The following is a 230686-nucleotide window of genomic DNA, read 5'->3' as shown; positions in this document are numbered from 1 at the left end:
GGGCGGCAGGCTGTCCCGTTCGGGAGTGCCTGCCGCCCCGGTGTCGTCAAGCAGCTCGGCGAACCGCGCGTTGCCGTGCGACGTACGCGGCTGGCGCGTCGGCGGGGACACGCCGGAGGCGGCCGACGGGGATGGATTCCAGTTCGCCGGTGCGGATGAGGGCAAAGCATGTGGTCCGGCCGATGCGGAGTCGACGGGCGGCCTCCTCGACGGTGAGGAGCACGAGGGTGGGATCGAATGTGTCGGCGGGACGGGCCGTATCCATGCAGGAATCTCCTTGAGACAGAAGGAGCGGGCTCGGGGGGCCTCTCAGAAGTCCGCTACATCCGCTACACCGCTACATCGCAGGTCAGCGGGTGGTTTTTTGTAGCGGAGGGGTGGCGTGTAGCGGCTACGCCCGCGCTACCGGCTTGCGGGCGTAGCCGCTACACGCTTCGGTGCCGCTACAGATTCATGGCCTCTGAGCTGGGATGTAGCGGCGTAGCGGATGTAGCGGAGTTCTGGGGGGCGGGGCAGTAGCGGGCCCACGCGTCTTCCAGATCGGTGGCGTGGAAGCCCTTGAGGACTCCGCCGGCGGTGCGGATGTTGCGGGAGCGGATCGGCTCGTTGCCGGTCGTCATGTACTCCCCGACCATCCGGGACAGGCGCCGGTTGTCGAGCGGCTTGCCGTCCAGGTCTGCCCACGGTGCGTCGTCGAGGGCGTTGAGCCGGTCGAGGATGGCGATGGTGGGCAGGCGGTCGATGCCGATGAGGACGTGGTCGCGCAGGTCGGTCAGGAGCCGGATGCCGAGGCTGTGTTTGTCGGTGTACTGCGCGGCCCTGACGAGGGTCACGCAGGCCTCGCGGGCCCGGTCGGGCCAGTCCCCGCCGATGGCGTCGGCGATGGCGAGCAGGGGTTCCCATACGTCGGCGGGCCGGTCGGTGATGCCCTCGGGCATCTCGGGCCAGGCTCCGAGGACGAATCCACGGGTCTGCTCTGCCCACTCGGTGAGCCGGTCGCGCAGCTTGTTGCCCTGAGCCTCGTGAATGCGGGCTCGGAAGGCTTCCACGCGTTCATTGCGGGCCCTGCGCCGCATCCGGATGACGATGGAACGGGTCAGGATCGTGTCGGGCAGCGAGCCGAGTCCGGCGACCGCGACCGCGCAGTACGAGGGAAACGCCTGCACGCTCTGGTTACCGCCGTCGCCGATGCACCGGTACGTCACGCCGGTGCGACGGTGCCCGGCGTTGAGGAAGCCGCGCAGTTCCTCGTTGTCCCCTGCCTTGGGGCCGAAGATGGTGTCGATCTCGTCGAACAGGATCGTCGGCCGACCGTCGGCCCCGGACACGGCCCGGAACAGGGCGGCGGCGGACGCGTTGACGGCCACCATCGGGTGCGGCACGAGGGTTTCCACGATCTCCAACGCCCGGGACTTCCCCGACCCCGGCTCCGGGGACAGGAACGCGAGCCGCGGGGTGGAGTCGAAGCAGTCGAGCAGATGGGCGTGCGCGTCCCACAGCGTGACCGCGACGTATGCGGCTTCTGTGGGGAAGACGTTGAAGCGTCGGTGGAAGGCTTCCACCTCGTCGAGCAGCGCGGCGCCGTCGATGGTGTCGGTCATGCGGCGGCCCTCCCTTCCTGGGTGGTGCGGAGCGGGCAGGTTTCGCGGTGTGCTTCGTGGTCGGCGATCAGGGCCAGTACGCGCGGCCGGCCGACCGCGCTGCGGTCCCTGCCACACAGGCACTTCGAGGTGGCGGTCGGGATGGCGTCGCGCGGCGCGCAGATGGTGAGCCACGCGACCGCGTATCGGCCGTCGCCCGGGTGCGGGTCAGGGCGAACGGCAATGGGGACGCCTTCGGCGACGCCTTTCGGTTCGCCCACGGCCGTCGTGTCCACAGGCTGTGCAGCGGCGTGCGGGCCGTCCGGGGTGGTGGTGATGCTCTTCAGAGGGGAATGTGGGCGGGTGCTCATGCGGTCGCCCGGCGGGTCTGGTTGTGGGCGATGGACCAGTCGAGCGCGCTGCGCAGTGTGGAGCGGCACTCGGACGCGGACAGTCCGGCCGCCTCGCCCCCTGCCTGAAGAGCCTGCTCGACCACGTGTCGGGGGAGGTCGCCCCACGCGACGAACCGCCCCAACGCGCGGGCGGCACGGAACAACTTCGCCTCCCGCTCGCCGACTTGAGCGGAAGCCACGTTCCGCGTCTCGATGTCGAGCGCTACATCTGCATATCGGCGCGATTGCCCCGCTACGGCCACCGAGGGGGCCCGGGAGGGCTCGGGAGCCGGTTGCAGGATGCTTTGCAGCCACGAGGGCAGAGGGGCCGCCACGGGCCCGCACAGCGCCTCGTAGGCTCCCGCCGGGGTGGTGCTTCCCGCGGCGACGACGTATCCGCCCCATCCGCGGGTGTCGACCGAATCGGCAACCGTGCCTTGGGTGTTGGTCATCCGCACGCCGGATGGGGCGGTGAAGTACAGGTGGGTTCCGCCGCTCGCGGTCCGCACCCGGTAGGTGTCGGGGACGGCATGGCCGGCGCGCTCGCAGAGCGCTCGGAAGGTTGCCGCGCCGTCAGGCGCGTCCGAACTGCCCTTGTGCTCGGGCGTGTCCAGGTCGACGACCAGCAGCCCGGAAGGACCGGTGGCGATACCGACGTTGAACGGCGCCCACGACCAGGCGGCACGGATGCGGTCGGGGTCGGTCGTGGCGCGCTGCTCCCACTTCCGGTGCCCGTTCTCGCACGTGCCCGCCCCCGTGCACGTCCGCTCCCCATGCAGCGCGGGCAACTTGACGCCCGGACGGAGGGGGAAGACGTGCCAACCGCGTCCAGCGGCGGCCAGGGCCGCGTCCATCAGGTGCTCGCTCATGCCGCCACCTCCAGCGTGCGGGAGGTGAGGAACGCGCGGCCGATGAACTCGGTGTAGGCGGGCGGAATGGCCTCGGTCAGTTCCTCGCGGACGTCCGTCCAGTCGATGCCCATGGCCGCTTGCAGCTCCGGCACGGACGGCTTGCCGCCGCCGTTGCCGTAAGCGGCGACGTACGGGCCGTCGTGGAACTGCCCGTGCCGGTAGCCGCGGACTCGGCCCCGGTGCGAGACGTGCGCCGGCTGCTCGATGCTCCAGCCGCCCAACTCGAAGTTGCGGTGCCGGATGACGCCGAGCCCGAATATCTCGCCGCACAGCGTCAGGTCTTTACGGATGTCCGCGCGCCCGTTGGGCTGCTCGATCACGTACGGCAGCCCGGTCCGGTCGAGCAGGGCCCTGGTCGGCGCGACCATGTCCACGTGGGTACCACCCCATCCCTGGGACCGGTTGGTGCCCACGGTCAACGCGCACTTGTCCTGGCACGGCGGGGAGGCGTGCACAAACGCATACCGATGGATCTCACCTGAATCGATCAGGTGGGCGAGGCGCTGGAGCGCATCGCCCCGGTGGTAGGGGAAGGGGTAGTTCGGACGGTCGGCGATGTCCACGCCATCCACGGAGAACCCTGCGCTGGCGTACCCCATACCGGCGCCGCCAGCGCAGCAGAACAGGTCCAGTAGGCGGGTCAGGGGGTGCCTTCGCTCGATTTTTGAGGGCTGAGGCATGCCGAGTTTCTCCAGTTCGATGAGGAGTGTGTGAGACCCGAGAGACGGGGAGCGATCATTGGGATGAGATGGCGTACTTCAGGGGCTTCCCGGCTGATGCGTACGGCAGTTCCAGAGATGCCGTACCGGTAGGCCCTTCTCTTTTTCAAGATCCCGTGCCATGCTCTTCCGGGAGGGGACAGGTGTGTCCCTCAAAGCCCGCCAGCTGGCGGGCTTTTGTCGTTCCCGGACCAGATAGGCCCTTGAGCTGATGACGCTCAGGGGCCTTTGGCGTTTGCGTGAGGAGAGTGGAACCGAAGATGGAAACAGGGATCGTGGTCGCGTTCGCGGCAGTCGCGCTCGTGGCCCTTGTCCTCGGCACCGTGGCCCTATTGGGACTTCGCGCACTGAAGAAGTGCGACTCTCAAGACGTCCCGAAGGTGGTCAGGGAGATCACGGGTCTCGCTGCGACGTTTCAACGGTGGGTGCCCTGGAGCACACGTTCCACAGGAGGCGTGAACGAGAGGCCGGCATCCGTAGAAGAATCCTCAGGTCAGGAGGAACTCTGATGGCTCGACGGCGGTACCCCGGATTTCAGCCATGGTGCTATCAGCGGGTCGATGAAGAGAACGCCGCTTCTTCCCTGCAGGCAAGCCTCGTGGAGTGGCTGCCGATTCTCCTGCTGGAGGAGGAGCTATACATCCTCGGCCGCAGCCTTGCGGGTGACGACCTTCATGACCTAGCACAGCAGTCAGGTCAGTCATATGAGCGTGTAATCCCTACGCTCATCTCTGCCCGGCGAAAGGTCGCGCGACTTGTCCATCTCTGGAATGTAGGTGCGAATCCCAACCGGTGCGAATTCATGGAGAAGATGTTCGGGGAACAACTGGGTGCCGACAATCTGGATCGCCGCGTCTTGGTGCGACTCGAAGAACACATCGAACACTGCTTGACATGTAGGGCCGCCGCCGTAATCGGTGAATCCCTACCGGGAGCCAGGAAGGTGATTGCTGCGATCGCGGCTGTTCTTCCCGAAGACATGGACGATTCCCCGGGGGTGCGCTAGCTGTGAAAACGGTTGCGCTTGATGACGGCTTTGCGGATGTTGACCGTGGTCCCGCCGCGGTGGCCGCTCGCGCCGAAGATCTGTATGGCGATCCATCCGCCGAAGATGACGGCGGCGAGGGTGATCAGTTGGGTGATGAGCGCGGTGAGTGCGGCGATGAACGTCGTCAGCAGGATCAGCCCGCCGCACACGGCAGCGAACCCGACGCCGCCGAGGGCGATGTTCACGGCCGTCCGGGAGACGGGCGGCTTGGCCGTGACCGGTTCGGGCTGGACGGGGTTGATGGCGTAGCCGGTGACGACCCGCCCGTCGGGCAGGACGATGCTCGCGACCGCCGGGACGCTGCCCGGCTGCATGGGCACGTGGGGCGCCGGCGCCATGACAGCCGGGGCGAGCGGAACGGGTTGGTGGACTTCCACGGCGGTCACAGGGCGGCCGTGGGTGGGGTGTTCGGGGTACATGCGGAATCCCTTCCGGTGCGCGGTCAGGGAGGCGGAGTCACTCCCTTGCGGGGTGGCTGTGGAGGGGGTTTTCGGGGTCTGACCTGGGATGCCTCCCTGACTCCCTGATGGATCATTCGTGCAGCTCAAGGCCAGGGAGGCGGGGCAGGGAGGCGGTCAGGGAGTTCTCCCTGCCTCCCTGACCCGGGCGGGGCGGCTCCCTGTCATCCGTCGGCGGAAGCGGAACCGTCCGTGTCGCGGTTGGCGAGGGCGCGGGTGACGCGGTCGCGGCTGACGACCATGACGCCGTCGGACTTGTAGGGCTCCGCGCCGGCGTCGTCCAACACCCGCTTGAGGTCCAGGAACGACCAGCCGCCGTAGGCGTCCTCGTTCAGCGTGGCGAGCCGGGTGAGCACGTCCTTCGTTCGTACTCGCGGGGCGTCGCCGACGACGTTGGCGATGTCGGCGAGCGGGTCGCGGTCTTCGCCCCGGTCGATGACGGTGAGGGTGGTGACGCCGTCGCGCAGGGCCTTGGCGCGGTCGATGATGGCTTCGGCCGCGTCGTCGTCGACGTAGTGGGTGCGCACGGTGATGGACGACTGGCCCTTGGGGATGTCGATGCCGGACGACGCGACCACGAGCGTTCCCTGATCCAGCCCGGGGCGGAGCAGGTTCGGCGCCGCGCCGCCGTCGACCGCCTTGTCCCCGAGCGCCATCCGGGCCTGCGACTCGGTACCGAGGGCGAGGGCGGCGCGGGTGTGGGCGCCCTCGCGGACCAGCTTGGGCAGGTTCTGATCGGTGGGGTCCTGGGTGCCCTGCCACATCAGCACGTTCACCGCACGACCCTGGTTGTGAATCTTGCGGACCGCCATGAAGTACCGGGAGGTGGCCTTGGAACCGCCGTAGAACCGGCCCTCTTCGTCCTTGAGCGGGCACATGAACGCGACCTGCGCCTCATCGACCAGCACGATCAGCGCCGGGAACACGGTGCCGGGCGGCGCCATCAGGCGACGGTTCATCTCGCTCACGGCGCCTTCGACCATCTCGGTCACCTGGATCACGTGCTCATCGGTCGGCCCCTGGATCAGCGTGGTGGCGATGCCGTCGAACATGGCCCAGTCGCCGACGCCCTTGAGGTCGCCCATGAGGAACTGGACCGACTTGTCCAGCGCGAGCCACAGGGCCAGGGAGCGCAGGGCGACGGTCTTGCCCTGGTTCGACAACCCCGTGATCAGCAAGTGCCGCTGATACAGGCTGAGGGCCGCCGCGTCGCCGCGCAGGTCCTGGCCCCAGGGGGCGCGGCCCTTGGCGTAGTCGGCGGTCATCGTCTCGTCGGTGACCAGCGGGGACGGCCCGATCGGCTCGTCCAGCGCACCCGAGTCCGCCACCCACAGCCGGACCGTGCGGGCGGCCTGAGGGATGGTGATGAACACCTCGTGCTCGTGCCGGGTCAGGTTCTCGGCGAGCTTCCGGCGCCGGTTCTGCACCTCGATGGTGGACACCCCGGACGGAAGCGTGACGTCGACCTCGACGCCGCATCCGGCGATCCGGATCGGCCCGAGCATCGACGCGCCCGCGTCCCCCATGTCCTTGATGGCGTTGCGCAGGGCGGGCACGCCGAGGTCGCGCAGGGCCTTGACCACGATCGAGGGGGTGATCGGCTCTCCCTCGCTGTTGCGGACGTTCGCGGGGAGCGCCCACGCGGGTGCGGCTTGCTGGTGCTTGCCCACGCCCCATAAGGCGAGCAGGGCCAGGAACGGGCCGATCGCGAGGGCGGGACCCCAGACCACCTGAACGATGGTGATGATCAGGTTGATGAACTCGATCGTGGCCATCAGCGGGGTGACGACCTGCGTGACGTCCTTCGTCGCGATGGCCATCACGACCCCGAGGGCGACCAGTGACCCGACCCCCATGCCAGCACTCACGGCGACGCCCTTGGCCGCGTCGAGCGGGGAGTGGAGCAGGTCCATGCGGCGACGGTGGCGAGCCTCGCGGAAGTGCTGCCCCCGCTCCTCCCACTCCGCCGCCACCTCGTGATTCCCCGCAGCTTCAGCGGCCCGGAACATCCGCTCGTAGCGGGAGGCGGTCCGCCCGTCCCACGTCCGCCGCGCCGCGATCCGCGCCCCGCCGACGACGTACAGCGTGTGCCGGGCAACAGCGCGGGCGGTCGTCCTGGTCGTCTCGTGCGTGACCGCCGTACGGATGGCGCGTCCGGAACGGACCCACAGCGGAACGGGCGCGATCGGTGCCGGTTCGGGGACCACGGTCAACGTGGTCACGGTATCCGGCTCGGCCGTCGGTTCGGTGCTCTTGTGCAGGTGAACGACGTTCTCGCTCATGGTGAAACGGACTCCTGACTGCCCCGGATCGGGGTGAAAGTGATGAGGGGGAAGGCGGTGCGGGCTGGTGGCGCGGGCGTGCGTCACCACCAGCCGGAGGACTTCTTGGCGGCCTTGGCGCGGGCGGCTTCGGTGACGATGCGCTGACGCTCGATCTGCAACGCGGTCATCTCCGCGATCAGCCGCGTCTCCGCCGAGGTCGAGACCGACTCGATGCGGCTGTCGGCGCGGCCGGTGCTCTTGCCGCGCATGACCCGGTAGGAACCGCCCGCGACGGCGGCGAGCATCGCGCGGCGCTCGGAGCCGGTGAGCGGCCACAGTTCGCCGCGTCGGACCGCTTCGAGCTTGCGGTTCGTCTCGCGGATCGCCCGGTCAAAGCGGCGGGTGTCGGGCTTGCCCATGACTAGTCGGTCCTTCCGGCGTTGGGGGCGAGGATGAGGTGAATGTCGTCGAGCCGGCCGGTCGCGCCCTGGGACCCGAGCCACGCCGCGACTTCGCGGGTGACTCGGTCCCAGCAGAAGGAGACGGGGACGGTGACGGTGCCGTAGGCGAACGCGCGGCCCTCGCCGGGCACCGTCACCCAGGCATGCCACGCGTAGTCGAGCGTGCTGGTCACAGCAGAACTCCTCGGAGAAGTCGTGGTGTTCAGGCGGCGCGCTGGTCTTCGGGGTAGGCGCAGGGCACGCACATGCCGAGCGAGGCGGCGATGACGTAGCCCGCGTCGCGGTGGCAGGACGGGCAGGTGCGGCGGGCGGCGTTGGCCTTGGCCAGCGCCGCCCACTTCGCGGTGGTCATCGGTCGCACCGGTCGGGCCAGGTCGATCCGGTAGAGGTGAGCGACCAGCGGTCCACGACGGTGGCGCGGCCGTTCGAGCTGCGCCGCCACGGCCTGGCCGCCGGGTCGTAGTCCGCGCGCCCTCAGTTGGCGGCGGGTGGCGTAGCCGTCCGGGGCAAGGCGCCACCGGAACACCGGCAGCGCGCCCATCACGCCACGCGCTTCCATGCGGCCCGGAGGCGGACCTCGGACGCGGAGTGGCCGGCCGTACGGAAGCGGGTCGCCATCTCCCGGTAGGACAGGGCGGGAACGCGGCTGGTACGGATCTCGTCCACGAGCGCGTCAAGTTCGGCGTCGGTGAGAGCCGGGCCTGATTCCAGTGCAGTGAGTAGCTCGGTGGGCCCCCAGACGGGGAGTTCCCATCGGGGTGTGACGTCGGGTGTGACGCGGTTCGTCACGCTGGTCAGTGCCCTGCCCGTGTCCTCGCCGGATCGGGCCGCTTCCAGCGTCGACCAGGCGGCGGAGAGCCGTTTGGCGGTGTCGGCCTGGACGCGGGCGACGCGCGCGCCGGCCTGCGTCACGGCCGTCAGCCGGGTCTCCTCCGTCGTGGCTTCCGCCCGCAGTCGGGCACGCGCCACGGCCGCTTCGTCTCGGGCTTCCTGCTGGATACCGGTGATGGCGGTCAGCGCGGCCGGGGTGAGTGCAGTCCGCTCCCACAACCCGTGCACCAGCCACAGTGCCTTCGCCGCGAGCGGCAGCCACGCCACCGCCAGCCACGCGCCCGTGTCCGCCTCGGCGGTCAGCGCGTGGGCGACCAGGACGCCGGTGGCGAGCAGACCGAACGACCAGCCGACCGCCGTCACGGCGGCGGAGTGGTCGCCCTGCGCGGCGAGGCGCCGTTCGTAGGCGAGGGTGGCGAGCCATCCCCCGTCGATGCCCAGGCCGACCACGAGCGCGACCAGCCACGGCATCGCCGTACCCAGCCACATCACGACCACGGCCAAGGTGAGGACCATGGACACCGCCGTCATCGCGACGGCGGGCAGAGCGGTCGGGCGTGCCATCACGCCACCCCCGCGGGCATCCGAGCGCCGTCGGGCACCTGCGTATAGCCGGTCAACTCGATGTCCGCGCCGCCGTACTCGGTCCGTGCGTTCAACACGCCGGTGCAGTGGTCGCACTGCACGTGGAAGTCGACCACGTCCGGGGCGATACCGAGCGCCGTCCGCCATGCCTCGAACGCGGTGAACCCGCCCTGCGACGCATGCACCGACAGCCTCAGCCGGTCCGGGTAGATCGCGCTCACGTCGACCACCGGGGCCGGCAGGTCGGGGAAGTCGACCGCCAGCAGCCGCAGCGCCCGCAGCGGTGCCGCCAGGGCGTCCAGTGTGAGGATGGCGCTCATGCCGCACCCCCCGCCGGGATCGTGCCGGCCGTGCGGTTGGTCAGCTTGGCCCGTTCGGCGAGGACGCGGGCCAGGGCCCGGCGCACCCGGCGGGTGTCGACGTCGTTGGGGGCGTGGTCCATGGCGATGATCTGCGCGTCGATCAGGTCGACGTCCGCCAGGATCAGCGGCATCTCCAACTCGATCGCGTCCAGCTCCGCGTTCGTCGGCTCCATGAAGTCGGCGAACGCGGTAACAGCTTCCTGAACAGTGACGATGGGGTTCATTGGGTCGTGTTCCTCTCAGGCAGGAACGGCCCGAACAGCGGCCCCGGTGTTCCAGCACCGGGGCCGCGCGCCGTTGAAGTCGGTAGATCCGGCTCCCCTCGACGCTGCTCGTACGAGACGAGCAGCGGAGGCAACCGGCCGCAGCGGATGAGCTGCGAAAAGGTCGATGCGCGCTGTGCTCGTGCGCGGGACCAGAACCCGCGCACGCCGCCCTCTTGCTTGCAGAGGTGGGGCGGTCTCCCTCAGCACGCTGTTGAGTTTTCAAGGCACTGTCGCTGCCGGCGAGCGCGGTAACCCCTGGTCAGAGGTGCTCCCGTCTTCACGGGACCCGCCGGGCGCTGCCAGTGCAGGCAGCGAACACTCAATGGTATTGCACCACCTGCTCAGCTTGTTGGTACAAGCTGACATAGCGATGCTGCACCCACGGACAGTGAGGCGTCAAGAGGGTTGGGCTACATGTACCAACAAGTTGCGCGAGTGCGTCATGATGGGGGCTATGACCAAGCAGCCGAAGTACCGGCAAGTCGCGGACATCCTGCGTCGCGAGATCGACAACGGCACCTATGCGCCGGGCGCGCGGCTGCCTTCCGAGAACGACTTGCAGCAGCGGTTCGACGCGTCGAGGAACACCGTCCGCAACGGACTAAGCCTGCTGGTCAGTGAAGGGCTGATCGCGTCCAGCCAGGGGCTCGGATATGAGGTCAAGTCGCACGAGGTCTTCGAACTGAACGCGTCGCGGTTCGAGGATCTGACCTTCCCGCAGAACGGGGACGCCTACAGCACCGACGTGACGAACGCTGGTCGTCGGCCGCATCAGACGTTCCGCGTAGAGATGCTCCCGGCTTCGGCTGATGTCGCTGCGCGGCTCAAGGTGCCGGCAGGAACGAAAGCTGTATTGCGGTTCTGTCATCGCTATGTGGACGACGTGCCCTGGTCCACGCAGGCGACCTACTATCCGTCCTGGCTGGTCGAAGCGTCACCGCGACTGGCAGAGCCGGGCGACATAGAGGAAGGCACGACTCGATACCTCGCCGCGCGCGGTATCGAGCAGGTCGGGTACTTCGACGAGATCGCCGCTCGGATGCCGACACCGGAGGAAGCGCGACTTCTGGAGATCGGAGCTGGAGTACCAGTGATGATCTGGACGCGTACCGGCTACTCGGCAGACCGTCCGATCCGGTGCACGATCACGACGTTCCGAGGGGACCTGAACCGCATGAACTACGAGATCGGCGAGCTGTCCGCCCGAAACGAGAACGCGTGATCATCACTCTTGCAGAGCCACACGACGTGGCCAAGCTGCTTGCCTTTCGCGAGGAAGCGGCAGCTTGGTTGCGGGGTCTCGGGTCCGATCAGTGGAGCCGTCCGTACCCCGCAACCAAGCTGTTGGCCACGATCGAGGCGAACACCGTGTTCATGCTCCGGGACGGGCATACGACCGCTGGCACGATCACGCTCACCCCAGACGCCGAAGAGGGGCTATGGACAGACGGCGAGCTGACCGAACCGTCGATGTTCGTCAACAAGCTCACCATCGCCCGTGAGTACTCCGGGCAGGACCTTGGGGGACGGCTGCTCGACTGGGCCGGCGACCGTGCGGAGCGGGCGGGCGCGCGATGGCTCCGCTTGGACGCTTGGACGACGAACGAGGGGCTCCAGCAGTACTACCTCGCGCACGGCTTCACGTACGTTCGTACCGCCCGCGAGGGCACGGCAGTGAACGGCGGACCCCGCGTCTCCGGGTGGCTCGCGCAGCGAGCGGCACGGTCGGCTGATCATGGGTTCACAGACCGTACGCCTGCACCTGAGAGGCTTCGGTTTGCGGCTTGAACGTTGCCCTTGTTTCCTCATACGTGAGGAGCAGGTCCTACAGATGACTCGCCTAATCTCGCGCTTCACCAAAGCGGGTAGATCAACTCCGATGCCGACTGCTCACCCGCGCATATACGCGCGCTCGACATGGAACCCGTAAAGCGACCACGGCGTCCCTAGTGATATGTCAGGTCACGGCACACCCTCTGCGGCCAACAACCCACCATCCACTACCGACATCTCCCCTCACAGTAGCAACTGGAACGGCCCGACCGTATTCACTCTCTTTTTCTCCCTCGCCGCCTTGATCATTTCAGTTCTCGCCTATCGGTTGCAGAGTCAAACTGAAGTACGAGGCGCCGAGCGGGCCAAGATTGGGTTCGCCTCGCGCGTGCAATTCGAGGATGAAATTCCAGTCACGGCCAAAAATCTGGGGAATTACATCAAGTCGGCAGAGAAGAAGAGCGTAAACGGGGGTGCCAGAATCGGACAGGTGACTAATTACAATATGGCACCCTTGGATCTAGTAGTTATTGGAACGGTAGCTACTTCCGAAGGAGATGTGCCCGTACGCGGTCTAGTTAAAATCCCCCCCTGCGTACGTGCTTCAATTATCGATGATACGAATCTAGATTTGGCGACGTCGACAGAAGGGGATTTCACAAAAAGTCGCTTCACTTACGGTCCCTTGATTTTCCGTGACCACCTGTCACGGGTGTGGTCTAGTAATTACACGGATCTTCCGTCAGAGGTGGGCTGGAGTGTGAGCGATCCCACCGGACGGACTACTCCGAAGCGCTACACTGCAACGCGACCGAGCAATGCAGAGTCGGGTCCCTGGGGTTGGTCAAGAATAGAGGGGTCCTTCGCTGACGCCATATCCGGCACTCGACCCACAGAAATAGCTTCGATCAAAATCTATGTCACACAAACCGAGCAATTAAGCAATTGCGTCACTTCGGATTATTAGCCTCAATTATTCATTGCCTCTAGTCGTGCTCCGGCTATGAAGTGCACCCGCATACGGATCAGGTGTGCCAGTCATGGCCCTGACCTGTCGACCGAACTGCCATGCACAGGCCAGCAGTACCCACGACAGCCTGTCAGATGCTCGATTCACGCTGCTTCCTTTTCCGATCCACGGCAAATCCAACGAACGTGAGCAATAGCAATTTCAGACCAAAGGAGGGGACGATGATTCCAGCCCAGATCCAGAACGTTCCCCACCAGCCGCGATCCCCGTCAGAGTCCATGATGGGGAGCCAGAAGAAGTTAACAGCGATCATCCACAGCCACTTACCGGTTTCGATAGGAATTCTTCCGGCTCTGAATTCGAAAAATACAGTTAGGGCCATGAAGAGCATGAACGCGTAGAGGTTAGAAACCCACAGCACAGGGCTCATGCCCGAGGAGCCTTCAACGAAGCGGATTTGATATGGCCAGGCCCATATCATGACCGCTACCAGCATCAGCACTGGCAGAGACCTAAATAGATTCCTGCGAACGTTCTCAATCTGCTCCTCGTATTGAAGAGCAAAATCTGCAAGGCCCTCATACATGGGGTTGGGTGCAGTTAAAGGATCTAACCCTTGCCTAGCTCTGACAGCTTCGGTTAACGCTTCTCCTTCAGTCGCTGCACGGATCCGCATTCTCGCGTCGCCAGCGTAAGTGGCAACTTCCGCGTAAAATTCCTCTACCGTCTCAGAATTGAGCGGGGATGTATTTGCGATCTGGACCCATCCGGGACTGTCGCTTACTGCCCTCAACTGTTCGGTGAGATTCACCCAGAATAATTCCCTCTTCTTCATGTCGTAGACGACACCGAGAATCGGAATGCGACTCTGCCGCCAGTCGTCAAAGTGATCCTCGACAGGAATCGCATACCCGTTCACTCGCTTGTACTTCTTGCCACTCTTCACCTGAATGGCGATCCAGTACGGCGTTCTCTTGCCGGCGCGCGTGAAGTTGACGATCATGTCCTCGCCATGATCGTTACCCCCGTCGATCTCTTGAACGATGTGCTCGTGGTCCTCAAGGAGCGCACGCAGAGCGTTGACGCCCGCCCTCTCAATCTTGCGACTCGCACGAACAGTTGACACTGCCCCCCCTGAAGTCAGTCATTGTCAGGTTAGCGGCAGGCACTGACAGCCTGGGCTGGTTGTGGCCGTCCAGGCATGCACTGACCTGGCCTGTTAGGGGTCACTCGTTGTCCTGGTCGTTGTCCAGTACGCCGACGGCCGCCCGCGTTCACTGGCGTCCATACGCGACCTCTGACCTGCCGTTTGGACCCTCGTGAACGTCCCTGAACGGCCACACGCACAGTTGGAAAGCGTGTTGGGGGCAACCCCTCACGAGTTCGAATCTCGTATCCTCCGCCAGTGCCTCACCGGGCACTAACGTCGAAGGGCCCCGCTGCTTGCAGCGGGGCCCTTCGACGTTGTCCGGTCCCAACGGGCCCGCGCGGGCCCCGGTCACCCTCGTGACCGGGGCCCGCGCCCGTCGGACTCAGTCGATCGTCACCTTCTTCGAGACGGTGACCTCGTCGATGTCGCTGGTGCGGACGGTGATCTTCATCGTCCAGGTGCCGGGGAGGGGGAGGGTGAGACCGTCGGAGGTCCAGTAGCCGCCCTTGTCGGTGATCTCCGCGTCGATCGGGCCGACCTTCTGTGATTCCTGGGTGAAGGTCAGGCGCACCTCGGGGACGGTCACGAGGCCGCCGTCGGGGCCGAAGACCACGACCTGCACGGAGTTCTCGCCGACCTGGCCGGGCGTCAGCTCGATCTGGACCTTGCCGCGTCCGCCCGGGGTACCGACGTCGAAGGGCACCAGGGTCGTCCTGGAGGTCACCCGGCGCACGGCCGCGACCGCGTCGGCGCTCTCCGTGGCGGCGCGGCCCGGCTGGGTACCGGTCAGCATCGTCGTGATCACCAGCACCAGGATGCCGACGGTGACCTCGGCGAGCACCGAGCGGCGCAGGCCCCGGTGGTACTCGGTGTCCCCCGGCCCGCCCTTCGCCCCGTCTCCCGCCGTCCCGTCTCCCGCCGGCCCATCTGAGGCGGGCTCTTCGGGGGCAGGCTCCTCCGAGGCAGGCCCTTCCGACGCCGGTCCGTCCGACGCCGACGCCGGCACCGTGACCGGGACCGCGACGCGGCCGGCCGCGACGCCGGCGGGGGTCCGCGCCGTCGCCGCCCGGGTCGTCCAGCGTCGCGAGAACGCGGCTCCCGTCAGGAGCAGCGCCACCAGGACGACCTTCACGACCAGGAGCCTGCCGTACGAGGTCGAGGTCAGGGCGTCCCAGGAGCCGAGGCCGCGCCAGGACTGGTAGACGCCGGTGACCGCGAGGACCGCGACCGAGGTGAGGGCGAGCCGGGAGAACCGGGTGACGACGGCCGGGGGGACCGGCTCGGCGGGACGGTGGAGCGCGGCCAGCAGGGCGGCCAGGCCCCCGAGCCACACCGCCATGGCGAGCAGATGCAGCACGGAGGAGACCATCGCCGCGGGGACCTGGATCCCGGCGGAGGCGTGCTCGGCGGCGGCCCAGGTGACCGCCAGGGCCAGGGAGAACAGCGCACCGAGCACGAGGACGCCACGGCCGGCCCCCCGGCCCCGTACCGGCACCCTCGGGGGCACGAAGGCCACGGCGGCGAGCAGCGCCAGCCGCGCCACCAGAACGATGCCGGGCCGGCCCGCCAGGGTGTCGCTGAGGCTCTCCGGGTCGAAGACCCCGGACAGGCCGGTGCCGCGTTCGTAGGGGCCGCGCAGCAGGAGGAGCGCGAACGTGGAGCCGAGCAGGATCCACCAGCCGGTCACCAGGAGACGCCGTACGGACCCCGGGAAGCCGCAGACGAGCACGAACGTGACCGCGCCGATCAACAGGGCGAGTCCGCTGTACGCGGCGTAGCGGGCGATGTCGTAGAGGGCGGAGGAGGCGGGATCACCGGCGGTGGGCGGCAGGGGCGCGCGGGTCGCGGAGGGCTTGCCGACGGAGAACGTGAAGGCGCCGGAGACGGGGTGGCTGTCCGCCGAGACGACCCGCCAGGCCACGGTGTACGTGCCGGCGCCGAGGCCGCGCGGCAGGGTGACGCCGGCGGTGTCGGCACGGCCGTCCGCGTGCTCCGGTTCCCCGGTGCGCACGCGCCGGTTCTCCGGGTCGAGCACGCGGAAGGAGTCGTCGAACAGGCCGATCGACTCACTGAACGTCAGCGTCACCTGGCGGGGCGCCGACTTCAGCACACTGCCCTCCTGCGGATCGGTGCCCGTCAGCGCCGCGTGGGCGGACGCGCCGTTCACACCGCCGAAGAGCACCAGGACCAGGACACCGCCCAGCAGGGCCAGGGCCCTGGCGCCGATCCGCCGTTCTCGCTGCCGGCTCTCGTTCACACGCCGTCTCCGTATCCGCATGTCCAGAGTCTCGGTCATGTACGGATACGAGCCGCGTCCGGCTCACCTCGGTGCCGTCGGGCCCTTCTCGAAGGCCTCGCGCGTCAGGAAGGCGAGCCGGGCGTGCTTCTCGGGCAGATGGACCTCGGGCAGGTCGATCTCGGGGAGCACGATGTCCCCGGCGGGCACGAAACCCTGCCGGGTCAGCCGCTCGATGGCCTTGGCGTTGCGGGCGTCGGGTTCGACCACGGCCCGCTCCCGGCCGAGGCCGGTCAGCGCGTACGCCAGGAACGTCGACAGCAGCGTGGACGACCAGCCCGGCCGCTCCCCGGAGCCGGGTACGGGGGGCCCGATGAGCAGGTGGACCCCGATGTCGCCGGGCCGGACCTCGTAGCACTCGGAGACCCGGTCGGCCTCGGGCTCGTAGGTCTGGAACAGCGCGGCCGGTACGCCGTCCTTGAGGGTGAGGAAGGCGTGATGGGTGTCGAGCGAGTCGAGGTGCAGATAGGTCTCCAGCACCTGCCGCTTCGAGAACCCGGTCATCCCCCAGTACGCGGCCCGCTCCTCGGTGACCCAGCCGTGCAGCACGTCGAGGTCGGCGCGCGGGTCCACGGGCAGCACGCGGACCGTGCCGAAACCCCCGACGCGCTGCTCGTGAACGGCCTCGCGGGTGCCTGCGTACGTCTCAGTCGTCATCGCTCTCCTTGGTCAGCTTGTTCCAGTCGGTGGTCACCGGGGCGAGATCTCCCCTGAGCCACAAGGGGAGTTGGTCGCGGTGGTGGGCCGCACCGGGGACGCCGTCGGCTCCGAACGGGACCACCCAGAGGCTGTCGTCCCGGTCGGCGAGGTCCCAGACGTAGCGAGCGGCGGGTCCACGGGCGCTCAGGTCGGTCAGTCCGGGGAGCGACGAGGTGGACAGGACGCAGTCGTTGTCGCCGGACAGGGCCGGTTCGTCGTACGCGGTACCGGGGAGCGCCCGCCAGGGGGCGAGGCGATGGGTGTCGCCCCAGGTCCGGGGCGCGGGCCCGGCGGCCACTTCCTCGACGGCGGCTTCCTCGACGGCCGCCCGGATCACGGCGTCGCGGTCGATGCCGTACGACTCCCCTGCCGTCAGCAGGTTTTCGAGGGCGAAGGCGACGCGCGGGGTGAGCGCGAGCCAGGGCAGGAAGACGGCCGGGCGGGCGGGCGGTTCGGCCAGGACGGCGAGGGCCGGGTGCGCCACGAGCCGTCGTACGACCGCGTCGCGCACCCGCGCGTACGTCGCGGCCGCGCCGCTGTCGGCGTCCATGTGCCGGTTCCAGCACAGGAGTCGGTCCCTGATGCCGGCCGCCGCGCCGGAGAGTTCCAGCGTGGCCAGCGGGTCCAGCAGGGCGGCCGCGGAAGCGAGGTGCGTGTCCATGTGGACGGCCGGCATGTCCGCCGCCGACAACGCCTCGCCCGTGTCGAGCAGTCGGCGGATACGGTCGGCGCGGTGCGGCGGCGCGAACTCGACACCGAGCGGGGCCGCGGGGCCGCGCTGGTTCGCCATCACGGCGAGTCCGTCCTCGACCGGGCCGTACGGCATCTCGTGCCAGCCGGTCCACTCGTGGCCGGCCTCCCACGCGGGCACCACCCGGGTGCGGTTGGCCGTGGCGCGCACCGGGACCCGGCCCGCGACACGGTGCAGCACCCCGCCCTCGGTGTCGGCGGCCTGCACGACGTTCACCGGCTCCGCCCAGGCGTCGAAGGCCCGGTCCACGTCGGCGACCCGGCGGGCCCGCAGCAGCGGCAGGAGCGCGCCGAATCCGAGGTCCGCCGTCACGCGGGGCGGGTAGCGCAGACTGATGGACTCCTCGGCGCCGACGCCCCCGATCACCACGGGCCCGCGCGCCGTCTCGATCACCTCGACGTCGACGGGTTCGCCGCCGGCCACCTCCACCCGCTCCGTGTGCCGTGCCGCGGCCCGCCAGGCACCGTCGGGATCGAGCGCCTCGACGGCCCCGTCGTCGACGCGCCGCAGCCGCTCCCGGTAGAGGTCCTGGTAGTCGGCCATCGCGTTGGTGATCGCCCAGGCGACGGTTCCCGTGTGGGCGAAGTGGGCGATGCCCGGGACACCGGGGACGGCGATGCCGACGACGTCGAACTCCGGGCAGGAGAGGCGGATCTGCTGGTAGACGCCGGGATCCTCGATGAAGCGGTGCGGGTCACCGGCGATCACCGCCTGCCCGGTGGCGGTGCGCTCGCCGCTCACCAGCCATCCGTTGCTCCCCGCCGTGCCGGGCCCGTCCATGGCGAACAGGCCGACCGCGTCCGCGCCCAGCCGCCGTACGACCTCCTCGCGCCACAGCTTGGCGGGGAAACCGGCGAAGAGGATGTGGATACCGAGCCAGACGCCCAGCGGGCTCCAGGGCTCCCAGCGTCCCGGAACAAGCCCGCTCGCCGCGAACTCGGGTGCTCTCGCGGCCCCTTCGGCCAGCCCCGCGTTGACTCCGTCGACGTACGCGACGACCCACGCGGCGGTCTCGGGGTCGTGTTCCTCCAGGGACGCGAAGCAGCGTCGCGCGGTGTCGTCGAGCCGGGCCTGCCGGGCGAAGCGGTCCCAGCCTGCGGACTCCTCGCCGAGGAACGCGGCCGAGGTGCCCTGGGAGCGGTGCCGGTCGACCTCGAGCTGCCAGGCGCGGTCCCGGGCGGTGACCCGGCCCTGGGCGTGGGCGAGTTCCAGGGCGCTGCCGGCGCGCAGATGCGGGATGCCCCAGGTGTCACGGTAGATCTCGGCGTTCACGGTCCATCCCCAGTCATGTCAGGTTAGGCTAACCTAATTTAACCTTCGGGATCGTACGTCCGGAACGAGGACCCGGTGAAGCCGGGTGGCCACGACGACCGCGACGGAGCGACCGTCACCGCACGCGGGATCATCGGTCCATGGACGTCACGCTTCACCTCGCCCAGCAGCCCGAGGCCGACGAACTGCTCGGCCGCAGCCCGCTCGCGGCCCTGGTCGGCATGCTGCTGGACCAGCAGGTGCCGATGGAGTGGGCCTTCGCGGGGCCGTACACGATCGCCCGGCGCATGGGGGCGGACGATCTCGACGCACACGAGATCGCCGCGTACGACCCGGAGAAGTTCGCCGGGCTGCTCTCGGCCAAGCCCGCCGTGCACCGCTACCCCGGCTCGATGGGCAAGCGCATCCATCAGCTGTGCCAGTACCTCGTCGAGCACTACGACGGAGACGCCGCCGCCGTCTGGAAGGACGCCGGCAGCGGCGCGGAACTGCTGCGCCGCCTCAAGGAACTCCCCGGTTTCGGTGCGCAGAAGGCCCAGATCTTCCTGGCCCTCCTCGGCAAGCAGTTCGGGGTCGCCCCCAAGGGCTGGCGGGAGGCGGCGGGCCCCTACGGCGAGGCCGGCTCCTTCCGCTCGGTCGCCGACATCACCGGCCCGGAGTCCCTCGCCAAGGTCCGCGCCCACAAGCAGGAGATGAAGGCGGCGAAGGCCTCCGGCAAGTAACCCGGGCCTGGGGAACCGGCGCCCCCACCGTCCCCGGCACGGGTGCCCGCCCTCAACCGTCTTTCGCCCCCGCCGCCCCTGCCCTTCCCACCCCTGGGGCTCCGCCCCGGACCCCGCTCCTCAAACGCCGGAGGGGCTGGAATTTTCCCCGGACAAAGGGCGGCCGTCCCATCCCGGGCGGCCGCCCTCCGGCCGAACCTCTCCTGGGCCCCTCTAACGCCGCTTCCGAGCCGTTCCGAAGATCGACCGGGTGATCTCCCGCCCGATCTGCGTACCCACCGACCGCGCCAGAGACTTGAACAGCCCGCTTCCGACGACCTGCTCGACCACGGAGGGCTCCTCCCCGGGCCGGCTCCGGCCGCCGGAGTGCCCGGCTTCGTGCCCCGCTCCGGGCCCGGCTCCGGTCCCTCCTCGCGGCCGCGAGGAGGGCGGGGGAGACGCGGGCGCCTCGGAGTCCGGCGACCCCGTCAGCCTCTCGTACGCCGACTCCCGGTCCACCGCCTGCGCGTACCGCCCGTACAGCGGCGACTCCCGCACCGCCCGGTCCAGCGCGCCCGCCTCCACCGGACCCATCAGCGACCGCGGCGCGCGCAGCCGGGTCGCCGCGACGGGCGTCGGAGCTCCCTTCTCGCTCAGCACGGTGACCACGGCCTCACCGGTGCCCAGGCCCATGAGGACCTCTTCGAGGTCGTACGGGGAGTCGGGGAACGTCTTCACGGTGGCCTTCAGCGCCTTCTGGTCGTCCGGCGTGAAGGCGCGCAGCGCGTGCTGGACGCGGTTGCCGAGCTGGGCGAGGACATCCGCGGGGACGTCCTTCGGTGTCTGCGTCACGAAGAAGACGCCGACCCCTTTCGAGCGAATGAGCCGGACCGTCTGCGTGATCGAGTCCAGGAACGCCTTCGACGCGTCGCTGAAGAGCAGATGGGCCTCGTCGAAGAAGAAGACGAGCTTCGGCCTGTCGGCGTCGCCGACCTCCGGGAGGTCGTGGAAGAGATCGGCGAGCAGCCACATCAGGAACGTCGAGAAGAGCTGTGGCTTCTCCTGCACGGCGGGCAGTTCGAGGACCGACACCACGCCCCGGCCGTCCGGCGCCAGACGCGTCAGCTCGCTCGTGTCGAACTCCGGCTCCCCGAAGAAGGGGCTCATGCCCTGCGCCTCGAAGGCCGTGAGCGAGCGCAGGATGACACCCGCCGTGGCCGTGGAGAGACCGCCGATCCCCTTCAGTTCCCGCTTGCCCTCGTCCGAGGTCAGAAAGGCGACGACCGCGCGCAGGTCCTTGAGGTCGACCAGCTCCAGGCCCTTCTGGTCGGCGTAGTGGAAGATCAGGCCGAGCGACTGCTCCTGGGTCCGGTTGAGCTGGAGCACCTTGGACAGCAGCACCGGCCCGAAGGCGGTGACCGTGGCGCGTACGGGAATGCCGTGGCCGAGACCGCCGAGCGCGTAGAACTCCGCCGGGCAGCCGCCCGGTGTCCATGCCTGGCCGACCTCCCGGGCCCGCTCCTGGACCTTCGTCCCCGGTTCCCCCGGCGCCGAGATCCCGGAGACGTCACCCTTGATGTCGGCGAGGAAGACGGGGACCCCCTGCGCCGCGAGCTGCTCGGCGATGAGCTGGAGCGTCTTGGTCTTGCCGGTGCCGGTGGCGCCCGCCACCAGGCCGTGCCGGTTGAGCATCGGCAACGGGACGCGGATCTGCGCGTCGGGCAGGCACGACCCGTCCCAGAGCAGCGCGCCGAGTTCGAGGGCGGGACCCGCGAAGGCGTAGCCGGCCGCGATCTCCAGCGCCTCCCGCGGGAGCGCGGGGGCACCGGCGACCCGCTCGGGAGCGGTCCCGGTGGCAGCCGACGACACGGTATCGCCGTCACTCATATCAGACCCCTGTTCCCGTTTTGCAAGGATTTACGACATCTTTTCCAGCGTCGCACTCCGCCTCCATGGCTGCGCCCGGAAGGTCTTGACCGGTAGGCTTTCCGTGTGATCTTCAAGCGCATCGGAAACGGCCGGCCGTACCCCGACCACGGCCGGGAAAGCACCCGGCAGTGGGCGGACGTCGCGCCGCGCCCGGTCCGCCTCGATCAGCTCGTGACGACGAAGGGCCAGCTGGACCTGGAGACCCTCCTCGCCGAGGACTCCACCTTCTACGGCGACCTCTTCGCCCACGTCGTCAAGTGGCAGGGCGATCTGTACCTGGAGGACGGCCTGCACCGCGCCGTCCGTGCCGCGCTCCAGCAGCGCCAGGTGCTGCACGCGCGCGTTCTTGAACTGGACTAATGGCCACGGCTTGACCCCAATGGGTTGAACTGAACACCGGGCAATGATCATCTAGTAGGCATTGGCGCCCCGGCGCACTACGCTGCGCCCATGAGCATGCTTACTCCCCCTGGCATGGGTGGCCAGTATCGGATCACGGGGGACAAGTACCCGCGGATGCGCCGCCCCCGCGGGCGTCGCAAGTTCGTGTTCGTGAGCATCACCTCCGTCACCGTTCTCGGGTTGATCGGGTGGGGGTCGCTGCAGCTCATCGACATCTACACGGGCGGCGGCAAAGCCACGGCGGCGGACACCAAGGCGGACTGCGCGTCCAAGATCACGCCGGAGGCGAAGGCGGCCGCGGCCGCCTTGGCCTCGCTGCCGAAACCCGGCCAGATCACCGTGAACGTCCTCAACGCGACGCCCCGCAGCGGTCTCGCCAAGCAGACGGCGGACGAACTGAAGAAGCGCGGCTTCAAGATCGGCGACGTGGGCAACGCGACGGCCGCGTACGACAAGAAGGTCACGGGCGCCGGACTGCTGCTCGGGGCCAAGGCCGCCGACCGGGCCGCGCTGCCCGTCCTCAACACCCAGCTCTCCGGCGCCCAGCTGAAGACCGACGGCCGTACCCGGGCCACGACGGTCGACCTGATCATCGGCACCGACTTCAAGGCGCTGACGAAGAAGGAGGACGCCGACAAGGCGCTGACCGTCCTGACTCAGCCCAAGCCGGCGCCCGCCACCTCGAAGAAGCACTGCTGACTCCGAGACCCGTCCCGGTGACTGTTCTCCGGCCCAGGGCCTGAGAACAGTCACCGACTCCGGAGCCTCGCTCGTACGAGAGACGCCCGCTCCGGAGTCACGGTCCGGGAAGAGCCGCCGGTCACGGGTGGGGCGCTGCCCCGTCGCCGCGGAGTTACTCGGCGGCCCCGTACATCCGGTCACCCGCGTCGCCGAGGCCCGGAACGATGTAGCCGTGCTCGTTCAGGCGCTCGTCGACCGAGGCCGTGACCACGGTGACCGGGGTGCCCGCCAGTTCGCGCTCCATGAGCTCGACACCCTCGGGGGCGGCGAGAAGGACCACGGCGGTGACGTCGTCGGCGCCGCGCTTGATCAGCTCCTGGATCGCGGCGACGAGCGTGCCGCCGGTGGCCAGCATCGGGTCCAGGACGTACACCTGGCGGGCGGAGAGGTCGTCCGGCATCCGGGTGGCGTACGTGGAGGCCTGGAGCGTCTCCTCGTCGCGCACCATGCCCAGGAAGCCCACCTCGGCGGTCGGCAGCAGCCGGACCATGCCGTCGAGCATGCCGAGGCCCGCGCGCAGGATCGGCACGACGAGCGGGCGCGGGTAGGAGAGCTTGACGCCCGTGGTCGGGGAGACCGGCGTCACGATGTCGACCTGCTCCGTGCGCACGTCGCGGGTGGCCTCGTAGGCGAGCAGGGTGACCAGCTCGTCGGCCAGCCGCCGGAAGGTCGCGGAGTCGGTGCGCTGGTCGCGCAGGGTGGTGAGCTTATGGGCGACCAGGGGGTGGTCGACGACGTGAAGACGCATGTCCACAACAGTAGCGGGGCCCACGGCGCCCGCCACTGACCCGCCCGGCAAGGCCCGCCGCCCGGCATCACCCTTCCGCTGGCATCAAACCATCCATCGGAGGGAAGGTGGGAGGGACGGACCTGGGGTGGTGTGCCAATGCGGAACCAGCAAGAGGAGTCGTCCGAACGGCTGGAGACCGACGCCGAGCGCAGGAGGCGGCGGGCCCAGTTCCTGCGCGATCTGGCCGAGGCGCGCGAGCTGCGCGACCGGGTCCAGCCCCGCCGCGCCAAGACCGCCCGCCTGCGCCACGCGATGCGTATGCGCACATTCCGCTGGTAACGGACGCCCGCCGACCCACATGCCCGGCTCCGGACGGCCCCGACCCGCGCCACGCCGCAGGACGGTCCCGGCCCCTGCGTCAACCCGCCGGACCCCCGTCCCGTCGCACGCCACACCCGCCCGGACGCCCCCGACCCCTGCGCCACACCGCCGGACGGCCGCCTCCAGGTCCGCCGGACCGCCCCGCCACAGCTCTCACCGTGCCGAACCGGCGCCGCGTCCACAGGGCCGGCCGACCCGCCCGTGGAGAGGTCCGAACCGGGCCCACCGCGGCCCCGGCCGACACGCCCACGAAGGAATACAGCGGCGCGCCACCACGCGGCCGCCGCCGCCACGCCCTCGGGAAAGCCGCAACGCCGCCGGTGGCACGCCCGCCGTGACAAGGGAACGTGCCCGCACGACGGTGGGCGCGCGCCGGGACGGAACCGCCCGCCCGGCCGCCCTGGAGCCGGGCCGCACCCGCGTGACGGGGGGCCGTGTGGCCGACGCGTCGGGCCGGGACGTGCTTACACGGTGCGGGCAGCCGCGTACGATCCGCTGTTAGCGATCAAAAGAGGCGGACACAGCAGGCCGAAGATGTCCCCTGAACGCTGTCTTTCTGCCACGATTCCGAGTGGGCGGGGCTCGGAGCAGCAGCACTCCTCGCCCACAGCCTCCGCCGGGGGGAACCCCAACCGGCACACCTATGACCAGTGGGAGAGTCACGGTGTACTTCGCCGCACTGCTCGCGCGCACCGAAGACGGGTGGGAAGCGAGCGATACAGAGCTCGACGATGTGGAAACCCTGTCGGATCTGACCGATCTGGCCCGTGAAGTCTCGGACGAGGACACGGTGCTCGTGCTCATCGAGCAGGAGGACGCGTGGTTCGGCGTCGTCCGCGTGGACGGCGAGGAGGATCCGCGTATCTACGTCTCGGACGCCGCCGCGGCCGCCCGCAGTTCGTACGGCGAGATCCTGCTCACGGACGAACTACTAGGACGGGATCCGGGCGGCGACGACGCCGACCTGGACTCCCTCGATCTGGACGGCACGGAGGACGGTGAACCAGGAGACTCCGAGGACGACGAGGAGGACCAGGGGAGCGTGTCCGGCGATGCCGTCTCGCACAGCCCCGTCGGGGACCGCTACATCCTCGCGGACCTCGGAGTGAGCGAGAAGGAACTGCTGGCCCTGGACGAAGACGACGCGCTCGGCACGATCGCCGAGGCCCTGGGAGCGGCAGAGGTCCTGGAGACCGTCCGCTAGGACGTGTCCCAGGACCTCCGGAAACGGTGGGCCCGGCCCCCCGCGCCCGCGACCCCGTCCCCCGTACCGGTGAGCCGGCCCGATCCACCGGGCCGGTTCTTCGCCTGCCGTCCGCCCCTCACCGTCTCCGCGACGGCGGGACCGCGGGGGCGGCGCCCCAGCCCCTTCCGCCGGACCCGGCGGGATTCCGCTAGGTTCCCCGGGTGAGCACCCCGCGTCAGGTACCCCCGCCGCCCGATCCCGTACGTGACCGGTGGCGGGCCCCGATGCGGCTCGCGCTGGACGAGGCACGGCTGGCCGTTCAGGGCGGGGACGTTCCCGTGGGTGCCGTCGTGCTGTCCCCGGACGGGACGACCGTGCTGGCGGCCGGGTACAACGAACGCGAGGCCACCGGCGACCCGACGGCGCACGCCGAGGTCCTCGCGCTGCGCCGGGCCGCGGCGAGGCTCGGCGAGTGGCGGCTGTCCGGGTGCACGCTCGTCGTCACCCTGGAGCCCTGCACGATGTGCGCGGGCGCGCTCGTCCAGTCCCGTGTCGAACGGGTGGTGTACGGCGCCCGCGACGAGAAGGCCGGCGCGACCGGCTCCGTCTGGGACGTCGTCCGCGACCGGCGGCTCAACCACCGGCCCGAGGTCGTCGAGGGCGTCCTCGCCGAGGAATGCGCCACGCTGCTCACCGACTTCTTCCGCGACCGCTGACCGGCCGCCGAAACGGATTTCAGACCACGGCCCACCTTGGGGTAGGGTCTCCCTCGGTAGCGTGTCCGAGCGGCCGAAGGAGCTCGCCTCGAAAGCGAGTGTGGCGCAAGTCACCGAGGGTTCAAATCCCTCCGCTACCGCTTCTGAAGGGCCTCGTCGAAAGACGGGGTCCTTCGTGCGTTCCGGGGCCGGGGGCCGTACGGACCGCGACGCCAAGGAGCCCCGGCGCCGCTCGGCCGCCGGGGCTTCCCTGTACCCAGAAGGGTTCTCCGCTCCCACAGAGGAGGGGGAAGGGGCGCAATCGGGGGCGCCCCCTTCCCCCACGGAAGGACCCGCAAGTCCACGTCGCCGTCTTGGGGGAAAGTCGGGCGGCGAGAACCCCGCAGTGGGGTCCCTCCGGGCCCCGTGGACTCCTGACGGTTCCTGCCGGGGCTCCCTTCCATCCTGGACCGCGGGAGCGCCGCTCAGGCCCGGCAAAGGACCTCTACCAGCGGGCCGTTGGTCCTTAAGTGCGGCGTGAAGGTTACACTCACCGCCGGCAGCAGGGGGCCGACGGGCGCAGGAGTCACAGGGGAGGCCGCCATGGCGGTGAATTCGAAGAAGATCGCCATCTATGTGCTCGTGGTCTTCGCGCTCTACGTGATCATCACGGATCCGGCCAAGGCCGCCGACTACGTACAGATAGCGTTCGAGGGCATATCGAACGCCGCTGGGGCGATAGGCGACTTCATGACCTGGATCGCCGACGGAGCGAAGAACTGACGTCAGGCGGCGACGCCGGCGCGGCGAAGGTTCCGCGCGCCCGGCACCGAGCAGGCATGACGGAGCGACGCGCGTCCCGGCAGGGACTCGGCCGAGCGAAGAACCACCTCATCACCAGGGAGTGCCCGTGATCCGCCATCTGGTCCTCTTCAAGCTCAACGACGGTGTCCGGCGCGACGAACCCCGCGTCGTCGAGGGCGTCGCCGCCTTCCGCGCGCTCGGCGAGCTCGTCCCCGAGCTGCGGTTCTGGGAGTGCGAGTGGAACATCAGCGACCGGCCCATCGCGTACGACTTCGCGATCAACTCCGCCGTCGAGGACGCCGACGCCCTCAAGCATTACCTGGAGCACCCGGCCCACGTGGCCGGTGTCGCACTCTGGCGGGAGTTCGCCACTTGGGTGATCGCCGACTACCCGTTCTGACCCTTTTTGATCGCACACTCTTGCCGAGCCCTTGACCGCAACCGGTCAGGGGTTTTCGACGTCTTGAAACCCAACTCACCTGCAAATCACCTCCAACACGGCGTTATGCGGTGCTTGCACACAGTGCACATGTCTTGTGATGCTATGACCGCTTTTGACGGACGAGTTGACGAATACGTCGACGGATCGTTGACGAACGAAGAGGTGGCGTTGACCGTGTCGGCCAGTACTGCGCCGCCCCAGGAGGAAGCCCCGGCCACGGCCCGGGCGACGGCCCTCGCCTCCGCCCCGCCGTCACCCCCGGGACCGGCCACGGCGCAGACCACGGCACCCGACGCCGCAGCGAGCCTCACACCCGGCCCCCCGCCCGTCCAGGAGGTCACCCAGGAGCGGCGCCGCGGCGCCGACACCCGGGCCCTCACGCAGGTGCTCTTCGGCGAACTCAAGGTGCTGGAGCCGGGCACCCCCGAGCACAACCGGGTCCGCGGCGCCCTGATCGAGGCGAACCTGCCGCTCGTCCGGTACGCGGCGGCCCGCTTCCGCTCCCGCAACGAGCCGATGGAGGACGTGGTCCAGGTCGGCACCATCGGCCTGATCAACGCCATCGACCGCTTCGACCCGGACCGGGGCGTGCAGTTCCCGACCTTCGCGATGCCGACGGTCGTCGGCGAGATCAAGCGGTACTTCCGTGACAACGTTCGCACGGTCCACGTACCGCGCCGGCTGCACGAGCTGTGGGTGCAGGTGAACAGCGCGACCGAGGACCTGACGACCGCCTTCGGGCGCTCGCCCACCACCGCGGAGATCGCCGAACGGCTGCGCATCACCGAGGAGGAGGTGCTCTCCTGCATCGAGGCCGGACGGTCGTACCACGCGACCTCACTCGAAGCGGCCCAGGAGGGCGACGGACTGCCGGGGCTGCTCGACCGGCTCGGATACGAGGACCCCGCGCTCGACGGAGTCGAACACCGCGACCTCGTGAGGCACCTGCTCGTACAACTGCCCGAACGCGAGCAGCGGATCCTGCTCCTCCGCTACTACAGCAACCTCACCCAGTCACAGATCAGCGCCGAGCTGGGTGTTTCCCAGATGCACGTGTCAAGGCTCCTCGCCCGCAGCTTCGCGCGACTTCGATCCGCAAACAGGATCGAGGCGTAACCGAAAAGAGCTAATCGCTCAAGACCGGTTTTTACGTCAGTTCAGCGCTGAATCACCGTCAGACCCCCTTTTTCCAGGGCCGATCCACCCTCTACATGTCGACAAGTCTCTACAGCGTGTTGCCGACATGTGACATTCTTCCGGGAGCGCGTTTGCCGCGGCCTCGCCTCCGGTATTCAGGTGGAGGCTGCGTTCCTCCGACGGGAGCGACTGCCGCGACCGTCCGCGACCCAAAGGGGGTGGCATGTCCGCAGATCAGGGCAGCTCGAAGGTGCTCACGCTCACGAAGAGCGACGCAGTGCCCGAGGCGCACGCCGCGCTTCACGATGTCCCTGCCGCCGAGGCCCCGGAAGCCGCTCTGGTCCCCGAATCCTCGGGCGCCATCGACACCCGGACCCTGTCCCGCTCCCTCTTCCTGCGGCTCGCCGCACTCGCCGAGAACAGCCCGGAGCGTGGTTACGTCCGGGACACCCTCATCGAGCTCAACCTGCCGCTCGTCCGGTACGCGGCGGCCCGCTTCCGCTCCCGCAACGAGCCGATGGAGGACATCGTCCAGGTCGGCACCATCGGCCTGATCAAGGCGATCGACCGCTTCGACTGCGAGCGCGGTGTCGAGTTCCCGACCTTCGCGATGCCGACCGTCGTGGGCGAGATCAAGCGGTTCTTCCGCGACACCTCCTGGTCGGTCCGCGTCCCGCGCCGCCTCCAGGAACTGCGGCTCGCCCTCACCAAGACCAGCGACGAGCTCTCGCAGAAGCTCGACCGCTCTCCGACGGTCGCCGAACTCGCCACCGCCCTCGGGGTGTCCGAGGAGGACGTGGTCGACGGCCTCGCCGTCGGCAACGCGTACACGGCGTCGTCGCTCGACTCGCCCGCTCCCGAGGACGACGGCGGCGAGGGCTCCCTCGCGGACCGCCTCGGCTACGAGGACACCGCGCTGGAGGGCGTGGAGTACCGCGAGTCGCTCAAGCCGCTGCTCGCCAAGCTGCCGCCCCGCGAGCGCCGCATCATCATGCTGCGCTTCTTCGCCAACATGACCCAGTCGCAGATCGGCGAGGAGGTCGGCATCTCGCAGATGCACGTCTCCCGTCTGCTCACCCGCACGCTGGCCCAGCTGCGCGAAGGCCTCATCTCCGACTGACCGCCCCACGCGGGGTTCATAATTGACGGATCGTCAGCCACACTGGCGCGATGCGTCACGAGCCGATGCGTCACGGGTCGACAAGCGGTCGCCGAGGTGTCCTGGTGAGTACCTCGGCGGCCGTGCTGTGTCTGGGCGGGCTACTGGCCGCGTGCGGGAGCGGCGGGAGTGACGGCGGGTACGCCGCCGTCGGGGCCGCGGACGGCTCCCCACGGGCGTCGGGGGCGGTGGTGGCGCCTTCGGGCGAGGTGTCCCTGGCACCCCTGGACGGCTCTAACCCCACTGATGACAGAGGGGGTTCCGGATCCGGCAAGGAACCGTCGGCCACCGGTCCGGGCGGCGGGGCCTCGACGGACGGCACGGGTGACGCGGACGCTTCGACGGCCGGTTCCGCCGGCTCGGGTGCCGACGAGGGCGGCTCCGGGACCGGGACGGACGGTTCGGGAGGCCCGGGAACGGGCGCCGGGTCCTCTTCGTCCTCAGGCTCGTCGACCGGTTCGTCCTCCGGTGCCGACTCAGGCCGTACGGGCGGAAGTTCGGGAGGTTCAGGAGGTTCGGGAAGTTCTTCGGCACCGCCCGCGCCCGGCCCGACGGCGAGTGCCCGGCCCGCCGTGCTCGCCGTGAGCGAGCCCTCGCGCGCGGCCACCGACCGGCGGTGGTGCGAGAAGGTGACCCTCTCCTTCAGCAACACCGGTGGTACGGCGGTCCGTTCGGGCACGGTGACCTTCGGGACGCACATCATCGGGGCGCTCGGGATCGACTGGGCGACGATCCGGTCGACCGAGTCCCTTCCGGCGCCGATCGCGGCCGGCGCGAGGAAGAGCGGGACCTGGACGGTCTGCGTCGAGTCCTGGCGGGTGCCGCTGGGCATGCACGTCGAGACACAGGACGTGTCCGTCGAGTGGAAGTAGGGGCGTGGCCCTGCCGGGTCACGCCGCCCCGTTCACGCGCCGGCCGCGCAGACACGCACGGTCGCGCACGGCCGGACCATCCCGCACGGGAACCCACCGGTCGCGCACGGCCGTACGACCTCTGCCCGCTCCCGGCACCTACCGGTCACGCACGTTCGTACGACCCTTACCCGCTCCCGTACCTACCGGTCCCGCAAGCCCGCGCGTTCCCGCGCGGTCACACGGTCCCGCGGGATCACATGAAGGCGAGCCAGGCCACCGCGGCGACGACCGCGACGGCGAGGACGACGCCGACGATCAGACCCACGCGGGGACCCGCGGGAGCGGCCGCCTGCTGCTGCCGGCCCTGGGGGGCCTCGTCGACGAACGCACGGAACATCTGAGTGCTGCCCGCGGGGTCGTAGTTGCCCTCGGGGCCCTGGGTGTTTGCCATAGGCCGGACCCTAGCGAATGCGCGCGGGCTGCCCAAGTGCCGGGTTCCTCTTCACGCCGATCGTGACCCGACCGCACACCACCCGCCACCAGCACGCACACCGCCTCCGCGCCGCCTCCCCACCTCGACGGCCGTCGAGGCCTCGGCCCCCTCCCCATCCACCCCTCCCACCTGCCCGTTTCCGTTCGCCAACACTTGCCTTTGCCAACTTTTTAGCCCTGAAGCCCCGAACTCGTTTGCCTGCGGCAACCAACTTCTTTATGGTTGCCCTGAGCAACGAATAGGGAGGTGCGATGGCCGGGCAGGCACAGTACGAGGAACTGGCCCGTCAGCTCAGCGCCATCGGCGCCGTGAAACGGGGGATGGGACGGATCCTGCCGCCCGACTGCCCGGCGGGCTCCGCCGCCGTGCTCACGCTGCTCGGCCGGTACGGCGAGATGCGGATGAGCCGGCTCGCGGAGCTGCTGTCCGTGGACATGTCGGTGACCAGCCGCCATGTCGCGCACGTCGCCGACCGGGGCTGGATCGAACGGTCCCCCGACCCGGCGGACAAGCGCTCACGCATCCTGCGCCTCACCGCGGCCGGGCACGCCCAGCTCGACGAGCTGTCCCTGCGCACGTCGCGGCTGCTCTCCGACCGGCTGAGCCACTGGTCCGACGACGAGGTCGGACTGCTCATCGAGCTGATGGGCCGGCTGCGCGAGAGCTTCGGCGACTGCCGCTCCCCGCAGTGGTCCCACGCGCACCCTCCCCCGTACGCGACAGACGTATCAGAACCGACCACCCGTACACCCGCGTAAATACGTAAGAAAAGGAAGCCCATGGCAACGACCACACCATCCGGTGTGCGGGGCTCTCACGCCAAGCACGGAAGCGCCGACGGCGCTCCGATGACGCACCGGCAGATCATGGAGGCGCTCTCCGGGCTGCTGCTCGGCATGTTCGTCGCGATCCTGTCGTCGACGATCGTCACCAACGCGCTCCCCGAGATCATCGGCGACCTGGGCGGCGGCCAGTCCGCCTACACCTGGGTCGTCACGGCCTCGCTGCTGGCCATGACCGCGACCACGCCCCTGTGGGGCAAGCTCTCCGATCTGTACAGCAAGAAGGCGCTCGTACAGATAGCTCTCATCATCTACGTGCTGGGATCGGCCGCCGCCGGGCTGTCCCAGAACCCCGGCATGCTCATCGCCTGCCGCGTGGTCCAGGGCATCGGCGTCGGCGGTCTGTCCGCCCTGGCGCAGATCGTGATGGCCGCGATGATCTCCCCGCGCGAGCGCGGCCGCTACTCCGGCTACCTGGGCGCGACGTTCGCCGTCGCAACCGTCGGCGGTCCGCTGCTCGGCGGTGTCATCACCGACACGAGCTGGCTCGGCTGGCGCTGGTGCTTCTACGTCGGTGTGCCGTTCGCGGTCATCGCGCTGATCGTGCTCCAGAAGACCCTGCACCTGCCCGTCGTGAAGCGGGACGTGAAGGTCGACTGGGCCGGCGCGTTCTTCATCTCCGCCGCGGTCTCTCTGCTGCTGCTCTGGGTCACCTTCGCGGGTGACAAGTACGACTGGGTCTCGTGGCAGACGTACACGATGGTCGCCGGCGCGATCGTCCTCGGTGCGCTGTTCGTGCTGGTCGAGTCCAGGGCGAGCGAGCCGATCATCCCGCTGCGGCTGTTCCGCAACCGCACCATCACCCTCTCCTCCCTCGCGTCGCTGTTCGTCGGTGTCGCGATGTTCACCGGAACCGTGTTCTTCAGCCAGTACTTCCAGCTGGCGCGGGACAAGTCCCCGACGATGTCGGGCGTCATGACGATCCCGATGATCGGTGGCCTGTTCATCTCCTCCACGGTCTCCGGCCAGGTCATCACCAAGACCGGACGGTGGAAGTACTGGCTCGTCAGCGGCGGCTTCCTGGTCACGGCGGGCCTCGGCCTGCTCGGCACGATCCGCTACGACACGGCCTACTGGCACATCGCGATCTTCATGGCGCTGCTGGGCCTCGGCATCGGCATGATGATGCAGAACCTGGTGCTCTCCACGCAGAACCAGGTGGCCCCGGCCGACCTCGGCTCGGCCAGTTCCACGGTGACGTTCTTCCGTTCCCTCGGCGGTGCGATCGGCGTCTCCGCGCTCGGCGCGGTCATGGCCAACCGGATCACCGACTACGTGAAGGACGGACTGACCGACCTCGGCCCCAAGTACGCGGCCCTGGGATCCGGTTCGGACTCCAGCTCCAGCATCCCGGACATGGACAAGCTGCCCGCGCCGCTGCGCACCGTGATGGAGAGCGCGTACGGCCACGGCATCGCGGACGTCTTCCTGATCGCGGCCGGCATGGCGCTGATCGCCTTCCTCATCGTGCTGTTCATCAAGGAGGTCCCGCTGCGGACGTCCGGCGCGCTGGCGCAGGCCGCCGCGGAGAAGTCCGGGGGACCGGTCACCGAGGCTCCCGTCGCCGAGGCCGTCGAGGCCGCGGCCACCGCGGCCCTCGCCCCGGCCGTCGACACCACCGAAGCCGCCTTCGGGACCGCACCCGAAGGCACACAGCGGCTCGCCGCCGTCGCCACCGCGACGAGGGAGAGCGCCCCGCAGCCCGCGTCCGGCGGCATCAGCGTGCACGGCCAGGTCCGCGGCGCCGAGAGCGCGCCCGTGCCGCGGGCCGCGGTCACGCTGATCTCACCGGCGGGACGCCAGCTCGGCCGCTCGGTCGCGCAGGCGGACGGCTCGTACTCCCTCGACGCGCCCGGTGTGGGCTCGTACGTCCTGATCGCCTCCGCCGACGGCTTCCAGCCGCAGGCCTCGACGATCGTCGTGAACGACGAGCCGCTCGCGTACGACATCCTGCTGAGCGGCACCAGCGGGCTGAGCGGTGTCGTCCGGGCCCGCGAGGGCGCGTCCCCGGTCAGGGACGCGATGGTCGTCGTGACCGACGTCCGCGGAGATGTGCTGGCCACCGGAACCACCGGTGAGCAGGGCGAGTTCGCCTTCGCCGAGCTGGTGCCCGGCGTCGTGACGGTCGCGGTGAACGCCGCCGGCCACCGGCCGCGGGCGCTGCCCGTCGAGGTCGGCGGTACCGGGGTCACCCGGATCGAGGTCGACCTCGACGCGGGATCCCAGCTCCAGGGTGTCGTACGGGCGCCGCACGGCCCGCTGTCGGACGCCCGCGTGACGCTGGTGGACGCGGCCGGAAACGTGGTCGGCACGGCCAGGACCGGCGGCGACGGCGCGTACGCCTTCACCGATCTGGACGGCGGCGAGTACACCGTCATCGCGGCGGGCTACCCACCGGTGGCGACCGCGCTGACCGTCGGCGGCCGTGGAGTGGACGACCACGACATCGAACTCGCCCACCCCGGCGAGTAGTCCGAGCCCCGGCCCGTGGGGATGCGCGCACTCTGAGCGGAGGTGCGCCCCCCACGGGCCGGTTTTCATTGGTTCATCGCAAGGAGTTACTGCCATGGGACTGACCGCGAAGATCCGTACCCGGGACGGGTGGGCCGTCTCGCACGCGGTCGTCACGGTGACCGACTCGACCGGCACCCAGGTGCTGCGGGCCGAGGCGGGCACCGACGGAACCGTGCACGACACCACGAGCCTCGCGCCGGGCGCCTACACGGTGATCGTGACCGCGCTCGGGTACGCGCCCGCCGCCTCGGGCGCCATCGTCACGGCGGCCGGCCGTGCCGAGGTCGGCCAGGTGACACTGGCCCGCCGGGGCGGCACCGAACTGCCCCCGCCGGGAGCGTGGACCATCGACCCGGCGCACTCCTCCGTCGGCGTGGTCGCCCAGCACCTGGGCATCTCCAGCGTGCACGGCCGCTTCACGGACTTCGCGGGCCGCATCGAGATCGCCCCCGACGACGTGACCGCCTCCCGCGTCGAGGCGACGATCACGGCCGCCTCCATCGACACCGGCAACGGCACCCGCGACGGACATCTGAGGTCGCCGGACTTCCTGGACACCGGGAAGCACCCGCTGATCACGTACCGCTCGACGGGCCTGACACCGGCCGGCTCCGACCGCTGGACCGTGCACGGCGAGCTCACCCTGCACGGTGTCGTCCGTCCCGTCGACCTCGACCTCGCCTACCTCGGCACCGGCGCCGACCCCTGGGGCGGCACCCGTGCCGCGTTCCGCGCGAGGGCCGAACTCCACCGCGAGGACTTCGCGCTCCACTACAACCAGATCGTCCAGGCGGGCATCTCCGCCATCGGCACGACCCTGAGGGTGGAACTCGACGTCCAGGCCGTGCAGGGCGAGTCGCTGCCGGCCGCCTGAGCCCCGCTCACTCGCCCTCGCCGGCGTCGACGATCCGCCGGGCCAGGTCACGGAGCTTGACGTTCTCCCGCTGGGAGGTGCGCACGAGGCTGGCGAACGCCTCGGACGCGTCGATGTCGAGCCGCTCCATGAGGATGCCCGTGGCCTGGCCGATCAGATCCCGGGTGCGCATCGCCTCGGTGAGCTGCTCGCGCAGGGTGGCCGAGTCCAGCGCGATGCCGACGTGCGCGGTGAACAACCGGCCTATGCGGGTGGCCGACTCGTCGAAGGCGCGGGGCGCCCGCGCGTACGCCGTCAGAACGGTCAGCCGGCGTCGGTCGGCACGCAGCCGCAGCGACAGCACCGACCGCAGCCCGAGGCCCGACAGCGCGAGATCCCCGTCCTCCGCGGCGCTGTCCTCGATCCGGGCCACCGGCGCCGTCCACAGCCGGTTCAGGTACGGGTGATGCTCACGGCCCGCGCTCAGGGCGTCGGCGGAACGGACGACCTCGTCCGTCCAGGCCAGCGTCTGCCGGTGGGCCTTGGGTTCGATGACGGAGATCCCGGCGTACTCGACACCTGGCAGGATGCGCACGGCCAGCCGGACGGCGGTGCGCAGGGTGGCATGAGGACTCGAGGTCTCGTGCAACTGCTGAGCGGCGGCCGTGAGGCCTTCGGCCAGCTCGAAACCCGTATCAGAACGAGACAATTCGGAAAACTCAGACGCAGCCACCACGAACCTCTTCGGCATGCACGGCCACACGGCCATGCGCAGGAGAGCTCCGCAGCACATTCCCGACTGCGAGCACAGGACGAAGAGCACTTTAGCCGCTTCGATGAGGTCCGGTGCCGCCCGCCGGCCGAGCCCGCAGGCGATCGCGGGGCACGCGGCCTACGCTGATCGCATGGCAGCCAACATCGCGACGAACACCTCTGTCTCCCTCGACGAGTTGCTGGACTTCGTACGCCCCCGCCACCGGGCCGTCCTGCTCACCCGCCGCGCCGACGGCGGCCCCCAGGGCTCCCCGCTGACCTGTGGTGTCGACGACTCGGGCCGCATCGTCGTCTCGACGTACCCCGAGCGCGCCAAGACCCGCAACGCCAAGCGGGACGAACGGGTCAGCCTGCTCGTCCTCAGCGACGAGTGGAACGGGCCCTGGGTACAGGTCGACGGCACCGCCGAGGTGATCGACTCCCCGGACTCCGTCGAGCCCCTTGTCGAGTACTACCGGAACATCGCCGGTGAGCACCCCGACTGGGACGAGTACCGCGAGGCCATGCGCAGGCAGGCCAAGTCGATCATCCGCATCACCCCCACCCGCTGGGGCCCGGTGGCCACCGGCGGCTTCCCGTCCCACCTGGCCCCGCAGGACTAGGAACAGGCGTTCTTTCGCCCCCTCCGCCCCTACCCTCCCCCAAGGTCTCGGCTTCGCTCGACCAGGGGGGACCCCCATCACCCCCGGGGCTCCGCCCCGGACCCCGCCCCTCGAACACCGGAGGGGCTGAAACTCACGCCCGCACCCCAGCGGGCGCGTACCCACAGCCGGGATCCGGCGGAAGGGGCCGCGCCGGTACATCGATGCCCGTCGCCACCGACGGCCACGCCTCACCCAACGGCGACGGGCTGATGCACCGGCACGGCCCCGACCCCCCACCGGACAGGAAGCGCGCCCGCAAACGCCGGCGCAGCGCCACCGTTCAGCCCCGGGACACCATCGTCTCGATCCCCGCGATCAACAGCTCCAGCGCGAACTCGAAGTCCCGCTCGCGCATCTCCGACACCGTGTCCCCGCCGCGCGCCTCCATGAGACCCTCCGCACTGGCGAAGTGCGCGGCGTACTGCGGCTCTTCGCTGATCGTGCTCATGGCCTGCCGGAAGTACTCGTCCTGCGACATCCCCGCCGAGACGCACCGCTGCACGAAGTGGCCCTCGATCGTCCCGAACCCGTACACGAACTGGAACACCGCCGACATCGCCCCCATCTGCCCGTGCGCCGGCATCCCGGTGTTCCGGATCACCTGCTGCACACGCGCCGAGAACGCCATCGAGCACGGCCCGATGTTCAGGAAGTTGCCGATCAGCGTCGACACCCACGGGTGGCGCACGAGCAGCGCCCGGTATCCCACCGCCAGCGACCGCAGCTGATCACGCCAGTCTTCCTCCGACTCGACGTCCGGCAGCTCCAGTTCACCGAACACCGCGTCGAGCGCGAGCTCCAGCAGATCGTCCTTGGTGTCGACGTACCAGTACACGGACATCGCGGTGACGTTCAGCTCGGCCGCGAGCCGTCGCATGGAGAACCTGGCCAGACCTTCCGCGTCCAGCAAGCGCACCGTGGCCGCGGTGATCCGCTCCCGGTCGAGCCCGGACGGCTGGCCACCGCCCCGGGCGGCCCCGCCGCGGGGGGCCCTGCCCTCCAGCCAGACGCTGGTCCGCGCCGGCCGCTTCGCCCTGTCGGCTGCCCTCACCATGGCGCTCCTTCCCCGGAACTCGAACCACGGAGCGGGCCGGAACTCCCCGGTCCACCCTCCTCGACGATGCTAAGCGGGCACTTCGGGGACGGGCCCCGCACTCCGTCCGAAACCCGGCCGGACCTCACACGGTGACCGCCACCGCGGAGTCCGCCCTCTCCGCCCTCCTCAGCAACGCAGCCGCCAGGAGTCCGCCGAGCAGCACCGCGACGGCGCCCACGAGTTGGCTGGTCTCCAGCCCCGACGAGAACGCGTCGACGATCCGCTCCCGCTCACCGGCCGACCCGGCGGAGGCGAGCGCGGCGGGCAGCGAGCCCGCGGCCACCGGGATCAGCGCCGCGAACCGCGAGTTGAGGACGGCGCCGAGCACCGCGACCCCCAGGCCGTTCCCGAACTCGGCGAGCGTGCCGTTGATCCCGGCGCCCACACCCGCCTTCTCCCGCGGAATCGCGCTCATGATCGCGTACGCCATGGCGGGGTTGGCCACGGCACAGCCGGCGCCGACGAGCAGCAGCCCGGCCAGCGTCCCGGCGTACCCGTACGTGGCCAGGGTCGCGATGGACACCAGCCCCGCCGACATCACCGTCATCCCGAGGGCTATGGACATGGGCGCACCGAGCCGCGCGGTCCATCGGGCGGACAGTCCGGAGAAGTTCAGGGCGACGACCGCCAGCGCGAGCGGCGCCGTACGCAGGCCCGCCTCCAACGGCCCGTAGCCGAGCACGAATTGAAGGTGCTGGGTGAGCAGGAACAGCGCGCCGCCCATCCCGAAGGTGATGAGGACGGCCCCCGCCACGGCCCCGGTGAACCGTCGGTCGCGGAAGAAGTGCAGGTCGAGCATCGGGTACGGGATCCGGCTCTCCCAGTATCCGAAGACGCCGAGGACGACGACGGCCACCGCGGCCGTGCCGAGGACGCGCGGGGACGCCCAGCCGTGCCCGGGCCCCGAGATGATCGCGAAGACCAGCGCGGTCATACCGACCGTCGACAGCAGCGCGCCCATCACGTCCGGCCGGTCCGCCCGGGGCGCGTCCGAGGGTGTCCCGGGAACGGCGGCGCGCGGTGCCGCCTTCGACTCGGGCACGAAGGCCACCACCGCGACCAGACCGAGCGCCGCGACGGGCAGATTGACCAGGAAGATCGCGCCCCACCAGAAGTGGTTCAGCACGAAGCCGCCGAGGAGGGGCCCCACGGCGAACCCGAGGGCGTTGACCGCGCTCCAGATGCCGATCGCCTTCGGGTGCTCGTCCGGGGTGAAGATCTGCATCACGACGGCGAGCGTGGTGGTGAGCAGCAGCGCTCCGCCCACACCCATGCCGGCCCGTGCCGCGATCAACTGCCCTGTGGAGTGGGCGAGTCCGGCCGCCAGCGATCCCGCTCCGAACAGGACGAGCCCCGCGAGCAGCATCTTCTTGCGGCCGTAGCGGTCGGCGGCGCTGCCCGCGGTGAGCAGCAGTCCGGACTGCGCCAGCGAGTAGGCGTTGATCATCCACTGGATGTCGGAGGTCGCCGCGCCCAGCTCGCGGGTCAGGGAAGGGATCGCGACATTCAGGACGGTGTTGTCGAGCAGCACGGTGAGTTGTGCCAGACATATGACGCCGAGGATCAGCCAGCGTCTGGGGTGCCCTTGGGGGGCGGTCGAAACGGCCATGCCGTACACCGTAGAACAGTCCTTATACACCGTACAATGCCGATTCCCCGCCACGGCACGGCACGAAACGACGGCACACGAGACGACGGCGCACGAGACGAAAGAGCGGTGACCCGGAGCGCACTCGCTCCGGACCACCGCTCCCCACACACCGGCCCTGTACCGACCGGCCGGATCCGCCGGTCAGCTGCCGCCGGCCGGCTGGGTCAGGTCGTAGAAGGTGGCCGAACCCACCGTCACCTTCTTGAAGTTGGCCGTGACCCAGGAGCTGATCTGGGAGGAGGTGGAGGTGGTGCCGGAGTTTCCGCCGCCCATGCCCCCGCCCATGCCGCCGCCCGAGATGAAGTAGTGGATCTTGCCGTCCGTCACGTACTTCTTGAACTGGGCCAGCGTCGGGGACGGGTCGGTGCCGTTGAAGCCGCCGATCGCCATCACCGGCTTTCCGGTGCCCAGTTGGTAGCTCGCGGAGTTCTGGGAACCGATCGCGGCGGCCGCCCAGGTGTAGTCCCCCGCGTTCTTCGACAGCAGCGCCTTGGCCGCGGAGCTGACGGACGCGCCGTTCAGCAGGCCCCCGGCACCGCCGCCACCGCCGGGCATACCGCCCTCACCCGTACCGCCGCCGGGCATGCCGCCCTGCTGGTTCTGGCCCTGGCCGTTGCCGTTGCCCTGCTGGTTCTGGCCCGGGAATCCGCCGGTGCCGCCCGTCGGGGGCTGACCCGTACCGCCGCCGGGCATGCCCTGCTGCCCGTTCGGCATGCCGCCGTTGCCGTTCTGCTGGTTCTGGCCGCCGCCGGGGAACCCGCCCCGCATGCCACCGCCGCCACCGGGACCGCCGCCCATGCCCGCCCCGGCCGGACCGGCCGTCACGATGGAACCGGTGTGCCCGGTGTTCACCGTGGAGAGCGTGTACGCCGTCGGGCCCGCGACCGCCGCCACGAAGCCCAGCCCGGCGGCCGCGAGGGCGAGCTGCCTGCCCAGCCGGGCCGCGAAGACCAGCCCGAGCGCGCCGGTCAGACCGCCGACGAGGACCAGCCACTTGAGCCACGGCAGATAGTCGGAGGTGCGGTTGAGAAGGACGTAGCCCCAGGCCGCGGCCGCGACGGCCGAACCGGCGAGGGTGAGCGCCGCCCACACCTTGCCCCGCTCCTCCCACAGCGCCGTCGCGCCCATGCCGACCACGGCGGCGATGTAGGGGGCCAGCGCCACTGTGTAGTACTGGTGGAAGATGCCGGCCATGTAGCTGAAGACCAGCGCGGTCATCAGCAGCGCGCCGCCCCAGGCGAGGAAGGAGGCACGGGCCAGGTCGGTCCGCTTCGCCTTCCGGGTGAGGACGAGGCCGGCCACCAGCAGGATCAGGGCCGCCGGGAGCAGCCAGGAGATCTGGCCGCCGATCTCGGAGTTGAACATCCGGTCCCAGCCGGTCTCGCCCCACATCCCGGTGCCACCACCGCCACCGCCGACACTGCCGGTCTCGTCGCCGTTGATACGGCCGAGGCCGTTGTAGCCGAAGGTCAGCTCCAGGAAGGAGTTGTTCTGCGAGCCGCCGATGTACGGGCGGGAGGACGCGGGCCACAGCTCGACGATCGCGACCCACCAGCCGCCGGCGACCACCATCGCGGCCGTCGAGAAGCCCAGCTGCGCGAACCGCTTGCGGACCGTCACCGGCGCGCAGACCGCGTACAGCACGGCCAGCGGCGGCAGGATCAGGAAGGCCTGGAGCGTCTTGGCGAGGAAGGCGAGGCCGACCGCGACGCCGGCCCGGACCAGCCACTTCGTCCGGCCGTCCTCCAGGCCGCGGATCACGCAGTAGACCGTGACGGTCATGAGCAGCGCGAGCATCGCGTCCGGGTTGTTGAACCGGAACATCAGCGCGGCGACCGGGGTGAGCGCGAACACCGCACCGGCGATCAGACCCGCCGCGGCGCTGAACCGGCGCCGTACGGCCGCGTACAGGACGCCGACCGTGGCCACGCCCATCAGGACCTCGGGAACGAGGATCGCCCAGGAGCTGAGACCGAAGATCCGCACCGACAGGGCCATCGGCCACAGAGAGGCCGGGGGCTTGTCGACGGTGATGGCGTTGGCCGAGTCGAGCGAGCCGAAGAACAAGGCCTTCCAGCTCTGGCTGCCGGCCTGCACGGCCGCGGAGTAGAAGGAGTTGGCGTACCCGGAGGCGCTCAGGTCGTACAGGTAGAGCACCGCGGTGGCGAGCAGCAGACCGAGGAAGGCGGGGCGCACCCAGTGCGGGTCCTCGGGACGGCCTCTCCAGGCGCGACGGAAGAAGGGCTGTTGGGGCTCACCGGCTCCGGGAGCGCCCGCGGGCGGGACATGCTCCGGGGGCGGTGCCGAGGCGGGCGGCCCCCAGGCGTGACCGGAGGTGCCGACACCGCCGCCGGTGTCCGTCTCGATGCTCGTACCGGCACTGGTACCGGTACCGGCGCTCATGTCGGGCTGTGTCGTCATCGGGCTTTCCTCGGGTCGTGATCGTGCGGATGCACGGCCTGCAACTGCATGGTCGAATCCCGCCAGGAGCGGTCCGCGGCCTCGTCGGCGCGGTACGGGGCGGTGTCGTACGGGGACGGGGGAGCCGTCGGACGCTGGGGCAGCGGCGGATACGCGTTCCCGCCCTGCCGTACGGCCGTCGGGTGGAACGGCGGGGCCGGCTGGTGCGAGGCCACCACCGGGGACGGTGACGGTGTCCCGCCCCGCCGGTCGGGGAAGACCCAGGCGCGGAAGAGCAGGAAGCGCAGCACGGTCGCCGCGAGGTTGGCGGCGATGAGCACCGCCAGTTCGGTGGAGTGCGCGGGGTCGCTCGTCGCGGCCGCGAGGGCGGCGAGGGAGCCGCTGGTCAGGGCGAGCCCGATACCGAAGACGACCAGGCCCTGTGCCTGGTGCCGGACGGCGCCGCCCCGGCCCCGTACGCCGAAGGTGAGCCGCCGGTTGGCCGCCGTGTTGGCGACCGCCGACACGAGCAGCGCGAGCGCGTTGGCGACCTGCGCGCCGGAGACGGAGCGGAAGCCGCTGTAGAGCAGCAGGTAGAACAGGGTGGACAGGCCGCCCACGACGCAGAAGCCGACGAGCTGGCGGGCCAGGCCCTTGGGGACGTCGGTCAGTTCGCGGTCGCGCGGGTCGTCCCCGAAGGGCCGGACGAGCCGGTCGAGCGACAGCGAGCCGGTGGCGAGAGCGCGTCCCACCCGCCATACGCCCTTCAGGTCGTCCGTCGCGGTCTTCACGATGTGGACGGTCGAGTCCGGGTCGTCGACCCAGTCGACGGGGACCTCGTGGATGCGCAGCCCGGCCCGCTCGGCCAGCACCAGCATCTCGGTGTCGAAGAACCAGCCGGTGTCCTCGATGAGCGGCAGCAGCACCTGGGCGACATCACGGCGGATCGCCTTGAAGCCGCACTGCGCGTCCGAGAAGCGGGCCTGGAGCGAACCGCGCAGGATCAGGTTGTAGGCGCGGCTGATGAACTCCCGCTTGGCGCCCCGCACCACACGTGAGGAGCGGGACAGCCGCGAGCCGATCGCGAGGTCCGAGTGACCGGAGATGAGCGGGGCCACCAGCGGCAGGAGCGCGTTCAGATCGGTGGACAGGTCCACGTCCATGTACGCGAGGACCGGCGCGTCGGACGCCGACCAGACGGTCCGCAGCGCCCGGCCGCGGCCCTTCTGCTCCAGCCGGCAGGAGGTGACCTCCGGGAGCTGTGCCGCCAGCCGGGCCGCCACCAGCGGGGTGCTGTCCGTGGACGCGTTGTCCGCCACCGTGATGCGGAACGCGTACGGGAACGTGCGCTTGAGGTGGTCGTGCAGTCTGATCACGCATGGCTGGAGGTCCTTCTCCTCGTTGTAGACGGGGATCACGACGTCCAGGACAGGCGTACCCGCGTCTGTGGCCGGGAGGTGCTCCCGCGCCGGCAGGTTGCCGGGAGAAGGTTTGGTTCGCATGGGAACGACCTTCGTCAAGCCCGCTGTTGCACCCATGTGCTGGCGCTGTGCTGTACCTGTGAGTGCTGTTGCCAGGACGTTTCGAGGGCGAGCGCGGGCAGGTGCAGGGTGAACACGGTCCTGCCGGGCACGCTGTCCACGGTCACGGCGCCCCCGTGCGCGGCCGCGACGGCCTGCACGATGGCGAGCCCCAGACCGGTCGATCCGGAGGCGCGCGAGCGCGACGAGTCTCCTCGCGCGAACCGCTCGAAGACGCGCGGCAGCAGATCGGACGGAATGCCGGGGCCGTCGTCCTGGACGTCCACGCACAGCCACGGCCCGTGCCGGTGCACCCGCGCGGTGACGGTCGTCCCCGGTGGGGTGTGCGTGCGGGCGTTGGCGAAGAGATTGACCATGACCTGCTGGAGGCGCGCGGCGTCCGCCGACACCAGCGCGGGCTCCTCGGGCAGTTCGAGCCGCCAGTTGTGGCTGCGCCCGGCGGCCCGCGCGTCGCTCACGGCGTCGATCACCAGGGGTACGAGGTCGGTCTGCTCGTGCTGCAGCGGCCGCCCGGCGTCGAGCCGCGCGAGCAGCAGCAGATCCTCCACGAGCAGCGTCATCCGGCCGGCCTCGGACTCGATCCGCCCGAGCGCGTGCCGGGTGTCGGGCCCGGTCTCCTCCCGGCCGCGTCTGGTCAGCTCGGCGTACCCGCGGATGGAGGCCAGCGGGGTGCGCAGCTCATGACTGGCGTCCGCGACGAACTGCCGTACGCGCATCTCGCTCTGCTGGCGCGCGTGCAGCGCGCCGTGGATGTGGTCGAGCATGCGGTTGAGCGCCGCCCCGACCTGCCCGACCTCGGTGTGCGGATCGGACTCGGACTCCGGCACCCGCTCGTAGAGCGTGACCTCGCCGGTGTGCAGCGGGAGTTCGGAGACACGGGTGGCGGTCGCGGCGACCTTGCGCAGGGGGCGCAGGGCGAGGGTCACGATGGCGGCGCCCGCGAGGGAGGCCGCCGCGAGACCCGCGCCGGTGACGCTGATCTCGACGTAGATCAGCGTGGTGAGGGTGTTGGTGACGTCGTCGGTCGGGAGCGCCACGTAGAAGGCGCCGTTCCTGCCTTCCTGGTACCGCACGCGGTACTCGCCCCGGCCGGGGATGTCCACTGTGTGCGGGCTCTTGTCCTTCGCGACCGAGGCGAGGGCGGCGAGCTGGCTCTCGCCGAGCTGGAGCGCGGTGGGCTGGTTGACCCCGTTGGAGTCCTTCTTGTCCACGCTGACGATGCCCTTGGTGACCTGCCCGTTCTTCACGGTCGCGCCGATGGCGCCCATCTCCTGGCCCCGGAGGACGAACTCCAGGGGATCCTTGCCGAGGACGTCGTCGCTCGGGGGGTGCGCGGCCCCGCCGCCGGACGGACCGCCCGCCGGGTCGCCCATCGGTCCCGCCGCGCGCATCGCCGCGTCGGCCACGCTGCTGTCCAGCTGGTCGTACAGGTGCGAGCGCAACGCGATCGTCGTCACGGTGCCGATCACCGCGCACACGACGGCGATCAGCGTGACGGACCCGACGACGAGCCGCGTCCGCAGGGTGCGCGGCTGTCGTGCTCGCCTCTTCTGCGCTCGCGTCCGTCGTCGTCCGCTCATGACGTGGCGGGCTTGATCAGATATCCGGCCCCACGCCGGGTGTGGATCATCGGCTCGCGCCCGGCGTCGATCTTCCGCCGCAGATACGAGATGTAGAGCTCGACCACATTGGCCTGGCCACCGAAGTCGTACGACCACACACGGTCGAGGATCTGCGCCTTGCTCAGCACCCGGCGCGGGTTGCGCATCAGGAAGCGCAGCAGCTCGAACTCGGTCGCGGTGAGGTGGATGTTGTCCCCGCCGCGCGACACCTCGTGGCTGTCCTCGTCCAGGGCGAGGTCCCCGACGACGAGCACGGATTCGGACCGCCGGTCGGCGGCGCCCGAACGCCGGATGAGACCGCGCAGCCGGGCCACGACCTCCTCCAGGCTGAACGGCTTGGTCACATAGTCGTCGCCACCGGCGGTGAGCCCCGCGATGCGGTCCTCGACCGCGTCCTTCGCGGTCAGGAACAGCACCGGGACATCGGGCTGCTCCCGGCGGAGCCGGCCGAGCACCGTCAGGCCGTCCATGTCGGGCAGCATCATGTCGAGCACCACGGCGTCGGGCCGGAACTCGCGCGCGGTCTGCACCGCGCCCGTCCCGTCACCCGCGCTGCGGATCTGCCATCCTTCGTAGCGAAGGGCCATGGACAGCAGCTCGGTGATCGACAGCTCGTCGTCCACCACAAGCACTCGGACGGGGCTCCCGTCCGGCCTCAGCAGTTCGGTGCGCCCCTGGGGCGAGGTCGTGGTCATAGCGGACACCTTGGTGGGCCCCGCTGAGAGCATCCTTTCCGCAACCTGTGATTTTCCTGAGAAACACACAGGCGCCTCTCAGGAAACTCCTGGGTGGGCCCTGCCGGCGTCAACCGGTGGGCCCTGCCGGGGTCGGCCGGTAGACCCCGTCGGCTTCAGCGGAGGCCGAAGAGACGGGCGCCGTTCCCGTGGCAGACCGCTCGCAGCCAGTCGTCCCCCAGGCCGAGCCGTTCCAACGCGTGCAGCTGATGGACGTACGGATACGGGATGTTCGGGAAGTCCGTGCCGAGGAGCACCCGGTCCCCGAGGTCCGCGAGCCGGGGCAGGAGACCCGGCGGGAACGGCGCGAGGCGTTCGCTGAAGTCGGTGAACGCCATGGTCGTGTCGAGCCGCACCTCGTCGTGGCGCTCGGCGAGGCCGAGGAAGTCCTCGTACTCGGGCATCCCCATGTGCGCGAAGACGAACCGCAGCCGGGGGTGCCGGCGAAGGACGGCGGCGGCCGGCGCCGGGCCGGTGTGCTTGCCGGGGGAGGGCCCCGACCCGCAGTGGATCACCACGGGGATTCCCGCTTCGGCGAGCAACCCCCAGGCCGGGTCGAGGAGTTCGTCCGCCGGGTCGTACGCCCCCACCTGCACGTGTGCCTTGAAGACGCGCGCGCCCGCCTCCACCGCCTCGCGCACGTACCGCTCGACGCCGGGTTCGGGGAAGAGCGTCGAGGTGTGCAGACAGTCCGGGGTCCGGCGGGCGAAGCCGACGGCCCAGGAGTTGAGCCACTCGGCCATGCCGGCCTTGTGCGGGTAGAGCATCGCCGTGAAGGCGCGTACCCCGAACTCCCGGATCAGCGCCAGCCGTTCGTCCTCGTCCGCGCGATAGGCGATCGGCCACTCGATGCCGCCGGTGAGCTCGCCGAGTCCGTCGAAGTAGTCCCACACCTTGCGCAGCACCCGCTCGGGCATGAAGTGCGTGTGGACGTCGACGAGTCCGGGCAGCCCGAGCCTCTCCCAGAAGCCCCGCACTTCGCGTGCCTCGTCCCGGACGTCCCCGGTCTCCTCGCCCGGCGTCCCCTCCCGGTCAGCCATCGGCACGCTCGAACCCGTGGCTCCGCTCGACCTTGGCGATGTGCAGGGTGTAGCGCTCGTACCAGTCGGCCCGGCCGCGCCGCTGCGCCACCCGGTGCTCGGCGTGCGCGCCCCACTCCTTGATGGCGTCCTCGTCCCGGAAGTACCCGACGGTGATGGCCAGTCCGCCCGGTGAGCGCGCGAAATCCATCCCCAGATAGCCCGGGATCTGCTGGACCAGCTCCTCCATGCGCTCGGCGGCCTCCCCGTACCCGGCGTCCTCCTCCTTCCGCACGGAGGTGAACACGGCGACGTAGTAGGGGGGCTCATGGGCTGCGACAGGAACGGGAGGGTGATCGCTCATGTCCGACACTCTCCTTGCGGGCGTCCCCCGCCGTCCAGCGCCTTTCCGAACGGGAGCCGAAAGGGATCGAAGTCTTGACCATCCCGCCCGCCGGCCCGCCCCGTCTCCGTCCGTCGGCCCGCCCCGCCCCGCCATCACCGAAGCGCCGCGCCCCCTTCTCCCCCTCACCCCTCCCCCTGTTCCCTCAGAAGAGGCCGTCCTGAACAGTGGTGTCCGCCGCGGGCAGCTCCCGTACGGGAAAGGTGATTCCAGAGTCCTGGTCCACGTCCGTGCCGCCGACGCCGGTCAGGTCCCACCCCGTCATCAGCCGGGTGTCGAGGACGACGACTCCGCGCCCGGTGAGGAGATGGAGATCGGGACCCGCCGCGGCGCACAGCTCTCCGCCGGCCGAGCCCCCCGCGGCCAGTTCGCGCACGACCCCCCGCGCGGCCGGAAGCCCGGTGAGTGCGAACAGGTCCGTGTGGTCCACGGGCTCGAAGGGGGCGCGCCGGAGCGACTCCGGCCAGCCGTCGAGATCCCCGGCACGCCCGTGCAGCTCCCGGATCTCGGCGACGCGCTCCCCGGCCCCCGGCAGAGCCGCCCGCACCGCCCGCTTGTCGGCGTACGGAATCCGGTCCGGCACCCCGAGCGCGGCCCGCAGCAGTTCCTCGGCCCGGCGGGCGGCCATCAGCGGCCCTTGCCCCAGCCAGCTGAAGGTGACGGCGCCCTGCTCCAGAAGGCGGGTGGAACCCCGCTCGACCCGCGTGATCCCCACCTTGACCAGGCCGGGCCCGAACCACGCGAGATACACGCGGTACGGCCGGGGGTCATCGGCCAGCGTGTCGGCGGCCACCGAGTGCGCCCGGTCCAGCCGCGCGCACTCCTCGCACCGCGCCCCCGTACCGCGCGGCGACACGGCGGCCCGCACGGGACACGCGTTCCCCCGCGCCCCCACGCAGGTCCGCACACCCCCGTCCACGACGCCGAACGCGATCCGCCGCCCCGGGACCAGCGGGCTCGTGCGCCCCCCGCCCCACACCAGCACGGGCCCGTCCCCCGACCACCGCAACCCCGAACACGTCCACACCCGCCGCACACAACGACAGTAGAGCCCCCCACTGACAAACACCCTGACCAGTGGGGGATCACTCACGGGCCGCACGGTCCTGCGGCAGCCGTCCGCTACTTGGCCGGGCTGATGCTGACGATGCGGTGGTTGGGGGTCATGACGACCGAGAGCTTGACGGTGCCTCCCATGCCCCAGCTCAGGGTGACGACGGCCTCGGTGGAGTCGCCCTTGCTCTTCTCGGTCACCGTCCACCGGGCGGGGATGCTCTGGGCGCGCAGGACGCCGTCCGCGTGGTTCGTGCGCTCCCAGGCCGCCAGCTTCTTGCTGAGCGCGGAGTCCAGGTAGTGGGCGCGCAGGTCGTTCATCAGCTTGGGATTGGGGTCGGAGCCGTTCTGGGCGTCGATGTAGGCGCCGTAGAAGTCGGCGATGCCGGTGAGCGCGTCGTCGGCCTTGCCGCTCACGGTCCGCTGCTTGGCGGCGGCCGCCAGCGGAGCGCGGTGCGGCGCGTCGGTCTGGGAGGCGTGCGCCGAGACGCCGAGCCCGAGGCCCAGGGCGAGGCCGGCGGTGACGGCCGCGATACGGCGGAGGCTGCGGCGTCCGGAAGTGTTCCCGTGCATGGTGTGTCCCTCGGTTCCGAGTCGGTGTACGTCGTCGCACGGGACCGCCGGACGCCCCGTCGAGGGTGCGTCCGGCCATGGGTGTCCCCGTGGACGAGTGGGTGGTCTGGATGCCGCTCCCCTGAACAGGCCGGCCGGTGGGGCCGTACCGCTGGGGGGCGACACCAAGAGCATCGGCGGCCCTGGGGGACCGCGGCAATCACTGCCGTCCGGTCCGCAACAGTGGAACCATCCCAGGGCAGTTGACGTGCAGAGATATGGACCCCTTGGGATGCCGTTCCGGGACGGGACGGACCGATACGAGCGGAGGTGGGCACGGGCCATGGCCGCGGCCGACGACGACGTGACGAGGTTCGCGGACCGGCTGGCACGCCTCAAGGCCCGCACGGATCGCAGCTACGCGGCTCTCGCCCGGCGCCTGGGCATGAACGCCTCCACGCTGCACCGCTATTGCGCGGGCGAGGCGGTGCCGCTGGACTTCGCCGTGGTGGAGCGGTTCGCCGCGTTGTGCGGAGCCTCGTCCCAGGAGCGCGTGGAGTTGCACCGGCTGTGGATCCTGGCGGTCGCGCAGCGACGCCGGCCCCGCCCGCGTGAGGCGCCCGCGACCGAACCGAGCGCCCTGGAAGGCGGCGCGGAGGGTGGATCGGACGGCGGCGCGCAAGACGGCTCCGACGGCGCCGCGGACGGGAACGACAGAACTCCGGAGCGGGGGAACACACCCGTACCCCCCGTACCCCTCGCGTCCCCCGCCGGGCCCGATCCCCTCACGGCACCCACGCCGGATGCGCCGAACGCACCTGACGCACCGCCCGCGGCGGACGCCGTGCCCACACCGGAACCGGTCGCCGTGACCGCGGCCGAGCGGCCCTCCCGCGCCTGGTACCGCCGGCGTCCGGCCGTCGTGTTCCTCCTGACCGCCGCGGGGCTCTTGGCATTTGCGGCGTTGCCGGGCCTTCCGGGGTACCCGGAGTTCCCGGCCCAGGGTTCCCCCGGCAAAGCCTCACCGCGCAGCGGTCCGGCGGCATCACCCACCGGCACTTCGGCGCGACCGTCCACCCCGGCCGTCCCCTTCACCTGGACCGTGAACTCCCATGTCTGGGACGGGGACTGCGGCCACGACTACGTCATCGGCAAACCCCCGGGCCAGGTCCCCCCGCCGCCGTCCGCCGAGGACGCCGAGGTGTGGGCGAACGCCCAGGACGCGGTGCACGGCGGGGAGACGATCGTGCGGGTGTCGGTGCAGGGGCGCAGCTCGGCGGCCGTCGTCCTGGAGACCCTGCACGTCCGGGTCGTACGCCGCGCCGCGCCCCCGGGCGACGGAGCCTTCGTCTACGACACGGCCCTGGGCTGCGGCGGGGGCATCACGCCCCGGTCCTTCGCGGTGAACCTCGACGCGCACACCCCCGTCCCCCGGGCCGTGTCCGGGGAAAGAGGGGACGAGACCCTGCCGGCGAGGCGCCTCCCGTACCGGGTCTCCGTGGAGGACCCGGAGGTACTGCTGGTCAAGGCACGGACCGGGCACTGCGCGTGCGACTGGTACCTAGACCTCGACTGGTCCTCGCAGGGCCGCACCGGCACCATCCGGATCGACGACCACGGCCACCCCTTCCGCACCGCGGGAATCGCCGGACTCCCGCACTACTCGTACGCCGAATCACCCCCGCACTGGGTCCAGACGCCCACACACGACTGAGCCCGAGCCCGTTCCTTCTCCGACCCGCCCCCGAACACCACGGCAGCAATCCAGCCGGAGAGGGCACCGCCTGACGGCCCGCCAGCCCCCCGAACCGTCGGACGAATGGAGACCGTGTACGGGGACTCCGAGTCGCGCGCGCGAGGGGGCTATCGGACGCTGAGGCCATGAGCGAACCCACCCCCGGGGAGCCGCCCCGGCCCGATCCGTCTCAGCAATCGTGGGGACAAGGCGCACAACAGCATCAGCCACAGGGATGGGGACCGTCGCCCCAGGGCGGCGGACCACCCTATGGAGCAGCACCGCCGAAGAAGAAGAGACGGAAGTGGCCATGGGTGCTGCTGGTGCTGGTCCTGTTGGTAGCGGGCGGGTGCGCGGCCGTCATCGCCGGCATCTCGCACGAGGCGTCGAAGACGGTCGAGGTGGAGTACGCGGTCACGGGCAACGCACGAGACGTGACCATCGCGTACTCCGTCTGGAACGACGACGGCATCTCTTCAAGATCCGAAACCGCCAAGACCTTGCCATGGCGGAAGGTCGTGAAGACGAAAGGCTTCATCAAGGGTGGATCGCTGCTCATCAGCCTCAGTGGGTCGGGAGGAACCGCCGTCTGTTCCGTGACCGTGGACCACGGCACCCCGAAGACGTCCACCGCCTCAGGACCGTCAGCCGCTGCTACCTGCTCCGGCTTCTGAGGACGCCACGACGACGTCGATGTCCCCGCTGATGTCGAAGGCCCCGCCGGTTCAACCGGCGGGGCCTTTGATCTGTGTGCGCTCGGCAGGATTCGAACCTGCAACCTTCTGATCCGTAGCTCTGGCCAGATTTCCACCTTCGGCTCCGTGCTGTGGTGGCGCCGCACCAAGCGGCGCCCGCCCATCAGCCCCGACGAACAGACCGGTATCGCCGCCATCCCGCCCGCGTGAGCCAGGCGTGCCCGGCTTCGACGGCCCCTAGAACTCAAGTAGCTCGGTCAGGGGCCGTTGCGCTGCATGCCGCCCGTGAGTACCCGCGGTTCACCGTCGTTCCCCGCTCGATCGGGCACGTTTGGGGCACGACGCCTTCTGATCCGTAGTTCCAACGAGACTTGACCCGGGTTCGGCGCCGCTCTGCCCGCTGGGTCCTGACAGTCGGATGGTCAGTTACTGAGCGCCAGTCTGATGCCGAAGATGCCGATGACCGTGCCGGTGATCCGGTCGAGTACGCGGCGGGCCTGGGGCTTGCGGAGCCAACCGTGCAGGATGCGGGCGAAGCCGATGAGGACGGCAGACCAGAGCAGGCCGATGAGGACGTGCACCGTGGTGAGCAGAAGGCCCATGGTGAAGTGGTCCGTGCCTGGAGGGATGAACTGGGGCAGGACGGCGACGTAGAAGGCGCCCATCTTCGGGTTGAGGAGGTTGGTGAGTGTTCCCTGTCGCCAGCCGCCGGTGACCGAGTCCGCGCCGGCCTTCAGGACTGCATCGGTCGTGTCGGCCGCGGGCAGACCCCGGAAGGTGTCCCGGAGCATGCGGGCCCCCATCCAGACGAGGTAGGCGGCGCCGATCCAGCGCAACGCGGTGTAGGCGAGGTGGGAGGCCGTGAGAAGTGCGGTCACTCCCAGGGAGGTGAACGCACCCCACAGCAGGGTGCCGGTCTGGATTCCGAGGACGACGCCCCAGGCTCTCCTGCGCCGACCGAGGGCGGAGGTGCGCAAGATCAGCGCGGTGTCGAGTCCGGGAGTCAGAGTGAGAAGCCCTACAACCAGGGCGAAGGACCACAGGGCGGTGCTCATTGCCATGGAATGCCAGGCTACCCGCCCGATCTGCTGCTTAGATACCGAAGGTGGCGCAGCGCATCCTGCGGCACTCGCAGATCGCCATGACGATGGAGGTCCACGCGGAGGCGAGCGAGGAAGAAGTACGCGCGGCGATCGACGAGCTGTCAGACGCCATGGGGCGCGTACGACCCCGCGGCTAAATCCCGAGCGCTCGTCGGACTGCCGCGAGCCGGGCCCTGGAATCGGCGATCCAGTCGGGCTTGAGGTCAAGAGGCACGCGGACACAGATCTGTGTGCCGGGCGCGTCGTGAACCTCGACCACGTACGGGTCATCGGCCACGAACGTGAGGTACGCGGCGCCTCCCTCTCTCGGCCAGTTCCCGGCGAACACATCGTCCTCATCCTGCTCGATGTCCGCGTCGTCATCCTCGACCGCATCCAGGAGGTCGCCCCACTCGTCAACGTCGTCGGCGTCGAAGTCGGTTCGCACCTTGGCGTTCACGAAGTCGCTGCGGACGACGATCTCGGCGTCGTAGTAGCCGGGCTGCGTCGACAACACACGCACCACCACGCTCTGCGTCCCGTCGGCCAAGTGGATCAACTCAAGCGGCTCGGCGCTCTCGGTCACGGCTCCCCCTACGGCTGATCCGGTTGCTGTACTTCGCTGCTGTACGGCTCAACGCAAGAGGCCCCCGGATCATCTCCGGGGGCCTCTTACCTGTGTGCACTCGGCAGGATTCGAACCTGCAACCTTCTGATCCGTAGTCAGATGCTCTATCCGTTAAGCTACGAGTGCTTGTTCTGTTTTTGTTTTTTGTTCTTGTCTTCGCTCCCCGGGCTTTTGCCCCGCTCGCGGCGACAGGAAGAACATTACATGACTGCCGCCGCCATGTGAAATCCGTTTGCCTCACCCCTTGTGAGCTGGGCAAACGTGCTTCTGGGCGCTTGTGGGCGTCCCGGACGCCGGCACGTTCGGCGGCCCTCGTGGACCCCTGGAACGCCGAAACCCCGGTCCACTGGACCGGGGTTTCGGATCTTCGCGCGGAGGCGGAGGGATTTGAACCCTCGATGGGATGTAAGTCCCAAACCGCATTAGCAGTGCGGCGCCATAGACCGGACTAGGCGACGCCTCCCGCACAACCCCTCACGCGAGCGCGAGTGGTGCGTGCAGATGATGACACAGTCGAGGACCGCGTCACCAATCGCCCCCCACGGTACTAGGGAGATACGCCGCACTGCAAAGCCCCCACGAGCACGCAACCGGGTGGGCCTCCCCGCGTTAGGCAGGTCATGTTGCGCCGACTGCTCCTCACCGCCGCCGTGTCAGCCGCCACCACCCTCTCCTGGGCGCCCGGCGCCACCGCCGGCACCCCCTCCGACGCTCCTGGGGCGTCCCCCGTACACGTGGCGTCCCCCGCCGGGCCCGCCACCGTTCTCACCGGCGGACCGTCGTCACTGTTCCCCGGCGGGGTCCCGACGCCGGGGCGGGCCGTCGCCGCGTACGGCCTCGCCCTGTCGGCCCTCATGCCCCCGCCGGCCCGCCCGGACGACTCCGCCGACCGGCTGACGGTGACCGTCGACGGCGTGGGCGGCGGCGCCGACGGGACGTTCGAGCTGGAGTGCCACCCCGCAGGCGGCACCCATCCGCGCGCGGCGGAGGCCTGCGACCGGCTGGACCGGATGACCACCTGGGGCAAGGACACCTTCGCCCCGGTGCCGCCGGACGCCCTGTGCACGATGGTCTACGGAGGTCCGGCCACCGCTCATGTCACGGGAACCTGGGCGGGGCGCCCCGTCGACGCGCGCTACGACCGCTCGAACGGGTGCGAGATCTCGCGCTGGAACGCCCTCGTGCCCGTCCTGCCCGGCGCCCGCACATAGTGCGGAAGGAACGAGGACACGGCGAAGTCACAGTGATCTCACGGTGCCCTCACGGTTCCGTACGGTGAAATGCGTGGTCACAGGTTCTACGCCGCTTCTGCGTCTCATATGTGTGCGACCTCCCTCTCATCCGGCATCGCGAGCGCAACCTCTGCCCGTAGACTCCCTCGCGTGACACGCTGCGGGCCGGTTGGCAAGATGGCATCCGCGGTCGGCAAGGTGCGGTAACAGGGAGGAAGCGTCTCGTGAGCAGCAGGCCATCCCGAGGCGCTGCTCGCCTCGCAGCCATACTGGACGCGCTGCCCGATGCGCTGGTCCTGGTCAACGCCAACGGGACCGTCGTCAACGCCAATACGATCGCCCTGGAGGCCTTCGAGACCCCGGGCACCGCTCTGGTGGGCCGCGGGCTGCTCGATCTGCTTCCCGAGTTCGACTCCCGGCTGATCCCCGGCTCCATGCGGCGCCCCGACACGACCGACGAGCGCGGGCGCACCAAGCCGACCCGGATGACCGCGCGGCGGACCGACGGCTCGGAGTTCCCGGTCGAGGTCACCAGCGCGAACCTGGAGAGCGGCCAGCAGGCCTACGACAACTACGGCCCCACCCCCGACGAGCTGCTGATGCTCGTCGTACGCGATCTTTCGGGCACCGTCGACACCGAGGCCGAGCTCGCGCGTTCGCAGCGCCAGACCGAGATGATCCTGCGCGCGGCGGCCGAGGGTGTCGTCGGGACGGACACCGAGGGGCGGGTCGTCCTCGTCAACCCCGCCGCCGCCCAGATCCTCGGATACCGGGCCAGCGACCTCGGTGGCAAGGATCTGCACGAACTGATCCTGCACTCGCGGGCGGACGGCGAGGCCTTCCCCTTCGAGGAGTCACCGCTCGCCGACACGCTGCGCTCCGGGCGCAAGCACCGGGTGCGCGGGCAGGTGCTGTGGTCGAAGTCCGGGGACAAGGTCCCGGTCGACCTGACGACCTCTCCGGTGCGCGACGGGGACCAGCTCGTCGGTGCCGTCATGACCTTCACCGACCGGCGCCCGTACGACACCCTGGTCGAGGAGAAGGAAACAGCCGCCACCCGGCACGCCGAGGAGCTGGAACAGATCGGCGAGGAGCACACCGCCGAGCTGGCGAAGCTGCGGGAGCGGCACACCGCCGAACTCACCGAGCTGACCGAGGGGCACGAGGAGGAACTCGCCGCCGGCGAAGAGCGGTACGCGTCGCTCGGCGAGCGGGAGAAGGACCGCTACGAGGCGCTGGCCGCCCGGCACGAGCAGCTGCTCGCCGTCCTCGGCCACTCCCTGCGCGGACCCCTCGACCAGCTGCGCGGCGAACTCGCCAAGCTCGCCGCCGACGACGCGGGGCAGCTGTGGCCGGAGGCCAACCAGGTGCTCCACCACCTCGCGGCCGGCTACTCGCGGATCACGACGCTCGTCGACAACGTCCTGGGCTACCAGCGGCTGGACGCGGGCATCGAGACGATCTTCCGTACGAACGTGATGCTGGACGCCGTGGTCGCGGCCGGTGTCGAGGGTGCCGTCGACCTGATCGGGCCCGGACGCGTGCAGTTCGCCGTGCACGCGCCGCCCATCGAGGCCGAGGTCGACCCGCAGCGTCTCGCGCGCGCCCTCGCCCACCTCGTCGCGGACGTCGCGGGCGTCGACGCGACCGGCAACGCGCCGGTGTCGGCGGGCGGTTACATGGACAACACGGTCGTCGTGGCGGCGGCGCAGCGCGGCGAGGTCGTCCGTATCGAGGTACGCGGGCCGTACGCCGGGGGAGACCCGGTGCACGAGCCGATCGTGCGCGGGATCGTGCGCGCGCACGGCGGCGTGCTCCAGACGCACGAGGTGCCCGGCATGAGCGGCAGCGCCTACGTCCTGGAGGTGCCCATCGGCGGCGGGGCGGGCGCGGTTCCGCCCGGCACCGCTGTGGCGGTCGGCGCCGAGATCGCCCTTCCCGACCTTCCCGAGCAGACCCCGCAGCAGAGCGGTGGCCGGCGGCGAGCCCGGCGGGCCTCCACGGACGCCTTCCTGGAGGGCGAGGAGTCGGGGGAGACCGGACCGCAGGCCGTCGAGGCGGCCGGCGCGACCGCTCCCACCGGGCGCCGTCGCCGCCGTGCGGCGGAGGAGCAGGCGGCGGGCGAGCTGCCGGTTCCCGGGCAGGAGCAGCCGGGCGACGGCACCGAGGACGGCACCGGACGGCGCCGCGGCCGGCCCAGCCCCGTCGGGGGCACGGGCGACGCCCCGGCCGAGGGCGCGGTCGTGATGGCGGGCGAGCACGGCTCGGGCACCGCGGCCGTGGGCTCCGGGCTGGGCGGGACGGTGCCTCCGCAGGGGGTGCCGGTACCGGTGCCCTCCGGACGGCGCGCACGCCGGGACGGTGAGCAGAACGCGCTGCCGGCGGCGCCCGTCGCGACGGCTCCGGACGGTGATCCCGACGACGACGGCACCGTCGACGAGGCGGGCCGGCCGACCGGGCGGCGCCGTCGTGCGCTGGCCGCGGCGGCCGAGCGTGCCGCCGCGCAGGAGACGGGCGCCCGTGCGGTGTTCGCGCTGCCGCCGGCGGAGGCGGACCGTTCGCCGGAGTACGTCCGGGCCGAGGCCCAGGCGCAGGCCGCGCAGGTTCAGGCCGCGGAGGCCCAGGCCGCCCAGGTCCAGGCGGCGCGGGCACAGGTGGCCCAGGCCGCACAGGATCAGGTGCAGGCCCAGGTCGCGCTGGCCCAGCAGCCCGACGGCCGCCACGACGCGATGCGGCACGACCCCGACGACGATCACACCCCGCCGCAGCCGCACCCGACCTCCGCCCCGACGGGCCGCCGCCGTGCCCGTCAGGTCGCGGAACCGGCTCCCGAAGCGGCGCCCGGGGCACCCGCGCAGGCGGTCCCGGCGCAGGGGCTTCCCGGACAGCCGGTGCCCGCTCTCGGGCAGACGGTCCCGGCGCAGGGACTTCCCGCTCAGGGCGTCCCGGTCCCCGCCACCGCCGGACGGCCGGTTCCCCCCGGCCTGCCCGCCGTCGCCGCCCAGCCGGGTTCCGCCCCGGCGGCCGCGATGCCGGGTGCCGCGCCCACTCCGGTGGCCCAGCCCTGGCCCGACGCGAACAACACCACCGGTGCCGGTGCTCAGCCCGCGCTCCCGGCGGCGGCCCCGGCCGCCCAGGCAGCCCCCGCCCCGCTCCCCCCGGAGCGCCCGGCCGCGCGGGTCGCCCAGCCGCTGCCCGCCGAGGCGACGCCCGCGTCCGCCCCGGCCGACCCCAACTCGACGCAGGGCCGTGCCATAAGCGTGCGCACGCTCGGCCAGGGCGTTCCGTTCGCCCGTCAGGTCGCGGCGGCCCAGCCGGGCGGCGGCGGTGTCCAGGCCCCGACTCCCCCGCACGGGACGAACGGCGGGGGCCGCCGCCGCAAGCTCGGTACGCCGCCCGAGCCCGCCGCCGAACGACCGGAGACGGCCGCGCGCGCTCTTCCGCAGGGCGCCCAGCCGGGTGCCGGACCCCGGCGGCCCGGCACCACCGAGGGCGCCGGACGGTCCTACGCCATAGGAGCGCCGGACGAGAACGCCGCCGAGGGCCCCGAGCCGCTCGACGGTCCCGGCGGTGCCGTCGAGGTCGCCGACCAGCCGCAGCCGCGCCCCGTGGACGACGAACTGCCCCCGGAGCCGCTGGACAACCCGCGGCGGCTGCTCGTGTGGCCGGCGCCCGACGCCGGCACCCAGCAGGCGCTGACCGACCGCGGCTACCGGCCGGTCATCGTGAACTCGCGCGAGGAGGTCGACGCGCAGATCGCCGCGTTCCCCGCCGCGCTGTTCGTCGACCCGCTGACCGGCCCGATCACCCGCACGGCGCTCCAGTCGCTGCGCCAGGCCGCCGTCGCGGCCGAGGTGCCCGTCCTGGTGACGGCCGGACTCGGACAGGCGACGCGCGAGGCGGCGTACGGCGCCGACCCCGCCGTACTCCTGAAGGCGCTGGCACCGCGCGATTCCGAGCAGCACCCGCCGCGGGTCCTGCTCATCGAGGAGCACGCGGAGATCGCCCTCGCGCTGACGGCGACGCTGGAGCGGCGCGGGATGCAGGTCGCGCGCGCCTCTACGGACGAGGACGCCGTCACCCTGGCCGCGCAGATGCGGCCGAACCTCGTGGTGATGGACCTGATGCAGGTACGGCGCCGACGGGCCGGAATCGTCGACTGGCTGCGTGCGAACGGGCAGTTGAACCGCACGCCGCTCGTCGTCTACACCGCCGCCGTCGACGCGTCCGAACTGCCGCGGCTGGCCGCGGGGGAGTCGGTGCTGTTCCTCGCCGAGCGCTCGACGAGCGACGAGGTCCAGGACCGGATCGTCGACCTCCTGGCCCGCATCGGTACCAACTAGGCCCGTGTGTACGTCACGGCGCGCCCCGCGCCCGTGCGTACACACGGCGCGCCACGCGTCCGTACGCCCGTCACGGCGGGTCCGCGCGCCCGTCGAGCACACGTGAGCCGGACGGGGAGCCCTCGAGCTCCCCGTCCGGCTCACGTGTGATGTCCGCGCGTCAGAGCTTGGTCACGTCCAGGCTGCCCTCGGCGTACCTCTTGCGGATCACCTTCTTGTCGAACTTGCCGACGCTCGTCTTCGGCACGGCCTCGACGATCGACCAGCGCTCGGGGAGCTGCCACCTGGCGATCTTGCCCTCGTCGGCGAGGAAGGCGCGCAGCGTCTCGAAGTCGGCGGCGGAGCCCTCCCTCAGGACGACGGTGGCCAGCGGCCGCTCGCCCCACTTCTCGTCGGGGACGGCCACGACCGCGGCCTCGGTCACGTCCGGGTGGGACATGAGGGCGTTCTCCAGGTCGACCGAGGAGATCCACTCGCCGCCCGACTTGATGACGTCCTTGGCTCGGTCGGTGAGGGTCAGGAAGCCGTCGGCGCTGATCGTGCCGACGTCACCGGTCTTGAGCCAGCCGTCCTCGCTGAACTTGTCGGCGGGGCGCAGCGGTTCCGCGCCGTCGCCGCCGTAGTAGGCACCGGCGATCCACGGGCCGCGGACCTCCAGCTCGCCGGCGGACTCGCCGTCCCACGGGAGACGTTCGCCGCCGGGGCCGGTGAGGCGGGCCTCGACGCCCGCCGGGAAACGGCCCTGGGTGAGGCGGTACGCGAACTCCTCGTCCGTGCCCTCGGCGTGGGCCGGCGGGCGGGCGATGGTGCCGAGGGGCGAGGTCTCGGTCATGCCCCAGGCGTGGCAGACACGCATGCCCAGATCGTCGAAGGCGGTCATGAGCGAGGGCGGGCAGGCCGAGCCGCCGATCGTCACCTGGGTGAGGGAGGAGACGTCCCGGGGCTTGGCGGTCAGTTCGGCGAGCAGGCCCTGCCAGATGGTCGGGACGGCGGCGGCGTGCGTCGGCCGCTCGCTCTCGATCATCTCGGCGAGCGGCGCGGGCTGGAGGAAGCGGTCCGGCATCAGCATGTTGATGCCGGACATGAAGGTCGCGTGCGGCAGACCCCAGGCGTTGACGTGGAACTGGGGGACCACGACGAGGGTGGTGTCGTGGTCGGTGAGCCCCATCGACTGGGCCATGTTCACCTGCATGGAGTGCAGGTAGATCGAACGGTGGGAGTACACGACTCCCTTGGGGTCCCCGGTGGTTCCGGAGGTGTAGCACATGGCCGCGGCCTGCCGCTCGTCGATCTCCGGCCAGTCGTAGGCCGTCGGCTTCCCGGCGAGCAGCTCCTCGTACTCGTGCACCCGCACGCTCGCCCCGTCGAGCAGGGAACGGTCACCGGGACCCGAGACCACCACGTGCTGGACCGTCGGCAGATGGGGGAGGAGCGGCGCGAGCAGCGGGAGCAGCGAACCGTTGGCGATGACCACGCGGTCGGCGGCGTGGTTGACGATGAAGACGAGCTGCTCGGCCGGGAGGCGGAGGTTCAGGGTGTGCAGCACGGCGCCCATGGAGGGGATCGCGTAGTACGCCTCGACGTGCTCGGCGTTGTTCCACATCAGGGTCGCGACGCGCTCGTCGCCCGTCACCCCGAGGTCGTCGCGCAGGGCGTGGGCGAGCTGGTTCGCGCGCCGGCCGGCCTCACGGAAGCTGCGGCGGTGCGGTTCGCCCTCGCCCGTCCAGGTCGTGATCTGCGACTCTCCGTGCACCAGAGCCCCGTGCTCCAGAATGCGGGTCACAGTCAGCGGTACGTCCTGCATCGTGCTCAGCACGGCGTCCTCCCGGGGGCGACATTGCCTACGCGGTAGTAATGGGTTGCGCTGATTCTGCGCACATACCGCGTGGTATGTCACTAGGCCCAGGAATGATCGATCAGCGCAGGACCCGCTCGGACACCGGACGGGGGCCTTCCTGGCGAACGGGGATCAGCTCGGGGTCCTCGCGCAGTTTGCCCAGCGCACGGGAGACCGCCGACTTGACCGTGCCGACGGAGACCCCGAGGACCTCCGCGGTCTGGGCCTCGCTCAGGTCCTCGTAGTAGCGCAGCACCACCATCGCCCGCTGCCGCGCCGGCAGCTTGGTGATCGCCCGCCACATCGCGTCGTGCAGCGCCTGCTGCTCGGCGGGGTCGGGGGCGGGGAGCCCCTCCGGCTCCGGCAGCTCCTCGCAGACGAACTCGTCGACCTTGCGCTTGCGCCACTGCGACGTCCGCGTGTTCAGCAGGGCGCGCCGCACATAGCCGTCCAGGGCCCGGTGGTCCTCGATCCGGTCCCAGGCGACGTACGTCTTCGTCAGGGCCGTCTGCAGCAGGTCCTCGGCGTCGCTCGGGTTCGCGGTGAGCGACCGGGCGGTACGCAGCAGCACCGGCTGCCGCGCCTTCACGTACGACGAGAAGGACGGGTACGAAAGGGTCCGTGCCGCCCTGGTGGCGGCGTTCGAGGCGCTCGTACAGACGAGTGGGGTCATGACTCCACGCTAGGTTCGCCCCCTCGTCCGGCGGATCGGCCGCAGGTCCCGAAGCCATGTCCGCCTCAGGTTGTAGAACCGGGGTCGGCCTCACCTCCTGAAGGTGGACAAGGGGGCCATCCCCTCTGAGGGTTCACCCCTGAGAGAGGGCCGCCGGGCGCGGTTCCCGTCCGGTGGTGGGTCGGGGCCGTGCCGGTGCATCAGCCCGTCGCCGTCGGGTGAGGCGTGAGCGTCGGTGGCGACGGGCATCGATGTACCGGCACGGCCCCTCCCGCGCGTCGCCGGGTGCGGGTGATTCGTGGTGGCGGCGGTCTCAGGCGTCGGCGCCGAGGATCAGGCCCGAGGTCGGAACCCCGGTCCCCGCGGTCACCAGAACGCGCCCGGCGCCCGGTATCTGGTTCACGGACGTGCCCCTCAGCTGCCGTACGCCCTCCGCTATCCCGTTCATCCCGTGCAGATACGCCTCCCCGAGCTGGCCCCCGTGCGTGTTCAGGGGCAGCCTCTCCTCGGCGACGAAGTCCGCGGCCTCGCCCGGCTCGCAGAAGCCGAACTCCTCCAGCTGCATCAGCACGAACGGGGTGAAGTGGTCGTACAGGATCCCCACGTCGATCTCCGCGGGCCCGAGTCCCGCGGTCCGCCACAGCTGCCGGGCCACCACGCCCATCTCCGGCAGCCCGGTCAGATCGTCCCGGTAGAAACTCGTCATCTGCTCCTGTGCCCGGCCGGCCCCCTGCGCGGCGGCCGCGACGACCACCGGCGGACGGGGCAGATCGCGGGCCCGCTCCACGGAGGTGACCACCAGCGCCTGGCCTCCGTCGGTCTCCTGGCAGCAGTCCAGCAGCCGCAGCGGCTCCACGATCCAGCGCGAGGCCGCGTGCTCGGCGAGTGTGATCGGTCTGCCGTGGAAGTACGCGGCCGGGTTCGTCGCCGCGTACTTCCGGTCCACCACCGCGACATGGCCGAACGCCTCGGGGGTCAGGCCGTAGGTGTGCAGATACCGCTGGGCCGCCATCGCCACCCAGGAGGCCGGGGTGAGCAGCCCGAACGGCAGGGCCCAGCCCAGCGCCGCACCCTCCGCCGACGGCTCCCGCCGCTGCACGCCCGAACCGAACCTGCGGCCCGACCGCTCGTTGAACGCCCGGTAGCAGACCACGACCTCGGCCACGCCGGTGGCGACCGCGAGCGCCGCCTGCTGGACGGTCGCGCAGGCCGCCCCGCCGCCGTAGTGGACGCGCGAGAAGAAGGACAGCTCCCCGATCCCGGCCGCCTGCGCGACGGTGATCTCCGGGCTGGTGTCCATCGTGAACGTCACCAGTCCGTCCACGTCCCCCGGCGTCAGCCCCGCGTCGTCGAGCGCGGCGCGCACCGCGTCCACCGCCAGCCGCAGCTCACTGCGCCCCGAGTCCTTGGAGAACTCGGTGGCCCCGATGCCGACGATCGCCGCCCGCCCGCCGAGGCCGTCCCGCTTGCGCACACTCATACGGCACCACCCGCGGACGGCGCCTCGGCGGGGTCGGGAACGGCGGACGCCGGGGCGGCCAGGGGCTCCTCATCGGGAGCGGGAGCGGAAGCCGGGACGGTCACCGTCACCGTGCCCATGACGTGCCGGCCGATGCCGTTGGCGCCGAGGATCCTCACCGTCGCCGTGTCACCGTCGACCTCCTCGACGGAGCCGGTCAGCACCATGGTGTCTCCCGGATGGTTGGGGGCGCCCAGCCGTATCGCCACCCTGCGCAGCACGGCGGCCGGGCCGAAGTGGTCGGTCACATACCGTCCGACCAGGCCGTTGGTCGTCAGGATGTTCATGAAGATGTCCGGCGATCCCTTCGCCCGTGCCAGGTCCGCGTCGTGATGCACGTCCTGGTAGTCCCGTGAGGCGATGGCCCCGGCCACGATCAGCGTGCGGGTGATCTCGATCTCCAGCGGCGCCAGTACGTCGCCCACCCTCATGTCTCCGCCTCCCCGTTCGCGATCAACTCACCGAGCTCCTGCAGCAGTTCGCCCCCGCAGCCCAGATACGCGTCCAGCTGCCGGCCCCACAGGAAGTGCCGGTGCACGGGGTGCGCGAGGTCGGCGCCCGCCCCGCCGTGCAGATGCTGGCCCGTGTGCACCACCCGCCGGCCCGCCTCGGAGGCCCACCAGGCGGCCGTGAGGGCGTGCGTCGCGTACGGCAGCCCCTCGTCGCGCCGCCATGCCGCCTCGTACGCCGTCACCCGGATCGCCTCGGTGTCCATGTGCGCGTCGGCGGCGCGCAGTTGGACTCCCTGCCGGGCGGCGAGCGGCTGCCCGAACTGCTCGCGCGTGTTCGTGTGCTCCACCGCCCGCGCCAGCGAACCCGCGCACACCCCGGCCTGGAGCCCGGCGAAGGCGGTACGGGCCGTGGCCAGCAGGTCGTCGTACGCGCCCGCGGAGCCCAGCGCCTCCCCCGGCGCCCCGTCCAGCGTCAGCCGCCCCGCCGACCAGGGCGCCGTCAGTTCGACCGGCCCGCTCACCGCCGCCTCCGCGGTGCGGACCAGCCAGAGCCGGCGCCGGTCGTCGGCGACGAGGACATGGGTGGCGTCGCGCAGCCACGGCACGGCGGGAAGGACACCGGTCAGCTTCCCGGACGTGGAGGGGGACGAGGAGGCCGGCGGGGAGGCGGACAGCGTGCCCGCGCCCGATATCGCCCCGGCCACCACCACCGTCCCGTCGGCGATGCCCGGCAGCAGCCGCTCGCGCTGCTCCGGCGAACCGTGTGCCGTCACCGCGAGCAGTCCGTACACACAGCTCGCGGCGAACGGCACCTGCGCCGTGGTGCGCCCCTGCTCCTCCAGCAGCAGTACGAGCCCGAGGAGCCCGGTGTCCGCGACCGCCCCCACCAGTCCGGCGGCGCACAGCTCCTTCCACAGTCCGGCGTCGCTGCCCGTCCCGGCCGCGGTGAGCCGTTCGTGGGTGGAGTGGTCGCCGAAGATCCGCGCGGCCAGGTCCGCGGCGGCGGCCTGCTCCTCGGTGGGGGTGAAGTCCATGTCAGCTCCCCTCGCCCGAGCGGCCGGCGGAGGCGGCGGCCCGGAAGACCGGCAGCTCCAAGTCCTCGTCGTAGCGACGGAATGCGAGCCGCACCGGCATCCCGATCCGCACCTCGTCGTACGGGACGCCCACCACGTTGCTCACGATCCGCACGCCCTCGGCGAGCTCGACCAGAGCGACGGCGTAGGGAGGGTCGAAGGCCGGGAACGGCGGATGGTGCATGACGACGTACGAGTACACGGTCCCCTCGCCGCCCGACTCGACCGTGTCCCAGTCCGGGCAGCCGCACGCCCCGCACCCCGGCAGCCACGGGAATCTCAGCGTCCCGCAGGCCGTGCAGCGCTGGATCAGCAGCCGACGCCGCCCGACGCCCTCCCAGAACCCGGCGTTGTCCCGGTTGATCACCGGCCGCGGACGCCTGCTCTTCGGCTCGGCGCTCCTCGGCCCGGCGCTCTTTGTCTCGGAGCTCTTTGTCTCGGAGTTCTTTGTCTCGGCGCGCCTCGGCCCGGAGCTCTTCGTCCGCGCGCTGCCCGATGAGCCCTGAGCCGTCTCCGTACTCTTCGGACTCCGGTGCGCCGGAGCGTACTTGAGGATGCGGAACCTGTGCGTCCCGGCGAGCTCGCCGCCCGCCCGGATGTCCATCCGCGTGGTGACGAAGTACCCCGTACCCAGTTTGGTCGTCTTGCGCCCGGACACCGACTCGATCATCGAGTCGAAGGTGATCTCGTCCCCGGGGCGCAACGGACGCAGATACTCCTGTTCGCAGTCGGTGGCGACCACCGAGGTGTACCCGGCGCCGTCGAGCAGGCCGAACAGCTCGTCGTAGGTCCCGGAACGGCCGGGGCGGTCGGCGTGCCCGGAGAGGCCGCTCATCGTCCACGCCTGGAGCATGGTGGGCGGGGCCACCGCGTCCGGCCCCTGGTAGGCCGGGTTGGTGTCGCCCATGGCCTCGCACCAGTGCCGGATCATCGGCGCGTTGACCAGGTCCCGGCCGACACCCCCGACGGTGGCCGCGCACCCCTGGTACTTCTTCAGACGCTCCGACAGCTCGTCCCCGTCACCCGCGGAACCATCGGACCCGCCCCCCTCCCGCACCGCGCCACCCGGCGCGAGGCCGTCGTCACGCGCCGCGGAGCGCTCCTCTCCCGCCTCCCGCCCGCTCACCGCCGCCCCCGCCTCATGCCGAGCCGCATCGTCGCGACGATCTCCCGCTGCACCTCGCTCACCCCGCCCCCGAACGTGTTGATCTGCGCCGCCCTGTTCATCCGCTCCAGTTCGCCGCCCCCGAACGCCCCCGGCGACCCGGAGCGGACCAGCGCCCCGGGTCCCACGATGTGCTGGCACATCCGGTACACCGCGACCGCGGACTCGGTTCCCATGACCTTCACGCCGCTCGCGTCCCCGGGCGCCGGACCGCCGGCTCCCACGTCCCCCACCAGACGCCAGTTGAGCAGGCGTGACGCCGCGAGCCGCGCGTGCACCTCGGCGAGCTGGGAACGCACCCACGGCTCGTCGGCCGCGCGCCGCCCGCTCACCGGATCAGGGGTACGGGCCGCTTCCAGCGCGGCCGCGTAGAAGTCCTCGGCCTGCATGCCGATCGCGGCGAGGGCGACCCGCTCGTGGTTGAGCTGGCTGGTGACGAGTCCCCAGCCGGCGTTCTCCTCGCCGACCAGGTTCCCCGCCGGGACGCGGATCCCGTCGTAGTAGGTCGCCGTGGTGATCTGGCCGCCCACGGTCTCGATCGGCGTCCACGAGAAGCCGGGGGCGCCGGTCGGGACGAGCAGGATCGAGATGCCCCGGTGCCGGGGCGCGTCCGGGTCGGTCCGGCAGGCGAGCCAGATCCAGTCGGCGTTCTGGGCGTTGGACGTGAAGATCTTCTGACCGTCGATCCGCCAGGCCCCACCCTCGGCGCCGGTCTCCCCGGCCACCCGGACGGCGCGGGTGCGCAGCGAGGCGAGGTCCGTGCCGGCCGACGGTTCCGAGTACCCGATGGCGAAGACGAGGTCGCCCTTCAGGATGCGCGGCAGGAAGTACTCCTTCTGCTCCTCGCTGCCGTACTTCATGAGGGTCGGCCCGACGGTGTTCAGCGTGACCATCGAGACGGGAGCGCCGGCCCGGTAGGCCTCGTCGAAGAAGACGAACTGCTCGTCCGCGCCGCGCCCCTGGCCCCCGTACGCGACCGGCCAGCCGAGCCCGAGCAGACCGTCGGCTCCGATGCGGCGCAGCAGCGCCCGCTGCCGGGCGGGGTCGTCGGCCGGCGGCGGTCCGTCCGGCATCAGATCCCGGAAGTACGTGCGGAGTTCGGCGCGCAGCCGCTGCTGGCGCTCGGTGGGGGCGAGGTGCACGGCGGCGGCCCTCCCGGACCTCGTACGAACAAGGTTTTCTGACTGTCCGTCAGATACCGTTGCCTGTCAAGGTCACGGGCACCGCCCCGGAAGAGCCGCGCGCCGCCGGCGGGGGCACCGCGACACCCCCGGAACGCGTCTGCGCGACGGCGCCGAAGCACCGCCGCGCAGGCGTCGTGAACCCCCACCCCCCAGCGCCCCGCCCCCAGAGCCCTACCCCCCGGAGAAGCCCCCCGGCCGACGGAAACCCGTCGCCCCTCGCCCGTCAGAGCCTGACGAAGTTGACCAGGACGTTCGAGTTGCCCTGGTTGAGGGCTGTGAACGCGGAACCGTTCACTTGGGCGGTATCGCTCTGATTCGAGGCTCCGGAGCCGACCGCCTGTTGTTGGGTGGCCGACGAGTTGCCGCTGTTGTCACGTCCGGCCCCGCTGCCGCCGGCGGTCGCCACTCCGGCGTTCGACCCGGTGTCCGCGATGGAGCCGTTGTCGGCCGCCGCGACCCCGGAGAAGAGGACGGCGGTCAGCGGCAGGGCCGCGACGGCGGCGAGAACGCGAGCGGTACGGATGCTTGCCATGCGAGTTCCTCCAGAAGCGGTTGTACGCACCGGCGGCGGGCCGGGGAGTACGGGAAATACGGCTTGTTCCAGGGCGGTCGGCCGACCGCCTCGGTGTTGTCCACGACGTCGCGGGTCCAGAGTTGCCCAGCGCATCCCCGGCGAACCACACCGGAAGCCGTGATTCCCACTCAAGCGTGATGACATGTCGATAAACCCCCTTCACTCCCACAAAGGCCCAGCTCAGACCCCTGCCGTCCGTTGAGCCCAAGCCCCGCAGCAGCGGAAGCGTTCCGGCAGCTTTTCGGCCGATCTCGCCCTTCACCCGCCCGGCTCCCCCGCGAGCCCGGAGAGCCCTTCCCTTTCTCGAACACTCGTACGATTATGGATGCATGGCCACCATCGACCGGCGGGCCACCACTCTGGCCCTGGCCCACGCCCTGTCCGCAGCCGAGCGCGGGCTCGCGGTGATCCCGCTGTCCCGTACGAAGCTCCCTGCCCTGCGCTCCCCCCATCGCGACGACCCCGACCCCCACCCGTGCCACGGCGAATGCGGCCGCTTCGGGCACGGCGTGTACGACGCCTCGACCGAGCCCCGGCGCATCCGCGAGCTCTTCGCCGCCGCCCCCTGGGCCACCGGCTACGGAATCGCCTGCGGGCTGCACCCGCACCACCTCATCGGCGTCGACCTCGACACCAAGTCCGACACCGACTCCTCGACCGCCCTGCGCGAACTGGCCCTGCGCCATCTCTTCACGATCCCGGACACGGTCGTCGTCCTGACCCCCAGCGGCGGCCGCCATCTGTGGCTGAGCGGACCGCCGGACGTCGTCGTCCCCAACTCGGCGAGCCGGCTCGCGCCCGGCATCGACATCCGCGGCGCCGGCGGCTACCTCGTCGGCCCCGGCTCACGCACCGAACACGGCGTGTACGGGACGGCTCCCGGCACCTCCCGGCTCGCGCCCGCACCCTGCCCGCCCGAACTCCTGCGCCTGCTCCTGCCTCCGCCCCCGGCCCGCGCCCACCACCCCACGCCCTCCGCGACCGACCGGCAGGGCCAGGGGCTCGTCCAGTTCGTCCTCACCGCACACGAGGGCCAGCGCAACACCCGCCTCTTCTGGGCCGCCTGCCGCGCCTACGAGAACGGCATCGGCCCCCGACTGATCGCCCCGCTCGTCCAGGCCGCCGTCCGCACGGGCCTCACCGAACGAGAGGCCCGCTCGACGATCGCCTCCGCGGCACGGATGACGGCTCCTTCGTCCCGGCGGCACTGAAGCGACGCCGTCACCCACGTCGCCGGGTGACAGGCGACGCGGGTGACGGCCCCGTCACCCCGGCGGAGGGGGCAAGGGCGTCGCCGGCCGGACCGGCATGCTCGGAGCAGTGCCGGCCCCGACCGGCGAGCCCCTCACCCACGGACGCTCCGGCTGCGGCCCCTCGGTCGTCCCGCGGGAATCGCCCCCGTCGGCGCGGCGGGACGATGCACACGTACGGGGTGCCGCAAACCAAGTTTCACCACACGTACGGGTGAGCGTCGGAACCTGACGACCGGGTATGGGGTCACTGGCTTGGAGCTGTGAAGGGGCCTGGTCCGGTGACGGCCCGAGGGGCGAAAACGCCCGGTGACAACGGCATTTCCGGAAGGAAGCGATGACACGGAACACGTTTCCGGTCGTCATGAGTCAACAGCGTGTGCGTGTCTACACCGAAGCAAACGTCTCGATTGTTCAGAATGTCGGCAACTGCCCCATTTGAAACTTTGAAGTTTCGCTGCCGAGGAGCGTGGCATGCAGGTTCGCAGGTGGCTCCCAGGCCAACCCACCCATATCGGTCGGCACGACTGGCCGGACGAGGGCGACGACACAACACACCTGCGGTTGCGGGCCGGCTCCATCGTGGTACTCGACCGGCAGGCCTGGCGGATCCTGGAGATCAACGACTACGCGGGCGACTGGTGGCCGGAGTCCTATGAGAAGGCATGGGGCGAACACGTGGAGTTGTGGTGGCACGCCAACGAACTGCGGCGGGCCAACAACCAAGCGGTCAAACCGGCCCCGGAGCGCGCCGAGTTCTACAAGCGCCCAGTGGTCCTGGTCCTGCGCAGCGAGAACTTGCCCCGATCCGCGCCGAAGCACTGGTGCGCTCCCGCCAGCCACGACTGGCAGGTCCTCCCGGAGCACTACGCCGTCTGCCGCGCCTGCGGCGAGCTGCCGCCCTGCCACCACGGGGAGTACCGCTGGGAGGGCGGGCCCCGCCGGTCGGAGCAGAGCGGCGGCATCCCGCTCATGGTGCCGGAGGGCTGCTGCATGGGGTGCGCCGAGCAGATCAAGCCCCGGGGACGAACCGTGCACTTCCCGGGTCCGAACCTCTGGTACCCGGACCTGGGAGAGAACACCGCGGTCTTCCACACCCGCACCGCCTGCGCCGATCAGGTCGACTGCTACCGCATGCAGTGGCAGGCCCAGTACAGCCCCCGCGCCTCCACGCACTCCGCCACCTTGGCGTTCCCGGGTTTCGAACACTTCCTGCTGCCCCGGACGCGTCGCGCGCCGGACCTGATCCCGCACGTCCAGCAGATCTCCCACGGCCCGTACGCCGCACAGTCCTCACCGGTCCTGCCGTCCCGGCCGGAAGCGGAGGCACACGCCTCCCCGGTCAGCGGCTCCGGCACCTTCCACCCCCCGTTCGACAGGTACCGGAGGGAGCCGGAGACCGGCGCAATGCCGGCCGGCCCGTCGGCACCCGCCGTTCCTGAGCCGACGGGCCGGCCAACCCCCGCGGCTTCCGGCGTGCCCACGGCGAACCCGACCGTGCCGGTCCGGTCCGCCGCACCGGGGTCCCCTCCCCCGGCCGAGGCGTCCGCGCCCGCCGCCGCTCCGCCTCCCGCTCCTGCCGAGAGCGCCGGGGCAGCCCTCCAGGCGGCGCAGGAACTGGGCCTGTCTCTGGCAGCGCGTCCGGACTTCCACAACGCGGAGCAGGCGGCCAGGGTGATCGAGGAACTCACCGCCGCGGTCAGGAACATCGCGCTCTGCCTGAACAACCCGGCTGCCCGCGAGCGCTCCTGACCCGCATACGACGGCCGGGCGCGGGCTGCCTGTCACGGCCGTCACGATCCGGGCCGTTCCCTTCGGTTCCGTCAGCCCCGGCCCGCCCACGGGAGCGGATGACGGCTCCCCGGCGCCCCAGCCGTGCCGGCCTCCCATCGCGGCGCCCGGCACAAGGAACGGTGTGCTCCTTGAAGGTCCTGGGACAGGGGCCTTGGACAGAACTCGTGCCAGGCTTCGGGGCACACCACCGATCGACACCATGACGGAGCCTGATCGACGCGGGACAAGCCCCATACGGACGGGGTGCCCCTCAGTGAGGGGCACCCCGTCCGGCCAAGTACACCCATGAACTGCGGTGGGTGTGGGATTTGAACCCACGGTGACTCGCGCCACGACGGTTTTCAAGACCGTTCCCTTAGGCCGCTCGGGCAACCCACCCCGCCCCGCCCACCTGGGGCGGGAGCGGATACAGCCTACCCGGCTCCAAGCGTCTCGCGGAGGCGCGGTCCACACCGGATCCACCAGCGCCGAGCGGGCTCACCGACGTCACCGTTCCGGTGCCGACGGCTGAAGCCCGGTGCCCTAATCGTGTGATCGGAGAGAAGGGCCTCCACGGGTGCTGTCCTGGCCGCCCCCCATGGAGTACGAACCCACCCGTCAACGTGCGGGAACCCATCGGCTTCGGGTTCACGAAAAGCCGCTTTCGTGAATACTTCGGCGCCTTGCGCTCACTCGAATGCCACACATCTGAAGGAGGGGGAGCGGCGTTAGCGAAATATGGCGAAAGTAAGTTCTCTCGCTCCACCCGTCTTCGGATCGACGGCACAGGGGCCGGCCGCGGCACGTGCCGTGCCAGCCGGGCGATACACCTATACGCCTGCCGCCGCGTGCACATCGCCTGACGCCTGCGGCACCCTGCACGGAGACGGCGCACGCATCGAACTGTGGGCCACCGAATCGCTCCTCGGCGATTTCCTGACGGTGCTGGACACGGTCCAAGAGGAAATCAACCAGCGGTGGAACGGCCAGGGACGCTCCGGCCACCACAGCCCTCACGCGACTGGGGCGAATTTCCGTGAATGACGACTATCCGAATCTCTCCTTCGCCCGGTACGGCCAGCAACCCGCATATCACACCGGGCCGGAGACCGGTCAGTACGGCGATCCCGTCGACGCCCTGCAGGAACAGGGCTGGGATCCGGTCGAGGAGCTCACCTACCTCCTCCAGGATGCCGTGGCCGCGGAGCAGGAGGCCATCGTGCCTCCACCGCGCAGCGAGCCGACGTACCCCGACGAATTCACCAGTGACCCGATGGACAACCTGGTCCAGCTCACTGCCGAGTTGCCGCCCATCCGACGGTCCTCGACCGGTCACCGGAAAGTACGGGTCCGCAATCCCCGCTTCAACTGGCTGCAGACCGTCAGCTTTGTGATCGCCGCACTCACCGCCGTCACCGTGTCGATGGTGAGCGTGTTCAGCGGCATGGTGGCCTACACCCCTCTGCAGCACATCGCGTCCAACGCGCAGAACGGCACGGGGCCTTGGTGGCCCCTTCTGGTCTACGGCCCCTGGATGGTGGCCTCGCTCTCCATTCTGAGAGCCGCCCTGCACCAGCGCCGGGCCGTGCACTCGTGGTACGTCGTCCTGCTGTTCTCGTCCGTCGCGATGATGTTCTGCGTGGCCGACGCCCACCAGTCGATCACCGGTGTGGCCACCGCCGTGGTACCCGCCCTGGCGTCGTTGACCTGCTTCCAGCAGCTGATCCGTCAGATCACGCTGACCCGCCCGCCGCGCCAGACCGTGTCCCGCCATCGGCAGCGCCCCTGCCCGGCTGCGTCTTCGGAGCGCGTCGAAGGCAAGAAGGGTTCGGCGGCGGCAAAGACACCGCGCGCTTGATCCACCGCGGGGGTCTTCCCGGCCGTGGCGGGACAGCCGGCACGCGGAAGGGGTGTCTCTCGTGAGAGACACCCCTTCCGGCCTGTACGTCTATCGACCTGCCGAGCCGCTGACCGACCGACCCGTGGATCGACCCGATCCGGGACAGGAACCGCGGGTCAGCTGTCGCCCTCCCGGGAACCGAGGGTGACGTCGACCGTGTGGGTCTTGCCGTCGCGCGTGTACGTGAGCTTGACGGTGTCGCCGGGCTTGTGGGTCCAGATCGCGCCGATGAGGGTCGGACCGCTGTCGACCACCATGCCGTCGAGCTTGGTGATGACGTCGCCGGGCTTGAGGCCCGCCTTGGCGGCGGGACCGCCGGCCTCGACCGCCGCGGAGCCGCTCGCGCCCTGCTCGGTGATCTTCGCGCCGCCCGTGCCCTCCTCCAGGGAGACCGACGCGCCGATCTTCGCGTACACCGGCTTGCCCGACTGGATCAGCTGCTGGGCCACGTACTTGGCCTGGTTGACCGGGATCGCGAAGCCCAGGCCGATGGAACCGGACTGGCCGGAACCGCCGAGACCGCCGCTGCTCGACGACTGGATCGCCGAGTTGATGCCGATCACCGCGCCCGAGGCGTCGAGCAGGGGGCCGCCGGAGTTGCCCGGGTTGATCGAGGCGTCCGTCTGGAGGGCGCTCATGTAGGAGGACTTGCTGCTGGCGCTGCCGTCGCTGGAGGCGACCGGACGGTTCTTGGCGCTGATGATGCCCGTGGTCACCGTGTTGGAGAGACCGAAGGGCGCGCCGATCGCGATCGTGGAGTCGCCGACGGCCACCTTGTCGGAGTCTCCGAGGACGAGCGGCTTCAGGTCCGAGGGCGCGTTCTTCAGCTTGATGACCGCGACGTCGTACCCCTGAGCGTGGCCGACCACCTCGGCGTCGTACTTCTTGCCGCTCGGGAAGGTGGCGGTGAGCTTGCCGCCGTCGACCGCGTCCGCCACGACGTGGTTGTTGGTGAGGATGTGGCCCTGCTTGTCGAAGACGAAGCCCGTACCGGTGCCGCCCTCGCCGTTGGTGCTCTGGGCCTCGATGGTGACGGTGCTCGGCAGTGCGCCGGCGGCCACGTTGGCGACGGTGCCCGAGGCGCGCTTGACCTCACCGCTGCTGCTCGGCGCGGAGACCGTCGTCGAGTCGGTGGAGTTGTCGTCGTTCTTGGCCAGCGAGTAGCCGATGCCGCCGCCGACACCGCCGGCGACCAGCGCGGCCACCAGTACCGCGGCGACCAGGCCGCCACGGCCGTTCTTCGGCTTCGGAGCGGGCTGCTGGTAGGCGGAGCCCCAGCCGCCGGTTCCCGAGCCGCCGCCGTCGGCGTACGACGGGGTGGCGGGCGGCGGGGGCGGCCAGCCCGCTTCGGGGGCGGAGCCCTGGGTCGGGGCCTGCCCGTACGGGTCGACCCCCTGCCCGGCTCCGTCCGACGCGTACGCCGGCATGCCCATGGGCGCCGACGCGTGCTCCGGTGCGCCGGGGGTGCCGGGCACCGCGGGGATCGGAGCGGTCGGCGCGCCCCCCGCGTGCGAGGCGCCCTGCGCGGAAGCAGCGGGAGTTTCCACCGGCACGGGAGGTGCGGACGGGGCCGGGGGTACTGCGTTGCCCTCGTTCTCGGTGCTCACAGCTCTTCTCCTCGATCCACGGCTGTTGTTCTCGGTCGCACTCGGTCACGCCCACTCACACTTGTCGATGGCCCGGCGCGATTCAGCTGTGCATGTGTTTTTGTACGCCGTCAGCTTTTCCCACAGGGCGTCAGGGCACCATAAGCGGTGCCTGTGCGTCCGAGGCCATCCTTTATAACGGACTTTTATTACTAAAAGGAATGCCTTGGGATATATCTCACCTCACACTCGCCCGGCGACGGTGGCACCATGACGCCGTGACCCTCGCACGACAGCACCCGATCCAGGTCGTCGCCCACCGCGGAGCCTCCGAAGAGGCCCCCGAGCACACGTTGGCCGCTTACAAGAAGGCGATCGAGGACGGTGCGGACGCCCTCGAGTGCGATGTACGGCTGACCGCCGACGGCCATCTCGTCTGTGTCCACGACCGTCGCGTGAACCGGACGTCCAACGGCCGCGGAGCCGTCTCCGCCCTGGAGCTCGCCGAACTCACCGCACTGGACTTCGGCTCCTGGAAGAACCGCGACGAGTCGCCCGACTGGGAACACACGCCCGGGAGCCTGACGGACACCTCCGTCCTCACCCTGGAGAGACTGCTCGAACTCGTCGCCGACGCCGGCCGCCGCGTGGAGCTGGCCATCGAGACCAAGCACCCGACCCGCTGGGCGGGCCAGGTCGAGGAGCGGCTGCTCCAGCTGCTGAAGCGCTTCGGCCTGGACGCCCCCGCCTCCCCGGCGGAGTCCGCGGTGCGCGTCATGAGCTTCTCGGCACGCTCGCTGCACCGCGTCCGGGCCGCGTCCCCGGCCTTGCCGACGGTCTATCTGCTCCAGTTCGTCTCACCCCGGCTGCGGGACGGACGACTGCCCGCCGGTGTCCGGATCGCAGGTCCCTCGATGCGGATCGTACGCAGTCACCCGGGGTACATCGAGCGGCTGAAACGCGCCGGTCACCAGGTGCACGTCTGGACCGTGAACGAACCCGAGGACGTCGATCTCTGCGTTGAGCTGGGCGTCGACGCCATCATCACCAACCGCCCCCGCGCGGTGCTCAACCAACTGGGCCGCTGACCTGGCCCTGCCCGAGGCGGGCGGCCCCCCGGAAAACGCCATGGCCACCCCCCGGAAACCATCGAGAATCGGCCACCCGGTCACAGGGAGTGCACCGGCGCGTTCGTTCCGCATTCGATCGTTACGAGTACGTCAGCAGACGTCGATTGGCCGGTTTCCAGTCCAGTCCAAAGGGGCATCCACACCGTGGCGTGGGGTGAAGGAGGTCTCGGGGGTGGCGTTGGTGGTGGCACAGGAGGTGCCCACGTCGTCGAGCATGGCCGTGCCCCACGGCCCTGCGGGCGTGGGGCAAGCAAGACACCGGATGCGCGATCAACTGCGTTCGGGGGGCCTGGCGGAAACGGTCATCGACGATGCCGTACTGATCCTTTCCGAGTTGCTCAGCAACGCGTGCCGACATGGCAGGCCCCTGGGCGACGCCCTCGCCGGTGACGGCAATGTGCGCGCGGCCTGGCGTGTCGACCCTGCCGGACGGCTGACGGTCGAGGTGACGGACGGCGGCGGCCCGACCCGCCCGGTGCCCGCGACCCCGTCGGTCACCGCCCGGGGCGGCCGCGGGCTGAACATCATCACGGCGCTGGCCAAGGACTGGGGTGTCCGGGACGACATCCACGGCGAGGTCACCGTGTGGGTGGTCGTCCAGGAGGACGTGGAAACGGCGCACCGGCACGACGACTTCGCTACGCGCGTCGCGTCACCGAGGGTGTCCGGGCTCTCCGCCCTGGACTTCGTGGACGCCTTCGACGACCTCGACTGAGCCGGACCGGGGCGCGCGGACCGGCCGCCGGGCTCCGTGACGACGCGGTGCGTTGTCCACAGGATCCCGTCGGTCTCCGTGCGAACGGCTAGGCTCGCGCCAGTACGAGACGAGCCGTGATCGGGAGACACCCACGATGGCCAAGAAGCGACCCCAGACGAAGGCCAAGCAGCCGCAGTTGAAGGACGGCGGCGAGATCCCGGTCGTCGGAGCGCGCGAGCCCTGCCCCTGCGGCAGCGGCCGCCGGTACAAGGCCTGCCACGGCCGGGCCGCCGCGCACGCCGCGACCGAGCTGGTACACCGCCCGTTCGAGGGCCTGCGGGGCGAGGGCGACTGGGTCGCGCTGCGCGAACTGGTGCCCGCCGCGACGGTCGGACTGACGCTCAAGGAGAGCCTGCCCGAGGACGTTCCCTCGGTCACCCTCGCCACGGTCCTGCCGATGGCGTGGCCCGCGCTGCGCCGCGAGGACGGCTCGGTGCTGCTCGGCCTTCAGAACGACACGCCGTCCGGCGACATCAGCCGCGACCTGGCCGACACCCTCCAGCGCGCGCTCGTCGCGCCGCCCGGCACCCCGGTCGAGGGACGGCGCGCCCCGGCGGACGGTCCCCGGCTCCAGGACCTGCTCGACCCCGAAGGCCCCTTCGAGCCAGTTGTGCACAGCGGCTTCGAGTTCTGGGTCCCGGACGTGGAGAACTCGACGCCCGAGGTGACCGCCTCGCTGGAGCGCGCCAACGCCGCCGCCATCCCGACGGTGAAGCTCTCCGGGGTCGACGCCGCCTACTGGTGCGAGACGCCCGACAAGAACCACCTGCGCTGGGTCATGCCGTACGCCGAGGAGCAGCTTCTGGACGCTCTCGCGCGGCTGCACGCCGAGGGCCGCTCGAGCCTCGGGGAGGGCACACGGCTGGTCGGTTCCTTCCGTGCGCACGGGCTCACGGTCCCGGTCTGGGACCTGCCGAGCGGTGTCACGGCGGACGACGTCGAGAAGCCGGCGGCGGAGTTCGCCGAACGCCTCGCCACCGCTCTGGCCATGGACGCGCCGCTGACGGCGGACGAGCGCCGCGCACGCGGGGGGCTCACCAACCGCCAGGTGACACTCAGCTGACCCACAGCGGATCCACAGGACGGGAAACTGACCGACCGGTCAGCTGGTCAGGGCCTCGGAAGCGGGTGACTCCTGTCACAACTCCCCGTTGTGACAGGTAAATCCGTGTCCGAATAGCCGAGATCGAATTTGCGAACCGCCGATCTCTTGTTACCGTTCGAGTAGCCCGGTTGCTGGTGCATCCCCCGTCGCCAGCAACCGGGTCTTTCCATGTTCGGAATCCCGAACAATATCAATCGCCTTACCGGCGGCCCGAGTTGCTTCCCGAGCGCAGCAGCAGCGGCCCCTCGGTGCTCCGCGCGAATTCCGCGACCGCCGAGTACGCCCCCGGATCGCCCGCCGTGTGTTCCCTGGGCGTCTCGCACTCCCCCGGGTCGTCCTCCGCGTCCATCGCGCAGTTCATCTGCACCGTGCGGCCCCCAGGACCCATCAGAGTCAGGGCCGAGCTCAGCGCCTCGCCGGTCGCGTTGCGGTAGTAGGTGCGCGCCCAGGTCTCCTCGCCCTGCGTCAGGACACAGGTCTGCGCCTCGACACCGTCGGGCGAGGAGAGTTCGGGACCGCACCGGGCGGCGGTGGCGAGACCGAGGCCGAGCAGCAGGGGAGAGCGCCGGGGTCCGGGCGACGGCGGCCGGTCGTCCTCGGCAGCCGCCCCGCGCGCGGACGGGGATCCGTCGTCGCCCACCGGGCCGGCCGAGGCCACGGCCAGCGGCAGGGCGAGAACGAACACCACGACTCCCGCCAACGCCACCAGACGGACTCTTCGGGGGTCCGGCCCGCCACCCGGCGGCGCCTCGGCCCGGTACCCCCCGGAACGACGCTGCATAGGCGGACGATAACGAGCGGGGGAGGGCGCGCGGCTCGCCGCGCGCCGGACGCCCCTACAACTCGGGCGCGCTCACACCCGTACGAGTGAGTGCCTCGACGACGGCATCCACCACGGCCTCCACGCCGGGCACCCAGGGGGCGGCCGAACCCGGCAGGGGAGCGCGCTCCCAGCGGATCTGACCCTGGCCCGTCTCCGACGGCGGCAGCGCGATGTAGCCGCCCTCGCCGTGGAAGCGCAGGGAGCCGGGAACGTAGTCCTTGGCGTAGAGCAGTTCGCCGAGCTGCTCCATGGAGTACGGGGCCACGAGGATCGCCCAGCGGGAGGGCGAGGCGACGACCGGACCGAGGCGCATGCCCGTGCGGTCGAGGGCGTCCAGCGCACGGGCCGCCGCGAGGGCGGGCAGGCTCACCGCGCACGGGGCGCCGCCCCCGGTGGCCAGCACGATGGGGGCCGAGGGCCGGTTGGTCCACCACCAGCGCACCATGCGCTCGTCCGTGGTGGCCGCGAGGAGGCCGGGGTCGAAGGGATGGGCGCCCGGCACCGTGCACTCCGGGTCGGGGCAGCCGCAGCGGGCACGCCCCTGCGGGTCGGCCGCCACACCCGGGAGTACGGGCCACCGCCATGCCGCCGCGAACGTCAGGGCCGCGCTGAGCATCTCAGGCCTCCCGTTGTTTCGCCTGGACAGGAGCCTGCGTCGCCTTCCGAGGATCTCGCGCATGAGCGCTCGTTCCTTTCCGTTGCACGCCTGGCAACACCGAGGATCACATCACACCATGTGTCGATCACTTCACTGTGCGTACCTGCTGGCGCATCACACCCCTGCTGGAGACAAGGGGAACCCCTCTGGGCCGAGCATGTGGCTGTGTCCGCGCCCATACCGCGTACATCCAAAGCATGGGCATGGCGTGGGGTGGCGGCGCCTGGCGTTTTACGTCCCGCGTATTGCTAGCCGCCTCCGCCACGGGAGGATGGGGCACGGTCGTCGGTGGTTAAGACGCCCGGGTCCGTCGCCAGGTTCCGGGCGGATCTCAACCACCCCTGGCCTTCACCGAGTACGTACCCATCACGACCGCTGTGACGCTCCGTCGAACGAGGCCAGTCGACCTCAATAAGCCGTTGCCCGAGTCAGTTTTAGGCCAATTTTAATTTCCCGCAAGGGTTACCGCCGGTCTCACGGACACCAGGAATCCCGGCAGGACAATGCTGGACATCCCCTCACGAGTACGTGTACATGTGGAGACACCGCTAGCGGCGCAGAACGACATGGGGGTTTGCGATGCTATTGAGCAAAACGCACCGGTCGGAAAGCCGGACGTCATGAACGCCCCTCACCTTCCGAAAGTGGCCGGAATCGATTCAACGGTTCCTTCGCCAGCACACACTGTCGCGCCGGCGCCCGCTCCCACGGGCGCCTCCGCCGCCGCTCTCCAGGACCGCCTCGCGGGCTGGGTCTCGGACCTCACCACGCTCCACGAGCTCACCGAGCGTGTCGCCCGCACCGCGACCCTGGACGACGCACTCCAGGAACTGCTGCGCGCCGGAGCCGCCCTCGTGGGCGCCCGGCGCGGTCTCGTCGTCATGGAACCCGGCGACGGACTGGGCCCCGACACCACGATCGGCCTCGGCCTCGCCCGAGCCGACCTCGGTCACATCGAGACGGTGCCGCGCAGCTCCATGTCGTACGGGAAGATCCTGGACGGACTGCCGGGCGGCGAGGGCGAGATCACCCAGCCGGACCTCCTCTCGGAGGACGGGCTCGACCCGCGCCACCGCGAGGTCGCCGCCCGTCTCGGCTACGCCGCCAGTTACGCGCTGCCGCTGTCCACCGAGACGGCAGGCCGTCTCGGTGCCGCCGTGTGGCTCTACGACGAACCCGCCGAGCCGGTGGAACGCCAGCGTCACCTCATCGGCCTCTACACCCGCCATGCCACCGAGCACCTGGCACGGCTGCTGGAGCTCGAACGCGCGCGGACGTGCGTGACGACGATGTCCGAGGAGCTGCTTCCCCCACGGCTGCCCCGGGTCTCCGGCGTCCAGCTCGCCGCCCGGCACCGCACCGGCCCGCGCGGCGGCGGCGACTGGTACGACGCGCTGCCGCTGCCCGACGCCGCCCTCGGCCTCGCGGTCGGCTCCGTCACCGGCTCGGGACCCAGCGCGGTCGCCGCCATGGGCCGGCTGCGGGCCTCCCTGCGGGCCTACGCCGTCATGGAGGGCGAGGACCCGGTCGCCGTGCTCTCCGACCTCGAACTGCTGCTGCGGCTGACCGAACCCGCACGCTCCGCCACCGCCCTGTTCGCGTACTGCGAGCCCGCCCTGCGCAAGCTCACGCTCGCCGGTGCCGGACACAGCCCTCCCCTGGTGATCGGACCGCGGCGCACCGAGTTCGTGGAGACCTCCCTGTCCGCGCCCCTGGGCATGCTCGCCTGCTGGGAGGCGCCGAGCGTCGAACTGACCGCCGACCCCGGCGAGACCGTCCTGATCTACACCGACGGCCTGCTGCACCGCACCGGCGATCCGATGGACCGCGCCTTCGCCCGGCTGCACGCGGCGGCGGCGAGCGTCCCGAGGACGCTGCGCGACGACCCCGGCGCGATCGCCGACCACGTGCTGCGCGGTGTGCTGCCGGACGGTCTCGACGAAGCCGACAGCGACGAGGACGTCGTCCTCCTGGCGGCCCGCTTCGAGTGAGAGGGCTCACACCCGGTGTAACAGGTCCTCCGGCCCTGGGCCCCCTTCAGTACGTCCGTACGATGGGGAGGTCCAAAGTCGTATGAAGGAGGCAGACCGTGTCGGAGGCGCTCACCCCGGAGACCCCGGAAGCCGTACTCGACGAAGCCGCTGACGAAGCGGGCGAGGAAGAGCCCATCAAGCAGCGCAAGAACGGCCTGTACCCGGGCGTGTCCGACGAGCTGGCCGACAGCATGAAGTCCGGCTGGGCCGACACCGAGCTGCGGGACCTCGAACCCATCGCCCAGGCCGGGTACACCGCGGCCCGCCGCGCCGCACTGTCGGCGCGCTTCCCGGGCGAGCGCCTGGTGATCCCCGCGGGCAACCTGAAGACCCGCTCGAACGACACGGAGTACCCCTTCCGTGCCTCGGTCGAGTACGCGTACCTCACCGGCAACCTCACCGAGGACGGCGTCCTCGTGCTGGAGCCCGCCGCCGGGGGCCACAAGGCGACGATCTACCTGCTGCCGCGCTCCAACCGTGAGAACGGCGAGTTCTGGCTGTCCGGGCAGGGCGAGCTGTGGGTCGGCCGCCGCCACTCCCTGGCCGAGGCCGAGCAGCTGTACGGCATCCCCGCCTCGGACGTCCGCGAGCTGCCCGCCGCGCTGAAGGAAGCCACCGGTCCCGTCCGGGTCGTGCGCGGCTACGACGCCGCGATCGAGGCCGCCCTGACCGACAAGGTCACCCGCGAGCACGACGACGAACTGCGCGTCTTCCTGTCCGAGGCACGGCTCGTCAAGGACGAGTTCGAGGCCGGCGAGCTGCAGAAGGCCGTCGACTCCACCGTGCGCGGCTTCGAGGACGTCGTGAAGGTCCTCGACAAGGCCGAGGCCACCAGCGAGCGCTTCATCGAGGGCACCTTCTTCCTGCGCGCACGGGTCGAGGGCAACGACATCGGCTACGGCTCGATCTGCGCCTCCGGGCCGCACGCCTGCACGCTGCACTGGGTGCGCAACGACGGTCCGGTCCGCTCCGGCGATCTGCTGCTGCTGGATGCGGGCGTGGAGACCCACACCCTCTACACCGCCGACGTCACGCGCACGCTCCCGGTCAACGGCACCTTCACGGAGATCCAGAAGAAGATCTACGACGCCGTGTACGACGCCCAGGAGGCCGGTATCGCAGCCGTCCTGCCGGGTGCCAAGTACCGCGACTTCCACGACGCCGCCCAGCACGTGCTGGCCGAGCGTCTCGTCGAGTGGGGGCTCCTCGAAGGCCCCGTCGAGCGCGTCCTGGAGCTCGGCCTCCAGCGACGCTGGACCCTGCACGGCACCGGCCACATGCTCGGCATGGACGTCCACGACTGCGCCGCCGCGCGCACCGAGACGTATGTCGAGGGCACTCTGGAGCCGGGCATGTGCCTGACCGTCGAGCCGGGCCTGTACTTCCAGGCGGACGACCTGACCGTGCCGGAGGAGTACCGCGGCATCGGCGTCCGGATCGAGGACGACCTCCTCGTCACCGAGGACGGCAGCCGGAACCTGTCGGCCGGCCTGCCGCGCCGCTCGGACGAGGTCGAGGCCTGGATGGCGTCCCTCAAGGGCTGACGCCGTGCCCGCGAGGGCCGGTGCGAGACCGATGGCCGGGCGCCTTCCGAGGCGCCCGGCCATCGGTGCGTCCAGGGGCGGCCGCTTGGACCGCGGTGCGTCCGGGGTCGGGAGCAGAGGCAGCCTGCGGGCTCCGGTGTGACCAGGGCGTGTGCGGCCCCCCGTACGGACTCCGGCTTCCGGTCCGGTGCAGGAGTGGACCCGGACGGGCCGTCAGACGCGCGTGACCGGCAGCGCGTCCACGAACAGCGCGCCCGCGAGCAGGCCGCCGCTGCCCCGGGGACTCCACCCGCGCGCGTGGAGATCGTCGTCGAGGACGGCCAGGCCCGAACGCCCGGCCTCCGTGGACGTACCCCCCGCTTCGAGCACCCCCCGGGCGCCGGCCTGGACATGGCGGAGGCCATGGGGGCCTGCCGTGTACAGCAGCTCGGTGTCCTGGAGCGTGGCCATGACCGCGAGGAGGGCGTCGAGACGGGCGCACGGTTCGGGTGCGCCGGCCGCGCGGGCGGTGGCGAGCGCGTCCAACGCCCGTCGCACATGCGGGAATCCGGCACGCGCCTCACCTCGCGCACCGGCCGCGCCGTACGTCGCGGAGACGGACGAGCCGCGGGAGGGCCGCCGCGGTGCCCGCCGGTCGGTGTGCGCCGTGATCCGCTTGGCCGTCGCGGTGACATCGGCTCCGGTGGCTCCGGGGTCCAGCGCCGCCGCGGCGACCAGCAGCCCGAGAACCCACAGGGCACCGCGGTGGCCGCCGCCCGTCAGGGCCACCGAGTGCTCGGTGCACCGGCCGATCGAGCCCAGCTCCGCGCGGAGTTCGGGCGTGGCGCGGCCGGTGCGGCGGGCGGCGGCGGCCATGGCCGCGAGGCCGGGGGTGAGCGCCTTGGCGGACCAGCGCAGGGAGCACAGATCCCGCCGGGTGACCCGGGCGCGGAGGTCACGTGGGTCGGGCAGTCCGGGTTTGGGGGTCAGTTCCAGCTGCCGGGTCAGCGCGGCCACCGCGGCCCGCGCCAGCACCTCGTCGTCCTCGCGGCTGCTCATCGACGTAACCCCTTCTCATGAGGACGCCGGCGGTGAAGGCACCAGATCCGAGGCCGGCCACGTACGAAGGGAACGTAGACACGCCGGCTCTCAAGAACCTGGGCGCACGCTGTCAGTGGACTGTGAACTCCGGAAGGGCGAGCGAGAAGCCGAGAACCGGGGCGTGGGGCGCGGAGGCCCTGGCGGATTGCCTCCGGCACGGACGTCGGCGCCGTCAGGCGTCGTCAGGCACGGACGTCGGCGCCGTCAGGCGTCGTCAGGCACGGACGTCGGCGCCGTCAGGCGGGCAGCAGCGAGGGGGCCGTCTTCCACTTGAGGATCTTGTCGAAGCTCACCACCGCACCGCCGCGCCCCGGCCTGTTGCCGATGTGGACGTGGTCGGCGAGCTCGCGGATCAGGCACAGCCCCCGGCCGTGCTCCGCGTCCTCGCCGGCCTGGCGGAGCAGGGCGCGGGCGTTCCCGGCCGGAAAACCCGGGCCGAAATCGGCGACTTCGATGCGGAACTGGTCACCGTCGAGGTAGGCCGTCACGCGGTACGCCTCGCAGGAAGAACCCCGCACGTGGTCCCCGCCGTGTTCGACGGCGTTGGCGCAGGCCTCGGTGAGAGCGACGGAGAGGTCGTACGAGATGTCCGGGTCGACCCCCGCGCTCTCCATCGTGCCGAGCAACAGGCGTCTGGCGAGCGGAACACTCGCAGCCTCGCGCCGCAGATGGAGTGACCACCAGATGCTCATGCTCCAGCCTCCCGGCCGCGGCTCGACATACCGTTACGTATTGCCGCAACCATCCGTGCGCAATCGCATACGCGACGTGATATCGCCCATACAGCCGACGCGCTCACATGAGGCAGCGGTGTATGCGCGAGCGATCCGGCGCCGGACGACGGCCCTTCGGCCGTCCGCCGTCCGGCGGACGGACCGGTCACAAGCCATCAATCGGACCTGCCGTACGGGGCGTCGGGGCCCAGTGCGATGATGAGCCCGCCATGACTGCCCCCCACCAGCGTTCGGCGCGTTCCGGAGCAGGCCTCCGGACCCTGAGGGCCGCGGTGTTCGCCGCGGTCTGCGTCGTGCTGGCCGCGGCCGGTCACGGGATCGCCTCCTGCGCCACGGTCCCCTTGTGGACGCTGGGTGCCGGCTTCCTCGCGGTCTTCGCGGTCGCCGCGGCGCTGGCGGGCCGCGAACGCGCGCTGCCGGGCATCGTGGCACTTCTCGCGCTCGGCCAGACGGTGCTGCACACCCTCTTCGGACTCGGCCTGCGGACCGGTACGACAGGCGCCGGGTCGTCCATGGGCGCGATGGCGCCCGGGATGCCGATGTCCGACGCCACGCTCGTGGCGCGCGCCGCCCGCCTGGTGTGCGGGACGGCCGCGGCGGCGATCAGCCCCGCGCAGGCCATGAGGATCCTCGCCGACGCGCGGATCGACACGGGTATGACCGGCATGACCGGCATGACGTCGTCCATGCACCACGCCTCGGACGCCGTGCCCACCGCCGCGGGGACCCCGATGCCGGTGCTGCCCTCCCTGCCGATGCTGCTCGGCCACGTGCTCGCGGCCGTCGCCGCCGGATGGGTGCTGCGCCATGGCGACCTGGCCCTCCTGCGGCTCATGCGCCTGTCGGCGCAGGGCGTCACGGAAGCGGCGCTCGTACGCTCCTTGCGGGCTGCCCTGACCCTCGTACGGGCCCTGCGTACGGGACTTCCGGGGGCGCCCGAGATCGCGCGCACGCCTCACACCGCGCTGCTCGCGCCCCTCGCTCCACGGACGACCGCTCTTCAGCACACCGTCGTCCGGCGCGGGCCCCCCGCCTCCACCGCGTTCACCCTCGTCGCCTGACACGACGCGCCGCTTCACGGAAATCCACGGAATTCCCCCGGTCCCCGGAGTCCTCGACTCCACCGGCCGCACGGGGTTCACGGACCTTCTCGAAGGGGACGCGGTCGTGCCGCACGCGCGCGTGCCCCCGGGTCTCCCGGGGTGCCGCTCTCGCCCCTTCCACGGGACACCGAGGCGCACGCGCGTCCCCTTTGTCACCGGACTGAATGTGGAGTGTCTCCTTCCATGAAGGCTTCTCGTCTCGCCGTCGTCGGCACCACCGCCGCCACCGCCGTCCTCGCCCTCTCCGCCCCCGCGTTCGCGCACGTCACCGTGCAGCCCGAGGGCGCGGCCGCCAAGGGCGGCTACACCGTCGTGAACTTCAAGGTGCCCAACGAGCGCGACAACGCCTCGACCACCCAGGTCGAGGTGAACCTCCCGGCCGACCACCCGCTGGCCTCCGTCATGCCGCAGCGGCTCGACGGCTGGACCGTGAAGGTCACCAGGTCCAAGCTCGACAAGCCGGTCACCGCGCACGGCGAGAAGATCGACGAGGCCGTCACCAAGGTCACCTGGACCGCCGACGGCAAGGGCATCGAGCCGGGCTTCTTCCAGAAGTTCCCGCTCTCCGTCGGCGCGCTGCCCGAGGACACCGACACCCTCGTCTTCAAGGCGATCCAGACGTACTCCGACAAGGAGGTCGTGCGCTGGATCGAGCCGCAGAAGGAGGGTGCGGAGGAGCCCGAGCACCCGGCTCCGACGCTCGCGCTCACGGCCGCCGCCGAGGGGGGCCATCACGGCTCCGCCGCCGCGGAGGACGCCTCCCACACGGAGGAGACCGCCGAGCACACCGACGAGGCGGCCTCCGCCACGGACAGCAGCGACACCACCGCGCGCGTACTCGGCGGCGTGGGCATCCTCGTCGGCCTGGCGGGCGTGGCGTACGGCGTTCTGGCCGGCCGGCGGCGTACGAACGCCTGAGGTGCCGGCACACACCTGAGGCACTGAGACACACGCTCCTGGTGGGCATCGGAGGGTCGCGGACGCGGCTCCGCGGACCGGCTTCCGGCCGCGCCCGTCCCGGCCCCGCCGCCTCGTCCGACCCCCGGTGCCCACCGGAGCGCTCACATCTGGGACATTTTTCTATGCGCAAGAAGACGTACGCGATGGCCGCCCTGTTCGCCGCCGCCGCTCTGACCCTGTCCGCCTGCGGCAGTGGCGACGACAGCGACGCCGGCAACGGCCCGGTCGCCGCCGTGTCCGCCGAGGCCGGCTCCACCAAGGCCGCGACGGTCCTGGACAACCCGTTCGAGAAGCCGGACCTCGTGCTCACCGACACGGCCGGCAAGAAGTACGACCTGCGCGCGGAGACCAAGGGCCGTCCCACGCTCGTCTACTTCGGCTACACCCACTGCCCCGACGTCTGCCCCCTGACGATGAACAACCTCGCCGTCGCCAAGAAGCAGCTCCCTAAGGCCGAACAGGACAAGCTGCGCGTCGTGTTCGTCACCACCGACCCGGCTCGCGACACACCTGCCGCGCTCGGCACCTGGCTCAAGGGCATCGACCCCGATTTCATCGGCCTGACCGGCGACTTCGCCACGATCCAGGCCGGCGCCCGCCGCCTCGGCATCACCATCGAGCCGACGACCGAGGACAAGAACGGCAAGAGCGTCTCCGTGCACGGCACCCAGGTCATCGCCTTCTCGCCGAAGACCGACGCGGGCTATGTGCTGTACGGCGAGAGCGCCACCGTAGACGACTACATCAAGGACCTGCCCAAGATCGCCGAGGGGAAGACCCCGTGAGCCGCCGTACGGGCCGCCGCGCGGGACTCCTCACCGCCTGCTCCCTCGTCCTGACCGCCACCGGGACCCTGGCGGGCTGCGGCTCGGGCGACTCCTCGTCGTCCCCGGCCGGCCCCGAACTCAAGGTCACCGGCGCCTACATGCCCGCCCCGAGCATGGACACCATGGCGGCGGGCTTCTTCACCGTCACCAACGCCGGCGGCGCCGACACACTCACCTCGGTCACCAGCGATCTCTCGGACGACGTGACGATGCACGCGACCGTGGACGGTGCGATGGAGGAGAAGAAGTCCTTCGCCGTACCCGCCGAGGGCACCCTGGACTTCGCCAGCGGCGGCAACCACCTCATGTTCGCAAAGCTCACCCACAAGCCCGGACAGGGCGAGAAGGTGTCCGTGGAACTGCACTTCGCCAAGTCCGGCACGGTCAGGATCTCCATGCCGGTGAAGCCCGCGACATACACCCCGAAGACCGGACGCTGAGGGAGGCATCACCGTGACATCGACCATCGCCCCCCGCTTCAGGACCCTCCTGCTGCTGTTCCTCGCCGTCACCGGAGCGCTCCTGGAGGGCGCCGCGCCCGCCTCCGCGCACGCCGCGCTGACCGGGAGCAACCCGACGCAGGGATCGGTGGTCGACAAGGCGCCCGCCCAGGTCTCGCTCACCTTCTCCGAACAGGTCTCGCTGAACGACGAATCGCTCCAGGTGCTCGATCCCAAGGGCGGGCGGGTCGACGCCGGAGGCGCGAGCGACCTGGGCGGCGACACCTACGGCCTGAAGCTGCGCCCGGGGCTGCCCGATGGCACGTACACCGTCACCTACCAAGTGGTGTCCGCGGACAGCCACCCCGTCTCGGGCGCCTTCACCTTCTCCGTCGGCGCTCCCTCGCAGACCTCCGTCGCGCTGTCCGGCCAGGCGGTGGGGGGCGGCCTGGTGGGCTTCCTCTACGGAGCCGCGCGCTACTTGTCGTACGCCGGATACATCCTGCTCGTCGGCGGAGCCGCCTTCGTGCTGGCCTGCTGGCAGCGCGGCTCGGGCATCCGGCCGGTACAGCGGCTCGTGGTCTGCGGCTGGCTCACGCTCACCGCCTCCACACTCGCCCTGCTGCTCCTGCGCGGTTCGTACGTGGGGTCCGGCAAGGCCGGCGACATCTTCGACCTGACCCTGCTCGGCGAGGTGCTGCAGACCAAATCGGGTGCGGCACTGGTGTCGAGACTGCTGCTGCTCGCCGCGGCGGCGCTGTTCATCGCCGTGCTCTTCGGCGCGTACGCCAGACGCGACGAGGACGAACGCACGGCCGGAGCGAACACCGGGAGCGGAGAGCCGACCGAGGAGACGGACACCGGCGCCATGGACGCCGGCGCCACGGACACCCCTGCCACGGACACAGAGGACCCGGACGCCGAGGCCGGTCACCTGGCCGCGGAGAAGAACGACCTCACCTTCGGGCTCGCCGTCGGCGGCTCGGTCGTCGCGGCCGGCCTCGCCGCGACCTGGGCCATGGCCGAGCACGCCTCCACCGGCGTCCAGCCGGGTATCGCGATGCCCGTCGACGTCCTGCACCTGCTGGCCGTCGCCGTCTGGCTCGGCGGTCTGTCGACGCTGGTGGTCGCCCTGTTCCGGGCTCCGGCACAGACACCCGTCGAGGCGACGACCGTCCGCCGCTTCTCCCGCCTCGCGTTCGGCGCCGTCCTCGTGGTGGTCGCGACCGGGATCTACCAGTCGTGGCGCCAGCTCGGCTCCTGGTCGGCGCTCACCGACACGTCGTACGGACAGCTGCTGCTCGTCAAGGTCGGTCTGGTGGCCGTCCTCGTGGGCATCGCGTGGATCTCGCGACGCTGGACCGCCCAGCTGTCCGAGGTGACGGACCCCGAGGCCGCCGCCGTCCTCGTGGAGCAGCGCTCCGAGCTGAGGACGCCCGCCACCGTCCCCGCCGACTCCCGACGCGCCGCCCAGCTCGCCCGGCAGCAGGCCGCCGTTGACTCCACGCGCGACAAGCGGGTCCGTGACGCCGACCCGCACCGCTCGGGCCTGCGGCGCTCGGTGCTCGCCGAGGCGGGGGTCGCGGTCGTCCTGCTCGCGGTCACGACCGCGCTGACGGCCACCGAACCGGGACGTACGGCGGAGGCGGCCCGGCAGGCCACCGCGTCCGCCGCACAGCGCTCCGGACCGCTGTCCCTGAAGATGCCGTTCGACACGGGCGGCGAGGACGGCAAGGGCACGGTGGAGGTCACCCTCGACCCGGCCCGTGTCGGCGGCAACCAGATGCACGTCTTCGTGCTCCGGCCGAACGGCAAGGCCTTCGACGTCCCCGAGGTGAAGGTCGCCTTCACTCTCACCGCGAAGAACGTCGGCCCGCTGCCCGTGACCCCCGACCGGGTCGCCACCGGACACTGGGCGGCGAGCGGGGTGCAGATCCCCATGGCGGGCGACTGGAAGATCGCGGTGACCGTGCGCACCTCCGACATCGACCAGGCCACCGTGAACAAGAACGCGCAGATCGGCTGAACCTGACCATGGCTGACCAGTCCACCCCGGGGACCTCCGCCCCCTCCGCCCGAAAGGCCCCGTCCCCCGAGGCGTCCACCGGCACCGCGTCGCCGGGCGACGCCCCGCGGGGAGTCATGTCACGGCGCCGGCTGCTCGGTACCGCCGGCGCCACCGGGCTCACCCTCGGAGCGGCGGGGGCAGCCGTGGGGTACGCGGCGGCACCCTCCCCCGCCAAGACCGTCCCGCTGACCTCCGTCGGCGCGGACATGGCAATGTTTCACGGGAAACATCAGCCGGGCATCACCACCGCCCTCCAGGCCCGCGGCCACCTCGTCGCCTTCGACCTGACGGCGGGCGCGGGCCGCAGGGAGGCCGCCGCCCTGCTGCGCCGCTGGTCGGTGACGGCCCAGCGGCTGATGGCGGGCGAGGCCGCGGCCCACGAGGACACGGACGTCGCGCGCGACGCCGGCCCGTCGTCCCTCACCGTCACCTTCGGCTTCGGACACAGCTTCTTCGCGCGTACGGGCCTGGAGAAGCAGCGGCCGGTCGCCCTGGACCCGCTGCCCGACTTCTCCTCCGACCACCTCGACAAGGCGCGCAGCGACGGCGACCTGTGGGTGCAGATCGGGGCGAACGACGCCCTCGTCGCCTTCCACGCCCTGCGCGCGATCCAGAAGGACGCGGGCGCCGCGGCGCGGGTGCGCTGGCAGATGAACGGCTTCAACCGCTCGCCGGGCGCCACCGCCGCGCCGATGACCGCCCGCAACCTGATGGGCCAGATCGACGGCACCCGCAATCCGAAGCCCTCCGAGCCCGACTTCGACGGACGGATCTTCGTCCCCGCCTCCGGCGCCCCGGAGTGGATGGCGAACGGCTCCTACGCCGTCGTACGCCGGATCCGCATGCTCCTCGACGACTGGGAGAAGCTCTCGGGCAAGGCCCAGGAGGACGTCATCGGGCGGAAGAAGTCCACGGGGGCGGCGTTGAGCGGCGGCACCGAGTCCACCGCGATGGACCTGGACAAGACCGACGCCGACGGCAACCTGGTCGTGCCGATCAACGCGCACGCGCGCATCACCCGGCCCGACCAGAACGGAGGCGCCGCGATGCTGCGCCGTCCGTTCTCCTTCCATGACGGCATCGATGCCGAGGGGACGCCCGACGCCGGTCTGCTCTTCGTGTGCTGGCAGGCCGATCCGGTGCGTGGTTTCGTTCCCGTCCAGCGCAAACTCGACCGCGGCGACGCGCTCTCGGAGTTCATCCGCCACGAGTCGAGCGGCCTCTTCGCGGTGCCGGGCGGCGCGGCGGAGGGGGAGTACGTGGGGCAGCGGTTGCTGGAGGGGTGACGAGGCCGTCCTGTGGCGGACTCCACGAGGGCCCGTCGGCCGACGGACCCTATGGCGCTCCGTACCTGACGGGCTCGGGGCCGATGCGGGGCCGGGCTCCAGACAACTCGGGGCGGGGCTCCGTACCGGGCTCCGGGCGGGGGCTCCGGGCCGACGCGGGAGCGGGCTCCGCGCGGACGCGGCCCAGGGCTCCGTACCGTGTTCCGTACCGCGGTACCGGGCTCCGTATCGGGCCGGTGGCGGGGGTCCGCGGGCGGCGGACGGGTCGGGCGCGGCCCATTAGGGTGACGGTATGTCGGCGACGCGCTACACCTATCTCGGCCCCGAGGGTACGTTCACCGAGGCCGCCCTTCGCACGCTTCCCGAGGCCGCGACGCGGGAGCTGGTTCCCATGGTGTCCGTCCCGGCCGCGCTCGACGCGGTACGCGGTGGCCAGGCCGCGGGCGCCCTCGTCCCGATCGAGAACTCCGTCGAGGGCGGTGTCACCGCCACCCTCGACGAGCTGGCCAAGGGCGACCAGCTGATGATCTACCGCGAGGTCGTGCTGCCGATCGCCTTCGCCCTGCTGGTCAGGCCCGGCACGGCGCTGAAGGACGTCAAGACGGTCACCGGACACCCGGTGGCTCAGCCGCAGGTACGCAACTGGCTCGCCGCGCATCTGCCGGACGCCGTCTGGGAGTCGGCGGCCTCGAACGCGGACGGCGCCCGGCTGGTCCAGGAGGGCCGCTTCGACGCGGCCTTCGCGGGCGAGTTCGCCGCGGCCACGTACGGCCTCGAACCGCTGGTGACCGAGATCCACGACGCGGCGAACGCCGAGACCCGCTTCGTGCTGGTCGGCCGCCCGGCCCGGCCCGCCGCACCGACCGGCGCCGACAAGACCTCCGTGGTCATCTGGCTCGGCGACGACCACCCCGGAGCGCTGCTCGAACTGCTCCAGGAATTCGCCGTGCGCGGAGTCAACCTGATGCGGATCGAGTCCCGCCCGACCGGCCAGGGAATCGGCAATTACTGCTTCTCGGTCGACGCCGAGGGGCACATCACCGACCGCCGGGTGGGCGAGGCGTTGATGGGTCTCAAGCGGATCTGTCCCCAGGTGCGCTTTCTCGGTTCCTATCCCCGGGCCGGCGTCGCCCTGGAGGACGTACGGCCGCTGCGGCCCGGAACGTCGGACCACGAGTTCTCCGCGGCCTCGGACTGGCTCGCGCGCTGCGCCGACGGCCGGTTCTGAACGGCGGGTCCACACCCGTCCGAGCGTTTCCCGCAGGTCCCACCTGCCGATTTTCGCCATCCACAGGGTTATCCACAGGCACGCTTACCGACCTGGGGACAAGTCGACAACGAAGCGCTACATCATCGACAAATCGGCTACTCGACCCAAGTCCGTCCACACCCTCGCACGTCCCTCTTCGTCTACCCTTTTCCATTGATCAACCCGATGGAGCGAATCATTTACACCCGAAAGTGGCTGTACGGAGGGTTTGAACCGGGAATTCCACGGCCACCGAAGAGGTATCGGAATGATCTATTCCGACATCCACAGATCTTCCACACACCCTGTGGATAACCGGCGGAGAGGGCCACACCCTGTGGACAACCCGCTCCGCAAGTGCCGCCCCCCGCAAGGAAATCCGGTCAACCGGTGAAGCGCCGCCTGCCCCGTTCCGGGGAGTAGGCCCCTTTTCCTTGACGTCGCTCGATGATCAAGAGATGCGATCCGGCATTTCACTCATACCGTGACAGCGGTCCCGCTCTGGAATATCGGGTCGTTGGCCGGAAGTCCGCACCGGTAGCCTTGAGGGGTGATTGACCTTCGCCTGCTCCGTGAGGACCCCGACCGTGTTCGCGCCTCCCAGCGCGCCCGTGGAGAGGATGTCGCGCTCGTCGACTCCCTCCTCTCCGCCGACGAGCGGCGCAGGTCGTCCGGCGTCCGCTTCGACGAGCTGCGTTCCGAGCAGAAGTCGCTCGGCAAACTGATCCCCAAGGCCACCCCGGACGAGCGCGCCGAGCTGCTGAAGAAGGCCGAGCAGCTCAAGACCGACGTCAAGGCCGCCGAGGCCGAGCAGAACGACGCGGACGAAGAGACCAAGCGGCTCCTCCTCCAGCTCGGCAACCTGGTGCACCCCGACGTCCCGGTCGGCGGCGAGGAGGACTTCGTCGTCCTGGAGACGCACGGGACCATCCGCGACTTCGCCGCCGAGGGCTTCGAGCCCAAGGACCACCTGGAACTCGGCGAGGCTCTCGGCGCCATCGACGTCGAGCGCGGCGCCAAGGTGTCCGGCTCGCGCTTCTACTACCTGACCGGTGTCGGCGCGCTCCTGGAGCTCGCCCTCGTCAACGCGGCGATCGCCCAGGCCACCGAGGCCGGCTTCACGCCGATGCTGACCCCGGCCCTGGTGCGCCCGCGCGCCATGGAGGGCACCGGTTTCCTCGGCCAGGCCGCGGAGAACGTGTACCACCTGGAGAAGGACGACTACTACCTGGTCGGCACCTCCGAGGTCCCTCTCGCCGCTTACCACATGGACGAGATCCTCGACGCCGACAAGCTGCCGATGCGCTACGCCGGCTTCTCGCCGTGCTTCCGCCGCGAGGCCGGCACGTACGGCAAGGACACCCGCGGCATCTTCCGCGTACACCAGTTCGACAAGGTCGAGATGTTCTCGTACGTCGACCCCGCGGACGCCGAGAACGAGCACCAGCGGCTCCTCGAATGGGAGAAGCAGTGGCTGACCGGCCTCGAACTGCCCTTCCAGGTGATCGACGTGGCCAGCGGCGACCTGGGCTCCTCGGCCTCCCGCAAGTTCGACTGCGAGGCGTGGATCCCGACCCAGGGCAAGTACCGCGAGCTGACCTCGGCCTCCAACTGCAACGGCTTCCAGGCCCGCCGCCTGTCGGTCCGTATGCGCGACGGCAAGAAGGTCCAGCCGCTCGCCACACTGAACGGCACGCTGTGCGCCGTCCCGCGCACGATCGTCGCGATCCTGGAGAACCACCAGCTCGCCGACGGTTCGGTGAGGGTTCCCGAGGTGCTGCGCCCCTACCTGGGCGGCCGTGAGGTTCTGGAGCCGATCTCCAAGTGACCAGCACCACCGGTTCGACGGGAGCGTCCGGGGCCACGGCGCCTGGGGCGTTCCCGTACAAGCTCGTCGCGACCGATCTCGACGGGACGCTGCTGCGTTCCGACGAGACGGTCTCGGCCCGCACACGTGACGCGCTCGCCGCGGTGACCGAAGCGGGCGCGGCCCACATCGTCGTCACCGGGCGCGCGGTGCCCTGGACGCGGCACGTCCTCGACGAGCTCGGCTATCAGGGTCTCGCGGTCTGCGGTCAGGGCGCGCAGGTCTACGACGCGGGGGAGCACCGGCTCCTCACCTCGGTGACCCTGGACCGGCAGCTGGCCGGTCTGGCGCTCGCCAAGATCGAGGCGGAGGTCGGACCGCTGCTGCTGGCCGCGAGCCGCGACGGGCTCGACGGCGACGTGCTGGTCGGCCCCGGCTACCGCAGGCTGGAGGGTGCGCTGCCGGTCGTCCCGCTCAAGGACGCGGCGGACCTGTGGTCGGCCCCTCTGAACAAGGTGTACGTCCAGCATCCGGCGCTTTCCGACGACGAGCTCGCGGCCGTGGCCGTGAAGGTCGCGGGCGGACTCGTCGGTGTCACGATGGCGGGCCCGGGCGTGGTGGAACTGCTCCCGCTCGGCCTCTCCAAGGCGACGGGGCTGTCCCTGGCGGCCCGGCGCCTGGGCCTCAAGGCCGCGGACACCATCGCCTTCGGCGACATGCCGAACGATCTCCCGATGTTCGCCTGGGCCGCCCACGGGGTGGCCATGGCCAACGCCCACGCCGATCTCAAGGCGATCGCGGACGAGGTGACGACCTCAAACGAGGAGGACGGGATCGCGGTCGTGCTGGAGCGGTTGCTGACGCGTCCGTAGCGGCGGTCACCGCGAGCGGGTCCGCCATATCCCGGTGGCCTCGCCGTGACGGCCTTGCGGTCGGCGGTCGGCAGTCGGCAGTCGGCAGTCGGCAGTCGGCAGTCGGCAGTCGGATGAGAACGTCTTGCGGAGGATGCGCGGATCGAACGCGCGCGGGGTTTCACCCCCGACCACGGCTTAGCAAGCCGGTGCCTTTCCACTCGGCCAATCCTCCGGGTGGGCGGCCCGCGCGTGACGCGCGCTCGAAGCGGCCGCCCCGGGCAACTCCCCCTGCGAGCGGGTTCGACGGAGGTAGTGACTACTCCGGAACCCGCCGCGGGCTGCCCTGTCGGGAGCTCGACGAACTGCTCCTGATGAACATCGTCGCGCTCCTCTCCCAGACCGTGACGCCGGCTCGATGCGGCGGCGTGAACACAACCACTGTGCCCGTACGCCGACTTGTGCGCCACTGATTAAAACGCGCGTCCCCGGGGGCTCACTTGCGGCGCCATCTGCGCTGGCGCCCCTTGCTGAAGAACCACCCCGCGGGCGGCTCGTCCGAGCGCCAGGGCTGTGGATCGGGGCCCGACTCACGCCATCGGGCGGCGAGCATGCGCGCGCGGGCCGACGGTTCGGTCGTCTCCGCGGACCGTACGAAGTTCTCGTCGAGGACGAGGTCGTCCCACGGCTCCCCCGCCGTGTCCCCCGGCTCGTCACCGGAGCCGTTCCCGGCCTGTTCCCGGCCGCCGCCTCCCGGTTCCTCGGTCGCCATCCCCGTTCCTCCCGGCCGTGCGTCCCCGTTTCGCCCAGTGTGCCCGGACAGGGGTGAAGCCGCTGTCAAAAAAAGGGGGCTCCCCACGCGCGTGCCCGTGCCGGAACACCGCGCGCGGGGAGCCCTCGCTCACTCCTCGCCGACCAGCTTCAGCGACCGCAGCCGCTGCCCCGCGTACCAGGTGGCGAGGACGGTGACCACGATCAGCAGGACCGTCGCGGTCGGCAGGCTCACGTCCGAGGTGACGATGTCGCCGCCGGTCACCTTGTGGCCCACCGCGAGCGCCCACTGCTGGACGCTGAGCGTGCGCGCGCCGGACACCAGGGACCCGAACAGGGCTTCCCAGACGAGTGCGTAGACGAGTCCGAAGACCACGGCGTGCCGGGTCACGGTCCCGAGGAGCAGGAACATCGCGGCGTAGGCGATCGAGGCGACCAGGGCGGCCACGGTGTAGGCGACGGCGATCTGCTGGCCGTTGCCGTTGAGGATCATGCCCGCGATGAAGGTCGGCACCGCCGAGAAGGCCATGGTGACGGCGATCGCGACGATCAGCTTGGTGAAGATGATCGTGGGCCGCTTCAGGGGCTTGGCCAGCAGATACACCACCGAGCCGTCGTCGATCTCGGGTCCGATCGCTCCCGTGCCGGCGATGACGCCGATGATCGGCACCATCGTGGCGAGGGCGAACCCGCCGAGCAGGTCCGAGGCCACCTGGTCGTCGGCTCCGGAGAAACTCCGGACGGCCAGGGAGATCACGATGAGCAGGACGGGCAGGACGCCGAGGATGAGGGCCCGTCGGCGGCCGAGCAGGCCCCGGTAAGTGAGCCGGGCGACTGTGGGGTCGTACATCTTCGGCCTCCTACGCCGCGACAAGATACGAGAAGACGGATTCCAGCGACTCGTCGGACGGCGACACCGTCAGCAGCCGGATGCCGTGCTCGCGCGCGACCTTCGGCAACAGGGTGGTGAACCGGCCGAAGTCGACGGCCTGGATGCGCAACGCGCCTTCGGCGAGGTCGACTTCGATGCCGGACGTCGACGGGTCGGCGATGAGTGCGGCGGCCAGGGCCCGGTCGTCGCTGGAGCGGACCAGGTAGCGGTGCGGGCGGTCGGTCATCAGCCGGCGGATGCGCCGGAAGTCACCGCTCGCCGCGTGCCGTCCGGCGACGATCACCTCGATGTGGGCGGCGAGTTGCTCCACCTCTTCGAGGATGTGGGACGAGAACAGCACGGTGCGGCCCTCGTCGCCCATGCGGCGCAGCAGATCCATGAGCTGCATGCGCTGGCGCGGGTCCATGCCGTTGAACGGCTCGTCGAGGAGCAGCAGCGAGGGGTCGTGGACCAGCGCGGACGCCATCTTCACGCGCTGGCGCATGCCCTTGGAGTACGTGGAGATCTTGCGGTCCTGCGCGTACTGCATCTCGACGGTGGCGAGGGCCCGGTCGGCGGCCTTCGCGCCGAGGCCGTGCAGCTCGGAGTTGGCGAGGACGAATTCACGTCCGGTGAGGAAGTCGTACATCGCCTCGCGCTCGGGGACGATGCCGATGTGCCGGTAGATGTCCTCGTTGCGCCAGGTCGGCCGGCCGTCGAGGGTGACGGTGCCCGTGGAGGGGGCGAGGAAGCCGCCCATCATGTTGATGAGGGTGGACTTTCCGGCGCCGTTCGGGCCGAGCAGTCCGGTGACGCCGGGGCCGATCGTCATCGTGATGTCGTTGACCGCCACCACGTTGCCGAACCAGCGTGAGACGTGGTCGATGTTGAGCGTGGTCACAGCCCGACCTTTCGGTAGCGGCGCATCAGAAGGCCGTAGCAGCCCGCGATGAGACCCAGGACGACGATGAGGTAGACGGCGCCCTGCCCGGACGAGGGGCCCACCTCGCCGGGGAAGGCGGAGGAGGCGCCGAGGAAGGCCGTCTGCACTCCGTCGATGAGCGTGATCGGCGAGAAGAGCCCGAGCCACGGGACGGCTCCGCTGCTGGAGCGCTCGAAGGCGATGGCCTGGACGGTGGAGACCGCGCCGTAGGAGATGGTCAGGGCGGCGATGACGGCCGCGATGCCGAAGCCGCGGCGCGGGGTGATCGCCGAGATCACCAGGCCGATACCCGCGAAGAGCAGCGAGAGCAGCGCCACGGAGAGCAGCCCCTGTCCGAAGCCCTTGCTCTGGTCGGAGAAGTCGAGCTTGGCCAGCAGCGCGCCCACATAGAGCACGATCAGCGGGGCGGCCGTGAGGATGAACAGAGCCGAGGCCAGGGCCGCGTACTTGGCGCGTACGTAGTCGGCGGTCTCGATGGGGCGGGAGAAGTACAGCGGGATGGTCTTGAAACGCAGGTCCCGGGAGACCGCCTGGGGGCCCTGCGAGGCGACGTACAGGCCGATGACCGCCTGCATGATCACCGCGTAGCGCGTGTAGTCGACGGGCAGGTCCTTCGCCTTGGTGGCGACCGCGACGGCCACCATGATCAGTGCGGGGACGCACATCACCACGAAGAGCAGCATCGGCAGGACCTTGGACTTGACCGAGCGGCCGAGTCCGTAGGCGCCGCGCAGGGACTGCGAGTAGAGGGAGCGGCGGGCGTAGGCGCGACCCAGGCGCGGGCCGTCGTAGGTGCGGTAGCCGATGTTGTGGATACGGGTCTGCTCACCCTGCTGGGTGAGGGGGTGCTCAACCGCCATGGCCGACCGCCTCCTTCCGCTGGTCGTCGCTCTCGGTGAAGACCTCGGCGATGTGGTGTCTGCGCTGTTCCATGCGGACCAGCCCGAGGCCGAGGTCGGCGACCACGTCGCGGACGAGGTCGTAGGTGTCCTCGCTCTCGGTGGTGAGCAGCAGGATGTGTCCGGCCCCCGGCAGTCCGCCGCCGTCGTGGGTCTCGATCCCGCGCGCGTGGAGCACCTCGCGGACCGCGCCCGTGCCGTCCGGGTGTCGGTCGCTGTCGGTGACCTCGATGGCGAGGGTGGTGGTGGTCTTGGTGAAGTCCGTGGTGGAGCTGGAGCGCAGCAGCTTGCCGCCGTCGACGACCACGACGTGGTCGCAGGTGCGTTCCAGTTCGCCCAGGAGGTGCGAGGTGACCAGGACCGAGATGCCGAAGTCCGTGTGGATGCGGCGGATCAGTCCGAGCATGTCGTCGCGGCCGACCGGGTCCAGGCCGTTGGTCGGTTCGTCCAGGAAGACCAGCTGGGGGTCGTGGACGAGGGCCTGCGCGAGTTTGACGCGCTGCTTCATGCCCGTCGAGTAGCCGCCGATGGGGCGGTAGCGCTCCTCGTACAGACCGACGTGGCGCAGGGTGTCCGCGGTGCGCTCGCGGGCCGCGGCCGGCGGCAGCCCGGACATCCGTGCCATGTGGACGACGAACTCGGTGGCCGAGACGTCGGGCGGCAGGCAGTCGTGCTCGGGCATGTACCCGACCCGCTCGCGGATGGCGGCGCCCTCGGTGGCGACGTCGAGGCCGAGCACGTGTGCGCGGCCCTCGGTGGCGGGGGACAGACCCAGCAGAATCTTGATCAGTGTGGACTTGCCGGCTCCGTTGGCTCCGACGAGTCCGGTCACACCGGGCCCGACGTCCACGGAGAGCCGGTCAAGAGCGGTCACCCGGGGGTACCGCTTGCTCAGGCTTTCGGTCGCGATCACAGTCACGATTCGAAGGTAGTGGCGCAGACCACAGAGGTCGTCAGCCCACGGAGGTGGATCCGCGTCAGCCTCCAGTCGTACGGGCCCGTAGGGGTCACCCTCAGGTACGGCTCCCGCGGGGCAGACCGGGCCCCTCCGGGTCGGTTGTCCACAGGCTCCCACGGTCCTATTGACGCAGCCTCTAACAACTGTCACATTCGCCAGTGTCACGTTACGGGCACGTACCGCAGTCGGTGCGGACAGGGTGGGGCGGTGGCATGACGACGGCAGTGGCAGGCGAACTCTCCGCGGAACTGCGGGGGTTCAGAGAGGTGCAGCGCCTCGCGTACGAGTGCGCGGAAGCGGTCGCGGCACAGCTGAAGCCCGGCGTCACCGAGCGCGAGGCGGCCCGCATGCAGCGCCGGTGGCTGCGTGAGCGCGGGGTGCGGGACTGGTTCCATCTGCCGTTCGCCTGGTTCGGTGACCGCACGGCCTTCGTCGGCTTCCGGATCCCGCTGCAGTTCTTCCCCACCGACCGCCGGCTCGAACCGGGGATGCCGTTCATCCTCGACATGGCTCCCGTGTACAAGGGCTTCACCGCGGACATCGGCTATTCGGGCTCGCTCGGCCTGAACCCCGTGCAGGACAAGCTGCTGGCCGATCTGGAGGCGCACCGCGAGCTGATCCTGCGCGAGGTGCGCGAGCGGCGGTCCCTGCGCGAGATCTACGAGGACGTCGACCGGCTCATGACCCGCCAGGGCTATGCCAACCGGCACCGCGCGTATCCGTTCGGCGTGATCGCGCACAAGGTGGACCGGGTGGCGGAGCGGTCCTGGTCGCCGCGTCTGTTCGGGTTCGGCGTCCAGGCCCTGAAGGGGCTGGCGAGCGACGCGCTGCACGGCCACCGGGAGGGCTGGTCCCCCCTGTGGTCTCCATACACCTTCTCCGACCACCCTCCCCGGCCGGGGCTGTGAGCGGTCGAACCGCACCTCGGTTTCCGGGGTACGGGCGCGAAGTTCGAGGAACTCCTGGTCGTCACGGACTCCCGGGACCCCGGACAGAGCGCGTTCTGGCTCGACGACGATCTGCCGCATGTGCGGCGCTGGGCGGAGGACAAGTGAGTCTCGTGGGCGCGCGCGAGCGCCGGGTGCGGACGGGCGGGGTCGAGCTGTGTGTCGCCGAACTGGGTGACGACAGGCAGCCGACCGTGGTGCTCGTGCACGGCTATCCGGACTCCAAGGAGGTGTGGTCCGAGGTCGCCGTGCGGCTCGCCGACCGCTTCCATGTCGTGCTGTACGACGTGCGGGGGCACGGCCGGTCGACGGCACCGCGGCCCCTGCGCGGCGGTTTCACGCTGGAGAAGCTGACCGACGACTTCCTGGCGGTGATCGACGCGGTCAGTCCCGGTAGGCCGGTGCACCTCGTGGGCCACGACTGGGGTTCGGTGCAGTCGTGGGAGTTCGTCACGGTCGCCCGGACGGAGGGCCGGATCGCGTCCTTCACGTCGATGTCCGGTCCGTCCCTCGACCACTTCGGCCACTGGATCAAGCGGCGGGTGCGGCGGCCCACGCCCCGAAGGGTCGGCCAGCTCCTCGGGCAGGGCGCCAAGTCCTGGTACGTATACATGCTGCACACGCCGGTGCTGCCCGAGCTGGCCTGGCGCGGTCCCCTGGGCAAGCGGTGGCCGAAGATCCTCCAGCGGCTCGAGAAGGTGCCCGCGGGCGACTACCCGACCCCGTCACTGCCTTCCGACGCGGCGCACGGCGCGTGGCTCTACCGCGACAACGTGCGGTCCCGGCTCGGCCGCCCTCGCGAGGACGCGTACGCGCACGCGCCCGTGCAGCTCATCACGCCCCTGGGAGACGCCTTTCTCTCCGAGCGGCTCTATGACGAACTGGAGAAGTGGGCCCCCGATTCGGTGCGCCGCACGCTCCAGGCCAAACACTGGGTCCCGCGGACGCGCCCCGACCAGCTGGCCGACTGGATAGCGGGGTTCGTGACGGCCAACGAGGGCCGTGAGGCCGGCGTTCCCGCGCCCGAGCCAGTGGCCTCCGGCAGGTACGCGGACCGGTTCGGCGGGCAGCTCGTGCTGGTCACCGGTGCCGGCAGCGGCATCGGGCGGGCCACCGCGTTCGCGTTCGCCGAGGCCGGCGCGCGGGTGGTGGCCGTCGACCGGGACGCGGAGGCCGCGGCCCGCACGGCGGAGATGTCCCGGCTGATCGGCTCGCCCGAGGCCTGGGCGGAGACGGTCGACGTCAGCGACGAACAGGCCATGGAGAAGCTCGCCGACAAGGTCGCCGCCGAGTACGGCGTGGTGGACGTGCTGGTGAACAACGCCGGTATCGGTCTCTCCGGCTCCTTCTTCGACACCACGGCGGAGGACTGGAAGAAGGTCCTCGACGTCAATCTGTGGGGTGTGATCCACGGCTGCCGGCTCTTCGGGAAGCAGATGGCCGAGCGCGGGCAGGGCGGCCACATCGTCAACACCGCGTCGGCGGCGGCGTACCAGCCCTCGAAGGCGCTGCCCGCCTACAGCACCTCCAAGGCGGCCGTGCTGATGCTCAGCGAGTGTCTGCGCGCGGAGCTGGCCGGGAAGGACATCGGTGTCTCGGCGGTCTGCCCCGGCTTCGTCAACACGAACATCACCGCGACCGCGCGTTTCGCCGGGGTCGACGCGGCCGAGGAGAAGCGGCGCCAGAAGAAGTCGGCGCGGCTCTACGGACTGCGCAACTACCCGCCGGAGAAGGTCGCCGACGCGATCCTGCGCGCGGTCGTCCGCAACGAGGCGGTGGTTCCGGTGACCCCGGAAGCGCGCGGCGCCCACCTCCTGCACCGCTTCGCGCCCCGGGCGCTGCGCGCGATCGCCCGCATGGAGCCGCCCTTGTGAGCACACGACGGGGCGGCCGGGAGGAGCTCCGCGCGGGCATACCGCGCTCTCCGCGGCGGTCGTACCATCCGTCGCAGGAAAGTTCACCGCTCAGAACCGTCGCGTATCCGGCCCTGTTCACCCACGGCGCGGGCGGGGGCGATCGGGCGGGCGGCGGCCTCTCAGGGCCCGGGGGCGGGAGGGCAGGAGAGATGAGCGACGAGTCGGGCGGTGTCGCGTACCGCATCGAGGACCTGGCACACCGCAGTGGCGCCACGGTCCGGACGATCCGCGCCTATCAGGACCGCGGACTGCTGCCCCGCCCCGAGCGGCGCGGGCGCGCCAACGTGTACGCGGACGCCCATCTGGCGCGCCTGCGGCAGATCGCCGACCTCCTGGACCGCGGCTACACACTGGCCTCGATCAAGGAACTCCTGGAGGCCTGGGACGCGGGCCGGGGCCTGGGCGGGATACTCGGCCTGGTCGCGGAGGTCGACGGGCCGTGGACCGACGAGGAGGCCGCCCGGATCTCCCGGACCGAGCTGGTGGAGCGGTTCGGCGGTCGTCCCGACGACGCGGCGGTGGCGGAAGCGGTGGAGCTGGGCGTGCTGGAGCCCGTTCCGGGGGACGAGGACACCTTCCTCGTCCCGAGCCCTCAAGAACTTTCCGCGGCGGTCGAGTTGTACAACTCCGGTGTTCCGCTGTCCGCGATCGCCTGTCATCTGAGGGAGTTGAGGGGGCAGGTCGAGCACATCGCCTCCCGTTTCCTCGAGTTCACCACGGAGCACGTCTTCGCTCGGTATCTGGGGGATCGTCCGCCGAGCGACGCGGAGGCGGCCGAGGCGGCCTCGCTCGTACGGCGGCTGCGACCGCTCGCGCAGCAGACGGTGGACGCCGAACTGGCACGGGCGATGCGGCTGTTCGCCACGCGACACCTGAGCCGGCACCTCGCGGCGGGACAGATCCCGATGGAGCCGGAGGGTGCGCGTCCGGTGGAGGTGGCCGCCGGGACAATGCGGGCCGTGGAGCGCCTGGTCGGGGTGGAGCACGCGGCGGCGTTCGTGACGGCCGCCACCGAACGGGAGCTACAGGCACGTACGTTGGACCGGCTGGCCGCAAACAGCCCCCATCACATCATTGTTGACGAAGTACCTTAAACGGCACACGCGTTGTCCACAGATTCGCCAATTCGCCTGTGGATAACAACACTTGGCTGTGGATCAAACCTCCGAACCAAAATCAAATGCGTGATCCGTCTCTCGCCAGGCACCCTGGGCGGATGAAGGAAAACACCGATGAACAGCCGCACGAGCGGCCGCGTGACCGACCGCGGGGCCGAACGGGGGACCTGGCGCACGAGCGGACGGATGATCGGACGGAAAGACGGGCTGATGAACAGATGGACGAAAAACGCACCGTGAAGGTGTCGAAGTACCTCTCGAAGCATCTGCGCCACCAGCCCGAACGGATCGGGCTCACCCTCGGCGAGGGCGGCTGGGTCGAGATCGACGCGCTGATCTCCGCGGCCACCGCGCACGGCTTCCGGTTCACCCGCGACGAACTCGATCACGTGGTGGCCACCAACGACAAGCGGCGCTTCGCCGTGGAGGGAACCCTGATCCGGGCCAGCCAGGGCCACTCCGTCGAGGTCGACCTCGGACTGCCCCCGGCGACCCCGCCGGCGTACCTCTACCACGGGACCGTGGCCTCCAGCCTGGACGCGATCCGCGCCGAGGGCCTGAAGCCCATGAACCGGCACGACGTACACCTCTCGGCGGACCGGGAGACTGCCACCCGCGTCGGCGCCCGCCGCGGCCGCCCGGTCGTCCTCGGTGTGGACGCCGCCGCCATGCACCGTGACGGCCACGTCTTCCGGGTCAGCGCCAACGGCGTCTGGCTGGCGGAGGCCGTACCCCCGCGCTATCTGCGGTTTTCCGGTCCGCACTGATCCCGGACGCCGGTCCGCACCGATCCCGGGCGCGGGGCAGCCGGTCGGACCGCCCTGAGGCGACGACGCCCCGGCTCCGTCTACGCTCGACGCATGAGTCTGCGTCTGAGCACCGTGATCCTGCCGTACGTCCGCTGGCACGAGGGCGGGCGTTCCGCATGGCAGCGCGCGGAGCAGCTCGGCTTCCACACCGCGTTCACCTACGACCACCTCTCCTGGCGGACCTTCCGCGACGGCCCGTGGTTCGGAGCCGTGCCGACACTGACCGCGGCCGCCGCCGTCACCGACCGGCTGCGCCTCGGCACGCTCGTGACCTCGCCGAACTTCCGGCACCCGGTGACCCTCGCCAAGGATCTGATCTCCCTCGACGACATCTCGAACGGCCGGATCACGCTGGGCATCGGCGCCGGCGGCACCGGTTTCGACGCCACCGCGCTCGGACAGGACCCGTGGACCCCGCGTGAGCGCGCCGACCGCTTCGGTGAGTTCGTCCCGCTGCTCGACCGGCTCCTCACCGAGGACTCCGTCTCCTACGGCGGCAACTTCTACTCGGCGCACGAGGCCCGCAACATCCCGGGCTGTGTCCAGCGCCCCCGGCTGCCGTTCGCCGTGGCCGCCACCGGCCCGCGCGGTCTGAGGCTCGCCGCCCGTCACGGGCAGGCGTGGGTGACGACCGGCGATCCGAAGCTGTACGAGACGGGCACCCCCGAGCAGTCGGTTCAGGCCATTCGCGGACAGGTCGCCAAGCTCGCCGACGCGTGCGCCGAGATCGGCAGGGACGTGGCGGAGATCGACAAGATCCTGCTCACCGGCTTCACCCCCGACCGGGGCCACCCCCTGGAATCCCTCGACGCGTTCGTCGACTTCGCGGGCCGGTACGCCGAACTGGGCTTCACCGACATCGTGATCCACTGGCCGATCCCCGACTCGGAGTTCGCCGCCGACCCGAAGGTCTTCGAGCGGATCGCCATGGAAGCGGTGGCCCAGCTGCGCTGAACCGGGTCGCCACGCACCCGGGGCCCGGCAGGGCGGGGCGGCAGGGGTGAAGTGAGGCGGTTACCACTCAAGTGTGCGGACCGCCGCACGGCCGTGCGCATATATGCGGGAGAATGAGCCCGTGACCTCAGCGACTCGCCGGCCCGAGACCCCGGCCTCCACCGTCCCGCCCCGGCTGATCGCCACGGACCTCGACGGCACCTTGTTGCGCGACGACAAATCGGTGTCCGACCGCACGATCGCCGCCCTCGCCGCCGCCGAACAGGCCGGCATCGAGGTCTTCTTCGTCACCGGCCGCCCGGCCCGCTGGATGGACGTCGTCAGCGACCACGTCCACGGGCACGGCCTGGCCATCTGCGGCAACGGCGCCGCCGTGGTCGACCTGCACGGCGGCCCCGGCGCCCACCGCTTCGTCAAGATCCGCGAACTGACGCCCGACATCGCGCTGGACGTCATCCGGATCCTGCGTTCCGCCGCGCCCGGCACCGTGTGCGCCGTCGAGCGGACGTACGGCCTCCATCTCGAACCGGGGTACCCCCTCATGCACATGGAGCCCCCGGAGATCGTCCTGCCCGCCGAGAAACTCCTCGCCGAGGACGCGCTGGACGCCGATCAGCCGGTCCTGAAGGTGCTCGCGTACCACCCGGAGATGGACCCGGACGAGTTCCTCGCCGTCGCCCGCCCTGCCATCGGCGACCGGGCCAACGTGACCCGGTCGAGCCCCAGCGCCCTGCTGGAGATCAGCGGCCCCGGCATCTCCAAGGCCAGCACCCTCGCGCTGTGCTGCGCCGAGCGCGGTATCTCGCCCGAGGAGGTCGTCGCCTTCGGCGACATGCCGAACGACGTCGAGATGCTCACCTGGGCCGGCCGGTCGTACGCCATGGGCAACGCCCACCCCGCCGTGATCGCCGCCGCCTCCGGGCGCACGGTCGCGAACAACGAGGACGGGGTCGCGGTCGTGATCGAGCAGATCCTGGCCGCCGGCGCGTAGCCCTCCGCCGACACGGCCGAGGTCCTCCGGCACATCCGCCGGAGGACCTCGGCTAGACGACGACCCCGTGCCCGGCCAGCCATGGAACCGGGTCGATCGCCGATCCCGTCTCCGGTGTCACCCGCACCTCGAAGTGCAGATGCGGGCCGGTCGAGTTGCCGCTCGTACCCGACTGCCCGATCCACTCCCCGGTCGAGACCCGCTGCCCCTGGTCGACGGCTACGGCCGCGAGATGCGCGTACTGCGTGTAATAGCCCCCGGGGTGCTCGACCACGACCTCGATGCCGAAGGCACCGCCACAGGACACCTTCACCACCCGGCCCGCCCCGGCCGCCCGCACCGGGGTACCGATGGGCACCGCGAAGTCCTGGCCGGTGTGCCGGTGCGCCCAGTGCTCACCCCCGCTGCCGAACCCCGCGGAGAGCTCGTACGTCTCCACCGGCGCGACCCACGCCTGGGTGAGCGCCATCGGCGGCTGGTCCAGGCGGACCGCCCCACGGCAGGAGCCGGCCGCCACGGAGGCGTCCGCCCGGCTCTGCAACGCCGACCGCGCCTCGTCGAGCTTCGCCTCGATGGTCCGCTTGACCGCGGCGAGTTCCCCGGTCCGCTTCTCCAGCACAAGCCACTCGGAGCGGGCCTTCGCCTCGTCCACGGCGAGCCGGCCCTCGGCACGCCGGCTCTTCTCGACGGCACCGGCGACGGCCAGATCGGCCCGCCGCACGGCATGCTGACCACGCATCAGACCGTCGGGGTCCTTCGCGAACAGGATCTGCGCCGTGTACGGCAGTCCGCCGCCCTGCCGGTACTGGGCACGCACGATACGGCCCAGGTCCTCGTGCAGTACCGCGATCTCCTGCCGCTCCTGTACGAGCAGGCGCTCGGCCCGCTCGGCCCGGCCGCGCTGCGCCTCGGCGTCCTGCCGCCCCGTCTCGTACTGTCCGCTCGCCACGGAGGCGTCCTCGTACAGCCGCGCCACCTGGGCGCTGATGTCGAGGTCCGCGCCGTCGCCCTCGGCCTCCGCCGGCCGGGCCGCGAGAATCACGAGAGCGGACAACAGGGCCGGTACGAGGAGGGGATGGCAGCGAGATGAGCGCATGACAGCGATCGTGACCCGCGCCTCGGAGCCCGGCCCGTTCAAGGCGTACACCTGGGGGACAGGACGTCACGAATGGCTCAGCGGCACGACCGAACGGTCCCGTGCCGGCGGGGTCGCTCGCGAACGGGTCACCCGGGCATCGCACGAACAGGTCACCCGCACAAGGGGATTCAGTGCGGTACCTGCCACACCACCGTCGTACCGCCGCCGTCCTCACCGATCCCCGACCCGTACCAACTCGCGCCGCCCAGCGACTCGGCACGCCGCCTGAGGTTCTTCAGGCCGCTGCGCCGGCCGCCGTCGGGGATGCCGACGCCGTCGTCCGCGACGGCGAGGCGCACGCCCGGCCGCCCGTCCGGCAGCAGGACGTCCGCGTCGACGGAGACCTCGATCCGGGAGGCTCCCGCGTGCCGGAAGGCGTTGGAGAGGGCTTCGCGCAGCGCGGCGACGAGGTTCTTGCCGGTGAGTTCGCCGACCAGCGTGTCGACGGGGCCGGTGAAGCGGTGTCCGGGGTGGAAACCGAGAGGGACGGCAACCATGTTGATCTCTCGCAGGACACGGGTGCGCAGACCGGAGGGCGTCTCGGCGGAGCCCGGCCGGAGTGCGAAGATCGCTGTGCGGATCTCCTGGATGGTGACGTCGAGTTCGTCGACCGCCGTGCCGACGCCCCGCCGCACCTCGGGCACGTTCGACCGGCGCTGCGCGCTCTCCAGCATCATTCCGGTGGCGAACAGCCGCTGGATGACCAGGTCGTGCAGGTCACGGGCGATCCGGTCGCGGTCCTCGTACACCGCGAGCCGTTCCCGGTCGCGCCGCGACTCGGCCATCATCAGCGCCAGGGCCGCCTGCGAGGCGAACTGCGTGGCGAGGGTCCGCTCGCCCTCGGTGAACTGGCGTCCGTCGCGGGACCTCGGGGTGAGGAGGGCACCGAGGACCCGGCCGTCGCTCTGCAGCGGGAGCATCATGACGGGCCCGTAGGCCTGGGTGAGATCCGTCCGCAGGCGCGGGTCGGCGGACGCGTCCGCCAGGAACACCGGCTTCCCGTCCCGGAGTTCGGTGACCAGTTCGCTCTCCGGCGGAACGACGACGCCGAGCGCCTTCGACGGGTGGTCCGAGGCCACCGCGACGACCTCCAGGCCGCCCTCCTCCGCGGGGAGCAGTACGATCCCGGCCGCGGAGCCGGAGAGCCTGCGGGCCTGTTCGGCGACGGTCTGCAACGCGTCCTCGGCGTCGCCGCCCGCCAGCAGCGCGGTGGTGACGGCCACCGAGCCGTCGATCCAGCGCTCACGCTGCTGGGCCGCCTCGTACAGGCGGGCGTTGCCGATGGCGATACCGGCCTCGGTGGCGAGCACCCGGAGCATGTCGAGATCGTCGTTGTCGAAGGTGCCGCCGCCGCGCTTCTCCGTGAGATACAGGTTCCCGAAGATCTCCCCCTGCACCCGGATCGGCACTCCGAGGAAGCTGCGCATCGGCGGATGGCCGGCCGGGAACCCGCAGGAGCGCGGGTCGTCGGTCAGGTTCGCCAGGCGTACCGGATCGGGGTCGCGGATGAGCGCGCCCAGCAGCCCCTTGTGGCCGTCGGGCCTGCGCCCGATCCTGCGGGCGGTCTCCTCGTCCACGCCGTACTGGACGAAGTCCGCGAGACCCTCCCCGCTCTCGTCCACGACGCCGATGGCCGCGTACCGCGCGTCCGTGAGTTCCGCCGCTGTCTCGCAGATGCGGTTCAGCTTGGAGTGCGGCTCCAGCCCCGATCCGACCGACCGCACGGCCTCCAGCAGCCGCGGGACCCGTGCGTCCGGCTCGCCGGTCAGCCCTCCTGGAGCCTGGGCCGCCGCGGCCGTGCCGTCACCCGGGACGGGGGAGCGCCTCGCCGCTGACATGCCTTGAGCCTAATGAGTCCCCTTTGCCCGGGAAAGTCGGATGGGCGGCGGGAGACAGCGGACCCGACACAGCCGACACCTTCCCGGACGGCCCGCTCAGTCCACGACGCCCGTCGCCCGTGCTCCGCCCGTGCGGCGCTCAGGGCGCCGCAGCGCGCACCAGCAGATCCGCGGCGGTCTCGCGTTCGGCCATCTCCCGCAGCGGCCCCGCGACGGCCGCCAGCTCGGCGAACGCCCCGCGCTGGACCACATGTCCCCGTGCGAGCACGATCACCTCGTCCACCGCGTCGAGCCCGGCCAGCCGATGCGTGATCAGCAGGGTGGTACGGCCCTCGGTCGCGGCCAGGAGATCCGCGGTGAGCGCGTCGGCCGTCGGCAGGTCGAGGTGCTCCGCCGGTTCGTCGAGGACGAGCACGGGAAAGTCGGCGAGCAGCGCACGTGCCAGTGCGAGCCGCTGGCGCTGGCCGCCGGACAGCCGTGCCCCGTGTTCGCCGACCAGGGTGTCGAGCCCGTCGGGCAGTCCGTCCACCCAGTCCAGCAGCCGGGCTCGTCCGAGCGCGTCGCGGACCGCCGCCTCGGTCGCGTCCTTACGGGCGAGCAGCAGGTTCTCGCGCAGGGTGCTGTCGAAAAGGTGCGCGTCCTGGGCACAGAGCCCGACCAGCCGGCGCACGGCGTCCCCGTCCATCCCGCGGGCGTCCGCCCCGGCGAGCGTGTACGTCCCCGCTTCCGGGTCCAGGAACCGCAGCAGGACCTGCGCGAGCGTCGTCTTGCCGGCTCCGGACGTTCCGACCACGGCGATCCTGCGTCCCTTCTCGAGGGTCAGGTCGAGTCCGGCCAGCGCGTCCCGGTCCTGTCCGGCGTGCCGGGCCCGGAGCCCGGACACACGGAGCGGGAACGGTGTCGCGGGCGCCGGTCGCGGCTGTTCGGGCTCCCGTACGGGATCGGCGGCGTCCAGCACCTCGTACACGCGCTCGGCGCTCTTGCGCACCCGCTGCCGGTACTGAACGGCGAGCGGCAGTCCCATGACGGCCTCGAAAGCGGCCAGCGGGGTGAGGACGACGACGGCCATGAGCACGCCGTGCAGCCGCCCGGCGGCGACCGCCTGGGCGCCCACGAGAGCGGTGGCCGCGACGGTGAGTCCGGAGACGAGTGCCGTGAGCCCGTCGCCGAGGGCGGTCGCGGTGGCGGCTCGGGAAGCGATCCCCGTGAGAACGCCGTCGGCCTGCCTCGCCTCGGCGGTACGGGCGGGCAGCGCGCCCGCGACGGTCAGTTCGGCGGTCCCCGTGAGCAGATCGGCCACCTGGGTCGCCAGCGCGCCCCGTGCGGGAGCCAGCCGTCGTTCGGCGCGGCGCGCCACGGCACCGGTCACCAGGGGGACTCCGGCCCCGGCCGCCAGCAGACCGGCGGCGAGAACGGCCCCGGCTTCGGGGAGCAGCCAGGCGGTGAACCCGACGGAGGCGGCGGAGACCAGGACCGCGGCTCCGGCAGGCAGCAGCCAGCGCAGCCAGTAGTCCTGCAGGGCGTCCACGTCGGCTACGAGTCGCGACAGCAGGTCACCACGCCGGGTGGTCCGCAGCCCGGCGGGCGCGAGCCGTTCCAGACGCCGGTAGACCGCCGCCCGTGTGTCGGCCAGCATCCGCAGCACGGCGTCGTGCGAGACGAGCCGTTCCGCGTACCGGAACACCGCCCGTCCGATGCCGAACGTCCGGGTGGCCGTCACGGCCACCATCAGATAGAAGACCGGCGGCTGCTGGGAGGCCCGCGAGATGAGCCAGCCGGACGTGGCCATAAGGCCGACGGCGCTCCCGAGCGCGAGACTGCCGAGGAGCAGGGCGAGCGTGAGCGGCCCACGCCGGGGAGCCGCCATCGCCCGGACGCGGGTGAGCACGCCATCCTGGGCCCGGGACATCGTGACGAGGCCTTCGGTGTCCGCCGGGAACATGTCCTCCGGCCCGGTGCCTTGCGGCGGCTGTGTGCGCGTCGGCTGCGCGGAGCCGGAAACGCCGGTCTCTGGTGCCGGCCGCGGCGCGCCGACGACAGCGGCTTCCAGGCGGACCACCCGGTCCGCGACGTCCAGCAGGGCCGGCCGGTGCACGACCAGCAGCACGGTCCGTCCCACTGCCAGCCGCCGGACCGCCGCGACGACCTCGGCCTCGGTCGCCCCGTCGAGCGAGGCCGTCGGCTCGTCGAGCAGCAGCACGGGCCGGTCCGCGAGGAACGCCCGTGCGAGTGCCAGGCGCTGACGCTGGCCGGCCGACAGTCCGGCGCCGTCCTCACCGAGAAGCGTGTCGGCCCCGGCGGGCAGGGCGTCGACGAACCCTGCCGCACCGGCATCGACGAGAGCCCGGCGCAGCGCCGTGTCGTCGGCGTCGGGTCGCGCCAGACGTACGTTCTCGGCGATGGATCCGGCGTACAGGTGCGGCCGTTGCGGCACCCAGGCGATCCGCGAGCGCCACTCCGTGAGGTCGGCGTCGGTGAGATCGACTCCCCCGGCGCGGACTTGACCGGCGGTGGGCTCCACGAACCCGAGCAGGACGTTCAGCAGGGTCGACTTGCCCACACCGCTGGGACCGACGAGGGCGACCGTCTCACCGGGCTCGACCGTGAAGGAGACGTCCGAGACCGCGTCCGCGGAGCGCCCCGGATAGCGCACGGTGACGCCGTCGAAGGCGATCTCCCCCGCGGGCACGCGCAGCGAACCGGACCTCGGTGCCGGGGTCTCCAGCACCGCGAAGATGGCCTCGGCGGCCGCGAGCCCTTCGGCGGCGGCGTGGTACTGGGCTCCCACCTGCCGCAGCGGCAGATAGGCCTCGGGTGCCAGCACGAGGATGACGAGCCCCACGTACAGGTCCATCTCGCCCCGGACGAGCCGCATGCCGATGGTCACCGCGACCAGGGCGACCGAGATGGTGGCGAGCAGTTCCAGGGCGAAGGACGACAGGAAGGCGATCCGGAGCGTCCGCATCGTCGCCTGCCGGTACTCGCCGGTGATCTTCCGGATCGACTCGGCCTGCGCCTTGGCCCGGCCGAACACCTTGAGCGTGGGCAGCCCCGCGACCACGTCCAGGAAGTGTCCGGACAGCCGGGACAGCATCCGCCACTGGCGGTCCATGTGGCTGCGTGTGGCCCAGCCGATCAGCACCATGAACAAGGGGATGAGCGGCAGCGTGCCGACGATGATCGCCGCGGACACCCAGTCCTCGGTGACGATCCGCGCCAGCACGGCGACCGGGACCACCAGGGCGAGCCCCAACTGCGGCAGATAGCGCGAGAAGTAGTCGTCGAGCGCATCGACGCCCCGTGTCGCGAGGGCGACCAGGGAACCCGTCCGCTGGCCGCTGAGCCACCCGGGCCCGAGCGACGCGGCCTGCTCCACCAGCCGCCCCCTCAGCTCCGACTTCACCGCGGCACTCGCGCGGTGCGCGGCGAGCTCGGTGAGCCAGGCCACCAGAGCGCGCCCGAGCGCCACGACCGTCAACACGACCAGGGGGGTACGCAGTTCGGCGGCGGAGAAACCGCGCTGGAAGGCGCCGACCACCACTTCGGCGATGAGCATCGCCTGTGCGATGACCAGTGCCGCTCCGGCGACGCCCAGCCCCACGACCGCCACAAGGAAACGGCGGGTGGCTCGGGCGTACCGAAGCAGACGCGGATCGATTGGTTTCACGTGAAACACACCTTTGGCCCATCAGGCACGTTTCACGTGAAACATGCCGCTACATCGGATTCAGTGCGACACGTCCACGGCGATGTGGTGCGTGCCGATGCGCTTGCGGAACACCCAGTAGGTCCAACTCTGGTAGAGCAGGACGATCGGCGTGGCGATCACGGCACACCAGGTCATGATCTTCAGGGTGTACTGACTCGACGAGGCGTTGGTGACCGTGAGGCTCCAGTCCGCGTTGAGCGAGGACGGCATGACGTCCGGGAAGAGCGACAGGAAGAGCATCGCGACGGCGGCCACGATGGTCAGCCCCGAGAGAATGAACGCCCATCCCTCCCGCCCTGCGTTGACCATCGCCAGCGCCGCGACGAGGGCGACCACGGCCACGATCAGCGCGGCCAGCGACGCGCCGTCACCGCTGTCGGCCTGGGTCCAGATGAGGAAGACCAGCGCCAGCACGGCTGTCGCCAGGCCGACCTTCAGAGCGAGCTTCCGCGACCGCTCCCGGATGTCTCCCACCGTCTTGAGGCCGACGAACACCGCCCCGTGGAAGGTGAACAGCGTGAGCGTGACCAGACCGCCGAGGATCGAGTACAGGTTGAGCAGATCCCAGAAGTTGCCCACGTACTCGAAGTTCCGGTCGATCTTCACTCCGCGCACGATGTTGGCGAAGGCCACACCCCACAGGAGCGCCGGGATCAGCGAGGTCCAGAAGATCGCCGTCTCCCAGTTGCGCTGCCAGTGCTCCTCGGACCTCTTCGCCCGGTACTCGAAGGCGACACCGCGCACGATCAGACAGACCAGGATGATCAGAAGGGGCAGGTAGAAGCCCGAGAAGAGGGTGGCGTACCACTCGGGGAAGGCGGCGAAGGTCGCACCGCCGGCCGTGAGCAGCCATACCTCGTTGCCGTCCCAGACGGGGCCGATCGTGTTGATCAGCACCCGCTTCTCGGTGCGGTCGCGAGCCAGCAGCTTGGTGAGGATGCCGACTCCGAAGTCGAAGCCCTCCAGGAAGAAGTAGCCGGTCCAGAGGACCGCGATGAGGACGAACCAGACGTCGTGAAGTTCCATGACTCAGCAGCTCCCTGAGCCTAGTAGGAGAAGGCCATCGGCTTGTCGGCGTCACTGGAGTCGCCGCCGATCCTGGTGGGCGGGTTGAGATCGGACTCGGTGAGCTCGGGCGGCCCCGCCTTGACGTACTTCGCGAGCAGCTTGACCTCGATGATCGCGAGGATCGCGTAGATCAGCGAGTAGACGGTCAGCGACGTGATGACCTCGCCCTGCGAGACCGTGGGGGAGACGCCGAACCGGGTCTGCAGAACGCCGTACACGACCCACGGCTGACGGCCCATCTCGGTGAAGATCCAGCCCCAGGAGTTGGCGATCAGAGGGAACGCCAGGGTCCAGATGGCGATGCGCCAGCCCCACTTGGTGAGCTTCGGGCCGAGTGCCTTGTTCTTGAACAGAACCAGATGCGGTGCCTCGTCCTCGCCGACCCTCAGGTGCTGGGGCAGCATGAACTTCTTGCGGGTCAGCCAGAGTCCGACGATACCGATCGCGAAGGACGCCATGCCGAAGCCGATCATCCAGCGAAAGGCCCAGAAGGTGACCGGGATGATGGGGCGGTAGTCGCCGGGACCGTACTTCTCCTGCTCGGCCTTGTTCGTGTCGTTGATGCCGGGGACGTACGAGTTGAAGTCGTCGTCGGCGAGGAACGACAGTATCCCCGGGATGGACAGCTCGACGGTGTTGTGGCCCTTGCTGACGTCTCCGTAGGCGAAGATCGAGAACGGCGCGGAGTCCTGACCGTCCCACAGCGCCTCGGCGGCGGCCATCTTCATCGGCTGCTGCTTGAACATGATCTTGCCGAGGGTGTCGCCGCTGATCGCCGTGAGCAGACCGGCGATGACGACGGTGATGAGGCCGAGCCGCAGCGAGGTCTTCATGACGGCGACGTGCCGCTTGCGGGCCAGGTGGATCGCGGCGATGCCCACCATGAAGGCGCCGCCCGTCAGGAAGGCCGCCGTGAGGGTGTGGAACGCCTGGGCCAGCGCGGTGTTCTGGGTCAGCACGTGCCAGAAGTCGGTGAGTTCGGCGCGGCCCTTCGCCTTGTTGATCCGGTAGCCGACGGGGTGCTGCATCCACGAGTTGGCCGCGAGGATGAAGTACGCCGACAGGATCGTGCCGATGGAGACCATCCAGATGCAGGCGAGGTGGAGCTTCTTCGGGAGCCTGTCCCAGCCGAAGATCCACAGCCCGATGAAGGTGGACTCGAAGAAGAAGGCGATCAGCGCCTCGAAGGCGAGCGGCGCACCGAAGATGTCACCGACGAAGCGTGAGTAGGCGGACCAGTTCATGCCGAACTGGAACTCCTGGACGATGCCGGTGACGACGCCCATCGCGATGTTGATCAGGAAGAGCTTGCCCCAGAACTTCGTGGCTTTGAGGTACTTCTGATTCTCCGTACGCACCCAGGCGGTCTGCAGGCCGGCGACGAGCGCTGCGAGCGAGATCGTCAGGGGTACGAAGAAGAAGTGGTAGACGGTGATAATTCCGAACTGCCATCGCGCCATGGTCTCTGGCGCCAAAGCCAATTCCACGTCGTCAGTCTCCTTACGTCGCCGTGGTCACAGCGGCAGTTTGCCCGCTTCGTAGCAGACATCACGGGATCAACAGGACACGCTTGTGAACGCGTTCACATTCACAAGCAATTATGACGCATGCCCGTTCGAGGGAGGAGGGGCGGGGGGTCCCTAACTGGGACCGAGGGGCCCCGACCCGGACCCGAGGGGCTCCGGACCGGAGAAACCGGGCAGCCCGGATGCGTGAGTGACGCCCGAACCCGCCCGGCCGACGCCGGCCTCCGCCCCGTCTGCACCGCGTACGCCGAGAGGCCCGTACGCGGTCGACGCGTACGGGCCTCTCTCCGGACTCACCGGCGGATGCCTCACGAGTGACGGCCAAGCCTGTCCCGGTGGACAGTTGGTCCGCCGTGCGGCTACAGCCCCTTGGGGAAACTCTCGGTCGCCTTCAGGAAGATGTCGTTCCCCTCGGTCTCACCGATGGTGACGCGGACACCCTCGCCCGCGAAGGGACGCACGACGACACCGGCCTGTTCGCAGTGCGCGGCGAAGTCGAGGGTGCGCTCCCCCAGGCGCAGCCAGACGAAGTTGGCCTGCGTCTCGGGCACGGTCCAGCCCTGACCGCGCAGCGTGTCGACCACCCTGGTGCGCTCGGAGACCAGGGAGCCGACCCGGCCGAGCAGTTCGTCCTCGGCCCGCAGGCTCGCCACCGCGGCGTCCTGGGCCAGCTGGCTCACGCCGAACGGCACGGCCGTCTTGCGCAGCGCGGCCGCCACCGGCTCGTGAGCGATGGCGAAGCCGACCCGGAGACCGGCCAGCCCGTACGCCTTGGAGAAGGTGCGCAGCACACAGACGTTGGGCCGGTCACGGTAGATCTCCACACCGTCCGGCACCTCGGCGTCACGGATGAACTCGCGGTACGCCTCGTCCAGCACGACCAGCACATCGCTCGGCACCCGGTCCAGGAACCGCTCCAGCTCGGCCCGGCGGACCACGGTGCCGGTCGGGTTGTTCGGATTGCAGAGGAAAATCAGCCGCGTCCGGTCGGTGACGGCGTCGGCCATCGCGTCCAGGTCGTGCACCTCGCCCGGGGTCAGCGGCACCTGCACCGAGGTCGCCCCACTGATCTGCGTGATGATCGGGTACGCCTCGAAGGACCGCCAGGCGTAGATGACCTCGTCACCGGGACCGCTCGTGGCCTGCAGCAGCGACTGCGCGACGCCGACCGAGCCGGTGCCCGTCGCCACGTGGGAGGCGGGGACGCCGAAACGGTTCGCCAACTCGTTGACCAGCCCCGTGCACGCCATGTCCGGGTAGCGGTTGAACGAACCGGTCGCCGCGGCCAGGCTCTCGACCACGCCGGGCAGCGGTGGGTACGGGTTCTCGTTGGAGGACAGCTTGTACGCCACAGCGCCGGCGGCGGCGGGCTTGCCGGGCTTGTAGGTGGGGATACCCGCCAGCTCGGCACGCAGCTTGGGGTTCGTGTCGCTCACCGCAGTCCTCCTCGTGACCACCAGCGGCTCATGACCACCACCGGCTCCTAATACTTCTCACCTTATGAGGATTCCGCGCCGCTGCGAATGGCCTGTGGACAACCTGACACCACCTCGTGCCCGGCCGGGTGATCATCCACGCACGCCGGCCGCACCGGTCCCGGCCGTCGCCGTCGCACGGCCCGGCGGCCGTCCCCGTACGAAGTCGTACGAAAGGGGGCGCGTCGGCGACTATCACATGCGCCGGTGGCTCACGCCGTGGCGCGCATCCCTCGTACAGGTGAGTTGAGACCTCTTCGAAACATGGCCCGCTTGGCAGGTCCATACGCGTCGACAAGTCACGTATCGGGATGGGATCGGTCAACTACCTTCACTTCAAAGGGATTTAGACGCTATCGATCATGCAGAAACGTGCCTGTCAACGTGCGCATATGCGTCCGCACTACCCCACCGTATGAGCCCTACTATCGGCTCGCCATGACAGCAGCAGGGAAGCACCAGGTGAGCCGGGCGGAGACCTCCCGCCGAGGCGGTCGGCCGGGCCGGGCGGGCATCAGAGACGTAGCCGCGGCAGCAGGGGTCTCCATCACAACCGTGTCCGATGCCCTCAACGGCAAGGGGCGGCTCCCGGACGCCACCCGACGCCATGTCCGCGAAGTCGCCGACCGGCTGGGCTATCGCCCCTCGGCCGCGGCCCGAACCCTCCGTACCGGCAAGTCCGGCCTGATCGGCCTGACCGTCACCACGTACGGGGATGAACCTTTCACCTTCACCGAGTTCGCGTACTTCGCCGAGATGGCCAGAGCCGCCACCTCGGCCGCGCTCGCCCGGGGATACGCCCTGGTCATCCTCCCCGCGACCTCCCGCCACGACGTGTGGTCGAACGTCGCCCTGGACGGAACCGTGGTCATCGACCCGTCCGACCAGGATCCGGTCGTCAGCGAGCTGGTCCGCCAGGGGCTGCCCGTCGTCTCCGACGGCCGGCCCGCGGGATCGCTCCCGGTCACCGCCTGGGTGGACAACGACCACGAGGCCGCCGTCCTCGGCATCCTCGACCACCTGGCCGCCGCCGGCGCCCGCCGCATCGGCCTCCTCACCGGGACCACCACGGACACGTACACCCACCTCTCCACCACCGCATACCTGCGCTGGTGCGAGCGCGTGGGCCAGGATCCGGTGTACGAGGCCTATCCCGCGCACGATCCGTGCGCGGGGGCCGTCGCAGCCGACCGGCTCCTCGCCCGGCCCGACCGCCCGGACGCCGTCTACGGCCTCTTCGACCCGAACGGCACCGACCTGCTGGCCGCCGCCCGCCGCTACGGTCTGCGCGTACCCGACGACCTGCTGCTGGTGTGCTGCAGCGAGTCGAACGTCTACGCCAGCACCGAGCCGCCCGTCACGACCCTCTCCCTCAAACCGCGCAGAATCGGCACGGCCGTCGTCCAGCTGCTGATCGACGCCATCGAAGGGGTCGAATCGGACCAACCGGTCGAGCAGGTGATACCGACGGAGCTGATCGTGCGGACCTCGTCGCAGCGCCGTTCGCCCCGGACGACCGTCAGTCCGCCCCGATCACCCGAGCAGGGCTGAGGCCGGATCCGGCTTGGGCGGGGCGAGCCCCGCCCAATTCGGGCGAAAACCGCGGTGAACTGGGCTCCTGTTCCGATTCACCACCCCTGGGTCATCACATGGCGCGATCCGCATTCCTATGATGGGCGGACGACACCGCGGGCCGCTGCGACCAGGCAGTCCGAACCGGTGCAGATGCGGCGCGATGGTGGTGGAGGGGTCGATGACTCAGGGGGCCGGTCAGGGACCCGAGGTGGTGCGGACGGCGACGTTGCGCGACTTCCGGGTACCGGGGTACGTCCACGAGACCGGTCCGTATGCGCAGAACACGCCTCATGGCGAGGGCGCCGGACCCGTCGGGGAGAACGCTCGGTACGCGTCGGGAGAGTCCTCCCCCTACACGTCCGGGAAGGCTCCTGCGGAGTTCCCGGAAGGGTTCTCCGAGGGGTACACGCCCACGCAGCGCGATCTGCCGGTCATCAACCGCGGCGACACGCGGCAGGTCGCCGTCGACCCGTCGGGCGCGCCCGTCCCGGCGCCGGGCGCCGGACCCGGCCCGCTGTACGTCGTCGGGGACGTGCACGGCTACCTCGACCAGCTCGTCGCCGCCCTCCAGGCCAAGGGCCTCGTCGACGCCGCCGGGAACTGGTCGGCCGGCACCTCGCGCCTGTGGTTCCTCGGCGACTTCACCGACCGCGGCCCGGACGGCATCGGCGTGATCGACCTCGTGATGCGGCTGTCCGCCGAGGCGGCCGCGGCCGGCGGCTACTGCAAGGCGCTCATGGGCAACCACGAGCTGCTGCTGCTCGGCGCCAAGCGGTTCGGCGACACCCCCGTCAGCTCCGGCGCGGGCACCGCCACCTTCCAGGCCGCCTGGCTGCTCAACGGCGGTCAGAAGACGGACATGGACCGCCTCCAGGACCACCATCTGCAGTGGATGGCCCGCCTCGACGCCATGGAGCTGGTCGACGGACACCTTCTGGTGCACTCCGACACCACCGCCTACCTCGACTACGGCGACTCCATCGAAGCGGTCAACGACACCGTCCGCGAAACCCTCACCCGCAACGACGCCGAGGACTGCTGGGACCTCTTCCGTAAGTTCACCCGGCGCTTCGCCTTCCGCGACGACGGCGCCGGGGCGGTCCACGAACTGCTCGACCTGTATGGCGGCACGCGCATCGTCCACGGCCACAGCCCTATTCCGTACCTTCTGGGCGAGGTGGGACCGGAGGACGGCGAGGCCGGAGCTGGTCCCGTGATCGAAGGACCGCACGTCTACGCCGACGGTCTGGCCATCGCGATGGACGGTGGAGTGACCATGGCCGGAAAGCTGCTGGTCCAACAACTTCCCCTGGATATCTGAGCGTTCACCGGGCAGGCGTCCGGCGGACAGACCGCTGCGGACAGGGGCCAATTTCTGGAAACCCCCTGTCACGGCGTGCCGTCACCGCTCTACCATCGGCTTATCCGTAGCAGGCTCCCCTCCGTTTCTGCCCAACGGCTCGTCAGCGTGCGAGCCACCAGCCCTACGGAGCATCGGGGGATGCAGATGAACAGCGTTCCGCAGCACCTGCTGAGCGAGGACCGCCAGGAATACGAGCGGATCCTCGATGAGGCGCTGCGCTCCGCACCACACCGCCCGGAACTCGCCGCTGTCGGCCAGCGGCTCAACCTCGAACAACTGCGCACCATGGCGCTCAACGCCACAGCCCTCATCACGACGGCCGCGTCGGACGAGTACGCGCACTACGTGAAGATCCGCAGCGAACTGCGCCGGCCGGTGCGGTCCGCTGTCGTGAGCGAGGAAACCGGCTCCACGGAGCCGGGCACGACCGTGCTGGGGCTCGCCGCCACCGTGGGGGAGGTCACCGAGACCGCCGGAGCAGGCGCGGTCGCCGTCGTCGCGGTGCTCGCCCCCGTCCTCGCCGGGACGGCAGCGGTGATCTTTCTGCTCGTGGGCTATGCCCTGAGGATGCTCGATCCTGAGCCGACCGTCGCCCGAACCCTCCTGACCACCGGATGGGTCTTCGGCGCGATCACGGCGGCCGCCATTCTGGTCGCCGCGGCCGGACTGCTGCTGACCGCCCTGCGCAACAGCTCGTCCTCCCTCCAGGCCGAAGCGGGCGACGAGCTGACCGGACAGGTCACCCGGGCCAAGGAGGCCTGGCGTGATGCCCTGCTGGAGCGCGGCATCATGCCGTTCCTCCGGGAAGCCCTCGCGGACCCGGGCTCGGCGGCACTGAGCCGCCCCGCACCGGCCCCCAGCCGTATTCCCCACCTCGGTTACGGCAGGCCGGGGTTCAGCAGCCCCGAGGACGGACCGGCGGCAGGCTCGCGCCCGAGCTTCTCCAGTCCGGACTTCACCAGCCCGGACTTCGGGGGACCTGAACACCAGCCCGAGTGACCCGGCCGGCCGACGGCCGGGTCAGAGGCAGGAAAGGGCCCGCGCGGGTGCGCGGGCCCGTACACCGTTGCCGGTGCGGCCCTTTCCGGCTGCCGCGGGCGCGTCCGTACGGCCATGGCAGGGCCCTGCCCGCGGCCCGCCGCGGGCACCGGTCCCTCCCGTTCACGGCTGCGGCGCGGGCGTTCCGGCCTCGGCGCCGGCGGTTCTCCACACCCGCCTCCGGGCGGCCTGGGGGCGTCCTGCAGGCGTCATGCGCTGTCTTCGGGTGCCTCAGATGATGCCCAGCCGCCGCGCCTCCTTCGTCCACGACGGGAACTCGGACAGCAGCCGGTCGTAGAGCTCCGGATCCGGTACGTCGCTGATGTCGTCGACCGCGAAGAAGCCCACGTTGTCGACGCGCCGGCCCGGCAGGGTGTCGAACCGCTCCAGAACGCCGTAGTTGGAGCGCCCCAGTCCGACGAACTGCCAGAAGACCGGCTCGTCCACCGCCTCCCGCAGCTCCTTCTCGATCTCCTTGTTGCGGTAGACGCCTCCGTCGGAGAAAAAGAGCACCAGGGTGGGATCGGCGGCCGGGTGCTCGCGGACGAACGTCCGGACCTCGGCGATCACCTTCTGCTCCTCGTTCTGGATGCCGACCGCCCGCATGTCCACCTGTCCCGGCAGCAGGCCCTTCTTCGGCTTCTTCCTTCTGAACAAGGTCAGTTCACCCACCCGGACATGGCGCTCCAGCCAATCCGGCAGATCGCCCAGGGCGAGGTCCGGCAGCCGGGCCGGGTTCGACGCGAAGGTCCACGCCTGCATCTCCCCGTCGTCGTCCAGTTGGGCCGCCACCGCGGCCATCCGTTCCACCACATCGGCCACGACGCCCTTGGAGTACAGGAACGACATCGACCCGGAGGCGTCCAGGACCAGGATGACGCGGGCCCTGACACCCACCGCCCCGTGCTTGCGCAGACTGACCGCCACCTGCTCCTTGCGCAGGGAGAGCCGCTTGCGCATGTCGACGGGCAGCCGCTCCTCGCCCTTGACGAGACGAGGAGCCGAGCCGAGAGCCGGGGCCGGGGGCGTCTGGGGCGCGGGAGGGAGGGGCACGGTCGGGGGTGCCGGTGCCGACGGGGGTGCCGGGGGGACGGGCGCGGTCGGGGGTGCGGGGACCGGCGGGGGTGCCGGTGCCGCTGCGGAGGCTCCGACGTCCGCGCTCCCCGCGGTGCCCGGCTCCTCGTCCACGCTGATCCCGAAGTCGGTGGCCAGGCCCGCGAGCCCGGAAGCGTACCCCTGGCCCACCGCGCGGAACTTCCACTGACCGCCCCGCAGATACAGCTCGCCTCCGATGAACGCCGTCTCCGTCGTCGCCTCCATCTCGAAGAACGCCAGTTCCTCCCCGGTTACGGCATCGAACAGCCTCAGTCTCAGACCCGACAGCTGGCCGAAGGTGCCCCCGTCGGCGGAGGCGCCCAGGACCACGCGCTGGATCTCCGGCTCCAGGGCACGCAGATCCACCTCGACGGTGTCCGTCGTCCCGTCCCCCTCCCGCCGCTTGCCCGAGTGGCGCACGGCGCCGGAGGCATGCCGGGGCTGGTTGTAGAAGACGAAGTCACCGTCGTCGCGCACCCGCCCGTCCGCCCGGAGCAGCAGGGCCGAGGCATCGGCGTCCGGCGCACCGGGGCCTCCTGACCAGCCGAGTACGACCCGCACCTCCTGCGCGGCGACGGGAAGGTTGGCACCCTTGCTCATCGATGTCGGTGTCATGCGCCCAGTCTCCCTGGAGAAGCCGTCGGTGGGTCCGGCCGATACGCCCGCGCGCGGGAAGAGCCGGCCGCGTCCGTCGCGGCCCGTACGAACGCGCGCAGCCGCTCGGTGGTGTTGCCCTCCATCCACACCAGTCCCCGTTCGATCGGCTGTGCGTCGTGAAGGGGTACGTAGGCGACGTCGGGCCTCGGGTAGTAGTGCCGCGAGTGCTCCCCGACCGGGAGGACGCCCCGCCCCATCGCGACCAGGGTCAGCATTTCGGAGAACGACCCGCCGGCCGGCCCCTTCGGAACGGTCCTGCCCGAGGGGGTGTGGTCCGGTGTGCGGTCCCGTTTGAACGCCGCCGAGGTCACCCGGGGGTACTGCACCACGGGATGGTCCGCGAGCACCTCGAGGGACAGCCGTTCCTCGCCGGCCAGCGGATGACCTGCCGCGACGGCCAGGACCCGTCTCTCCCGCAGCAGTGCGGGTCCGCAGGCCATGCCGTCGAAGGGGAACGAGGCCAGCAGCACGTCGACCGAACCGTCCAGCAGACTCGCCCGGGAGTTGGAGAGCTGAACCTCCCGCACGTCGACACGGCAGTCCGGGTGACGTTCACCGAACAGGGCGACCGCCTTGAGAAGCGTGGGCGCCGTCCACTCGCCGAGGAAGGCGACCCGCAGTTCTCCGGTGACGCCCCGGCCGGCGTCGGCCGCCCTTCGCAGCGCCCCTTCCATCCCGGCGACCAGGGGCGCCAGGTCGTCCGCCAGCTGCCGGCCGATCGCGGTGAGCCGGACGGAACGGCTGTTGCGTTCGAACAGCAAGGCTCCGACTCTGCGCTCCAGTGCCTTGATCACCTGGCTGACGCGCCCGGTCGTGATCAGCAGCCGCGCGGCGGTCCGGCCGAAGTGCAGTTCCTCGGCCAGCGTCAGAAAGATCTCGGTCTCCAGCCGCTCCAGCATGAAACCCCCGGCGTTAAATCTGACTCAACGGTCGTACAGCGATCATGCCTTGATGGCGTCCGTCTCGCGGCGGATCGTAGAAGGCGTCCACCCGGCCGCGGGAGAGCCGCCAAGGCCCCGGCCGGCCGAGCGGACAGCACCTCCGCGCCCGGTTCCGCCCACCGCCACGCCCGCCACGCCACCACTTCCACCGCACCCATCACGCACTTCCCGAACGGGGACCCACATGACTTCCTCGGACATCACCGTCTACCTGAACGGTCTCGACGGCCCGCTGCGCGACATCGGCGAGAGAACCAGGCACGTCATCGACTCGGCCCTTCCCGACGACTCCGGCGCGCTGTGGCACGGCCATCCCACCTGGAGCCTCGGGGACAAGCCGGGGCGGGCCCCGGTCTGCCTGCTCAAGGCTTCCACGTCCTACGTCACCTTCGGCCTCTGGCGCGGCCAGGACGTGGCCGATCCATCGGGCCGGCTGGTCGCCGGAGCCCGCCGGATGGCCTCCGTGAAGCTCGGCCGTGCCGACGAGATCGACCCCGCCCTGTTCAGCGCGTGGCTTCGCCACGCCATCGCCCTGGAGACGACATGACCGCCCTGCGCGTGAAGGCCTTCGACCACCTGGTCCTCAATGTCGAGGACGTCGAACGGTCCCTGGCCTTCTACACCGGACTTCTGGGCCTCGAACCCGTGCGCGTCGACGAATGGCGGCACGGCCGGGCCCCGTTCCCGTCGGTGAGGGTCACGGCCGAAACCATCATCGACCTGACCGCCCACAGCCGTGGGGGGTCCAACGTCGACCACATCTGCCTCACCGTGGAACCTCTGGACTGGGACCAGGTCATCGCGTCGGGATCCTTCACCGTGCTCGAGGGGCCCGTGAAACGCTTCGGCGCGCGCGGCAACGCCACCTCGGTCTACGTCCAGGACCCGGACGGCAACACCGTCGAACTGCGCTGGTACCCGCAGGACGTCACACCGTGACCGTGCCGAGGGCAGCGGTCCGGGTGTCCGCCCCGGACCGCGCCCCCGTGATCCGGCTCAGTCGGCCAGCGGCAGGTACACGCGGTTGCCCGCCTCGGCGAACTCCCGGGACTTCTGAAGCATGCCCTCGGAGATCTCCTCAGCTGAGGCGCCGTCGGCCACGTCACCGCCAAACCGCTCGTTGATGTTCTGGCTGATCTTCATCGAGCAGAACTTCGGCCCGCACATGGAGCAGAAGTGGGCCGTCTTGGCGGGCTCGGCCGGCAGCGTCTGGTCGTGGAACTCCCGCGCCGTGTCCGGGTCGAGAGCCAGGTTGAACTGGTCCTCCCACCGGAACTCGAAGCGGGCGTCGGAGAGCGCGTCATCCCATTCCTGCGCACCTGGGTGCCCCTTGGCGAGGTCGGCTGCGTGGGCGGCGATCTTGTAGGTGATGACGCCGGTCTTGACGTCGTCACGATCGGGCAGGCCCAAGTGCTCCTTGGGCGTGACGTAGCAGAGCATGGCCGTGCCCCACCAGGCGATCATCGCGGCACCGATGCCGGAAGTGATGTGGTCGTACGCCGGCGCGACGTCCGTCGTCAGCGGACCGAGGGTATAGAACGGAGCTTCATCACAGATCTCCTGCTGAAGGTCGATGTTCTCCTTGATCTTGTGCATCGGGACATGTCCCGGGCCTTCGATCATCGTCTGTACCTGAAAACGCTTCGCGACCCTGTTGAGTTCCCCGAGCGTCCTCAACTCGGCGAATTGCGCCGCGTCGTTGGCGTCCGCGATGGAACCCGGCCGCAGCCCGTCGCCGAGCGAGTAGGTGACGTCGTACGCGGCGAGGATCTCGCAGAGTTCCTCGAAGTTCTCGTACAGGAACGACTCCTTGTGGTGCGCGAGGCACCAGGCGGCCATGATCGAGCCGCCGCGCGAGACGATGCCGGTCTTGCGGTTCGCGGTGAGCGGCACGTACGCGAGGCGCACGCCCGCGTGAACCGTCATGTAGTCCACGCCCTGCTCGGCCTGCTCGACGACGGTGTCCTTGTAGATCTCCCAGGTCAGCTCCTCGGCACGGCCGTCGACCTTTTCCAGCGCCTGGTAGAGCGGCACGGTGCCGATGGGGACGGGAGAGTTGCGCAGCACCCATTCACGCGTGGTGTGGATGTTGCGTCCGGTGGACAGGTCCATGACCGTGTCGGCGCCCCATCGGGTCGCCCAGGTCATCTTGTCGACCTCCTCCTCGATGGAGGAAGTCACCGCGGAATTGCCGATGTTGGCGTTGACCTTCACCAGGAACCGCTTGCCGATGATCATCGGCTCGATCTCCGGATGGTTGACGTTCACGGGCAGCACCGCTCGGCCCGCGGCGATCTCCTCCCGTACCACCTCGGGGGCGACGTTCTCACGGACCGCCACGAACTCCATCTCGGGCGTGATCTCACCGCGTCGCGCGTAGGCGAGCTGGGTCACCGCCTGCCCGGCCCGCCCCCGGCGCGGCTGGCGCGGCCGGCCGGGGAAGACCGCGTCGAGATTGCGCAGCCCTCCGCGCGGGGACGTGTGCTTGATCCCGTCGTCCTCGGGACGGACGGGACGGCCCGCGTATTCCTCGGTGTCTCCGCGGGCGATGATCCAGCTCTCCCGCAGCGGCGTCAGCCCCCTGCGCACATCGGTGTCGACGGACGGATCGGTGTACGGGCCAGAAGTGTCGTACAGCGTCACGGACTGCCCGTTGGTGAGGTGCACCTGGCGAACCGGCACCCGCAGATCGGGGCGGGTACCCCCGACGTATGCCTTGTGCCAGCCGATGGACTGCCCGTCCTGGCCGTTCGGGGACGGCGGGGAAACCCCGTCCGTCCGACTGGAGACAGGCGTGCGTACATCCTTGTCGGTCATGAGACCTACTCCCTACGCCGGCATTACCCGGTAACAGGTTCAGCGGTCGACGCAGCGGCTTCCGTCGCCGATGTTTCATGTGAAACATCGCGAAGACGGAGGTCAGCGCCCTCTCAGCCCGGTGCTCCGAGCTCCCGCGTGTGCAAAGGTGCCCCCACGCTAGCGTCATGTTTGGCGCGGTGAACAGAGGGCCCTTGACGTTCTTGCGATGATCGGGCGGTGACGACGACCCGGCAGCACCCGCTCCCCCCGCCCGAGCCACCGCGCCGTCCCGGCTCCGACGACGGCCGTGGGCATGGCTCCGCTGTCGGTCACGAGCAAGAGCACGGCCACGGCCATGGACCGGGCGGTGATCATCACGGTTCGGGCGACGGTCACGGGCCGGGTCCCCGCCGCGGGCACAACGAGCCCGTGGGCACCGGACACGGGCATTCCCACAGCCACGGTCCCGCCGCGCCGGTCTCCAAGCAGCTGCGCAAGGTCATCGCCGCGGTACTGATCCCCTTCGCGGCCGCGGTCGTGGTGGGTCTCGTGGTGCTGTGGCCCGGCGGCGCGCCGTCCCACGAGCGCACCGGTGTCGGGTTCGACCGGCAGACCCAGCAGGCGACGGTCACGAAGATCGACCAGGTGGACTGCAAGTCCGTGAACGCCTCCTCGGGAACCGCGACGGGCGGCACCTCCTCCGCCGGGGATCCCTCCGCTCAGTCCGGGGCGGGGGGAGAGTGCAAGAAGGCGACCGTCCGCATCGACACCGGTAAGGACAAGGGCCGCACGTTCACCGAGATCGTTCAGCCCGATCAGTCACGGCAGTTGCACCAGAGCGAGAAGGTCGTCGTCGCGTACGAACCCTCCGCCCCCAAGGACCTCCAGTACTCGGTCACGGACGCGAACCGGAAGCTGCCCCTGACACTGCTCGCCGTGATCTTCGCGGTGGTCGTCGTGGTGATCGGCCGGATGCGCGGCATCATGGCCCTGGTCGCCCTGGCCATCAGCTTCGTGATCCTGAACTTCTTCATCCTGCCCGCGATCCTGCAGGGCTCGAACCCGCTGCTCGTGGCCGTCGTCGGGTCCAGCGCGATCATGCTGATCGCGCTCTACATGTGTCATGGTCTGTCGGCCCGGACGTCCGTGGCGGTGGTCGGCACCCTGCTCTCCCTGGTGCTGATCGGGCTCCTCGGCTCGGTCTTCATCGACTGGGCCGTACTGACCGGCAACACCGACGACAGCACCGGCCTGATCCACGGTCTGTACCCGTCCATCGACATGAGCGGCCTGCTGCTGGCCGGCGTCATCATCGGTTCGCTCGGTGTCCTGGACGATGTGACGGTGACGCAGACGTCCGCGATCTGGGAACTGCACGAGGCGAACCCGACGATGGGCTGGCGCGGCCTGTACCGCGCGGGCATCCGTATCGGCCGCGACCACATCGCGTCGGTCGTCAACACGCTCGTCCTGGCCTACGCGGGCGCGGCGCTGCCGTTGCTGCTGCTCTTCTCGATCGCCCAGAGCAGCGTGGGCACCGTCGCCAACAGCGAACTGGTCGCCGAGGAGATCGTGCGCACGCTGGTCGGATCGATCGGTCTGGTCGCCGCGGTGCCCGTGACGACCGCGCTGGCCGCGCTGGTGGTCGCCGCGGACCGCGAAGGCGGCACGCCCGTCCCCGCACAGCCCGCGGCTGACAGGACGCCGGCACGGAGCGGGAAGGGACGCCGCCGCAAGCACTGAGCCGTCCCGCGACAGCGCGGAAACCATCCTGCACAGGCGTCCCTTGTGAGGAAGCGTTACGCCGCTCCGCGGGCCGCCGACGCTCAGCCCGCGCTCTGCTCCTCCGTGAGGATGCGGTCGAGCACCGCGTCGAGGGACGTGTCGAAACCCTCGAGGGAGCGTTCCTGCCCGAGTGGCACAAGCCTGTCCGTCCGGTCGAGAAACGCGACGAGCGGCGCGGCCCCGGACCGGAACAGCGCGTGATCGCCGCCGACCTGAAGCCGGATCAGCACCTCGCCGAACGCCTCCGGGTCGGACGGAGCGATGTGCACATCGCCGTCACCACAGGGCCTGCCCACCCCGTCGACGAGCAGTTCCCGCCCGAACGCCCAGGTCACGGGCGCGTCGCCGGGCAAGTGGAAGGTCAACCGCACGGCGTACGGATCACAGGTCTCGTATCGCAGCTCGACAGGAATGCGGAAGGACAGCTCCTCGGACACGAGGAAGCTCATCATGACCTCTGCCTGCACCGACTCACGCATCGCCTACCCCGTCGTTTACCGTCGACTGGCCAGGATTCGTCCCACCTGACACTGCTGAAATATTGCTCAACGTGCATGCCGCATTACAAGGAGTGAGTTTTCAGATACTGATAGAGATGGCGAGTGTTCCTAGCAGCCGGCCGACCTCGTTCTGCAGCTGCCGTGCCACGGGCATCAGCCGGTCGCCCTGATGGGACGGGAGGGAGAAGGCCACCACCGCGGCCGAACTGCCCACGGTGACCGGGATCGCGGCGCAGACCGTGCCCAGCGCGTACTCCTGCCGCTCGATCACCGGTTCCATCCGGCCCGTCCGTTCCAGACGCCGCAGCAGCCGGTCCTCGTCACGCACCGTGTACGGGGTGAGCGCCCGCACGGGGTAGCGGTCGAGGTGGTCACGCCGGGACTTGTCGTCCAGCTGGGCCAGCAGGCACTGGCCGACCGCGTGGGCGTGCCCGGTCTCGCGGAAGTCGGCCCACTCCTCGACCGCCGGGTTCGCCGAGGTGTCGGCGACACACATGACCTCGATCTCACCATCGCGGTAGACCGCGTAGTACACGGGTGCGCCGATCGCGTCGCGCCAGTGCGCGAGGGTGTCCCTCACTGTGCTGCGACGTTTCTGCCGGGCTCCGCTGCTGCTCAGCCGCTCGGCGGCCTCGCCCAGGAAGAACAGCCCTCTGTCACGGCGCAGATAGCCCTCGTGGACCAGGGTGCGCAGCAGGTGGTAGGCGGTCGGCAACGCCAGCCCCGCCTCCCGGGCGAGCTGCTTGGCGGGGGCGCCCTGCTCACGCGAGGCGACGGCCTCCAGCAGACGCATCGCGCGCTGGACCGAGCCGATCAACGTGGTGGTGTGGGAGTCCAGGGGAGCGGCTTCCGGTTCAGCGGAAAGGGCGCGGGCCTGCCGCGCCGTCCCCGTGGCCGGTCGGAGTGGACCGCCAGTCGCCGCCGGCCCGGTGCGCCCTTCCACCGGCGCGGTGCGCCGGGCGGGTTCCTCCGCTGTCGGGTTCCGGGGCTGCGCCGACCCTCTGGGCGAAGCCGACGGGCTGTGCGAGAGGGACGGCTCCCCCGGCGAGGTACGCGGCTGGGCCGGCGGAACGCGTGCCGCCGCGGGCGTACCCGGTCGCCGGAAGGGTGGAGCGACGGATGGTGCGGGTGCGGTGTCAACCGTGGCCAAGGGGCACTCCGAAGAGCGAGGAGGACCGCCCGTGCGGGGAGTCACGGGAGGGCTGTGCGCTGCCCGCGGGGTCGGCCCCGCGTCGAGTTCCGGACTCTAACGGGCCGTCACCGCTCATACGCGGCCTCACCGGAAACTTCCCCCTGCCGAGGGAACCTTGGGTTCCCTTTCCCCTTTCGCCGTTACCTGTCGCTCGCCCTCCGGCGCCTCACCAGTCGCTGCGCGAGGAGGAACCCGACATGAACTTCCGCACGATGAAGATGAGCCCGCCGACCAGCGCGACGAAGACGAGCAGCTTGAAGAGCAGGCCGATGACGAACCCGACGACGCTCGCTATCAGGCCGCCGAACACCACGAGGGCGATGACCGGCACCGCGACCCACTTCACCCACCACGGCATACCGCTGAAGATCTCCTGCATCGCCCTGTCCTTACCTCTCCTCGCCCGTGGCCCCGACACCGGGACACTGATTCCGGGTTCTCTGATGTCTCGCACCCGATGCTAGGCCGGGGAGGGGGCCGTACGGTGACCTCGCATCCCTTGTCCTCCCCTGACCGTCCCCCTAGGGAACCCTGAGACGCGGGGTCAGCTCTCGGGCGGAGAGAACACCACCAGGACCCGCAGATCCTCGGTGATGTGGTGGAACTTGTGGGCGACCCCGGCGGGAACGTAGACGACGCTGCCCCGGGCCACCTGAGTGGTCTCCAGGCCGACGGTGATCGACGCCCGCCCGCTGACGATGAAGTACACCTCGTCCTGGGCATGCGGTTTCTGCGGATCGAGGGCGCCCGCGTCGAGCGCGTACAGCCCGACCGACATGTTCCGTTCACGCAGAAACTGCAGGTAGGCACCGTCGTTGGCGGCGCGTTCCGCCTCCAGTTCATCCAGCCGGAATGCCTTCATCGCCCTCGTCCGCTCTTGTGCGTCGCAGGCTGTTTCCACAGCCTCTTCTGGCCAGTCGATCTCTCTGCCACGATCAGACACATGAAGAATTTCGTAGTCAAGACGCTCGCCAACGCGGGGGCCCTGGCCGTCGCCGTCTGGCTGCTCGACAAGATCACCCTGACGGGCGACAGCACGGGCAAGAAGATAGGCACGCTCCTCATCGTCGCACTGGTCTTCGGACTGGTGAACTTCCTGGTCAAGCCGGTCGTGAAGGTGCTGACCTTTCCCCTCTTCATCCTCACCCTCGGCCTGATCACCCTTGTGGTGAACGCCTTGATGCTGCTGCTCACCTCGTGGGTCGCCGACAAGATCGACCTGAGCTTCCACGTGGAGGGCTTCTGGACCGCCGTCCTGGGCGGCCTGATCATCTCCGTCGTCTCCTGGGCGCTCAACGTCGTGCTGCCCGACGGCGACTGAAAAGACTGAGAGAGCCTCATGACCTACCGCGTCTGCTTCGTCTGCACCGGCAACATCTGCCGCTCGCCGATGGCCGAGGCCGTCTTCCGTGCCCACGTGGAGCGAGCCGGACTGGACGAGCTCGTCGAGGTCGACAGCGCGGGCACGGGCGGCTGGCACGAGGGCGACGGAGCCGACGAGCGCACCGTCGCCGTGCTGGAGGCGGGCGGCTACGAGAGCGACCACGCGGCCCGGCAGTTCCAAGCTTCGTGGTTCTCCCGTCTCGATCTCGTCATCGCCCTCGACACAGGCCATCTCAAGGCCCTGCGACGTCTCGCGAACAGTGCCGAGGACGCCGGGAAGGTCCGGCTGCTGCGCTCGTACGACCCCACCGCGGGCGACGACCTGGACGTCCCTGATCCGTACTACGGACACATGGGCGGCTTCGAGGAATGTCTTGAGATGGTGGAGGCGGCGAGCCCCGGGCTGCTCGCCGCGGTACGAGAGCAAATGGAGGGACGAGCGGCATGACGTCAGAGGATTTCGTCACGGCGAACGACGAGGGCACCGGCCCCGCGGGAGAGCGCCCGGGCACGGGGGCGGAGGTGCTGGGCGACGGCACACGGGCGGTACGCGCCGGGCTGCCCGAGCCCGTCAAGTACGAGCCGACCCTTCCCGGCCCGGTCTTCGCCGCGCACTTCCATCTGCCGGGTGAGCCCACCGGTCCTTACACCTACGGCCGCGACGAGAACCCGACCTGGACGCTTCTGGAGCGCGCCATCGGCGAGCTGGAGGCACCCGGGCAGGAGTCCGCCGAAACGCTCTCCTTCCCCTCCGGCATGGCCGCCATCTCCGCGGTGCTCTTCTCGCAGCTGCGGGCCGGCGACGTCGTCGTCCTGCCCGACGACGGCTACCAGGTGCTGCCGCTGGTGCGCGAGCAACTGACCGCGTTCGGCGTCGAGGTGCGCACCGCCCCCACCGCCGGCGATGCCCAGCTCGAGGTCCTGGACGGCGCGAAGCTGCTGTGGATCGAGACGCCGTCCAACCCGGGTCTCGACGTCTGCGACCTGCGACGCCTCGTCGCCGCCGCGCACGCGCAGGGCACGCTCGTCGCCGTGGACAACACTCTGGCCACCCCGCTCGGACAGCGCCCGCTGGAGCTGGGCGCCGACTTCTCCGTGGCCAGCGGCACCAAGATGCTCACCGGGCACGGCGACATCCTCCTCGGGTACGTCACCGGCAGGGACGCCGGTCTGATGGCTCCCGTACGACGCTGGCGCAAGGTCGTCGGAGCCATCCCCGGGCCCATGGAGGCATGGCTGGCCCACCGCTCGCTCGCCACGCTCCAGCTGAGGGCCGACCGGCAGACCGCCACCGCGAGGACGATCGCCGAAGTCCTGCGGGACCGTCCGGAGGTGACGGGGCTGCGCTACCCGGGACTGCCCGACGACCCCTCGTACAAGATCGCCTCGCAGCAGATGCGTCGCTTCGGATGCGTGGTCTCCTTCACGCTGCCCTCGCGCGAGCGTGCGGAGCGCTTCCTGGACGCGCTGCGCCTGGTGGACGACGCCACCAGCTTCGGCGGGGTGCGGTCCACGGCCGAGCGGCGCGGCCGGTGGGGCGGCGACGCCGTCCCGGAGGGCTTCATCCGCTTCTCCGCCGGCGCCGAGGATCCCGAGGACCTGGTGGCGGACATCCTGCGGGCCCTCGACGCGTCCGCGGAGTAGGGCGTCCGTCGCGGCGGGATCGGTACCCCACTACGTACAACGGACGGTCCGAGCCTCCCCCCTCGCGGCTCGGACCGTCCCGGTTCTGCGCGCGAAGAACCGCGCGAACAAGGCTAGTTGACTCTGTGTCAGTGTCCAATCACAGTAGCGACAGAGACCTATCGACTTATTTATAGTTGGGCTCGCGCGGGGTGCTGAAAGGGAGGGGCACGCACCATGGACCTGGCCTTGTTGCGCACGTTCGTGACCGTGCACCGGGCCGGTTCCTTCACTCGTGCCGCCGCACTGCTCGGCCTGTCCCAGCCGGCCGTCACATCGCAGATCCGCACGCTGGAGCGCCAGTTGGGGCGGCCCCTGTTCCTGCGCCAGGCACGTGGGGTGACGCCCACGACCATCGGCGACGAACTCGCCCACAAGGCAGCGCCGCATCTCGATGCCCTCGTGGAGATCACCGAGACCGGCCTCGACGAGGACTCGTCCCTTCGCACGCTGCATCTCGCCGGACCCCCCGAGTTCACCGCGGAACGCGCGCTGCCCGCTCTCACCGAACTGACCGGTGACGACGGCCAGGGCTTCGCCCTGCGCGTCTCCTTCGGCAATGCGGAGGAGACGATGGAGGGGCTCGCCGCCGGACATCACGATCTGGCCATGACGACGGCCCAGCCACGGGGTGCGCTTCTCACCGCGACTCCGCTCTGCGACGAAGAGCATGTCCTGGTCGCCGCTCCGCGCTGGGCCGCCGAGATCGGTCCGGGCAAACTCCGCCGTAAGGGCGCCCACGCTCTCGAGGACTTCCCCGTCGTCGAGGTCCACGAGTCGCTGCCGCTCGTCGCCCGCTACTGGGCCTCGGTCTTCGACTGCCGCCCCGCCGCCTCCGGCACGGTGATCGTCCCGGATCTACGGGCGGTCCTCGCCTGCGCCTCCGCCGGTGCGGGGCTCGCCGTCCTGCCCAAATATCTTTGCTCCGACGCCATCGAGCGCGGAGACGTCGTGGCGCTCCTCGACCCCGCGGTGCCCCCGCTGCGTACGTACTTCCTGGTCGTACGGACCGGAACTCTGGCGATGCCGCACATCGCCAGAGCGCACGAGTGGCTGCTGCGGGCGGCCTCCGACTGGAGCTGAGGCGGGCACGGACGGGAGCCGGGACCCACGTCAGATCCGCCTGCTGCCGAGGACCACGGCACAGCGGATCGAACGACGGCCGTCACCCCGGTTCCCCGGCGTCCAGGACATTCTTCGGTGCTTTCACGCGGAATCGCGGCCGCACGATGTTTCACGTGGAACCAGCCGGGCCACATTTCTCCCATGACCGTCCGACCCGTGGTCAAGCGCACCGCACGTGCCGTCCTGCTCGACGGTGACGACCTGATCTTGATCAAGCGCACCAAGCCCGGCGTCGATCCCTACTGGCTCACACCAGGTGGCGGGGTCGAACCGGAGGACACGACTGTCGTCGAGGCACTCCATCGTGAGGTGCACGAGGAACTCGGCGCCAAGATCGTCGATGTGGTGCCCTGTTTCGTCGACACAGTCGAGCACATCGGCGACGACGGTGGTGCGACCGGTGTGAAGGTCCAGCATTTCTTCGTCTGCCGACTGGAGTCCATGGACCCGTCGCTGCGGCACGGTCCCGAGGTGGACGAGCCCTGCGGCGAGTACGAGATCGTCCGCGTCCCGTTCACCCGGGTTGGAATCGCCTCCGTCCACCTCGTACCACTGTCGCTGAGGCACTATCTCGACGGAAACATCGAGGGCGTACGCGCCATGCACGCACCCGACCTGAGCTGACCCGGGAGGCACCGGCGCGGGCCGGCCGCCCACGGTTACCCGGTACGGCAGACCAGTTGATAGGCGGCACCCAGGTCCCGTCCCACGTAGGAATGCGTGGCGAGACCGCGCAGATGCCGGTTCGCGTTGACCGCGACGGACACCGGTACGACGCCGAAGAGATCCTTGTCCGAGCCTGAGTCGCCATACGCGACGCAGTCGGCTCGGCTCACCCCGAACTCCGCACAGAGCAGGTCTGCGATCTGTACCTTTGCCGCGGCACTGAGAACTCCCGTCGGGTCCAACGGCTCCACGAACGGCACGGCCGGAAAACGCGAGCCGTGAGCCGCGTGCGCTCCCCACGACAGCAGGCGCTCCACAAAGAAGGAGGGCGACAGCGAGACGACGGCGCAGTAGTCGCCGTTCCGCCGGATCTCCCTCCAGACGTCCTCGATCCCTGACATCCATGGCGCACCGTCGAAAGCCGCCGTCACATGCGCCTCGGTGAGATCCGTCCACAGAGCATGCACCTGCGCCGCATACTCCGGAGGACCTATGCGGCCCTCGGAGATGGCCGTTTCGAGCACGATGGTCTCGGCTTCCAGGCCGAGTTGCCGGGAGATCTCCAACGGCGCGGTGCTGCCGTGGAGCAGCGTCCCGTCGAGGTCGAAGAGATGAAGTCTCGCCATGTCGGTCGAGGCTACTGGGACAACCGGCCTTCAGGGGCGGGGGTTTCACGTGAAACCCCCGGTCACGCACCGCTGTGATGCGGAACATGGCCAAAAGACGGTAGGAGTGCCGGGAAAGCGGTGGACGGCAGAGCCCCGCCTCGGACAGCCTGACCTGCGTGTCGACTCATTCCCTCACCGCTCTGCCCATTCGCCGTCTGACGCCCCGCGACCTCGTCGCCTGCGCCGACCTGTCCGAGGACCGGGGCTGGCCCCGTGAGGAGCACAAGTGGGGTCTGCTGCTCGCCGGAGGGACCGGTTACGGCATCGACGACCCTGCCGGCGGTCTCGTCACCGCGTGCGTGGTGACGGACTACGGACCGCGCGAGCGTCCAGAACTGGCCGCGATCGGCATGGTCCTGGTCGCCGAGCGATACGCGCGCCAGGGTGTCGGCCGACGTCTGATGCGGCACGTCGTCGACGAGATGGGTACGACCCCGCTGGCCTTGCACGCCACCGAGTACGGGCGCCCGCTCTACGAGGAGCTGGGGTTCAAGGTCACCGGCCGGGCTGAGATGGTCTCTGGAGTCTTCACGCCCGACGGCTCCGAGTCCGAGGTCTTCACCCGCCCGGCCACGGCGGAGGATCTCGCCCCCGTCCTGCGGCTGGACGAGGAGGTCTTCGGCAGCGACCGCACCCACATGATCACGCGGCTGCCCGCCTTCGCCGACCAGCTGCGCGTGGCCGAGGAGAACGGCCGGATCGTCGGCTATGCGGCTGCCTGGCCCAACATGACCACCCACGTCGTGGGCCCCCTGATCGCCCGGGACACGAAGACCGCGAAGGCGCTCGTCTCCTCGCTCGCCGCCCACACCGACCGTCCTCTGCGCACCGACATCGACACGCGGCACGAGGACCTGCTGAGCTGGCTGAAGGAACGGGGGCTGGCCTCCGTCGGCTTCAACGCGGTCATGACGCACAAGATCCCGGAACTGCCCGGTGACTGGACCCGCCGCTTCGCGCCGCTGACCGTGGCCGCCGGCTAGAGATCCGAAAGGTGCCGGAACCTTAGGCGAGAGATCCGAGGGTTCAGGAAACACCGAGTGCCGGTCCCCCCGTACATAGGGGGACCGGCACATCCGGAGGGCCGTCCGGCGGACGCTTGCCTCGGCCGGTGGGGTCAGACGAGGGATTCGACAGCGGCGACGGCGAAGCCGTGGTCCTGGTCGGGCATACCGCCGCCGACCCCGATCGCGCCGATCAGACGGCCGTCTCGGCGGACCGGAACGCCGCCCGCGATGAACAGCAGGGGACGGTCCAGCGCGGTGGGCAGGGTGTGGAAGAGACCGCCGGGCTGCACCGCGTCGACGAGATCGGCGGTGGCCGAGTCGAGCTGGAGTGCCGTGTAGGCCTTGCGTGTGCTGGTCTCTCCCGAGATCAGCACGGCCTGGTCGTCGCGCCGGAAGGCGAGCAGGTGGCCGCCCGCGTCGAGAACGGTGGCGCTGATCCGGACACCGGCGGCTTCGGCGGCGCGTCGGGCCGCGGCCACGAGGACCTCAGCGTCCTCGATGGTCAGGGGGGCGACGGCGGTGGTGGTGGTGCTCATCAGGGTCTCTCCTTGTGGGGGGTTCTGTGTCGAGTCGGGTGCGTGCTGGATCGAGTCGCCGCGGGAACAGCCCTGGTCCCGCGACGGCCCGGTCGGTCAGTGATGGACGGCGGTCCGCGGTTCGGCGGGGACGCCTCCGGCGACCACGACGCCGGGGCGGGACGTGCGGCGTTCCAGAGCGGCCGAGAGGACGGCCAGGACGAGCGCGCCAGCGGCGAGAACCGCGCCGACCCAGTTGGGGGCGGTGTAGCCGAGGCCCGCGGCGATGACGACGCCGCCGAGCCAGGCCGCGAGGGCATTGCCGAGGTTGAAGGCGCCGATGTTCACGGCCGAGGCCAGAGTGGGGGCGCCGTGCGCCTGGTCGAGAACGCGCTTCTGGAGAGGGGGCACGGTCGCGAAGCCCAGAGCGCCGATGAGAGCGATCGTGACGGCCGCCAGGATCTTGTTGTGCGCGGTGACGGTGAAGAGGGCGAGCACGATCGCGAGGCCGCCCAGAGAGGTGTACAGCATCGGCATCAGCGCGCGGTCGGCGAGCCTGCCGCCGATCAGGTTCCCGCCGACCATGCCGAGGCCGAAGAGGACCAGCAGCCAGGTGACCGATCCGTCGGCGAAGCCGGCGACGTGCGTCATCATCGGCGCGATGTAGGTGACGGCCGCGAAGACGCCGCCGAATCCGAGCACGGTCATCGCCATCGCCAGCAGGACCTGGACGTTCTTGAAGGCGGCCAGCTCATGGCGCAGACGCACGCCCTCGGGCTTCGGCATCTCCGGGACCAGCTTGGCGATGCCCAGCAGTCCGATGACGCCGAGCGCGGCGACTCCCGCGAAGGTGACGCGCCAGCCGGCGGACTGCCCGATCAGCGTGCCCAGGGGGACGCCGACGACATTGGCGATCGTGAGCCCGCTGAACATCATCGCGATGGCGCCGGCCTTCTTCTCGGGTGCGACCAGTTCGGCGGCGGCCACCGACCCGATGCCGAAGAAGGCACCGTGCGCGAGGGAGGCGACCACCCGGCCCGCGAACATCAGCCAGAAGGCCGGGGCCGCGGCGGAGATCAGATTGCCGAGGACGAACAGCCCCATGAGCACCATGAGCATCCGCTTGCGGGACACCTTCGTGCCGAGCGCGGTCATGATCGGCGCGCCGATGACCACCCCCAGGGCATAGCCGGTCACCAGCAGTCCGGCCGTCGGGATGGAGACCCCGAAGTCTCTGGCGACCTCGGGCAGGACGCCCATGATCACGAACTCGGTCGTTCCGATTCCGAAGGCCCCGATCGCGAGGGCCAGAAGCGCGAGAGGCATGGTGGGTACACCTTCCAGAAGATTGCATGAGCGCTTTGCCTGCGTTCACAATAGTTGCAGACGCGGGCTATGTGCAACAGCGGACTATTGCGCCTGTGCTCTATCCTGGTTTCAGCCGCTCCGGGACGGAGGAAACGCCATGACAGCCACGGACCCCGCGCTCACCGCCCTCTCTCAGGGATGGTGCGCACTCTCCCTGCTGCACGGGAGGATCGAGGCCCACATCGAGCGAGCTCTGCAGGCCGGGCACGGTCTCAGCGTGCGCGAGTACTCCCTGCTCGACGTGCTCAGCCGACAGCACGACGGCGTGGGCGGCCATCTCCAGATGAAGCAGGTCGCGGACGCGGTCGTACTCAGCCAGAGCGCCACCACACGGCTGGTCACCCGCCTCGAGGACCGCGGGCTGCTCGCCCGCTACCTCTGCCCGACCGACCGGCGCGGCATCTACACGAATGTCAGCGACGCGGGACTGAAGCTCCTCGCCGAGGCGCGGCCCACCAATGACGCCGCCCTGCGCGAGGCCCTCGACGACGCGGCCGGGAACCCCGGCCTGGCCCCCCTGGTCCGGGTCGTGGAGTCGGCGAGCGCGCCCGCGCACCCCGTGCCTTCCATGGGTGTGCCCTCGTAGGCTGCGCTCATGGCAGATCTTGAGATACGAGCCGCGGACGCCGATGACGTGCCCGCGATCGTCGCGATGCTGGCCGACGACCCGCTGGGTGCCCGACGGGAATCCCCCGACGACCTGAGCCCGTACCTGGACGCCCTGGAGCGTCTGCGCCGGGACCCGAACCAACACCTGGTCGTCGCCGTCCGCGACGGCCGTGTCGTCGGCACCCTGCAGCTCACCGTGATTCCCGGGCTGTCCCGCAGAGGGGCCACGCGCTCGGTCATCGAGGCCGTACGCATCCACGCCGACGAGCGCGGCGGCGGTCTGGGGACGGAGCTCATCGAGTGGGCGGTCGCGGAATCCCGCCGCCAGGACTGCCGATTGGTCCAGCTGACATCCGACGCCTCCCGTACCGACGCCCACCGCTTCTACGAGCGGCTCGGCTTCGAGGCTTCACACGTCGGCTTCAAGCTCCCGCTCTGAGACACGGCCGACGACCGCCCGCCGGCCACGTTGTTGACGGCTGCTCCTCACCGCTGCGAGGCGGTCTGTTTCACGTGAAACAGACCGCCTCGCAGCGGTGACACCTACTGAATTCCTCGCCAGCCTTCCGGGTCCACTCCACCGGGCACCGGAGCGTCCTCGTCGTACGGCTGCCGCGTGAACACGAACGAGCCGAGGTCCAGATGGCTCACTGAGCCGTCGGGCCGTCGTACGGGCCGCAGAAGCTCGCCCGCGTAGTAGCCGTCGAGTCCTGTCCACGTCCCGTCGCCGTTCGCCCGGAAGCGGGCACCCCGGCCGACACCCGAGAGCGGGCCCAGCACCAGCCCTCCGTCGGCAGGCAGCCGCAGTCCGAATGCCTGAGTCCCCCAGTACCACTGACCCGCCAACTCCAAGGCACTCTGGTCCACTTCGGTCATCGGGTACCAGGGTTCGGGGATTCGCGGCTCCGCCTCGGCGACGATCCGCACCAGATCGGCGGCCACGGTGAACACGGGTGGCCCCGAGGTGCAGTTGGCCAGTACCACCGCCGCCACGTCGTCCTCGACGCCGATCACCAGCCCGGCGAGGAAACCCGGCAGGGAACCGGAATGCCCGACGAGGGTCCGGCCGTCACGGTGCAGGATCTGCAGGGCAAGCCCGTACGACGATCCCGCCGCCAGCTCCGCGGTCTCGGGCGGAGCGGCAGGCGCGCGCATCTCCCTGACGGACTCCGCGCTCAGCACCCGATCGTCACCATGGGCGAGAAAGACGGCGAAGCGGGCCAAGTCCCCTGTGGTGGACCACAATTGTCCGGCCGGAGCCATCCGCCCGAGATCCTCGGCCGGTTCGGGCATCATGGCGTCCGCCCAGGGGTGGACCGCCCATCCCCCCGCGTGCGGCGCCTGCGGGCGAGCGCTCGTACGGTGCAGGCCGAGCGGTTCGAGAATCTCGCGGCGCAGCACTTCTTCCCAGGGTGCGCCGCGCAGTTCCTCGACCAGCGCCCCGAGCAGCGTGTAGCCGGGGTTCGAGTAGTGGTGCCGACGTCCGACCGGATGCCGGAAGGGCTGCCGGCCCAGCACGTCGGCCAGTTCGGGACGCAGGGAGCCGGAGGTGCGCTCCCACCACGGCGCGGGCGACTCTGCGGCCAACCCTCCGGTGTGGGCGAGCAGTTGGGAGATGGTGACCTCCCCCGCACCGGTGCCCGGCACATGCTTCTCCAGCGGGTCACCGAGGTCCAGGACACCCTCGTCGCGCAGCCGCAGCACCAGAACGGCGGTGAAGGTCTTGGTGATGGAGCCGATCCGGTACTGCACGTTCTCGTCCGGGCCATGACCGGCCACCGAGGTCCGCGCCCCGTGCCATACCGCCTTCCCGCCCCGGACCACGGAAGCGACGAGTGACGGAGCCCGTCCCTCGCTCTGCGCGACGGCAATGCGGTGCAGCAGGGCCCGGCGCGTACCGGGGAGCAGATCATCGTGGGATGTCGTCATGACACCAGTCCACCCGCCGCAGCGCCGAACGTCGAGCGGATTGAACCGAAGCTGCCCCGCGGGGCGTGTAGAGTCTCGCCGCTCGTGACATGTCGATCTTGCGTGACCTGGGCGTTCTTGGCCGTCTCACGGCCTTGTCGCCCATGATCAGTCTCAAATCCGTGGCATTTCCTCGCGAGGGCGAGGTCGAGATCAGGCGGCTTGCCCGAGTCGGCCGAGTACACCACGCTGAGCCCCAAGCACGAGGACTACCGGCGAGCCAGATCGCGCATCGATGAGTTTCCCGCGCCGCGCTGGTCTATACGCCGGACACCCACGGACGGAAGGCTGGGCCATGCGGAAACTGATCTACGGCATGAACCTGACCCTGGACGGCTACATCGCCACGGCCGGCGACGACATCGGCTGGAGCGGACTGCCGAGCGACGAGCTGTTCCAGTGGTGGCTCGACCACGAGCAGGCGAGCGGCCTGTCGCTGTACGGGCGCAAGCTGTGGGAGACGATGAGCTCCTACTGGCCGACCGGCGACCAGCAGCCCAACGCAACCCCGGCGCAGATCGAGTTCGCGCGGAACTGGCGGGACACGCCGAAGGTGGTGTTCTCCTCGACGATCGACAAGGTCGACTGGAACACCCGCCTGTTCACCGGCGACGCGATCGCCGAGATCACCCGGCTCAAGGCCGAGGGCGGCGGCCCAATGAACATCGGCGGCGCAACGCTCGCCGGGGCGGCCATGCGCGCCGGGCTGATCGACGAGTACGTGATCGCCGCCCATCCGGTCCTGGTGGGCGGCGGCACGCCGTTCTTCACCGCGCTGGACAGCTGGGTGAACCTGAACCTGGTGGAGACGCGGACGTCTCCCGGCGGCGTGGTCCTGACCAGGTACGAGACGAAGCGCTGAGCAGCAGCACCCACGCGCTGGTCTCACGGTGATGTCGTATACGGCATCGGTACGACACGGCCCGTGAGATTACGACATCAGCCGCGAGACCCTACAGGGCGCCCGATCAGGTCTGTGCCATGTCCACGAAGCGCGAGTAGTGACCCTGGAAGGCCACCGTGATCGTCGCCGTCGGGCCGTTACGGTGCTTGCCGACGATGATGTCGGCCTCGCCGGCGCGGGGGGACTCCTTCTCGTACGCGTCCTCGCGGTGGAGCAGGATGACCATGTCCGCGTCCTGCTCGATCGACCCGGACTCACGCAGGTCGGAGACCATGGGCTTCTTGTCCGTACGCTGCTCGGGTCCACGGTTGAGCTGCGACAGCGCGATGACCGGGAGTTCCAGCTCCTTGGCCAGCAGCTTCAGGTTTCGCGACATGTCGGAGACCTCCTGCTGGCGGCTCTCGGAACGCTTGCCGCCGGACTGCATCAGCTGGAGGTAGTCGATGATCACGAGCTTGAGGTCGGCGCGCTGCTTGAGACGGCGGCACTTGGCGCGGATCTCCATCATCGACAGGTTCGGGGAGTCGTCGATGTACAGGGGGGCGGCCGAGACGTCCGGCATACGGCGGGCGAGCCGGGTCCAGTCCTCGTCCGTCATGGTGCCGGACCGCATGTGATGCAGGGCCACGCGCGCCTCGGCGGACAGCAGGCGCATCGCGATCTCGTTGCGGCCCATTTCGAGCGAGAAGATCACGCTCGGCATGTTGTGCTTGATCGAGCAGGCTCGCGCGAAGTCCAGGGCCAGCGTCGACTTACCCATGGCGGGTCGGGCCGCGATGATGATCATCTGGCCGGGATGCAGACCGTTGGTCAGCGAGTCGAGGTCGGTGAAGCCGGTCGGTACACCGGTCATCTCCCCCGAACGTGATCCGATCGCCTCGATCTCGTCGAGCGCGCCCTCCATGATGTCGCCGAGCGGCAGATAGTCCTCGGTGGTGCGCTGCTCGGTGACCGCGTAGATCTCGGCCTGGGCGCTGTTGACGATCTCGTCGACGTCGCCGTCGGCCGCGTACCCCATCTGAGTGATCCGCGTGCCGGCCTCGACCAGGCGGCGCAGGACCGCGCGCTCGTGCACGATCTCCGCGTAGTACTCGGCGTTCGCGGCGGTCGGGACCGTCTGGACCAGCGTGTGCAGATACGGCGCGCCGCCGACCTTGGTGATCTCGCCGCGCTTGGTGAGCTCGGCCGCGACCGTGATGGGGTCGGCCGGCTCACCCTTCGCGTACAGGTCGAGGATCGCTCCGTAGATCGTCTCGTGCGCCGGCCGGTAGAAGTCGTGCCCCTTGAGCACCTCGACGACGTCGGCGATGGCGTCCTTCGACAGGAGCATGCCACCGAGGACGGACTGCTCGGCGTCGAGGTCCTGCGGCGGCACCCGCTCGAAGGCCGAACCGCCGCTCTCCCAGGACCCGTTGTCCCGGTCGTGCTGCTCGTCGCGGCCTCGGCCGCCGTTCCCGCGCCGACGGGACGGGGGCAGACGATCACTGGGCCCGCTGTCCGCCCAGGGGTCGTCCAAGGGCTCGGAAATAGTCACCGAGCCACCTCCTCCCGTCCGCAGAGCGGACCTAGCAGCGCCTTCAATTTCTACGGCACGGCACTGACAAGTGAGCGGCCCGACTCCGGATCTCGCGCGTCGGTTTTGCGTGCTTTCCGAGGGCAGAGAGGAGAAGGGGCGCCGCACCACGTTAGGCCCGCGGGCACCGTCAGCCAATCTGGTTATCCACAGGCCATGTGGACGACGGCCCCGATGCTGTGGAGAACTCCGCGAAACCTGTGCACGACCCGGTGGACAGCCCTGTGAACAAGCCCTCAAGCCTTCGCAAGAACACGCCCTGACCTGGCATTTTCCCATCCACCGGCTGTGCAGAAGAAAAACTTCCCCATCAGGATCAAGATCGCCTCGAACAGTGCGCCAGAACACACCCCGCACGCCCCACGGTAAGGGTCTTTCACCTTTTGCATCTCTTACCTGTGGAAGATTAGATTGATGCCCATGACACAGGCTCCCGCGGCGCCCAAGGCCGCCCGACGCCGGCACGACCGAGAGATCGTCGCACTGGCCGTTCCCGCATTCGGCGCACTCGTTGCCGAGCCTCTCTTCGTGCTGGCCGACAGTGCCATCGTCGGCCATCTCGGCACCGCGCAGCTGGCGGGACTCGGCGTCGCCTCGGCCCTCCTCATGACAGCCGTCGGAGTCTTCGTCTTCCTCGCCTATGCCACGACCGCCGCGGTCGCCCGCAGGGTCGGCGCCGGCGATCTTCGGGCCGCGATCCGCCAGGGGATGGACGGCATCTGGCTCGCCCTGCTCATCGGCGTGGCCGTGATCGTCGTCGCCCTGCCCACCGCGCCCTCCCTCATGGAGCTGTTCGGCGCATCCGACTCCGCCGCCCCGTACGCGACGACCTATCTGCGGATCTCGGTGTTCGGCATCCCCGCCATGCTCGTCGTGATGGCCGCCACCGGCATACTGCGCGGACTCCAGGACACGAAGACCCCGCTGTATGTCGCCGTCGGAGGGTTCGTCGCCAACGCGGTCCTCAATACCGTCCTCGTCTACGGCGCCGGCCTCGGCATCGCCGGGTCCGCCTGGGGCACGGTCATCGCCCAGTGCGGCATGGCCGCCGTCTATCTCCACGTCGTCCTCCGCGGAGCGCGCAGACACGGCGCCTCCCTGCGGCCGGACGCCTCCGGCATACGAGCCTGCGCCCAGGCCGGCACCCCCCTGCTCGTCCGGACGCTGTCGCTCCGGGCGATCCTCCTGATCGCCACGGCGGTCGCCGCCCGGCTCGGGGACGCCGACATGGCGGCACACCAGATCATCCTGTCGCTGTGGAGCCTGCTCGCCTTCGCGCTCGACGCCATCGCCATCGCGGGACAGGCCATCATCGGGCGCTATCTCGGTGCGGACGACACCCGTGGTGCCCGTGAGGCATGCCGCCGCATGGTGCAGTGGGGACTCCTCACCGGGCTCGTGCTCGGTCTGCTGGTCATCGCTGCTCGCCCCTTGTTCCTTCCGCTGTTCAGCGGCGACTCCGGTGTGCGGGACGCGGCGCTGCCCGCACTGGTGATGGTGGCCGTCTCCCAGCCGATCTGCGGGATCGTCTTCGTGCTGGACGGAGTGCTGATGGGCGCGGGGGACGGACCGTATCTGGCCCGGGCCATGCTGCTCACCCTGGCGGTGTTCACCCCCGCCGCCCTGCTCGTTCCCGTCCTCGGCGGCGGGCTGACCGCGCTCTGGGGAACGATGACGCTGATGATGACGATGCGGATGCTGACCCTGTGGCTGCGCTCCCGCTCTGGCCGGTGGATCGTCACGGGCGCGACCCGCTGACGTACGCCGGACGTCTCCCTGGGAAGCACACCGGATGTTTCACGGGAAACACGGGCGCCGGTTTCACGTGAAACGACGGTCCCGGGTATCCACGGAACGCCTCTGCTCAAGTTCTCAGGGAAAGCAGAAGGGCCGCACCCGAGGGGTGCGGCCCTTCCTCTCAGCTATGCCGAGTGCTGCACTCAGGCAGCGACAACCTCGATGCTGACCTTGGCGGCAACCTCGGGGTGCAGACGCACGGACGTCTCGTGGGCGCCCAGGGTCTTGATGGGCGAGCCCAGCTCGATGCGGCGCTTGTCGACCTCGGGGCCACCGGAAGCCTTGATCGCCGAAGCGACGTCGGCCGGGGTGACGGAACCGAAGAGACGACCGGCGTCGCCGGAGCGAACGGCCAGACGGACCTTGACACCCTCGAGGCGGGCCTTGATCTCGTTGGCCTGCTCGATGGTCGCGATCTCGTGGATCTTGCGAGCACGACGAATCTGCTCGACGTCCTTCTCGCCACCCTTGGTCCAGCGGATCGCGAAGTTCCGCGGGATCAGGTAGTTGCGAGCGTAGCCGTCCTTGACGTCGACGACCTCGCCGGCGGCACCGAGGCCGGAGACCTCGTGGGTAAGGATGATCTTCATGTGTCGGTCACCCTTCCTTTATCGCGCGGTGGACGTGTAGGGCAGCAGCGCCATCTCACGGCTGTTCTTCACAGCCGTGGCGACGTCACGCTGGTGCTGCGTGCAGTTGCCGGTCACGCGGCGGGCACGGATCTTGCCGCGGTCGGAAATGAACTTCCGCAGCATGTTCGTGTCCTTGTAGTCCACGTACGTGACCTTGTCCTTGCAGAACGCGCAGACCTTCTTCTTCGGCTTGCGCACAGGCGGCTTCGCCATGGTGTATCTCCTGTGTGATCAAGAAGTGGGAGTACGGCCCACCCTCGGCCCTGAGGCCTAGAAGGGGGGCTCGTCCGAGTAGCCGCCGCCGGAACCGCCGGAACCGCCGGAGCTTCCGCCCCAGCCGCCACCGCCGCCGCCACCCTGGTTGCCACCGGCGGGAGCGCCGGTCGCCCAGGGGTCGTCGGCCGGAGCGCCGCCGCCCTGCGGAGCACCGCCGGAGCTTCCGCCCCAGCCGCCGCCCTGCTGGCCGCCGCCCTGCTGGCCGCCGCCGTAACCGCCCTGTCCGCCGCGGCCCGTGGTCTTGGTGACCTTGGCCGTGGCGTTCTTCAGGCTGGCGCCGACTTCCTCTACGTCCAGTTCGTAGACCGTGCGCTTGACGCCCTGGTTGTCCTCGTACGACCGCTGCTTCAGGCGGCCCTGCACGATGACGCGCATGCCGCGCTGGAGCGACTCGGCGACGTTCTCCGCCGCCTGACGCCAGACCGAGCAGGTCAGGAACAGGCTCTCGCCGTCCTTCCACTCATTGGTCTGACGGTCGAAGGTGCGGGGGGTGGACGCGACACGGAACTTCGCGACCGCCGCACCGGAAGGGGTGAAGCGCAGCTCGGGGTCGTCGACAAGATTGCCGACGACCGTGATGACGGTCTCGCCTGCCATGGGGGAACCTCTCGGCGGGTTTGCTGCTGGCTGCTGGTGCTACTCGATGCCCGAGTTCAGCTGAGCTGGAGAGCTCAGTGGGTCTCGGGACGGAGGACCTTGGTCCGGAGGACCGACTCGTTCAGGTTCATCTGGCGGTCGAGCTCCTTGACGACCGCAGGCTCGGCCTGCAGGTCGATGACCGAGTAGATGCCCTCGGGCTTCTTCTTGATCTCGTACGAGAGACGACGACGGCCCCAGGTGTCGACCTTCTCCACCTTTCCGGCGCCCTCACGGACGACGGAGAGGAAGTTCTCGATCAGGGGGGCGACAGCGCGCTCCTCCAGATCGGGGTCGAGGATGACCATCACTTCGTAGTGACGCATGTGGAACCCACCTCCTTTGGACTCAGCGGCCACGGTCGTTCCGTGGCAGGAGGGTTGTGATGCGTACGCAACGGTATCGGCCGCCACTGACAATCGGCCCGCCGATCGGTGAACCGAGCGGCGATCCCTGTCGTGACCTGGCCCTGAGCCTGGGCAGACACCGGTGCAGAGGCTACAGACTACCTGCACACCTGCTTCCGGTTGAAATCCGACCGGGTTGACCGTCAATCTGTACACATCGGGTGTGTATGGCGCTACGATGCGCCGCCTTCCGCAGGAGGTGCCCTATGGCACAGGTAATGCGTCCCAGCACGACCGGCTCACTCTTCGCCACGGACGGCAAGCCGCATCCGCTCCAGGACACCCTGCTCGCGGTGACCCTGGTGTGCGGAGTCCTGGCCTTCGTCACGTCGATGTTCCACAGCCTCCATCTGCTCAGCTCGTGGGCCGGTCTGATCGGGATCCTCACCGGTGCCTACGGTCAGTTCATCTCCGAGACGACCCGGGAGCGCTTCGGACTGATCGTGGGACTCGGTCTCTCGGGCGTCGGTTTCTACCTCGGCCTGGCCCACGGCGGCCTCTTCGGAGGTTTGATCTGAGTCGAACGTCCGTTTTCCCCTGACCTCGGGACACTTCGCACCGCACCCCCGGGGCCAAGGTTCCATACGGCCATTCGGGGCGCTCGCAGGGCGCAGTAGGCTTCGGCGCGAGAGCCGGAGCCCTTGTACCCATGGGGACACACCAGCCCGAGGAGCGCCCCGAATGAGCCTGACCCTGAGGACCATCAGCCGAGAGCAGCATCTGGCATACATCCAGAGCCTGCCCGCGGCCAGCCACATGCAGGTCCCCGCATGGGCGGACGTGAAGGCCGAGTGGCGCTCAGAGAGCCTCGGATGGTTCGACGACAAGACCGGCCAGATGGTCGGCGCGGGCCTGGTGCTGTACCGCCAGCTGCCCAAGATCAAGCGCTACCTCGCCTACCTGCCCGAGGGCCCGGTCATCAACTGGTTCGCGCCGAACCTCGACGACTGGCTCCAGCCGATGCTCGCGCACCTCAAGCACCAGGGCGCCTTCTCCGTGAAGATGGGCCCGCCGGTGATCATCCGGCGCTGGGAGGCCACGTCCATCAAGGGCGGCATCCAGAACCCGGACGTGAAGCGCCTGCGCGACATCGAGGCCGACTTCATCGAGCCGCGCGCCTTCGAGGTCGCCGACAAGCTGCGCCGTATGGGCTGGCAGCAGGGCGAGGACGGCGGTGCCGGCTTCGGCGACGTCCAGCCCCGCTACGTCTTCCAGGTGCCGCTGGCCAATCGTTCCCTCGAAGAGGTCCACAGGAACTTCAACCAGCTGTGGCGCCGCAACATCAAGAAGGCCGAGAAGGCGGGCGTCGAGGTCGTCCAGGGCGGTTACCAGGACCTGGAGGAGTGGCAGCGGCTCTACGAGATCACCGCGATCCGCGACCACTTCCGACCCCGCCCCCTCTCGTACTTCCAGCGCATGTGGACGGCCCTCAACACCGAGGACCCCAACCGCATGCGGCTCTACTTCGCGCGTCACAACGGGGTGAACCTCTCGGCCGCGACGATGCTCGTCGTCGGCGGACACGTCTGGTACTCCTACGGCGCCTCGGACAACATCGGGCGCGAGGTCCGGCCCTCGAACGCGATGCAGTGGCGCATGCTGCGCGACGCGTACGCCCTGGGAGCCACGGTCTACGACCTGCGCGGCATCTCCGACTCGCTGGACGAGACCGATCACCTCTTCGGTCTGATCCAGTTCAAGGTGGGCACGGGCGGAGAGGCCGCCGAGTACCTCGGCGAGTGGGACTTCCCGCTCAACAAGCTGCTCCACAAGGCTCTCGACATGTACATGTCCCGCCGCTGAGCCGTCCGGAACCACGTCCTGGGCCGCTGAGCCGCCCCGAATCGCATCCCGGGCCGCCGAACCGGCCCGGGACAGCCCCATCGGCCCGGCGAATCAGCGACAATTCCTTTTCATACCTCTGATACACGGCAGTCACGAGAAAGGTTCGGGGACCGGCCATGGCGCTCACGCTCTACGTCGACACCGCGCGCTGGCGGGCACACCACAAGCAGGTGTCCGAGCAGTTTCCGGGGCTCGTCCCCGTCTGCAAGGGCAACGGCTACGGCTTCGGCCACGAACGGCTCGCGGACGAGGCCACCCGCCTGGGCTCGGACATCCTCGCCGTCGGCACCACGTACGAGGCCGCCCGGATCAAGGACTGGTTCGGCGGCGATCTTCTGGTCCTGACGCCGTTCAGGCGCGGCGAGGAACCCGTGCCACTGCCCGACCGCGTCATCCGCTCCGTGTCGTCCATCGACGGCGTGTACGGCCTCGTGGGCGCCCGTGTCGTCATCGAGGTGATGTCCTCGATGAAGCGGCACGGCGTGAGCGAGGAGGATCTGCCGCATCTGCACTCCGCCATCGAGAACGTCCGGCTGGAGGGCTTCGCGATCCACCTGCCGCTGGACCGCACCGACGGCTCGGACGCAGTCGAGGAGGTCATCGGCTGGATGGACCGCCTCCGCGCGGCCCGGCTGCCCCTGCACACGATGTTCGTCAGCCACCTCAAGGCCGAGGAACTGGCGCGGCTTCAGCGGCAGTTCCCGCAGACCCACTTCCGCGCCCGCATCGGGACGCGGCTGTGGCTGGGGGACCACGAGGCCACGGAGTACCGCGGAGCGGTCCTGGACGTCACGCGCGTCTCCAAGGGCGACCGCTTCGGCTACCGGCAGCAGAAGGCCGCCTCGGACGGCTGGCTCGTGGTCGTCGCGGGCGGTACGTCGCACGGGGTGGGCCTGGAGGCCCCCAAGGCCCTGCACGGCGTCATGCCGCGCGCCAAGGGCGTCGCACGCGCCGGCCTCGCGACGGTCAACCGGAACCTTTCTCCGTTCGTCTGGGCGGGCAAGCAGCGCTGGTTCGCCGAGCCCCCGCACATGCAGGTCTCGATCCTCTTCGTGCCGCACGACGCCTCGGAGCCGAAGGTGGGCGACGAACTGGTGGCCCATCTGCGGCACACCACCACACAGTTCGACCGCGTCGTCGAGCGCTGACCCCGGACCGGGCGCGCCCCGGGCCAAGTGAAAGGCCGTACACGGACACCGTGTACGGCCTTTCACTTGGCCCTTCCTCGTCCCGTTCGCTCAGAGCGAACGGTCTCCGGGTGCCGCGTCCTCACGCCAGTCGACCTGGGGGACCGCGTCGAAGTGCGCCGCGTGCCGCGCCGGATGCGCGGCCGGGCCGAGCACGAAGACGTCCTCCGCGCCGTCGAGAATCCCGCCCGACGGGTCGTCGTCGCCCGGGCGCCGCACCACGTCGCACTCCGGCAGGAAGATGTCCCGCACGACCACCGCGCACAGGTACAGCGTCCCCAGCAGGTGGACGGCGATGGCGACCTGGTACCCGTCGGTCGGCAGACCCTTGTGAGCGTCGCCGCTGGTCGTGTACGCGAGGTACATCCAGATGCCGAGGAAGTACCCGACCTCACAGGCCTGCCAGATCAGGAAGTCCCGCCAGCGCGGCCGGGCCAGCGCGGCGAGAGGGACCAGCCAGAGCACGTACTGCGGCGAGTAGACCTTGTTCGTGAGGATGAAGGCCGCGACGATCAGGAAGGCGAGCTGGGCGAAGCGGGGGCGGCGGGGGGCCATGAGCGTGACGGCGCTCAGCCCCGCACAGATGATCACCATCAGGACCAGCGCCCAGGCGTTGGCCGTGTCGCGCGTGATCGCGATCTTCAGCCACTGCGAGAGGAACAGGAAGACCGAACCGAAGTCGACGCCGCGGTCGTGGCTGAAGCTGTAGAACTTCGCCCACCCCTCGGGCGCGAGGTACATGACGGGAAGGTTCACGGCCAGCCAGGCACCGACGGCACCGAGCAGCGCCGTACCGAACTCACGCCACCTGCCGGTGCGCCAGCACAGCAGGAAGAGCGGCCCGAGGACCAGGAACGGGTAGAACTTGGCGGCGGTGGCGAGCCCGATCAGGACACCGAAGGCCAGGACGCGCCCGCGGGACCACATGAGCATCGCGGCGGCCAGCAGAGCCACGGCGAGGAGATCCCAGTTGATCGTGGCCGTGAGCGCGAAGGCGGGCGCCAGGGCGACCAGGAGGCCGTCCCAGGGGCGACGGCGGTGGGTGCGCGCGGTGCATACGGCGATGACGGCCGCGCACGCCATCAGCATCCCGGCGTTGACCATCCAGTAGATCTGTTCCTGGTGCTGGATGGTCCCGCCGCCGGGGGTGAGCCAGGCCGCGACCTCCATGAACACGCCGGTCAGCACCGGGTACTCGAGGTAGTCCATGTCGCCGGGGATCTTGTCGAAGTACGGCACGAGGCCGTCGGCGAAACCTCGCCCCTGATAAAGGTGCGGGATGTCCGAGTAGCACGCGTGCGTGTACTGCGAACTGGCGCCGAAGAACCAGCCGCCGTCGTAGCAGGGCAGCTTCTGGACCATACCGAGGGCGAACATGCCGATCATCACCAGCGCGACGACCCGTACGGGTGTCCACCAGGACGTCCCGAGCAGGGCCCGCCGTCCGATGGGGCCGCCGATCAGCTCACTGCCGCCGACGGCGATCTCGTCATCCCTGGTCGGCCGCACCAGCTCCGGCTCGTGAACGCTCGCTCGCGTCGTCTCTGCACTGGGCATGCCGCACATCCTGCCGTACGTGCCTGAGAACGGAAGCAGGGACGACCCTTGAAGTCCGGCTCACAGGCTCTTGCCCACCCGGCCGGGCAAGCGGGGCCCCGCGACGGGGCCAGGGGCCGGAAACAGCTTCGCGCGTGCGCCCCGAGGGTGCGCACGCGCGAAGCTGGTCGGCGGCTGTCAGCCGGAGCTTCCGAAGAGGCCTCCGCTGCCGTTGCCGTTTCCTCTGCTGGTCCCGGTGGTGGCGGTCGCCGACGGCGAGGTGCTCACGCCGCCGTTCGTGCCACCGGTGTCCGTACCGCCGGTGGCCGTACCGCCGGTGTCGGTCCCTCCGGTGTTGTTGCAGTTGAAGTCGAACTTCCTGCAGGTCTCGGTCGCCGAGGGCGTGGGAGACGTGAGCGTCGCGCTCGGGGTCGGGGTCGGGCTCGGGCTCTCCGTCGCGCTCTCGGTGGCCGAGGGCGTCGGCGTCGGGCTCGGGGTGTCGTTGAGGATCTCACCGATCTCCTCGGGCACCGGGAAGGACTCCGCCTTCTCCCCCTTGAGCGCCACCATCATGTAGTCCCGCCAGATCTGGGACGGGAACGAGGCACCGTGGATGGTCTCCTCGCCACCCGTGCCGTACATCTGCAGGAACTCGCGGTTCTTCTTGGTCTCGTCGTCGTCCAGGCGGTACATGCCGATCGCCGTGGAGAGCTGCGGGGTGTAGCCGACGAACCAGGCGGACTTGTTGCCGTCGGTGGTACCGGTCTTGCCGGCCACCTCGCGACCCGGGAGCTGGGCGTTGGTGCCGGTGCCCTTCTCGACCACGGTCTTCAGGACGTCGGTGACGTTGTCGGCGACCGCCGGGGTGAAGGCCTCCACGGTCTTCGCGATCTTGTCGTGCTGGAAGACGGTGCCGTCCTTGCTGGTCACCTTCTCGACCGAGTACGGGTCACGCTGCTTGCCGCTGGCCGCGAAGGTGGCGTACGCCCCGGCCATGCGGATCGCGCTCGGGGAGGAGGTGCCCAGGGAGAACGACGGGAACCTGGAGCTGGCGAGGCTCGACTCCTTGATGCCCGCGCGCAGGACGGAGTCCTTCACCTTGTCCAGGCCCACGTCCATGCCCAGCTGGACGTAGACGGAGTTGACGGACTCACGCATGCCCTCACGCAGGTCGACCATGTAGGAGGGCGGGTTGAGGGACTGATGGCCGTCGTTCTGCTGCAGCCACTCCTTGCCCTTGTCGTCCGTCCAGTCGGTGTGGTTGTAGTCCTTGATCTTGAGCCCGTTCTTTGCGCTGTACAGGCTCTTCGGGGAGACGATGGTGCGTTCGTCCTGCGCCTGGGTCGGGTCCCCCTCGGGGTTCCTGACTCCCCACGTCATGGCGGCCGCCAGCACGAAGGGCTTGAACGTCGAACCCACCTGGGCACCGGTCTGGTCGGCGTTGTCGGTGAAGTGCTTGGTCGCGTTCTCACCGCCGTAGATGGCGGCGATCGCACCGGTGTCCGGGTTGACGGACGCCCCGCCGAACTGGACGTACTTGTCGTTCTTCGGCCGCAGCTTGGGCTTGATGTTCGCCTTCTGGACCTTCTTCACCGCGGCTTCGAGCGCGTCGACCTTCTTCTTCTCGAAGGTCGTGTGGATCTCGTAGCCACCCTGGCGGAGCTTGGTCTCGGTGATCCCGGTCTTGTCGCTGTTCTTGGTCAGGTACGCGTTGGCCAGGTCGATCAGGTAACCGACCTGGCCGCCGAGCGCCGCGTTGGGCCGCGGGGACTGGATCGTGGGGAACTTCGTGTACTTGGCGCGCTGGGCCGCGGTCAGGCGACCGTCCTGGACCTCCTGGTCGAGGATCCAGCCCCAGCGCTCCTCGGCACGCTTGCGGTTGGCCTGCGGCGAGGCCGCGTCCCCGCCGATCGCCGGATTGCCCGCGGGGTCGTAGTACGTGGCGCCCTTGAGCACGGCCGCCAGGAAGGCGCACTGGTCCGGCTTCAGATCCGTGGCCTTCTTGTTGAAGTACGCGCGCGCCGCGGCCTGGATGCCGTAGGCGTTGCGTCCGTAGTACGCGGAGTTCAGATAGCCGGCCATGATGTCTTCTTTGGGCACCTTGGCCCCGACCTTGATCGAGACGAACAACTCCCTGAGCTTGCGGGAGACCGTCTGCGACTGGTCCTCGAGCATGGCGTTCTTCACGTACTGCTGGGTGATGGTGGAACCACCCTGCGTCTGGCCGCCCTTGGCCATGTTCACGAAGGCACGGGCGATACCCATCGGGTCGACGCCGCTGTCGGTCTCGAACGTCTTGTTCTCGGCCGACATCACCGCCCAGCGCATCTCCTTGGGGATCTCCGCGTAGCCGATGATCTGGCGGTTGGCCTCACCACCGGTGGCGACCATCTGGCTGCCGTCGGCCCAGTAGTAGACGTTGTTCTGCGCCTTGGCGGTCTTGCCGATGTCCGGAATGCCCACGAGGGCGTAGGCGACGCTGGCGGCCGCGACCATGCTGCCCAGGAAGCCGATGAACAGGCCCGACACGAGCTTCCAGGACGGCACCCAGCGCGCGGCGCCGTAACGGCCCGCGCGCGGGTAGTCGATGATGCGTTTCTTGGCAGGCTCGGGAGCGCGGCCTCGGCCGCGTCCGGGACCGCCCGGACCCGGGGGACCACCGCGTCGGCCGCCCCCTCCTCCGGGGCCGCCGCCGTGACCCGCGCCGTCGGCGGCTCTGCGCCGGCTTCCGCCGTTTCCGCGCTGCGTGGCACGCCGCGCGTCGGCGCGGCTGCCGTACGGATTCTCTTCACCCCCCGGGCCGTATGGATCGGAAGGAGACCCGGTGGCGTCTCGCGGTGCATCGCGGCGGCCTGCGGACGGGCCTGCCTGCGGCTGGCCGCGCCGGGCCGCGGCACGTCCGCCGCCCTGCGGCTGCGGCGGTTTGCGACGGTGCTCGCTCATCGAACGATTACTCCTCGGGCAGGCGCACCTTTGCGCGCCTGGAAACGGCGGCTGGTTTCCGGTCCCCCCGAAGTACGGATGTGGTCGATCGCGCATTCACCCGTACTGCACCAAAGACGTTGACGTACTCAGACGTCACTCGGTTCCCGGTGGTGTCCATCCCGCACAGAGTACGCACCGCCAAAACCTACCTAGCATCGAAGTTCACCCCAAATCAGGCAACTTGCTTCGTATGAATCGGTGATGTGACGCCGTTCACTCCGCTCCCTCTTGTCGCATCCGCAGGGTCGTTCTATCGTGCTGATGTATCGAGTCGATACATCAGCGCGGCATAAAGACCGTGCCGACGAGACAGCGACAGGGAGGGGGCGACGATGAGCCGGCGTGCCGGGATCCTCGAGTTCGCCGTACTCGGCCTGCTCCGCGAGTCCCCGATGCACGGCTATGAGCTGCGCAAACGACTCAATACGTCACTGGGTGTGTTCCGTGCCTTCAGCTACGGAACGCTCTACCCGTGCCTCAAGACGCTGGTCGCCAACGGCTGGTTGATCGAGGAATCAGGATCCACACCCGAAGACGCCCTGTCGGCAACACTCGCGGGACGTCGCGCCAAGATCGTCTACCGATTGACGGCGGAAGGTAAGGATCACTTCGAGGAGCTTCTCGCGCAGACGGGTCCCGACGCGTACGAGGATGAGCACTTCGCGGCTCGCTTCGCGTTCTTCGGGCAGACGTCACGCGATGTGCGCATGCGCGTACTGGAAGGTCGCCGCAGCCGTCTGGAGGAGCGCCTCGAGAAGATGCGCGCCTCGCTGGCGCGCACCCGGGAGCGCCTCGACGACTACACGCTTGAGCTCCAGCGCCACGGAATGGAGTCCGTGGAGCGCGAAGTGCGCTGGCTGAACGAGCTCATCGAGAGCGAGCGGGCCGGACGGGACGTCAAGCGTCCCGGTATGGATGGCTCCGCTCAGCAGGACAACACATCTGGAGAGACGGGCGGCCTGCCCCGGCACCGGGACAGTCCCCGGCCGGATCCGTCCGACGACACCGCCACGTGAGACCCCGTTCGGGGTTTCACCGATAGACACAGGGAGCAACCGGAATGGGTTCGGTTCGCGTAGCCATCGTCGGCGTGGGCAACTGCGCCGCCTCGCTGGTTCAGGGCGTCGAGTACTACAAGGACGCCGACCCGGCGGCCAAGGTGCCCGGCCTGATGCACGTCCAGTTCGGCGACTACCACGTCGGTGACGTCGAGTTCGTCGCCGCGTTCGACGTCGACGCGAAGAAGGTCGGCCTCGACCTCTCCGACGCCATCGGTGCCAGCGAGAACAACACCATCAAGATCTGCGACGTCCCGAACAAGGGCGTCACGGTCCAGCGCGGTCACACCCTGGACGGTCTCGGTAAGTACTACCGCATGACCATCGAGGAGTCCGCCGAGGCACCGGTCGACATCGTCCAGATCCTCAAGGACAAGCAGGTCGACGTCCTCGTCTGCTACCTGCCCGTCGGTTCCGAGGCTGCGGCGAAGTTCTACGCCCAGTGCGCCATCGACGCCAAGGTCGCCTTCGTCAACGCGCTCCCGGTCTTCATCGCCGGCACCAAGGAGTGGGCGGACAAGTTCACCGAGGCGGGCGTCCCGATCGTCGGCGACGACATCAAGTCGCAGGTCGGCGCGACCATCACGCACCGTGTGATGGCGAAGCTGTTCGAGGACCGCGGTGTCCGTCTTGAGCGCACCATGCAGCTCAACGTCGGCGGCAACATGGACTTCAAGAACATGCTGGAGCGCGACCGCCTCGAGTCCAAGAAGATCTCGAAGACGCAGGCCGTCACCTCGCAGATCCCCGACCGTGAGCTGGGCGAGAAGAACGTCCACATCGGTCCCTCGGACTACGTGGCCTGGCTCGACGACCGCAAGTGGGCGTACGTCCGCCTCGAGGGCCGTGCGTTCGGCGATGTCCCGCTGAACCTGGAGTACAAGCTCGAGGTCTGGGACTCCCCGAACTCGGCCGGTGTCATCATCGACGCCGTGCGCGCCGCGAAGATCGCCAAGGACCGCGGTATCGGCGGCCCGATCCTCTCCGCGTCGAGCTACTTCATGAAGTCCCCGCCGGTCCAGTACTTCGACGACGAGGCCTTCGCCAACGTCGAGAAGTTCATCAAGGGCGAGGTCGAGCGCTAAAGCACGCCTGCGTGCTCGCTGTCGAGGGTCCCCGGGCTTACCGCCCGGGGACCCTCCTCGTATGTGAGGCTGTGACCCATGGCCGTCGTGCGTGACCTGCGCGTCCTCCTGCGCTTCCAGGGATTCAGACGCCTGCTCGGTGTACGGCTGCTGTCCCAGGGTGCCGACGGCGTCTACCAGGTCGCGCTGGCCACCTACGTGGTCTTCTCGCCGGAGAAGCAGACCTCGGCGGCCTCCATCGCCTCCGCCATGGCGGTGCTCCTTCTCCCGTATTCCCTCGTCGGTCCCTTCGCGGGCGTCCTGCTGGACCGCTGGCAGCGTCGGCAGGTCTTTCTGTACGGCAACCTGCTGCGCGCGGTATTGGCGTGCGTGACAGCCCTGCTGATGCTGAGCCCGGCGCCCGACTGGCTCTTCTACACCTCCGCGCTCTGGGTCACCGCCGTCAACCGCTTCGTCCTGGCCGGGCTGTCGGCCGCGCTGCCCCGTGTCGTCGACGCGGACCGTCTGGTGGTGGCCAACTCGCTCTCACCGACCGCAGGAACCCTCGCGGCCACCGTGGGCGCGGCTCTCGCGTTCGCCGTACGGCTGGTCGTCGCGGACTCCGACGCGGCGGTGGTCCTCGTGGGAGCGGCGCTGTATCTGTGCGCGGCCCTCGCCTCACTGCGTATCGCCCCGGGGATCCTCGGGCCCGACCAGGAGCTGGTCCGGCCTTACGTGGGCACGGCCCTCGCCGGCACCGCGCGAGGCCTCGCCGGAGGTGTGCGCCATCTCGCGGAGCTCCCACGGCGGGAGGCTGCCTGGGCTCTGGCGGCAATGACCCTGATGCGCTTCTGCTACGGCGCCCTGACGGTCATGGTGCTGATGCTCTGCCGCTACGCGTGGGCGTCCGGCTCGGACGACGGGCTCGCGCTCCTTGGACTGGCCGTGGGCGTCTCGGGAGCCGGCTTCTTCGTCGCTGCCGTGGTGACGCCTTGGGCGGCCGGGCGGCTGGGACCGGGCCGTTGGATCGCCGTCTGCGCCGGCACCGCCGCGGTCCTGGTACCCGCGCTGTGCCTCCTGTTCGCCCCCTCACCCACACTGGGCGCCGCCTTCATGCTGGGCGTGACCACACAGGGCGCGAAGATCGCCACGGACACCATCGTGCAGTCCGCCGTGGACGACGGTTTCCGCGGCAGGATCTTCTCGGTCTACGACGTCCTGTTCAACGTCGCCTTCGTCGGAGCGGCCGCAGTGGCCGCGCTGATGCTGCCTTCTGACGGACGGTCCGTTCCCCTCGTCCTCACCGTGGCGACAACCTACGCGTCAATTGCGGCCGCTATGGCCCGCTTTGAACGTCATTAAGTGTCACACCAGTGCCACAGAGCCACTTCTGACGACCGTGTTGTCACAGGGGCCCGATACCTTACGTGGACCTTACGTTCGCTTCACGCATCTACGTTCCAGGGGGACCTCCGTGACAACTCCGCCGCCGCCTCAGGGCCAGAACCCCTACGCGCAGGGACAGCCGCCGCAGAGCGGCAACCCGTTCGCGCAGGGGCAGCCCCCGCAGGGATACCCGCAGCAGCCGGGTCAGCCTGGGTTTCCGCAGCAGGCCGGTTACGCCACGGTCCCGCCGCAGCGCCCCAAGCGCGGCTTCAGGGAGTACCTGCGCATAGTCGTCGCTGTCGTGGGCGTTGGCATCATCGTGGGTGGCTGGCTGATCCACAACGACAGCGAGGACGCCAAGAAGCTGGCCGTGGGCGACTGCCTGTACAACAAGGGGACCGCCAACGACCCGGACGTCGTCCAGGTGGACTGCGCCGACTCCAAGGCCACGCACAAGGTTCTGAAGAAAGCGGACGGCGCCTCGCTTCCTTCCCTGACGTGCCAGAACGTCACGGGCACGACGGCAACACTGACGTGGACCGAAACCGGCGAGTCTTTCACTCTCTGCCTCGGATCGAACAAGTAGCCCGCGCAGGCGGAGAACAGCAGGGGCGATGTTTCACGTGAAACATCGCCGAACACCCATCCGGCGCCGCATCATCTCCACGATGCGGCGCCGTCCTGCACCCCGAAGAAGGTGCTGAGCAACTGGGGGTGGTGCCCGCGTGGCGGCCACTGCAGCAGCGGCCACAATGCCGACGCTTCGGTCGTCTGGGAAGGCAGCCTGCTGGTCCAGGGAACCAACTTCCAGTTCGACAAGGAACAGTGGATGAGGGCCAACGTGTACGGCAAGCTCATCAACTCCTCCCTGCGCAACGTGTAGACCAGCTGAACAACACCAGGGCCCGCCGATCTCTCGGCCTTCGGGGAGGGGGCGTCATGTTTCACGTGAAACATGACGCCCCCTCCCGGTCTCCGCCCTCAGCCCTGCTCGGCCCACCATTCCTTGAGCGCCGCCACGGCGGCGTCACGCTCCATCGGCCCATTCTCCAGCCGCAGCTCCAGCAGGAACTTGTAGGCCTGGCCGATCGCGGGGCCGGGCCCGATTCCCAGGACCCCCATGATCTCGTTGCCGTCCAGGTCGGGACGGATCGCGTCGAGCTCTTCCTGCTCCTTGAGCTGGGCGATGCGCTCCTCCAGCCCGTCGTAGGCGCGGGAGAGGGCGGTCGCCTTGCGCTTGTTGCGCGTGGTGCAGTCGGAACGGGTCAGCTTGTGGAGGCGGTCGAGGAGCGGGCCCGCGTCACGCACATAGCGGCGGACGGCAGAGTCCGTCCACTCTCCGGTGCCGTACCCGTGGAAGCGCAGATGCAGCTCGACCAGACGGGACACGTCCTTGACGAGGTCGTTCGAGTATTTGAGCGCCGTCATCCGCTTCTTGGTCATCTTGGCGCCCACCATCTCGTGGTGGTGGAAGGAGACCCGCCCGTCCTGCTCGAAGCGTCGCGTCCGCGGCTTGCCGATGTCGTGGAGCAGCGCGGCGAGCCTGAGCGTCAGATCGGGCCCGTTCTCCTCCAGCGCCATCGCCTGTTCCAGCACGATCAGCGTGTGCTCGTAGACGTCCTTGTGCCGGTGATGCTCGTCTCTCTCCAGTCGCAGGGCGGGAAGCTCGGGAAGCACGTGCTCGGCGAGTCCGGTGTCCACGAGCAGCGTCAGGCCCTTGCGCGGGTGGGCGGACTGGATCAGCTTGTTCAGTTCCTCCCGCACTCGCTCCGCGGAGACGATCTCGATACGCCCGGCCATGTCCGTCATGGCGGCAACCACCTCGGGCGCCACCTCGAAGTCGAGCTGCGCGGCGAACCGTGCGGCGCGCATCATCCGCAGCGGGTCGTCGGAGAAGGACGCTTCCGGGGTGCCCGGGGTACGCAGAACGCGAGCGGCGAGGTCGTCCAGACCGCCGTACGGGTCGATGAACTCCTTCTCCGGCAGCGCGACGGCCATCGCGTTCACCGTGAAGTCGCGACGCACGAGGTCTTCCTCGATGGAGTCCCCGTAGGAGACCTCCGGCTTGCGCGAGGTCCGGTCGTACGCCTCGGAGCGGTACGTCGTGATCTCGATCTGGAACGACTGCTCCGCATCGCCCACACGGGCGTCCTTCTGCGCCCCGACCGTGCCGAAGGCGATCCCGACCTCCCACAGGGCGTCCGCCCAGGGCCGGACGATCTTCAGTACGTCCTCGGGCCGGGCGTCCGTCGTGAAGTCCAGGTCATTGCCGAGCCGACCGAGGAGCGCGTCCCGGACCGAGCCGCCGACCAGGGCGAGCGAGAACCCGGCCTCCTGGAAACGGCGGGCGAGCTCGTCGGCGACAGGGGACACCCGCAGCAGTTCACTCACCGCGCGGCGCTGCACCTGGCTCAGGGCACTGGAATTGTCTTCGTTGGCGTTCGGCACAACAGAAAAGGGTACGTGGCCGAGGCGCCGGGAAGCGCCTGGATAAATCCCACACCTGTGCCCCACATTTTTTCGCGGGCAGAATACGCGTACATACAGGACAGTCGACGCTCATCCCTGATCTTGTGGACCACTCCGTGGCACTTACGCTCAGCGCACCTCGTTACCATGCGTGGACGCACATTCCGACGACCACTGACGACGACGAGGGACGGGCGAGCGCGTGGCCGAGGCGGCAGACTTCCAAGGGACGAGTCCCTCACCTGCCCGCCGGTGGCTCCGGCGCAGCGGTGCACTGCTGGCCGGGGCGCCGCTGCTGGCCGGGCTGCTCCAGCTGCCCTTGAGCACGCCCTCCCAAGCCGCAGAGAAGGCTTCCGCCGCCACTGCCACAGAGTCTGTGGCCACCGCCTCGGGATCGTCCGGCCCTGTGGACGTCAGCCTCGACTCGCTGGCCCCCAGCGCCCCCACCGACGGTGACACGGTCACGGTCTCGGGCTCGGTCACCAACACGGGCAAGCAGACGGTCACCGATGCCCACGTGGGCATCCGGGTGGGGCCGTCCCTGAACACCCGCTCCGCCATCGACACGGTCGCGAAGCGCACCAGCTTCCAGCCGGGCCTCGACACGCTGGAGGTCGGGGGCAAGTACGTCGCCAATGTCACCAAGCTCACCGCGGGCAGCTCGCAGCACTTCAGCATCTCGGTCCCGGTCAAGGATCTCGATCTCGGCTCCGAGGGCGTCTACCAGCTCGGTGTGTCGCTCACGGGCCGGACCACCACTCAGCCGTGGGACCAGGTACTCGGTATCGAGCGGACGTTCCTGCCCTGGCAGCCCGAAGCGGCGGACACGAAGACGAGGACGACGTACCTCTGGCCGCTCGTCTCCACCGTCCACCTCACGGCGGAGACGGGTTCGGACGCCCAGCAGACGCCCGTCTTCAAGAACGACGACCTGGCCAAGGAGATCTCCCCGGGCGGCCGCCTGGACCAGCTCCTGTCGCTGGGCAGCGAGCTCGATGTCACCTGGGTCCTCGACCCGGACCTGCTGGCCTCCGTCGACGCGATGAGGGGCGGTTACCGGATCCAGCAGGAGAACGGCACGACCATCGCCGGGCGGAACCAGGCGGTGGCCAACGCCTGGCTCGACAAGCTGGAGAAGGCGGTCCAGGGCCGGAGCATCGTGGCGCTGCCGTTCGCCGACCCCGACCTCGCGTCGCTGGCCCACCACGGCAAGGACGTCACCGGTTCCCTGAGCCACCTCAAGGACGCCACCGATGTGGCGGCCGACACGGTGGAGACGATCGTCCACGTGAAGCCGAGCACGGAGTTCGCCTGGCCTGCGGACGGTGCGGTGGACCCGTCGATCATCAAGGTGGCCACGTCGGCCGGCGCGGACAAGGTGATCGCCCGCAGCGACAGCCTGCGCGAGACCGGCGGCCTGTCCTACACGCCCAGCGCAGCCCGCCCCATCGGCGGCGGAACCACGGCGGTGGTCGCCGACGAGCGGCTGTCGACCGCGTTCCAGGGCGACATGATGAAGGCGGACGCCTCGACGCTCGCCGTCCAGAAGTTCCTCGCGCAGAGCCTGATGATCAACCTCCAGGAGCCGAAGAACGAGCGCAGCATCGTCGTCGCTCCGCAGCGCATGCCCACGGCGAGCCAGGCGCAGTCCATGTCCGAGGCACTGCGGGCCCTCCAGCAGGGGAACTGGTCGCAGTCCCAGGGGCTGACCGAGGCCGCCAAGGCCAAGCCGGACCCCGGCGCCACCACGAAGGTGCCGTCCACGTCCTCGTACCCGTCGGCGCTGCGCAAGCGGGAGCTGCCGCGCTCGGCGTTCGAGAGGATCCAGGCGACCCAGGCCAAGCTCGACAAGTTCCGGATGATCCTGACCGACGAGTCCCGTGTGGTCACGCCGTTCGGACGGGCCATAGAGCGGGGGATGTCGGCGTCCTGGCGCGGTCGGACCACGGAGGCGGCGGCCTTCCGGCAGGGTGTGGAGACCTACCTCGACGGGCTCATGGGCCTGGTGCATCTCATCCAGAAGTCGGACGCGAAGCTGTCCGGGCGCAGCGCCACGATCCCCGTGACGGTCCAGAACAACCTCGTGCAGGGCGTCGGCCATCTGGTGCTGCGTCTCACCTCGCAGCAGCCCACCCGCCTCAAGATCGGCAACGGCCCGTACGACGAGCGGCGGATCCAGGTCGCGGGCGAGCACAGCCAGTCGGTCAAGTTCACGACGTCCACCAAGGCCAACGGCCCGGTGCAGGTCGTCGCCCAGCTCTACACGGAGGACGGGCAGCCGTACGGAGACCCGGTTCCCTTCGAGGTGAAGGTCACCGAGATCACCTCCACGGTGATGCTCGTCATCGGCGGCGGCGTCCTGCTTCTCGTGCTCGCCGGTTTCCGGATGTACACGCAGCGTAAGCGCGCGGCGGCCAGGAAGGCCGAGGAGGACACGGCGAACGGTCCCGAAGCGGGGGGCGACAGCGAGGTCGCCGAGGGCACCGTGGACACTGACTCCACCGAAGACTCCGAGGCCGGTCCCGAACGGGCTTCCGGCCCGGAGTCCGGGGCAGACGACCCGGAGCAGCCGAGTGACCCGACACCGGACACCGCACCGGAAAGCGCCGACCCGTCCGGCACGGGTGAGAGAGTGGACCGTTGAGCGATGTCGTGGCCGGTGGGCCCGGGGACGATGAGGTGGGGTAACCATGAACGCGCCGTACGACGGTGACCGCGGCCAGGGCGCGGGATCCTCGGGCTACCCCGAGGACTACCCGGACCGGGCTGCGGACCGCCCCGGCCACCCCGAGGGCATGCCGGAGACCGCTCAGATGCCGCCGGGGTCTCCCGCGGACATGTACCTCCAGGACGCCTACGACCAGGATCCGTACCGGGCTCAGGACCTCTCGGCCCAGGACCCGGTGACGGAGGCGCTGTACGACCGTGCCGCGCACCCTCCGCCGGCGCCCGGAACGTACGCCCCCCAGCAGCCGCTGTACGCTCAGCCGCCCGCGTCGCAGTACGCACCCGACCCGCGGCTGTGGGCCCAGACGCCTCCTCCGGAGCCGTCCGGGCCGACGCGTCACCTGCCCTACGGCGACGACGCCCGGACCACCCAGTACGTGGGCGTGGACGATCTGGTCACGCAGGCCGGCGAGGAACAGCACGAGCCCGACGCCTTCGCTCATCTCTTCCGCGATCAGCAGCAGGGTGGCGTCCGTCCTGGCTACGCCTCCTCCGTCTCCTCCGCGGTCCCGGCACCGGCTCCCGAGCCGGCTCCGGCCGCCGCTCAGCCTCCCGCGGCCGCTCCGGCGAAGTCCGGCGGCCGTGCCTCCGGTCTGCTGAAGTCGAGCGCGGTGATGGCGGCGGGCACGCTGGTGTCCCGTCTCACCGGCTTCGTACGGACCATGATCATCACCGCCGCTCTGGGTGCGGCGACACTCGGTGACGCCTGGACTGTCGCCTACACCCTGCCGACGATGATCTACATCCTCACCGTCGGCGGCGGCCTCAACTCGGTCTTCGTACCCCAGCTCGTGCGGTCCATGAAGGAGGACGACGACGGGGGCGAGGCCTACGCCAACCGCCTGCTGACGCTCGTCATGGTCGCCCTCGGTGTGATCGTCACCGCCGCGGTCTTCATCGCGCCGCTGCTGATCCAGCTGATGTCGTCGCCCATCGCGAGCGACCCCGCGGCCAACAACGTGGCCGTCACGTTCGCCCGCTACTGCCTGCCCACGATCTTCTTCATGGGCGTGCACGTGGTCATGGGCCAGATCCTCAACGCCCGCGGGAAGTTCGGCGCGATGATGTGGACCCCGGTCCTGAACAACATCGTCATGATCTTCACGTTCGGCATGTTCCTCTGGGTCTACGGCACCGCCCGCCACTCCGGGATGTCGGTGACCACCATCCCGCCGGACGGCATCCGCCTGCTGGGCATCGGCACCCTGCTCGGTCTGGTCGTCCAGGCCACGGCGATGGTTCCGTATCTGCGCGAGGCCGGGTTCCGGTTCCGTCCGCGCTTCGACTGGCGGGGCCACGGTCTCGGCAAGGCCATCAAGCTCGCCAAGTGGACCGTGCTCTTCGTTCTCGCCAATCAGGCCGGCGTCCTCGTCGTCACGCAGCTGGCCACGGCGGCGGGCAAGGCTTCGGGCAAGAGCGGCGCGGGCATCATGGCCTACGCCAACGCCCAGCTCATCTGGGGCATGCCTCAGGCGATCATCACGGTCTCCGTCATGGCGGCCATGCTTCCGCGGATCTCACGAGCGGCCCACGACGGAGACCCGGGAGCCGTCCGTGACGACATCTCGCAGGGTCTGCGGACCTCGGCCGTCGCGATCGTCCCGGTGGCCTTCATGTTCCTCGCCCTGGGCATCCCCATGTGCACCCTGCTCTTCGGCTCCAGCGGCCTCCAGTCCGCCGAATCCCAGGGCTACGTCCTCATGGCCTTCGCCCTCGGCCTGATCCCGTTCTCGGTGCAGTACGTGATCCTGCGCGGCTTCTACGCCTACGAGGACACCCGCACGCCGTTCTACAACACGGTCATCGTGGCCGCCGTCAACGCGGCCGCCTCGGCCGTCTGTTACATGATCCTGCCCGCGCAGTGGGCGGTCGTCGGCATGGCCGGCGCGTACGGCCTGGCGTACGCCGTGGGCGTCGGAGTGGCCTGGCAGCGACTGCGCAGGCGGCTGGGCGGCGACCTGGACGGTGCCCGCGTGCTGCGCACGTACGCCCGTCTGTGCCTGGCCTCCGTCCCTGGCGCTGTGGTGGGCGGCGCCGTAGGCTTCGCGATCACCCAGGTCCTCGGACATGGCGTGATCGGTTCGATCGCGGCCCTCGTCTTCGGATCGGTCGCCCTGCTCGGTGTCTTCTACGTCGCGGCGCGCAAGATGCGCATCGAAGAACTCAACTCAATGGTCGGAATGGTCCGCGGGCGCCTGGGGCGCTGAGGCGGGGGTACGCGCACAACCATCGTCCGTCGCCGTGTGTCGTGCATAGCGCCGGACTGTGGGCACAATTGGTTTCTGCGTCGGACAGCGCGCAATGGATGGGGAGGCAGGGACGACGGTGGCGGAACGGAGCACGGCTGCCGTCGACGTGGCAGACAACAGCGGTGACGAACCGCTGACCGCCAAGGCGGACCAGACCACGTCCGACGGGGTGGCCCTCAACCGGGAGCGGGAAACGGACAGCGAAGAGGCACAGGGGAGCGGCGGGACCGCGGGTCCCGGAAAGGCCTCACCGCCCGAACTGCACAGTGGTCACAAACTCGCCAGGCGCTACCGCCTCGAAGAGTGCGTCACCCGACTGGACGGTTTCAGCAGTTGGCGCGCGATGGACGAGAAACTCCGTCGCGCCGTCGGGGTGCACCTGCTGCCCGCCGATCATCCGCGTGCCCGCTCCGTACTGGCGGCGGCCCGTTCCTCCGCCCTGCTGGGCGATCCCCGGTTCGTCCAGGTCCTGGACGCGGTCGAGGAGAACGATCTCGTCTACGTCGTGCACGAGTGGCTGCCGGACGCCACGGAACTCACGGCTCTCCTCGCTTCGGGTCCTCTCGAGGTGCACGAGGCCTACCAGATGGTCAGTCAGGTCTCGGGGGCCATGGCCGCCGCACACCGCGAGGGCCTCGCCCATCTCAAGCTGACCCCGGGCGCCGTGCTGCGCACGTCCACCGGCCAGTGGCGCATCCGCGGGCTGGCCGTGAACGCGGCACTGCGCGGCATCAGTTCGGACACCCCGCAGCGCACCGACACCGAAGCGATCGGCGCACTCCTGTACGCCGCCCTCACCCAGCGCTGGCCGTACGAGAGCGATGCCTACGGCCTGTCGGGGCTGCCCAAGGGCGTCGGTCTCATCGCACCCGACCAGGTGCGTGCCGGGGTTCACCGGGGCCTGTCGGAGCTCGCCATGCGCGCGCTCGCCAACGACGGTGCGACCGCCTCCCGCCACGAGTCCCCGTGCACCACGCCGGAGGAGCTCGTGAAGGCGGTCGGCGAGATGCCCCGCATCCGCCCGCCGGAGCCCGCCTTCACCGCACCGCCCGAGTACCAGCGCACGACGTACCAGCAGGGCACGTACGGGCGTCAGTCGCCGCGTCCGGGTGCCACCCAGCCCTTGCCCACTCCGCCGCCCCCGCTGCAGAGTCGTACCGGAACGGCCCTGAAGTGGGCCGTGTCGGCTCTCCTCATCGCCGCACTGGGCCTGGGCAGTTGGCAGCTCGCGGACGCGCTGATGGACCACTACAAGCCCGACGACACCAAGCAGACCCAGACGACGGACGGCAACGAGAAGGACGGCACCAAGCCCAAGCCGGCCAAGCCGATCGCGATCAAGGATGCGCAGGAGTACGTCGCGAAGGGCGACGCCCAGGCACCCGAGGACGTAGGCAACACGTACGACGGCAACAGCTCCACGTACTGGCGGAGCAGAAGCTTCCTGGACGGTCCGGAAATGAAGCCGTCCTTCAAGCCCGGCGTCGGCATCGTCTACGACCTCGGCTCGCAGAAGACCGTGTCCGCGGCCTCGATAGGGCTCCGCTACGCCGGTGATCACACCACGATCACCCTCTACGCGACGGACTCCACGAGTTCCTCGACGCCGGTGGATTCGATGACGAAGATCGGGACCATCACAACGAGCGGCACCACGGCGAAGATCACGATCACCAAGAAGGCGCCGACTCGGTGCGTACTGCTCTGGATCACGGCGATGCCGTACGCGTCCGGTGACCAGTACAGCGGCGCCGGCTACAAGCAGGCCATTACGGACGTGAAGTTCACCGGCTGACGCTTGTCGACGGAGGGGAGGGGGTCCGATGGCCGATGAAGCCGCACAGGGTGAAACAAGCGATCAGGACCTCCTGGCCCGCCACGTCGAGGGCGATCCAGACGCCTTCGGTGAGCTTGTACGGCGCCATCGCGACCGCCTGTGGGCGGTGGCCCTCCGGACGCTGGGAGACCGCGAGGAGGCCGCTGACGCGGTCCAGGACGCGCTCGTCTCGGCCTATCGGGCCGCCCACACCTTCCGGGGCCAGTCGGCTGTCACGACCTGGCTGCACCGCATCACGGTGAACGCCTGCCTGGACCGAGCCCGCAAGGCAGCTTCCAGGAAGACGTCCCCCGTCGATGACACCCAGCGCCTGGAACAGCTTCTCGAACCGCACGAGTCCGCCGCCGCTCCGGCCGAACGCAACGACCTCCACCGCGAGCTCATAGCCGCCCTGGGCACGCTCCCCACCGACCAACGCGCCGCCCTCCTCCTGGTGGACATGCAGGGCTACCCCGTGGCGGAGGCGGCCCGCATCCTCGATGTGCCGACCGGCACGGTGAAGAGCCGCTGTGCACGCGGCAGAGCCAGACTGCTTCCCCTGCTCACCCATCTCCGTAAAGAGAACCCGGGCGACGAGGAGACGAAGAAGTCGGGCGGCGGACGGAACCGGACGCAGGGGACATCCGTCCCACCCGCAGCGGGACCTCACGCGTCGGGTCCCCACGACGCGGGGCCAAGCGATTCAGCTGCTGTGAAGGGCGGAGGTGGGCGGGCGTGACATCCACGACGGACAAGGCCGAGCACCCGGACGTCGCGGAAATCTCCGACCTCACCGAGGGTCTGCTCTCGCCTGCCCGTACCGAGGACGTGCGACAACACCTCGATGGGTGCACGGTCTGCACGGACGTGTACGACTCCCTGGAGGAGATCCGCGGCCTTCTCGGCACCCTGCCGGGCCCCGCGCGCATGCCCGACGATGTCGCCGAACGCATCGATGCCGCCCTGGCCGCGGAAGCCCTGCTGAGCGCCGCGGCTCCCGATGAGGCACTCGACGCCGAAGCCGACCGTGCTCATGTTTCACGTGAAACGTCGACTGCCACCAGCCCTTCAGGACATCCTCGTGGGGTCACCGGCCCCGGCCGCTCTCACCGAGCACGTCGTGGCCGCCGCAGGACCGCCCTCCTCGGCACCGCCTTCGCGGCCGCGGCACTGGGGCTCGGCGCGATCCTGGTTCAGTCCCTGGACGGCGACGGCTCCGGCAAGACCCCCCGGACGACAACCCAGCACGAGTCGGGGTCCCGGACTGCCTTCTCCGAGCAGACTCTGAAAGGCGAGGTCTCGGATCTTCTCGCGAAGAACAAGAAGTCGGGTGACGGCTCGGCCAGTGCCAAACCCTGGGGTATCGAGTCACACGACGCCGGAACCGACTCGGGCGGCGTGAGTACCTTGATCACCCCCACACCCGCGGTTCCCCAGTGTGTCGAGCAGGGAACCGGAGACCCCGGGGTGCTACTCGCCGCCAAGCAGGGCTCGTTCCAGGAGAAGAAGGTCTATCTCCTCGTGGTGTCCGATGCCTCCGACACGGCGAAGGTCACGGCCTACATCGTCGACGCCTCCTGCGAGAAACAGTCCTCTCCGTCGCCCGGCAAGCTCCTGCTGACCCGGTCGTACGCGCGTTCCTGAACCCACCTGTCGCCGACTCTCCGGCACATCGGCCACGACTGTCCCGAGCGTCCCATCAGCACGCCCTGCCGCTGTGAAGCACAGAGGTCTGTCGCCCCGACGCCCCTTGGTGTCTCCGTCCGACACCCGGTCTCCGTGTGCCCTGACACAGCGGGAATTGAAGCCCCTTAGGATCCGTTGGGTGGGGTGAGAGTACTGACAGATGCTCCCACCGGTACGCAGCAGTCTCCAGAGACGAGGAATCAAGCCGTGAGCGACGTCCGTAACGTGATCATCATCGGGTCTGGGCCCGCCGGCTACACGGCGGCGCTCTACACCGCGCGCGCGTCGCTGAAGCCGCTGGTCTTCGAAGGCGCCGTCACCGCGGGCGGTGCGCTGATGAACACCACCGAGGTCGAGAACTTCCCCGGCTTCCAGGACGGCATCATGGGCCCCGAGCTCATGGACAACATGCGCGCCCAGGCCGAGCGCTTCGGTGCCGAGCTGGTCCCGGACGATGTCGTCGCCGTCGACCTGACAGGCGAGATCAAGACGGTCACGGACACCGCCGGCACCGTGCACCGCGCCAAGGCCGTGATCGTCACGACGGGTTCGCAGCACCGCAAGCTCGGTCTCCCCAACGAGGACACCCTCTCCGGACGTGGCGTCTCCTGGTGCGCGACCTGTGACGGCTTCTTCTTCAAGGACCACGACATCGCCGTCATCGGTGGTGGCGACACCGCGATGGAGGAGGCCACCTTCCTCTCGCGCTTCGCCAAGTCCGTCACCATCGTTCATCGCCGGGACAGCCTTCGAGCCTCCAAGGCGATGCAGGAGCGTGCCTTCGCGGACCCGAAGATCAAGTTCATCTGGGACAGCGAGGTCGCCGAGATCAAGGGCGACCCGAAGCTGGCCGGTCTGACGCTGCGCAACCTCAAGACCGGCGAGACCTCAGAGCTCCCGGTGACCGGTCTGTTCATCGCGATCGGTCACGACCCGCGCACCGAACTCTTCAAAGGCCAGCTCGACCTGGACGGCGAGGGCTACCTGAAGGTCGCCGCGCCTTCGACCCGCACCAACGTGACCGGGGTCTTCGGCGCCGGTGACGTCGTCGACCACACCTACCGTCAGGCGATCACCGCGGCCGGTACCGGCTGCTCCGCCGCCCTCGACGCCGAGCGCTACCTCGCGGCCCTTGCGGACAGCGAGACCGCGGCCGCCACCGTCTGATCATCCCAGCTCTCCCCACCGCACCAACAAGTTAAGGAGCCCGCCGTGGCCGGCACCCTCAAGAACGTGACCGACGACTCCTTCGAACAGGACGTCCTCAAGAGCGACAAGCCCGTCCTGGTGGACTTCTGGGCCGCCTGGTGCGGTCCCTGCCGCCAGATCGCCCCGTCGCTCGAGGCCATCGCCGCCGAGCACGGCGACAAGATCGAGATCGTCAAGCTCAACATCGACGAGAACCCGGCGACGGCCGCCAAGTACGGCGTCATGTCGATCCCGACCCTGAACGTCTACCAGGGTGGCGAGGTCGCCAAGACCATCGTCGGAGCGAAGCCGAAGGCCGCGATCGTGCGCGACCTGGAGGACTTCATCGCCTAGTAGTCCGCGACGCTGCCGTACACGCGTCGTGTGTTTCACGTGAAACACGAATGGGCCAGCCCGCTCGGGCTGGCCCATTCGCTTTCCCGGGGGATGACGGGCGCTCAGCCGAGGATGCCGGACCGACGGAAGGACGCGTCGGTCCCGGAACACGAACGGTGCGGGCGGCCGCTCATCACAAAGGACGGAGCGCAGGCTCCTTCTGCACGGCTCCGAGAAGCCGGTCCAGCGCCAACTCCACGTCTTCCTTCCAGGAGAGCGTCGTCCGCAGTTCCAGCCGCAGGCGCGGATGCCTGGGGTGAGGGCGCACGGTCTTGAAGCCCACCGCGACGAGATGGTCGGCGGGGAGCACACAGGCGGGTTCCTTCCACCGGGCGTCTCCGAAGGCCTCGATCGCCTTGAATCCCCGACGGAGCAGATCCTTGGCCACCGTCTGGACCAGTACCCGGCCCAACCCTTGTCCCTGATAGCCCGGCATGATGAACGAGGTCATGAGCTGAACCGCGTCCGGCGCCACGGGGCTTGTGGGAAACGCCGTGGAGCGGGGGACGTAGGCCGGCGGCGCGTAGAGCACATAGCCCACCGGCACATCGTCCACGTAGGCGACTCGGCCGCAGGATCCCCAGTCCAGCAGAACCGAGGAGATCCACGCCTCCTTCTCCAGGGCGCTCGTACCCGCCTTTACCGCGGCTTCACCGCGGACAGGATCCAGTTCCCAGAAGACGCACGCACGACAGCGCTGGGGAAGGTCCTGAAGGTTGTCCAGCGTGAGCGGTACGAGCCGACGCCCCATGAAGGCTGTTCCTCGCTTCCTTCGCCCGCGGCGTCACGGGCGGCTGTCAGATGGCTCCGCTCTCTGAGCAGGCTGCCGACGAACCCGCCGACCGCTCCCAGACCCAGACCTGCGGTCACCAGTCCGGTACGGCTCACGCTCTGCATGACCCCCGCCTCCCCGATGAAGGTGCTGCCAGGTGGATGCGCCATACCCATCGCATCGTATCCACGATGCGATTCCATCGATACCGCCAGAAAGCAAAGAGCGGGCCGTATTCCGGCACACGCCGGACACGGCCCGCTCTTCCGGTGAACCCGATCGGACATCGGGCCGCCAGAAAGCCGTCTCAGCTTTCCGCGTCGTCGGAGTCGTCGTCCAGAAGGCTCTTCTGAAGCACCGGACCCTCTCCCGGGGCGAGGGAACCGAGGATGCGTTCAAGGTCTTCCATCGAAGCGAACTCGACAGTGATCTTGCCCTTCTTCTGTCCCAGGTCGACCTTCACCCGGGTCTCGAAGCGGTCCGAGAGGCGGGTGGCCAGATCGGTCAGCGCCGGAGAGAGCCGACTGCCGGCCCGCGGCCCCTTGGAGCGCTGAGCCGCCTGCGGGCGGGACCCCATGAGGGTCACGATCTCCTCCACGGCCCGCACCGAGAGCCCCTCGGCGACGATGCGGTGAGCCAGGCGGTCCTGCTCCTCCGAGTCGTCCACGGCGAGGAGTGCCCGCGCATGCCCCGCGGAGAGAACTCCGGCAGCCACACGACGCTGAACCGACGGGGAGAGTTTCAGCAGGCGCAGAGTGTTGGAGACCTGAGGACGTGACCGTCCGATCCGGTCCGCCAACTGGTCGTGCGTACAGTTGAAGTCCTTGAGCAGCTGGTCGTAGGCCGCCGCCTCTTCCAGCGGGTTCAGCTGAGCCCGGTGGAGGTTCTCCAGGAGCGCGTCCAGGAGAAGCTTCTCGTCCTCCGTGGCTCGCACGATCGCAGGAATGGCCTCGAGCCCCGCCTCACGGCAAGCCCGGAAACGGCGCTCTCCCATGATGAGCTCGTAGCGCCCGGAACCCACCTGGCGCACGACGACCGGCTGGAGGAGTCCGACCTCCTTGATGGAGGTGACCAGCTCGGCAAGAGCGTCCTCGTCGAAGATCTCACGCGGTTGGCGCGGATTCGGCGTGATGGTGTCGAGAGGCAGCTCGGCGAAGTGGGCGCCGACGGGAGTCTGAAGCGTCTCCAGTGATCCGTTCGACGACACCTCCTCCGTTTCATGTGAAACAGACGGCAGCGTGGTCACCTTCGCCGCAGCCACCCCGCGCTCCGCCGTGAGCACAGGACCGGCGGTCGGCGAGGAGGATGCCCCACTCGCCGAAACACCCGGCCGCTCACCTGTCGGAGCCGCAGGGATCAGCGCGCCCAGGCCCCGCCCCAGACCCCGTCGTCGGTCGCTCACTGGATCCCCTCCACCATGTTCTGATCGTTCTGTCCGCCCACATGGGCATGTTGCGCGTCGTACGCCACTCCGACTCCTCGCAGGGCGATTTCGCGCGCGGCCTCAAGATACGAGAGAGCACCGCTCGAACCCGGATCGTAGGTCAGAACCGTCTGCCCGTAACTCGGGGCCTCCGAAATACGCACCGACCGCGGAATGCTCGTCCGCAGCACCTCCTTGCCGAAGTGACTGCGCACCTCCTCCGCGACCTGGGACGCGAGGCGGGTCCGGCCGTCGTACATGGTGAGCAGAATCGTCGAGACGTGCAGGTCGGGATTGAGGTGCCCGCGCACCAGGTCGACGTTGCGCAGAAGTTGCCCCAGGCCTTCGAGCGCGTAGTACTCGCACTGGATGGGGATGAGCACTTCCGCGCCGGCGACCAGAGCGTTGACCGTCAGCAGGCCGAGCGACGGCGGGCAGTCGATGAGGATGTAGTCCAGCGGCTGCTCGTACGCCAGGATCGCTCGTTCCAGCCGGCTCTCACGGGCCACCAGCGACACCAGCTCGATCTCCGCACCGGCGAGATCGATGGTGGCGGGGGCGCAGAAGAGGCCCTCGACATCAGGGACCGGCTGAACGACCTCGGAGAGCGGCTTGCTGTCGATCAGCACGTCGTAGATCGATGGAACCTCTGCGTGGTGGTCGATCCCCAGCGCCGTGGAGGCATTGCCCTGAGGGTCGAGGTCGATCACCAGGACCCGGGCGCCGTGCAGGGCCAGCGAAGCGGCAAGGTTGACCGTGGTCGTGGTCTTACCCACCCCGCCCTTCTGGTTGGCGACCACCATGACTCGGGTCTGCTCGGGCCGTGGCAGGCCTTCACCGGCGCGACCTAGCGCCTCCACAGCCAGTTGGGCAGCACGACCGATGGGAGTGTCGTCCATCGGGGGCGGTGTTTCACGTGAAACATCCTCCCCCATCGACTCGGTACGGGGACCGGGGACCGGATCGGTCATCGGTCCCGCGATGTTGGCGTCGGACCGCAAGGATTCACTCTCCTCGACTTCAGGCTCGCAATGAACAGAGCCTCCCATGCCATTGGGGTCGTGAACCAGCGAGGCCCGTTGTTCTGTGGAGAAATCCACCTCTGTGGACAACTCCACACCTCCTCCGAGTGGCCCGAGTGGCCTCCGACCGCGAGGTTCGGCCGCAGCTCGGCCGCGACTGATGATGCCGTGCAACAGTGAGCGATGTTTCACGTGAAACACGATGCCGAGCCACTCGGGTCATCACGGCGCGACACTCCGATACCTACAGGTTTGTCAGCTTTTGTCGAATAAGCCTCGTCATCGAGACCGATCCCATCGAAGTGAGAAACAACTCCTGGCCCCGAACGAAAAACTCCCGGCCCTCTCGCGAGAGAACCGGGAGTAGTGATGCTCACATCGACGAGGGTCAGCGTCGGCGGCGCGTCCGGCCCGTCCTGGCGGCCTTGGCCCGCTTCGCCGCGAAGCGCACACCGCCGGGGCTCTCGCCGACTTCCACCCGCACCACGGTGGACATCGGATCCACGATGCCCTCACCGACATGGAGGATGGAGGTCTCCACGGCACCGAGCTTGCTCAGCGCCGTGGCAGAGGTCTTCAGCTCCTCCTCGGCCGCGTCGCCCTTGAGGGCCAGCATCTCGCCGTACGGGCGCAGCAGCGGGATACCCCACGTCGCCAGCCGGTCGAGCGGAGCAACCGCCCTGGCGGTCACCACGTGAACCGGCTGGAGCTTGCCCATGACTTCCTCGGCGCGGCCGCGTACGACGGTCACGTGGTCGAGACCGAGCAGTTCCACGACCTCGGTGAGGAAATTGGTCCGGCGCAGTAGGGGCTCAAGCAGTGTGATCTTGAGGTCCTCCCGGACGAGCGCCAAGGGGATGCCGGGCAGCCCCGCCCCGGAGCCGACGTCGCATACGGTCACGCCCTCGGGCACGACCTCCGAGAGCACCGCGCAGTTCAGCAGGTGCCGCTCCCACAGCCGGGGCACTTCCCGCGGGCCGATCAGCCCACGCTGCACTCCCGCCTCGGCCAGCAGTTCCGCGTACCGGACCGCGTCCGCGAAGCGATCACCGAATACCTCGCGCGCCTGCTCGGGCGCGGGGGGAAGCTCCGCTGCCTCCGTCACGGGGGACCGTCCTTCCGTACCGCTTGAGCGCACTGAGCGCTGATCACCAGGACTATCAGGCTGACAAAATTCGGCCCCGTCTGCGCAACAGACGGGGCCGAAGGAACGTACGTACCGATCAGGCGGGGAGCACGACGACGAAGCGCTCCGGCTCCTCGCCCTCGGACTCGCTGCGCAGGCCGGCGGCCTTGACCGCGTCGTGCACGACCTTGCGCTCGAAGGGCGTCATCGGGTCCATCTTGACCGGCTCACCGGAGCTCTTGACCTCGGCGGCGGCCTTGGCGCCCAGCTCGGAGAGCTCCTCGCGCTTCTTGGCCCGGAATCCCCCGATGTCCAGCATCAGCCGGCTGCGGTCCCCGGTCTCCCGGTGCACGGCCAGGCGCGTGAGCTCCTGGAGCGCTTCCAGCACCTCGCCGTCGCGGCCGACCAGCTTCTGCAGGTCGCGGCCGCCCGAGTCGCTGATGATCGAGACAGCGGCGCGGTCGGCCTCAACGTCCATGTCGATGTCGCCGTCGAGATCGGCAATGTCGAGCAGACCCTCGAGGTAGTCCGCCGCGATCTCGCCTTCCTGCTCCAGGCGGGTCAGGGTGTCGCCCTCAGCGGCGGCGGAGGTGGTGCCTTCCGTCACGGGATGGACTCCTTCTTACTTCTTGGACGGGGACTTGGGCCGCTGCGGGCCCTTGCGCTGTCCGGACTGGGCCTTGCTGCGGGTACCGGCGCCGGGCTTGTTCCCGCTTCCGGGAGCCTGCTGTGCGGCGGAGGGCTTGTCGTCCTGCGGCTCGTCGGACTTGCTCAGCGAGGTCTTCGGCTCGGACTCGTCCGCCGGCTTGGGCGTGCCGGTCGCCGTCACACCCGACTGGCGCTGCGACTTGGACTGCCGCTTCGGCTGCTGCCGCTTGGGGGCGGCGGCTGCGGTGGTCGTGGTGCCGTCCTCGGACTCGACGACTGTCGTGCTCTCGCCCTTCATCACCAGACCGTCCGGCTGGGCCACGAGGCCCGCCTTGGTGAGGCTGTTGATGAACTTGCGTTCGAACTCGTTGCGGTCGCGGCCCTTGGCGACGATGGCCTTGACGATGGCCTTCTCACTGCGGCGGCGCGTCTTGCCGTGGAGCGTGACGTGCTTCTGCAGGCGCTCCAGGTAAGCGGCCTGAGCCTTCGATCCCGGGGTCGGGTTGTTGCGGATGACGTACATCTGCTGGCCCATGGTCCACACGTTGGTGGTCAGCCAGTAGACGAGGACACCGACCGGGAAGTTGATGCCGAAGACGGCGAACATCACCGGGAACACGTACATCAGCATCTTCTGCTGCTGCATGAAGGGCGTCTTCACCGTGGTGTCGACGTTCTTCGTCATCAGCTGACGCTGGGTGTAGAACTGCGACGCCGACATCAGCACGATCATGACCGCGGTGACGACGCGGACGTCGAGAAGCGTGGCCCCGAGCGCCTCGACCGTGCTCTGGCTGTCCGTGAACTTCGCGGCGAGGGGGGCACCGAAGATGTGCGCCTTACGGGCACTGGCCAGCAACGAATCGTTGATGACACCGATCGTCGAGCCCGTCGCGATGGCGTTGAGCACGTGGTACAGCGCGAAGAAGAACGGCGACTGGGCCAGGATGGGAAGGCACGAGGAGAGCGGGTTGGTACCCGTCTCCTTGTACAGCTTCATCATCTCTTCGGACTGGCGCTGCTTGTCGTTCTTGTAGCGCTCCTGGATCTTCTTCATCTCGGGCTGCAGGGTCTGCATGGCCCGAGTGGCCTTGATCTGCTTCACGAAGAGCGGGATCAGGCAGATACGGATCAGGATCACCAGGGAAACGATGGACAAGCCCCAGGCCCAGCCCGTGTCGGGACCGAAGATCTTCCCGTACACGGCGTGGAACTGGACGATGACCCAGGAAACGGGTGTCGTGATGAAGCTGAAAAGGCCAGCAATCGTGTCCACTAATCAAGCTCCTTGAGCATGGGACGGGGTCTCAGCGGCCGGGCTCGGGGCAGTGGTGTCCCCGGTGGCCGGTTCGGCGGAGGTCCCGCCCTTGCGTGCACGCCAGGCGTTACGCAGCAATTCGTGCCACCGCGGACGCTTGCGTTGCGGAACATGGTCCACACCGCCCAACGACCACGGATTGCACCGGAGGATGCGCCAGGCGGTGAGTGCCGTTCCCTTGATCGCACCGTGCCGGTCGATGGCTGTGTAGCCGTAGCGGGAGCACGACGGGTAGTACTTGCAGACCGGCCCGAGCAACGGGCTGATCGTCCACTGGTACAGCTTGATGAGAGCAAGCAGTGGGTACTTCATCGCGCGCCCCCTCCCAGCAGCCGCTGCAGGGCGGCATCCAGGTCTCGGGCCAGCTGTTCATGGTCGGCGTCACCCGAACCGGGCAGCGCTCGTACGACTACCAGGCTACCGGGGGGCAACAGGGCGACTCGGTCGCGCATCAGATGGCGAAGTCTGCGCTTCACCTTGTTGCGTACGACGGCTCCGCCCACGGCTTTGCTCACGACGAAACCCGCACGCGTCGAGGGAGCGCTCTCCCCAGGCGCGTGCGGGTCCGTTGCACCGCTACGTAGATGGACGACGAGAAGCGGGCGTCCGGCCCGGCGTCCTCGGCGTACCGCGGTCGCGAAGTCTTCGCGCCGCCTCAGCCGATGCTCGGTAGGCAGCACGAGATCATGACCTGTAAGTAATCAGGCGGACAGGCTGGCGCGACCCTTGCCACGGCGGTTCGCGAGAATCGCGCGGCCGGCACGGGTGCGCATCCGCAGGCGGAAGCCGTGGGTCTTGGCGCGACGACGGTTGTTCGGCTGGAAGGTGCGCTTGCTCACTCGGGGGCTCCAGAAAGAATCGGTGGTGGCGGGGTGCCGCCCTGGCTGTCACCGTGCGCCCACGAGGAAACTCGCATTACGCCCGAGTGCACCGCTTCCCGATCACGCTTCGCGATCTGTGCCCATCGGAGGCAGGCGGCAGCAGCCATCGACAACTCGACCTGGTTACGGTACGCGCGGCTACGCCATCCGGTCAAACCAACCGCCGACGGGGGACACTATCCACAGGCTGGGGACAACAACTTGAACCGTACCCGTCGCCCTGACTACCGTGGCTGAACTCCGTTTCGTTCCCTTCTCGCCGCCCCAGCGGTTTTGTTTCCCCCGCCCCAAGCGACTGACTTCCCAACCTGTTCCCAGAACCACACGTTCATGGGACCCGTGAGAGAGCGTGCCCCGTGGCTGACGTACCTGCCGATCTTGCCGCAGTGTGGCCACGCGTACTGGAACAACTTCTGGGCGAAGGCCGCGGACAGGGTGTCGAGGTGAAGGACGAGCACTGGATCAAGCGGTGCCAGCCCTTGGCCCTGGTGGCGGACACCGCTCTGCTCGCCGTTCCCAACGAGTTCGCCAAGAACGTACTGGAAGGCCGTCTCGCTCCGATCGTGAGCGAGACGCTGAGCCGTGAGTGCGGGCGCCCCATCCGCATCGCCATCACCGTCGACGACTCCGCGGGCGAACCCTCGATGCCCGCGCCGCCCCGCTACGAGGAGCCCGAGCTCCCCTCCGGACCGGTCCAGGGCCGTGACCCCTACGAGAGCCAGGGACGCGACGACCGCGGCGGCTACGACAGCGGCGCGTACGACGGCACACAGACCCGGGACGACCGCGGGGGGTACGAAGGCCAGGGACGGGAGGACCGCGGCGGCTACGACGCCGGCCAGGGCCGTGACGACCGCGGCACGTACGAGCCGCAGGGCCGTGACGACCGCGCTCCGTACAACTCCCGCCGCGACGGATACGAGGGCTACGGCCGCCACCGCGCCGACGACCACCGCGGCGGCCGCGCCGAACCGCTGCCCGGTGCCCCGGGCGACCAGCTGCCGACCGCCCGTCCCGCGTACCCGGACTACCAGCGCCCGGAGCCGGGTGCCTGGCCGCGCCACTCCCAGGACGACTACGGCTGGCAGCAACAGCGCCTCGGCTTCCCCGAGCGGGACCCCTACGCCTCGCCGCCGCAGGACTACCGGCCCCAGTCGGTGGAGCGCTCGCCCTACGAGCAGCAGCGCCAGGACTACGACCAGCGCTCCGACCGCCGCGATCTGCCGGACCCCTCCGACAGCGGTCAGGGACGCAGGGGCGGCCCCTCGCTGCCGTCCGTGGGCGGTGCCCCCGGGTCGAAGTCCGCGCAACCCGCGCCGACGCCCGGCCCGGGCGAGCCCACCGCGCGGCTGAACCCGAAGTACCTCTTCGACACGTTCGTGATCGGCGCCTCGAACCGCTTCGCGCACGCCGCCGCCGTGGCCGTCGCCGAGGCACCGGCGAAGGCGTACAACCCCCTCTTCATCTACGGGGAGTCGGGGCTCGGCAAGACGCACCTGCTGCACGCGATCGGGCACTACGCGCGCAGCCTCTATCCGGGCACCCGGGTGCGGTACGTGAGCTCGGAGGAGTTCACCAACGAGTTCATCAACTCCATCCGCGACGGCAAGGGCGACAGCTTCCGCAAGCGGTACCGGGAGATGGACATCCTGCTCGTCGACGACATCCAGTTCCTCGCGGACAAGGAGTCGACGCAGGAGGAGTTCTTCCACACCTTCAACACGCTGCACAACGCGAACAAGCAGATCGTCCTCTCCAGCGACCGGCCGCCCAAGCAGCTGGTCACGCTGGAGGACCGGCTGCGCAACCGCTTCGAGTGGGGTCTGATCACCGACGTCCAGCCACCCGAGCTGGAGACCCGGATCGCCATCCTTCGCAAGAAGGCGGTGCAGGAGCAGCTCAACGCCCCGCCGGAGGTGCTGGAGTTCATCGCGTCCCGGATCTCGCGCAACATCCGCGAGCTGGAGGGCGCGCTGATCCGGGTGACGGCGTTCGCGTCGCTCAACCGGCAGCCGGTGGACCTCGGTCTGACGGAGATCGTCCTCAAGGACCTGATCCCCGGTGGCGAGGACTCGGCCCCCGAGATCACCGCGACCGCGATCATGGCGGCCACGGCCGACTACTTCGGACTCACGGTGGACGATCTGTGCGGGTCCTCGCGCAGCCGCGTCCTGGTGACGGCTCGGCAGATCGCCATGTACCTGTGCCGTGAACTCACCGATCTGTCACTGCCGAAGATCGGCGCGCAGTTCGGCGGCCGCGACCACACGACAGTGATGCACGCGGACCGCAAGATCCGCGCACTGATGGCCGAGCGCCGCTCCATCTACAACCAGGTCACCGAACTCACGAACCGCATCAAGAACGGCTGACGGAGGCCGGCGCGGCCATGCCCGAGGGCGCCCAGGGACATCGTCCCGGGGCGCCCTTCGCCGTTCCCGCCCACCTTTCGGCCCACCCGTTCCCGGGCCTCGCTCGGGCACCGGGAGGCCGAGAACGGGCCGAGGACCGCGCGCCCGGCGACGTCCGAAGGCGCTCCCCGAGGGCTCCGGAGACGCTTCTCGAGGTTCCGGAGCCGTGTTCCGAGGGCTTCGGAGCCCTGTTCCGAGGGTTCCGGCATCGGTGCCGGCGCTACCGACCCGACACCTGCTGTTCGAATCCGAGCCTGGTTACGGCCACTCTCCACAGATGTGGTGACTTTTTTCCGTCCACATCCTGGGGACTGGGAAGTTGTCCAGATCGTTTCCACAGGTAGCACTGCTGAAAGGACATCAGACCAGGTCAGCAGCCTGTGGATTCGTGGACGAAGACTCTCCACAGCCTGTGGACAAAGAAAAGATCCACAGGCTGTGCGCAAGGTTGTCCACCGGCGGCCCACAGGCTGGGGTCAGTTATCCCCAACGATCTCCAGCTTCTCCACATCACTGTCCACTGTTCGGCAACGCGCCGCGCCATCTCACCGCGTCGAGTGAAAGGCGTCACACCGAGGTCCCGGATTGGGCTGTGGGGAACGCGGGTAAAGCTGGGGACGACGTTGGGGAGAAGTCGCCCCCAGCTGTGGACCGAGTGTGCAGAACTTTTCGTCGTCCACAGATACCCCAGGTTGTCCACCGCCTTCACCCACAGGCTCGGTGGACAAAAAATCGCCTCTGAGCTGCGAAAATGGGGTTATCCACGGTTTCCACAGGCCCTACTACTAAGACCAACTAGAGAGAGCCTGGGAATCGTTTCGAAGTGGGGGCTGTGCACAACTTGCTCCCGGAGGCTCGACTGCCGCTCTGCACGACTTGACCCCGAGGGGCACCGACTGTCAGCGCGGTGCGTCAGACTGGTCCCCGGTGTCCTCCCCCCTCAGCGGTCGGAACGACACCGAGTCAGACGACGAAGGCCAGCAGGGCGAGAGCGCCGGCAACAGACGGAGGCGGCAACGGTGAAGATCCGGGTGGAACGCGACGTACTCGCGGAGGCAGTGGCCTGGGCGGCACGCAGCCTCCCGGCCCGTCCGCCGGCTCCTGTGCTCGCAGGCCTCCTCCTGAAGGCCGAGGAGGGCGCACTGAGCCTCTCCAGCTTCGACTACGAGGTCTCGGCGAGGGTCTCCGTGGACGCGGAGATCGACGAGGAGGGCACGGTCCTCGTGTCCGGCCGCCTCCTGGCGGACATCTGCCGGGCGCTGCCCAACCGGCCGGTGGAGATTTCCACAGACGGTGTACGGGCGACCGTGGTCTGCGGCTCCTCGCGGTTCACACTCCACACCCTGCCTGTGGAGGAGTACCCGGCACTGCCCCAGATGCCGTCGGCGACCGGCACCGTCCCCGGTGAGGTCTTCGCCTCCGCCGCCGCCCAGGTGGCCATCGCCGCCGGGCGCGACGACACGCTCCCCGTGCTCACCGGTGTGCGCATCGAGATCGAGGGCGACAAGGTCACCCTGGCGTCCACCGACCGGTACCGCTTCGCGGTCCGAGAGTTCCTGTGGAAGCCGGAGAACCCGGAGGCGTCCGCGGTCGCCCTGGTGCCCGCCAAGACGCTCCTGGACACCGCCAAGGCCCTCACGGGCGGCGACAGCGTGATCCTGGCGCTGTCCGGCTCCGGCGCGGGCGAGGGCCTGATCGGCTTCGAGGGCGCCGGGCGGCGTACGACCACCCGTCTGCTCGAAGGCGACCTCCCGAAGTACCGCGCCCTGTTCCCGACGGAGTTCAACTCCATCGCCGTCATCGAGACCGCCCCCTTCGTGGAGGCCGTCAAGCGTGTGGCCCTGGTCGCCGAGCGCAACACCCCGGTGCGGCTGAGCTTCGAGCAGGGCGTGCTGATCCTGGAGGCCGGTTCCAGCGACGACGCACAGGCTGTGGAAAGGGTCGACGCCCAGCTGGAGGGCGACGACGTCTCGATCGCCTTCAACCCGACGTTCCTGCTCGACGGCCTGAGCGCCATCGACTCGCCGGTGGCCCAGCTCTCCTTCACGACGTCCACGAAGCCGGCGCTGCTCAGCGGCAAGCCCGCCGTGGACGCCGAGGCGGACGAGGCCTACAAGTACCTGATCATGCCGGTGCGCCTGTCCGGCTGATCCCGGAGCCCGCCGGTCCTGGGGACCGGCGGGCGCACCGTGGGCGGGGCATACGTCTGAGCGGGTATGCCCACAGATGTGCGTGAGTTCCACCGGTGCCCGAAAGGCGTGGGTGGTACCCCCCGGTCTAGGCTCGGACCCAGGTACGAGAGTGCCCTCACGCCACGTCGCAACCCCTAAGGAACAACTGATGGAGCTCGGTCTCGTCGGCCTCGGCAAGATGGGCGGCAACATGCGCGAGCGGATCCGCCGCGCAGGTCACACCGTCATCGGATACGACCGCAACCCGGACCTCGCCGATGTCCACAGCCTGGAAGAACTTGTGGGCAAGCTCAAGGGCCCGCGCGTGGTGTGGGTCATGGTCCCCGCGGGTGCCGCGACCCAGTCCACCATCGACGAGCTGGCCGCCCTGTTGGAGCCGGGCGACGTCGTCGTGGACGGCGGCAACTCGCGCTGGACGGACGACGAGAAGCACGCCGTCGAGCTGGGCATCAAGGGCATCGGCTTCGTCGACTGCGGTGTCTCCGGCGGCGTCTGGGGCCTGGAGAACGGCTACGCGCTGATGTACGGCGGCCACGCCGAGCACGTCGCCCTGGTCCAGCCTGTCTTCGACGCGCTCAAGCCCGAGGGCGACTTCGGAGCGGTGCACGCCGGCAAGGTCGGCGCGGGCCACTTCGCGAAGATGGTCCACAACGGCATCGAGTACGCGATGATGCAGGCTTACGCCGAGGGCTGGGAGCTGCTCGAGAAGGTCGACTCCGTCACGGACGTGCGCGAGGTCTTCCGTTCCTGGCAGGAAGGCACGGTCATCCGCTCCTGGCTGCTCGACCTCGCCGTCAACGCGCTGGACGAGGACGAGCACCTGGAGAAGCTCAGGGGCTTCGCGCAGGACTCCGGCGAGGGCCGGTGGACCGTGGAGGCCGCCATCGACCACGCGGTGCCGCTGCCCGCGATCACGGCGTCGCTCTTCGCCCGCTTCGCCTCGCGGCAGGACGACTCGCCGCAGATGAAGATGATCGCGGCGCTGCGCAACCAGTTCGGCGGCCACGCCGTCGAGAAGGCCTGATCGACGCCCCGGGTTCTCCACACCCGGAGTGACCCGGTTGTCCACAGCCGGGGGAAGAACCTGAGGACCGCGGCCCGCACGGACCCCGGTCAGAACCCGCAACACCCGAAACACCACGCTGGGGGAGGTCGGCGAACGACCATGCACGTCACGCATCTGTCGCTGGCCGACTACCGCTCGTACGCCCGGGTCGAGGTCCCGCTCGACCCGGGCGTCACCGCGTTCGTGGGACCCAACGGACAGGGCAAGACGAATCTGGTCGAGGCCGTCGGCTATCTCGCGACCCTCGGCAGCCACCGCGTCTCCTCGGACGCGCCGCTCGTCCGCATGGGCGCCGACCGGGCGATCATCCGGGCCAATGTCCGCCAGGGAGAGCGCCAGCAGCTCATCGAGCTGGAGCTGAACCCCGGCAAGGCCAACCGCGCCCGCATCAACAGGTCCTCCCAGGTCAGACCCCGTGACGTGCTCGGCATCGTACGAACCGTCCTGTTCGCGCCCGAGGACCTCGCCCTGATCAAGGGCGACCCCGGGGAGCGGCGCCGGTTCCTCGACGAACTGATCACCGCCCGCTCCCCGCGCATGGCAGGCGTCCGATCCGACTACGACCGGGTCCTCAAGCAGCGCAACACCCTCCTGAAGTCGGCCGCGATGGCCCGCCGGCACGGCGGCCGCACCATGGACCTGTCCACGCTCGACGTGTGGGACCAGCACCTCGCGCGCGTGGGAGCCGAGCTGATGGCCCAGCGGCTCGACCTGGTCGCGGCGATCCAGCCGCTCGCCGACAAGGCGTACGAGCAACTGGCGCCCGGCGGCGGGCCCGTAGCCCTGGAGTACAAGGCGTCCTCGCCCGGCGTCGTGGGTCCCGCCCGTGAGGAGCTCTACGCCCAGCTCATGGCCGCCATGGAGGAGGGCCGCAAGCCGGAGATCGAGCGCGGTGTGACCCTCGTGGGGCCCCACCGGGACGATCTGGTCCTCAAGCTCGGCCAGCTGCCCGCCAAGGGATACGCCTCGCACGGAGAGTCCTGGTCGTACGCGCTGGCGTTGCGCCTGGCCTCGTACGACCTGCTCAGGGCCGAGGGCAACGAGCCGGTGCTGGTCCTCGACGACGTCTTCGCGGAGCTGGACAGCCGCAGACGCGAGCGCCTCGCGGAGCTTGTCGCCCACGGCGAGCAGGTCCTCGTGACAGCCGCGGTGGACGACGACGTACCGGATGTTCTGAACGGGACGCGGTACGCCGTGTCCGAAGGCACGGTGGAGCGCCTATGACGGAGAACACATCGGGAACGGGCGGCGAGGGCACGTCCGGCGCGGGGCCCCGCAAGAAGACCCCGGAGCCGTCCGGCGTCGACCTCGCGCGCGTGGCGCTGCGCGCCGCGAAGGAGCAGGCACGCGCGCGTGGGGACGCGGCCCAGCAGAAGAAGCAGGCGCGGCGCGGCGGTGGCCTGCGCTCCGGCTCCGGTGCCGACGGACGCGACCCCATGGCGCTCGGCGCCGCCATCAACCGGCTGCTCACCGAGCGCGGCTGGGAGACCCCGGCCGCGGTGGGCGGCGTGATGGGCCGCTGGCCGCAGATCGTCGGCGACGACCTGGCCAACCACTGCGTTCCGCTGCGCTACGACGACGACCCGGCCGAGCGGGTGCTCACGGTGCAGTGCGACTCGACCGCCTGGGCGACCCAGCTGCGCCTGCTGGCGCCGCAACTGGTGGCGCGGCTGAACCAGGACCTCGGTCACGGCACCGTGCGTCTGCTCAAGGTCCAGGGGCCTACGGGCCCCTCGCGCCAGTACGGGCCGTTGCGCGCTCCGGGCAGCACGGGTCCCGGCGACACCTACGGGTGACCGGCCCAGCCGGTCGGTCCTCCGCGGACGGCGTACCCGCGCGGACGCCCTTCACAGGGCGGTGACCGGCGTCGTCGCGCCCGCGGGCGAACGTCCGGACTCGGCCGCGCGGGTCCCGAGCACGGGCGATCCTGACCCCCTCCACGGACGGCTGCCGCGTCAGAGCGGCGACCGCGGCTGATCCAGGCGAGGCCGGCCGTCTTCGGACCCGGCGATCTCGACCGTTTCCGGGCCGGCTGTCCCGCTGATCCAGCAGATCGTGACCGGGCCGGGCCGATGGCCATGGGCGAATTCCGGCCGTCGTCCGGGGCGGTGCCGGGCCGTGCCGCGCCCGGGTTCGGGGCGTGTTCCGCCGCCGCGGGGTACGGGAGGCGACCGATCGCCGCACCCCCGGACCCCTCACCGATCCCACCCGTGGATGCCCCCCTGTCCTCCGTGGTCCTCGGCAGCCGTCGCCCATGGGGTGGGCCGCTCTGGGTCACCCCCCGCCCGGCAATCCGGAGAACCGTCGATATCAGCTGGTCAGGGGGGTATCGACGACTGCTCGAAGGCCACTTCGGACACCCTGCGGGACGCAGCTCGGCATGCTCCGGGCGACCTCCGCGGGCGACCGCGCGCGACGGCGGACGGCGACCTGACCCGTCAGTAGCCGGGGGTTGACACTCGGAAGGGCTGAGTGCCGCTGTAAGCCTCTTTGGGCCCGGGTCCGCATATGGGGAGTCGGGCGAGACCGGTTCAGGGCGGCACATGCGGACTCAGGTACCGGCAAACCCCCATCACTGTCAGCGCTACCGGTAGACTGGAAGCTAATCCCGCCCCACTAGTGGGACGCACCGAGCAACGCTGACTAAGGCTTACCAACGCAACACGCCGCAGCCGCTCCGGCCACCCGCCGGGAGTTCGGCTTGTGCTGTGCCAGAAAGGGCGCTTCGTGGCCGATTCCGGCAACCCCAACGAGAACATCCCGTCCACCGACGCCGGCGCGAACGGCGAGGTCACATCCTCGTACGACGCCAGTGCCATCACCGTCCTCGAGGGTCTGGACGCGGTCCGCAAGCGACCTGGCATGTACATCGGTTCGACCGGTGAGCGTGGACTCCACCACCTCGTGTACGAGGTGGTGGACAACTCGGTCGACGAGGCGCTGGCCGGCCACGCGGACACGATCGAGATCACGATCCTCCCGGACGGCGGCGTACGCGTCGTCGACAACGGCCGTGGCATCCCGGTGGGCATCGTCGCCTCCGAGGGCAAGCCGGCCCTCGAGGTCGTGCTGACCGTGCTGCACGCGGGCGGCAAGTTCGGCGGCGGCGGATACGCGGTCTCCGGCGGTCTGCACGGCGTCGGCGTCTCCGTCGTGAACGCCCTGTCGAGCAAGATCTCTGTCGAGGTCAAGACCGACGGTCACCGCTGGACGCAGGACTACAAGCTGGGCGTCCCGACGGCCCCCATCTCCCAGCACGAGGCCACGAATGAGACCGGAACGTCGGTCACCTTCTGGGCCGACGCGGACATCTTCGAGACCACGGAGTACTCCTTCGAGACGCTCTCGCGGCGCTTCCAGGAGATGGCGTTCCTCAACAAGGGTTTGACGATCAAACTCACCGATGAGCGCGATTCGGCGAAGGCCGTCGCCGGGGCGGACGAGGCGGGTGCTGACGAGAAGGACGAGGTCAAGACCGTCACGTACCACTACGAAGGCGGCATCGTCGACTTCGTGAAGTACCTCAACTCCCGCAAGGGAGAAGCGGTGCACCCCACCGTCATCGACCTCGAAGCCGAGGACAAGGACAAGAGCCTGTCCCTCGAGGTCGCGATGCAGTGGAACAGCGGCTACAGCGAGGGCGTGTACTCCTTCGCCAACATCATCCACACCCACGAGGGCGGTACGCACGAGGAAGGCTTCCGTGCGGCGCTGACCTCGCTCATCAACAAGTACGCGCGCGACAAGAAGCTGCTTCGCGAGAAGGACGACAACCTCACGGGTGACGACATCCGCGAGGGTCTGACCGCGATCATCTCGGTCAAGCTGAGCGAGCCTCAGTTCGAGGGCCAGACCAAGACCAAGCTGGGCAACACGGAGGCGAAGACCTTCGTCCAGAAGGCGGTCTACGAGCACCTCAACGACTGGCTGGACCGCAACCCGGTCGAGGCCGCGGACATCATCCGCAAGTCCATCCAGGCGGCCACCGCGCGCGTGGCGGCCCGCAAGGCGCGTGACCTGACGCGCCGCAAGGGCCTCCTGGAGTCGGCGTCCCTGCCGGGCAAGCTCTCCGACTGCCAGTCGAACGACCCCACCAAGTGCGAGATCTTCATCGTCGAGGGTGACTCCGCCGGCGGCTCGGCCAAGTCCGGCCGGAACCCGCAGTACCAGGCCATCCTCCCGATCCGGGGAAAGATCCTCAACGTCGAGAAGGCGCGGATCGACAAGATCCTGCAGAACCAGGAGATCCAGGCACTGATCTCCGCCTTCGGCACCGGAGTCCACGAGGACTTCGACATCACGAAGCTCCGCTATCACAAGATCATTCTGATGGCGGACGCCGACGTCGACGGCCAGCACATCAACACCCTGCTGCTGACCTTCCTGTTCCGCTTCATGCGCCCGCTGGTCGAGGCGGGGCACGTCTTCCTGTCCCGTCCGCCGCTCTACAAGATCAAGTGGGGCCGGGACGACTTCGAGTACGCGTACTCGGACCGCGAGCGCGACGCGCTGATCGAGCTCGGCCGTCAGGCGGGCAAGCGCGTGCGCGAGGACTCGATCCAGCGCTTCAAGGGTCTCGGTGAGATGAACGCAGAGGAGCTGCGCATCACGACCATGGACCAGGAGCACCGCGTCCTCGGTCAGGTCACCCTCGACGACGCCGCTCAGGCCGACGATCTCTTCTCCGTCCTCATGGGCGAGGACGTCGAGGCCCGCCGCGCGTTCATCCAGCGCAACGCCAAGGACGTCCGCTTCCTCGACATCTGAGTCGGTCTCAGCTGACCGCGTCAGAAAGGATCTTCACCAGCAATGACCGACGAGAACGCACCGAGCAATCCTGAAGCGGGCGACATCGCCATGCGCATCGAGCCCGTCGGGCTCGAGACCGAGATGCAGCGCTCGTACCTCGACTACGCGATGTCCGTCATCGTGTCGCGCGCGCTGCCCGACGTGCGGGACGGCCTCAAGCCCGTCCACCGCCGCGTCCTGTACGCGATGTACGACGGCGGCTACCGGCCCGAGAAGGGCTTCTACAAGTGCGCCCGCGTCGTCGGCGACGTCATGGGCACCTACCACCCGCACGGCGACTCCTCGATCTACGACGCGCTGGTCCGTCTCGCGCAGCCGTGGTCGATGCGGATGCCGCTGGTGGACTCCAACGGCAACTTCGGCTCTCCCGGCAACGACCCGGCCGCCGCCATGCGGTACACCGAGTGCAAGCTGAAGCCGCTGTCCATGGAGATGGTCCGCGACATCGACGAGGAGACCGTCGATTTCACGGACAACTACGACGGCCGCAACCAGGAGCCGACGGTCCTGCCAGCCCGCTTCCCGAACCTGCTGATCAACGGCTCGGCGGGTATCGCGGTCGGTATGGCCACCAACATCCCGCCGCACAACCTGCGCGAGGTCGCGGCCGGCGCCCAGTGGTACCTGGAGAACCCCGAGGCCTCCCACGAGGAGCTCCTGGACGCCCTGATCGAGCGCATCAAGGGCCCCGACTTCCCGAGCGGCGCCCTGGTCGTGGGCCGCAAGGGCATCGAGGAGGCGTACCGCACGGGCCGTGGCTCCATCACGATGCGCGCGGTCGTCGATGTCGAGGAGATCCAGAACCGCCAGTGCCTGGTGGTCACCGAACTCCCCTACCAGACCAACCCCGACAACCTCGCGCAGAAGATCGCCGACCTGGTCAAGGACGGCAAGATCGGTGGCATCGCGGACGTCCGGGACGAGACCAGCTCCCGTACCGGCCAGCGCCTCGTGATCGTGCTCAAGAGGGACGCGGTCGCCAAGGTCGTCCTGAACAACCTCTACAAGCACACCGACCTGCAGACGAACTTCGGCGCGAACATGCTGGCGCTCGTCGACGGTGTGCCGCGCACCCTCTCCCTGGACGCGTTCATCCGCCACTGGGTGACGCACCAGATCGAGGTCATCGTCCGCCGGACGAAGTTCCGGCTGCGCAAGGCCGAGGAGCGCGCGCACATCCTGCGTGGCCTCCTGAAGGCCCTGGACGCCATCGACGAGGTCATCGCGCTCATCCGGCGCAGCGACACCGTGGAGATCGCGCGCGAGGGCCTGATGGGCCTCCTGGAGATCGACGAGATCCAGGCGAACGCGATCCTCGAGATGCAGCTCCGTCGGCTCGCCGCCCTGGAGCGTCAGAAGATCATCTCGGAGCACGACGAGCTCCAGGCCAAGATCCGCGAGTACAACGAGATCCTCGCCTCGCCCGTGCGCCAGCGCGGCATCATCAGCGAGGAGCTCGCCGCGATCGTCGAGAAGTTCGGCGACGACCGCCGCTCCAAGCTGGTGCCGTTCGACGGCGACATGTCCATCGAGGACCTGATCGCCGAAGAGGACATCGTCGTCACCATCACGCGCGGTGGCTACATCAAGCGGACGAAGACCGAGGACTACCGCTCGCAGAAGCGCGGCGGCAAGGGCGTCCGCGGCGCGAAGCTGAAGCAGGACGACATCGTCGACCACTTCTTCGTGTCGACGACGCACCACTGGCTGCTGTTCTTCACCAACAAGGGCCGCGTGTACCGCGCCAAGGCGTACGAGCTTCCGGACGCCGGCCGGGACGCGCGCGGCCAGCACGTCGCCAACCTGCTGGCCTTCCAGCCGGACGAGGCGATCGCCGAGATCCTCGCGATCCGCGACTACGAGGCGGCGCCCTATCTGGTGCTGGCCACCAAGGGCGGACTGGTCAAGAAGACGCCGCTCAAGGATTACGATTCGCCCCGCGCGGGCGGCGTCATCGCGATCAACCTTCGTGAGACGGAGGACGGATCCGACGACGAACTGATCGGAGCCGAACTCGTATCCGCCGAGGATGATCTGCTCCTGATCAGCAAGAAGGCGCAGTCGATCAGGTTCACCGCGACGGATGACGCTTTGCGACCGATGGGCCGTGCGACCTCGGGCGTCAAGGGCATGAGCTTCCGCGGGAGCGACGAGCTGCTCTCGATGAATGTTGTTCGACCCGGTACGTTCGTGTTCACTGCCACAGACGGTGGGTACGCGAAGCGGACCGCCGTCGACGAGTACCGCGTCCAGGGTCGCGGCGGCCTCGGTATCAAGGCCGCCAAGATCGTCGAGGACCGTGGTTCCCTCGTCGGCGCGCTGGTGGTCGAGGAGACCGACGAGATCCTCGCCATCACACTGTCCGGTGGTGTGATTCGTACGCGAGTCAACGAGGTCAGGGAGACGGGCCGTGACACCATGGGCGTCCAACTGATCAACCTGGGCAAGCGCGATGCCGTGGTCGGCATCGCTCGTAACGCCGAGGCCGGCCGTGAGGCGGAGGAGGTCGACGGCGATGAGGCCGTGGACGAGACCGCCGAAGGCGTCGAGGCCGTCGGTACGGAAGAGGGCGAGCCGTCCTCGGCCGAGTAGCGCGAGGAGTGAGTCGTCGTGAGTGGAGCCACGGGCGCCGGATCGACCGGTACGGAAACGGACGGCGGCCGTGGCACCGCCATGGACGGAACTGACTCCCATGACACTCATGGATCCCAGGGGGGAACTGTGACCGACACCCGAGGCCAGCAGGCCCAGCAGCACGCGGGCGGGCAGGCGGCCCCGGTCGCTCCGGGCGCGCCGCCGGTGGCGCCGTCCGCGGCGGCATCGCCGCTGCCGGGTGAGCGGCACGGGCAGCAGCCCGCGCAGCCGTATCACCCGCCGCAGGCGTACCCGGCGCAGGCTCCGGCCGACGCGGTCCGCCGGCCGCGCACGGGCGCGCGGACGACGCCGCGCGTGCGCAAGGCGCGGCTGCGGGTGGCCAAGGCCGACCCGTGGTCGGTGATGAAGGTCAGCTTCCTGCTCTCCATCGCGCTCGGCATCTGCACGATCGTGGCGGCGGCGGTGCTGTGGATGGTCATGGACGCGATGGGCGTCTTCTCGACCGTCGGCGGCACGATCTCCGAGGCGACCGGGTCGAACGAGTCCAACGGCTTCGACCTCCAGTCGTTCCTCTCGCTGCCGCACGTCCTGATGTTCACGTCGGTCATCGCGGTCATCGACGTGGTCCTCGCGACCGCTCTGGCGACCCTCGGAGCGTTCATCTACAACCTCTCCGCCGGCTTCGTCGGCGGCGTGGAGCTGACCCTCGCAGAGGACGAGTGAGGGCGCGTTCAAACGCCCTCCGGCTATCGATTTTGGGACTGGCCGCGTCGTGCGCTAATCTTCAGAGGTCAGCGCGCGGGACACACACCGCAAAGCGCGGCGGGGCTATAGCTCAGTTGGTTAGAGCGCATCCCTGATAAGGATGAGGCCACAGGTTCAAATCCTGTTAGCCCCACCAGTTCGAAGACCCCCAGCCATCACGGTTGGGGGTCTTCGGCGTTTATGGCTGACAATCCGTGGATCGCGCGCGGGTGTCGCCGGGATCGGCCCGGGGGACCGTGTCAGCCGATGAGCGGACTCCCCGGAAGCTGCCGCCACAGGCTTTGGACCGCCACGGGCCCGTAGGTCTGCGGGTGTGAGCCTTCGGAGGCAGTGGACCTTCGGAGGCGGTGGGTCTCCACAGGCTGTGGGCCTTCGGGAGCTCGGCCGGCTTGCCGACCGCCCGGAGGCGCCGCCGCAATGTCGAAGGCCCGGCGACTGGGAAGAGTCGCCGGGCCTTTGCCCTGGGTGCTTTGTACGCAAGTTCGCCGCTACTTCAGGGTGTCTGTGAGGGGGTACGGGCCGCGCTCCACGGAGTGGGGCCCATGGGGATGCTGAGGAACGGTGGTTCGAGGAGCGGCCGGGAACCGTGAGGCCGGGGAAGTGGCCGGGGGGCGGCGGTGTGCGTGCTTTCCGCCCGTACCGAGTTCTCGTGCGGCGCTTCCCGCCTGCTGCGGTGTTCGTCCGGCGTCGTTCGTCCCGCGCCTGTGCGACGCCCGCCCTGTGCCGGCCGGTGCGCCTGTTCGTGCCTGCCGAGGCGCCCGTCTTGGGGCCTGCCTCGATGCCCGTCCTGTGCCTGTCGTGGTGCCTGGGTCGGCGCCTGTCCCGGCGCCCGGATCGGGCCGGATCAGCGCTGGAGCTGTGTCACAGGCGTGAGGGCCCCCAGGGGCTCCGTGCCGGGCGTTGCGAGCGTCTCGGGCGCGGAACAGGCGTCGGGTTCCGCGAGGCCTTCCGTGCCGCCGGGAGCGGCGGCCTCCGCCGTGCCCTCGTCCGCCGGTGCGCGGTGTCGGCAACTCGGCGAGGAGCCGTGCGCCTCGGCGCGGATGCGTTGCTTCATAGTGGGGGGCAGGGCCCGGTTGTAGGACCAGGTCCAGGCTGCCGGGATCTGGACGGCCGCCGGGGCCGCCACCGAGGACTCCGTGTTGCGGGCCGGGCCGGCCTGCGGTACCGCGGCGGCCGCGGTGGTGGTGACAAGTCCGAGCGTCGCGCACAGCGCCAGGAAGGCGGTGACGATCGCGCTCCACAGCTTCATGACCTTGTTCTGGGTCACGGCCCCTCACTTTCGGGTCGGGCGATTTGCGTACTTTCCTCATGATGTGTATGTGGGCCGTGAAGTGGTGGACCTGTGCCCGTGGCGCGTTGATGTTCAGATGAACACCACCCGGATGGTCGCAAGTGATCAGAAAAGCGCGTGGATGCCCATAAAAGTCACAGTCTGTGACGTGCGATCACCGTGAGATCGGAGCGGTGTCATCCCGCTCTCCCGCTGTGCGCGGGGCCGCAGTTGGGGGCCGATCCAGGTCACCGATCGATATCGGTCGGTGTGTATAGTCGGGCGCCAGAAGTCCCCTACGTCAACGAAGGACGAGGTCGCGCGGTGAAGAAGCTTCTCCTGGTCGCACTGGCCGCCATCGGCGGGCTCCTCGTGTACCGCCAGATCCAGGCGGATCGCGCCGAGCAGGATCTGTGGACGGAGGCGACCGACTCCGTGCCCACGGGTTCGTGAGGATCGACAACAGTCTCGGAGCAGACCCCGGCCGCCTCGCGGTCGGGGTTTTGTGTTTCCCGGGAGCCCGTCGGTTCACGAACGCAAGCGAATCGGTTGCAGGGGCAAAATCCGAGGTCGTTCGGCCGCTTCCTTTCGGCCGCTCCCTCCGATAGCCCGGGTGTCTCGGTGGCCGACGGGGCAGGATGGTCCGCGCCAGGGGGCTTCGACGAGGGGTGGCGCGTGATGGGGCGGCGCACGAAGGACCGGTGTGGCGGAGGCCGGCGTGCGAGGTCGTGGCACGTCCGGATGCTCGCGGCCACGGCGGCGGCCGCGCTGTGCGTGAGCCTCGCACCCGCGGGCCGGGCCGCCGCCGCCCCCTGGACCGCCGATGCGCGGACCACCGCGAAGGGCGCGAGCACGGACGCCGACGGCACGTCCGGGCCTTACGCCTTCGCCGAGGACGCCATCGCCGTCAAGGGCGCGGCCGGTACGACCGACTCCGTACTCCTCCGGCCCGGCCGGACGTACAAGAGCTCCGTCGGACTCGCGGGGAGGGACGGCAGGCTGTATTACCGCCTCGAACTCGGTGCCGACTCCGACGCGTACGTCTCCGCCACCGCCGTCCCCCGGCCCGGCGCGACGGTCTCCTACTCGGACGGCCTCAAGGTCTCCCTTCAGGACGCCAACGGCCGCAACTGCTCCTTCACCGGCACCGTCCATTTCGGCGCCACCCAGAGCCCGCACCCCATCGCCGCCTGGGCCTCCCGCGAGACGAGTGGTGAGCGGTACGCCTGCCAGACGGCGGGAACGTACTACGTGGTCGTCGAACGCACCGGGGCGGCGGGCGCGACGAGCGGTACGGAGGCTTCGTCCGGAACGGAGTCTTCCGCGTCCCGCCCCTGGGACCTGGAACTCGGCTATGTGTCGGAGCCCGCTCTGAAGACGGCGTCCGGACCGACGAGCGCTCCGGAGGTCTGGAACTCGGCGTCGCCCGAGCCGCTCGTGGGGGACGCGAAGCACCGCGGCGGCGGCGCGGGATTCAGCGGGGCCGTCCCGCTCGGACAGGGAGTCTGGAAGGACGGCATCAGCCCGGGGCAGACCCGCTTCTACAAGGTGCCGGTCGACTGGGGACAGCAGGTCTACGCGACCGCGGACCTGGGCAGCGCGAGCCGGGGAGAGGGCTCCGTCGGCACCGCCCTCGTCATGTCCCTCTACAACCCGGTGCGAGGCCTCGTCGACGGCGTCGGCTCCGGGTACGACGGCAGCCAGCGTTCCGCCGCGCTCGCCCCCCTGCCTCCGGTCGCCTACGAGAACCGCTTCGCCCTCAACGACCGTGTGAGCGGGATGCGGTTCGCCGGCTCCTACTACCTCGTGGTCCATCTCGCCGCGCAGGTCGCCGACCGCTTCGGCGCGGGGCCGTTCGGGCTGACGCTGCGGGTGCGCGTGGCCGGAGAGGCGGGGACGGGCCCTGCCTACGCGGGCAGACCGGTACCCGGGGACGTGTTCGCCGTTCCGGTGGGCGGCTCCGACGACGCGGCCGGCGACGGAAGGGCGGACGGCGCGGCGGGCACCGGGGAGAGCGGCGGCGGCACCGGCCGCAGCGGCGTCATGAAACTCGTCGCCGCGGGTGGCATCGGCACCGGAACCCTGCTGATGCTGACGCTCGGGATGTGGACCGTGATCGCGCGCCGCCGGGCGGTGCGGACCGTCCGGCCCGCGCCCGAGGAAGCCGATACGGCCTCGGCCTCGCTGCCGGCACCGGCGCCTTGGGAGCACGGGGTGGCACGGGGCCGGTAGCGCCCGGCGCCGCCTCTCGTTCTTCCCGGACTCAGACCTGGGCCGGTCCCGGACTCAGACCTGGGTCAGTGCCCAGAATCCGACCGCGAAACAGGCCAGGGCGAGCAGCAGCATCGGCACGGCGACCGCGGCGGGCGGCCCCGGACGTGGACGTGCGCGCCTTCTGCGGTGTTCCGGACGGGCCGCGGTCCCTGGCGGAACCTGAACGGACCGAGCGGTGTACGAAGCGGTGGAGGCGTACGTGTGCTGCGGCATCGCGGCGGATGGGACCGGGGACGGGTGCGGGGCGGACGCGTACACGGGAAGCGGCGCGGTCGGGGGAGTCGGCGTCGGGGTCGGGTCGTAAGGCGGAGGAGTGAACGGCGCGGACGCCGGCGGGGGGAGCGGGACCGAGGTGGGGGGAGTGGGCGCCCGCAGGTCCGGGCGGGGCTCCTGAGGGTGCGGTGTCAGTGGGTAGGGGGACCGGTCGCCGGGAGGCTCGGCCGGCGGCTGTCGCCGGGGGTCGGCGGCGGCCGCGGGCTGCGGCGGAGGCAGATGGAAACTACCGGTGTCCGACATCGAGGACGGCTGGGGGGAGATCCCGGGTGCGGGTTCCTGGGACGTGCCGTCCGGTGCGGCGGGGGACCGGTCCTCCTCGGACGCGGGCCGGGCCTGTACGCCGTCGGGGGCGGCCGGGGGCTGTACGTGCTCGGAGCCGGGCTCGACTCCTGCCCTCGCGCGGCTCGGTCGAGCCGGTATGCCGTCCCCGGCGGGCCACTGCCCCGAGCCCTGATCGGCGCCGGCGGGACGGGGTTCCGGTACGTTCCCGGTCCCGAGGCCGCGCGACCCGTCCCCGGAGCCGGGGACGGACCGGAGGCCTCCGTGAGCGCCCTTTTGCGGTTCCCACAACTGCCCTGACCCATCCGGGGTGTTCTGGTGGTTCTGCCCGTTCGGTCCCGGGACGGGCGCGGAGCCGGAATCCTCCTCAGGGCGGGGCGCGGGCGTCGAGGCTGGAAGAACGCCGAAGCCGCCTGAGCCGTGTCTTGTGCCGGAGTCGGGGCCGATTTCCGAACCGGGGATCGCGCCGAACCCTGATCCGACTCCTGATCCGAAATCTGATCCGAAATCTGATCCGACATGCGATCCGGAGCTCGGTTCGGAGCCGATTCCCGGGGCCGCGGCTGTGGTGTCCGGAAATTCGCGGGAGGACAGGGTCCGTGAACTTCCTGTCGAAGCCGACCCCTGTTCCAGGGGGCCTCTGGGGCCGAACCCCTCAGGCAGCGGCCCGAGTTGGTCGAAGACCTCGATCAGTTCGTCATCGGGTCCGGGCTCGGGCAGCAGCTCGACCGCCGCGGCGAGGGCCTTGCGCGCCCCTGTGGCGGTCCGGAAGCGGGCCTGCGGATCGGGCTGGAGGAGCATCGCCACGACCTGCCACAGGGGCTCGGGTATGCCCCGCGGCGCGGACGGCGTGCCGTGCTCGGCGAAGTACTCGATCAGCGCCTTGGCGTCGGGCTTGCCGCCTTCCAGGAGGTACAGGGCGACCAGGCCGACGGCGAACAGGTCGGCGGGAAAATCGGGCTCGCAGCCCAGCATCTGCTCGGGCGCGAAGTAACCCGGCGTTCCCACCACGTAGTTGGTCTCGGTCAGGCGTGGTTCGCCCAGCCGCATGGCGATGCCGAAGTCGGACAGACGCAACCTCGGCCGGCCCGTGCCGGTCGCTTCGAGAAGTATGTTGGCGGGCTTGATGTCACGGTGCACCACTCCCTCCGCGTGCACGGCGGCGAGACCCGCCAGGAGCTGGTCGGTCAGGGTGCAGACGAAGGCCGGAGGCAGAGGGCCGTAGTCGTTGACCAGATGGACCAGGGAGCCCCCGGCCACCAGGTCCATGGTGAACAGGACCTTGTCGTCGTCGGCGGCCCAGCTGGCAGGAGCCAGTACATGTGGATGATCGATCCGCAGCGCCTGTTCCCGCACGAATCGCAGCAGGGCGTGCGCGTCGCTCTGCTGGAGCACCTTGGCGGCCACATACCGGCGCCGCCTGTGGTCCCAGGCGCGCCACACCGCACCGACTCCCCCGCGCCCGATCGGGTCGACCAGTTCGTACCGGCCTGCGAAGACCTCACCCATGGTCGTACGTCGCTCCCCTTCGGCGGTCGGTCCGGAGACCTCTTCCGAGGTGCCCGGCTGCATGACGTGCGGCGGCTGGAAGGTGTCACTGCCTCCAGCGCCCGCGGTCGGCGGCCGGGCTCGGCTCAGTTCTGGTGGGACTGGTAGTGCGCGACCGCGTCGGACGTACGGCCGGCACCGTAGACCCGGAGGAACTCTGCCAGTTCCGGGTGGGTCGGGGCGAGGGTGTCCGCCGCGTCGATGATGTCTCCGGCGGCGGCCACCGAACGCAGCAGCGACTGGATCTCGCGGACCACCCGCTTGACCGTCGGGGCTCCCGAACTGGTGGTGGACTGCGTGGTGTTGCTGAGCACCGATCCCCCCTGGGACTTCTTGATCTCGTCCATGCGCTCGGTCGCCTCGGCGGCGCTGACGCTCCCGTCGGCGACCTGCCCCGCCAGGTCCTGCAGAAGCTGGACGCGCTGGACCACCGCCGGATTGCCGATCTTGGCCCGCTGACCGCTCATCAGCTGCGACAACATGGGCGCGGACAGCCCCAGTACCCCGGCAAGACGCGCCTGATTCAGACCCAGGTCCTCTATGAGCCTACGGAAGAGCGCCCCCAACGGCTCCCCGTACCAGTTCCGCTGCAGCTCCCGGGCTCTCGCGGTTGCTTCCTGCTGTGCGGCGTCCATTGCGTCTCCCCATCGCTTCCCCAAGTACCGCGGTTCGCGACAGCGAACCACGTCGAGCATCTTACGGAGAGTGGTCGTCCACGGGGACCCCCAATATTTTGCGAGATCCCCTGGGTGACCCGGTACTGTGGTCTGCGGCGCCCGTCGACAGATGGTTCCTGTGGTCGGACGCTCCTCATTACGGGGCCTTAGCTCAGTTGGTAGAGCGCTGTCTTTGCATGGCAGATGTCAGGGGTTCGACTCCCCTAGGCTCCACACACCGGACCGGCCAGACGCCCGCAGGGCGGCTGGCCGGTTTTCGTATGCCCCTGCGTCCGTGCGTGCCCCTGGTGAGACGGTTCCCGGACCGGGCGGGACCAAGGGCGAGCCACTTCAGTGACGTGAGTCACAGGAATGACTTTGCAGGCATTGCAGTTCTTTGCGCAAACAGATCGGGTGGCACACGCCCTGTGGGCCGGCTGTGCGCACGGCGGGCGCGGTGCCGAGGGGGTGACAGGGCTGCCAGGACCCTTGTGTGAGCTGCCGAACGGGCTGCCGGGTGACCGGTTCGACGCATTCCGTCAACAACATCTCCATGGATGCTGCACACGAAGACCGTTGCAAACGTCATCGCGAGCGGTGCGGGTAAATCCTCCGCGGAGTGCTCGCGGCCGCTCGTGCGGTTGTTCCACGTGAAACATCGCCGCGGGGCAGGAGACCGTCAAGTCTCCTGCCCCGCGGCGATGTTGGGCGGTTCAGTGGCGGTCGTCGCGCTCCGCCGCCTCCTCCTCGGCTTCCTTGACCTGTACCTCGGGGTCCAGGTCGGACTGGCCGCTGCCGTCGACCGACGACAGGTGCCCTGTCTCGGGCACCTCGGTCGCGGCCGGAGGCTCGACGAGCCAGTCGGGGTTGGCCTGCTTGTCCCACCACTTCCAGGCGGCGAAAGCTCCGCCCGTCAAAATCCCCAGCACGGCCAACGCCTTCACGAGACGGCCGGCCCGCGCTCGGCGCTCGTGCTTGCGGAGCAGTTTCTGGATCTCCTGCGGCGTGACCTGGCCGCGCAGGGCGGCGATGGCCGCCACGCCGCGCGCCGCCGCCTCGTCCCGGACGGGCTGGGCCGCGGCCACCGCCTGCTCGATCCTCGGCTTGGAATAGTCGGCGGCCTGGCGGGCCGCCTTGCGGGTGCGGATGGCCGCCTCCTGGGCGGCCTGGTCGACCTTCGGCGGCACATGGGTACGGGCCTGCTCAAGGCGCGGCGCGAGATAGGCGTCGTACTGGACGCGGGCCTGCTCGGCGGCCTGCGACACCTTCGGCGCGAGCCGTACACGTGCCTCGCTCGCGTAGTACGAGGCCCTGTCCTTGGCTGTGTCGGCGTAAGGCGCCACCACTTCCGCGGCGTGCAGCACGCTGTCCTTCGCCGAGCCGGTCGCGGCGCGCACGCTGTCGATGCGGGTCACGGGTCTCCTCCTCCTCGGTGGCGTACGTCGGGGGTACCAGGTACCCCCAAAGACACACAGTTCACCTTTCCACCCCTGGGGGGATCATGCCCGTCCACGGGGTCCGGGGCATGTGAGGGCGGGCATCCGTGTCACGGGTGCCGACTCCCGGAGACTCCAGGGGCGGAGCCGGTCAGGTGTCGATCAAGTGAGATAGCGGATCAATACGGGCAACAGGAGCTTGTCGTCGACAATGCCACGGATCGCCGCCGCCCGCTCCCGTCCGGCGCGACTCGACGGGATTTCCGTACGCACGACTTTCTGTACGTACGACCTTCTGTGCGCACAACTTTCCGTGCGCATGACGTTCTCCCGTGCTTCCGCGTCCGCACGTGCGTCCGGGGGTGGCGGTCAGGGGTCGAGCGGTCCGGTCCGTGCGAGGATCGGGCCGTCAAGAGAAGGCAACGGAAGGCAGATCGTGGCCGAGCAGCTTTACGCCACCCTGAAGACCAGCCAGGGCGACATCGACATCCGGCTCCTGCCGAACCACGCGCCGAGGACGGTCCGGAACTTCGTCGAACTCGCCACGGGTGAGCGCGAGTGGGTCAACCCGCAGACGGGTGTGACATCCATGGACAAGCTGTACGACGGCACGGTCTTCCACCGGGTGATCAGCGGCTTCATGATCCAGGGCGGCGACCCGCTGGGCAACGGTACCGGGGGCCCCGGCTACCAGTTCGAGGACGAATTCCACCCGGACCTCCGGTTCGACAGGCCCTACCTGCTGGCCATGGCCAACGCGGGCCCGGCCACCAACGGATCCCAGTTCTTCATCACCGTCGCCCCGACAGCCTGGCTGAGCCGCAAGCACACCATCTTCGGTGAGATCACGGACGTGGCCAGCCAGAAGGTCGTGGACGCCATCGCCGGCGCCCCGACCAGCCCGCGCACGGAACGCCCGGTCGACGACATCGTGATCGAGTCGGTCGTCGTCGAGACCCGCGAACGCTGAGCCCGCGCCGGGCTCTCCGCCCTTGAGCCCGAAGCGTCCCGCAGGGAACCAAACGCCCCGTTCATCCGTAAGGATGGACGGGGCGGTGCGTTGCCCCGGACCCGCTGTGACCCTGTGCGAGCCGCCGTACGGAGATTGAGGGGACCCCCATGGACCAGCAGCCGCCCGGCAGCCCGCAGGGACCGCGGGACCAGGGACCGCAGGACGCCGGGAGCCTGCCCGGCTGCTACCGGCATCCGGACCGCGAGGCCGGCGTGCGCTGTACCCGCTGCGAGCGCCCGATCTGCCCCGAGTGCATGGTCAGCGCCTCCGTCGGCTTCCAGTGCCCCGACTGCGTCCGCGGCGGCTCCGGCACCGGCCACGCCCCGGCGGCCAACCAGCCCCGCACCCTCGCGGGCGGCACCGTCGCGGCGGACCCCCGGCTCGTCACCAAAGTGCTGATCGGCCTCAACCTGGCGATCTACCTCGTCCAGCTCTCGGTGGGCGACGCCTTCACCGACCGCTTCACCCTCTTCGGTCATGCCTTGCTCTCCGGCCACATGCAGGGCGTCGCCGAAGGCCAGTGGTACCGGATGCTGACGTCGATGTTCCTGCACAGCCCCAGCAGCTACACGCACATCATCTTCAACATGCTCAGCCTGTGGTGGGTCGGCGGTCCGCTGGAGGCGGCCCTCGGCCGCGCCCGCTACATCACCCTCTACTTCGTCTCGGGGCTCGCGGGCAGCGCGTTCACCTATCTGCTCGCCGCCCCCAACCAGCCGTCGCTCGGGGCCTCCGGCGCGATCTTCGGCCTGTTCGGCGCCACCGCGGTCCTGATGCGCCGGCTCAACTACGACATGCGCCCGGTCATCGCCCTGCTGGTGATCAACCTGATCTTCACCTTCGGGTGGAGCAACATCGCCTGGCAGGCGCACATCGGCGGTCTGGTCGGGGGTGTGGTGGTCGGCTACGCGATGGTCCACGCCCCGCGCGAGCGGAGGAACCTCGTCCAGTACGGCGTGTCCGCGCTGATGCTGGTCGCCGTGGTCGTCACCACACTGCTCAGAACGGCTCAGCTCACCTGAGGGGGCGAGCCCGGCTCACCTGAGAGAGTCCACGGCTCACCTGAGAAGTGATGTTGTCCACAGATCCTGGCCGATCTTGTGCACGCTGTGCGGGAACAGCTGTGCCCCCTGTCGCTGACCCGAGTTTTCCCAGGTCGGACAGGGGGCGAACAGGTTTACGGGGGGTGGTTGACCAGTCATACCGGCGTCAACCGCCCGTGAGTTATCCACAGATCGTCTTTCTTTTCCACCTGTGGACAACTCTTGTGGATAACTCAGTGGAGAGCTGTGGGCAGAGCTCGTTGCCGTGTCGCTGCCGGGTGGGCGAGGACGGTCACTTCCACTGCGTGGAGACGCCGAACCCGGCCGCGATGAAGCCGAAGCCGACCACGATGTTCCAGTTGTCGAGCGCGTCGATCGGCAGGGTGCCGTCCGTCACGTAGAAGACGACGATCCAGGCGAGACCGATGAGGAACATGGCCAGCATGGCTGGTGCGACCCACGTGTTGCTGGTCAGCTTGATGTTGGTCGCCTGCTTCGCCGGGGGCGGCGTGTAGTCGGCCTTCTTGCGGATACGTGACTTCGGCACGAGGGTCTCTCCTGTCGATGCGCTGCGTGGCCGCGCAGGGAACTGGGGCGGGCTCCGGGGCAGCGTACAAGGGGACACTGAGCGCTCCCCCGGGCGTCCGTTAGCGTAGTGGTTCCGCGGCGCCGAAGGAGATAAGGGTACGTTGAGCAATTCTGCCGACTCCCCCGGGACGGATTCCAGTCCTGGCGGTACGCCACGTTTCCGGCCGGTACGTGTCCTCACGGTGGCCGTCTTCGCCCTCGCGGGCCTCATCTTCTTCACGAGTTTCGATACGGCCAAGGGTACGAACATCCGTACGGATTCGTCTCTGCTGAAGCTCTCCGACCTGATTCAGGAGCGCAGCCACAAGAACGCGACGCTGGACGAGTCCAACGGCGCCCTGCGCCGCGATGTGGACGGCCTCGCCGGCAGCGTCCCCGGCAGCAACGCGGCCGGGGACGCGCGGCTCACGGCGCTGGAGAAGAACGCGGGCACCCGGAAGGTCAAGGGCGAGGCCGTCACGGTCACGCTCAATGACGCCCCGCCCAACGCGACGGCGAAGCTTCCCGGCTACCCCGAGCCGCAGCCCGACTACCTCGTCATCCACCAGCAGGACCTCCAGGCGGTGGTGAACGCCCTGTGGCAGGGCGGCGCCAAGGGCATCAAGGTGATGGACCAGCGGCTGATCTCCACCAGCGCCGTGCGCTGTGTCGGCAACACCCTGATCCTGCAGGGCCGCGTCTACTCGCCCCCGTACAAGATCACCGCCATCGGGGACCCGGCGAAGCTCCAGAAGTCGCTCGCGTCCTCCCCCGCGATCCAGAACTACATGGTGTACGTCAACGTCTACGGGCTCGGCTGGAAAGTCGAGGAGAACGGGACGGTGACTCTTCCCGGCTACTCGGGCACAGTGGATCTCCACTACGCGAAGCCCGTGGAGTAGGCGCCGGACCTCGCGGAGCAGTGGGCGAAGCCTGAGAGCGAGCTGCCGCCGGGGGGCCTTGTGTCGGTGCGAGTGGTCGTCAGGACGATCAGTGAGCTGTGTCTGACCATCGGCACCCTGATCGTGCTCTTCGTGGTCTACGTGTTGTTCTGGACGGGGGTCAAGGCCGACAGCGCGATGGACCACCAGATCGAGGTGCTCCAGGAGCAGTGGGCGAAGGGCGCGGTGACCCGGTCGCCGGAGTCCGGGCGGGACTCTTCGGGAGGCACGGGCAGTGCCGGCGGGACGGCCACCGAGAGCCCGAAGGCGCCCGGCCCCTACAAGTACGGCGGCCCCTTCGCGGTCATGTACATCCCGCGTCTTGGTTTCACGTGGAACAAGCCCGTGCTCGAAGGCACGGGCACGCAGGTGCTGAAGAAGGGGCTCGGCCACTACCGGGGGACCGCCCAGCTCGGCAAGGAGGGCAACTTCTCGGTCGCGGGTCACCGGCGCACGTACGGCGATCCGTTCAAGGACTTTCCCGAGCTCCGGCGGGGTGACGCGGTGGTGCTGACGGACGGGACGACCTGGTTCACGTATCGGATCGACAAAGGCCCCTACAAAACGGTGCCCTCCGACATTGAGGTGATCGACCCTGTGCCACGTAAGTCCGGGTATACGCGTCCGGGGCGCTATCTCACGCTGACCACGTGCGATCCGGAGTGGGGGCACAGCCATCGGTTGATCGTCTGGGCACATCTTGACTCCACACAGCCTGTGGAGGCAGGGAAACCGGCGGCTCTGCGCCGTTAGTCTGTTGGCGTACGGCGACGGAAGGGACGGCATGTACGGCTGGATCTGGCGGCATCTGCCGGGGAGCGCGTGGGTGAGGGCGCTGATCTCACTCGTGCTCGTCCTGGCGGTGGTCTACGTGCTCTTCCAGTACATCTTCCCGTGGGCCGAACCGCTGCTGCCCTTCAACGATGTGACGGTGGACAACCAGTGAGCACGCGCATCCTCGTTGTGGACAACTACGACAGCTTCGTCTTCAACCTGGTCCAGTACCTGTACCAGTTGGGCGCGGAGTGCGAGGTGCTGCGCAACGACGAGGTGTCGACCGCGCACGCCCAGGACGGCTTCGACGGTGTACTCCTGTCCCCGGGGCCCGGTGCTCCCGAACAGGCCGGTGTCTGCGTCGACATGGTCCGGCACTGTGCCGCGACCGGGGTTCCCGTCTTCGGTGTCTGCCTCGGGATGCAGTCGATGCAGGTGGCGTACGGGGGTGTGGTCGACCGGGCGCCCGAGCTGCTGCACGGGAAGACCTCCCTTGTCGAGCACCAGGGCAAGGGCGTCTTCGCCGGGCTGCCGTCGCCCTTCACGGCGACCCGCTACCACTCGCTTGCGGCCGAGCCGGAGACGGTCCCGGCCGAGCTGGAGGTCACGGCCCGTACCCACGACGGGATCGTCATGGGTCTCAGACACCGTGAACTGCCGGTCGAGGGTGTGCAGTTCCACCCGGAGTCGGTGCTGACCGAGCACGGCCACCGGATGCTCGCCAACTGGCTGCTCGAGTGCGGTGACAAGGTGGCCGTGGCGAGATCGGCGGGGCTCGCCCCGGTGGTGGGCAGGGCCACGGCGTGACCGCGCTGCGCCCCGAGCGCGACAGCTCCCCCTACGGCGGCGAGGCCGCGTACGGGGGCGCCGACGCGTTCGAGGCGGCGGTCGGAGGGCTCACGGACCCGCTGACGGATCCGCTGCCCGGCCAGGGGCAGGGACACGGCGCGCCGCAGCAGGGCTACGGCCACGGCGGGTACGGACCCGACTGGTACGCCGCACAGCAGCAGGAGCAGGCCGCCCGGATGCAGGCGGCGCAGGCACAGGCGTATGCCGTCCAGGCTCAGGCCCAGGCCCAGGCACAAGCCCAAGCGCAGGCCCAGGCACAAGCGCAGGCACAAGCCCAAGCGCAGGCACAAGCGCAGGCACAAGCCCAAGCCCAAGCGCAGGCTCAGGCGATGCCTTCCGGCCCGGCGTCGGCACCGTCGTACGCGGACGAGTACGAGCGGGCGTACGCCCCGTACTACCAGGAGCCCGCGGCCGCCCATTACCGCGGACCGGCGGCCGCTCCCGTGGCGGAGCCGATGCCCGAACGGGTGGCGCCGAGGCCGCCGTTGGACGACGAGACGGTCGCGTTGCGTCTCTCCGGCCCGCCCGCGAGGACGCAGCGCCGCGCGCGGCCGGCCGACGGCGAGGACGGTCCCGCCCCGGAGGGGCGTGCGGCCCGCCGTAAGGCCGCCAGAAGCCACGGACGACACGGAGGGCCCCAGGACCCCCACGAGCCCCAGGGAGCGGCTCAGGGGGCCGTAGGGGCCCCTCGGAGCCGGATGGACGCCCGGCGCGCGGCGCGGGCGTCGAAACCGGGCGGGGCGGTCCTCGTGAGCCGGATGGTCGGCGAGGTGTTCATCACCACCGGCGTGATGATGCTGCTGTTCGTGACCTACCAGCTCTGGTGGTCGAACGTGCGGGCGCACCAGCAGGCGGGCAACGAGGCGAGCAGCCTTCAGCAGGACTGGGCGAACGGCAAGCGCAATCCGGGGACGTTCTCGCCCGGACAGGGCTTCGCCATCCTGCACATCCCGAAGCTGGACGTGGTCGCGCCGATCGCGGAGGGCATCAGCAAGCCGAAAGTGCTCGACCGCGGCATGGTCGGCCACTACGGCGAGGCACCCCTCAAGACGGCGATGCCCGACGCCAAGACCGGCAACTTCGCGCTCGCCGGGCACCGCAACACCCACGGCGAACCGTTCCGCTACATCAACCGCCTCAAGCCGGGCGACGAGATCGTCGTCGAGACGCAGGACGACTACTACGTCTACAAGATGGCGTCGATCCTGCCGGCGACGAGTCCCAGCAACACGAGCGTGCTCGATCCGATCCCCAAGGGTTCGGGTTTCACCGGGCCGGGCCGCTACATCACACTGACCACCTGTACACCGGAGTTCACCAGTAAGTACCGGATGATCGTCTGGGGCAAGATGGTCGAGGACCGGCCGCGCAGCAAGGGCAAGCCCGACGCGCTGCTCGGCTGAGGACGGACGCCGGCGCGCGTGGGGACAAGCGCGTGCGCGGGCGGGACGTGTACGAGAGACAACCTGAGACAGACCAGACGGGGCAGATGAACAGTGGCAGCGAGGACCGACCACGACGAACGCGCCGGATCGGCAGCCGGGTACGCGGCCTCCGGCGAGGTGCCCGGCGGGCGCCGGCCCATGGGATGGTTCGCGATGACGGTCAGCGTCTTCGGTGAACTCCTCATCACGGTGGGCCTGGTGCTCGGCCTGTTCGTCGTCTACTCGCTGTGGTGGACGAACGTCGTCGCCGACCGCGAGGCACACAAGCAGGGCGACAAGGTCCGCGACCACTGGGCGCAAACCCCGAGCGGTCCGGGCGCGCTGGACACCCAGGAGGGCATCGGCTTCCTGCACGTCCCGGCGATGAAGAACGGCGAGGTCCTGGTCGAGAAGGGCACGGCGACGAAGATCCTCAACGACGGCGTCGCCGGCTACTACACGGAACCCGTCAAGTCGTCCCTGCCGATGACCGGCAAGAACGGCAACTTCACCCTCGCCGCCCACCGGGACGGACACGGCGCCAAGTTCCACAACATCGACAAGATCGGCATGGGCGACGCGATCGTCTTCGAGACCCGGGACAAGTGGTACGTCTACAAGGTCTTCGACATCCTCCCGGAGACCTCGAAGTACAACGTCAAGGTTCTCCAGACGGTCCCGAAGCAGTCCGGCAAGAAGAAGCCGGGCCACTACATCACCCTGACGACCTGCACCCCGGTGTACACCTCCCGCTACCGGTACGTGGTGTGGGGCGAACTGGAGCGCGTGGACAAGGTCGACAACGCGCGGACTCCTCCGAAGGAACTGCTCTAGGGCCTGTCGGGCTGTCGGCTGTCGAGCAGTGCGGCTGTGACGCGTCGTCACTCCAGGCATGAGCCGACCCGGGTCGCGACGAGATCTCGCGCGACCGGATCACCATGACGTCCTCGCAGGACCTCGCTTCTCCGACGGGCCGGCGACCGGCAGCCCTCGGTCTCGCACCGACGCAAAGGGCCCCGGCACTCAAGAGTGCCGGGGCCCTTTCCCTCGGTTGCCCGAGTACGGTCCTTGGTGGGGCTCATCCGCCGAAGAGGCCGCCGCCACCGTTGTTGCCACCGTTGTTGTTGCCGAACTTCACGGTGGTCAGCGTGACCGTCGTGTTGTCCGGGCTGTCGACCGGGTTGTTGGCACCCGGGTCCTGGCTGATCACCTTGGCGTCGTCGCTTCCGTCGCTGCCCTGGGCGATCTGGACGTTGTTGAAGCCGGCCTGCCCCAGGATCTGCCTCGCCTCGGCCACGGTCCTGCCGAAGACGTTCGGCACCGTCGACTGCTGCTTGGCCTTGCCGATCTGGATCTGCACCTTGGAGCCGGGGTCCGCCTGGGTGTTGGCCGTCGGGGTCGTCTGGATGACCTTGCCGACCAGGTTCTGGTCGTCGGTCTCCGTGTCGACGCACTCGCCCACGAGGTTGTTGGCCTCCATCTGCGCCTTTGCCGCTTCGCAGCTCTGCCTGGAGACGTCCGGGACGACGGACTGCTTCTTCTCCTTGGAGATGGTCAGGGTGATGGTCGACCCCTTCTCCACCTCGTCACCGAGGCTCGGGTTCTGCTCCAGAACCGTGTTCGGGTCCTCCTCGGACTCCTCGTACTTGGTCTTGACCGTGAACCCGTACTTGTCGTCCCCGAGGATCTGCTTGGCCTCGTCCAGGGTCTTGCCCTTGACGCTCGGCACGGAGACCTTCGGCGCCCCGGTGGACACGACCACGTTGATCGTGTCGCCCTTGTTCACCGTCGAGCCCAGGGGCGGTTCCTGCGAGCAGATGTTGCCCTTGGGCTCGTTGTCGCACGCCTTGCGTGTGGGGGCGAGTGTCAGCTCGCGGTTCTCCGCCATCTTCTTGGCGTCCGGCAGCGTCTGGCTCACGAAGTTGGGCACCTTGAACGAGTCGCCGCCCGTTCCCTTGCCCGAGAACGCGTACTTCCCGATCAGGATCGCGCCGATGAGCACCAGGACACCCGCGACGACCAGGAGGATCGTCGAGGTGTTGTTCTTCTTCTGCCGACGTCGGTCCGGGCGGTCGTCGTAGCCGTAGCCGCCGTCGTCCGGGTTCATGGGCGGCAGCATCGACGTGGCCTGGGCGTCCGAGGAGCGCAGGGCCGTCGTCGGCTGGTCGTCGCCGTAGCCGTAGCCGACCGAGCCCATGGCGGCGCTGGCGGCGACGGGCTGGCCGTCGAGGCAGGCCTCGATGTCGGCGCGCATCTCGTCGGCGGACTGGTACCGGTAGTCCGGGTCCTTGACGAGGGCCCGCAGCACGATCGCGTCCATCTCGGGCGTGATCTCGGGGTCGAAGACCGACGGGGGCTGGGGCTCCTCGCGGACGTGCTGGTACGCGACGGCCACCGGGGAGTCGCCCACGAAGGGCGGGCGCACGGTCAGCAGCTCGTACAGCAGACAGCCGGTGGAGTAGAGGTCCGAGCGGGCGTCGACCTGCTCGCCCTTCGCCTGCTCGGGGGAGAGGTACTGGGCCGTGCCGATGACCGCGGCCGTCTGCGTCATCGTCATGCCGGCGTCGCCCATGGCGCGGGCGATGCCGAAGTCCATGACCTTGACCTGGCCGTTGCGCGTCAGCATGACGTTGGCGGGCTTGATGTCGCGGTGGACGATGCCGGCGCGGTGCGAGTACTCCAGGGCCTGGAGGATGCCGATGGTCATCTCCATCGACCGCTCGGGCAGCAGTCTGCGTCCCGAGTGCAGCAGCTCGCGCAGCGTGGACCCGTCGACGTACTCCATCACGATGTACGGGATGGAGGTGTTGTCGATGTAGTCCTCACCCGTGTCGTAGACGGCGACGATCGCGGGATGGTTGAGCGAGGCGGCCGACTGGGCCTCCCGGCGGAACCGGGCCTGGAACGACGGGTCGCGTGCGAGGTCGGCCCGCAGCGTCTTCACCGCCACCGTACGGCCGAGCCGGGTGTCATGCGCGAGGTATACCTCCGCCATGCCACCACGGCCGAGCACGTGGCCCAGCTCGTACCGGCCGCCGAGGCGACGCGGCTCTTCCATAGCTACCTACCAGCCCTCTCCGTCGGTCCCGACCGCACCTTTGTGTGGTCCGGCGGTGTGCTGTCCGGGCATACCGTACCCGGATCGGCTTGTGTGACCTGGCCTAGAGCGTCACCCGTGACAGGACCGGTATCGCAACGTGCACCGATGTGATGGGGACGTGATCGGGGTCACTTCTTGCTGTCGATGACTGCCTTCATCACGTCCCTCGCGATGGGGGCGGCCAGACCGCCACCGGTGATGTCGCCGCGGTTGGCGCTGCCGTCCTCCACGACCACGGCCACGGCGACCGGGGAACTGCCGTCGGGGAGCTTGGCGTAGGAGATGAACCACGCGTAAGGCTTCTCACTATTGGCGACACCGTGCTGGGCGGTACCGGTCTTGCCGCCGACGGTGACGTCGGGGATCCGCGCGTTCGTACCCGTGCCCTCCTTGACGACCGTCTCCATCATCGACTGAAGGATCTGGGCGTTGGACTCCGAGAGCGGCTGGCTCAGCTTCTCCGGCTCGGTCTGCTGGATGACGTCCAGGCTGGGCGCCTGCAGCTTGTCCACCATGTAGGGCTTCATGAGCGTGCCGTTGTTGGCCACGGCGGAGGCCACCATGGCCATCTGCAGCGGGGTCGCGGCGGTCTCGAACTGACCGATGGAGCTGAGCGCGGTCTGCGCCGGGTCCATCGACTTGGGGAAGACGGAGGCGTTGGAGCGCACCGGGGTGAGCTGCTCGGAGCCGAAGCCGAACTTCTCGGCCTCCGCCAGCATCTTGTCCTTGCCGAGGTCGGTGCCGATCTTGCCGAAGACGGTGTTGCAGGAGTAGCGGAGCGCGATCCGCATGCTCGCGTCCTTGCAGGGGATGTTCCCCTCGTTCTTCAGCTCGGTCCGGGTGCCCTTCAGGATGTACGGCAGCGGGGTGTCGGTGTGCTGGTCCGCCGTCGTGTACAGGCCGTTCTCCAGGGCCGCCGCCGCGGTGACCACCTTGAAGGTGGAGCCGGGCGGGTAGGTCTCGCGCAGCGCCCGGTTGAGCATCGGGTCGTCGGGGTTGTTCTTCTTCTGGAGCTTGTTCCAGGCCTTCGCGTCGGTGTTGGTGTTCCCGGCGAAGGCCGAGGGGTCGTACGACGGGGTGGAGGCCAGTGCCAGGATCGCGCCGGTCTGCGGGTTGATCGCGGCGACGGCGCCCTTGCCCCGGCTCAGCAGGCCCTTGTAGGCGGCCTTCTGCGCGGCGGCGTTGAGGGTGGTGATGACGTTGCCGCCCTGCTTCCCCTTGCCCGTGATCATGTCGAGGGTGTTGCGGAAGAAGAGCCGGTCGTCGTTGCCGGTGAGTATGCCGTCGTCCAGCTTCTCCAGCTGGGAGGCGTCGAAGGCCTGCGAGGCGTACCCGGTGACCGGCGCCCACATGGCGCCGTCCTTGTAGGTGCGCTTGTAGGCGAAGTCGTTGATGCCGTTCTTCTTCGTCTCGGTGGCCCCGGTGATCGGGTTGCCGTCGACGATGATGTTGCCGCGCGGGGTGGCGTACCGCTCGATGGCGACGCGGCGGTTGTGCGAGTCGGTGCGCAGGCTGTCCGCCTGGACGTACTGGATGTAGTTGTCGCGGAGGAGCAGGGCGAGGACGAGGAGCCCGCAGAAGATCGCGATCCGGCGCAGGGGCTTGTTCACGGGCGGACCACCTGGGTCATCTCGGCGTCGGGGCTGGGGGCGGGTGCGGGTGCCGGGCGCCGGGCGGTGTCGCTGATGCGGATCAGTACGCCGACGAGCGCCCAGTTGGCGATGACGGAGGAACCGCCGGAGGCCAGGAACGGCATGGTCATACCGGTCAGCGGGATCAGGCCCATGACGCCACCGGCGACCACGAAGACCTGGAGGGCGAAGGCGCCGGAGAGGCCGACGGCGAGGAGCTTGCCGAACGGGTCGCGGGCCGCGAGCGCCGTGCGGATGCCGCGCTCGACGATCAGGCCGTAGAGCACCAGGATCGCCATGACTCCGGCGAGGCCCAGTTCCTCGCCGAACGTGGCGAGGATGAAGTCGGAGTTGGCGGCGAAGCGGATGAGCTCGGAGTGGCCCTGGCCGAGGCCGGTGCCGAGGGTGCCGCCGGAGCCGAACGCCCACAGCGCCTGCATGGCCTGCTCGGAGTGGATGATGCCGTCCTTGACCCCGGACTGGCTGAGCATGTACTCGTGCATCGGGTCGAGCCAGGCCTGGACACGCGTCTGGATGTGCGGTTCGAAGGTCGCCACACCGACCGCGCCGCCCGCGGACATCAGCAGACCGAAGACGATCCAGCTGGTCCGCTCGGTGGCGACGTACAGCATGATGACGAACATTCCGAAGAACAGCAGCGACGTACCGAGGTCGGTCTCGAAGACCAGGATCAGGATCGAGATGAACCAGACCACGAGGATCGGGCCGAGGTCGCGGCCGCGCGGCAGGTACAGGCCCATGAAGCGGCGGCTGGCCAGGGCGAGCGCGTCGCGCTTCACCATCAGGTAGCCGGCGAAGAAGATCGCGAGGACGATCTTCGCGAACTCACCGGGCTGGATGGAGAATCCGGCGACCGAGATCCAGATCTTGGCGCCGTAGATGTTGGCACCGAGTCCCGGGACCAGCGGGAGCAACAGCAGGACCAGGGCACCCACCATGGAGATGTAGGTGTAGCGCTGCAGGACGCGGTGGTCCTTCAGGAAGAACAGCACGGCGACGAACAGGGCGATGGCCAGCGCCGTGTACAGCAGCTGGCGTGGTGCCGCGTTGCCCGCCTGGTTGATCGACTGGAGCAGTTTGGACTGGTCGAGCCGCCAGATGATCACCAGGCCGAGCCCGTTGAGGAGCGTGGCCAGCGGGAGCAGCAGCGGGTCCGCGTACGGAGCGAACTTGCGCACCGCGAGGTGGGCGACGCCGGCCAGCAGGCCGAGGCCCAGGCCGTAGCTCAGCAGGCCGGTGGGCACCTTGCCGTCGATGGCCAGGCCCACGTTGGCGTAGGCGAAGACCGGGATGACGACCGCGAACACCAGCAAGGCCAGTTCGGTGTTGCGTCGGCTGGGTGCGCCGATCGACCCGATCGTGGACGTGTGGTGTGTCGGCGTGTTCGTACTACTGCTCATCGTGTGACAGGGCCCCTCACGGCTTCTTACTGCTTACCGCACAGCGAGACCAGCTTCTGCTCCTCGGTGGAGAGGCTGGGGCCGGGTGTGGGAGTGGGTGCGGTCGTGGACTTGGAGGACGAAGGTGCCGAGCTCGACGGGGTCGGGCTCGGGCTGGACGTGGCCTTGGACGTCAGAGAGGTCTTTGTGGTTCCCGTGGTTCCGTCGGCCTTGCCCGAACTGGGCTTCGCGCTGTTCTGGCTCTCGGCGGCGCGGCGCTGCGCGTCCTTGCGGCAGGCGGAGGCCTGCACGGCGAGTTCGTCGATCTTCGCCTGCGCGTCCGCGAGGCCGCCTTCGGTGATGGTCGCCTTGACCTGCTTCTGCTGGTACGGCGGCAGGTACTTGAGTTCGATCTCGGGGTGGTCCTTCGCCACCTTCGAGAGCGAGACCCAGGCCAGGTCCTGGCTGATGCCGCGGTAGAGGGCGACGTGTTCGTCCTGGGCGCCGACGTAGTACTGCGTCTGCGTCCAGCGGTAGCCGCCGTACAGGCCGCCGCCGATGACGGCGAGCGTCAGGACGACGTAGAAGGATCGCTTCAGCCACCTGCGTCCGCTGCGCGGCTTGACGAAGTCGTCGTCCGAGTAGTCGCCGAAACTGCTCGTGGAGACGTAGCCGGTGGTGTCGCCGCTGCCGGGCGGGCCGAACTCGCCGCCGCCCTGTCCGGGCACGGGCCGGCCGAGGCCGGAGGCACGGCCGGCGGGCGTCTGCATGGCGCCGTTGTCGTGCAGCTGGAGCTGGTTCTCGGCGACGGCGCCGACCACCACAGGGGTGTCGGAGAGCTGTACCGCGAGGGTGTCGCCGGAGTCGATGTCGAGGACGTCGGCCACGATGACGGTGATGTTGTCGGGGCCGCCGCCGCGCAGCGCGAGCTGGATGAGCTCCTGCACGGTCTCCTGCGGGCCCTGGTAGCTGGCGAGGGTGTCTTCCATCGTCTGGTGGGAGACGACACCGCTGAGGCCGTCGGAACAGATCAGGTACCGGTCGCCCGCGCGGACCTCGCGGATCGAGAGGTCGGGCTCGACGTGGTCGCCACTGCCCAGCGCGCGCATCAGCAGGGAGCGCTGTGGGTGGGTGGTGGCCTCCTCCTCGGTGATGCGGCCCTCGTCGACGAGGCGCTGCACCCAGGTGTGGTCCTGGGTGATCTGCGTCAGCACGCCGTCCCGCAGCAGGTACGCGCGGGAGTCGCCGACGTGGACGAGACCGAGCCGCTGGCCGGTCCACAGCAGGGCGGTGAGCGTGGTGCCCATGCCCTCGAGCTGCGGGTCCTCCTCGACCATCAGCCGGAGCTGGTCGTTGGCACGCTGTACTGCGGTGCCGAGCGAGGTGAGGATGTCGGATCCGGGTACGTCGTCGTCGAGCGCGACGATGGTGGAGATCACCTCGGAGCTGGCGACCTCACCGGCGGCCTGGCCGCCCATCCCGTCGGCGATCGCGAGCAGACGGGGACCGGCGTAGCCCGAGTCCTCGTTGCCCTCGCGGATCATGCCTTTGTGCGATCCGGCGGCGAAGCGCAGTGACAGACTCATGCGCACCTCGCCCGTCGGCTCCGGGTACATCCGCACGGTGCCCACCCTCCGGTCGGGAGCGCGCCGGGGTTCCTTGTGTGGACCGCCGCTGCGTGCTCGCTCCGCTCGCTCATTGTCGTACTACTTCCGCAGCTCGATGACGGTCTTGCCGATGCGGATCGGCGCGCCCAGCGGAACGGGCGTCGGGGTCGTCAGCCGGTTCCGGTCGAGATACGTGCCATTGGTGGAGCCGAGGTCCTCGACGATCCACTGGCCGTCCCGGTCGGGGTAGATCCTGGCATGCCGGCTGGACGCGTAGTCGTCGTCCAGCACGATGGTGCTGTCGTGCGCTCGGCCCAGGGTGATGGTCTGCCCCTGAAGCGCGACGGTGGTGCCCGTGAGGGTGCCCTCCGAGACGACCAGCTTGGATGGTGCGCCGCGACGCTGCCGCCCGCCGCCGGCGGCGGGCGCCTGCTGCTGGCGCTGCTGCGGAGGCGCGGCTTGCCGCGCGGCCTGCTGAGGCCTCGCAGCCTCCCTGCGGGAGCCGCGCTGTGTGACGCGCGTTCCGAACAGGTCGCTGCGGATGACCTGCACGGCCACGATCACGAACAGCCACAGTACGGCCAGGAAACCCAGCCGCATGACCGTGAGGGTCAGCTCTGACATTGCCCCCGCTTCACCCTTCGGCTTGCCGGTAAATGATGGTGGTGCTGCCCACGACGATCCGCGAGCCGTCGCGGAGCGTAGCGCGGGTTGTGTGCTGCCCGTCCACCACGATGCCGTTGGTGGACCCGAGATCCTGGATCGTCGAGGGCGTTCCGGTCCGGATCTCACAGTGCCGGCGCGATACGCCGGGGTCGTCGATCCGCACGTCGGCTTCGGTGCTGCGGCCCAGCACCAGCGTCGGGCGGGAGATCTGATGGCGTGCGCCATTGATCTCGACCCAATGCCGCATACGGCCACCCGCCGCCGGGCCGGCCGGGGGCCGGGCACCCGTGGGTGCCATGCCCGGACGGCCGCCGGGCGGCGGCGCGGACGGCATGGGGGGAGCGGCCGCGGGCGGGTAGCCGTAGCCACCCTGGGCTCCGCGGCCCGCCGGGGCGGGGCCCGCGGGGGCCCGCTCGGGGGACTGCTGATTGGCGGAGGAGGCGAGCGTACGGCTGCGGACCCGGTACAGGCCGGTGTCGAGGTCGTCCGCCTTCTCCAGGTGGACCTTGATGGGGCCCATGAAGGTGTAGCGCTGCTGCTTGGCGTAGTCGCGGACCATTCCGGCGAGCTCGTCGCCGAGCTGGCCGGAGTAGGGGCTGAGCCGCTCGAAGTCGGGCGTGCTCAGTTCGACGATGAAGTCGTTCGGGACGACGGTCCGGTCGCGGTTCCAGATCGTGGCGTTGTTGTCGCACTCGCGCTGGAGCGCTCCGGCGATCTCCACGGGCTGGACCTCGGACTTGAACACCTTGGCGAAGGTGCCGTTGACCAGACCTTCGAGACGCTGCTCGAACTTCTTCAGGACTCCCATGGGGCACCTCCTCCGTCGTTGCCGTCCTGGTACAGCTTGCTGTCGTCTTTCCGGCCCTGCTGGACCAGCCGGCCTACCCGGCCTTGCTGGTACTGCTTACTGATCGTATCCACGCGTCGGGAAATCGGCTGGTTCCCCCTGTCGGCACGGTCGACGGGTTGTCGACACCTTCCGAAGTCCCCTCCCGAAGTTCCCTGAGAGGCCCCTCTTCGAACTCTTCCCGGCACTGCTTCTGCCATGGATCGTAGAGGCGCTCCCCGACCAGTGTCCCGCACCTGACTGTGCGGTCCGTCCGACTCCTGGGGAGATGCGCCGGACCGGTACGAGGTTGATACGTGAACCGGTTCTGTCTGAAACGTGTGACGCGTGCCGGGGCGCTGGTGAGGAGGCGGCCGGCGCGGGACGCGGAGCCGCTCGGGCCGGGAGGCCGGGCAGGGCAAGGGCAGTGGGCCTGTGGGGCCGTGGAGGGCCGGGCGCGGGGGCGGCGGTGCGTGGGCGCGGGGGCCGGGGGAAAGGGATGTGATTCCACCCCTGGCACCGTGCTAATCTTCTGCATGTCGGAAGGCGCCCGCGGAACAAAAGCGGGAGACGGAAGACACACCCAATGCGCGGGTGGCGGAATAGGCAGACGCGCTGGATTCAGGTTCCAGTGCCCGAAAGGGCGTGGGGGTTCAACTCCCCCCTCGCGCACAGCTGAAAGCCCCTCAGGTCCTCGACCTGAGGGGCTTTCGCGTTGTCCGGGGTGCCCCCGCCGCGCTTCCCCGCCGCGCGCGATGTCGCGCGACGGGTGGTGCCGCTCGTCACGGGTCGCACGGACGCCCGGGGGCGCTGTGAAGTGTGACGATGCTCTCACGCGGGCGGCGGGGGGTCGGCGGGCGGCGACCGGTGAACGGGCGTTCGCGGCCCCGGAGGACCCGGAGGGGTTGCCGGGTGCCGGGATCAGGCGGCGACGCGCGCCGCGACCTTCTTGGCCCGGGCGGCGGCCTCGTCGAGGGCCTTGCTCCGGGACGCCTCGAAGAGCGGGACCAGGTCGGACATCGCCGGGTTGTGCGGGGCCATGGTGAGTTCCGGGACGATGAATTCGACGTCGAGGGCGAGCATGTCGCCCAGCACGGCCTTCAGGTAGTTCTGCACGTACTCGAAGCCCTCGCGCGGAGTGCCCGGCGCGTACGAGCCGCCGCGGCTGGCGACGACGGTGACCGGGGTGCCCTTGGCCTTCGCGTCCTCCGTCATGGCGGTGCGCCCCATGAGGATGACGTTGTCCAGCCAGGCCTTGAGGGTCGAGGGGATGGAGAAGTTGTACATGGGGGCGCCGATCAGGATCGCGTCCGCGTTCTCCACCTCCTCGATCAGCTTCAGGCGTGCGGCGAAGGCCTCGGCCTGTCCGGGGGTGTGCGTTTCCGGGGCGGCGAAGCCGGCGGTGTGGGCATCGGCCGTGATGTGCGGCACAGGGTGCGCGGCGAGGTCGCGGTGGACGACCGTGCCGGCGGGGTGCTGTTCCTCCCAGGCCGCGCGGAAGGCGTCCGTGACGGCGCGCGAGACGGAGGTGCCGTTCGGGGAGGCGGACGAGTCGATGTGGAGGAGGGTGGCCATGACGATCTCCAAGTAAAAGGGATATACGGGGTGGGTATGCGGTCGGGTGAGCCGGGTTCCGGGTGGGGGTCGCGAACCGGATCGGGGCAGGGCTGTGGCAGGGAGGCCGAGTCGCCCGGTGGGCTTCTCTTTCGTTCCTAACTAGAGATAACACAGTCACTTACTTTTTTTCATCCCCTTGTGGGGACGCAGTACCCTGGGCGCATGGCAGTACCAGGAAGCCGCGACGCGGGGCCGTGTCAGAAGGTCGACGACGGCATGACCCGTGTCTTCACGCTGCTCGGAAAACGATGGACGGGTCTCGTCGTCGCGGTCCTGATGCCGCACCCCGTTCACTTCGCCGATCTGCGCAGAGCGATCCCCGGCATCAGCGAGCGGATGCTCTCGGACCGGCTCACCGAACTCGGCGCGGCCGGCCTGGTCGTGCGCAACGTCGACGAGGGCCCACCGCTGCGTGTTTGCTACGCCCTGACGGAGGCGGGCGCGGCGCTGGAACCGGCCCTCAAGGAGCTGGGGTCCTGGGCGGAGAGGTACCTGCCGGAGAGCGGGCCCTGCCAGGAGCGGCCGCGGCAGCGGACCGGGCTGTGACGCGACGTGCCTGAGCCGGTCTTCGCGCCGCTGAAGTACTGAGTCGTCGCGCTTGAGCCGGTCTTGGCGCCGCTGACGTGACCGAGCCGCTTGCTGCGCCGAGTGCCTTGCTGTGCCGGACCCGCCTGCCCTGCCGCTGACGCGCTCGGGACGTTCGTGGTGCCGCCGGTGCGACGCCGCCGAACGGTGTGCGCGGCCGCCTTCCCGGGTGCCGGTGGAGTTGTCCACAGGGTCTGACGCGTTTTCCCGGCCGGCTGTACGGTCAGCACGAGTTGATGTTCGTGCGCGGGGGAGGCGGTCGTGATGGCCGAAGTCGGTACAGCGGGGGCGGAGCGGCAGACGGCGCAGGCGGGAAGGGCCGGGCTGGTCGAGCAGGCCGGTCCGGTGCGTCAGGACAGCGGTGGCGGGCAGGGCGGGAGCGCGTCCGTTCCGGAGCCCGGGCGGCGGCCGTCGCCCGGGGGCGGGCAGACGGCCGAGGCGTTCGGGGTGCGGGGCTTCGCGGTTCCGGGGTTCGCCGCCTGGCCGGTGAAGGACCTGCCCAAGGAAGAGGGGAAGGCCCTGCGCGGTCGGGTCCCGCGCGCGGCGCACGCCGAGCTGCTGGTGGACGCCGACCGGCCGGATGCCGTGACCGCGGTCGAGGAGTCCAACCGGGGCCGGATCCCCGAGCTCACCCCGATCCGGGTCGGCAGGATGGCGGCCACCCCCTTCGCGTTCCTGCGCGGCAGCGCCGGTCTCATGGCGTACGACCTCGCCCGCACGCCGATGACCGGCATCGGCGCCCAGATCTGCGGCGACGCCCACGCGGCGAACTTCGGCCTGTACGGGGACGCGCGCGGCGGCCTGGTCATCGATCTGAACGACTTCGACGAGACGGTGCACGGTCCCTGGGAGTGGGACCTCAAACGGCTCGCCACCTCGCTCGTGCTCGCGGGCCGGGAGGCCGGCGCCGACGAGGACACCTGCCGCGATGCCGCGCGCGGCTGTGTGGGCGCGTACCGCCGCACCATGCGCCTGCTGGCCAGACTGCCGGTGCTGGACGCCTGGAACGCCATCGCGGACGAGGAACTCGTCTCGCACACCGACGCCCATGACCTGCTCGGCACACTGGAGCGGGTCTCCGAGAAGGCGCGGGCCAACACCAGTGGACGGTTCGCCGCCAGGTCGACCGAGGCCGTGGACGGCGGTGGCCGTCGCTTCGTCGACGCGGCACCCGTGCTGCGCCGCGTTCCCGACGCGGAGGCGGCCGCGGTCGCGGCGTCCCTGGAGCACTATCTGACGACGGTCTCCGAGGACCGCCTCCCCCTGCTCGCCCGCTACGCGGTGCACGACGTGGCCTTCCGCGTCGTCGGCACCGGCAGCGTCGGCACCCGCTCGTATGTCGTGCTGCTCCTGGACCACCGCGGCGAAGCCCTGGTCCTCCAGGTCAAGGAGGCCCGTGCCTCGGCGCTGCTCCCGCACCTGGCGACCATCGGTCATCCGATGCCGGAGGTGGCCCACGAGGGGCGCCGTGTCGTCCTCGGCCAGAAGCGCATGCAGGTGGTCAGCGACATCCTTCTCGGCTGGACCTCGGTCGACGGTCTCCCCTACCAGGTCCGCCAGTTCCGCAACCGCAAGGGCAGCGTCGACCCCGCAGCTCTGGCCGCCGACCACGTCGACGACTACGGCCGCATGACCGGCGCCCTGCTGGCGCGCGCCCACAGCCACAGCGCGGACCCGCGCCTGATAGCCGGGTACTGCGGCAAGAACGAGGAGCTGGACGAGGCCGTCGCCTCCTTCGCCGTCGCCTACGCGGACCGTACGGAGGCGGACCACGCGGCCCTGACGGCGGCGGTCCGAAGCGGACGGATCGCTTCTGAACCGGGGGTGTGACGGCGGAGAGCCGCTGCCGGTGCCGGCCGCGGCAGCCCCCGCTGGCGGCGGCTGCCGCCCACCGCCGCTGTCCGCCGCTGCCGAAGTCGGCCGGTGCCGCTGTCGCTGCCGGTTCCGGAGGTCGGGATGATCGGGGTGGTTGGGGTCATTGGGGTCGTTGTGGCCGGTCAGGTGGCTGTAGGGGCGGGGAAGGCAGTGAGCCCCGGGGAAGTGTGGCCTACGCTGGTCGGGTGACGACCCCGGAAGCCGATCAGAGCCAGTCCGAGCCCGCCTTCGAGGGGGGCCGGGAACACGCCGGTGCCCCGGAAGGCCAGACTCCCCACGCCGCCCCGGGCGACGACGGCCGCATCACGGACGCGGAGGGCGCGGACATCCCTTCGGGCACTGGGTCCGGCTCGCCGTCCGCCTCCCCGACGGAGGGGCAGGAGCAGGGCGAGGGGCGGCCCGAGGCTCGGGCCGCTGCGGGCCAGAGCCCGGCTCAGGGTGCGGACGACCGGCCCGAGGCGCGCCTGGAGCGGGCCGTGCGAGCGGCCGAGCAGGCGTTGATCGAGTTCGAGATCGCCGTGGAGACCTTCCGTGTCGAGGTCGACAACTTCTCCCGACTGCATCACCAGAAGCTCGGTCCCATGTACTCCCGGCTCGACGAACTGGATGCCCAGATCGCCGAGGCGCGTGCCGCGCTCACGGGTGACCCGGAGGACATATTCAAGGCGCACGAGGCACGGGCGCGGGTCATGCCCATGCCCGGTGTCGAGGAGCTGTTCCACGGCTGGATGGACTCGGACGGACTGTTTCCCGAGGCTGTGGCCATGCTCACGGACCAGCCCGTGCGGCCTCCGCAGCGTGTGCGTCCGAGCGAGGAGGCCCGCAAGCTCTTCCGCGAGCTGGTCCGCAAGGCCCACCCGGATCTCGCGCAGGACGACGACGAGCGCAAGCGGCGTGACGAGTTCATCGCCCGCGTGAACACCGCGTACGCCAGGGGCGACGAGGCGTTGCTGCGGGAGCTGGCCGCGGAGTGGGCCGCCGGTCCCGCGCCCGAGGAATGGAAGCCGAGCCGCAGCGAGGAGCTCTACGCCCGGCTCGAATGGCTCTCCCAGCGCAAGGAGATGCTCACCCTCGTCGCGCGCGAGCTGGAGGAGAGCGCCATCGGCGCCATGCTCAAGATGGCCCCGGAAGACCCGGACCGCCTGCTGGAGGAGATCGCCGAACAACTGCTGACGCAGGTCGGCGAGCGCGAGCACGAGCTGGAGACGCTGATCGCCCAGGCTCCCTGAGCTTCATCGGCGCGGTCGGGTAGCGTCGGAGGCATGAGTTTCGGAGCTGGTGTGCCCACGGTCGGGGTCGACAATCTCGCGGTCGACGACTTCCTGCTGGACGTCCGGGAGGACGACGAGTGGGAGGCGGGCCACGCCCAGGGGGCACTGCACATCCCCATGAGCGACTTCGTCGCCCGGTTCGGCGAGCTGACCGAGGCGGCCCCGCAGGACGGCCGGGTCAACGTGATCTGCCGCTCCGGCGGCCGTTCGGCCCAGGTCACCATGTATCTGGTCCAACAGGGCATCGACGCCGCGAACGTCGAGGGCGGCATGCAGATCTGGGAGGCCGCCGGCCGCCCGGTCGTGAACGGCAAGGGCGAGCCCGGCTTCGTCCTGTAGCCAGGGTCCGCACACCCGGGGAATGCCGGGGAATGCCTGCGGTCCGGGCCCGCCCATCCCGGGGGAATGCAGGGGGAGTCTCTGCTGGCCCGGCCTGCCCACCCCGGGGGAATGCCTGGAGGTGGGTCCTGTCAGCCGAGGGAATGCGCTGCCAGCAGGTCTCCCAGGGCTTCCTCGTGTGCCGCCGCCGGGCCGAGCGACAGTTCCAGTTGCTTGGCCCAGGCGTGGTACCGGTGCAGCGCGTACTCGGTGTCGGCGCCGAATCCCCCGTGCAGATGCTGCGCGGTCTGCACGACCCGGCGTACCCCTTCGGACGCCCAGATCTTGGCGACGGCCACATCACCGCCGGCCGGGAGCGCGCCGTCGGCGCCCGTGCTGATCCGCCACGCGGCCTGCCAGAGCGTCGCCTCCATCGCGCGCAGGTCGATGTAGCGGTCGGCGGCCTGGACGGCGACCGCCTGGAACGTGGCGACGGGGAACCCGAACTGCTCCCGCTTGCTCGTGTACGCGCTCGTCATCCGGAGCACCTCCTCTCCGAGCCCGAGGGCCAGCGCGCAGGTGCCGGTGGCCAGCAGGTCGCGCAGCCACTCCCAGGCCCCCGGCGCGTCGATGACATCCCCGGCGGCGATCCGCGCGGACCGCAACCGCAACTCGCCGAGCCGTTCACCGGTCGTGGAGATCTGCTCGGCGAGAAGGGTGCCTTCGTGGTCGCGGGGAACCAGTGCGAGGACGGTCCGGTCGGTTTCCGTATGCGCGGGCACGACGACGAAGTCGGCGTCGCAGGCCCAGGGGACCGCCGTCTGCACACCGTCCAGAACCCACCCCGCACCGTCCCGCCGTGCGGTCACGGCGCGTTCGGCCGGGTCGTGACCGGTCCTGCCGTTGGCGGCGACGGTCAGCACGAGTTCGCCCCGGCCGGCCCGCGCCAGCAGTTCCGCCCTCAACTCTTCGCCGCCGTAGCGTCGTACGGCCGCCGCCGCCGCGCTGTTCTCCAGCAGTGGTACCCGTGCCAGCACCTTCGCCGACTCCCGCAGCACCAGGCAGAGCGCGATCGCGTCGAGGCCCGCCCCGCCGGCCTCCTCGTCGAGCAGCAGGCTCAGCAGGTCCGCGTCGGCGAGCCTCGCCCACAGGGGCCGGTCGAAGTCCTCGGCGACGGCGCCCGCGGTGAGCGCGGGACTGGGCACCCCGTCGGGGGAGACCCCGGCGAACACCCCCTGCGCCGCCTCGGCCGCCGCCTGCTGCTCCTCGGTGAAGGTGAAGTCCACGATCCCGTCCTCCCGCGCACGCACCGGACCAATGACCAGACGGAAAGCCTGATCTGACGGTGCGTCAAGATAGAACAGGTTCTACGAGAAGGGAACGGCCGACGATCGGCCACTCCTTCTCAGCGGTCGAAGTCCAACTCGACCTTCTCCGTGGCGGGATGGGACTGGCAGGCCAGTACGTACCCGGCTTCCGTCTCCTCCGGTTCGAGCGCGAAGTTGCGGTCCATCCGCACCTCGCCCGAGACGAGGAACGCCCGGCAGGTGCCGCACACGCCGCCCTTGCAGGCATAGGGCGCGTCCGGCCGGTTGCGCAGGACCGCGTCCAGCAGCGACTCGCCGTCCTGGACGGGCCAGGTGCCGCCGCGTCCGTCGAGCCGTGCGGTGACCGTGCTGTGCACGGGTGCCGGTACGGCGGAAGGAGCCGTGGTGCCGGCGTCCACGTGGAAGATCTCCTCGTGGATGCGCGTCCGGGACACCCCGAGCCCGCGCAGCGCCCGCTCGGCGCCCTGGACGAGCCCCATCGGCCCGCACAGGAACCATCCCGCCACCCCGTCCACGGGCAGCAGCGCCGGAAGCAGCCCGGCCAGCCGCTCCTGGTCGAGCCGGCCGGACGGCAGCCCGGCCTGCTGCTCCTCCCGGGAGAGGACCGTCACCAGCTGGAACCGCTGCGGATAGCGGTCCTTGAGGTCGGCGACCTCCTCCAGGAACATCGTCGAGGCCGACGTACGGTCGCTGCGGATCAGGCAGAAGCTCGCGTCCGGCTCCCGCGCCAGCAGGGTCGAGGCGATCGACAGCACCGGGGTGATGCCGCTGCCGCCCACCACCGCCGCGTACAGGCCGGGCGTGGGTTCCAGGGTGAAGCGTCCCGCCGGGATCATCACCTCCACCTCGTCGCCGACGGTGATCTCCTTGAGCGCGTACGTCGAGAACGCGCCTCCGTCGACCAGGCGCACTCCGACCTTCAGGGTGCGCGGCGCCTCGCCGTCGGGAGAGGGGGCCGTCGAGCAGATGGAGTACGTGCGGCGGATCTCCGTGCCGTCGACCGTGCGGCGCAGTGCCAGATGCTGGCCGGCGGCATGCCGGTAGTCCTCGCGCAGTTCCGCGGGCACCGCGAAGGTCAGGGCCACGGAGTCGTCGGTGATCCGGTCGACCGCGGCCACCGTGAGCGGGTGGAAGCGGGCCATCACAGCTCCTTGAAGTGGTCGAACGGTTCGCGGCAGGACAGACAGCGGCGCAGCGCCTTGCACGCGGTGGAGGAGAAGCGGCTGAGCAGTTCGGTGTCGGCCGATCCGCAGGCCGGGCAGCGGACGGGCTCCGGCTCCGGTTCCGCGCCGGCCGTCCGGGTCGGTCCCAGGTCGAGGGCCACCGGACCGGCGGGACGGCCGCCGCGTGGCGGTGCTATCCCGAACTCCCGCAGTTTGCGGCGGCCTTCGTCCGAGATGTCGTCGGTCGACCAGGCGGGGCTGAGCACCGTACGCACGGAGACCTCGCGTATGCCGTGCTCGTGGAGCACCCGCTCGATGTCCATGGACATGGCCTCGACGGCCGGGCAGCCGGTGTAGGTCGGGGTCAGCTCGACCTCGACGCTGTCCGTGCCGCGGATGTGGACGGCGCGCAGGACACCGAGGTCGTCCAGGGTGAGAACGGGCAGTTCGGGGTCGAGCACGGAGCCGGCCAGCCTGCGCAGTTCCTCCTCCAGGGCGGTGGTCGTCACCATGACGCCCCCGGGTGGCTGCGGTGCAGGTGCTGCATCTCGGCGAGCATCCGCCCGAAGGACTCGGTGTGCAGGCCCTGGCGTCCGGCGCCGGCCGTCCAGGCCCCGGTCTGCGGGCCTTCGGGGACCGTCAGCGTGGCCCGGCGCAGGATGCCTCCCACGGACTCCAGCCAGGCGGCCCGGAGCCCGTCCCGGTCGATGTCGACGCCGTCGAGCGGCTGGAACATCTCGCCGGTGAAGCGCCACAGCGCCTGGCACGCCCGGCTCATCCGCTCGTGACTCTCGTCCGTGCCGTCGCCGAGGCGCAGGGTCCACTGCTCGGCGTGGTCCTGGTGGTAGGCGACCTCTTTGACGGCCTTGGCGGCCAGGGGAGCGAACTCGCTCTCCCCGGATGCCAGTTGTGCGTAGAGAAGCCGCTGGTAGGTCGAGAAGTAGAGCTGCCGGGCGATGGTGTGCGCGAAGTCGCCGTTCGGCTGCTCGACGAGCTGGAGGTTGCGGAAGGCGCGCTCCTCGCGGAGATAGGCCACCTCGTCCTCGTCACCGGCCATGGACAGCAGCACCCGGGCCTGGCCGAGCAGGTCCAGGGCGATGTTGGCCAGGGCGACCTCCTCTTCGAGGACGGGCGCGTGGCCGGCCCACTCCCCCAGCCGGTGCGAGAGCACCAGGGCGTCGTCGCCGAGGGCCAGGGCGGCCGCGGTGTTCACGGTGAGCGTCACAGGTGCTTCACCCCTTCCGGGATCTCGTAGAAGGTCGGGTGCCGGTAGGGCTTGTCGGCGGACGGCTCGAAGAAGGGGTCCTTCTCGTCGGGCGAGGAGGCCGTGACGGAGGCGGACGGGACGACCCAGATCGAGACGCCCTCGCCGCGGCGCGTGTACAGATCGCGGGCGTTGCGCAGCGCCAGTTCGGCGTCCGGGGCGTGCAGGCTGCCGGCGTGGGTGTGCGAGAGCCCGCGGCGCGAGCGCACGAAGACCTCCCACAGCGGCCAGTCGGTGTTCGTCATGCTCGGGTCGCTCCTGTCTCGCCGGTCGTGCTCGCGGAGCCGCCGGTCCCGCTCGTGTGCTTGTCGGCGTACGCCGCGGCCGCCTCCCGTACCCACGCGCCCTCCTCGTGGGCTCGTCGGCGCTGGGTGATCCGCTGGTCGTTGCACGGGCCGTTGCCCTTGAGGACCTCCCAGAACTCCGTCCAGTCGATGGCGCCGAAGTCGTGGTGCCCCCGCTCCTCGTTCCACACGAGGTCGGGGTCGGGCAGGGTCAGGCCGAGGGACTCGGCCTGGGGGACGGCAATGTCGACGAAGCGCTGGCGCAGCTCGTCGTTCGAATGGCGCTTGATCTTCCACGCCATCGACTGGGCGGAGTGCGAGGACTCGTCGTCGGGCGGGCCGAACATCATCAGGGAGGGCCACCACCAGCGGTCGACCGCGTCCTGCGCCATCGCGTGCTGCTCGGGGGTGCCCTGGCTCAGGGCCAGCAGCAGTTCGTACCCCTGGCGCTGGTGGAAGGACTCCTCCTTGCACACGCGGACCATGGCGCGCGCGTACGGGCCGTACGAGCAGCGGCACAGGGGGACCTGGTTGGTGATCGCCGCGCCGTCCACGAGCCAGCCGATGGCGCCGACGTCCGCCCAGGTCAGCGTCGGGTAGTTGAAGATCGACGAGTACTTCTGGCGGCCGGAGTGCAGCTTGTCCAGCAGTTCGTCGCGGCCGACGCCGAGTGTCTCGGCCGCGCTGTACAGATACAGCCCGTGTCCTGCCTCGTCCTGGACCTTCGCCATCAGGATCGCCTTGCGGCGCAGCGAGGGCGCGCGCGTGATCCAGTTGGCCTCCGGCTGCATGCCGATGATCTCGGAGTGGGCGTGCTGCGCGATCTGGCGGACCAGGGTGGAGCGGTAGGCGTCGGGCATCCAGTCGCGGGGCTCGATGCGTTCGTCGGCCGCCACCGCGGCGTCGAAGACGACCTCGTACGCCGCTGTGCGCGCCGCCTCGTCGGCGGCTTCGTCCGCTTGTGTGCGGGCCGTGTGGTGCGCTGATGCTGTCGCCATGCGGTCCCCCTCGACCTCTCGCTCCCGACCGACCGATCGTTCGGTCCATTCGCAACAATGGTCGGTCGAGCGCCGTACGGTGTCAACCGCTGTGGATAACCTCATGCGCGCCGGCGTGGCCGTTGTGACCCGTGGGGCTGTGCCGGAGGGCCGGCTCTGAGTACGGTTCGCCTGCGAACGTCGTGCCGCGGTACGACGTGACGGTACGGTGCCCGCAGTCCGGCGGCCGGAAGTCGGATTCGGGATCGTGAATCGGGGCGGGATGGACGCGAGGGACGAGGGCTCTGAGCGGGAGCCGGGGTCGGTCGCGCCCGAGGGGGGCGCGCCCGGCGGTGTCACCGGCGGTACACCGCTGCCCGGCCCGCGGCCGGCCGGCGAGTCCGTGACCGGCGAGCGCCCCGCCGGCGATCCGCCGGCCCGGGCGGAGGCTTCCCCGGAGTCCGGGGACGGGGCGCCCGAGACCACCGGGACCGAGGCGGTGCCTGGCCCGGAGCCCGCAGCGGCCGGGCCCGGTGCGGGCGCGCCCGAAGACGACGCGAGCACGTCCGCGGAGTCCGGGAGCCCGGAATCCGGGGCTGTCGCTCCCGGGGAGTCCGAGCCGGGCGCGGGCGGGATGGTGTTTCCCCGGGAATCCGAGCGGGCCGGATCCGGGGCTGTCGCTCCGGGGGAGTCCGAGCCGGGCCGATCCGAGGCGGTGCTGTCCCGGGAGTCCGATCCGGGCGCTCTCTCCGTGGCCGCTCCTTCGGGCTTCGCCGGGGCCGGCGCGTCGGCCTTCCTCGAGAGTCCCGAAGCGGCCGGCTGTCCGGAAGCCGGGGCTCCCGTGGGCCTCGCGGCCCTGTCTCTGCGCCATCAGATCGCCGCCGCCCTCGCCCTGGCCGTCGTCGCCGTCGTCGCCTGTGTGCATCTCGGCATGGTCTTCCTGCACGTCGCTCCCTCGAACACGGTGACGAAGCAGCACGGTCGCGCGATCGACGACTGGATCTACCCCGAGTTCGAGCAGAACTGGAAGCTCTTCGCCCCCAACCCGTTGCAGCAGGACATCACGGTCCAGGTCCGAGCCCTGGTCCGCACGAAGGACGGCACCAGCCGCGAGACCGGCTGGTACGACCTGTCCGCGCTCGACGGCCTGGCCATCGACGGGAATCCGCTGCCGAGCCACACCCAGCAGAACGAACTGCGCCGTGCCTGGGACTTCTACGTCGGTACGCACGACGGCGAGAACCGCCCCGTGGGTCTGCGCGGCGACCTCTCGGAGCGCTATCTGCGCCGTATCGGCGTGCTGCGTCTCGACCGTGAGCATGCGGGCGGCGAGGGCGCTGTCGTCGAACGCGTCCAGTTCCGCTCCCTCACCACCGACGTGCCGCCTCCGCGGTGGAGCGGTGAGAAGGTGTCCGACCGGCCCGTCGTCCGTGAGCTGCCCTGGTGGGCCGTTCCCGGGAGCGACCGCGCGGACGGGCTGACGGAGGCGAGTGCCCGATGAACCGATTCGCTCCGACGATCGCGCGCGGCATCGCCCGGGTCACCGAGTCCGCCCTCGGCCCGTACCAGAGCGCCGTGGTCCGTATAGGCCTCGCCGCCACCTGGCTGCTGTTCCTGCTGCGCGAGTACCCCCACCGTCAGGAGATGTACGGGCCCGACGCGACCTGGAGCTGGGACCTCGCCCGGCAGCTCGTGGCGAGCAACCACGCCTTCACGGTCCTGCTGTGGTCCGACAGCCAGGTGTGGTTCGAGACGGTCTACGCCGTCGCCGTGCTCTCCGGCGCCCTGCTGCTGGTGGGATGGCGGACCCGCGCGGTGTCCGTTGTCTTCATGATCGGCGTGCTGTCCCTGCAGAACCGCAGCGTCTTCATCGGGGACGGCGGGGACAACGTCCTCCACCTGATGGCGATCTACCTGGTGTTCACCCGCTGCGCCCAGGTGTGGTCCCTCGACGCGCGGCGGGACCGTCTCGCCCGCGAGGCGTACGCGCGGGGCGAGCGGCCCGAGCCCGGCCGGGCGGGCCCCGTGCTGTGGGCGGGGCTCGGGATCGTGCTGGCGGTGGCGACGGGCACGGGACGGATCGACGGGGGTGCCCTGGGCGGCTGGCTCACGGTCTTCTGGGGGCTGTGGGCGGTGCAGGCCCTGTGGTGGGCCGTCGGCCGCTTCGCCCGCACCGCGGAGCCGCGCATCCTGCTGGACGTCGTCGCCAACCTCGTCCACAACGCCGCCCTGATGATCATCATGGCCGAGGCGTGTCTGATCTACGCGACCGCGGGCTGGTACAAGATCCAGGGCTCGCGCTGGCAGGACGGCACCGCCGTCTACTACCCGCTCCACCTGGAGTCCTTCTCCCCGTGGCCGGCGCTGTCCGACCTGATGTCCGCGCACGGGGCGATCGTCATGCTCGTGACGTACGGGACGGTCGCCGTACAGGTCGCCTTCCCCTTCACCCTGTTCAACCGGCGGGTCAAGAACGTGCTGCTCGCGGTCATGATGACCGAGCACGCCGTGATCGCCGTGGTCCTCGGGCTGCCGTTCTTCTCGCTCGCGATGATTGCCGCGGACGCCGTGTTCCTGCCCACGTCCTTCCTGCGGCGCCTGGGCGGACGGGCGGCACGCGCGCGTGACCGGCTGTTTCCCGGCAGGGGCCTTGCGGTGCCGGGGCCCCGGGAGCCCGAACCGGGCGTTCCGGAGGAGCCCGGGCACACGCACGTAGGCTTCACCGCATGAACGACCCGGTACGTGTCTGGTGCCAGCTCCGCGACGACTCCGTCCTGCTCGACGGCTTCCACGCCCTCAAGCACGCGGTGCGCTTCGGAGCGCGTGTCCCGGTCGCCGTCACGACCGACCGGCCGGCGGTCCTCGAACTGGCCGGCGAACTCGCCCCCGACGTACGCGCCGCTCTCGACGAGCTGCTGACCGAGGTCCCGGAGACGGCGTTCACAGCCCTCGTGGCGCGACCGCATCCCACCTCGGTGGCGGCTCTCGCCGTACGGCCCTCCCGTGCCGCCAACCTGGAGAGGCTGGCCGGCACGCCGCGCACCGCGCCCGTGGTCGTCCTCGACAATCCGCGCAATCTCGGCAACGCGGGAGCGGTGATCCGGCTCGCGGCGGGCTTCGGCGCGACCGGGGTGGTCACGACGGGCACGCTCGACCCCTGGCACGCCACGGTCGTACGCGGCGGGGCCGGTCTGCACTTCGCGACCGCCGTGGAGCGGCTGGCTGTGGACGAACTGCCGGCGGGCCCGTTGTTCGCGCTCGACCCCGAGGGCGAGGACATCCGAGGGACGAAGCTTCCCGACGACGCCCTGCTCGCCTTCGGCTCGGAGCGCAGCGGGCTGTCCGCCGAACTGCGCTCCCGGGCCGACCACCTGGTCTCGCTGCCGATGCGCCCCCAGGTCTCCAGCTACAACCTCGCGACCAGTGTGGCCATGACGCTGTTCCACTGGAGCGCCACCGGGGACGCACCGGCGTAGACGCCCGAAGGGCGTCGGGGCTCACGCCTCCCGGCGTACCTCGATCACCCGGAAGCGGTTCGCCACGAACGCCCCGTCGCACAGCGCCGCGTTGGCCGCGGCGTTGCCGCCCGAGCCGTGGAAGTCCGAGAACGCGGCCGTCTGGTTGACGTAGACCCCGCCCGTGAGGTTCAGGGAGAGCTGGGCGCACTCCTCCAGACAGGCCTCCTGCACCTCGCGCTCGAACGCCTCGTCGGTGGTGTACGCGCCGACGGTCATCGCGCCCTTGTCCCGGGTGGTGCGCCGCAGAAGCTCCACGGCCTCGGCGGCCGAGTCGACCGCGACGGCGAAGGAGACCGGACCGAAGCACTCGCTCAGGTAGGCGGCCTCGTCGTCGCTCCCGGCGTTCTCCCAGTACTTGCGCGCGCCGTCGAGCTTCACGATCAGCGGTGAGCGCACGACGGCACCGGGGAACTCCGGGTTGTCGATCTGCCGTGAGGGCAGGGCCACCTCGCCGAGTCCGGCGGCGGCCTCCAGCCGGGCCTTCACGTCCGGGTTCACGATGGCGCCGAGCAGCGCGTTCGCGCGGGCGTCGTCGCCGAGGAGTCCGCCGACCGACTTCGCGAGATCGGCCACCACCTCGTCGTAGGACTTGTGGCCCTCGTCCGTGGAGATGCCCTCGCGCGGGATCAGCAGGTTCTGCGGGGTGGTGCACATCTGGCCGCTGTAGAGCGACAGGGAGAACGCCAGGTTGGACAGCATCCCCTTGTAGTCGGCGGCCGACTCCACGATCACCGTGTTGACGCCGGCCTTCTCCGTGTAGACCTGCGCCTGACGGGCGTTGGCCTCCAGCCAGTCGCCGAAGGCGGTGGAGCCCGTGTAGTCGATGATGCGGATCTCGGGACGGGTGGCCAGCGTCTTCGCGATGCCCTCGCCCGGACGCTCGGCGGCCAGCGCCACCAGGTTCGGGTCGAAGCCCGCCTCGGCGAGCACCTCGCGTGCGACCTGCACGGTGAGCGCGAGGGGGAGCACCGCGCGCGGGTGGGGCTTCACCAGGACGGCGTTGCCCGTGGCCAGCGAGGCGAACAGGCCCGGATAGCCGTTCCACGTCGGGAAGGTGTTGCAGCCGATCATCAGCGCGATGCCGCGCGGGACGGGCGTGAACTGCTTGGTGAGCGCGAGCGGATCACGCTTGCCCTGGGGCTTGCTCCACTCCGCGGTGTCGGGGGTGCGGACCTGCTCCACATAGGCGTAGGCCACTGCCTCCAGGCCGCGGTCCTGCGCGTGCGGGCCGCCCGCCTGGAACGCCATCATGAAGGCCTGGCCGCTGGTGTGCATGACCGCGTGCGCGAACTCGTGGGTGCGGTCGCTGATCCGCTTGAGGATCTCCAGGCAGACCACCGCGCGGATCTCGGCGCCCGCGTCGCGCCAGGCGCGCTGCCCCGCGCGCATGGCGGGCAGCAGCGTGTCGATGTCCGCGTGCGGGTACGTGACGCCCAGCTCGATGCCGTACGGCGACACCTCGCCCCCGACCCAGTCGTCCGTGCCGGGCTGGCCCAGGTCGAGGCGGTTGCCCAGGAGGGCGTCGAAGGCGGCTTTGCCCTCGGCCATGCCCAGGCTGCCGTGCTCGCCGTACGCCTTGGGGTGCTCGGGATGCGGGGACCAGTACGCGCGCGTGCGGATCGCTTCCAGCGCCTGATCCAGGGTGGGCCGGTGCTGGGAGATCAACTGGTGCGCGGTGAGTTCGGCGGCCATCAAGGACCAACTCCTCGTCTCAAGAGCTCCTCGTCGAGCTCGCGAGCTGGGCAGGAAGGGACAGTCAGAGTTAGAGTAACCGAACGATCGGTCGGGACAAGGGGGTCCGCCGCATCTGTGGACAACGCCGTGCGGGAGGATCGCGCACATGACAGCACTCGACCTCAGCAGCCCCGTGGCAGTCGTCGGCACCGGCACCATGGGCCAGGGCATCGCCCAGGTCGCGCTGGTGGCGGGCCACCCCGTGCGGCTCTACGACGCCGCTCCCGGACGTGCCGCGGCCGCCGCCGAAGCGATCGGCGCCCGGCTCGACCGCCTCGTCGCGAAAGACCGGCTCACCGGCGCCGACCGGGATGCCGCGCGCGCCCGGCTCCAGCCGGCCTCGGACCTCACCGACCTCGCGGACTGCGTGCTCGTCGTCGAGGCGGTGCTCGAAGAACTCGACGTCAAGCAGCGGCTGTTCGGCGAGCTCGAGGACATCGTCGGGGACGACTGCCTGCTGGCCACCAACACCTCCTCCCTGTCCGTCACGGCCATCGGCGGCGCGCTGCGCAACCCGGGCCGGCTCGTCGGGCTGCACTTCTTCAACCCGGCGCCGCTGCTGCCCCTCGTGGAGGTCGTCTCCGGGTTCGCGACCGACGTCACGTCGGCCACGCGCGCGTACGAGACGGCCCGCGCCTGGGGCAAGACGCCCGTCGCCTGCGCGGACACTCCCGGTTTCATCGTCAACCGCATCGCGCGGCCCTTCTACGCCGAGGCCTTCGCGGTCCACGAGTCCCAGGCGGCCGACCCCGCCACCATCGACGCGGTCCTGCGCGAGTCCGGCGGTTTCCGGATGGGCGCGTTCGAACTCACCGACCTGATCGGCCAGGACGTCAACGAGTCCGTCACGCACTCCGTGTGGCGGTCCTTCTTCCAGGACGTGCGCTTCACGCCCTCGCTCGCCCAGCGGCGACTCGTCGAGGCGGGCCGCTTCGGCCGCAAGACGGGCCACGGCTGGTACGACTACGGGGACGGCGCCGAACCCTCCGAGCCGCACACGGCGGAGAAGGCGCAGCCGCCCGCGTACGTCGTCGCCGAGGGCGACTTGGGCCCCGCCGCCGACGTTCTCGCCCTGATCCGTGAGGCGGGCATCCAGGTCAGGGAGGACGAGGAGGACCACGGCACCCGCCTGGTGCTGCCGAGCGGCGGCCAGCTCGTCCTCGT

At 69.9% G+C, this 230686-nt stretch carries 206 protein-coding genes, 8 tRNA genes and 1 pseudogene (1 of these 215 only partly in view); 107 read left to right on the top strand and 108 right to left on the bottom strand.

From position 1 onward, the window contains the following. Nucleotides 1-46 precede the first annotated feature (46 nt). The 5 genes from OG780_RS22045 to OG780_RS22025 all read right to left on the bottom strand — a co-directional run bounded on the left by OG780_RS22045 (nucleotide 47) and on the right by OG780_RS22025 (nucleotide 3563). Nucleotides 47-265: an excisionase family DNA-binding protein gene (locus OG780_RS22045; protein WP_328450742.1), complete on the bottom strand. Its 219-nt coding sequence runs from the start codon at nucleotides 263-265 to the stop codon at nucleotides 47-49. 178 nt (nucleotides 266-443) lie between these two features. Next, a complete protein-coding gene (locus tag OG780_RS22040; protein ID WP_328450740.1) occupies nucleotides 444-1601 on the bottom strand; it encodes a DUF3631 domain-containing protein in 1158 nt (385 codons plus the stop codon). Beyond that, nucleotides 1598-1951, bottom strand: coding sequence for a hypothetical protein (locus OG780_RS22035; RefSeq protein ID WP_328450738.1), 354 nt, complete (start codon nucleotides 1949-1951; stop codon nucleotides 1598-1600). Before OG780_RS22035 ends, OG780_RS22040 begins: the two co-directional genes overlap by 4 nt. After that, nucleotides 1948-2841, bottom strand: a complete 894-nt coding sequence (locus OG780_RS22030) for a bifunctional DNA primase/polymerase (protein ID WP_328450736.1) — start codon at nucleotides 2839-2841, stop codon at nucleotides 1948-1950. The genes OG780_RS22035 and OG780_RS22030 overlap by 4 nt, the downstream gene beginning before the upstream one ends. Next, nucleotides 2838-3563 carry a DNA methylase gene (locus OG780_RS22025; protein ID WP_328450734.1) on the bottom strand — a complete coding sequence of 242 codons (726 nt, stop codon included), beginning with the start codon at nucleotides 3561-3563 and terminating at the stop codon, nucleotides 2838-2840. Before OG780_RS22025 ends, OG780_RS22030 begins: the two co-directional genes overlap by 4 nt. A 460-nt stretch (nucleotides 3564-4023) precedes the next feature. Here OG780_RS22025 and OG780_RS22020 point away from each other — a divergent pair, with 460 nt between their 5' ends. Beyond that, nucleotides 4024-4608 (top strand): hypothetical protein, encoded by a 585-nt coding sequence (locus OG780_RS22020; protein ID WP_328450732.1) that lies wholly within the window; start codon nucleotides 4024-4026, stop codon nucleotides 4606-4608. Here the strand turns inward: OG780_RS22020 and OG780_RS22015 are convergent. The 8 genes from OG780_RS22015 to OG780_RS21980 form a co-directional block, all read right to left on the bottom strand. Beyond that, nucleotides 4605-5069 (bottom strand): hypothetical protein, encoded by a 465-nt coding sequence (locus tag OG780_RS22015; protein ID WP_328450730.1) that lies wholly within the window; start codon nucleotides 5067-5069, stop codon nucleotides 4605-4607. The genes OG780_RS22020 and OG780_RS22015 overlap by 4 nt on opposite strands. A gap of 203 nt (nucleotides 5070-5272) precedes the next feature. Beyond that, a complete protein-coding gene (locus tag OG780_RS22010; RefSeq protein ID WP_328450728.1) occupies nucleotides 5273-7390 on the bottom strand; it encodes an FtsK/SpoIIIE domain-containing protein in 2118 nt (705 codons plus the stop codon). Nucleotides 7391-7473: 83 nt separating this feature from the next. Beyond that, nucleotides 7474-7791 (bottom strand): hypothetical protein, encoded by a 318-nt coding sequence (locus tag OG780_RS22005; RefSeq protein ID WP_328450726.1) that lies wholly within the window; start codon nucleotides 7789-7791, stop codon nucleotides 7474-7476. A 2-nt stretch (nucleotides 7792-7793) separates the two neighbouring features. Continuing rightward, nucleotides 7794-8006, bottom strand: coding sequence for a hypothetical protein (locus OG780_RS22000; protein ID WP_328450724.1), 213 nt, complete (start codon nucleotides 8004-8006; stop codon nucleotides 7794-7796). A gap of 29 nt (nucleotides 8007-8035) precedes the next feature. Next, a complete protein-coding gene (locus OG780_RS21995; protein WP_328458295.1) occupies nucleotides 8036-8374 on the bottom strand; it encodes an RRQRL motif-containing zinc-binding protein in 339 nt (112 codons plus the stop codon). Beyond that, nucleotides 8374-9228, bottom strand: a complete 855-nt coding sequence (locus OG780_RS21990) for a protein spdB (protein ID WP_328450722.1) — start codon at nucleotides 9226-9228, stop codon at nucleotides 8374-8376. The genes OG780_RS21995 and OG780_RS21990 overlap by 1 nt, the downstream gene beginning before the upstream one ends. Beyond that, nucleotides 9228-9569: a hypothetical protein gene (locus OG780_RS21985; protein WP_328450720.1), complete on the bottom strand. Its 342-nt coding sequence runs from the start codon at nucleotides 9567-9569 to the stop codon at nucleotides 9228-9230. Before OG780_RS21985 ends, OG780_RS21990 begins: the two co-directional genes overlap by 1 nt. Beyond that, nucleotides 9566-9835, bottom strand: a complete 270-nt coding sequence (locus tag OG780_RS21980; protein WP_328450718.1) for a DUF6284 family protein — start codon at nucleotides 9833-9835, stop codon at nucleotides 9566-9568. The genes OG780_RS21985 and OG780_RS21980 overlap by 4 nt, the downstream gene beginning before the upstream one ends. Before the next feature lie 496 nt (nucleotides 9836-10331). On the opposite strand from OG780_RS21980, the gene OG780_RS21975 reads away from it, so the two are divergent. Both OG780_RS21975 and OG780_RS21970 read left to right on the top strand, forming a co-directional pair. Then, a complete protein-coding gene (locus OG780_RS21975; protein WP_328450716.1) occupies nucleotides 10332-11099 on the top strand; it encodes a GntR family transcriptional regulator in 768 nt (255 codons plus the stop codon). Then, nucleotides 11096-11665: a GNAT family N-acetyltransferase gene (locus OG780_RS21970; RefSeq protein WP_328450714.1), complete on the top strand. Its 570-nt coding sequence runs from the start codon at nucleotides 11096-11098 to the stop codon at nucleotides 11663-11665. Before OG780_RS21975 ends, OG780_RS21970 begins: the two co-directional genes overlap by 4 nt. A gap of 1085 nt (nucleotides 11666-12750) precedes the next feature. On the opposite strand, the gene OG780_RS21965 is transcribed toward OG780_RS21970, so the two are convergent. The 4 genes from OG780_RS21965 to OG780_RS21950 all read right to left on the bottom strand — a co-directional run bounded on the left by OG780_RS21965 (nucleotide 12751) and on the right by OG780_RS21950 (nucleotide 18788). After that, nucleotides 12751-13746 (bottom strand): DUF4365 domain-containing protein, encoded by a 996-nt coding sequence (locus OG780_RS21965; protein ID WP_328450712.1) that lies wholly within the window; start codon nucleotides 13744-13746, stop codon nucleotides 12751-12753. A 406-nt stretch (nucleotides 13747-14152) separates the two neighbouring features. Further along, nucleotides 14153-16048, bottom strand: a complete 1896-nt coding sequence (locus OG780_RS21960; protein ID WP_443062325.1) for a copper resistance protein CopC — start codon at nucleotides 16046-16048, stop codon at nucleotides 14153-14155. A gap of 42 nt (nucleotides 16049-16090) precedes the next feature. Continuing rightward, a complete protein-coding gene (locus tag OG780_RS21955) occupies nucleotides 16091-16723 on the bottom strand; it encodes a GNAT family N-acetyltransferase (protein WP_328450708.1) in 633 nt (210 codons plus the stop codon). Then, nucleotides 16713-18788 carry a penicillin acylase family protein gene (locus OG780_RS21950; RefSeq protein WP_328450706.1) on the bottom strand — a complete coding sequence of 692 codons (2076 nt, stop codon included), beginning with the start codon at nucleotides 18786-18788 and terminating at the stop codon, nucleotides 16713-16715. Before OG780_RS21950 ends, OG780_RS21955 begins: the two co-directional genes overlap by 11 nt. A gap of 140 nt (nucleotides 18789-18928) precedes the next feature. Here OG780_RS21950 and OG780_RS21945 point away from each other — a divergent pair, with 140 nt between their 5' ends. Next, a complete protein-coding gene (locus OG780_RS21945; protein WP_328450704.1) occupies nucleotides 18929-19510 on the top strand; it encodes an HhH-GPD-type base excision DNA repair protein in 582 nt (193 codons plus the stop codon). 213 nt (nucleotides 19511-19723) lie between these two features. Here the strand turns inward: OG780_RS21945 and OG780_RS21940 are convergent, their stop codons facing one another. After that, nucleotides 19724-21376, bottom strand: a complete 1653-nt coding sequence (locus tag OG780_RS21940) for a helicase HerA-like domain-containing protein (RefSeq protein WP_328450702.1) — start codon at nucleotides 21374-21376, stop codon at nucleotides 19724-19726. Between the two features lie 105 nt (nucleotides 21377-21481). Between OG780_RS21940 and OG780_RS21935 the strand changes: the two genes are divergently transcribed. Further along, entirely contained in the window at nucleotides 21482-21778 is a 297-nt protein-coding gene (locus tag OG780_RS21935) for a type II toxin-antitoxin system VapB family antitoxin (RefSeq protein WP_003999914.1), read from the top strand. Nucleotides 21779-21868: 90 nt separating this feature from the next. Beyond that, a complete protein-coding gene (locus OG780_RS21930; protein WP_328450700.1) occupies nucleotides 21869-22519 on the top strand; it encodes a LytR C-terminal domain-containing protein in 651 nt (216 codons plus the stop codon). Between the two features lie 154 nt (nucleotides 22520-22673). Here the strand turns inward: OG780_RS21930 and upp are convergent, their stop codons facing one another. Further along, on the bottom strand, nucleotides 22674-23309 hold the full coding sequence (gene upp / locus OG780_RS21925) for a uracil phosphoribosyltransferase (protein WP_328450698.1): 636 nt from the start codon (nucleotides 23307-23309) through the stop codon (nucleotides 22674-22676). A gap of 138 nt (nucleotides 23310-23447) precedes the next feature. Between upp and OG780_RS21920 the strand changes: the two genes are divergently transcribed. From OG780_RS21920 to OG780_RS21880, 9 genes are all read left to right on the top strand, one after another. Beyond that, nucleotides 23448-23630 (top strand): hypothetical protein, encoded by a 183-nt coding sequence (locus tag OG780_RS21920; RefSeq protein ID WP_326786866.1) that lies wholly within the window; start codon nucleotides 23448-23450, stop codon nucleotides 23628-23630. Between the two features lie 706 nt (nucleotides 23631-24336). Beyond that, complete coding sequence (locus OG780_RS21915) at nucleotides 24337-24876, top strand: tRNA adenosine deaminase-associated protein (protein ID WP_328458293.1); 540 nt, start codon at nucleotides 24337-24339, stop codon at nucleotides 24874-24876. Between the two features lie 266 nt (nucleotides 24877-25142). Further along, entirely contained in the window at nucleotides 25143-25574 is a 432-nt protein-coding gene (gene tadA, locus OG780_RS21910) for a tRNA adenosine(34) deaminase TadA (RefSeq protein WP_328458291.1), read from the top strand. Between the two features lie 55 nt (nucleotides 25575-25629). Continuing rightward, nucleotides 25630-25714 (top strand) — tRNA-Ser (locus tag OG780_RS21905). 442 nt (nucleotides 25715-26156) lie between these two features. Next, on the top strand, nucleotides 26157-26336 hold the full coding sequence (locus OG780_RS21900; RefSeq protein WP_037615173.1) for a hypothetical protein: 180 nt from the start codon (nucleotides 26157-26159) through the stop codon (nucleotides 26334-26336). 127 nt (nucleotides 26337-26463) lie between these two features. Continuing rightward, a complete protein-coding gene (locus OG780_RS21895; RefSeq protein WP_328450694.1) occupies nucleotides 26464-26757 on the top strand; it encodes a Dabb family protein in 294 nt (97 codons plus the stop codon). Nucleotides 26758-26973: 216 nt separating this feature from the next. Next, entirely contained in the window at nucleotides 26974-27915 is a 942-nt protein-coding gene (locus OG780_RS21890; protein WP_328450692.1) for an RNA polymerase sigma factor SigF, read from the top strand. 244 nt (nucleotides 27916-28159) lie between these two features. After that, complete coding sequence (locus OG780_RS21885) at nucleotides 28160-29056, top strand: RNA polymerase sigma factor SigF (protein ID WP_328450690.1); 897 nt, start codon at nucleotides 28160-28162, stop codon at nucleotides 29054-29056. Nucleotides 29057-29676: 620 nt separating this feature from the next. Beyond that, nucleotides 29677-29967: a hypothetical protein gene (locus OG780_RS21880; RefSeq protein WP_328450688.1), complete on the top strand. Its 291-nt coding sequence runs from the start codon at nucleotides 29677-29679 to the stop codon at nucleotides 29965-29967. Nucleotides 29968-30202: 235 nt separating this feature from the next. On the opposite strand, the gene OG780_RS21875 is transcribed toward OG780_RS21880, so the two are convergent. Continuing rightward, the gene (locus OG780_RS21875; protein ID WP_037615166.1) at nucleotides 30203-30400 is read right to left on the bottom strand and encodes a hypothetical protein; all 198 of its coding nucleotides are present in this window, start codon (nucleotides 30398-30400) and stop codon (nucleotides 30203-30205) included. Nucleotides 30401-30693: 293 nt separating this feature from the next. Between OG780_RS21875 and OG780_RS21870 the strand changes: the two genes are divergently transcribed. From OG780_RS21870 to OG780_RS21860, 3 genes are all read left to right on the top strand, one after another. Continuing rightward, nucleotides 30694-31200, top strand: a complete 507-nt coding sequence (locus OG780_RS21870) for a MarR family winged helix-turn-helix transcriptional regulator (protein ID WP_328450686.1) — start codon at nucleotides 30694-30696, stop codon at nucleotides 31198-31200. Nucleotides 31201-31221: 21 nt separating this feature from the next. Further along, on the top strand, nucleotides 31222-33756 hold the full coding sequence (locus OG780_RS21865; protein WP_328450684.1) for an MFS transporter: 2535 nt from the start codon (nucleotides 31222-31224) through the stop codon (nucleotides 33754-33756). Between the two features lie 94 nt (nucleotides 33757-33850). Continuing rightward, on the top strand, nucleotides 33851-34672 hold the full coding sequence (locus OG780_RS21860) for a YceI family protein (RefSeq protein ID WP_328450682.1): 822 nt from the start codon (nucleotides 33851-33853) through the stop codon (nucleotides 34670-34672). Nucleotides 34673-34679: 7 nt separating this feature from the next. Here OG780_RS21860 and OG780_RS21855 read toward each other — a convergent pair whose 3' ends face one another. Continuing rightward, the gene (locus tag OG780_RS21855) at nucleotides 34680-35402 is read right to left on the bottom strand and encodes an ANTAR domain-containing protein (RefSeq protein WP_326790890.1); all 723 of its coding nucleotides are present in this window, start codon (nucleotides 35400-35402) and stop codon (nucleotides 34680-34682) included. 154 nt (nucleotides 35403-35556) lie between these two features. Here OG780_RS21855 and OG780_RS21850 point away from each other — a divergent pair, with 154 nt between their 5' ends. Continuing rightward, a complete protein-coding gene (locus OG780_RS21850; protein WP_328450681.1) occupies nucleotides 35557-36027 on the top strand; it encodes a PPOX class F420-dependent oxidoreductase in 471 nt (156 codons plus the stop codon). Between the two features lie 322 nt (nucleotides 36028-36349). Here the strand turns inward: OG780_RS21850 and OG780_RS21845 are convergent, their stop codons facing one another. The 10 genes from OG780_RS21845 to OG780_RS21800 form a co-directional block, all read right to left on the bottom strand. Next, entirely contained in the window at nucleotides 36350-37123 is a 774-nt protein-coding gene (locus tag OG780_RS21845; protein ID WP_328450679.1) for a TetR/AcrR family transcriptional regulator, read from the bottom strand. Between the two features lie 124 nt (nucleotides 37124-37247). Then, nucleotides 37248-38774 (bottom strand): MFS transporter, encoded by a 1527-nt coding sequence (locus OG780_RS21840; RefSeq protein ID WP_328450677.1) that lies wholly within the window; start codon nucleotides 38772-38774, stop codon nucleotides 37248-37250. Nucleotides 38775-38957: 183 nt separating this feature from the next. After that, nucleotides 38958-41237, bottom strand: a complete 2280-nt coding sequence (locus tag OG780_RS21835; protein ID WP_328450675.1) for an ArnT family glycosyltransferase — start codon at nucleotides 41235-41237, stop codon at nucleotides 38958-38960. Continuing rightward, nucleotides 41234-42718 (bottom strand): glycosyltransferase, encoded by a 1485-nt coding sequence (locus OG780_RS21830; protein ID WP_328450673.1) that lies wholly within the window; start codon nucleotides 42716-42718, stop codon nucleotides 41234-41236. The genes OG780_RS21835 and OG780_RS21830 overlap by 4 nt, the downstream gene beginning before the upstream one ends. A gap of 14 nt (nucleotides 42719-42732) precedes the next feature. After that, nucleotides 42733-44337, bottom strand: a complete 1605-nt coding sequence (locus OG780_RS21825; protein WP_328450671.1) for a sensor histidine kinase — start codon at nucleotides 44335-44337, stop codon at nucleotides 42733-42735. Next, the gene (locus OG780_RS21820) at nucleotides 44334-45074 is read right to left on the bottom strand and encodes a response regulator transcription factor (RefSeq protein ID WP_326786852.1); all 741 of its coding nucleotides are present in this window, start codon (nucleotides 45072-45074) and stop codon (nucleotides 44334-44336) included. Before OG780_RS21820 ends, OG780_RS21825 begins: the two co-directional genes overlap by 4 nt. A 155-nt stretch (nucleotides 45075-45229) precedes the next feature. Then, a complete protein-coding gene (locus OG780_RS21815; RefSeq protein WP_328450668.1) occupies nucleotides 45230-46153 on the bottom strand; it encodes an amidohydrolase family protein in 924 nt (307 codons plus the stop codon). After that, entirely contained in the window at nucleotides 46146-46496 is a 351-nt protein-coding gene (locus OG780_RS21810; RefSeq protein WP_328450666.1) for an antibiotic biosynthesis monooxygenase family protein, read from the bottom strand. Before OG780_RS21810 ends, OG780_RS21815 begins: the two co-directional genes overlap by 8 nt. 184 nt (nucleotides 46497-46680) lie before the next feature. After that, nucleotides 46681-47571 carry a DUF2797 domain-containing protein gene (locus OG780_RS21805; protein ID WP_328450664.1) on the bottom strand — a complete coding sequence of 297 codons (891 nt, stop codon included), beginning with the start codon at nucleotides 47569-47571 and terminating at the stop codon, nucleotides 46681-46683. Between the two features lie 86 nt (nucleotides 47572-47657). Continuing rightward, nucleotides 47658-48161 (bottom strand): hypothetical protein, encoded by a 504-nt coding sequence (locus OG780_RS21800; RefSeq protein ID WP_328450662.1) that lies wholly within the window; start codon nucleotides 48159-48161, stop codon nucleotides 47658-47660. Between the two features lie 322 nt (nucleotides 48162-48483). Here OG780_RS21800 and OG780_RS21795 point away from each other — a divergent pair, with 322 nt between their 5' ends. Together OG780_RS21795 and OG780_RS21790 are read left to right on the top strand one after the other, a co-directional pair. After that, the gene (locus tag OG780_RS21795) at nucleotides 48484-49854 is read left to right on the top strand and encodes a helix-turn-helix domain-containing protein (protein WP_328450660.1); all 1371 of its coding nucleotides are present in this window, start codon (nucleotides 48484-48486) and stop codon (nucleotides 49852-49854) included. Between the two features lie 335 nt (nucleotides 49855-50189). Next, nucleotides 50190-50549 (top strand): hypothetical protein, encoded by a 360-nt coding sequence (locus OG780_RS21790; protein WP_328450658.1) that lies wholly within the window; start codon nucleotides 50190-50192, stop codon nucleotides 50547-50549. 443 nt (nucleotides 50550-50992) lie between these two features. Here the strand turns inward: OG780_RS21790 and OG780_RS21785 are convergent, their stop codons facing one another. Continuing rightward, on the bottom strand, nucleotides 50993-51631 hold the full coding sequence (locus tag OG780_RS21785; protein ID WP_328450656.1) for a LysE family translocator: 639 nt from the start codon (nucleotides 51629-51631) through the stop codon (nucleotides 50993-50995). 44 nt (nucleotides 51632-51675) lie between these two features. On the opposite strand from OG780_RS21785, the gene OG780_RS21780 reads away from it, so the two are divergent. Then, nucleotides 51676-51810, top strand: coding sequence for a hypothetical protein (locus OG780_RS21780; RefSeq protein ID WP_443062190.1), 135 nt, complete (start codon nucleotides 51676-51678; stop codon nucleotides 51808-51810). On the opposite strand, the gene OG780_RS21775 is transcribed toward OG780_RS21780, so the two are convergent. The 3 genes from OG780_RS21775 to OG780_RS21765 all read right to left on the bottom strand — a co-directional run bounded on the left by OG780_RS21775 (nucleotide 51807) and on the right by OG780_RS21765 (nucleotide 52743). Continuing rightward, nucleotides 51807-52238, bottom strand: coding sequence for a DUF5959 family protein (locus OG780_RS21775; RefSeq protein WP_328450654.1), 432 nt, complete (start codon nucleotides 52236-52238; stop codon nucleotides 51807-51809). The two genes, OG780_RS21780 and OG780_RS21775, sit on opposite strands and share 4 nt — an antisense overlap. A 95-nt stretch (nucleotides 52239-52333) precedes the next feature. Beyond that, nucleotides 52334-52406, bottom strand: a tRNA-Arg gene (locus OG780_RS21770). A gap of 246 nt (nucleotides 52407-52652) precedes the next feature. Continuing rightward, a tRNA-Ser gene (locus tag OG780_RS21765) sits at nucleotides 52653-52743 on the bottom strand. Between the two features lie 157 nt (nucleotides 52744-52900). Here OG780_RS21765 and OG780_RS21760 point away from each other — a divergent pair. Further along, entirely contained in the window at nucleotides 52901-53491 is a 591-nt protein-coding gene (locus tag OG780_RS21760) for an SSI family serine proteinase inhibitor (protein ID WP_328450652.1), read from the top strand. A 245-nt stretch (nucleotides 53492-53736) separates the two neighbouring features. Further along, entirely contained in the window at nucleotides 53737-57855 is a 4119-nt protein-coding gene (locus OG780_RS21755) for a hybrid sensor histidine kinase/response regulator (protein ID WP_328450650.1), read from the top strand. 160 nt (nucleotides 57856-58015) lie between these two features. On the opposite strand, the gene OG780_RS21750 is transcribed toward OG780_RS21755, so the two are convergent. From OG780_RS21750 to OG780_RS21715, 8 genes are all read right to left on the bottom strand, one after another. Further along, a complete protein-coding gene (locus OG780_RS21750) occupies nucleotides 58016-59659 on the bottom strand; it encodes a long-chain fatty acid--CoA ligase (RefSeq protein WP_328458289.1) in 1644 nt (547 codons plus the stop codon). Nucleotides 59660-59771: 112 nt separating this feature from the next. Further along, nucleotides 59772-60365, bottom strand: a complete 594-nt coding sequence (locus tag OG780_RS21745) for a SigE family RNA polymerase sigma factor (protein WP_328450648.1) — start codon at nucleotides 60363-60365, stop codon at nucleotides 59772-59774. Nucleotides 60366-60678: 313 nt separating this feature from the next. Beyond that, on the bottom strand, nucleotides 60679-61845 hold the full coding sequence (locus OG780_RS21740; protein ID WP_328450646.1) for a lipid-transfer protein: 1167 nt from the start codon (nucleotides 61843-61845) through the stop codon (nucleotides 60679-60681). After that, nucleotides 61842-62315, bottom strand: a complete 474-nt coding sequence (locus OG780_RS21735) for a MaoC family dehydratase (RefSeq protein ID WP_328450644.1) — start codon at nucleotides 62313-62315, stop codon at nucleotides 61842-61844. Before OG780_RS21735 ends, OG780_RS21740 begins: the two co-directional genes overlap by 4 nt. Continuing rightward, the gene (locus OG780_RS21730; protein WP_328450642.1) at nucleotides 62312-63370 is read right to left on the bottom strand and encodes an acyl-CoA dehydrogenase family protein; all 1059 of its coding nucleotides are present in this window, start codon (nucleotides 63368-63370) and stop codon (nucleotides 62312-62314) included. The genes OG780_RS21735 and OG780_RS21730 overlap by 4 nt, the downstream gene beginning before the upstream one ends. A 1-nt stretch (nucleotide 63371) precedes the next feature. Beyond that, a complete protein-coding gene (locus tag OG780_RS21725; protein ID WP_328458287.1) occupies nucleotides 63372-64466 on the bottom strand; it encodes a bifunctional MaoC family dehydratase N-terminal/OB-fold nucleic acid binding domain-containing protein in 1095 nt (364 codons plus the stop codon). Nucleotides 64467-64531: 65 nt separating this feature from the next. Next, on the bottom strand, nucleotides 64532-65716 hold the full coding sequence (locus tag OG780_RS21720) for an acyl-CoA dehydrogenase family protein (protein WP_328450640.1): 1185 nt from the start codon (nucleotides 65714-65716) through the stop codon (nucleotides 64532-64534). Between the two features lie 265 nt (nucleotides 65717-65981). Beyond that, nucleotides 65982-66290: a hypothetical protein gene (locus OG780_RS21715; protein WP_328450638.1), complete on the bottom strand. Its 309-nt coding sequence runs from the start codon at nucleotides 66288-66290 to the stop codon at nucleotides 65982-65984. A gap of 371 nt (nucleotides 66291-66661) precedes the next feature. Between OG780_RS21715 and OG780_RS21710 the strand changes: the two genes are divergently transcribed. Further along, entirely contained in the window at nucleotides 66662-67543 is an 882-nt protein-coding gene (locus OG780_RS21710; RefSeq protein ID WP_328450636.1) for a bifunctional DNA primase/polymerase, read from the top strand. Between the two features lie 513 nt (nucleotides 67544-68056). Further along, nucleotides 68057-69334: a hypothetical protein gene (locus tag OG780_RS21705; protein WP_328450634.1), complete on the top strand. Its 1278-nt coding sequence runs from the start codon at nucleotides 68057-68059 to the stop codon at nucleotides 69332-69334. A 335-nt stretch (nucleotides 69335-69669) separates the two neighbouring features. Here OG780_RS21705 and OG780_RS21700 read toward each other — a convergent pair. Next, nucleotides 69670-69754 (bottom strand) — tRNA-Ser (locus tag OG780_RS21700). A gap of 637 nt (nucleotides 69755-70391) precedes the next feature. On the opposite strand from OG780_RS21700, the gene OG780_RS21695 reads away from it, so the two are divergent. Beyond that, the gene (locus OG780_RS21695; protein WP_328450632.1) at nucleotides 70392-71213 is read left to right on the top strand and encodes a DUF2637 domain-containing protein; all 822 of its coding nucleotides are present in this window, start codon (nucleotides 70392-70394) and stop codon (nucleotides 71211-71213) included. Nucleotides 71214-71371: 158 nt separating this feature from the next. Here the strand turns inward: OG780_RS21695 and OG780_RS21690 are convergent, their stop codons facing one another. Then, nucleotides 71372-72862 (bottom strand): S1C family serine protease, encoded by a 1491-nt coding sequence (locus OG780_RS21690; RefSeq protein ID WP_328450630.1) that lies wholly within the window; start codon nucleotides 72860-72862, stop codon nucleotides 71372-71374. A gap of 257 nt (nucleotides 72863-73119) precedes the next feature. Here OG780_RS21690 and OG780_RS21685 point away from each other — a divergent pair, with 257 nt between their 5' ends. The 3 genes from OG780_RS21685 to OG780_RS21675 all read left to right on the top strand — a co-directional run bounded on the left by OG780_RS21685 (nucleotide 73120) and on the right by OG780_RS21675 (nucleotide 75791). Continuing rightward, nucleotides 73120-73929: a glycerophosphodiester phosphodiesterase gene (locus tag OG780_RS21685; RefSeq protein WP_328450628.1), complete on the top strand. Its 810-nt coding sequence runs from the start codon at nucleotides 73120-73122 to the stop codon at nucleotides 73927-73929. Between the two features lie 196 nt (nucleotides 73930-74125). Continuing rightward, on the top strand, nucleotides 74126-74686 hold the full coding sequence (locus tag OG780_RS21680) for an ATP-binding protein (RefSeq protein WP_328450626.1): 561 nt from the start codon (nucleotides 74126-74128) through the stop codon (nucleotides 74684-74686). Nucleotides 74687-74822: 136 nt separating this feature from the next. Further along, nucleotides 74823-75791, top strand: coding sequence for a DUF5926 family protein (locus OG780_RS21675; RefSeq protein ID WP_328450624.1), 969 nt, complete (start codon nucleotides 74823-74825; stop codon nucleotides 75789-75791). A gap of 241 nt (nucleotides 75792-76032) precedes the next feature. Here OG780_RS21675 and OG780_RS21670 read toward each other — a convergent pair whose 3' ends face one another. Next, nucleotides 76033-76614, bottom strand: coding sequence for a hypothetical protein (locus OG780_RS21670; protein WP_328450622.1), 582 nt, complete (start codon nucleotides 76612-76614; stop codon nucleotides 76033-76035). A gap of 55 nt (nucleotides 76615-76669) precedes the next feature. Beyond that, on the bottom strand, nucleotides 76670-77335 hold the full coding sequence (locus OG780_RS21665) for a bifunctional DNA primase/polymerase (protein ID WP_328450620.1): 666 nt from the start codon (nucleotides 77333-77335) through the stop codon (nucleotides 76670-76672). A 482-nt stretch (nucleotides 77336-77817) separates the two neighbouring features. On the opposite strand from OG780_RS21665, the gene OG780_RS21660 reads away from it, so the two are divergent. Together OG780_RS21660 and OG780_RS21655 are read left to right on the top strand one after the other, a co-directional pair. Continuing rightward, nucleotides 77818-79305 carry a PP2C family protein-serine/threonine phosphatase gene (locus OG780_RS21660; RefSeq protein WP_328450618.1) on the top strand — a complete coding sequence of 496 codons (1488 nt, stop codon included), beginning with the start codon at nucleotides 77818-77820 and terminating at the stop codon, nucleotides 79303-79305. Between the two features lie 98 nt (nucleotides 79306-79403). After that, entirely contained in the window at nucleotides 79404-80891 is a 1488-nt protein-coding gene (locus OG780_RS21655; RefSeq protein WP_328450617.1) for an aminopeptidase P family protein, read from the top strand. A gap of 213 nt (nucleotides 80892-81104) precedes the next feature. Here the strand turns inward: OG780_RS21655 and OG780_RS21650 are convergent, their stop codons facing one another. Together OG780_RS21650 and OG780_RS21645 are read right to left on the bottom strand one after the other, a co-directional pair. After that, nucleotides 81105-81929, bottom strand: a complete 825-nt coding sequence (locus tag OG780_RS21650; protein ID WP_328450616.1) for a triphosphoribosyl-dephospho-CoA synthase — start codon at nucleotides 81927-81929, stop codon at nucleotides 81105-81107. A gap of 278 nt (nucleotides 81930-82207) precedes the next feature. Continuing rightward, nucleotides 82208-82663: an ATP-binding protein gene (locus tag OG780_RS21645; protein WP_328450615.1), complete on the bottom strand. Its 456-nt coding sequence runs from the start codon at nucleotides 82661-82663 to the stop codon at nucleotides 82208-82210. 251 nt (nucleotides 82664-82914) lie between these two features. Here OG780_RS21645 and OG780_RS21640 point away from each other — a divergent pair, with 251 nt between their 5' ends. The 9 genes from OG780_RS21640 to OG780_RS21600 all read left to right on the top strand — a co-directional run bounded on the left by OG780_RS21640 (nucleotide 82915) and on the right by OG780_RS21600 (nucleotide 93317). Further along, nucleotides 82915-83766: a hypothetical protein gene (locus OG780_RS21640; RefSeq protein WP_328450614.1), complete on the top strand. Its 852-nt coding sequence runs from the start codon at nucleotides 82915-82917 to the stop codon at nucleotides 83764-83766. A 225-nt stretch (nucleotides 83767-83991) separates the two neighbouring features. Next, nucleotides 83992-84726, top strand: coding sequence for a YcnI family copper-binding membrane protein (locus OG780_RS21635; protein ID WP_328450613.1), 735 nt, complete (start codon nucleotides 83992-83994; stop codon nucleotides 84724-84726). 164 nt (nucleotides 84727-84890) lie between these two features. Next, nucleotides 84891-85553, top strand: coding sequence for an SCO family protein (locus OG780_RS21630; RefSeq protein ID WP_328450611.1), 663 nt, complete (start codon nucleotides 84891-84893; stop codon nucleotides 85551-85553). Further along, nucleotides 85550-86035, top strand: coding sequence for a copper chaperone PCu(A)C (locus OG780_RS21625; protein ID WP_443062189.1), 486 nt, complete (start codon nucleotides 85550-85552; stop codon nucleotides 86033-86035). The genes OG780_RS21630 and OG780_RS21625 overlap by 4 nt, the downstream gene beginning before the upstream one ends. A gap of 13 nt (nucleotides 86036-86048) precedes the next feature. Beyond that, nucleotides 86049-88061, top strand: coding sequence for a copper resistance CopC/CopD family protein (locus OG780_RS21620; protein ID WP_328450610.1), 2013 nt, complete (start codon nucleotides 86049-86051; stop codon nucleotides 88059-88061). Nucleotides 88062-88069: 8 nt separating this feature from the next. Beyond that, the gene (efeB, locus tag OG780_RS21615; protein WP_328450608.1) at nucleotides 88070-89389 is read left to right on the top strand and encodes an iron uptake transporter deferrochelatase/peroxidase subunit; all 1320 of its coding nucleotides are present in this window, start codon (nucleotides 88070-88072) and stop codon (nucleotides 89387-89389) included. A gap of 292 nt (nucleotides 89390-89681) precedes the next feature. Further along, entirely contained in the window at nucleotides 89682-90617 is a 936-nt protein-coding gene (pheA, locus tag OG780_RS21610) for a prephenate dehydratase (protein WP_328450606.1), read from the top strand. A 571-nt stretch (nucleotides 90618-91188) separates the two neighbouring features. Further along, nucleotides 91189-92466 (top strand): serine--tRNA ligase, encoded by a 1278-nt coding sequence (serS, locus tag OG780_RS21605; RefSeq protein ID WP_328450604.1) that lies wholly within the window; start codon nucleotides 91189-91191, stop codon nucleotides 92464-92466. Beyond that, a complete protein-coding gene (locus tag OG780_RS21600; protein WP_328450602.1) occupies nucleotides 92463-93317 on the top strand; it encodes an HAD family hydrolase in 855 nt (284 codons plus the stop codon). Before serS ends, OG780_RS21600 begins: the two co-directional genes overlap by 4 nt. Nucleotides 93318-93444: 127 nt before the next feature. Here the strand turns inward: OG780_RS21600 and OG780_RS21595 are convergent. The 6 genes from OG780_RS21595 to OG780_RS21570 all read right to left on the bottom strand — a co-directional run bounded on the left by OG780_RS21595 (nucleotide 93445) and on the right by OG780_RS21570 (nucleotide 97693). After that, nucleotides 93445-93531: transfer RNA gene (locus OG780_RS21595), tRNA-Ser, on the bottom strand. A gap of 261 nt (nucleotides 93532-93792) precedes the next feature. Beyond that, a complete protein-coding gene (locus OG780_RS21590) occupies nucleotides 93793-94068 on the bottom strand; it encodes an SGM_3592 family protein (protein ID WP_328450600.1) in 276 nt (91 codons plus the stop codon). A gap of 129 nt (nucleotides 94069-94197) precedes the next feature. Beyond that, nucleotides 94198-94917, bottom strand: a complete 720-nt coding sequence (locus OG780_RS21585) for an ABC transporter permease (protein ID WP_328450598.1) — start codon at nucleotides 94915-94917, stop codon at nucleotides 94198-94200. Between the two features lie 10 nt (nucleotides 94918-94927). Next, on the bottom strand, nucleotides 94928-95839 hold the full coding sequence (locus OG780_RS21580) for an ABC transporter ATP-binding protein (protein ID WP_328450596.1): 912 nt from the start codon (nucleotides 95837-95839) through the stop codon (nucleotides 94928-94930). Then, a complete protein-coding gene (locus OG780_RS21575) occupies nucleotides 95836-96741 on the bottom strand; it encodes an ABC transporter permease (protein ID WP_326786813.1) in 906 nt (301 codons plus the stop codon). The genes OG780_RS21580 and OG780_RS21575 overlap by 4 nt, the downstream gene beginning before the upstream one ends. Beyond that, nucleotides 96731-97693, bottom strand: a complete 963-nt coding sequence (locus tag OG780_RS21570; RefSeq protein WP_326790886.1) for an ABC transporter ATP-binding protein — start codon at nucleotides 97691-97693, stop codon at nucleotides 96731-96733. Before OG780_RS21570 ends, OG780_RS21575 begins: the two co-directional genes overlap by 11 nt. Nucleotides 97694-97950: 257 nt before the next feature. Between OG780_RS21570 and OG780_RS21565 the strand changes: the two are divergent. From OG780_RS21565 to OG780_RS21540, 6 genes and pseudogenes are all read left to right on the top strand, one after another. Further along, nucleotides 97951-98793 (top strand): annotated as a pseudogene (locus OG780_RS21565) (M24 family metallopeptidase). After that, entirely contained in the window at nucleotides 98790-100559 is a 1770-nt protein-coding gene (locus OG780_RS21560) for an SDR family oxidoreductase (RefSeq protein WP_328450594.1), read from the top strand. Before OG780_RS21565 ends, OG780_RS21560 begins: the two are co-directional and overlap by 4 nt. 191 nt (nucleotides 100560-100750) lie before the next feature. Then, nucleotides 100751-101695, top strand: a complete 945-nt coding sequence (locus OG780_RS21555) for a MerR family transcriptional regulator (protein ID WP_328450592.1) — start codon at nucleotides 100751-100753, stop codon at nucleotides 101693-101695. Nucleotides 101696-101937: 242 nt separating this feature from the next. Next, nucleotides 101938-102486, top strand: a complete 549-nt coding sequence (locus OG780_RS21550; RefSeq protein WP_328450590.1) for an RNA 2'-phosphotransferase — start codon at nucleotides 101938-101940, stop codon at nucleotides 102484-102486. 93 nt (nucleotides 102487-102579) lie between these two features. After that, entirely contained in the window at nucleotides 102580-103482 is a 903-nt protein-coding gene (locus OG780_RS21545) for an LLM class flavin-dependent oxidoreductase (RefSeq protein WP_328450588.1), read from the top strand. A gap of 103 nt (nucleotides 103483-103585) precedes the next feature. Further along, nucleotides 103586-104473, top strand: coding sequence for a Cof-type HAD-IIB family hydrolase (locus tag OG780_RS21540; protein WP_326786807.1), 888 nt, complete (start codon nucleotides 103586-103588; stop codon nucleotides 104471-104473). Between the two features lie 52 nt (nucleotides 104474-104525). On the opposite strand, the gene OG780_RS21535 is transcribed toward OG780_RS21540, so the two are convergent. From OG780_RS21535 to hisC, 6 genes are all read right to left on the bottom strand, one after another. After that, a complete protein-coding gene (locus tag OG780_RS21535; RefSeq protein WP_328450585.1) occupies nucleotides 104526-105569 on the bottom strand; it encodes a M23 family metallopeptidase in 1044 nt (347 codons plus the stop codon). Between the two features lie 170 nt (nucleotides 105570-105739). Next, nucleotides 105740-107449, bottom strand: coding sequence for a sensor histidine kinase (locus OG780_RS21530; protein ID WP_328450583.1), 1710 nt, complete (start codon nucleotides 107447-107449; stop codon nucleotides 105740-105742). Nucleotides 107450-107588: 139 nt separating this feature from the next. Continuing rightward, complete coding sequence (cydD, locus tag OG780_RS21525; protein ID WP_443062188.1) at nucleotides 107589-111116, bottom strand: thiol reductant ABC exporter subunit CydD; 3528 nt, start codon at nucleotides 111114-111116, stop codon at nucleotides 107589-107591. Between the two features lie 60 nt (nucleotides 111117-111176). Next, nucleotides 111177-112184, bottom strand: a complete 1008-nt coding sequence (gene cydB, locus OG780_RS21520; RefSeq protein WP_328450580.1) for a cytochrome d ubiquinol oxidase subunit II — start codon at nucleotides 112182-112184, stop codon at nucleotides 111177-111179. A 20-nt stretch (nucleotides 112185-112204) separates the two neighbouring features. Continuing rightward, nucleotides 112205-113713 carry a cytochrome ubiquinol oxidase subunit I gene (locus tag OG780_RS21515; RefSeq protein WP_328450578.1) on the bottom strand — a complete coding sequence of 503 codons (1509 nt, stop codon included), beginning with the start codon at nucleotides 113711-113713 and terminating at the stop codon, nucleotides 112205-112207. Nucleotides 113714-114111: 398 nt separating this feature from the next. Continuing rightward, complete coding sequence (gene hisC, locus OG780_RS21510; protein WP_328450576.1) at nucleotides 114112-115188, bottom strand: histidinol-phosphate transaminase; 1077 nt, start codon at nucleotides 115186-115188, stop codon at nucleotides 114112-114114. A gap of 477 nt (nucleotides 115189-115665) precedes the next feature. Here hisC and OG780_RS21505 point away from each other — a divergent pair, with 477 nt between their 5' ends. The 3 genes from OG780_RS21505 (at nucleotide 115666) to OG780_RS21495 (ending at nucleotide 119164) form a co-directional block, all read left to right on the top strand. Continuing rightward, entirely contained in the window at nucleotides 115666-116778 is a 1113-nt protein-coding gene (locus OG780_RS21505; protein WP_328450574.1) for a LacI family DNA-binding transcriptional regulator, read from the top strand. A 202-nt stretch (nucleotides 116779-116980) separates the two neighbouring features. After that, complete coding sequence (locus OG780_RS21500) at nucleotides 116981-118123, top strand: metallophosphoesterase (RefSeq protein WP_328450572.1); 1143 nt, start codon at nucleotides 116981-116983, stop codon at nucleotides 118121-118123. 180 nt (nucleotides 118124-118303) lie between these two features. Beyond that, nucleotides 118304-119164 (top strand): hypothetical protein, encoded by an 861-nt coding sequence (locus OG780_RS21495; protein WP_328450570.1) that lies wholly within the window; start codon nucleotides 118304-118306, stop codon nucleotides 119162-119164. 270 nt (nucleotides 119165-119434) lie between these two features. Here the strand turns inward: OG780_RS21495 and OG780_RS21490 are convergent, their stop codons facing one another. Both OG780_RS21490 and OG780_RS21485 read right to left on the bottom strand, forming a co-directional pair. Then, nucleotides 119435-120913, bottom strand: coding sequence for a VWA domain-containing protein (locus OG780_RS21490; RefSeq protein WP_328450568.1), 1479 nt, complete (start codon nucleotides 120911-120913; stop codon nucleotides 119435-119437). Next, nucleotides 120910-121854 (bottom strand): LysR family transcriptional regulator, encoded by a 945-nt coding sequence (locus OG780_RS21485; protein ID WP_328450566.1) that lies wholly within the window; start codon nucleotides 121852-121854, stop codon nucleotides 120910-120912. The genes OG780_RS21490 and OG780_RS21485 overlap by 4 nt, the downstream gene beginning before the upstream one ends. Nucleotides 121855-122080: 226 nt before the next feature. Here OG780_RS21485 and OG780_RS21480 point away from each other — a divergent pair, with 226 nt between their 5' ends. Both OG780_RS21480 and OG780_RS21475 read left to right on the top strand, forming a co-directional pair. Further along, nucleotides 122081-122443 carry a DUF1801 domain-containing protein gene (locus OG780_RS21480; RefSeq protein ID WP_328450564.1) on the top strand — a complete coding sequence of 121 codons (363 nt, stop codon included), beginning with the start codon at nucleotides 122081-122083 and terminating at the stop codon, nucleotides 122441-122443. Then, nucleotides 122440-122835, top strand: a complete 396-nt coding sequence (locus tag OG780_RS21475; protein ID WP_328450562.1) for a VOC family protein — start codon at nucleotides 122440-122442, stop codon at nucleotides 122833-122835. Before OG780_RS21480 ends, OG780_RS21475 begins: the two co-directional genes overlap by 4 nt. A gap of 57 nt (nucleotides 122836-122892) precedes the next feature. Here the strand turns inward: OG780_RS21475 and thiC are convergent, their stop codons facing one another. After that, on the bottom strand, nucleotides 122893-124713 hold the full coding sequence (gene thiC, locus OG780_RS21470; protein ID WP_328450560.1) for a phosphomethylpyrimidine synthase ThiC: 1821 nt from the start codon (nucleotides 124711-124713) through the stop codon (nucleotides 122893-122895). Between the two features lie 219 nt (nucleotides 124714-124932). Here thiC and OG780_RS21465 point away from each other — a divergent pair, with 219 nt between their 5' ends. Next, nucleotides 124933-126438, top strand: a complete 1506-nt coding sequence (locus OG780_RS21465) for a YibE/F family protein (protein WP_328450558.1) — start codon at nucleotides 124933-124935, stop codon at nucleotides 126436-126438. An 83-nt stretch (nucleotides 126439-126521) separates the two neighbouring features. Here OG780_RS21465 and OG780_RS21460 read toward each other — a convergent pair whose 3' ends face one another. The 4 genes from OG780_RS21460 to OG780_RS21445 form a co-directional block, all read right to left on the bottom strand. Beyond that, nucleotides 126522-126959, bottom strand: coding sequence for an SsgA family sporulation/cell division regulator (locus OG780_RS21460; protein WP_326786792.1), 438 nt, complete (start codon nucleotides 126957-126959; stop codon nucleotides 126522-126524). 100 nt (nucleotides 126960-127059) lie between these two features. Beyond that, entirely contained in the window at nucleotides 127060-127797 is a 738-nt protein-coding gene (locus OG780_RS21455; protein ID WP_443062187.1) for an IclR family transcriptional regulator, read from the bottom strand. A 541-nt stretch (nucleotides 127798-128338) separates the two neighbouring features. Then, on the bottom strand, nucleotides 128339-128551 hold the full coding sequence (locus OG780_RS21450; RefSeq protein ID WP_326786791.1) for a DUF5326 family protein: 213 nt from the start codon (nucleotides 128549-128551) through the stop codon (nucleotides 128339-128341). Between the two features lie 165 nt (nucleotides 128552-128716). Further along, a complete protein-coding gene (locus OG780_RS21445) occupies nucleotides 128717-129034 on the bottom strand; it encodes a cupin domain-containing protein (protein ID WP_326786790.1) in 318 nt (105 codons plus the stop codon). 81 nt (nucleotides 129035-129115) lie between these two features. Between OG780_RS21445 and OG780_RS21440 the strand changes: the two genes are divergently transcribed. From OG780_RS21440 to OG780_RS21420, 5 genes are all read left to right on the top strand, one after another. Further along, the gene (locus OG780_RS21440; protein WP_328450554.1) at nucleotides 129116-129493 is read left to right on the top strand and encodes a phage holin family protein; all 378 of its coding nucleotides are present in this window, start codon (nucleotides 129116-129118) and stop codon (nucleotides 129491-129493) included. A gap of 18 nt (nucleotides 129494-129511) precedes the next feature. Then, complete coding sequence (locus OG780_RS21435) at nucleotides 129512-130003, top strand: low molecular weight protein-tyrosine-phosphatase (RefSeq protein ID WP_328450552.1); 492 nt, start codon at nucleotides 129512-129514, stop codon at nucleotides 130001-130003. Continuing rightward, nucleotides 130000-131199: a cystathionine gamma-lyase gene (locus OG780_RS21430; protein ID WP_328450550.1), complete on the top strand. Its 1200-nt coding sequence runs from the start codon at nucleotides 130000-130002 to the stop codon at nucleotides 131197-131199. Before OG780_RS21435 ends, OG780_RS21430 begins: the two co-directional genes overlap by 4 nt. Nucleotides 131200-131415: 216 nt before the next feature. Further along, nucleotides 131416-132321 carry a LysR family transcriptional regulator gene (locus tag OG780_RS21425; protein WP_328450548.1) on the top strand — a complete coding sequence of 302 codons (906 nt, stop codon included), beginning with the start codon at nucleotides 131416-131418 and terminating at the stop codon, nucleotides 132319-132321. A 183-nt stretch (nucleotides 132322-132504) separates the two neighbouring features. Beyond that, entirely contained in the window at nucleotides 132505-132987 is a 483-nt protein-coding gene (locus OG780_RS21420; RefSeq protein WP_328450546.1) for an NUDIX hydrolase, read from the top strand. Nucleotides 132988-133022: 35 nt separating this feature from the next. Here OG780_RS21420 and OG780_RS21415 read toward each other — a convergent pair whose 3' ends face one another. Next, nucleotides 133023-133655 (bottom strand): HAD family hydrolase, encoded by a 633-nt coding sequence (locus OG780_RS21415; RefSeq protein ID WP_328450544.1) that lies wholly within the window; start codon nucleotides 133653-133655, stop codon nucleotides 133023-133025. 158 nt (nucleotides 133656-133813) lie between these two features. Here OG780_RS21415 and OG780_RS21410 point away from each other — a divergent pair, with 158 nt between their 5' ends. Next, nucleotides 133814-134680 (top strand): GNAT family N-acetyltransferase, encoded by an 867-nt coding sequence (locus OG780_RS21410; protein WP_328450542.1) that lies wholly within the window; start codon nucleotides 133814-133816, stop codon nucleotides 134678-134680. Between the two features lie 134 nt (nucleotides 134681-134814). On the opposite strand, the gene OG780_RS21405 is transcribed toward OG780_RS21410, so the two are convergent. Next, complete coding sequence (locus OG780_RS21405) at nucleotides 134815-135240, bottom strand: GlcG/HbpS family heme-binding protein (RefSeq protein WP_328450540.1); 426 nt, start codon at nucleotides 135238-135240, stop codon at nucleotides 134815-134817. Between the two features lie 96 nt (nucleotides 135241-135336). Further along, nucleotides 135337-136545: an MFS transporter gene (locus OG780_RS21400; RefSeq protein ID WP_328450538.1), complete on the bottom strand. Its 1209-nt coding sequence runs from the start codon at nucleotides 136543-136545 to the stop codon at nucleotides 135337-135339. Nucleotides 136546-136684: 139 nt separating this feature from the next. Between OG780_RS21400 and OG780_RS21395 the strand changes: the two genes are divergently transcribed. Together OG780_RS21395 and OG780_RS21390 are read left to right on the top strand one after the other, a co-directional pair. Continuing rightward, nucleotides 136685-137173: a MarR family winged helix-turn-helix transcriptional regulator gene (locus OG780_RS21395; protein ID WP_328450536.1), complete on the top strand. Its 489-nt coding sequence runs from the start codon at nucleotides 136685-136687 to the stop codon at nucleotides 137171-137173. A gap of 9 nt (nucleotides 137174-137182) precedes the next feature. Next, nucleotides 137183-137635 carry a GNAT family N-acetyltransferase gene (locus OG780_RS21390; RefSeq protein WP_328450534.1) on the top strand — a complete coding sequence of 151 codons (453 nt, stop codon included), beginning with the start codon at nucleotides 137183-137185 and terminating at the stop codon, nucleotides 137633-137635. A gap of 104 nt (nucleotides 137636-137739) precedes the next feature. On the opposite strand, the gene OG780_RS21385 is transcribed toward OG780_RS21390, so the two are convergent. Further along, complete coding sequence (locus OG780_RS21385; protein ID WP_328450532.1) at nucleotides 137740-139125, bottom strand: serine hydrolase domain-containing protein; 1386 nt, start codon at nucleotides 139123-139125, stop codon at nucleotides 137740-137742. Between the two features lie 334 nt (nucleotides 139126-139459). Here OG780_RS21385 and OG780_RS21380 point away from each other — a divergent pair, with 334 nt between their 5' ends. After that, the gene (locus OG780_RS21380) at nucleotides 139460-140026 is read left to right on the top strand and encodes a dihydrofolate reductase family protein (RefSeq protein ID WP_328450530.1); all 567 of its coding nucleotides are present in this window, start codon (nucleotides 139460-139462) and stop codon (nucleotides 140024-140026) included. Nucleotides 140027-140132: 106 nt separating this feature from the next. On the opposite strand, the gene dnaB is transcribed toward OG780_RS21380, so the two are convergent. Beyond that, a complete protein-coding gene (gene dnaB / locus OG780_RS21375; RefSeq protein ID WP_328450528.1) occupies nucleotides 140133-141602 on the bottom strand; it encodes a replicative DNA helicase in 1470 nt (489 codons plus the stop codon). A 459-nt stretch (nucleotides 141603-142061) separates the two neighbouring features. Here dnaB and OG780_RS21370 point away from each other — a divergent pair, with 459 nt between their 5' ends. Beyond that, nucleotides 142062-143399, top strand: coding sequence for an MATE family efflux transporter (locus OG780_RS21370; RefSeq protein WP_328450527.1), 1338 nt, complete (start codon nucleotides 142062-142064; stop codon nucleotides 143397-143399). A gap of 182 nt (nucleotides 143400-143581) precedes the next feature. Here OG780_RS21370 and rplI read toward each other — a convergent pair whose 3' ends face one another. The 4 genes from rplI to rpsF all read right to left on the bottom strand — a co-directional run bounded on the left by rplI (nucleotide 143582) and on the right by rpsF (nucleotide 145308). Then, on the bottom strand, nucleotides 143582-144028 hold the full coding sequence (rplI, locus tag OG780_RS21365) for a 50S ribosomal protein L9 (RefSeq protein WP_328450525.1): 447 nt from the start codon (nucleotides 144026-144028) through the stop codon (nucleotides 143582-143584). An 18-nt stretch (nucleotides 144029-144046) separates the two neighbouring features. Continuing rightward, complete coding sequence (gene rpsR / locus OG780_RS21360; protein WP_003949403.1) at nucleotides 144047-144283, bottom strand: 30S ribosomal protein S18; 237 nt, start codon at nucleotides 144281-144283, stop codon at nucleotides 144047-144049. Between the two features lie 57 nt (nucleotides 144284-144340). Continuing rightward, nucleotides 144341-144943 carry a single-stranded DNA-binding protein gene (locus OG780_RS21355; protein ID WP_328450523.1) on the bottom strand — a complete coding sequence of 201 codons (603 nt, stop codon included), beginning with the start codon at nucleotides 144941-144943 and terminating at the stop codon, nucleotides 144341-144343. A 74-nt stretch (nucleotides 144944-145017) separates the two neighbouring features. Beyond that, the gene (gene rpsF, locus OG780_RS21350) at nucleotides 145018-145308 is read right to left on the bottom strand and encodes a 30S ribosomal protein S6 (protein ID WP_037615007.1); all 291 of its coding nucleotides are present in this window, start codon (nucleotides 145306-145308) and stop codon (nucleotides 145018-145020) included. A 287-nt stretch (nucleotides 145309-145595) separates the two neighbouring features. On the opposite strand from rpsF, the gene OG780_RS21345 reads away from it, so the two are divergent. The 3 genes from OG780_RS21345 (at nucleotide 145596) to OG780_RS21335 (ending at nucleotide 148382) form a co-directional block, all read left to right on the top strand. Continuing rightward, nucleotides 145596-145907 carry a hypothetical protein gene (locus OG780_RS21345; protein WP_328450521.1) on the top strand — a complete coding sequence of 104 codons (312 nt, stop codon included), beginning with the start codon at nucleotides 145596-145598 and terminating at the stop codon, nucleotides 145905-145907. 163 nt (nucleotides 145908-146070) lie between these two features. After that, nucleotides 146071-147192: a peptidoglycan bridge formation glycyltransferase FemX gene (femX, locus tag OG780_RS21340; RefSeq protein WP_328450519.1), complete on the top strand. Its 1122-nt coding sequence runs from the start codon at nucleotides 146071-146073 to the stop codon at nucleotides 147190-147192. A 158-nt stretch (nucleotides 147193-147350) separates the two neighbouring features. Further along, on the top strand, nucleotides 147351-148382 hold the full coding sequence (locus OG780_RS21335; RefSeq protein WP_328450517.1) for an alanine racemase: 1032 nt from the start codon (nucleotides 147351-147353) through the stop codon (nucleotides 148380-148382). 90 nt (nucleotides 148383-148472) lie between these two features. On the opposite strand, the gene OG780_RS21330 is transcribed toward OG780_RS21335, so the two are convergent. Together OG780_RS21330 and OG780_RS21325 are read right to left on the bottom strand one after the other, a co-directional pair. Continuing rightward, nucleotides 148473-149978, bottom strand: a complete 1506-nt coding sequence (locus tag OG780_RS21330; protein WP_328450515.1) for a glycosyltransferase family 87 protein — start codon at nucleotides 149976-149978, stop codon at nucleotides 148473-148475. 177 nt (nucleotides 149979-150155) lie between these two features. Further along, on the bottom strand, nucleotides 150156-152900 hold the full coding sequence (locus OG780_RS21325) for a transglycosylase domain-containing protein (RefSeq protein ID WP_328450513.1): 2745 nt from the start codon (nucleotides 152898-152900) through the stop codon (nucleotides 150156-150158). 374 nt (nucleotides 152901-153274) lie between these two features. On the opposite strand from OG780_RS21325, the gene OG780_RS21320 reads away from it, so the two are divergent. From OG780_RS21320 to OG780_RS21300, 5 genes are all read left to right on the top strand, one after another. Beyond that, nucleotides 153275-153958 carry a PadR family transcriptional regulator gene (locus OG780_RS21320; protein ID WP_326786767.1) on the top strand — a complete coding sequence of 228 codons (684 nt, stop codon included), beginning with the start codon at nucleotides 153275-153277 and terminating at the stop codon, nucleotides 153956-153958. A 44-nt stretch (nucleotides 153959-154002) separates the two neighbouring features. Next, the gene (locus tag OG780_RS21315; RefSeq protein ID WP_326786766.1) at nucleotides 154003-155085 is read left to right on the top strand and encodes an inositol-3-phosphate synthase; all 1083 of its coding nucleotides are present in this window, start codon (nucleotides 154003-154005) and stop codon (nucleotides 155083-155085) included. Between the two features lie 78 nt (nucleotides 155086-155163). Continuing rightward, nucleotides 155164-156426: an MFS transporter gene (locus OG780_RS21310; protein ID WP_328450510.1), complete on the top strand. Its 1263-nt coding sequence runs from the start codon at nucleotides 155164-155166 to the stop codon at nucleotides 156424-156426. 112 nt (nucleotides 156427-156538) lie between these two features. Further along, nucleotides 156539-157036, top strand: a complete 498-nt coding sequence (locus OG780_RS21305) for an LppU/SCO3897 family protein (RefSeq protein ID WP_328450508.1) — start codon at nucleotides 156539-156541, stop codon at nucleotides 157034-157036. A 111-nt stretch (nucleotides 157037-157147) separates the two neighbouring features. Next, the gene (locus tag OG780_RS21300; protein WP_328450506.1) at nucleotides 157148-157333 is read left to right on the top strand and encodes a hypothetical protein; all 186 of its coding nucleotides are present in this window, start codon (nucleotides 157148-157150) and stop codon (nucleotides 157331-157333) included. A gap of 98 nt (nucleotides 157334-157431) precedes the next feature. On the opposite strand, the gene OG780_RS21295 is transcribed toward OG780_RS21300, so the two are convergent. Beyond that, on the bottom strand, nucleotides 157432-158898 hold the full coding sequence (locus tag OG780_RS21295) for a CCA tRNA nucleotidyltransferase (RefSeq protein WP_328450504.1): 1467 nt from the start codon (nucleotides 158896-158898) through the stop codon (nucleotides 157432-157434). Nucleotides 158899-159121: 223 nt separating this feature from the next. Between OG780_RS21295 and OG780_RS21290 the strand changes: the two genes are divergently transcribed. The 7 genes from OG780_RS21290 to trxA all read left to right on the top strand — a co-directional run bounded on the left by OG780_RS21290 (nucleotide 159122) and on the right by trxA (nucleotide 168939). Continuing rightward, on the top strand, nucleotides 159122-161563 hold the full coding sequence (locus OG780_RS21290) for a DUF6049 family protein (protein ID WP_328450502.1): 2442 nt from the start codon (nucleotides 159122-159124) through the stop codon (nucleotides 161561-161563). A gap of 46 nt (nucleotides 161564-161609) precedes the next feature. Then, nucleotides 161610-163853 carry a murein biosynthesis integral membrane protein MurJ gene (gene murJ / locus OG780_RS21285; RefSeq protein ID WP_328450500.1) on the top strand — a complete coding sequence of 748 codons (2244 nt, stop codon included), beginning with the start codon at nucleotides 161610-161612 and terminating at the stop codon, nucleotides 163851-163853. Nucleotides 163854-163971: 118 nt separating this feature from the next. Continuing rightward, complete coding sequence (locus OG780_RS21280; RefSeq protein ID WP_328450498.1) at nucleotides 163972-165690, top strand: protein kinase family protein; 1719 nt, start codon at nucleotides 163972-163974, stop codon at nucleotides 165688-165690. Nucleotides 165691-165718: 28 nt separating this feature from the next. Continuing rightward, complete coding sequence (gene sigM / locus OG780_RS21275; protein WP_328450496.1) at nucleotides 165719-166450, top strand: RNA polymerase sigma factor SigM; 732 nt, start codon at nucleotides 165719-165721, stop codon at nucleotides 166448-166450. Further along, on the top strand, nucleotides 166447-167355 hold the full coding sequence (locus tag OG780_RS21270; RefSeq protein ID WP_328450494.1) for an anti-sigma factor family protein: 909 nt from the start codon (nucleotides 166447-166449) through the stop codon (nucleotides 167353-167355). Before sigM ends, OG780_RS21270 begins: the two co-directional genes overlap by 4 nt. A gap of 249 nt (nucleotides 167356-167604) precedes the next feature. Then, nucleotides 167605-168564, top strand: coding sequence for a thioredoxin-disulfide reductase (gene trxB, locus OG780_RS21265; protein ID WP_103552379.1), 960 nt, complete (start codon nucleotides 167605-167607; stop codon nucleotides 168562-168564). A gap of 45 nt (nucleotides 168565-168609) precedes the next feature. After that, nucleotides 168610-168939, top strand: coding sequence for a thioredoxin (gene trxA, locus OG780_RS21260; RefSeq protein ID WP_328450490.1), 330 nt, complete (start codon nucleotides 168610-168612; stop codon nucleotides 168937-168939). A gap of 175 nt (nucleotides 168940-169114) precedes the next feature. Here the strand turns inward: trxA and OG780_RS21255 are convergent, their stop codons facing one another. From OG780_RS21255 to rpmH, 9 genes are all read right to left on the bottom strand, one after another. Then, on the bottom strand, nucleotides 169115-169732 hold the full coding sequence (locus OG780_RS21255) for a GNAT family N-acetyltransferase (protein ID WP_328450488.1): 618 nt from the start codon (nucleotides 169730-169732) through the stop codon (nucleotides 169115-169117). A gap of 328 nt (nucleotides 169733-170060) precedes the next feature. Beyond that, nucleotides 170061-171155 (bottom strand): ParB/RepB/Spo0J family partition protein, encoded by a 1095-nt coding sequence (locus OG780_RS21250; protein WP_328450486.1) that lies wholly within the window; start codon nucleotides 171153-171155, stop codon nucleotides 170061-170063. Next, nucleotides 171152-172225, bottom strand: coding sequence for a ParA family protein (locus OG780_RS21245; protein ID WP_326790883.1), 1074 nt, complete (start codon nucleotides 172223-172225; stop codon nucleotides 171152-171154). Before OG780_RS21245 ends, OG780_RS21250 begins: the two co-directional genes overlap by 4 nt. Before the next feature lie 361 nt (nucleotides 172226-172586). Then, nucleotides 172587-173303 carry a 16S rRNA (guanine(527)-N(7))-methyltransferase RsmG gene (gene rsmG, locus OG780_RS21240; RefSeq protein WP_328450484.1) on the bottom strand — a complete coding sequence of 239 codons (717 nt, stop codon included), beginning with the start codon at nucleotides 173301-173303 and terminating at the stop codon, nucleotides 172587-172589. 118 nt (nucleotides 173304-173421) lie between these two features. Continuing rightward, a complete protein-coding gene (locus OG780_RS21235) occupies nucleotides 173422-173931 on the bottom strand; it encodes a Jag family protein (RefSeq protein ID WP_326786752.1) in 510 nt (169 codons plus the stop codon). Between the two features lie 15 nt (nucleotides 173932-173946). After that, nucleotides 173947-175248 carry a membrane protein insertase YidC gene (gene yidC / locus OG780_RS21230; RefSeq protein WP_328450482.1) on the bottom strand — a complete coding sequence of 434 codons (1302 nt, stop codon included), beginning with the start codon at nucleotides 175246-175248 and terminating at the stop codon, nucleotides 173947-173949. 3 nt (nucleotides 175249-175251) lie between these two features. Beyond that, nucleotides 175252-175602 (bottom strand): membrane protein insertion efficiency factor YidD, encoded by a 351-nt coding sequence (gene yidD, locus OG780_RS21225; protein WP_326786749.1) that lies wholly within the window; start codon nucleotides 175600-175602, stop codon nucleotides 175252-175254. After that, nucleotides 175599-175970: a ribonuclease P protein component gene (rnpA, locus tag OG780_RS21220; RefSeq protein ID WP_326786748.1), complete on the bottom strand. Its 372-nt coding sequence runs from the start codon at nucleotides 175968-175970 to the stop codon at nucleotides 175599-175601. The genes yidD and rnpA overlap by 4 nt, the downstream gene beginning before the upstream one ends. Before the next feature lie 21 nt (nucleotides 175971-175991). Continuing rightward, entirely contained in the window at nucleotides 175992-176129 is a 138-nt protein-coding gene (gene rpmH / locus OG780_RS21215) for a 50S ribosomal protein L34 (RefSeq protein ID WP_006381191.1), read from the bottom strand. Between the two features lie 398 nt (nucleotides 176130-176527). Between rpmH and dnaA the strand changes: the two genes are divergently transcribed. From dnaA to OG780_RS21170, 9 genes are all read left to right on the top strand, one after another. Beyond that, on the top strand, nucleotides 176528-178543 hold the full coding sequence (gene dnaA, locus OG780_RS21210) for a chromosomal replication initiator protein DnaA (RefSeq protein WP_328450479.1): 2016 nt from the start codon (nucleotides 176528-176530) through the stop codon (nucleotides 178541-178543). A 1058-nt stretch (nucleotides 178544-179601) separates the two neighbouring features. Then, nucleotides 179602-180732, top strand: coding sequence for a DNA polymerase III subunit beta (gene dnaN, locus OG780_RS21205; protein ID WP_328450477.1), 1131 nt, complete (start codon nucleotides 179602-179604; stop codon nucleotides 180730-180732). A 190-nt stretch (nucleotides 180733-180922) separates the two neighbouring features. Then, complete coding sequence (gnd, locus tag OG780_RS21200) at nucleotides 180923-181798, top strand: phosphogluconate dehydrogenase (NAD(+)-dependent, decarboxylating) (RefSeq protein ID WP_326786745.1); 876 nt, start codon at nucleotides 180923-180925, stop codon at nucleotides 181796-181798. A 141-nt stretch (nucleotides 181799-181939) separates the two neighbouring features. Continuing rightward, complete coding sequence (gene recF, locus OG780_RS21195) at nucleotides 181940-183064, top strand: DNA replication/repair protein RecF (RefSeq protein ID WP_328450475.1); 1125 nt, start codon at nucleotides 181940-181942, stop codon at nucleotides 183062-183064. Then, entirely contained in the window at nucleotides 183061-183636 is a 576-nt protein-coding gene (locus tag OG780_RS21190; protein ID WP_328450473.1) for a DUF721 domain-containing protein, read from the top strand. The genes recF and OG780_RS21190 overlap by 4 nt, the downstream gene beginning before the upstream one ends. A gap of 907 nt (nucleotides 183637-184543) precedes the next feature. After that, nucleotides 184544-186607: a DNA topoisomerase (ATP-hydrolyzing) subunit B gene (gene gyrB, locus OG780_RS21185; RefSeq protein ID WP_328450471.1), complete on the top strand. Its 2064-nt coding sequence runs from the start codon at nucleotides 184544-184546 to the stop codon at nucleotides 186605-186607. 42 nt (nucleotides 186608-186649) lie between these two features. Then, entirely contained in the window at nucleotides 186650-189241 is a 2592-nt protein-coding gene (gene gyrA, locus OG780_RS21180) for a DNA gyrase subunit A (protein ID WP_328450469.1), read from the top strand. A gap of 18 nt (nucleotides 189242-189259) precedes the next feature. Then, entirely contained in the window at nucleotides 189260-189967 is a 708-nt protein-coding gene (locus OG780_RS21175; RefSeq protein ID WP_328450467.1) for a DUF3566 domain-containing protein, read from the top strand. A 101-nt stretch (nucleotides 189968-190068) separates the two neighbouring features. Further along, nucleotides 190069-190145: transfer RNA gene (locus tag OG780_RS21170), tRNA-Ile, on the top strand. Nucleotides 190146-190853: 708 nt separating this feature from the next. On the opposite strand, the gene OG780_RS21165 is transcribed toward OG780_RS21170, so the two are convergent. Continuing rightward, the gene (locus tag OG780_RS21165; protein ID WP_328450465.1) at nucleotides 190854-191276 is read right to left on the bottom strand and encodes a DUF6344 domain-containing protein; all 423 of its coding nucleotides are present in this window, start codon (nucleotides 191274-191276) and stop codon (nucleotides 190854-190856) included. Between the two features lie 327 nt (nucleotides 191277-191603). Here OG780_RS21165 and OG780_RS21160 point away from each other — a divergent pair, with 327 nt between their 5' ends. Beyond that, the gene (locus OG780_RS21160; RefSeq protein ID WP_003999697.1) at nucleotides 191604-191732 is read left to right on the top strand and encodes a DLW-39 family protein; all 129 of its coding nucleotides are present in this window, start codon (nucleotides 191604-191606) and stop codon (nucleotides 191730-191732) included. Between the two features lie 288 nt (nucleotides 191733-192020). Then, complete coding sequence (locus OG780_RS21155) at nucleotides 192021-193511, top strand: hypothetical protein (protein ID WP_328450463.1); 1491 nt, start codon at nucleotides 192021-192023, stop codon at nucleotides 193509-193511. Nucleotides 193512-193565: 54 nt separating this feature from the next. Here the strand turns inward: OG780_RS21155 and OG780_RS21150 are convergent, their stop codons facing one another. Together OG780_RS21150 and OG780_RS21145 are read right to left on the bottom strand one after the other, a co-directional pair. After that, nucleotides 193566-195617: a serine/threonine-protein kinase gene (locus tag OG780_RS21150; RefSeq protein ID WP_328450461.1), complete on the bottom strand. Its 2052-nt coding sequence runs from the start codon at nucleotides 195615-195617 to the stop codon at nucleotides 193566-193568. A 125-nt stretch (nucleotides 195618-195742) separates the two neighbouring features. Continuing rightward, nucleotides 195743-196291 (bottom strand): helix-turn-helix domain-containing protein, encoded by a 549-nt coding sequence (locus OG780_RS21145; protein ID WP_037689714.1) that lies wholly within the window; start codon nucleotides 196289-196291, stop codon nucleotides 195743-195745. Nucleotides 196292-196473: 182 nt separating this feature from the next. Here OG780_RS21145 and OG780_RS21140 point away from each other — a divergent pair. After that, nucleotides 196474-196546, top strand: a tRNA-Ala gene (locus OG780_RS21140). Nucleotides 196547-197025: 479 nt separating this feature from the next. On the opposite strand, the gene OG780_RS21135 is transcribed toward OG780_RS21140, so the two are convergent. After that, nucleotides 197026-197727: a DUF5324 family protein gene (locus OG780_RS21135; RefSeq protein ID WP_328450459.1), complete on the bottom strand. Its 702-nt coding sequence runs from the start codon at nucleotides 197725-197727 to the stop codon at nucleotides 197026-197028. 457 nt (nucleotides 197728-198184) lie between these two features. Between OG780_RS21135 and OG780_RS21130 the strand changes: the two genes are divergently transcribed. Together OG780_RS21130 and OG780_RS21125 are read left to right on the top strand one after the other, a co-directional pair. Next, nucleotides 198185-198718, top strand: a complete 534-nt coding sequence (locus OG780_RS21130) for a peptidylprolyl isomerase (protein WP_328450457.1) — start codon at nucleotides 198185-198187, stop codon at nucleotides 198716-198718. Between the two features lie 149 nt (nucleotides 198719-198867). Further along, nucleotides 198868-199782 carry a rhomboid family intramembrane serine protease gene (locus OG780_RS21125; RefSeq protein WP_328450455.1) on the top strand — a complete coding sequence of 305 codons (915 nt, stop codon included), beginning with the start codon at nucleotides 198868-198870 and terminating at the stop codon, nucleotides 199780-199782. 313 nt (nucleotides 199783-200095) lie between these two features. Here the strand turns inward: OG780_RS21125 and crgA are convergent, their stop codons facing one another. Next, complete coding sequence (crgA, locus tag OG780_RS21120; RefSeq protein ID WP_326786732.1) at nucleotides 200096-200350, bottom strand: cell division protein CrgA; 255 nt, start codon at nucleotides 200348-200350, stop codon at nucleotides 200096-200098. Between the two features lie 142 nt (nucleotides 200351-200492). Between crgA and OG780_RS21115 the strand changes: the two genes are divergently transcribed. The 6 genes from OG780_RS21115 (at nucleotide 200493) to OG780_RS21090 (ending at nucleotide 205192) form a co-directional block, all read left to right on the top strand. After that, entirely contained in the window at nucleotides 200493-201272 is a 780-nt protein-coding gene (locus tag OG780_RS21115; RefSeq protein ID WP_328450452.1) for a DUF881 domain-containing protein, read from the top strand. A 66-nt stretch (nucleotides 201273-201338) separates the two neighbouring features. Continuing rightward, nucleotides 201339-202064, top strand: a complete 726-nt coding sequence (locus OG780_RS21110; RefSeq protein WP_328458279.1) for a class E sortase — start codon at nucleotides 201339-201341, stop codon at nucleotides 202062-202064. 31 nt (nucleotides 202065-202095) lie between these two features. Next, the gene (locus tag OG780_RS21105) at nucleotides 202096-202257 is read left to right on the top strand and encodes a hypothetical protein (RefSeq protein WP_326786730.1); all 162 of its coding nucleotides are present in this window, start codon (nucleotides 202096-202098) and stop codon (nucleotides 202255-202257) included. Next, nucleotides 202254-202892, top strand: coding sequence for an aminodeoxychorismate/anthranilate synthase component II (locus OG780_RS21100; RefSeq protein ID WP_328450449.1), 639 nt, complete (start codon nucleotides 202254-202256; stop codon nucleotides 202890-202892). The genes OG780_RS21105 and OG780_RS21100 overlap by 4 nt, the downstream gene beginning before the upstream one ends. A gap of 371 nt (nucleotides 202893-203263) precedes the next feature. Then, nucleotides 203264-204337: a class E sortase gene (locus OG780_RS21095; protein WP_443062324.1), complete on the top strand. Its 1074-nt coding sequence runs from the start codon at nucleotides 203264-203266 to the stop codon at nucleotides 204335-204337. A 93-nt stretch (nucleotides 204338-204430) separates the two neighbouring features. Then, nucleotides 204431-205192, top strand: a complete 762-nt coding sequence (locus OG780_RS21090; protein WP_328450446.1) for a class E sortase — start codon at nucleotides 204431-204433, stop codon at nucleotides 205190-205192. 244 nt (nucleotides 205193-205436) lie between these two features. Here the strand turns inward: OG780_RS21090 and pknB are convergent, their stop codons facing one another. From pknB to OG780_RS21060, 6 genes are all read right to left on the bottom strand, one after another. Next, a complete protein-coding gene (pknB, locus tag OG780_RS21085) occupies nucleotides 205437-207416 on the bottom strand; it encodes a Stk1 family PASTA domain-containing Ser/Thr kinase (RefSeq protein WP_328450444.1) in 1980 nt (659 codons plus the stop codon). A 170-nt stretch (nucleotides 207417-207586) separates the two neighbouring features. Next, nucleotides 207587-209068: a peptidoglycan D,D-transpeptidase FtsI family protein gene (locus OG780_RS21080; protein WP_328450442.1), complete on the bottom strand. Its 1482-nt coding sequence runs from the start codon at nucleotides 209066-209068 to the stop codon at nucleotides 207587-207589. Then, nucleotides 209065-210510 (bottom strand): FtsW/RodA/SpoVE family cell cycle protein, encoded by a 1446-nt coding sequence (locus OG780_RS21075; RefSeq protein WP_328450440.1) that lies wholly within the window; start codon nucleotides 210508-210510, stop codon nucleotides 209065-209067. Before OG780_RS21075 ends, OG780_RS21080 begins: the two co-directional genes overlap by 4 nt. 26 nt (nucleotides 210511-210536) lie before the next feature. Beyond that, nucleotides 210537-212075 carry a Stp1/IreP family PP2C-type Ser/Thr phosphatase gene (locus OG780_RS21070; protein ID WP_328450438.1) on the bottom strand — a complete coding sequence of 513 codons (1539 nt, stop codon included), beginning with the start codon at nucleotides 212073-212075 and terminating at the stop codon, nucleotides 210537-210539. 120 nt (nucleotides 212076-212195) lie between these two features. After that, nucleotides 212196-212720 (bottom strand): FHA domain-containing protein FhaB/FipA, encoded by a 525-nt coding sequence (locus OG780_RS21065; RefSeq protein WP_328450436.1) that lies wholly within the window; start codon nucleotides 212718-212720, stop codon nucleotides 212196-212198. A 10-nt stretch (nucleotides 212721-212730) separates the two neighbouring features. Then, on the bottom strand, nucleotides 212731-213570 hold the full coding sequence (locus OG780_RS21060) for a DUF3662 and FHA domain-containing protein (protein WP_328450434.1): 840 nt from the start codon (nucleotides 213568-213570) through the stop codon (nucleotides 212731-212733). A 606-nt stretch (nucleotides 213571-214176) separates the two neighbouring features. Here OG780_RS21060 and OG780_RS21055 point away from each other — a divergent pair. Then, nucleotides 214177-214260, top strand: a tRNA-Leu gene (locus OG780_RS21055). A gap of 249 nt (nucleotides 214261-214509) precedes the next feature. Here the strand turns inward: OG780_RS21055 and OG780_RS21050 are convergent. Further along, nucleotides 214510-215163, bottom strand: a complete 654-nt coding sequence (locus OG780_RS21050) for an FMN-dependent NADH-azoreductase (RefSeq protein WP_328450432.1) — start codon at nucleotides 215161-215163, stop codon at nucleotides 214510-214512. 204 nt (nucleotides 215164-215367) lie between these two features. On the opposite strand from OG780_RS21050, the gene OG780_RS21045 reads away from it, so the two are divergent. The 4 genes from OG780_RS21045 to OG780_RS21030 all read left to right on the top strand — a co-directional run bounded on the left by OG780_RS21045 (nucleotide 215368) and on the right by OG780_RS21030 (nucleotide 219275). After that, the gene (locus OG780_RS21045; RefSeq protein ID WP_328450430.1) at nucleotides 215368-215751 is read left to right on the top strand and encodes a winged helix-turn-helix transcriptional regulator; all 384 of its coding nucleotides are present in this window, start codon (nucleotides 215368-215370) and stop codon (nucleotides 215749-215751) included. Nucleotides 215752-216054: 303 nt separating this feature from the next. After that, nucleotides 216055-217620: a DUF2252 domain-containing protein gene (locus tag OG780_RS21040; protein ID WP_328450428.1), complete on the top strand. Its 1566-nt coding sequence runs from the start codon at nucleotides 216055-216057 to the stop codon at nucleotides 217618-217620. 230 nt (nucleotides 217621-217850) lie between these two features. Further along, on the top strand, nucleotides 217851-218894 hold the full coding sequence (locus OG780_RS21035) for a hypothetical protein (RefSeq protein WP_328450426.1): 1044 nt from the start codon (nucleotides 217851-217853) through the stop codon (nucleotides 218892-218894). A 33-nt stretch (nucleotides 218895-218927) separates the two neighbouring features. Beyond that, nucleotides 218928-219275 carry a rhodanese-like domain-containing protein gene (locus tag OG780_RS21030; RefSeq protein ID WP_328450424.1) on the top strand — a complete coding sequence of 116 codons (348 nt, stop codon included), beginning with the start codon at nucleotides 218928-218930 and terminating at the stop codon, nucleotides 219273-219275. Nucleotides 219276-219406: 131 nt separating this feature from the next. Here OG780_RS21030 and OG780_RS21025 read toward each other — a convergent pair whose 3' ends face one another. The 6 genes from OG780_RS21025 to paaA form a co-directional block, all read right to left on the bottom strand. Then, complete coding sequence (locus tag OG780_RS21025; RefSeq protein ID WP_328450422.1) at nucleotides 219407-220540, bottom strand: acyl-CoA dehydrogenase family protein; 1134 nt, start codon at nucleotides 220538-220540, stop codon at nucleotides 219407-219409. Nucleotides 220541-220659: 119 nt separating this feature from the next. Continuing rightward, complete coding sequence (locus OG780_RS21020; RefSeq protein WP_328450420.1) at nucleotides 220660-221724, bottom strand: 2Fe-2S iron-sulfur cluster-binding protein; 1065 nt, start codon at nucleotides 221722-221724, stop codon at nucleotides 220660-220662. Next, nucleotides 221724-222257, bottom strand: coding sequence for a 1,2-phenylacetyl-CoA epoxidase subunit PaaD (gene paaD / locus OG780_RS21015; RefSeq protein WP_328450418.1), 534 nt, complete (start codon nucleotides 222255-222257; stop codon nucleotides 221724-221726). The genes OG780_RS21020 and paaD overlap by 1 nt, the downstream gene beginning before the upstream one ends. Next, nucleotides 222251-222970 (bottom strand): 1,2-phenylacetyl-CoA epoxidase subunit PaaC, encoded by a 720-nt coding sequence (paaC, locus tag OG780_RS21010; protein ID WP_328450416.1) that lies wholly within the window; start codon nucleotides 222968-222970, stop codon nucleotides 222251-222253. The genes paaD and paaC overlap by 7 nt, the downstream gene beginning before the upstream one ends. Then, the gene (gene paaB, locus OG780_RS21005; protein WP_328450414.1) at nucleotides 222967-223254 is read right to left on the bottom strand and encodes a 1,2-phenylacetyl-CoA epoxidase subunit PaaB; all 288 of its coding nucleotides are present in this window, start codon (nucleotides 223252-223254) and stop codon (nucleotides 222967-222969) included. Before paaB ends, paaC begins: the two co-directional genes overlap by 4 nt. Then, complete coding sequence (paaA, locus tag OG780_RS21000) at nucleotides 223251-224291, bottom strand: 1,2-phenylacetyl-CoA epoxidase subunit PaaA (RefSeq protein WP_328450412.1); 1041 nt, start codon at nucleotides 224289-224291, stop codon at nucleotides 223251-223253. Before paaA ends, paaB begins: the two co-directional genes overlap by 4 nt. Nucleotides 224292-224553: 262 nt before the next feature. Here paaA and OG780_RS20995 point away from each other — a divergent pair, with 262 nt between their 5' ends. From OG780_RS20995 to OG780_RS20985, 3 genes are read left to right on the top strand one after another with little or no spacing between them, the layout of a single operon-like run. Beyond that, nucleotides 224554-225771 carry a DUF5819 family protein gene (locus OG780_RS20995; protein ID WP_328450410.1) on the top strand — a complete coding sequence of 406 codons (1218 nt, stop codon included), beginning with the start codon at nucleotides 224554-224556 and terminating at the stop codon, nucleotides 225769-225771. Further along, nucleotides 225768-227000, top strand: coding sequence for an HTTM domain-containing protein (locus OG780_RS20990; protein WP_328450408.1), 1233 nt, complete (start codon nucleotides 225768-225770; stop codon nucleotides 226998-227000). The genes OG780_RS20995 and OG780_RS20990 overlap by 4 nt, the downstream gene beginning before the upstream one ends. Next, the gene (locus tag OG780_RS20985) at nucleotides 226997-227746 is read left to right on the top strand and encodes a TrmH family RNA methyltransferase (protein ID WP_328450406.1); all 750 of its coding nucleotides are present in this window, start codon (nucleotides 226997-226999) and stop codon (nucleotides 227744-227746) included. The genes OG780_RS20990 and OG780_RS20985 overlap by 4 nt, the downstream gene beginning before the upstream one ends. Before the next feature lie 21 nt (nucleotides 227747-227767). Here the strand turns inward: OG780_RS20985 and paaN are convergent, their stop codons facing one another. Next, the gene (gene paaN / locus OG780_RS20980) at nucleotides 227768-229480 is read right to left on the bottom strand and encodes a phenylacetic acid degradation protein PaaN (protein ID WP_328450404.1); all 1713 of its coding nucleotides are present in this window, start codon (nucleotides 229478-229480) and stop codon (nucleotides 227768-227770) included. A gap of 148 nt (nucleotides 229481-229628) precedes the next feature. Here paaN and OG780_RS20975 point away from each other — a divergent pair, with 148 nt between their 5' ends. Then, nucleotides 229629-230686, top strand: the 5' portion of a protein-coding gene (locus OG780_RS20975) for a 3-hydroxyacyl-CoA dehydrogenase (protein ID WP_328450402.1). 457 nt of this gene lie beyond the right edge of the window; 1058 of the gene's 1515 nt are visible here — the first part of the coding sequence; its start codon is at nucleotides 229629-229631; its stop codon lies off the right edge, out of view.

It is taken from the genome of Streptomyces sp. NBC_00386 (assembly GCF_036063235.1).
Taxonomy (GTDB): Bacteria; Actinomycetota; Actinomycetes; order Streptomycetales; family Streptomycetaceae; genus Streptomyces.
The sequence above is the reverse complement of the archived record's forward strand: the minus strand, read 5'-3'. Positions and strand labels throughout refer to the sequence as shown.

Coding starts and splice junctions, on each gene's coding strand:
- OG780_RS21855 (WP_326790890.1), bottom strand. CDS start 35,402: ATGCCGAAGAGGTTCGTGGTGGCTGCGTCTGAGTTTTCCGAATTGTCT.
- OG780_RS21405 (WP_328450540.1), bottom strand. CDS start 135,240: ATGAGCACCACCACCACCGCCGTCGCCCCCCTGACCATCGAGGACGCT.
- OG780_RS21640 (WP_328450614.1), top strand. CDS start 82,915: ATGACTGCCCCCCACCAGCGTTCGGCGCGTTCCGGAGCAGGCCTCCGG.
- OG780_RS21645 (WP_328450615.1), bottom strand. CDS start 82,663: ATGAGCATCTGGTGGTCACTCCATCTGCGGCGCGAGGCTGCGAGTGTT.
- OG780_RS21395 (WP_328450536.1), top strand. CDS start 136,685: ATGACAGCCACGGACCCCGCGCTCACCGCCCTCTCTCAGGGATGGTGC.
- cydB (WP_328450580.1), bottom strand. CDS start 112,184: ATGGAACTTCACGACGTCTGGTTCGTCCTCATCGCGGTCCTCTGGACC.
- OG780_RS21920 (WP_326786866.1), top strand. CDS start 23,448: ATGCGGAACCAGCAAGAGGAGTCGTCCGAACGGCTGGAGACCGACGCC.
- OG780_RS21635 (WP_328450613.1), top strand. CDS start 83,992: ATGAAGGCTTCTCGTCTCGCCGTCGTCGGCACCACCGCCGCCACCGCC.
- OG780_RS21380 (WP_328450530.1), top strand. CDS start 139,460: ATGCGGAAACTGATCTACGGCATGAACCTGACCCTGGACGGCTACATC.
- OG780_RS21590 (WP_328450600.1), bottom strand. CDS start 94,068: ATGGCGACCGAGGAACCGGGAGGCGGCGGCCGGGAACAGGCCGGGAAC.
- OG780_RS21840 (WP_328450677.1), bottom strand. CDS start 38,774: ATGGCCGTTTCGACCGCCCCCCAAGGGCACCCCAGACGCTGGCTGATC.
- OG780_RS21995 (WP_328458295.1), bottom strand. CDS start 8,374: ATGGGCGCGCTGCCGGTGTTCCGGTGGCGCCTTGCCCCGGACGGCTAC.
- OG780_RS21390 (WP_328450534.1), top strand. CDS start 137,183: ATGGCAGATCTTGAGATACGAGCCGCGGACGCCGATGACGTGCCCGCG.
- OG780_RS22010 (WP_328450728.1), bottom strand. CDS start 7,390: ATGAGCGAGAACGTCGTTCACCTGCACAAGAGCACCGAACCGACGGCC.
- OG780_RS21885 (WP_328450690.1), top strand. CDS start 28,160: ATGTCCGCAGATCAGGGCAGCTCGAAGGTGCTCACGCTCACGAAGAGC.
- OG780_RS21060 (WP_328450434.1), bottom strand. CDS start 213,570: ATGGGAGTCCTGAAGAAGTTCGAGCAGCGTCTCGAAGGTCTGGTCAAC.
- OG780_RS21875 (WP_037615166.1), bottom strand. CDS start 30,400: ATGGCAAACACCCAGGGCCCCGAGGGCAACTACGACCCCGCGGGCAGC.
- OG780_RS22005 (WP_328450726.1), bottom strand. CDS start 7,791: ATGGGCAAGCCCGACACCCGCCGCTTTGACCGGGCGATCCGCGAGACG.
- OG780_RS21530 (WP_328450583.1), bottom strand. CDS start 107,449: ATGTCAGCGGCGAGGCGCTCCCCCGTCCCGGGTGACGGCACGGCCGCG.
- OG780_RS21535 (WP_328450585.1), bottom strand. CDS start 105,569: ATGCGCTCATCTCGCTGCCATCCCCTCCTCGTACCGGCCCTGTTGTCC.
- OG780_RS20985 (WP_328450406.1), top strand. CDS start 226,997: ATGAACGACCCGGTACGTGTCTGGTGCCAGCTCCGCGACGACTCCGTC.
- OG780_RS21555 (WP_328450592.1), top strand. CDS start 100,751: ATGAGCGACGAGTCGGGCGGTGTCGCGTACCGCATCGAGGACCTGGCA.
- OG780_RS21385 (WP_328450532.1), bottom strand. CDS start 139,125: ATGACGACATCCCACGATGATCTGCTCCCCGGTACGCGCCGGGCCCTG.
- OG780_RS21370 (WP_328450527.1), top strand. CDS start 142,062: ATGACACAGGCTCCCGCGGCGCCCAAGGCCGCCCGACGCCGGCACGAC.
- OG780_RS20995 (WP_328450410.1), top strand. CDS start 224,554: ATGGACGCGAGGGACGAGGGCTCTGAGCGGGAGCCGGGGTCGGTCGCG.
- OG780_RS21830 (WP_328450673.1), bottom strand. CDS start 42,718: ATGCGAACCAAACCTTCTCCCGGCAACCTGCCGGCGCGGGAGCACCTC.
- OG780_RS21480 (WP_328450564.1), top strand. CDS start 122,081: ATGACTTCCTCGGACATCACCGTCTACCTGAACGGTCTCGACGGCCCG.
- OG780_RS21575 (WP_326786813.1), bottom strand. CDS start 96,741: ATGGCGGTTGAGCACCCCCTCACCCAGCAGGGTGAGCAGACCCGTATC.
- OG780_RS21430 (WP_328450550.1), top strand. CDS start 130,000: ATGACGTCAGAGGATTTCGTCACGGCGAACGACGAGGGCACCGGCCCC.
- OG780_RS21020 (WP_328450420.1), bottom strand. CDS start 221,724: ATGGCCCGCTTCCACCCGCTCACGGTGGCCGCGGTCGACCGGATCACC.
- tadA (WP_328458291.1), top strand. CDS start 25,143: ATGCGGCTCGCGCTGGACGAGGCACGGCTGGCCGTTCAGGGCGGGGAC.
- OG780_RS21675 (WP_328450624.1), top strand. CDS start 74,823: ATGGCCAAGAAGCGACCCCAGACGAAGGCCAAGCAGCCGCAGTTGAAG.
- pheA (WP_328450606.1), top strand. CDS start 89,682: ATGTCGGCGACGCGCTACACCTATCTCGGCCCCGAGGGTACGTTCACC.
- sigM (WP_328450496.1), top strand. CDS start 165,719: ATGGCCGATGAAGCCGCACAGGGTGAAACAAGCGATCAGGACCTCCTG.
- OG780_RS21490 (WP_328450568.1), bottom strand. CDS start 120,913: ATGACACCGACATCGATGAGCAAGGGTGCCAACCTTCCCGTCGCCGCG.
- thiC (WP_328450560.1), bottom strand. CDS start 124,713: ATGACCGACAAGGATGTACGCACGCCTGTCTCCAGTCGGACGGACGGG.
- OG780_RS21335 (WP_328450517.1), top strand. CDS start 147,351: ATGGCGCTCACGCTCTACGTCGACACCGCGCGCTGGCGGGCACACCAC.
- OG780_RS21785 (WP_328450656.1), bottom strand. CDS start 51,631: ATGGCAATGAGCACCGCCCTGTGGTCCTTCGCCCTGGTTGTAGGGCTT.
- OG780_RS21870 (WP_328450686.1), top strand. CDS start 30,694: ATGGCCGGGCAGGCACAGTACGAGGAACTGGCCCGTCAGCTCAGCGCC.
- OG780_RS21330 (WP_328450515.1), bottom strand. CDS start 149,978: ATGCCCAGTGCAGAGACGACGCGAGCGAGCGTTCACGAGCCGGAGCTG.
- OG780_RS21355 (WP_328450523.1), bottom strand. CDS start 144,943: ATGGCAGGCGAGACCGTCATCACGGTCGTCGGCAATCTTGTCGACGAC.
- OG780_RS21825 (WP_328450671.1), bottom strand. CDS start 44,337: ATGAGCGGACGACGACGGACGCGAGCGCAGAAGAGGCGAGCACGACAG.
- OG780_RS21940 (WP_328450702.1), bottom strand. CDS start 21,376: ATGAGTGACGGCGATACCGTGTCGTCGGCTGCCACCGGGACCGCTCCC.
- OG780_RS21440 (WP_328450554.1), top strand. CDS start 129,116: ATGAAGAATTTCGTAGTCAAGACGCTCGCCAACGCGGGGGCCCTGGCC.
- OG780_RS22035 (WP_328450738.1), bottom strand. CDS start 1,951: ATGAGCACCCGCCCACATTCCCCTCTGAAGAGCATCACCACCACCCCG.
- yidD (WP_326786749.1), bottom strand. CDS start 175,602: ATGAAGTACCCACTGCTTGCTCTCATCAAGCTGTACCAGTGGACGATC.
- OG780_RS21820 (WP_326786852.1), bottom strand. CDS start 45,074: ATGACCACGACCTCGCCCCAGGGGCGCACCGAACTGCTGAGGCCGGAC.
- OG780_RS21930 (WP_328450700.1), top strand. CDS start 21,869: ATGAGCATGCTTACTCCCCCTGGCATGGGTGGCCAGTATCGGATCACG.
- OG780_RS21460 (WP_326786792.1), bottom strand. CDS start 126,959: ATGCGTGAGTCGGTGCAGGCAGAGGTCATGATGAGCTTCCTCGTGTCC.
- OG780_RS21070 (WP_328450438.1), bottom strand. CDS start 212,075: ATGAGTCTGTCACTGCGCTTCGCCGCCGGATCGCACAAAGGCATGATC.
- OG780_RS21980 (WP_328450718.1), bottom strand. CDS start 9,835: ATGAACCCCATCGTCACTGTTCAGGAAGCTGTTACCGCGTTCGCCGAC.
- pknB (WP_328450444.1), bottom strand. CDS start 207,416: ATGGAAGAGCCGCGTCGCCTCGGCGGCCGGTACGAGCTGGGCCACGTG.
- OG780_RS20990 (WP_328450408.1), top strand. CDS start 225,768: ATGAACCGATTCGCTCCGACGATCGCGCGCGGCATCGCCCGGGTCACC.
- OG780_RS21795 (WP_328450660.1), top strand. CDS start 48,484: ATGGCCGCGGCCGACGACGACGTGACGAGGTTCGCGGACCGGCTGGCA.
- OG780_RS21660 (WP_328450618.1), top strand. CDS start 77,818: ATGCTGGACATCCCCTCACGAGTACGTGTACATGTGGAGACACCGCTA.
- OG780_RS21450 (WP_326786791.1), bottom strand. CDS start 128,551: ATGCAGGAGATCTTCAGCGGTATGCCGTGGTGGGTGAAGTGGGTCGCG.
- OG780_RS21750 (WP_328458289.1), bottom strand. CDS start 59,659: ATGCAGGACGTACCGCTGACTGTGACCCGCATTCTGGAGCACGGGGCT.
- paaN (WP_328450404.1), bottom strand. CDS start 229,480: ATGGCCGCCGAACTCACCGCGCACCAGTTGATCTCCCAGCACCGGCCC.
- OG780_RS21670 (WP_328450622.1), bottom strand. CDS start 76,614: ATGCAGCGTCGTTCCGGGGGGTACCGGGCCGAGGCGCCGCCGGGTGGC.
- OG780_RS21500 (WP_328450572.1), top strand. CDS start 116,981: ATGACTCAGGGGGCCGGTCAGGGACCCGAGGTGGTGCGGACGGCGACG.
- rplI (WP_328450525.1), bottom strand. CDS start 144,028: ATGAAGATCATCCTTACCCACGAGGTCTCCGGCCTCGGTGCCGCCGGC.
- OG780_RS21155 (WP_328450463.1), top strand. CDS start 192,021: ATGCTCGCGGCCACGGCGGCGGCCGCGCTGTGCGTGAGCCTCGCACCC.
- gyrA (WP_328450469.1), top strand. CDS start 186,650: ATGACCGACGAGAACGCACCGAGCAATCCTGAAGCGGGCGACATCGCC.
- recF (WP_328450475.1), top strand. CDS start 181,940: ATGCACGTCACGCATCTGTCGCTGGCCGACTACCGCTCGTACGCCCGG.
- paaB (WP_328450414.1), bottom strand. CDS start 223,254: ATGACGAACACCGACTGGCCGCTGTGGGAGGTCTTCGTGCGCTCGCGC.
- OG780_RS21150 (WP_328450461.1), bottom strand. CDS start 195,617: ATGGGTGAGGTCTTCGCAGGCCGGTACGAACTGGTCGACCCGATCGGG.
- OG780_RS22045 (WP_328450742.1), bottom strand. CDS start 265: ATGGATACGGCCCGTCCCGCCGACACATTCGATCCCACCCTCGTGCTC.
- OG780_RS21345 (WP_328450521.1), top strand. CDS start 145,596: ATGGCACAGGTAATGCGTCCCAGCACGACCGGCTCACTCTTCGCCACG.
- OG780_RS21845 (WP_328450679.1), bottom strand. CDS start 37,123: ATGGTGAGGGCAGCCGACAGGGCGAAGCGGCCGGCGCGGACCAGCGTC.
- rpsR (WP_003949403.1), bottom strand. CDS start 144,283: ATGGCGAAGCCGCCTGTGCGCAAGCCGAAGAAGAAGGTCTGCGCGTTC.
- OG780_RS21255 (WP_328450488.1), bottom strand. CDS start 169,732: ATGGGGCGTCGGCTCGTACCGCTCACGCTGGACAACCTTCAGGACCTT.
- OG780_RS21320 (WP_326786767.1), top strand. CDS start 153,275: ATGAGCCGGCGTGCCGGGATCCTCGAGTTCGCCGTACTCGGCCTGCTC.
- OG780_RS21810 (WP_328450666.1), bottom strand. CDS start 46,496: ATGAGCGATCACCCTCCCGTTCCTGTCGCAGCCCATGAGCCCCCCTAC.
- OG780_RS21245 (WP_326790883.1), bottom strand. CDS start 172,225: ATGGGAGGCTCTGTTCATTGCGAGCCTGAAGTCGAGGAGAGTGAATCC.
- OG780_RS21040 (WP_328450428.1), top strand. CDS start 216,055: ATGGCCGAAGTCGGTACAGCGGGGGCGGAGCGGCAGACGGCGCAGGCG.
- OG780_RS21835 (WP_328450675.1), bottom strand. CDS start 41,237: ATGACGACACAGCCCGACATGAGCGCCGGTACCGGTACCAGTGCCGGT.
- OG780_RS21650 (WP_328450616.1), bottom strand. CDS start 81,929: ATGAGCAGCCGCGAGGACGACGAGGTGCTGGCGCGGGCCGCGGTGGCC.
- OG780_RS21975 (WP_328450716.1), top strand. CDS start 10,332: ATGACCAAGCAGCCGAAGTACCGGCAAGTCGCGGACATCCTGCGTCGC.
- OG780_RS21045 (WP_328450430.1), top strand. CDS start 215,368: ATGGCAGTACCAGGAAGCCGCGACGCGGGGCCGTGTCAGAAGGTCGAC.
- OG780_RS21050 (WP_328450432.1), bottom strand. CDS start 215,163: ATGGCCACCCTCCTCCACATCGACTCGTCCGCCTCCCCGAACGGCACC.
- OG780_RS21945 (WP_328450704.1), top strand. CDS start 18,929: ATGGACGTCACGCTTCACCTCGCCCAGCAGCCCGAGGCCGACGAACTG.
- OG780_RS21540 (WP_326786807.1), top strand. CDS start 103,586: ATGCGGGAGAATGAGCCCGTGACCTCAGCGACTCGCCGGCCCGAGACC.
- OG780_RS21075 (WP_328450440.1), bottom strand. CDS start 210,510: ATGAGCAGTAGTACGAACACGCCGACACACCACACGTCCACGATCGGG.
- OG780_RS22040 (WP_328450740.1), bottom strand. CDS start 1,601: ATGACCGACACCATCGACGGCGCCGCGCTGCTCGACGAGGTGGAAGCC.
- OG780_RS21865 (WP_328450684.1), top strand. CDS start 31,222: ATGGCAACGACCACACCATCCGGTGTGCGGGGCTCTCACGCCAAGCAC.
- efeB (WP_328450608.1), top strand. CDS start 88,070: ATGGCTGACCAGTCCACCCCGGGGACCTCCGCCCCCTCCGCCCGAAAG.
- OG780_RS21730 (WP_328450642.1), bottom strand. CDS start 63,370: ATGGACTTCACCCCCACCGAGGAGCAGGCCGCCGCCGCGGACCTGGCC.
- OG780_RS21850 (WP_328450681.1), top strand. CDS start 35,557: ATGGCAGCCAACATCGCGACGAACACCTCTGTCTCCCTCGACGAGTTG.
- OG780_RS21960 (WP_443062325.1), bottom strand. CDS start 16,048: ATGCGGATACGGAGACGGCGTGTGAACGAGAGCCGGCAGCGAGAACGG.
- OG780_RS21900 (WP_037615173.1), top strand. CDS start 26,157: ATGGCGGTGAATTCGAAGAAGATCGCCATCTATGTGCTCGTGGTCTTC.
- OG780_RS21030 (WP_328450424.1), top strand. CDS start 218,928: ATGAGTTTCGGAGCTGGTGTGCCCACGGTCGGGGTCGACAATCTCGCG.
- femX (WP_328450519.1), top strand. CDS start 146,071: ATGAGCCTGACCCTGAGGACCATCAGCCGAGAGCAGCATCTGGCATAC.
- OG780_RS21415 (WP_328450544.1), bottom strand. CDS start 133,655: ATGGCGAGACTTCATCTCTTCGACCTCGACGGGACGCTGCTCCACGGC.
- OG780_RS21505 (WP_328450574.1), top strand. CDS start 115,666: ATGACAGCAGCAGGGAAGCACCAGGTGAGCCGGGCGGAGACCTCCCGC.
- OG780_RS21740 (WP_328450646.1), bottom strand. CDS start 61,845: ATGAGTGTGCGCAAGCGGGACGGCCTCGGCGGGCGGGCGGCGATCGTC.
- upp (WP_328450698.1), bottom strand. CDS start 23,309: ATGCGTCTTCACGTCGTCGACCACCCCCTGGTCGCCCATAAGCTCACC.
- OG780_RS21315 (WP_326786766.1), top strand. CDS start 154,003: ATGGGTTCGGTTCGCGTAGCCATCGTCGGCGTGGGCAACTGCGCCGCC.
- gnd (WP_326786745.1), top strand. CDS start 180,923: ATGGAGCTCGGTCTCGTCGGCCTCGGCAAGATGGGCGGCAACATGCGC.
- OG780_RS21715 (WP_328450638.1), bottom strand. CDS start 66,290: ATGGCAAGCATCCGTACCGCTCGCGTTCTCGCCGCCGTCGCGGCCCTG.
- OG780_RS21445 (WP_326786790.1), bottom strand. CDS start 129,034: ATGAAGGCATTCCGGCTGGATGAACTGGAGGCGGAACGCGCCGCCAAC.
- OG780_RS21800 (WP_328450662.1), bottom strand. CDS start 48,161: ATGCACGGGAACACTTCCGGACGCCGCAGCCTCCGCCGTATCGCGGCC.
- paaA (WP_328450412.1), bottom strand. CDS start 224,291: ATGGCGACAGCATCAGCGCACCACACGGCCCGCACACAAGCGGACGAA.
- OG780_RS21585 (WP_328450598.1), bottom strand. CDS start 94,917: ATGTACGACCCCACAGTCGCCCGGCTCACTTACCGGGGCCTGCTCGGC.
- OG780_RS21705 (WP_328450634.1), top strand. CDS start 68,057: ATGCAGGTTCGCAGGTGGCTCCCAGGCCAACCCACCCATATCGGTCGG.
- OG780_RS21545 (WP_328450588.1), top strand. CDS start 102,580: ATGAGTCTGCGTCTGAGCACCGTGATCCTGCCGTACGTCCGCTGGCAC.
- OG780_RS21985 (WP_328450720.1), bottom strand. CDS start 9,569: ATGAGCGCCATCCTCACACTGGACGCCCTGGCGGCACCGCTGCGGGCG.
- OG780_RS21760 (WP_328450652.1), top strand. CDS start 52,901: ATGTTGCGCCGACTGCTCCTCACCGCCGCCGTGTCAGCCGCCACCACC.
- OG780_RS22030 (WP_328450736.1), bottom strand. CDS start 2,841: ATGAGCGAGCACCTGATGGACGCGGCCCTGGCCGCCGCTGGACGCGGT.
- OG780_RS21145 (WP_037689714.1), bottom strand. CDS start 196,291: ATGGACGCCGCACAGCAGGAAGCAACCGCGAGAGCCCGGGAGCTGCAG.
- OG780_RS21095 (WP_443062324.1), top strand. CDS start 203,264: ATGCCTTCCGGCCCGGCGTCGGCACCGTCGTACGCGGACGAGTACGAG.
- OG780_RS21990 (WP_328450722.1), bottom strand. CDS start 9,228: ATGGCACGCCCGACCGCTCTGCCCGCCGTCGCGATGACGGCGGTGTCC.
- OG780_RS21475 (WP_328450562.1), top strand. CDS start 122,440: ATGACCGCCCTGCGCGTGAAGGCCTTCGACCACCTGGTCCTCAATGTC.
- OG780_RS21485 (WP_328450566.1), bottom strand. CDS start 121,854: ATGCTGGAGCGGCTGGAGACCGAGATCTTTCTGACGCTGGCCGAGGAA.
- OG780_RS21550 (WP_328450590.1), top strand. CDS start 101,938: ATGGACGAAAAACGCACCGTGAAGGTGTCGAAGTACCTCTCGAAGCAT.
- OG780_RS21435 (WP_328450552.1), top strand. CDS start 129,512: ATGACCTACCGCGTCTGCTTCGTCTGCACCGGCAACATCTGCCGCTCG.
- OG780_RS21190 (WP_328450473.1), top strand. CDS start 183,061: ATGACGGAGAACACATCGGGAACGGGCGGCGAGGGCACGTCCGGCGCG.
- OG780_RS21735 (WP_328450644.1), bottom strand. CDS start 62,315: ATGAGGGTGGGCGACGTACTGGCGCCGCTGGAGATCGAGATCACCCGC.
- OG780_RS21860 (WP_328450682.1), top strand. CDS start 33,851: ATGGGACTGACCGCGAAGATCCGTACCCGGGACGGGTGGGCCGTCTCG.
- OG780_RS21955 (WP_328450708.1), bottom strand. CDS start 16,723: ATGACGACTGAGACGTACGCAGGCACCCGCGAGGCCGTTCACGAGCAG.
- OG780_RS21815 (WP_328450668.1), bottom strand. CDS start 46,153: ATGGCTGACCGGGAGGGGACGCCGGGCGAGGAGACCGGGGACGTCCGG.
- OG780_RS21630 (WP_328450611.1), top strand. CDS start 84,891: ATGCGCAAGAAGACGTACGCGATGGCCGCCCTGTTCGCCGCCGCCGCT.
- OG780_RS22015 (WP_328450730.1), bottom strand. CDS start 5,069: ATGTACCCCGAACACCCCACCCACGGCCGCCCTGTGACCGCCGTGGAA.
- OG780_RS21420 (WP_328450546.1), top strand. CDS start 132,505: ATGACCGTCCGACCCGTGGTCAAGCGCACCGCACGTGCCGTCCTGCTC.
- OG780_RS21125 (WP_328450455.1), top strand. CDS start 198,868: ATGGACCAGCAGCCGCCCGGCAGCCCGCAGGGACCGCGGGACCAGGGA.
- OG780_RS21105 (WP_326786730.1), top strand. CDS start 202,096: ATGTACGGCTGGATCTGGCGGCATCTGCCGGGGAGCGCGTGGGTGAGG.
- OG780_RS21665 (WP_328450620.1), bottom strand. CDS start 77,335: ATGCGCGAGATCCTCGGAAGGCGACGCAGGCTCCTGTCCAGGCGAAAC.
- OG780_RS21710 (WP_328450636.1), top strand. CDS start 66,662: ATGGCCACCATCGACCGGCGGGCCACCACTCTGGCCCTGGCCCACGCC.
- OG780_RS21745 (WP_328450648.1), bottom strand. CDS start 60,365: ATGACCCCACTCGTCTGTACGAGCGCCTCGAACGCCGCCACCAGGGCG.
- OG780_RS21310 (WP_328450510.1), top strand. CDS start 155,164: ATGGCCGTCGTGCGTGACCTGCGCGTCCTCCTGCGCTTCCAGGGATTC.
- OG780_RS21065 (WP_328450436.1), bottom strand. CDS start 212,720: ATGTCAGAGCTGACCCTCACGGTCATGCGGCTGGGTTTCCTGGCCGTA.
- OG780_RS21400 (WP_328450538.1), bottom strand. CDS start 136,545: ATGCCTCTCGCGCTTCTGGCCCTCGCGATCGGGGCCTTCGGAATCGGA.
- OG780_RS21495 (WP_328450570.1), top strand. CDS start 118,304: ATGCAGATGAACAGCGTTCCGCAGCACCTGCTGAGCGAGGACCGCCAG.
- OG780_RS22025 (WP_328450734.1), bottom strand. CDS start 3,563: ATGCCTCAGCCCTCAAAAATCGAGCGAAGGCACCCCCTGACCCGCCTA.
- rpsF (WP_037615007.1), bottom strand. CDS start 145,308: ATGCGTCACTACGAAGTGATGGTCATCCTCGACCCCGATCTGGAGGAG.
- paaD (WP_328450418.1), bottom strand. CDS start 222,257: ATGGTGACGACCACCGCCCTGGAGGAGGAACTGCGCAGGCTGGCCGGC.
- OG780_RS21325 (WP_328450513.1), bottom strand. CDS start 152,900: ATGAGCGAGCACCGTCGCAAACCGCCGCAGCCGCAGGGCGGCGGACGT.
- murJ (WP_328450500.1), top strand. CDS start 161,610: ATGAACGCGCCGTACGACGGTGACCGCGGCCAGGGCGCGGGATCCTCG.
- OG780_RS21425 (WP_328450548.1), top strand. CDS start 131,416: ATGGACCTGGCCTTGTTGCGCACGTTCGTGACCGTGCACCGGGCCGGT.